At 66.6% G+C, this 193,473-nt stretch carries 171 protein-coding genes, 7 tRNA genes and 1 riboswitch (1 of these 179 cut by a window edge); of the genes, 114 read left to right on the top strand and 64 right to left on the bottom strand.

Annotated features, from left to right (window positions below):
- Window positions 1–678 precede the first annotated feature (678 nt).
- From B5520_RS11635 to xerD, 9 genes are all read left to right on the top strand, one after another.
- Window positions 679–2,607 carry a hypothetical protein gene (locus B5520_RS11635; protein ID WP_079597223.1) on the top strand — a complete coding sequence of 643 codons (1,929 nt, stop codon included), beginning with the start codon at window positions 679–681 and terminating at the stop codon, window positions 2,605–2,607.
- Window positions 2,608–2,613: 6 nt separating this feature from the next.
- On the top strand, window positions 2,614–3,603 hold the full coding sequence (locus B5520_RS11630) for an HAD-IIA family hydrolase (RefSeq protein WP_079597222.1): 990 nt from the start codon (window positions 2,614–2,616) through the stop codon (window positions 3,601–3,603).
- A gap of 9 nt (window positions 3,604–3,612) precedes the next feature.
- Window positions 3,613–3,834 carry a hypothetical protein gene (locus tag B5520_RS11625; protein WP_079597221.1) on the top strand — a complete coding sequence of 74 codons (222 nt, stop codon included), beginning with the start codon at window positions 3,613–3,615 and terminating at the stop codon, window positions 3,832–3,834.
- Window positions 3,834–4,649, top strand: a complete 816-nt coding sequence (locus B5520_RS11620) for a TlyA family RNA methyltransferase (RefSeq protein WP_079597220.1) — start codon at window positions 3,834–3,836, stop codon at window positions 4,647–4,649. The genes B5520_RS11625 and B5520_RS11620 overlap by 1 nt, the downstream gene beginning before the upstream one ends.
- A gap of 13 nt (window positions 4,650–4,662) precedes the next feature.
- Window positions 4,663–5,688, top strand: a complete 1,026-nt coding sequence (locus B5520_RS11615; protein ID WP_079597219.1) for an NAD kinase — start codon at window positions 4,663–4,665, stop codon at window positions 5,686–5,688.
- Window positions 5,689–5,692: 4 nt separating this feature from the next.
- A complete protein-coding gene (recN, locus tag B5520_RS11610; protein ID WP_079597218.1) occupies window positions 5,693–7,432 on the top strand; it encodes a DNA repair protein RecN in 1,740 nt (579 codons plus the stop codon).
- A gap of 135 nt (window positions 7,433–7,567) precedes the next feature.
- Window positions 7,568–9,328: a CTP synthase gene (locus tag B5520_RS11605; RefSeq protein WP_079597217.1), complete on the top strand. Its 1,761-nt coding sequence runs from the start codon at window positions 7,568–7,570 to the stop codon at window positions 9,326–9,328.
- A 27-nt stretch (window positions 9,329–9,355) separates the two neighbouring features.
- Entirely contained in the window at window positions 9,356–10,015 is a 660-nt protein-coding gene (locus B5520_RS11600) for an NUDIX domain-containing protein (RefSeq protein ID WP_079597216.1), read from the top strand.
- Window positions 10,015–11,019 (top strand): site-specific tyrosine recombinase XerD, encoded by a 1,005-nt coding sequence (gene xerD / locus B5520_RS11595; RefSeq protein ID WP_104443635.1) that lies wholly within the window; start codon window positions 10,015–10,017, stop codon window positions 11,017–11,019. The genes B5520_RS11600 and xerD overlap by 1 nt, the downstream gene beginning before the upstream one ends.
- Before the next feature lie 43 nt (window positions 11,020–11,062).
- Here xerD and B5520_RS11590 read toward each other — a convergent pair whose 3' ends face one another.
- Window positions 11,063–11,752 carry a hypothetical protein gene (locus B5520_RS11590; protein WP_079597214.1) on the bottom strand — a complete coding sequence of 230 codons (690 nt, stop codon included), beginning with the start codon at window positions 11,750–11,752 and terminating at the stop codon, window positions 11,063–11,065.
- 74 nt (window positions 11,753–11,826) lie between these two features.
- Between B5520_RS11590 and B5520_RS11585 the strand changes: the two genes are divergently transcribed.
- Window positions 11,827–12,309 carry an 8-oxo-dGTP diphosphatase gene (locus tag B5520_RS11585; protein WP_079597213.1) on the top strand — a complete coding sequence of 161 codons (483 nt, stop codon included), beginning with the start codon at window positions 11,827–11,829 and terminating at the stop codon, window positions 12,307–12,309.
- Between the two features lie 67 nt (window positions 12,310–12,376).
- Here the strand turns inward: B5520_RS11585 and B5520_RS11580 are convergent, their stop codons facing one another.
- The 6 genes from B5520_RS11580 to B5520_RS11555 form a co-directional block, all read right to left on the bottom strand.
- Window positions 12,377–13,516, bottom strand: coding sequence for a bifunctional 2-methylcitrate synthase/citrate synthase (locus tag B5520_RS11580; protein ID WP_079597212.1), 1,140 nt, complete (start codon window positions 13,514–13,516; stop codon window positions 12,377–12,379).
- Between the two features lie 55 nt (window positions 13,517–13,571).
- Complete coding sequence (gene prpB, locus B5520_RS11575) at window positions 13,572–14,477, bottom strand: methylisocitrate lyase (protein ID WP_079597211.1); 906 nt, start codon at window positions 14,475–14,477, stop codon at window positions 13,572–13,574.
- Window positions 14,478–15,998 carry an MmgE/PrpD family protein gene (locus B5520_RS11570; RefSeq protein ID WP_079597210.1) on the bottom strand — a complete coding sequence of 507 codons (1,521 nt, stop codon included), beginning with the start codon at window positions 15,996–15,998 and terminating at the stop codon, window positions 14,478–14,480.
- A 9-nt stretch (window positions 15,999–16,007) separates the two neighbouring features.
- Complete coding sequence (locus tag B5520_RS11565) at window positions 16,008–16,667, bottom strand: GntR family transcriptional regulator (protein WP_079597209.1); 660 nt, start codon at window positions 16,665–16,667, stop codon at window positions 16,008–16,010.
- Window positions 16,668–16,779: 112 nt separating this feature from the next.
- On the bottom strand, window positions 16,780–17,493 hold the full coding sequence (locus B5520_RS11560; RefSeq protein WP_079597208.1) for a response regulator: 714 nt from the start codon (window positions 17,491–17,493) through the stop codon (window positions 16,780–16,782).
- The gene (locus B5520_RS11555) at window positions 17,490–19,142 is read right to left on the bottom strand and encodes a sensor histidine kinase (protein WP_079597207.1); all 1,653 of its coding nucleotides are present in this window, start codon (window positions 19,140–19,142) and stop codon (window positions 17,490–17,492) included. The genes B5520_RS11560 and B5520_RS11555 overlap by 4 nt, the downstream gene beginning before the upstream one ends.
- Before the next feature lie 171 nt (window positions 19,143–19,313).
- On the opposite strand from B5520_RS11555, the gene B5520_RS11550 reads away from it, so the two are divergent.
- The 10 genes from B5520_RS11550 (at window position 19,314) to B5520_RS11505 (ending at window position 28,892) form a co-directional block, all read left to right on the top strand.
- Window positions 19,314–20,663, top strand: coding sequence for a cation:dicarboxylate symporter family transporter (locus tag B5520_RS11550; RefSeq protein WP_079597206.1), 1,350 nt, complete (start codon window positions 19,314–19,316; stop codon window positions 20,661–20,663).
- 230 nt (window positions 20,664–20,893) lie between these two features.
- A complete protein-coding gene (locus B5520_RS11545; protein WP_079597205.1) occupies window positions 20,894–21,793 on the top strand; it encodes a ParA family protein in 900 nt (299 codons plus the stop codon).
- Window positions 21,794–21,800: 7 nt separating this feature from the next.
- Entirely contained in the window at window positions 21,801–22,613 is an 813-nt protein-coding gene (locus tag B5520_RS11540) for a segregation and condensation protein A (protein ID WP_079597204.1), read from the top strand.
- A 23-nt stretch (window positions 22,614–22,636) separates the two neighbouring features.
- Complete coding sequence (locus B5520_RS11535) at window positions 22,637–23,260, top strand: SMC-Scp complex subunit ScpB (RefSeq protein WP_079597236.1); 624 nt, start codon at window positions 22,637–22,639, stop codon at window positions 23,258–23,260.
- Window positions 23,261–23,371: 111 nt separating this feature from the next.
- A complete protein-coding gene (locus tag B5520_RS11530) occupies window positions 23,372–24,568 on the top strand; it encodes a pseudouridine synthase (RefSeq protein WP_079597203.1) in 1,197 nt (398 codons plus the stop codon).
- Between the two features lie 3 nt (window positions 24,569–24,571).
- Window positions 24,572–25,681, top strand: coding sequence for a prephenate dehydrogenase (locus B5520_RS11525; RefSeq protein ID WP_079597202.1), 1,110 nt, complete (start codon window positions 24,572–24,574; stop codon window positions 25,679–25,681).
- Entirely contained in the window at window positions 25,681–26,394 is a 714-nt protein-coding gene (gene cmk, locus B5520_RS11520) for a (d)CMP kinase (RefSeq protein ID WP_079597201.1), read from the top strand. Before B5520_RS11525 ends, cmk begins: the two co-directional genes overlap by 1 nt.
- 31 nt (window positions 26,395–26,425) lie before the next feature.
- Window positions 26,426–27,106, top strand: coding sequence for a lysophospholipid acyltransferase family protein (locus tag B5520_RS11515; RefSeq protein WP_176156846.1), 681 nt, complete (start codon window positions 26,426–26,428; stop codon window positions 27,104–27,106).
- Window positions 27,107–27,116: 10 nt separating this feature from the next.
- Window positions 27,117–28,667: a ribosome biogenesis GTPase Der gene (gene der, locus B5520_RS11510; protein ID WP_079597199.1), complete on the top strand. Its 1,551-nt coding sequence runs from the start codon at window positions 27,117–27,119 to the stop codon at window positions 28,665–28,667.
- A 148-nt stretch (window positions 28,668–28,815) separates the two neighbouring features.
- A tRNA-Pro gene (locus B5520_RS11505) sits at window positions 28,816–28,892 on the top strand.
- 92 nt (window positions 28,893–28,984) lie between these two features.
- Here the strand turns inward: B5520_RS11505 and B5520_RS11500 are convergent.
- Together B5520_RS11500 and B5520_RS11495 are read right to left on the bottom strand one after the other, a co-directional pair.
- Window positions 28,985–29,299, bottom strand: coding sequence for a hypothetical protein (locus tag B5520_RS11500; protein ID WP_079597198.1), 315 nt, complete (start codon window positions 29,297–29,299; stop codon window positions 28,985–28,987).
- Window positions 29,300–29,731: 432 nt separating this feature from the next.
- The gene (locus tag B5520_RS11495) at window positions 29,732–30,601 is read right to left on the bottom strand and encodes an Fpg/Nei family DNA glycosylase (RefSeq protein ID WP_079597197.1); all 870 of its coding nucleotides are present in this window, start codon (window positions 30,599–30,601) and stop codon (window positions 29,732–29,734) included.
- 164 nt (window positions 30,602–30,765) lie between these two features.
- On the opposite strand from B5520_RS11495, the gene gcvH reads away from it, so the two are divergent.
- From gcvH to B5520_RS11470, 5 genes are all read left to right on the top strand, one after another.
- Window positions 30,766–31,152: a glycine cleavage system protein GcvH gene (gene gcvH / locus B5520_RS11490; RefSeq protein WP_079597196.1), complete on the top strand. Its 387-nt coding sequence runs from the start codon at window positions 30,766–30,768 to the stop codon at window positions 31,150–31,152.
- Between the two features lie 155 nt (window positions 31,153–31,307).
- Window positions 31,308–31,784, top strand: coding sequence for an FHA domain-containing protein (locus B5520_RS11485; RefSeq protein WP_079597195.1), 477 nt, complete (start codon window positions 31,308–31,310; stop codon window positions 31,782–31,784).
- Between the two features lie 23 nt (window positions 31,785–31,807).
- Window positions 31,808–32,524 (top strand): transcriptional regulator FtsR, encoded by a 717-nt coding sequence (locus B5520_RS11480; protein WP_079597194.1) that lies wholly within the window; start codon window positions 31,808–31,810, stop codon window positions 32,522–32,524.
- The gene (locus tag B5520_RS11475) at window positions 32,524–33,027 is read left to right on the top strand and encodes a bifunctional nuclease family protein (RefSeq protein ID WP_079597193.1); all 504 of its coding nucleotides are present in this window, start codon (window positions 32,524–32,526) and stop codon (window positions 33,025–33,027) included. The genes B5520_RS11480 and B5520_RS11475 overlap by 1 nt, the downstream gene beginning before the upstream one ends.
- Window positions 33,028–33,259: 232 nt before the next feature.
- Entirely contained in the window at window positions 33,260–33,853 is a 594-nt protein-coding gene (locus tag B5520_RS11470; protein WP_009358601.1) for a MerR family transcriptional regulator, read from the top strand.
- Between the two features lie 64 nt (window positions 33,854–33,917).
- Here B5520_RS11470 and B5520_RS11465 read toward each other — a convergent pair whose 3' ends face one another.
- On the bottom strand, window positions 33,918–34,736 hold the full coding sequence (locus B5520_RS11465) for a ParA family protein (RefSeq protein ID WP_079597192.1): 819 nt from the start codon (window positions 34,734–34,736) through the stop codon (window positions 33,918–33,920).
- A gap of 301 nt (window positions 34,737–35,037) precedes the next feature.
- On the opposite strand from B5520_RS11465, the gene B5520_RS11460 reads away from it, so the two are divergent.
- Window positions 35,038–38,436 (top strand): pyruvate carboxylase, encoded by a 3,399-nt coding sequence (locus tag B5520_RS11460; RefSeq protein WP_079597191.1) that lies wholly within the window; start codon window positions 35,038–35,040, stop codon window positions 38,434–38,436.
- Between the two features lie 80 nt (window positions 38,437–38,516).
- On the opposite strand, the gene B5520_RS11455 is transcribed toward B5520_RS11460, so the two are convergent.
- Entirely contained in the window at window positions 38,517–40,325 is a 1,809-nt protein-coding gene (locus B5520_RS11455; protein ID WP_079597190.1) for an AMP-dependent synthetase/ligase, read from the bottom strand.
- A gap of 297 nt (window positions 40,326–40,622) precedes the next feature.
- Here B5520_RS11455 and B5520_RS11450 point away from each other — a divergent pair, with 297 nt between their 5' ends.
- On the top strand, window positions 40,623–41,597 hold the full coding sequence (locus B5520_RS11450; RefSeq protein ID WP_254865551.1) for an ROK family glucokinase: 975 nt from the start codon (window positions 40,623–40,625) through the stop codon (window positions 41,595–41,597).
- A gap of 61 nt (window positions 41,598–41,658) precedes the next feature.
- Here B5520_RS11450 and B5520_RS11445 read toward each other — a convergent pair whose 3' ends face one another.
- Genes B5520_RS11445 through B5520_RS11435 form a run of 3 tightly spaced genes read right to left on the bottom strand, consistent with a single transcriptional unit; the run spans window position 41,659 to window position 43,851 of the window.
- Window positions 41,659–42,261, bottom strand: coding sequence for a hypothetical protein (locus B5520_RS11445; RefSeq protein WP_079597188.1), 603 nt, complete (start codon window positions 42,259–42,261; stop codon window positions 41,659–41,661).
- Window positions 42,248–43,066: an alpha/beta hydrolase gene (locus B5520_RS11440; RefSeq protein WP_079597187.1), complete on the bottom strand. Its 819-nt coding sequence runs from the start codon at window positions 43,064–43,066 to the stop codon at window positions 42,248–42,250. Before B5520_RS11440 ends, B5520_RS11445 begins: the two co-directional genes overlap by 14 nt.
- The gene (locus B5520_RS11435) at window positions 43,063–43,851 is read right to left on the bottom strand and encodes an alpha/beta hydrolase (RefSeq protein WP_079597186.1); all 789 of its coding nucleotides are present in this window, start codon (window positions 43,849–43,851) and stop codon (window positions 43,063–43,065) included. The genes B5520_RS11440 and B5520_RS11435 overlap by 4 nt, the downstream gene beginning before the upstream one ends.
- A gap of 111 nt (window positions 43,852–43,962) precedes the next feature.
- Here B5520_RS11435 and B5520_RS11430 point away from each other — a divergent pair, with 111 nt between their 5' ends.
- Together B5520_RS11430 and B5520_RS11425 are read left to right on the top strand one after the other, a co-directional pair.
- Window positions 43,963–44,769, top strand: a complete 807-nt coding sequence (locus B5520_RS11430) for a lysophospholipid acyltransferase family protein (protein WP_079597185.1) — start codon at window positions 43,963–43,965, stop codon at window positions 44,767–44,769.
- Between the two features lie 97 nt (window positions 44,770–44,866).
- Window positions 44,867–46,258 carry a class II 3-deoxy-7-phosphoheptulonate synthase gene (locus B5520_RS11425; RefSeq protein WP_079597184.1) on the top strand — a complete coding sequence of 464 codons (1,392 nt, stop codon included), beginning with the start codon at window positions 44,867–44,869 and terminating at the stop codon, window positions 46,256–46,258.
- 30 nt (window positions 46,259–46,288) lie between these two features.
- Here the strand turns inward: B5520_RS11425 and pknB are convergent, their stop codons facing one another.
- Together pknB and B5520_RS11415 are read right to left on the bottom strand one after the other, a co-directional pair.
- Complete coding sequence (pknB, locus tag B5520_RS11420) at window positions 46,289–48,352, bottom strand: Stk1 family PASTA domain-containing Ser/Thr kinase (RefSeq protein WP_303048426.1); 2,064 nt, start codon at window positions 48,350–48,352, stop codon at window positions 46,289–46,291.
- Between the two features lie 112 nt (window positions 48,353–48,464).
- Window positions 48,465–49,835 (bottom strand): lytic transglycosylase domain-containing protein, encoded by a 1,371-nt coding sequence (locus B5520_RS11415; RefSeq protein WP_079597182.1) that lies wholly within the window; start codon window positions 49,833–49,835, stop codon window positions 48,465–48,467.
- Between the two features lie 266 nt (window positions 49,836–50,101).
- Here B5520_RS11415 and B5520_RS11410 point away from each other — a divergent pair, with 266 nt between their 5' ends.
- Complete coding sequence (locus B5520_RS11410; protein ID WP_079597181.1) at window positions 50,102–50,434, top strand: Rv2175c family DNA-binding protein; 333 nt, start codon at window positions 50,102–50,104, stop codon at window positions 50,432–50,434.
- A gap of 6 nt (window positions 50,435–50,440) precedes the next feature.
- Here the strand turns inward: B5520_RS11410 and B5520_RS11405 are convergent, their stop codons facing one another.
- Entirely contained in the window at window positions 50,441–51,535 is a 1,095-nt protein-coding gene (locus tag B5520_RS11405) for a polyprenyl synthetase family protein (protein ID WP_079597180.1), read from the bottom strand.
- Window positions 51,532–52,059 carry a hypothetical protein gene (locus B5520_RS11400; RefSeq protein ID WP_079597179.1) on the bottom strand — a complete coding sequence of 176 codons (528 nt, stop codon included), beginning with the start codon at window positions 52,057–52,059 and terminating at the stop codon, window positions 51,532–51,534. Before B5520_RS11400 ends, B5520_RS11405 begins: the two co-directional genes overlap by 4 nt.
- A gap of 74 nt (window positions 52,060–52,133) precedes the next feature.
- Between B5520_RS11400 and dinB the strand changes: the two genes are divergently transcribed.
- The 23 genes from dinB to dnaE all read left to right on the top strand — a co-directional run bounded on the left by dinB (window position 52,134) and on the right by dnaE (window position 79,124).
- Window positions 52,134–53,360, top strand: a complete 1,227-nt coding sequence (gene dinB / locus B5520_RS11395) for a DNA polymerase IV (protein ID WP_079597178.1) — start codon at window positions 52,134–52,136, stop codon at window positions 53,358–53,360.
- Between the two features lie 273 nt (window positions 53,361–53,633).
- A complete protein-coding gene (locus tag B5520_RS11390; RefSeq protein WP_079597177.1) occupies window positions 53,634–54,008 on the top strand; it encodes a DUF3040 domain-containing protein in 375 nt (124 codons plus the stop codon).
- 379 nt (window positions 54,009–54,387) lie between these two features.
- Window positions 54,388–54,816, top strand: a complete 429-nt coding sequence (mraZ, locus tag B5520_RS11385) for a division/cell wall cluster transcriptional repressor MraZ (RefSeq protein ID WP_079597176.1) — start codon at window positions 54,388–54,390, stop codon at window positions 54,814–54,816.
- A gap of 169 nt (window positions 54,817–54,985) precedes the next feature.
- Entirely contained in the window at window positions 54,986–55,978 is a 993-nt protein-coding gene (gene rsmH, locus B5520_RS11380; RefSeq protein ID WP_079597175.1) for a 16S rRNA (cytosine(1402)-N(4))-methyltransferase RsmH, read from the top strand.
- Window positions 55,975–56,694, top strand: coding sequence for a hypothetical protein (locus B5520_RS11375; RefSeq protein ID WP_079597174.1), 720 nt, complete (start codon window positions 55,975–55,977; stop codon window positions 56,692–56,694). Before rsmH ends, B5520_RS11375 begins: the two co-directional genes overlap by 4 nt.
- 47 nt (window positions 56,695–56,741) lie before the next feature.
- A complete protein-coding gene (locus tag B5520_RS11370; protein ID WP_079597173.1) occupies window positions 56,742–58,535 on the top strand; it encodes a peptidoglycan D,D-transpeptidase FtsI family protein in 1,794 nt (597 codons plus the stop codon).
- Window positions 58,536–58,619: 84 nt separating this feature from the next.
- Window positions 58,620–60,248 carry a UDP-N-acetylmuramoyl-L-alanyl-D-glutamate--2,6-diaminopimelate ligase gene (locus B5520_RS11365; RefSeq protein ID WP_079597172.1) on the top strand — a complete coding sequence of 543 codons (1,629 nt, stop codon included), beginning with the start codon at window positions 58,620–58,622 and terminating at the stop codon, window positions 60,246–60,248.
- Window positions 60,249–60,254: 6 nt separating this feature from the next.
- Window positions 60,255–61,721 carry a UDP-N-acetylmuramoyl-tripeptide--D-alanyl-D-alanine ligase gene (murF, locus tag B5520_RS11360; RefSeq protein ID WP_079597171.1) on the top strand — a complete coding sequence of 489 codons (1,467 nt, stop codon included), beginning with the start codon at window positions 60,255–60,257 and terminating at the stop codon, window positions 61,719–61,721.
- Window positions 61,718–62,827, top strand: a complete 1,110-nt coding sequence (gene mraY, locus B5520_RS11355; protein ID WP_079597170.1) for a phospho-N-acetylmuramoyl-pentapeptide-transferase — start codon at window positions 61,718–61,720, stop codon at window positions 62,825–62,827. Before murF ends, mraY begins: the two co-directional genes overlap by 4 nt.
- Window positions 62,809–64,386, top strand: a complete 1,578-nt coding sequence (murD, locus tag B5520_RS11350; RefSeq protein WP_176156843.1) for a UDP-N-acetylmuramoyl-L-alanine--D-glutamate ligase — start codon at window positions 62,809–62,811, stop codon at window positions 64,384–64,386. The genes mraY and murD overlap by 19 nt, the downstream gene beginning before the upstream one ends.
- Window positions 64,387–64,388: 2 nt before the next feature.
- The gene (gene ftsW / locus B5520_RS11345) at window positions 64,389–65,729 is read left to right on the top strand and encodes a putative lipid II flippase FtsW (RefSeq protein ID WP_079597168.1); all 1,341 of its coding nucleotides are present in this window, start codon (window positions 64,389–64,391) and stop codon (window positions 65,727–65,729) included.
- A gap of 6 nt (window positions 65,730–65,735) precedes the next feature.
- Window positions 65,736–66,836 carry an undecaprenyldiphospho-muramoylpentapeptide beta-N-acetylglucosaminyltransferase gene (gene murG / locus B5520_RS11340; RefSeq protein ID WP_079597167.1) on the top strand — a complete coding sequence of 367 codons (1,101 nt, stop codon included), beginning with the start codon at window positions 65,736–65,738 and terminating at the stop codon, window positions 66,834–66,836.
- Complete coding sequence (gene murC / locus B5520_RS11335) at window positions 66,833–68,209, top strand: UDP-N-acetylmuramate--L-alanine ligase (RefSeq protein WP_079597166.1); 1,377 nt, start codon at window positions 66,833–66,835, stop codon at window positions 68,207–68,209. The genes murG and murC overlap by 4 nt, the downstream gene beginning before the upstream one ends.
- Window positions 68,202–69,197, top strand: a complete 996-nt coding sequence (locus B5520_RS11330) for a cell division protein FtsQ/DivIB (protein ID WP_079597165.1) — start codon at window positions 68,202–68,204, stop codon at window positions 69,195–69,197. Before murC ends, B5520_RS11330 begins: the two co-directional genes overlap by 8 nt.
- Window positions 69,198–69,382: 185 nt before the next feature.
- Window positions 69,383–70,621 (top strand): cell division protein FtsZ, encoded by a 1,239-nt coding sequence (gene ftsZ, locus B5520_RS11325; protein WP_079597164.1) that lies wholly within the window; start codon window positions 69,383–69,385, stop codon window positions 70,619–70,621.
- 8 nt (window positions 70,622–70,629) lie between these two features.
- Entirely contained in the window at window positions 70,630–71,319 is a 690-nt protein-coding gene (locus B5520_RS11320; protein WP_079597163.1) for a polyphenol oxidase family protein, read from the top strand.
- Window positions 71,312–72,052 (top strand): YggS family pyridoxal phosphate-dependent enzyme, encoded by a 741-nt coding sequence (locus tag B5520_RS11315; protein WP_079597162.1) that lies wholly within the window; start codon window positions 71,312–71,314, stop codon window positions 72,050–72,052. Before B5520_RS11320 ends, B5520_RS11315 begins: the two co-directional genes overlap by 8 nt.
- Before the next feature lie 90 nt (window positions 72,053–72,142).
- Window positions 72,143–72,673, top strand: a complete 531-nt coding sequence (locus tag B5520_RS11310; RefSeq protein ID WP_079597161.1) for a cell division protein SepF — start codon at window positions 72,143–72,145, stop codon at window positions 72,671–72,673.
- Window positions 72,674–72,795: 122 nt separating this feature from the next.
- Entirely contained in the window at window positions 72,796–73,083 is a 288-nt protein-coding gene (locus B5520_RS11305; RefSeq protein WP_079597160.1) for a YggT family protein, read from the top strand.
- Between the two features lie 174 nt (window positions 73,084–73,257).
- Window positions 73,258–73,947 carry a DivIVA domain-containing protein gene (locus tag B5520_RS11300; protein ID WP_079597159.1) on the top strand — a complete coding sequence of 230 codons (690 nt, stop codon included), beginning with the start codon at window positions 73,258–73,260 and terminating at the stop codon, window positions 73,945–73,947.
- Between the two features lie 91 nt (window positions 73,948–74,038).
- Complete coding sequence (lspA, locus tag B5520_RS11295; RefSeq protein ID WP_079597158.1) at window positions 74,039–74,611, top strand: signal peptidase II; 573 nt, start codon at window positions 74,039–74,041, stop codon at window positions 74,609–74,611.
- Window positions 74,604–75,530, top strand: a complete 927-nt coding sequence (locus tag B5520_RS11290) for an RluA family pseudouridine synthase (protein WP_079597157.1) — start codon at window positions 74,604–74,606, stop codon at window positions 75,528–75,530. Before lspA ends, B5520_RS11290 begins: the two co-directional genes overlap by 8 nt.
- A gap of 36 nt (window positions 75,531–75,566) precedes the next feature.
- A complete protein-coding gene (dnaE, locus tag B5520_RS11285; protein WP_079597156.1) occupies window positions 75,567–79,124 on the top strand; it encodes a DNA polymerase III subunit alpha in 3,558 nt (1,185 codons plus the stop codon).
- Window positions 79,125–79,201: 77 nt separating this feature from the next.
- Here dnaE and B5520_RS11280 read toward each other — a convergent pair whose 3' ends face one another.
- Window positions 79,202–79,702, bottom strand: coding sequence for a flavin reductase family protein (locus tag B5520_RS11280; protein WP_079597155.1), 501 nt, complete (start codon window positions 79,700–79,702; stop codon window positions 79,202–79,204).
- A gap of 127 nt (window positions 79,703–79,829) precedes the next feature.
- On the opposite strand from B5520_RS11280, the gene B5520_RS11275 reads away from it, so the two are divergent.
- From B5520_RS11275 to nrdR, 3 genes are all read left to right on the top strand, one after another.
- The gene (locus B5520_RS11275; protein WP_079597154.1) at window positions 79,830–80,363 is read left to right on the top strand and encodes a hypothetical protein; all 534 of its coding nucleotides are present in this window, start codon (window positions 79,830–79,832) and stop codon (window positions 80,361–80,363) included.
- Between the two features lie 4 nt (window positions 80,364–80,367).
- Window positions 80,368–81,738, top strand: coding sequence for a histidinol dehydrogenase (gene hisD, locus B5520_RS11270; protein WP_079597153.1), 1,371 nt, complete (start codon window positions 80,368–80,370; stop codon window positions 81,736–81,738).
- 132 nt (window positions 81,739–81,870) lie between these two features.
- Window positions 81,871–82,377: a transcriptional regulator NrdR gene (nrdR, locus tag B5520_RS11265; protein WP_079597152.1), complete on the top strand. Its 507-nt coding sequence runs from the start codon at window positions 81,871–81,873 to the stop codon at window positions 82,375–82,377.
- 112 nt (window positions 82,378–82,489) lie between these two features.
- Here the strand turns inward: nrdR and ppgK are convergent, their stop codons facing one another.
- Window positions 82,490–83,293: a polyphosphate--glucose phosphotransferase gene (ppgK, locus tag B5520_RS11260; protein WP_079597151.1), complete on the bottom strand. Its 804-nt coding sequence runs from the start codon at window positions 83,291–83,293 to the stop codon at window positions 82,490–82,492.
- 100 nt (window positions 83,294–83,393) lie between these two features.
- The gene (map, locus tag B5520_RS11255; protein WP_079597150.1) at window positions 83,394–84,272 is read right to left on the bottom strand and encodes a type I methionyl aminopeptidase; all 879 of its coding nucleotides are present in this window, start codon (window positions 84,270–84,272) and stop codon (window positions 83,394–83,396) included.
- Between the two features lie 121 nt (window positions 84,273–84,393).
- On the opposite strand from map, the gene B5520_RS22410 reads away from it, so the two are divergent.
- Entirely contained in the window at window positions 84,394–84,561 is a 168-nt protein-coding gene (locus B5520_RS22410) for an SPOR domain-containing protein (RefSeq protein WP_115524644.1), read from the top strand.
- A 72-nt stretch (window positions 84,562–84,633) separates the two neighbouring features.
- On the opposite strand, the gene panB is transcribed toward B5520_RS22410, so the two are convergent.
- The gene (gene panB / locus B5520_RS11250; protein WP_079597149.1) at window positions 84,634–85,527 is read right to left on the bottom strand and encodes a 3-methyl-2-oxobutanoate hydroxymethyltransferase; all 894 of its coding nucleotides are present in this window, start codon (window positions 85,525–85,527) and stop codon (window positions 84,634–84,636) included.
- Window positions 85,528–85,805: 278 nt separating this feature from the next.
- Between panB and glnA (B5520_RS11245) the strand changes: the two genes are divergently transcribed.
- The 3 genes from glnA (B5520_RS11245) to B5520_RS11235 are packed head-to-tail and all read left to right on the top strand — an operon-like array spanning window position 85,806 to window position 90,748.
- Window positions 85,806–87,146: a type I glutamate--ammonia ligase gene (glnA, locus tag B5520_RS11245; RefSeq protein WP_079597235.1), complete on the top strand. Its 1,341-nt coding sequence runs from the start codon at window positions 85,806–85,808 to the stop codon at window positions 87,144–87,146.
- A gap of 9 nt (window positions 87,147–87,155) precedes the next feature.
- A complete protein-coding gene (locus B5520_RS11240; protein WP_079597148.1) occupies window positions 87,156–90,167 on the top strand; it encodes a bifunctional [glutamine synthetase] adenylyltransferase/[glutamine synthetase]-adenylyl-L-tyrosine phosphorylase in 3,012 nt (1,003 codons plus the stop codon).
- 50 nt (window positions 90,168–90,217) lie between these two features.
- A complete protein-coding gene (locus tag B5520_RS11235; RefSeq protein WP_176156842.1) occupies window positions 90,218–90,748 on the top strand; it encodes a GNAT family N-acetyltransferase in 531 nt (176 codons plus the stop codon).
- A 792-nt stretch (window positions 90,749–91,540) separates the two neighbouring features.
- Here B5520_RS11235 and glnA (B5520_RS11230) read toward each other — a convergent pair.
- Window positions 91,541–92,965: a type I glutamate--ammonia ligase gene (gene glnA / locus B5520_RS11230; protein WP_079597146.1), complete on the bottom strand. Its 1,425-nt coding sequence runs from the start codon at window positions 92,963–92,965 to the stop codon at window positions 91,541–91,543.
- 273 nt (window positions 92,966–93,238) lie between these two features.
- Here glnA (B5520_RS11230) and B5520_RS11225 point away from each other — a divergent pair, with 273 nt between their 5' ends.
- Complete coding sequence (locus B5520_RS11225; RefSeq protein WP_079597145.1) at window positions 93,239–93,676, top strand: RDD family protein; 438 nt, start codon at window positions 93,239–93,241, stop codon at window positions 93,674–93,676.
- A 29-nt stretch (window positions 93,677–93,705) separates the two neighbouring features.
- Here the strand turns inward: B5520_RS11225 and B5520_RS11220 are convergent, their stop codons facing one another.
- From B5520_RS11220 to lipB, 4 genes are all read right to left on the bottom strand, one after another.
- On the bottom strand, window positions 93,706–94,065 hold the full coding sequence (locus tag B5520_RS11220; RefSeq protein ID WP_079597144.1) for a DUF3817 domain-containing protein: 360 nt from the start codon (window positions 94,063–94,065) through the stop codon (window positions 93,706–93,708).
- Window positions 94,066–94,166: 101 nt separating this feature from the next.
- Window positions 94,167–94,919 (bottom strand): DUF4191 domain-containing protein, encoded by a 753-nt coding sequence (locus B5520_RS11215; protein ID WP_079597143.1) that lies wholly within the window; start codon window positions 94,917–94,919, stop codon window positions 94,167–94,169.
- Window positions 94,920–95,017: 98 nt separating this feature from the next.
- Entirely contained in the window at window positions 95,018–96,037 is a 1,020-nt protein-coding gene (gene lipA, locus B5520_RS11210; protein WP_079597142.1) for a lipoyl synthase, read from the bottom strand.
- Window positions 96,034–96,702, bottom strand: coding sequence for a lipoyl(octanoyl) transferase LipB (gene lipB / locus B5520_RS11205; RefSeq protein WP_079597141.1), 669 nt, complete (start codon window positions 96,700–96,702; stop codon window positions 96,034–96,036). Before lipB ends, lipA begins: the two co-directional genes overlap by 4 nt.
- Before the next feature lie 138 nt (window positions 96,703–96,840).
- On the opposite strand from lipB, the gene B5520_RS11200 reads away from it, so the two are divergent.
- Window positions 96,841–98,481, top strand: a complete 1,641-nt coding sequence (locus B5520_RS11200) for a serine/threonine-protein kinase (RefSeq protein WP_079597140.1) — start codon at window positions 96,841–96,843, stop codon at window positions 98,479–98,481.
- Between the two features lie 26 nt (window positions 98,482–98,507).
- Here the strand turns inward: B5520_RS11200 and B5520_RS11195 are convergent, their stop codons facing one another.
- On the bottom strand, window positions 98,508–99,419 hold the full coding sequence (locus B5520_RS11195) for a TIGR01777 family oxidoreductase (RefSeq protein WP_079597139.1): 912 nt from the start codon (window positions 99,417–99,419) through the stop codon (window positions 98,508–98,510).
- A gap of 72 nt (window positions 99,420–99,491) precedes the next feature.
- Between B5520_RS11195 and B5520_RS11190 the strand changes: the two genes are divergently transcribed.
- Entirely contained in the window at window positions 99,492–103,067 is a 3,576-nt protein-coding gene (locus B5520_RS11190) for a S41 family peptidase (protein WP_079597138.1), read from the top strand.
- Window positions 103,068–103,156: 89 nt separating this feature from the next.
- Here B5520_RS11190 and B5520_RS11185 read toward each other — a convergent pair whose 3' ends face one another.
- From B5520_RS11185 to B5520_RS11165, 5 genes are all read right to left on the bottom strand, one after another.
- Window positions 103,157–103,585 (bottom strand): OsmC family protein, encoded by a 429-nt coding sequence (locus B5520_RS11185; RefSeq protein WP_079597137.1) that lies wholly within the window; start codon window positions 103,583–103,585, stop codon window positions 103,157–103,159.
- Window positions 103,586–103,733: 148 nt separating this feature from the next.
- Window positions 103,734–104,084 (bottom strand): envelope stress response protein PspG, encoded by a 351-nt coding sequence (locus B5520_RS11180; RefSeq protein ID WP_079597136.1) that lies wholly within the window; start codon window positions 104,082–104,084, stop codon window positions 103,734–103,736.
- A 150-nt stretch (window positions 104,085–104,234) separates the two neighbouring features.
- Window positions 104,235–105,989, bottom strand: a complete 1,755-nt coding sequence (sucB, locus tag B5520_RS11175; protein WP_079597135.1) for a 2-oxoglutarate dehydrogenase, E2 component, dihydrolipoamide succinyltransferase — start codon at window positions 105,987–105,989, stop codon at window positions 104,235–104,237.
- Window positions 105,990–106,100: 111 nt separating this feature from the next.
- Window positions 106,101–107,483: a dihydrolipoyl dehydrogenase gene (gene lpdA, locus B5520_RS11170; protein ID WP_079597134.1), complete on the bottom strand. Its 1,383-nt coding sequence runs from the start codon at window positions 107,481–107,483 to the stop codon at window positions 106,101–106,103.
- 254 nt (window positions 107,484–107,737) lie between these two features.
- Window positions 107,738–109,264, bottom strand: coding sequence for a leucyl aminopeptidase (locus tag B5520_RS11165; RefSeq protein ID WP_079597133.1), 1,527 nt, complete (start codon window positions 109,262–109,264; stop codon window positions 107,738–107,740).
- A 259-nt stretch (window positions 109,265–109,523) separates the two neighbouring features.
- Here B5520_RS11165 and B5520_RS11160 point away from each other — a divergent pair, with 259 nt between their 5' ends.
- From B5520_RS11160 to B5520_RS11145, 4 genes are all read left to right on the top strand, one after another.
- Window positions 109,524–110,462, top strand: a complete 939-nt coding sequence (locus tag B5520_RS11160; protein ID WP_079597132.1) for a proteasome assembly chaperone family protein — start codon at window positions 109,524–109,526, stop codon at window positions 110,460–110,462.
- A 65-nt stretch (window positions 110,463–110,527) separates the two neighbouring features.
- Window positions 110,528–111,883: an MFS transporter gene (locus B5520_RS11155; RefSeq protein WP_079597131.1), complete on the top strand. Its 1,356-nt coding sequence runs from the start codon at window positions 110,528–110,530 to the stop codon at window positions 111,881–111,883.
- Window positions 111,884–111,960: 77 nt separating this feature from the next.
- Window positions 111,961–113,223: a DUF4192 domain-containing protein gene (locus tag B5520_RS11150; RefSeq protein ID WP_079597130.1), complete on the top strand. Its 1,263-nt coding sequence runs from the start codon at window positions 111,961–111,963 to the stop codon at window positions 113,221–113,223.
- Window positions 113,224–113,508: 285 nt separating this feature from the next.
- Window positions 113,509–114,822 (top strand): RNA polymerase sigma factor, encoded by a 1,314-nt coding sequence (locus tag B5520_RS11145; protein WP_079597129.1) that lies wholly within the window; start codon window positions 113,509–113,511, stop codon window positions 114,820–114,822.
- 170 nt (window positions 114,823–114,992) lie between these two features.
- On the opposite strand, the gene B5520_RS11140 is transcribed toward B5520_RS11145, so the two are convergent.
- Window positions 114,993–115,214, bottom strand: coding sequence for a DUF7455 domain-containing protein (locus B5520_RS11140; RefSeq protein ID WP_079597128.1), 222 nt, complete (start codon window positions 115,212–115,214; stop codon window positions 114,993–114,995).
- A 257-nt stretch (window positions 115,215–115,471) separates the two neighbouring features.
- On the opposite strand from B5520_RS11140, the gene B5520_RS11135 reads away from it, so the two are divergent.
- The gene (locus B5520_RS11135) at window positions 115,472–117,580 is read left to right on the top strand and encodes a DNA gyrase/topoisomerase IV subunit B (protein ID WP_079597127.1); all 2,109 of its coding nucleotides are present in this window, start codon (window positions 115,472–115,474) and stop codon (window positions 117,578–117,580) included.
- Window positions 117,581–117,606: 26 nt separating this feature from the next.
- On the opposite strand, the gene B5520_RS11130 is transcribed toward B5520_RS11135, so the two are convergent.
- Together B5520_RS11130 and B5520_RS11125 are read right to left on the bottom strand one after the other, a co-directional pair.
- The gene (locus tag B5520_RS11130; protein WP_079597126.1) at window positions 117,607–118,593 is read right to left on the bottom strand and encodes a M56 family metallopeptidase; all 987 of its coding nucleotides are present in this window, start codon (window positions 118,591–118,593) and stop codon (window positions 117,607–117,609) included.
- Window positions 118,594–118,599: 6 nt separating this feature from the next.
- The gene (locus B5520_RS11125; RefSeq protein WP_079597125.1) at window positions 118,600–118,986 is read right to left on the bottom strand and encodes a BlaI/MecI/CopY family transcriptional regulator; all 387 of its coding nucleotides are present in this window, start codon (window positions 118,984–118,986) and stop codon (window positions 118,600–118,602) included.
- A 257-nt stretch (window positions 118,987–119,243) separates the two neighbouring features.
- Here B5520_RS11125 and B5520_RS11120 point away from each other — a divergent pair, with 257 nt between their 5' ends.
- The 3 genes from B5520_RS11120 to cydD are packed head-to-tail and all read left to right on the top strand — an operon-like array spanning window position 119,244 to window position 125,436.
- Window positions 119,244–120,848, top strand: a complete 1,605-nt coding sequence (locus B5520_RS11120; protein ID WP_079597124.1) for a cytochrome ubiquinol oxidase subunit I — start codon at window positions 119,244–119,246, stop codon at window positions 120,846–120,848.
- 33 nt (window positions 120,849–120,881) lie between these two features.
- Window positions 120,882–121,931 (top strand): cytochrome d ubiquinol oxidase subunit II, encoded by a 1,050-nt coding sequence (gene cydB / locus B5520_RS11115; protein ID WP_079597123.1) that lies wholly within the window; start codon window positions 120,882–120,884, stop codon window positions 121,929–121,931.
- Between the two features lies 1 nt (window position 121,932).
- A complete protein-coding gene (cydD, locus tag B5520_RS11110; RefSeq protein WP_079597122.1) occupies window positions 121,933–125,436 on the top strand; it encodes a thiol reductant ABC exporter subunit CydD in 3,504 nt (1,167 codons plus the stop codon).
- Here cydD and B5520_RS11105 read toward each other — a convergent pair.
- Complete coding sequence (locus B5520_RS11105; RefSeq protein ID WP_079597121.1) at window positions 125,433–125,951, bottom strand: DinB family protein; 519 nt, start codon at window positions 125,949–125,951, stop codon at window positions 125,433–125,435. The two genes, cydD and B5520_RS11105, sit on opposite strands and share 4 nt — an antisense overlap.
- A 9-nt stretch (window positions 125,952–125,960) precedes the next feature.
- A complete protein-coding gene (locus tag B5520_RS11100; RefSeq protein WP_079597120.1) occupies window positions 125,961–128,468 on the bottom strand; it encodes a DNA gyrase/topoisomerase IV subunit A in 2,508 nt (835 codons plus the stop codon).
- 76 nt (window positions 128,469–128,544) lie between these two features.
- Between B5520_RS11100 and B5520_RS11095 the strand changes: the two genes are divergently transcribed.
- Genes B5520_RS11095 through B5520_RS11080 form a run of 4 tightly spaced genes read left to right on the top strand, consistent with a single transcriptional unit; the run spans window position 128,545 to window position 133,967 of the window.
- Window positions 128,545–131,229: a bifunctional acetate--CoA ligase family protein/GNAT family N-acetyltransferase gene (locus tag B5520_RS11095; RefSeq protein WP_079597119.1), complete on the top strand. Its 2,685-nt coding sequence runs from the start codon at window positions 128,545–128,547 to the stop codon at window positions 131,227–131,229.
- 42 nt (window positions 131,230–131,271) lie between these two features.
- Window positions 131,272–132,015: a DUF5998 family protein gene (locus B5520_RS11090; RefSeq protein WP_079597118.1), complete on the top strand. Its 744-nt coding sequence runs from the start codon at window positions 131,272–131,274 to the stop codon at window positions 132,013–132,015.
- A 1-nt stretch (window position 132,016) separates the two neighbouring features.
- Window positions 132,017–133,240 (top strand): alkaline phosphatase family protein, encoded by a 1,224-nt coding sequence (locus B5520_RS11085; protein ID WP_079597117.1) that lies wholly within the window; start codon window positions 132,017–132,019, stop codon window positions 133,238–133,240.
- A complete protein-coding gene (locus B5520_RS11080; protein ID WP_079597116.1) occupies window positions 133,233–133,967 on the top strand; it encodes a thymidine kinase in 735 nt (244 codons plus the stop codon). Before B5520_RS11085 ends, B5520_RS11080 begins: the two co-directional genes overlap by 8 nt.
- Window positions 133,968–134,038: 71 nt before the next feature.
- Here the strand turns inward: B5520_RS11080 and sepH are convergent, their stop codons facing one another.
- Both sepH and B5520_RS11070 read right to left on the bottom strand, forming a co-directional pair.
- On the bottom strand, window positions 134,039–135,406 hold the full coding sequence (gene sepH / locus B5520_RS11075) for a septation protein SepH (RefSeq protein ID WP_079597115.1): 1,368 nt from the start codon (window positions 135,404–135,406) through the stop codon (window positions 134,039–134,041).
- A gap of 194 nt (window positions 135,407–135,600) precedes the next feature.
- Window positions 135,601–136,089, bottom strand: a complete 489-nt coding sequence (locus tag B5520_RS11070; protein WP_079597114.1) for a DUF3093 domain-containing protein — start codon at window positions 136,087–136,089, stop codon at window positions 135,601–135,603.
- A 145-nt stretch (window positions 136,090–136,234) separates the two neighbouring features.
- Here B5520_RS11070 and dut point away from each other — a divergent pair, with 145 nt between their 5' ends.
- The 4 genes from dut to B5520_RS11050 all read left to right on the top strand — a co-directional run bounded on the left by dut (window position 136,235) and on the right by B5520_RS11050 (window position 138,692).
- Window positions 136,235–136,759 (top strand): dUTP diphosphatase, encoded by a 525-nt coding sequence (gene dut / locus B5520_RS11065; protein ID WP_079597113.1) that lies wholly within the window; start codon window positions 136,235–136,237, stop codon window positions 136,757–136,759.
- 106 nt (window positions 136,760–136,865) lie between these two features.
- Complete coding sequence (locus tag B5520_RS11060; RefSeq protein WP_079597112.1) at window positions 136,866–137,579, top strand: DUF3710 domain-containing protein; 714 nt, start codon at window positions 136,866–136,868, stop codon at window positions 137,577–137,579.
- A gap of 4 nt (window positions 137,580–137,583) precedes the next feature.
- Window positions 137,584–137,928 (top strand): OB-fold nucleic acid binding domain-containing protein, encoded by a 345-nt coding sequence (locus B5520_RS11055; protein WP_104443514.1) that lies wholly within the window; start codon window positions 137,584–137,586, stop codon window positions 137,926–137,928.
- Window positions 137,925–138,692, top strand: a complete 768-nt coding sequence (locus B5520_RS11050) for a DUF3159 domain-containing protein (protein ID WP_079597110.1) — start codon at window positions 137,925–137,927, stop codon at window positions 138,690–138,692. The genes B5520_RS11055 and B5520_RS11050 overlap by 4 nt, the downstream gene beginning before the upstream one ends.
- A gap of 6 nt (window positions 138,693–138,698) precedes the next feature.
- Here B5520_RS11050 and B5520_RS11045 read toward each other — a convergent pair whose 3' ends face one another.
- Complete coding sequence (locus tag B5520_RS11045; protein ID WP_079597109.1) at window positions 138,699–139,457, bottom strand: potassium channel family protein; 759 nt, start codon at window positions 139,455–139,457, stop codon at window positions 138,699–138,701.
- On the bottom strand, window positions 139,454–140,128 hold the full coding sequence (locus B5520_RS11040) for a potassium channel family protein (RefSeq protein ID WP_079597108.1): 675 nt from the start codon (window positions 140,126–140,128) through the stop codon (window positions 139,454–139,456). Before B5520_RS11040 ends, B5520_RS11045 begins: the two co-directional genes overlap by 4 nt.
- A 119-nt stretch (window positions 140,129–140,247) precedes the next feature.
- On the opposite strand from B5520_RS11040, the gene B5520_RS11035 reads away from it, so the two are divergent.
- From B5520_RS11035 to B5520_RS11000, 8 genes are all read left to right on the top strand, one after another.
- Window positions 140,248–142,224 carry an APC family permease gene (locus B5520_RS11035; RefSeq protein WP_079597107.1) on the top strand — a complete coding sequence of 659 codons (1,977 nt, stop codon included), beginning with the start codon at window positions 140,248–140,250 and terminating at the stop codon, window positions 142,222–142,224.
- Window positions 142,221–143,612 (top strand): class I SAM-dependent RNA methyltransferase, encoded by a 1,392-nt coding sequence (locus B5520_RS11030; RefSeq protein WP_079597106.1) that lies wholly within the window; start codon window positions 142,221–142,223, stop codon window positions 143,610–143,612. The genes B5520_RS11035 and B5520_RS11030 overlap by 4 nt, the downstream gene beginning before the upstream one ends.
- 153 nt (window positions 143,613–143,765) lie before the next feature.
- Entirely contained in the window at window positions 143,766–146,591 is a 2,826-nt protein-coding gene (locus B5520_RS11025) for an aconitate hydratase (protein ID WP_079597105.1), read from the top strand.
- A gap of 129 nt (window positions 146,592–146,720) precedes the next feature.
- Window positions 146,721–148,694: a 1-deoxy-D-xylulose-5-phosphate synthase gene (gene dxs, locus B5520_RS11020; RefSeq protein ID WP_079597104.1), complete on the top strand. Its 1,974-nt coding sequence runs from the start codon at window positions 146,721–146,723 to the stop codon at window positions 148,692–148,694.
- A 32-nt stretch (window positions 148,695–148,726) separates the two neighbouring features.
- Complete coding sequence (locus tag B5520_RS11015; RefSeq protein ID WP_104443513.1) at window positions 148,727–149,308, top strand: DUF402 domain-containing protein; 582 nt, start codon at window positions 148,727–148,729, stop codon at window positions 149,306–149,308.
- Window positions 149,305–149,865, top strand: a complete 561-nt coding sequence (locus B5520_RS11010; protein ID WP_079597102.1) for a hypothetical protein — start codon at window positions 149,305–149,307, stop codon at window positions 149,863–149,865. The genes B5520_RS11015 and B5520_RS11010 overlap by 4 nt, the downstream gene beginning before the upstream one ends.
- A 9-nt stretch (window positions 149,866–149,874) precedes the next feature.
- Window positions 149,875–150,852, top strand: a complete 978-nt coding sequence (locus tag B5520_RS11005; protein ID WP_079597101.1) for an aldo/keto reductase — start codon at window positions 149,875–149,877, stop codon at window positions 150,850–150,852.
- A gap of 6 nt (window positions 150,853–150,858) precedes the next feature.
- Window positions 150,859–151,884, top strand: coding sequence for a nucleoside hydrolase (locus B5520_RS11000; protein WP_079597100.1), 1,026 nt, complete (start codon window positions 150,859–150,861; stop codon window positions 151,882–151,884).
- Between the two features lie 5 nt (window positions 151,885–151,889).
- Here B5520_RS11000 and B5520_RS10995 read toward each other — a convergent pair whose 3' ends face one another.
- Window positions 151,890–153,314: a mycothione reductase gene (locus B5520_RS10995; RefSeq protein ID WP_079597099.1), complete on the bottom strand. Its 1,425-nt coding sequence runs from the start codon at window positions 153,312–153,314 to the stop codon at window positions 151,890–151,892.
- 189 nt (window positions 153,315–153,503) lie between these two features.
- Here B5520_RS10995 and B5520_RS10990 point away from each other — a divergent pair, with 189 nt between their 5' ends.
- The 3 genes from B5520_RS10990 to B5520_RS10980 are packed head-to-tail and all read left to right on the top strand — an operon-like array spanning window position 153,504 to window position 156,676.
- Entirely contained in the window at window positions 153,504–154,346 is an 843-nt protein-coding gene (locus B5520_RS10990) for a glycosyl transferase family 9 (protein ID WP_079597098.1), read from the top strand.
- A 30-nt stretch (window positions 154,347–154,376) separates the two neighbouring features.
- Entirely contained in the window at window positions 154,377–155,120 is a 744-nt protein-coding gene (locus tag B5520_RS10985) for an energy-coupling factor transporter transmembrane component T (protein ID WP_079597097.1), read from the top strand.
- Window positions 155,121–155,122: 2 nt separating this feature from the next.
- The gene (locus B5520_RS10980; RefSeq protein ID WP_368483722.1) at window positions 155,123–156,676 is read left to right on the top strand and encodes an ABC transporter ATP-binding protein; all 1,554 of its coding nucleotides are present in this window, start codon (window positions 155,123–155,125) and stop codon (window positions 156,674–156,676) included.
- Window positions 156,677–156,686: 10 nt separating this feature from the next.
- Here the strand turns inward: B5520_RS10980 and B5520_RS10975 are convergent, their stop codons facing one another.
- The 9 genes from B5520_RS10975 to B5520_RS10935 form a co-directional block, all read right to left on the bottom strand.
- Window positions 156,687–158,852: a 3-hydroxyacyl-CoA dehydrogenase NAD-binding domain-containing protein gene (locus B5520_RS10975; protein ID WP_079597095.1), complete on the bottom strand. Its 2,166-nt coding sequence runs from the start codon at window positions 158,850–158,852 to the stop codon at window positions 156,687–156,689.
- Window positions 158,849–160,117, bottom strand: coding sequence for a thiolase family protein (locus B5520_RS10970; protein ID WP_079597094.1), 1,269 nt, complete (start codon window positions 160,115–160,117; stop codon window positions 158,849–158,851). Before B5520_RS10970 ends, B5520_RS10975 begins: the two co-directional genes overlap by 4 nt.
- A gap of 164 nt (window positions 160,118–160,281) precedes the next feature.
- Window positions 160,282–161,619, bottom strand: a complete 1,338-nt coding sequence (locus B5520_RS10965) for an HRDC domain-containing protein (protein ID WP_079597093.1) — start codon at window positions 161,617–161,619, stop codon at window positions 160,282–160,284.
- Window positions 161,620–161,674: 55 nt separating this feature from the next.
- Window positions 161,675–162,322: a DUF3000 domain-containing protein gene (locus B5520_RS10960; protein ID WP_079597092.1), complete on the bottom strand. Its 648-nt coding sequence runs from the start codon at window positions 162,320–162,322 to the stop codon at window positions 161,675–161,677.
- 55 nt (window positions 162,323–162,377) lie between these two features.
- Window positions 162,378–163,475 (bottom strand): threonine aldolase family protein, encoded by a 1,098-nt coding sequence (locus B5520_RS10955; RefSeq protein ID WP_079597091.1) that lies wholly within the window; start codon window positions 163,473–163,475, stop codon window positions 162,378–162,380.
- An 88-nt stretch (window positions 163,476–163,563) separates the two neighbouring features.
- A complete protein-coding gene (locus B5520_RS10950) occupies window positions 163,564–164,301 on the bottom strand; it encodes an SDR family oxidoreductase (RefSeq protein ID WP_254865548.1) in 738 nt (245 codons plus the stop codon).
- A complete protein-coding gene (locus B5520_RS10945; protein WP_079597090.1) occupies window positions 164,298–165,665 on the bottom strand; it encodes a DUF6421 family protein in 1,368 nt (455 codons plus the stop codon). Before B5520_RS10945 ends, B5520_RS10950 begins: the two co-directional genes overlap by 4 nt.
- A gap of 145 nt (window positions 165,666–165,810) precedes the next feature.
- Window positions 165,811–166,335: a peptide-methionine (R)-S-oxide reductase MsrB gene (msrB, locus tag B5520_RS10940; RefSeq protein ID WP_176156841.1), complete on the bottom strand. Its 525-nt coding sequence runs from the start codon at window positions 166,333–166,335 to the stop codon at window positions 165,811–165,813.
- Window positions 166,336–166,349: 14 nt separating this feature from the next.
- A complete protein-coding gene (locus B5520_RS10935) occupies window positions 166,350–166,841 on the bottom strand; it encodes a hypothetical protein (RefSeq protein ID WP_079597089.1) in 492 nt (163 codons plus the stop codon).
- A gap of 113 nt (window positions 166,842–166,954) precedes the next feature.
- Here B5520_RS10935 and B5520_RS10930 point away from each other — a divergent pair, with 113 nt between their 5' ends.
- On the top strand, window positions 166,955–168,244 hold the full coding sequence (locus B5520_RS10930; RefSeq protein WP_079597088.1) for an alpha/beta hydrolase family protein: 1,290 nt from the start codon (window positions 166,955–166,957) through the stop codon (window positions 168,242–168,244).
- A gap of 9 nt (window positions 168,245–168,253) precedes the next feature.
- Here the strand turns inward: B5520_RS10930 and B5520_RS10925 are convergent, their stop codons facing one another.
- From B5520_RS10925 to B5520_RS10910, 4 genes are read right to left on the bottom strand one after another with little or no spacing between them, the layout of a single operon-like run.
- Window positions 168,254–169,003 (bottom strand): phosphotransferase, encoded by a 750-nt coding sequence (locus tag B5520_RS10925; RefSeq protein WP_079597087.1) that lies wholly within the window; start codon window positions 169,001–169,003, stop codon window positions 168,254–168,256.
- The gene (ybaK, locus tag B5520_RS10920; RefSeq protein WP_079597086.1) at window positions 169,000–169,512 is read right to left on the bottom strand and encodes a Cys-tRNA(Pro) deacylase; all 513 of its coding nucleotides are present in this window, start codon (window positions 169,510–169,512) and stop codon (window positions 169,000–169,002) included. The genes B5520_RS10925 and ybaK overlap by 4 nt, the downstream gene beginning before the upstream one ends.
- Before the next feature lie 5 nt (window positions 169,513–169,517).
- The gene (locus B5520_RS10915; RefSeq protein WP_079597085.1) at window positions 169,518–169,982 is read right to left on the bottom strand and encodes a SufE family protein; all 465 of its coding nucleotides are present in this window, start codon (window positions 169,980–169,982) and stop codon (window positions 169,518–169,520) included.
- Between the two features lie 30 nt (window positions 169,983–170,012).
- The gene (locus tag B5520_RS10910; RefSeq protein WP_079597084.1) at window positions 170,013–170,936 is read right to left on the bottom strand and encodes a sulfurtransferase; all 924 of its coding nucleotides are present in this window, start codon (window positions 170,934–170,936) and stop codon (window positions 170,013–170,015) included.
- Between the two features lie 228 nt (window positions 170,937–171,164).
- Here B5520_RS10910 and zapE point away from each other — a divergent pair, with 228 nt between their 5' ends.
- Window positions 171,165–172,202 carry a cell division protein ZapE gene (zapE, locus tag B5520_RS10905; RefSeq protein ID WP_079597083.1) on the top strand — a complete coding sequence of 346 codons (1,038 nt, stop codon included), beginning with the start codon at window positions 171,165–171,167 and terminating at the stop codon, window positions 172,200–172,202.
- On the opposite strand, the gene B5520_RS10900 is transcribed toward zapE, so the two are convergent.
- The 7 genes from B5520_RS10900 to B5520_RS10870 all read right to left on the bottom strand — a co-directional run bounded on the left by B5520_RS10900 (window position 172,159) and on the right by B5520_RS10870 (window position 174,608).
- The gene (locus tag B5520_RS10900) at window positions 172,159–173,433 is read right to left on the bottom strand and encodes a benzoate/H(+) symporter BenE family transporter (RefSeq protein ID WP_079597082.1); all 1,275 of its coding nucleotides are present in this window, start codon (window positions 173,431–173,433) and stop codon (window positions 172,159–172,161) included. The genes zapE and B5520_RS10900 overlap by 44 nt on opposite strands.
- Before the next feature lie 141 nt (window positions 173,434–173,574).
- A complete protein-coding gene (locus B5520_RS10895) occupies window positions 173,575–173,838 on the bottom strand; it encodes an antitoxin (protein WP_079597232.1) in 264 nt (87 codons plus the stop codon).
- A gap of 225 nt (window positions 173,839–174,063) precedes the next feature.
- A tRNA-Val gene (locus tag B5520_RS10890) sits at window positions 174,064–174,135 on the bottom strand.
- A gap of 43 nt (window positions 174,136–174,178) precedes the next feature.
- A tRNA-Gly gene (locus tag B5520_RS10885) sits at window positions 174,179–174,251 on the bottom strand.
- Between the two features lie 56 nt (window positions 174,252–174,307).
- Window positions 174,308–174,379 (bottom strand) — tRNA-Val (locus tag B5520_RS10880).
- Between the two features lie 40 nt (window positions 174,380–174,419).
- Window positions 174,420–174,490, bottom strand: a tRNA-Cys gene (locus tag B5520_RS10875).
- 45 nt (window positions 174,491–174,535) lie between these two features.
- Window positions 174,536–174,608: transfer RNA gene (locus tag B5520_RS10870), tRNA-Gly, on the bottom strand.
- A 307-nt stretch (window positions 174,609–174,915) separates the two neighbouring features.
- Here B5520_RS10870 and B5520_RS10865 point away from each other — a divergent pair.
- The 14 genes from B5520_RS10865 to hisF all read left to right on the top strand — a co-directional run bounded on the left by B5520_RS10865 (window position 174,916) and on the right by hisF (window position 186,172).
- Window positions 174,916–174,990 (top strand) — tRNA-Val (locus B5520_RS10865).
- Window positions 174,991–175,092: 102 nt separating this feature from the next.
- Complete coding sequence (locus B5520_RS10860; protein ID WP_079597081.1) at window positions 175,093–175,953, top strand: cytochrome; 861 nt, start codon at window positions 175,093–175,095, stop codon at window positions 175,951–175,953.
- Window positions 175,954–176,016: 63 nt separating this feature from the next.
- Complete coding sequence (gene def, locus B5520_RS10855; protein WP_079597080.1) at window positions 176,017–176,619, top strand: peptide deformylase; 603 nt, start codon at window positions 176,017–176,019, stop codon at window positions 176,617–176,619.
- Window positions 176,616–177,536, top strand: a complete 921-nt coding sequence (fmt, locus tag B5520_RS10850; RefSeq protein ID WP_079597079.1) for a methionyl-tRNA formyltransferase — start codon at window positions 176,616–176,618, stop codon at window positions 177,534–177,536. Before def ends, fmt begins: the two co-directional genes overlap by 4 nt.
- On the top strand, window positions 177,533–179,110 hold the full coding sequence (locus B5520_RS10845; protein WP_079597078.1) for an RsmB/NOP family class I SAM-dependent RNA methyltransferase: 1,578 nt from the start codon (window positions 177,533–177,535) through the stop codon (window positions 179,108–179,110). Before fmt ends, B5520_RS10845 begins: the two co-directional genes overlap by 4 nt.
- A gap of 11 nt (window positions 179,111–179,121) precedes the next feature.
- A complete protein-coding gene (gene rpe / locus B5520_RS10840; RefSeq protein WP_079597231.1) occupies window positions 179,122–179,799 on the top strand; it encodes a ribulose-phosphate 3-epimerase in 678 nt (225 codons plus the stop codon).
- A gap of 39 nt (window positions 179,800–179,838) precedes the next feature.
- A riboswitch (FMN riboswitch) is annotated at window positions 179,839–179,988 on the top strand.
- 314 nt (window positions 179,989–180,302) lie between these two features.
- Complete coding sequence (gene ribD / locus B5520_RS10835; RefSeq protein ID WP_254865549.1) at window positions 180,303–181,388, top strand: bifunctional diaminohydroxyphosphoribosylaminopyrimidine deaminase/5-amino-6-(5-phosphoribosylamino)uracil reductase RibD; 1,086 nt, start codon at window positions 180,303–180,305, stop codon at window positions 181,386–181,388.
- On the top strand, window positions 181,388–182,032 hold the full coding sequence (locus tag B5520_RS10830) for a riboflavin synthase (RefSeq protein WP_079597076.1): 645 nt from the start codon (window positions 181,388–181,390) through the stop codon (window positions 182,030–182,032). The genes ribD and B5520_RS10830 overlap by 1 nt, the downstream gene beginning before the upstream one ends.
- On the top strand, window positions 182,029–182,796 hold the full coding sequence (gene ribB, locus B5520_RS10825; RefSeq protein ID WP_079597075.1) for a 3,4-dihydroxy-2-butanone-4-phosphate synthase: 768 nt from the start codon (window positions 182,029–182,031) through the stop codon (window positions 182,794–182,796). Before B5520_RS10830 ends, ribB begins: the two co-directional genes overlap by 4 nt.
- A complete protein-coding gene (gene ribA / locus B5520_RS10820) occupies window positions 182,793–183,524 on the top strand; it encodes a GTP cyclohydrolase II (RefSeq protein WP_079597074.1) in 732 nt (243 codons plus the stop codon). The genes ribB and ribA overlap by 4 nt, the downstream gene beginning before the upstream one ends.
- A 17-nt stretch (window positions 183,525–183,541) precedes the next feature.
- A complete protein-coding gene (gene ribH / locus B5520_RS10815) occupies window positions 183,542–184,027 on the top strand; it encodes a 6,7-dimethyl-8-ribityllumazine synthase (RefSeq protein WP_079597073.1) in 486 nt (161 codons plus the stop codon).
- Window positions 184,028–184,122: 95 nt separating this feature from the next.
- Window positions 184,123–184,386: a phosphoribosyl-ATP diphosphatase gene (locus B5520_RS10810; RefSeq protein ID WP_009358176.1), complete on the top strand. Its 264-nt coding sequence runs from the start codon at window positions 184,123–184,125 to the stop codon at window positions 184,384–184,386.
- An 88-nt stretch (window positions 184,387–184,474) separates the two neighbouring features.
- On the top strand, window positions 184,475–185,335 hold the full coding sequence (hisG, locus tag B5520_RS10805) for an ATP phosphoribosyltransferase (protein ID WP_079597072.1): 861 nt from the start codon (window positions 184,475–184,477) through the stop codon (window positions 185,333–185,335).
- A gap of 60 nt (window positions 185,336–185,395) precedes the next feature.
- On the top strand, window positions 185,396–186,172 hold the full coding sequence (gene hisF / locus B5520_RS10800; protein WP_079597071.1) for an imidazole glycerol phosphate synthase subunit HisF: 777 nt from the start codon (window positions 185,396–185,398) through the stop codon (window positions 186,170–186,172).
- A 78-nt stretch (window positions 186,173–186,250) separates the two neighbouring features.
- On the opposite strand, the gene B5520_RS10795 is transcribed toward hisF, so the two are convergent.
- Window positions 186,251–186,895 carry a TIGR03085 family metal-binding protein gene (locus tag B5520_RS10795; protein ID WP_079597230.1) on the bottom strand — a complete coding sequence of 215 codons (645 nt, stop codon included), beginning with the start codon at window positions 186,893–186,895 and terminating at the stop codon, window positions 186,251–186,253.
- A gap of 111 nt (window positions 186,896–187,006) precedes the next feature.
- Between B5520_RS10795 and hisI the strand changes: the two genes are divergently transcribed.
- From hisI to lgt, 8 genes are all read left to right on the top strand, one after another.
- Entirely contained in the window at window positions 187,007–187,450 is a 444-nt protein-coding gene (gene hisI, locus B5520_RS10790; RefSeq protein ID WP_079597070.1) for a phosphoribosyl-AMP cyclohydrolase, read from the top strand.
- A gap of 120 nt (window positions 187,451–187,570) precedes the next feature.
- Entirely contained in the window at window positions 187,571–189,133 is a 1,563-nt protein-coding gene (locus B5520_RS10785; RefSeq protein ID WP_079597069.1) for an anthranilate synthase component I, read from the top strand.
- Entirely contained in the window at window positions 189,133–189,771 is a 639-nt protein-coding gene (locus B5520_RS10780) for a Trp biosynthesis-associated membrane protein (RefSeq protein ID WP_079597068.1), read from the top strand. Before B5520_RS10785 ends, B5520_RS10780 begins: the two co-directional genes overlap by 1 nt.
- Before the next feature lie 105 nt (window positions 189,772–189,876).
- Entirely contained in the window at window positions 189,877–190,164 is a 288-nt protein-coding gene (locus B5520_RS10775; protein ID WP_079597067.1) for an HGxxPAAW family protein, read from the top strand.
- Complete coding sequence (gene trpC, locus B5520_RS10770; RefSeq protein ID WP_079597066.1) at window positions 190,164–190,985, top strand: indole-3-glycerol phosphate synthase TrpC; 822 nt, start codon at window positions 190,164–190,166, stop codon at window positions 190,983–190,985. Before B5520_RS10775 ends, trpC begins: the two co-directional genes overlap by 1 nt.
- Window positions 190,986–191,104: 119 nt before the next feature.
- Entirely contained in the window at window positions 191,105–192,424 is a 1,320-nt protein-coding gene (gene trpB / locus B5520_RS10765) for a tryptophan synthase subunit beta (protein WP_079597065.1), read from the top strand.
- A gap of 11 nt (window positions 192,425–192,435) precedes the next feature.
- The gene (gene trpA, locus B5520_RS10760) at window positions 192,436–193,248 is read left to right on the top strand and encodes a tryptophan synthase subunit alpha (RefSeq protein WP_079597229.1); all 813 of its coding nucleotides are present in this window, start codon (window positions 192,436–192,438) and stop codon (window positions 193,246–193,248) included.
- A gap of 4 nt (window positions 193,249–193,252) precedes the next feature.
- A protein-coding gene (lgt, locus tag B5520_RS10755; RefSeq protein WP_079597064.1) for a prolipoprotein diacylglyceryl transferase crosses the window boundary here: on the top strand, window positions 193,253–193,473 show its start. The gene runs 946 nt beyond the window's last position; 221 of the gene's 1,167 nt are visible here — the first part of the coding sequence; the start codon lies at window positions 193,253–193,255; its stop codon lies off the right edge, out of view.

Below are 193,473 nucleotides of genomic sequence, written 5' to 3'. Positions count from 1 at the left end.
CGGGAGGGTGTGGGAGAGTAGGTCACCGCCGGACAACCATTAAGGTCGAGGCCCCAACCAGCAATGGTTGGGGCCTCCCGCATTTAAACACCACCCCAACAAAACCGGCACGGCCCAAACCCGGCACGCCCCATCACCTCCTGCACCCAAACCCCCGACGCCCCATCAGATCCTGCACCCAAACCCCCGACGCCCCATCAGATCCTGCACCCAAACCCCCGACGCTCTCTCACGTCCTGCAGCAAAACCCGTGACGCCCTATCAGCTCCTGCAGCAAAACCAGGGATGCTCTATCAGATAACGCACCGAACCGACCCGGATGGCAACCACAACTGATAGAGCAACCACCGCCGGCGCCCCCAAAGGCACGAAAGCCCTCGCCCGCCGTCGAACATGGCTGAGAGAGCGGCGCCGGAAATCCCGCAAGAGGTGATAGGGCGTCGCTCGGGAACCCGCAGCACCTGATGGAGCGTTGAAGGCCGGGGGCGGCTGGTGTGAACATCCCCACGATGTTGCCCCCAGCCCTCGCTCTGTCCCTGCGGATTAGGTGCCTCCTCTAGAATTGATGAAGATGTACGGACTTCGAAGCGCTTGATTTCGGGTTGCGTAGGAAACGAAACACGGATACGAGCGGCTGCAGTTGCGCCAGTGGTCGGCTCACAACAGGAGGAATCCATCATGGCCGAGCACAACGGCGGTAACCGCGGAAACGACCGCGGTTCGTTCCGGGGAAACAACAACTCCGGTGGGGACCCCCGCGGGTTCCGGTCCCGCAGCAACCGCGACAACAACGACTTCCCGAAACGGGCATCCGGCAGCGGGGAGCGGAAGCCCTTCGGTGACCGTGACCGCAAGCCGTTTGGTGACCGTCCCCGCCCTGAGGGTGAAGGCGACCGTCGCGGTTTCGGCAGCGGGGAGCGGAAGCCTTTCGGTGACCGTGACCGCAAGCCTTTTGGTGACCGTCCCCGCCGTGAAGGTGACGGTGAGCGTCGCGGTTTCGGCGGCGGTGGCGGAGAACGCAAGCCTTACGGTGACCGTGACAGCCGTTCCTTTGGTGACCGGCCGCGCCGTGAGGGCGACGGCGACCGCCGTGGTTTCGGCGGCGGCGGCGGTGGAGAACGCAAGCCTTACGGTGACCGGGACAACCGTTCCTTCGGGGACCGGCCGCGCCGTGAAGGTGACCGTGACCGCAAGCCGTTCGGTGATCGTCCCCGCCGCGAGGGCGATGGCGACCGCCGTGGTTTCGGCGGTGGAGAACGCAAGCCCTTCGGCGACCGTGACCGGAAGCCGTACGGCGACCGCGAAAACAAGCCCTATGGAGACCGCCCGCGCCGGGAAGACGGTGAGCGCCGCAGCTTCGGTGACCGTGACAACCGGAAGCCGTTCGGTGACCGGCAGGACCGCGCGCCCCGCAGCTTCGACCGCGGCCCCGGCCGTGGTGATGCGCGCCAGGGCGACTCCGGTCCCCGCAGTTTCGGGCGTGACCGCCAGGAGGACAGGCCGGCACGCGTCCCCAACGCACGTGACCTGCGCAGTGCCAACCGCCCGGACCGGGAACGCTCGCCCGAAATCGATGAGGACGTCACGGGCAAGGAGCTTGACCGCGCCACGCAGCACCAGATCAAGACCCTTGAGCCGAAGAGCGCGGAGTGGGTTGCCCGTCACCTGGTCATGGCCGGCCGCCTCATCGACGACGAACCGGAACTTGCCTTCCAGCACGCACTGGCCGCCAGCCGGCGCGGCGGCAGGCTCGCCGCCGTACGCGAAGCCGTAGGGCTCACCGCGTACGCCGCCGGCCACTATGGCGAGGCGCTGCGCGAATTCCGCACCTACCGCCGGATCAGCGGTTCCAACGTCCACCTGCCGGTGATGGCCGACTGCGAGCGTGGCCTGGGCCGTCCGGACCGCGCACTCGATGTGGCACGGTCTGAGGAAGCACAGGACCTGGACGCCCCCGGCAAGGTGGAGCTGGCCATTGTTGCAGCAGGGGCAAGGACGGACCTCGGGCAGCCGGACGCCGCTGTGGCCGAACTCGAGATACCCCAGCTGGACATCAACCGGGCATTCTCCTACAGCCCCCGCCTTTTCCGGGCCTACGCTGATGCCCTTGCCGCCGTGGGACGGGAAGCCGAAGCCGAGAAGTGGCAGAACCAGGCCGTAGTTGCTGAGAATGCCCTGGGCCAGGGTGTCGACGAAGAGCCTGACATTATCGACCTCGGCTGGGACGAAGAGGAAGAAGCCCGGGAAGAAGCCGAGCGCCGCCGCCTCCTTGACCGCGCTTCCACGGCATCTGACACGGCTAACGCAGCCGCTGGCGCCTCCACGGGAACAACGGCGGCCGCCGGAACGTCCGACGCCGCCACGTCGGCAGCTGCCGACGTCACCACTGAAGCATCCGCCGAAGAGGCGCAGGACCGCAGCATCGACGACCAGGAAGCGGACTACTTCGTCTCCGACGATGCTGAATCGGACGAGGACTCGGTGGAGCACGACGAACTGGATTCCGAGGACACGCAAACTGAGGACATGGAAACTGAAGGCACCGAAACCTGGGGCCAGGAGACCGAAGGGGAAGCCGGCAGCCTCCAGGACCGCCGGGAAGACTAAGAACCAATGACTGAAGTTTCCCTGATCTCCCGTTTCGACGCGCTCCTGGCCGACCTGGACGGGGTGGTGTACGCCGGTCCGCACGCTATTCCCGGAGCGGTTGAGTCCCTGCAGCGACTGTCCGGTCTCGGTGTGGGGTTGGGCTACGTCACCAACAACGCATCCCGCTCCCCGGCACAGGTGGCAGCGCACCTCCGCGAACTTGGGGCGCCTGCTGAGGACGACCAGGTGGTCAGTTCTTCCCAGGCCGCGGCAGAACTGCTGGCTTCGAGGCTCGCGCCGGGGTCCCGCATCCTCGTTACCGGCAGCCCGGCACTGGCCCACGAGATCGAACTCGTGGGCCTCGTGCCGGTCTACAGCCAGGACGAGGAACCGGTGGCTGTGGTCCAGGGCTTCAACCCCGACATCGGCTGGAAGGACCTGGCCGAGGCAGCCTACGTGGTGTCTGCCGGCGCCCTGTGGGTCGCCACCAACACGGATATGTCCATCCCGCAGGCACGGGGGATCGCGCCCGGAAACGGCACCCTCGTGGCTGCCGTGACCGCGGCAACCGGCCAAAAGCCCCTCGTGGCAGGCAAGCCGGAAGCACCGCTCTTCCACTCGGCGGCCAAACGGCTCGGCGCCGAACGCCCCCTGGTGGTTGGTGACCGGCTGGACACGGATATCCTGGGCGGCAACAACGCGGGCTTCGCCACCGTAGCCGTCCTGACCGGCGTCGACACCCGGCAGAGCATCCTGGCCGCCCGCGCCGCGGAGCGTCCGGACTACCTCATCGAAACGCTGCCGGACCTGCACCGGCCCTACCCGGAGGTGACGCACGACGACGGCACCTACTCGTGCGGGAAGGCCTCGGCCCGGGTAGCGAACGGCGCGGTGGGCATCATTGGCAGTCCGGACGACCTGGACGCGTGGCGCGCCGCCTGCGCCGCCTGGTGGGCAGCAACGCCGGACGCCTCCGCACCACAGGCGCCGCAGCTGGCCTGGATGGATCATTAGACTGGACGAATGACTGAGCTGAACCGACCCGACGAAACAGCAGCCCAGCCTTCCCCGGACTGGCCAAGTGCCGCAGATGCCGGAGTCACGGATCCCGTCGTTGCCCAGGCTCTGTCGCGGCTTGATGCCCTGCCGCAAATTCCGGTGGCAGAGCATGAAGCGGCCTACAACGGGCTTCATGACGAGCTCCTCGCCGCCCTGAACGCCGAGCCCGCGGACGGCGGGGCCTGATGCCCGTACGCCTCGACCAGGCCCTCGTTGCCCGCGGCCTGGCCAGGTCGCGCACGCATGCCGCCGCCCTGATCGCCGAGGGCAAAGTGAGCTCCGACGGCAGGATCCTGGAAAAAGCGTCCCTGCAGGTTGACGATGACCGGGACCTCGCCGTCGAACATGACGAGCAGGACACGTACGCCAGCCGCGCCGGCCACAAGCTCGCCGGCGCCCTGGACGCCTTCCCGGACGTCCAGGTGGAAGGAAAACGGTGCCTGGACGCCGGAGCTTCCACCGGCGGCTTCACCGATGTCCTGCTCAGGCGGGGCGCGGCACACGTGGTGGCGGTCGACGTCGGGCACGGCCAGCTGGTGCCCCGGCTCCGCAGCGATCCCCGCGTGGCTGTCCACGAGGGACTCAACGTCCGCTACATGACGCCGGCGGACATCGGCGGCACCGCCGCACTGACCGTGGCCGACCTCTCCTTCATTTCGCTCACCCTGGTGGTCCAGCCGCTGGCGCTGTGCACCGAACCCGGGGGCGACCTGGTGCTGATGGTCAAACCGCAGTTCGAGATCGGCAAGGACCGCCTGGGACGCACCGGAGTGGTGACCTCGGAGCGGGAACGCCGCATGGCGGTGGAAAAAGTGGCCAGGTCAGCGCTAGATGCCGGCCTCGACCTGTGCGGCCTGGCACAAAGCCCGCTCCCGGGTCAGGACGGAAACGTCGAATACTTCCTGTGGATAAAACGCAGGATCAGCCAAGACTTGCCTAAGATCGAAGAGCGAGAGGCAGCTGCCGCTGCCTTGCTCGGACGTATCTGGCCGAACCACTAGAGAGCGGAACCTGATGAGCAGGCGTGTACTGGTCCTCGCCCACACCGGCCGCGAGGAATCACTGAAAGCCGCCTGGGAAGCCTGCGCCCTGCTGCACGCCTCGGGGATCGTCCCGGTGATGCAGGAGTCCGAGCTGGACGATATGGAACGGTTCTTCGGCCACCTGGCCCAGCCCGTGGAAGTGCTCCACGACCACGTCCAGCTCCCGGACGTCGAACTGGTGATGGTCCTCGGCGGTGACGGCACCATCCTGCGTGCCGCCGAACTGGTCCGGGAAGTGGACGTGCCCCTGCTGGGCGTGAACCTGGGCCATGTGGGCTTCCTGGCCGAAAGTGAACGGGCGGACCTGGCCCAGACGGTTGAGTGGATCGCGAGCCGCGACTACACCGTGGAAGAACGGATGACCATCGACGTCCAGGTCTGGATCCGTGGCCAGAAGATCTGGCACACCTGGGCGCTCAACGAGGCTGCGATCGAAAAGGCCAACCGGGAGCGCATGCTCGAGGTGGTCACCGAAGTGGACGAGCGCCCGCTGACATCCTTCGGGTGCGACGGGATCGTGCTGGCCACACCCACAGGTTCCACCGCGTACGCCTTTTCCGCCGGCGGCCCCGTGGTCTGGCCGGAGGTGGAGGCACTGGTCATCGTCCCCATCAGTGCCCACGCGCTCTTTGCCAAGCCCCTGGTGGTGTCGCCGCGCTCACGGCTTGCCGTGGAGGTGCTGAGCCGCACCGACGCGCAGGGCGTCCTGTGGTGTGATGGCCGCCGGTCCGTGGACCTGCCGCCCGGCGCGCGCGTGGAGGTCACGAAGTCCGCCACACCCGTCAGGCTGGCCCGGACGCACCAGACGCCCTTCTCCGCCCGGCTGGTCCGTAAGTTTGAACTGCCCATCCATGGCTGGCGGGGGCCGGTGCCGAAGGCCGAGGCGATCCATACCGGTCCCATCCCCATCGTCAGGACGCCGCGGCCCCAGCCTCCGCTCCAGGTGCCGCAGGCGGGCCAGCCCGAAGCCGATACCGATCCGTCGACTGCAAAGTGAAACCATGCTTGAAGAACTGAGAATCCGCGATCTGGGCGTCATCACCGACGCAACCCTGCCGCTGGGCCCGGGGCTCAGCGTGGTGACCGGTGAGACCGGCGCGGGTAAGACCATGGTGGTTACCGCCGTCGGCCTGCTGCTGGGTGCCCGCTCAGACGCCGGCGCCGTCCGCAGCGGTGCGAAGAGCGCGACGGCGGAGGCGGTCCTTAAGCTCGACGCCGGGCACCCGGCCATTGCGCGTGCGCTGGATGCGGGCGCCGAAGCGGAAGAGTTCGACGGCGGCGCTGAGCTGATCCTGGCACGGCGCCTTGGTTCGGACGGCCGCAGCCGTGCGTTCCTGGGCGGCAGGGCCGCCCCGGTGGGCGTCCTGGCCGAGATCGGCGAAACCCTGGTGGTGGTGCACGGCCAGTCTGACCAGATCCGCCTCAAGGGTGCGGCTGCGCAACGGGGCGCCCTGGACAAGTTCGCCGGCGACTCCCTGGCCGGGCCCCTGGCGGCCTACCAGGACCTGTACAACCACTGGAAAGCCAGCCAGTCCGAGCTGGACACGCTGCGCAGCGCCGCCCGCGACAGGCTGCGCGAAGCCGAATCCCTGCAGACAGCCCTGGCCGAAATTGACGAGGTGGACCCCCAGCCGGGGGAGGACGAGCTGCTGAAGGCCGAGGCCGTCAAGCTGGCCAACGTGGAGGAACTGCGCATCGCCGCCAGCACCGCCCACCAGGCCCTCATCGCCGAGGACTTCGGTGAAGCAGGTGACGCCACCACCCTGGTGGACGCCGCCAAGCGGACCCTGGAACATGTGGCGGAGCACGACGCCGAACTCGGTTCCGCGGCTGCCCGGCTCGCCGAAGTGGGTTTCCTGCTCAATGACATCGCCACGGAGCTCGCCAGCTACCAGGCCGGCCTGGATTCCGAGGGGCCGGAGCGCCTCGCGGAGATCGAGGACCGGCGGGCGGCCCTGGCCAAACTCGTCCGGAAGTACGCCCCCACCATCGACGAAGTCCTGGAATGGGCGGAAAACGCCCGCGTGCGCTACGACGAGCTGCAGGACGATTCCTCCCGGATCGAGGCGCTGGATGCCGAGGTGGTGCGGGCAGAGGCGGACCTGAAGAAGCAGGCAGCATCCATCAGCAAGATCAGGACGAAAGCCGCCAAGGATCTCTCGGCCCGCGTCAGCGCCGAACTGAAGGCCCTGGCCATGGCCGACGCTACCCTGGTGATCACCCTTGAGCCTTCGGGCCAGCTGGGGCCGCACGGTGCGGACGAGATCAATTTCCTGCTGCAGCCGCACTCCGGCGCCCCGGCCCGGCCGCTGGGGAAGGGCGCGTCCGGCGGTGAGCTGTCCCGCGTGATGCTCGCCATCGAGGTGGTGCTGGCGGCGGTGGATCCCGTGCCCACGTTTGTCTTTGACGAAGTGGACGCCGGGGTGGGGGGCCGCGCCGCCGTCGAGATCGGCCGCCGGCTGGCCATGCTGGCCCGCCACGTGCAGGTGTTGGTGGTCACGCACCTGCCCCAGGTTGCGGCGTTCGCGGACCAGCACATCACCGTCACCAAAACATCCGTCAGGGGAGCCGACGGCGGCACCGCCACCGGGTTCACCTCCAGTGATGTGCGACTCCTTGACGGTCCGGAGCGGGTCCGCGAACTGGCCCGCATGCTGGCCGGCCAGGAGGATTCGGAGTCCGCGCAGGCCCACGCCCAGGAGCTGCTGGATGACGCGAAACTGCTGCCGCAGCGGGCCTGACAGCACCGGAACTGGCCCTCAGGCGCAGCCGTAAGTATCCATGGGCAAGCCCCGGACCCTTGATCATCGGGCCTCCGGGCCTGCACACTGGAGCATTTGGGGAAACAGTTTCCAGACCCGTGGAAGGCTCAATTGATGATAGGCTCGAATTCCGTGGTGCAGCGATCAAATTCCCGTGTAAATTCCCGGTTCCCGGGCTCGTCCAAGACGACCAAACACATCTTCGTAACCGGTGGTGTGGCGTCCTCGCTCGGTAAGGGACTGACGGCTTCGAGCCTCGGTCATCTGCTGCGGGCACGCGGCCTGTCTGTAACTATGCAGAAGCTCGATCCCTACCTGAACGTGGATCCGGGCACGATGAACCCCTTCCAGCACGGCGAAGTCTTCGTCACCGACGACGGCGCGGAAACCGACCTGGACATCGGGCACTACGAGCGCTTCCTCGACGAAAACCTCGAGGGTTCGGCGAACGTGACCACCGGCCAGGTCTACTCCACGGTCATCGCCAAGGAACGCCGCGGCGAGTACCTCGGGGACACCGTCCAGGTCATTCCGCACATCACCGATGAAATCAAGCGCCGGATGCGCCTGCCGGCCGAAGGCAAGAACGCCCCGGACGTCATCATCACCGAAATCGGCGGCACCGTTGGTGACATCGAGTCCCAGCCGTTCCTCGAATCCGCCCGCCAGGTACGCCAGGACATCGGCCGGACCAACGTGTTCTTCCTCCACGTGTCGCTGGTCCCGTACATCGGACCGTCCCAGGAGCTGAAGACCAAGCCCACCCAGCATTCCGTTGCTGCACTGCGCTCCATCGGCATCCAGCCCGAGGCCATCGTCATCCGCTCGGACCGCGAAGTGCCGGACGCCATGCGCGAGAAGATCGGCCGCATGTGCGACGTCGACATCGACGCCGTAGTGAACGCAGCCGACGCCCCCAGCATCTACGACATCCCCAAGACCCTGCACAGCCAGGGCCTGGATTCGTACATCGTGCGCGCCCTGGACCTGCCGTTCAAGGACGTGGACTGGACCAGCTGGGACAAGCTGCTCGAAGCCGTCCACAACCCCAAGCACCACGTGGAAATCGCGCTGGTGGGCAAGTACATCGACCTGCCGGACGCCTACCTCTCCGTGACCGAAGCCCTGCGCGCCGGCGGCTTCGCCAACGACACCAAGGTCAAGATCCGCTGGGTCCCGTCCGACGAATGCGAAACGCGTGAGGGTGCCATCAAGGCACTCGAGGGCGTCAACGCCATCTGTGTTCCCGGCGGCTTCGGCATCCGCGGCCTCGAGGGCAAACTGGGTGCGCTGAAGTTCGCCCGCGAAACCAAGCTGCCCGTCCTGGGCCTTTGCCTGGGCCTGCAGTGCATGGTGATCGAGTACGCCCGCAACGTTGTCGGCATGGAAGGCGCCTCCTCCAGCGAATTCGAGCCGGATTCCAAGTACCCCGTGATCGCCACCATGGAAGAGCAGCTGGAATTCGTTGAAGGCCGCGGCGACCTTGGCGGCACCATGCGCCTGGGCCTCTACGAAGCCAAGCTCGACGCAGGCTCCGTGATTGCCGGAACCTACGGCAAGACCACCGTCAGCGAACGCCACCGCCACCGCTACGAGGTCAACAACAAGTACCGTGACCAGATTGCCGCCCAAGGCCTGGTCTTCTCAGGGACCTCCCCGGACGGCAAGCTCGTGGAGTTCGTCGAACTGCCCGCGGATGTCCACCCCTACTATGTGGCCACGCAGGCGCACCCCGAGCTGAGCTCGCGGCCCACCCGCCCGCACCCGCTGTTTGCCGGCCTGGTCAAGGCTGCCCTGGACCACCAGAGCGGTGCCGACACGGTCCCGGCCGCTGCTTCCGAGGCCGCGCAGTCCGGTACGGTAGCCGCTAAGTAGTTCCCACAACAGAAAAAGGACGGCGCGATGCCCGGTACACCTGAAGCCTCCCATGTAGTCAAGGTTTCGGATGCACCGAGCCCGCGCCGTCTTTTGTCTACGGAGAAGGTCTATGAAGGCCGGATCTGGGATGTCGTCAGCGACAGTTTCCAGCTGCAGGAGACGGGCGAGGCCCTGACCCGCGACTACATCGACCACCCCGGTGCCGTGGCTGTCCTGCCCATGAACGGCGACGGCGAGATCCTCCTGCTGAAGCAGTACCGGCACCCGGTGGGCATGGAACTCTGGGAGATCCCGGCCGGCCTGCTGGACATCGAGGGCGAGGATTTTGTGGTCGGTGCGGCCCGGGAACTTGCCGAAGAGGCAGACCTCGCCGCCGGCACCTGGAACGTGCTTGCCGATTTCTTCAACTCGCCCGGGTCCTCCAGTGAAGCGATCAGGATCTACCTGGCCCGCGACCTGACCGAAGTGCCCCATCATGAACGCCACGAGCGGACGGATGAGGAAGCGGAGATCGAGTTCCACTGGATCAGCCTCGATGACGCCGTGGCGTCCGTGCTGGAGGGGCGCCTCCACAACCCGTCCGCCGTCGTCGGAATCCTTGCAGCGGCGGCCGCGCGGGCGGACAACTACACGAACCTCCGTCCTGCCGATGCACCCTGGCCGGCGCATCCCAGCCAGCGCTGATGGTTCCAGCTCCCTCGGCTGAAGCGGTACCCCCGGTTGATGCGGCAGGGGACGTGCCCGCAGCCGCCCCAACCGCCATCGACCGTGGCATCACCGACTACCTGCAGCACATGGGTGTGGAGCGGGGGCTGGCCGCCAACACGCTTGCCGCCTACCGCCGCGACCTTGCCCGGTACTCCCGCTACCTCGATGCTGCGGGATGCCGGCGGCCCGAGGACATCACACGCCACCACGTAACCGGATACGTCCGCGCCCTGTCGGACGGGTCCGACGGTGGCTCCGCCCTCGGCGTCAGGTCCGCGGCGAGGACAGTGGTGGCCGTCCGCGGGCTGCATAAGTTCTGGGCCCTGGAAGGCTTTACGCCCTCGGACCCCGCCAGCGAGGTCCATCCGCCCATGGCCGGCAAGAGGTTGCCCAAAGCCATCACCGTTGACGAGGTAACCAGGATCCTTGAGGCCGCGGGAACGGATACGGCAACCGGGCTGCGGGACCGCGCCCTGCTGGAATTCCTGTACTCCACCGGAGCGCGCATCAGTGAGGCGGTTGGCCTGGACGTTGATGACATTTCTTTGGCCGAACCTGAAGCGGGGCCCGCCATTGTCCGTCTCTTCGGCAAGGGGTCCAAGGAGCGGCTTGTGCCCCTCGGGTCCTATGGTGCCAGGGCCCTGGACGCCTACCTGGTGCGCGGCCGCCCGCTGCTGGCGGCCAAGGGGAAGGGGACACCCGCACTCTTCCTGAACGCCCGCGGCGGCAGGATCAGCCGGCAGAGTGCGTGGACCATCCTGAAGACCGCCGCCGAAAAGGCCAACATCACCAAGGACGTCTCTCCCCACACCCTGCGGCATTCCTTCGCCACGCACCTGCTTGAAGGCGGCGCGGACGTCCGGGTGGTCCAGGAGCTGTTGGGACACGCCTCGGTGACCACCACGCAGGTGTACACCCTGGTCACAGCCGATACGCTGCGCGAGATCTACGCCGCTGCACATCCGCGCGCACTCGGCTGACACGGCCTGGGCCCAGCTGCCCAGATGCAGTGCACCGGGACAGCTAGGGCAGCGCCTCGATGGTCAGTTCCACCGGGCCCAGGAGGAATGCCAGTACCGACGTGCCCATCCCCGCGAGCAGCATCAGTCCCGGATGCGCCAGGCCGATCACCACCCGGTGCAGCCGGGCGCGGCCACGCAGGAATGATTTCGGCACCCGCGAGAACGCAGGGACCTGCCGCCAGCCGCGAAGCCTCCGCAGGAACCAGGCGCACCGGGCAACGAACGCCAGCCACAGGACAGCCACCACAATGGGGAACAGGGCTGCCATCAAGGTGAAACCCAAAGCGGTCACCTCACGCTCTGAATCGCCGGCCAGGGCCTGGATGGTGGTGGAGATGGAGGCGCTCAGCACCACCGATATTGCCCACACAATGAAGGCCGCAACGAGCGCCAGGAAACGGACGAAGAACAGGCCCAAAACCGACTCCCGCGCAGGCCGCACGTGCCGGCGGGGAGTCACGTGCAGGACGGCCAGGGTGCTGAGAAGCGTGGGCAGGGCAGCCGCGGCCACCAGCAGGTACCAGGTCCAGCCTGCCAGGTCCACGAATTCGTCGATGACAATCAGCAGAGTCCAAAAACCGGCCCAGGCCCAGCCCCAGTACAAGGGGTTGCGCACCAGCCACTCCGGCAGGCGGGCATCAAGGGCCGAAATGCGGGCCGGCCGTATCCCGGGTCCGGTTTCAGGAGTCACACGTAGAGCTTGGCATAGTCAGCGCCCCTGCGGCTTCTTCGCAGACAACTCTCCCACCCCATAGGCTTGGGCGCATGACTGCTGCAAGGGTGACTCTCTGTTTCCTGCTCCGCGACGGGGAGTCCGGCCCGGAGGTGCTCCTGGGCCTGAAACGGACAGGCTTCGGCACGGGAAAGATCGTCGGGATCGGCGGGCATGTGGAACCGGGGGAGAGCGACGGCGAAGCGGCCGTCCGTGAAGTCATGGAGGAAACCGGTGTTTCCGTGCGGGTTGAGGACCTCACGGATGCCGGGGCGGTGAACTTTGTCTTCCCCGCGAAGCCGGAATGGAATATGAGCACCAGTCTCTTCACTGCCAGGACGTGGCAGGGTGAACCGGCGGACAGCGACGAAGTCCTGCCGGAGTGGTTCCGGACCGACACCCTGCCCGTTGAACGCATGTGGCAGGACGCCGACCACTGGCTGCCGGTGGTCCTGGAAGGCGGCAAGGTCAACGTGGTGGTCACCCTGAACGACGACAACGAAACGGTCGCTTCCTCGGTGAGCATCCTGCCTTAGGCAGTAAACGCCCGACGGCGGGACGGTCACCTCCGTGGCCGTCCCGCCGTCGTACTCCCGAAAGGCCCTAGGGCAGGTGCCGTTCCTCCGGGCCGACGTATTCGCTCAATGGCCGGATCAGCGAGTTGGAGTCCAGCTGCTCCATGATGTGCGCCGTCCAGCCCGTGATGCGGCTGGCCACGAACAGTGGCGTGAAGGTTGCCGTGTCGAAGCCCATGAGGTGGTAGGTGGGTCCGGCAGGGTAGTCGAGGTTGGGTTTGATGGCTTTGGCCTCGTCCATCGCCTGCTCCAGGCCGTTGTACAGGCCCAGGAGTTCGGGCCGGCCGTAGTGCGCGATCATCTTGTCCAGGGCGGCCTTCATGGTGGGCACGCGGGAGTCGCCGTGCTTGTAGACGCGGTGGCCAAAGCCCATGACCTTCTTCTTCTGCGCCAGTGCATCTTCCATCCACGCCCTGGCGCGGGCGGCTGCCTCCTCCAGCGATTCCTGGGGGCGGATGCCGATTTCGTCGAAGGTGTGCATCACGGCCTCATTGGCTCCGCCGTGCAGGGGGCCTTTCAGGGCGCCGATGGCTGCGGTGACGGCCGAGTGGAGGTCCGAGAGGGTGGAGGTGACAACCCGGGCGGTGAAGGTGGAGGCGTTGAAGGAGTGTTCGGCGTAGAGGATCATCGACACGTTGAAGGCCTCCACAACCTCCGGAACCTGCTCTTCGCCGAAGGCCATCCAGAGGAAGTTGGCGGAGTAGCCCAGGTCGTCGCGTGGTTCGACGGCGTCCTGGCCGTGGCGGCGACGCTGGTCGTAGGAGACGACGGCGGGCATCGCCGAGAAAAGGTCGATCGCCTTGGCCATGTTCGCCTCCCGGGAGGAGTCTTCGGCCAGCGGGTGCCGGGCGCCCAGCACGGACGCCGCGGTCCGGCACACGTCCATGGGGTGGGCGGTGGTGGGAAGCGCGTCGATGACCTGTTTCACCACGGGGTCCAGGGCACGGCACGCGCGTTCCCTGGCCGTGAATTCCGCCAGCTGGTCCGGGGTGGGCAGTTCCCCGTTCCAGAGCAGGTAGGCCACCTCTTCGAAGCTGCAGCGGGCGGCCAGCTCCTGGACCGGGTAGCCGCGGTACAGCAGTGAGTTCGTGTCCGGGTTGACCTTGGAGACGGAGGTGTAGTCCACCACGACGCCGGCGAGACCCTTTTTGATGTCCTGTTCAGCCATGCTGAAACTCCTTTGTTCCTGTCGCCTGTTGAAGCCGGCCGGAGCCGGCGGGTCGTTAGTGCGTTCCGGGGACCTGGAAATTGAAGACCCCTGTGTCGAACCGGTTGTAGCCCTCGTAGTCCACCAGCTCGTACAGCCGTGCACGCGTCAGCATGCTGCCAACCTGTGCTTCCTGCGTTCCCTCTGACCTGATCGAGTCCAGCGTACGCTCGGCGGCGCCCATGGCACTACGGAGGAGGGTGACGGGGTAGATGACCATGTTGACGCCCACGCCCTGGAGCTGCTCTATGGTGAAGAGGTCGCTTTTGCCGAATTCGGTCATGTTGGCCAGGATGGGCACGTCCACGGCGTCGCGGATGGCCTGGAACTCGGTGAGGTCCTTCATGGCTTCGGGAAAGATGGCGTCCGCGCCGGCGTCCACCAGGGCTTTGGCGCGGTCCTGGGCTGCTGCCAGCCCATCCGTGGCGCGGATGTCGGTGCGGGCCATGATGAGGAAGTTCGGGTCGCGGCGGGCGTCGGCGGCGGCGCGGATGCGTTTGGTGGCGGTGTCCAGGTCCACCACGTTTTTGCCGTCGAGGTGGCCGCAGCGTTTGGGGTTGAACTGGTCCTCGATGTGCAGTCCGGCGAGTCCGGCGTTTTCGATTTCCTGGACGGTGCGGGCCACGTTCATGGGTTCGCCGAAGCCGGTGTCGGCGTCGACAATGGCTGGCAGGTCCGTCATCCGGGCAATCTGCCCGGCCCTGGTGGCAACCTCCGTCAGGGTGGTCAGCCCGATGTCCGGCAGGCCGAGGTCGTTAGCCAGGACGGCGCCGGAGATGTAGACCCCCGCGAATCCCTTTTCCTGGATCAGCCTCGCGGAGAGCGGGTTGAACGCCCCTGGAAACTGGGCGATGGTGCCGGAGGCGAGTAGCTCGCGGAACCGGATGCGCTTCTGTTCCGGGGTGGTGGTGGAGTACAGCATCTAGAACAGTCCCTTGGGTGCGGCGTTCAGGTCGATGACGCCGGGGGCTGCGGTGATGTTCAGCTGGTCCAGTTCCCCGGCGGCGAGTTCGGGGAGGCGTTCGACGGCGGCGAGGAACCGATCAATTTCGGCTTCCTCCACGAGCCCTGCGGCGAGGGTGCGGAACTTGGTGATGTACTGCTCCCGGCCGAACGGCCGGGCACCGAGCGGATGGGCGTCAGCCACGGCGATCTCATCAGTGATGATGGTGCCGTCGGTGAGGGTGATTTCCACGGAGCCGCCGAAGGCTTTTTCGTTGATGTCCAGGGAGTGGTAGCGGCGCGTCCATTCCGCATCTTCCTCGGTGGACACCTTTTGCCACAGATCCACCGTGTCCGGGCGCGCGGCGCGTTCAGGGGAATAGGAGTCAACGTGGTGCCAGGCCCCGTCCTGCAGCGCGACAGTGAAGATGTAGGGGATGGAGTGGTCCAGGGTTTCGCGGGATGCTGTGGGCGAGTACTTCTGGGGATCGTTGGCGCCGGAGCCAATGACGTAATGGGTGTGGTGGCTGGTTTTGATCAGCACCGACTTCACGTTGGCCGGGTCCGTGGCTTCGGGGTGCTCTTTGTGGAGTTTCCGGGCGAGGTCGATCCAGGCCTGGGCCTGGTACTCGGCCGAGTGTTCCTTGGTGTAGGTATCCAGGATGGCCCGCTTCGCTTGCCCGGGAGTGGGGAGCGGCACCATGTAGGAGGCGTCGGGCCCATCGAGCAGCCAGGCGATCACACCGTCTTCACCCTCGTAGATCGGCACAGGCGAAGTCTGCCCGCGCATCGCACGGTCCGCGGCTTCGACGGCCATCTTCCCGGCGAAGGCCGGGGCGTGGGCCTTCCAGGTGGATATCTCGCCCTTGCGCGACTGCCGGGTGGCGGTGGTGGTGTGCAGGGCCTGGCCCACGGACTGGAAGATGGTCTCGACGTCGAGGCCCAGCAGTGTGCCGATGCCTGCCGCAGCGGAGGGGCCCAGGTGGGCGACGTGGTCGATCTTGTGCTTGTGCAGGCAGATCGCCTTGACCAGGTTCACCTGGATCTCATACCCGGTGGCGATCCCACGCAGCAGGTCGAGGCCGCTGGAACCCGCGTGCTGCGCGACGGCCAGGATCGGCGGAATGTTGTCGCCCGGGTGCGAGTAGTCGGCGGCGAGGAAGGTGTCGTGGTAGTCCAGTTCCCGAACGGCAACGCCGTTCGCCCACGCGGCCCATTCGGGGGAGACCCGTTCCCCGATGCCAAAGACCTTCGCGCCCTTGCCGCCCGTGCTGGGTGCGTGGGACAGCGCCTGGGCCCGTGCGGCCACGATCGGTGCACGGTTCAGCGATGCGATGGCCACCGAGGCGTTATCGATGATCCGGTTGATCACCATGTCGGTCACCTCGGCGGTGACCTCCACGGGGTCGGCGGCGACCACGGCGATCTTGTGGGCCAGCTGGTCCTCCCGGGGAAGGTTTTCCTCGCTCTTGTACACGCGGACGTGGTGTTCCTGAACCATGGTGCTCCTTTAGGGGGATGTGGACGTGTTGTGCAGGGAAGTGGAGGTGGCTTTGATGTGGGAAAGGCTGCGATGCAGATGCAGTGTGGTGGCGGCCTGCGCGAGCCGGGGGTTGCGGTCGGCGATTGCCTCGGCAATGGCCGCGTGTTCGGCTGCCGCTGCCGTCAGCCGGGCTGCGTTGTCAGCTGCCATCCGTCGAATGCGGACCAGATGCACCCTCAAACTCCGCATTGCCTGCACCAGGTAGGAGTTGGAAATTGCCGAGTCTATGGCCGCATCCAGGTCACTGACCAGGCCGTAGTAGTCCTCGACGGCGGGCGTGTCGCCGGTGACGAGCGCCGGGGCCGCCAGCAGGGCGGCCTGCAGCCGCCGGAATGTTGCAGGTTCGCCGCGCTCTGCGGCAAGCGCCGCCGCCCTCCCTTCCAGTGTCTCCCGGAGTTCGAAGAGTTCATCGATGTCAGCCAGGGAGATGGCGGTGACCATCACGCCGCGCCCGCCCGCCGTCGTCAGGCCTTCTGCCGTGAGGCGGCCCAGCGCTTCCCGGAGCGGCGTGCGTGAAACCCCGAGGCGCCCTGACTGTTCCACTTCGGCCAGCAGCGTGCCGGGCGGAAGCCGCCACTCCACGATGTCGTCGCGCAGTGCCCTGTAGGCGCGTTCGCTTGCCCGCACTGCTGCTCCATTCCTTCGGCTTTCCACCTCAGTGTATACACGCTGTGGAGAAAAGGAAGCCCTGGAAGCGAAAAGGGCACAAGTCCGGCGGTTGGTGTATACAGCTGTTCGGTTACCGCCCGCTCCAGCGGTATTCATTTTCCGGCCTGCCCGGCGTGCCGTACCGCGCAGTCCGCGAGACGGTGCCGGCGTCGGCAAGATACTCAAGGTACCGGCGTGCGGTCACCCGGGACATCCCCAGCGCATCCATCACCTCGGTGGCGGACACGGCGTCGTGCTGCTGCCTCACGAAGTCCTGGACCGAGCCCAGCGTGGAGGCCGAGAGCCCCTTGGGCAGGGGAAGTTCGGAGGGGGCCCGCAGGCTGGCGAACGCCTGGTCCACTTCGCTCTGGGATGTGGCGGACTTGCCCGACGCTGTGCCCGGGCCTGCAAGTTGCTGGCGGAACTGCCGGTAGCTTTCCAGCTTGTCCGCAAAGGTGGCGAACGTGAACGGCTTGATGAGGTACTGCACCACTCCGATAGCCACGGCGCTGCGCACAATGGCCAGCTCCCTGACGGCGGTGATGGCGATGATGTCGGCAAGAATGCCGGCCGAGCGCATCCGCCGGGCAATGTCCAGCCCGTGGAGATCGGGCAGGTTCATGTCCAGCAGGACCAGCTCCACGGGTTTGCCTGCTGCCGAAAACTCGTTGAGCAGCCGAAGCGCGGACTGGCCGTCCGGGGCGGTCCCGGCGAGCTCGAAACCCGGAACACGCCCCACGTAGGCTGCGTGCGCGGCGGACGCGATGGCCTCGTCCTCAACGACGAGGACCCTTATGTCACTCACGCTCCATGCTCCTTCTCTGGGGACAATGGTGCCTCTGGGGGCAATGCTGCGGGCAGGAACACTTCGAACTTGGCGCCGCGCCGTCCGTTGATGGTCAATGTACCTCCCAGCCGCTGTACAGCCTGGCGGACCAGGGCAAGCCCGATGCCCCGCCCGCCCGGCCCGGCGGGCTTTGTACTGTATCCGTGCCGGAGGATGTTCTCCACGGAGCCTGGATCAATCGGTGCGCCGGAGTCGTGGACGGCGATGTCGAGGCCTTCCTCGTCGGATTCCACCGTCAGCTCCACCCGCCGGGGAGGCGTTCCCTCCGCGGCGGCGTCGATGGCGTTGTCCAGCAGGTTTCCGAGGATGGTCACCAGGTCCTGCACGGCGATGCCCTCCACCGTGCCTGATCCCAGGGTGGCGACATCCAGCTGGACTCCCCGCTCATGGGCTTCGGCCACCTTGCCCATGACCAGCGCACCCAATACCGGCTCGTCCACCGAGCTGACCATGTTGTCCGTCAGCTGCTGGCTGAGCTCCAGGTCCTTGGTGGCAAAATCCAGGGCCTCCCGGGTGCGGCCCAACTCCAAAAGCGAAACCATGGTGTGCAGCCGGTTTGCGTGTTCGTGGGTCTGCGCCCGCAGGGCGTCGGAAAGGGTCCGCATCGTTTCCAGCTCGTTGCCCAGGGCCTCGATTTCGGTCCGGTCCCGAAGGGTGGCCACTGTTCCGTACACCGGGGTCCTGCCCCGGCTGCCTGCTGTTTCCGGCCCCTTCGCCGGCCCCTGGTTCACCACCAGGACCCGGGATCCGGAGAGGACAATTTCGTCCTTTGCGCTGCGGCCGGATTCAAACAGGTAGCGGAGCTCCTCGTCGAGGGGCAGTTCTGCGAGCGACGGCGGACGGGTGGGGTCCTTGCTGCCCGTCTCATCCAGGCCCAGCAGCTCGGCGGCCTGGTCGTTGTACATCACCACTTTGCCTTTGGTGTCGATAAGGATCAGCCCTTCGCGGACTGAATGCAGCACGGACTCGTAGTAGGCGAAGAGCTGCGACAGCTGCTCCGGCCCCCAGCCCCGGGTGACCCGGCGAAGGTACCTGCCCAGCAGCCAGGACGCCAGGGACCCGCCCACCAGCAGGGCAAGCCCGATGGCCAGCAGGGCAGGCAGGCGTGCGGCGAAGGCGACGTCCACCGTCCCCACCGTGACGCCCACTGCCACCAGCGCCCTGACTGCACCGCCGGCGTCCTTGACCGGAACGATGGTCCGCACGGACGGGCCGAGGGTGCCCGCGGTGACCTCGGTGAATTCATCGCCGCGCAGTGCGGCGTCAATGGAACCGATATAGGGGCGGCCGAGCTCCTCACTCCGGGGATGGGTCCACCGCGTCCGGTCCGGAGCCATGATGGTGATGAAGTCGACGTCGGCACGTGCCATGACGTCCATGGCATAGGGCTGCAGGAGGGACGAAGGTTCGTCGGAATCCGCCGCCTGCAGCACGAAGGGGCTGGCAGCAATTGCGTCCGCAATTCCTGCCATCCGCAAACCGGCCTCGTCGTAGGTGCGGTCACGGGCGTCGACATAGGTGGCGGATCCGACGATCGCGATAAACACCACCACGATCAGCAGGTTCGCCACGAAGAGCCGTCGGGCGATACTCCAGCGGTGGATCATCTGTACCTTCCCGCGCATCTTCCATGACTGTTATCTGCGCCACGACCAATATGAACGCAACGGTGAGCTGGGTCACGGCGTGCCCAATGATGGTTATCACACCGCAGGACGTGTTGAGCCCAGAGAATGTGCCCGCAGCGTCTACCAGATTATCCATAAGGAGACAACATCATGGCTTCTCAACGAGGAGAGTCGCTCGACACCGTGAAGACGCGGCGCAAGGGCATCGACAAATCGCATTACCTGTACATCGCCGTCATCGCCGCCGTCATCCTGGGCGCCCTGGTGGGGCTGATGTTCCCTGAGGTTGGCAAGTCCCTCAAGCCGCTCGGCGACGGGTTCATCAAGCTCATCAAGATGATGATCGCCCCGGTCATTTTCTGCACCATCGTCCTGGGCATCGGCTCCATCGCCAAGGCGGCAACCGTGGGAAAGGTGGGGGGCCTGGCCCTGGGTTACTTCGTCCTCATGTCCACGTTCGCGCTTGGCATTGGCCTGGTTGTCGGCAACCTGATCCACCCCGGTGAAGGCCTGAAGCTTGCCCCTTACGATCCCAACAAGAAGGCGGAAGTAGACAGCACCGTCGCCTTCCTGCTCGGAATCATCCCGGGCGACATTCCGGTCCTCCCCACGTTGTTTGCTGCCATCCTCGTAGGGTTTGCCCTCCAGAAGATGGGCCCGCAGGGCGCCCCCATCCTCAAGGCCATCGGCCATGGCCAGGTCCTCGTCTTCCGCATCCTGATCATGATCATGTGGCTTGCCCCGGTGGGTGCCTTCGGTGCCATCGCCGCCGTCGTGGGAGCTACCGGCTTCCAGGCCATCGTCAGCATGTTCACGCTGATGGCCGCCTTCTACATCACCTGCGCACTGTTCATCGTGATCATCCTCGGCGGCCTGCTCAAGGTGGTCACCGGCGTCAACATCTTCAAGCTCATGAAGTACCTGGGCCGGGAATACCTCCTCATTTTCTCCACCTCATCCTCCGAAGCCGCCCTGCCCCGCCTGATCGCCAAGATGGAACACCTCGGCGTCTCCAAGCCCGTCGTCGGCGTGACCGTACCCACCGGCTACTCCTTCAACCTTGACGGCACCGCCATCTACCTGACCATGGCGTCCCTCTTCGTGGCCAACGCCATGGGCACACCGCTGGACCTCGGCGCACAGATCTCCCTGCTGATCTTCATGATCATCGCTTCCAAGGGCGCTGCAGGCGTCACCGGCGCCGGCCTGGCCACCCTTGCGGCAGGCCTGCAGGCCCACAAGCCCGAACTGCTGGGCGGCGTGGGCATGATTGTCGGCATCGACCGGTTCATGTCCGAGGCCCGCGCTCTGACCAACTTCACCGGCAACGCAGTGGCCACCATCCTGATCGGCACCTGGGTCAAGGAGATCGACGGCGACCAGGTCAATAGCGTCCTCTCCGGCCAGGAGCCCTTCGACGAAGCAACCATGCTGGCCCACCACCACGGTGAAGCCGCTCCCGAGCAAGCGGAAGCCCGCACCGTTCCGGTCAACGCCTGACCTCTTGGCCCGCCTTCTGGAAACCGCCCCCGCAGCCAACGCTGCGGGGGCGGTTTTCTGTACCCGGACAGGAAACCTTCGACCTCAACTAGAAGGTCAAGGCTCAACATCCGCGAAAAGTCAAGTTCCGTTGAATACCGTGTCGGTCGCTGTAACCTTGGGATCAAGAACGAACGGCGCTGGCCATCCAGCGGCAGGAAATCACCGTCATCGAAAGTGTGGATAGATACGTGAGCAGCGAACAGGGTTCAGCAACTCTGGAGGGCACGGAATTCGACCTGGAAAACGCGGTGATGGGTCCCACGGGGCGCCCATACCGCGAGTTCCCGGAACCCGCGCCGCTGTCCTCCCACGGTCCGGCCCGCGTCATCGCGATGGTGAACCAAAAGGGCGGCGTCGGAAAAACCACCTCCACCATCAACCTTGCCGCGGCGCTGGCCGAATACGGCCGCCGCGTGCTGCTGGTGGACTTCGATCCGCAGGGTGCCCTCTCGGCCGGCCTGGGCGTCAATCCCCACGAGCTCGACCTCACGGTCTACAACGTGCTGATGGACCGCAAGGTGGACATCCGCGATGCCATCCACCAGACCGGCGTGGAGAACGTGGACCTCCTGCCGGCCAACATCGACCTCTCCGCCGCGGAAGTGCAGCTGGTCAATGAAGTAGCCCGCGAACAGGTGCTGGACCGGGCGCTGAAGAAGGTCGAAGACGACTACGACGTTGTCCTCATCGACTGCCAGCCGTCCCTGGGCCTCCTGACCGTCAACGCCCTCACCGCGGCGCACGGCGTGATCATTCCGCTGATTTGCGAATTCTTCGCCCTGCGCGCGGTGGCGTTGCTCGTGGAAACCATCGACAAGGTGCAGGACCGGCTCAACCCGCGGCTGCAGGTGGACGGTGTCCTCGCCACCATGTATGACGCGCGGACGCTCCACAGCCGCGAAGTCATCACCCGCCTGGTGGAGGCTTTCGGGGACAAGGTCTTCGAAACCGTCATCAAACGGTCCATCAAGTTTGCCGACGCCACCGTGGCTGCTGAGCCCATCACCAGCTACGCCGGAAACCACGTGGGCGCCGACGCATACCGCCGGCTGGCCAAAGAGCTGATCTCGCGCGGCGGCGCACCCTAGCCACGCCGTGGCCGAATCCAAGCCCGGCTTCGAGGTGCGGCTGGCCAACTTCACCGGTCCGTTCGACCTCCTGCTAGGGCTGATCGCGAAGCACCAGCTGGACATCACTGAGGTGGCGATCGCCACCGTCACGGACGAATTCATCAAGTACATCCGCAAGCTGCAGAAGCTCGGTGAGGAATGGGCGCTGGACGAGGCCAGCGAGTTCCTGGTCATCGCCGCGACGCTGTTGGACCTCAAGGCCGCCCGCCTGCTTCCGGCCGGCGAAGTGGAGGACGACGAGGATATTGCACTGCTCGAGGCCCGCGACCTCCTGTTCGCGCGGCTTCTCCAGTACAAAGCCTTCAAGCACGTGGCCGGCCTCCTGGGCGAAACCCTCCACCAGGAAGGCCGCCGCTTTCCCCGCCAGGTGGCGCTGGAGGAACACTTCGCCGCGATGCTGCCCGAACTCGTCTGGAAGCACACCCCGAAACAGTTCGCCGCCTTGGCAGAGGCGGCGCTGAGGCCGAAGGCTCCGCAGCCCACCGCGGTGGGGCTGGCCCACCTGCACGGCAGCAACGTGAGCGTCAAGGAACAGGCGGAAATTATGGGACTGCGCCTGCAGCAGGAATCCCCGCTGACTTTCCGGGCGCTGATTTCCGACGCCGATTCCACCCTGGTGGTGGTGGCCCGGTTCCTGGCGCTCCTGGAACTGTTCCGGGACAAGGCGGTCTCCTTCGACCAGCTTTCGCCGCTGGCGGACCTGGCCGTGCATTGGACTGCGGGAACCGGGGACTGGTCGGCGGACAACCTGAGTGAGGAATACGAGGAGCACCTGTGAACGGGCAATTGCCGGACGGCGCAATGGATGTCCACAGCCTGCCGGGCGGGGCGAAGGCTGCCCTTGAGGCGGTGCTGATGGTCCTGGACCAGCCGGCCACGGAGGAGGAGCTGGCTGCGGGGCTTGACCTGACCGTTGATGCGGTCAGGGCACTGCTCGCAGAACTGGAGCGCGAGTATAGCGGCTATACTGTTAAAGCCCCGGATGTGGAAACGGCCAGCGTTGCTGGTTTCGGCTCCACCCCCCGGGGTTTTGAATTGCGGAACATCGCCGGTGGCTGGCGCATCTACTCCCGTGCAGACTTTGCCGACATTGTGGGCAAGTATGTGCTCGAGGGGCAGACGGCCAGGCTCACCCAGGCAGCATTGGAAACGCTCGCGGTCATTGCGTACCGGCAGCCGGTTTCCCGGGCACGGGTGTCTGCGATTCGCGGGGTCAACGTTGACTCTGTCGTACGGACACTTGCCCAACGCGGGCTGATTGAGGACGCGGGAACCGATCCCGAGTCAGGCGCCATCCTTTACCGGACCACGTCATACTTCCTGGAACGGATGGGAATCAGCTCAGTGGCGGACTTGCCGCACCTGTCCCCGCATCTGCCGGGGCTGGAAGGCATCGCAGAGTTCTACGACGCCGACAGAATGTAGGCCGGAACTTCCGGCGTGCACACAAATATTTATCAGGGCAGAGTAATTCTGCACGGCTGGCTAGGGTTGTCTGTGACAACCTTTGACAGCCAAAACATTGAAGGACGGGTCATGACACAGGCGGGACGCCAGGGTTCACCACGTAACAGTTCGGGACGCAACAATTCCCAACGCAACACCTCCCAGGGTGGCAATTCAGCGGGCGGGTTCCGCAGCGGTGCCCCCAAGCGGGCCGGTGGGTTCGGGAGCGGCGGGCCGCAACGCGCACCCAAGCCGCGCGAGGAGCGCTTTATCGATCCGGATTTGGCTTCGGATGGGCCCCAGCAGGGCCGCGGTGCGGATGCCAGGGCGGCCAAGCCCTCATCCCGGAAGCCGGCAGCCCGAAAGCCGGGAGCCAAGAAAGCCCCGGGTACTCCGGGCGCCCTCAAGCCGAAGCCCCGCACCGGCGCTCCCGGAGCGGCCGCTTCCCGTGCCTTCGGCAGCGAACGCTTCGGCCAGAACCTTGGCCCCGTCCGCAGGCCGTCCCGGAAGAAGGGACCCCGTGGCGACGTGCCCCAGTCGGAACTCCATGACGCCGACGGCGTGCGCCTGCAAAAGGTGATGGCCTCGGCCGGAGTTGCGTCCCGCCGCGTCTGCGAAGAGATGATTGCCGAAGGCCGCGTGGAAGTGGACGGACAGGTTGTCACTGAGCTCGGTGTCCGCGTGGACCCCAAGACGGCTGTCATCCACGTTGACGGGCTGCGGATCCAGCTGGACGAGAACCTCGTCTACATGGTGTTCAACAAGCCGAAGGGCGTTGTTTCCACCATGGAGGATCCCGAGGGGCGTCCCTGCATCAGCGACTTCCTGAAGAACAACAAGAACAAGGGCGAACGGCTCTTCCACGTGGGCCGCCTGGACGTCGCCACCGAAGGGCTTTTGCTGCTGACGAACGACGGCGAACTGGCCAACCGCCTGACGCACCCTTCCTACGAAGTCCCCAAGACCTACCTGGTCCAGGTCCGTGGGCCGTTCCCGCAGGGAATCGGGGCGCAGCTCAAGGAGGGTGTGGAGCTGGAGGACGGTTTTGCGTCCGTTGACTCCTTCCGGCTTGTCGACTCCACTCCGGGCCACGTCCTGATCGAGGTAGTGCTGCACTCCGGCAAGAACCGCATCGTCCGCCGCCTGTTCGACGCCGTCGGCTTCCCGGTCCTGCGCCTGGTCCGCGTCAAGGTGGGGCCGATTGGCCTGGGTGACCAGCGCCAGGGCAGCATCCGCAACCTCGGCAAGCAGGAAGTCGGCCACCTGCTGGCATCCGTAGGGCTCTAAGGCATGTCCGCCTTCAAAAGCCAGGGCCGCGGCCACCTGGATGGTCCGGTGGTGGTCATCGGTACCGGGCTCCTCGGGACCAGCATCGGGCTGGGCCTGCGGGGGCGCGGTGTGCCGGTGTTCCTCTCCGACCCTTCGCCCACAAACCAGGCGGTAGCTGTTGACATCGGCGCAGGACGGCCGCTGCCGGAACTGGGCAGCAGCCGGCCGCAGCTGGTGGTCGTCGCCGCGCCGCCGGACGTCACAGCCGACGTCGTCCGGGAGGCACTGGCTGACTATCCGGACTCGGTGGTGGTGGATATTGCCAGCGTCAAGGCAGATATCCTGGCCCGGCTCCGCGGCAGTGGCGTGGACCTCTCGCGCTACGTTGGAACGCATCCGATGGCAGGGCGGGAAAAGTCCGGCCCGGTTGCCGCCCGCGGTGAGCTGTTCACCTCCATGCCATGGGTGGTCTGCCCGTCTGAGGAAACCTCGGCTGCCGCCCTTCAGACGGCCCGGTCGCTGGGCAACGACCTGGGCGCAGTGGTGTCCCAGTTCACGGCCGACGAACACGACGAAGCCGTCGCGCTTGTCTCCCACCTGCCCCAGGTGATGTCCTCGCTGCTGGCCAGCAGGCTGCAGGGAACACCCTTGCATGCGTTGTCCCTCGCGGGCAACGGGCTGCGGGATGTCACACGGATCGCGGCCAGCGACCCCACCTTATGGGTGCAGATCCTCGGCGGGAACGCCTCCAAGGTGGTGGAGATCCTCTACGGCGTGCGCGAGGACCTGAACCGCCTCATCGGAACACTGGAACAGCCCACCGCTCCGGGCGCCAGGCTGGACCTTGCCCAGCTCATCAGCGAGGGCAACGCGGGCCAGGCCCGTATTCCGGGCAAGCACGGCGGTCCGCCGCAGGCGTATTCCTGGCTCACCGTGCTGGTGGACGACAGGCCCGGCCAGATTGCACGGCTGCTGACCGAAATTGGTGAAGTCGGGGTGAACGTTGAAGACCTGCGGCTCGACCATTCATCCGGACAGAACGTGGGCATGGTGGAATTGTCAGTGTTGCCGAACAAGCACGACCACCTGATCGAAGCATTAAACGACCGCGGATGGCGGGTACTTCAGTAATGACACAAGAACTCCTCGACACCATGCCCGCCCTGCGCGTCGGCAGGCCGCTGGTTGTTGCCATCGACGGACCTTCGGGTTCCGGCAAATCCAGCGTCAGCAAGGAAGTGGCCCGGCGGCTCCGGATCGCCTACCTGGACACCGGGGCAATGTACCGGGCCCTTACCTGGTATTGCGTCACCAATGGCATCGACCTGGACGACGCCGCCGCCGTTGAGCAGGCTTCCCGGGACCTGGTGCTGGACCTCAGCACCAGCCCGCGGGAGGAATTTGTCCGCGTGGACGGTGTTGACGTCACCGATGCCATCCGCGAGCCTGCCATCTCCTCGGCGGTCAGCGCCGTCGCCACCACCCTGGGCGCACGGACTGAGCTCATCCGCCGGCAACGGGCGCTGATCGAAAAGCGCCACCGCCGCATGGTGGTGGAAGGCAGGGACATTACCACGGTCGTCGCGCCCGGAGCCGAAGTGCGGATGCTGCTGACCGCCAGTGAAGAAGCCCGGCTGCGCCGGCGCGGCATCCAGCTTGGCGGCACGCAGAATGCGGAGCAGCTGGCTGCCCAGGTGACGCACCGCGACGCCAAGGACTCGACGGTGGTGAACTTCACGCAGGCTGCCGACGGTGTCGTAACGCTGGACTCCTCGGACCTTGACTTCGAGCAGACGGTGGACGCTGCCCTCGTCATTGTCACCAAGGTCCTCAACCGTGACTGACGGCAGGCCCGGCGTGCCCTCCGGCTGGACCATGGCCTGGAGCCGGCCTGTGGGCTGGGCCCTGGACCATCTCGTCTACCGGACATCGGTGACCGGCAAGGCCAACGTCCCCACCGGGGGACCGGTGATCTTCGCCGGCAACCACATCAGCTTCCTGGACGGGCCCGTAATGTTCGGCGCCTCGCCGCGGCCCATGCACATCCTGGTCAAGCAGGAGATGTTCAAGGGATTCCTGGGCAGGGTGCTGACCGCTTCCGGGCAGCTGCCCGTGGACCGGCAGGGTGACCGGGCTGCGCTGCAGCGCAGCAAGGACCTCCTCGCCGCCGGCCGTTGCGTCGGAATCCTCCCTGAAGGAACCCGGGGGAGCGGTGAAGCCTCCGATATCAACGGCGGGGTAGCCTGGCTCGCCCTGAATTCCGGAGCGCCGGTAGTACCCGTGGCCATCCTGGGGACCCGGGCCGGGGACGAGCACCTTGACTTTGTGCCGCGGCCCGGCAGGCGGTTCCATGTCAGCTTCGGAAACGCCCTTACTTTAGGCCGCCGGGCCGGGGAAAGCGGCCGTGCTTCAATGGACAGGGCGGCGCAGGAGATCCGCGCAGCACTGGCCGGGCACGTCCGGGATGCCATCCAACTCAGCGGGCAGCCCCTGCCCTTCGCTGAAACCTCCAAAGACTTAACAGCAGTAGCCGGGACGCCGGCAGATGACCACTAAGGACAGTGCAATGAGCGACACGACTCAAACCCCCGGCCATTCCGGCGCCGGTGAAGACGAATACACGCCCACGGGCACCGACCAGGTTGCCGAACGGCTGGCGGCCATTGACGACGACGAGGCTGAGCTCCGCGCGGCCTCCCTCCGGGCAGGCCTGGAGGACTACGACCTCGACGAGGACGACGCCGCGCTGCTCAGCGGGGAATACGGCGACGAGGACTTCGACGGCCCCGTCAAGCTCGATCCTGTGCTGGCCATCATCGGGCGCCCCAACGTGGGCAAGTCCACCCTGGTCAACCGCATCCTGGGCCGCCGCGAAGCCGTGGTGGAGGACACTCCCGGCGTGACCCGCGACCGCGTCATGTACTCGGCGAGCTGGAACGGCCGCAACTTCACCCTGGTGGATACCGGCGGCTGGGAGCACGATGCCCGCGGTATCCACGCCCGGGTCGCCGAGCAGGCCGAGATGGCCGTTGAACTCGCTGACGCCGTCCTCTTCGTCGTCGACTCGGCCGTCGGTGCCACGGCTACCGATGAAGGCGTGATGAAGATGCTGCGCCGCAGCAAGAAGCCGGTCATCATGGTGGCCAACAAGGTGGACGACTTCGCGCAGGAGGCGGACTCCGCGGCTCTGTGGGGCCTGGGCTTCGGCGAGCCGTACCCGGTCTCGGCGCTCCATGGCCGCGGGGTGGCGGACCTGCTGGACCACGTCATGGACGTGCTGCCCGAATTCTCGACCATTGAGGGGCTGGAACGCTCCGGCGGTCCGCGCCGCATCGCACTCATCGGCCGCCCGAACGTGGGCAAGTCCTCGCTGCTGAACAAGCTGGCCGGGACCGAGCGCGTGGTGGTGGACAACACTGCCGGAACCACCCGCGACCCTGTGGACGAATTCATCGAACTGGGCGGCCGCACCTGGCGCTTCGTGGACACCGCCGGCATCCGCCGGCGCCAGCATATGGCGCAGGGCGCTGACTACTACGCCTCGCTGCGGACGCAGGCCGCGCTCGAAAAGGCGGAGGTCGCCGTCGTCCTTCTCGCCGTTGATGAGGTCCTCAGCGAGCAGGACGTCCGGATCCTCCAGCTGGCCATCGAGTCCGGCCGGGCCATGGTCCTGGCGTTCAACAAGTGGGACCTGCTCGACGACGAACGCCGCCGCTACCTCGAGCGCGAAATTGAGCAGGACCTGGCGCACGTGGAGTGGGCGCCGCGCGTCAACATCTCGGCAAAGACCGGCTGGCACAAGGACCGCCTGGTGCCGGCGCTGGACCTGGCCCTGGAGAACTGGGACAAGCGCATCGCCACCGGCCGCCTCAACGCCTTCCTGGGCGAATTGGTGGCCGCGCACCCGCACCCGGTCCGCGGCGGAAAGCAGCCCCGCATCCTCTTCGGCACGCAGGCCTCGAGCCGTCCGCCCAAGTTCGTGCTGTTCACCACCGGTTTCCTGGACCCCGGCTACCGCCGGTTCATCACCCGCCGGCTCCGGGAAACCTTCGGCTTCGAGGGCACGCCCATCGAAGTCAGCATGCGTGTGCGGGAAAAGCGCGGCAAGAAGCGTTAATTGCGACACACATGGGCCCCGAATCCCGGAAAGTGTCACAGGCACCCTCTTGGATCGTGTAAGCTCTTCTAGGTGGTTCGGCCGGACTGCTGGTGGAAATCCTCGGAGGAATCCTTGGATGAAGCACAGCGGAGAACGGCGGAACTAACGGGCTGTAGCGCAGCTTGGTAGCGCACTTGACTGGGGGTCAAGGGGTCGCAGGTTCAAATCCTGTCAGCCCGACCAAAAAAGCCGCTTTCCGGGAATACCGGAAAGCGGCTTTTGGCATTTCAGCCGTCTTTGAGGGAGTCGCGCGATACACCCCCAACAAGCGGCGATCAGCGGAAGAATACTACGATCACAACGGACTTCCAGTTTCCGTTGTAATCCTTGTAGTACACACGCTCATGCCGGTGGTTGCAGTTGTTGTCGGAGCGTCCATCACGGTGATGCGAGTAATGGTTGTGATGGCGGCCATCGTGCTGGTGACACTTCCGGTCACGGTCGCGGTCGCGGTCGTTGTGGTCCCTGCTGTGAGACGACCCGTGGCGGTCTCCGTTATTGTCGCCGGCATAAGCGACACCGGCTGATCCTCCGAAAATCAGGCCTGTGGCCAGGGTGGCGGAGCCGAGAAGGCGGGATACTTTGTTCATTGCACTTTCCTACTGTGATCGAATGATCGATGACCCGCAGGAACAGGAGGGCATGCAGGGGAAACGTCCGTCTTGGGACGTTGTCCGTTACAGTGGTGACCCGCCTGTCTGCGGCTGAGGCTCAAGCCCATGACGTGCCAATGAAGCACCGTGCTTGAGGATGCCAGCGCAGTCAGGACGTAAACCTAGAAATTCCCCCGGCTTACATCCAGAGGTGCGCTGTGGTGATGACTGAACACATGGAAAAGGCCCAGATAGGCACTCTGTGTGAGGAATGAGCGCCGGTTTCTGGACCCTCACGTAATCAGTTCCGTCCGCCCGTTTGATGTGCTGGGGCGTCGTGTTTTCCACGATAGTGAGGCGTACCCCGGGTGTGAAGACCTGTGACTGTAATAGGGGAGGCTCCGGCAAAAAAGGGGGGGTGCGCTGTTTCTATTTCAGGAACTTCGAGGTCCGCCGGTCCGCGAGGATCTTGCCCTTGGTCTGGCACGTGGGGCAGTACTGCAGCGCCGTGTCGGCAAAGGAGACCTCCCGGACCGTGTCCCCGCATACCGGGCAGGGCTGGCCGGTCCTGGCATGGACGCGCATGTGGCTTCGCTTCACGTCCTTGAGGTCCTTGGGCGGCTTGCCGCTGGCTTCGGCCAGCGCAGTGCCGAGGATGTCATGGATGGCGTCGTACAGGACCTGCACCGTCTCCCGGTCCAGGGACTTGGCCGGGGCGAAGGGCGAAATCCGGGCCGCATGCAGGATCTCGTCGCTGTAGGCGTTGCCGATTCCGGCGATCACGCTCTGGCTCCGCAGGAGCCCCTTGATCTGCTGCGAACTGCCGCCGAGGATCTCCGCCAGCATGCCGACGTCGAACGCTTCAGCGAAGGGGTCCGGCCCCAGCGTGGCGATGCCCGGAACTTCCTGCGGGTCCCGCACCACATAAATGGCCAGGCTCTTTTTTGTCCCGGCTTCCGTAAGGTCAAAACCCCGGTCACCTTCCGCCCCCGCGAAAACGAGCCGGGCCGCGATGTGGCCGCTGCCCATCTTCAAGGGTCCGGCGGTGGGGGAGTCCGTGAAGCGGATCCACCCTGCCTTGGCCAGATGGAACACAAACGAGATGCCACCGGTGTCAATGCTGATGAACTTTCCGAACCGCTGCACGCCGGTCACCGTGCGGCCTTCCAGCGCCGTGAAGGGCGGATCAGCGGTCTTGAGCACGGCGAAGGATGCAATCTGCAGTTTGGCAAGGACAGAGCCCTGCAGCTGTTCGTTCAAAAACCCGGCCAGACCGGCCACTTCGGGAAGTTCCGGCATGGCTTACCTGCCTGGCCCCGGGCATCCGGCATCAACGCGCGCGCTCATGCGACCCATCTTGTCAGAATCCCCGCTGAACGCCCCGGCAGATGTGCCTATACTTTCAGCGGCGGCCTGTTCCGGGCCCCAGTGACCCAGGTGTTTGACCCGATGAAAGGCCCCCGATGAGCAACATTCCCGAAGACCTGTCCTACACTGCCGAACATGAGTGGGTAACTGCCCCCAATGCCGACGGCGTGGTCCGCGTGGGCATTACCGACTTCGCCCAGGACGCGCTTGGAGATGTTGTTTACGCCCAGATGCCGGAAATCGGCACCAAGATTACGGCAAACGAAGTGGTGGGTGAAGTCGAGTCCACCAAGAGCGTCAGCGATATCTACGCCCCGGTTTCCGGCGAAGTAGTGGCCCGCAACGAGTCCCTGGACACTGATTCGGCCCTGATCAACACTGATCCGTACGGCGACGGCTGGTTGATTGAGGTCAAACTCGCCGAAGCAGACGCCGTTGACTCGTTGCTCAGTGCATCCGAGTACGAACAACAGGTAGGCTAAAGCTAACCGGTACATCCGGTCCGGCCCCGCGTCGCAGGCAGGACGTCTTCGCACGTCAGCGGCCGGATGGGGAGCCGGCGCCGGACCTGCTGAGCGGGCCGGAGGGTAAACGTTGGCTGCAGGCCCAGGGGCTGCAGCGGGAAGAGGAGGAATCCATGGCTGGCCACAGACAGAACCCTGCCGATGGGGAATACGGCTCGGGTGCGGCTAAGGCGTCGGAGACCACCTCCATCCATCTCACTCCGGTCACCGATGAACCCACCATCGCCCCCAAGCTTTCCTCCGATGAGCGCAGCTCCGTTGAGGCACTGCCGGCCGGATCTGCCCTTCTCGTTGCGCACAGCGGGCCGAACGCCGGCGCCCGCTTCCTGCTCGACTCCGACGTCACCACGGCCGGCCGCCACCCGGACGCCGATATCTTCCTCGATGACGTCACGGTATCCCGCCGGCATGTGGAGTTCCGCCGGACTGCCCGGAGCTTTGAAGTGGTGGACAAGAACAGCCTGAACGGCACCTACGTCAACCATGATCGCGTTGACAGCGTTGAGCTCAAGAACGGCAGCGAAGTCCAGATCGGCAAGTTCCGCCTCACCTTCTACCTGAGCCCTGCCAGTGCTGCAGGCCGCGGCTGAACCGGGGACCGCTGCCTGTGGCAATGGCACAACCGGAACGCCGGGGACCGCAGGTCCTCAACATCGGCGAAGTCCTCGCGCAGCTCAGCGGCGACTTCCCGGGCATGACTGCGTCCAAGATCCGCTTCCTCGAGGAAAAGGGGCTGATTAACCCGCGGCGTACGCCTGCGGGTTACCGGCAGTATTCCGACGGCGACGTGGAACGGCTGCGTTTCGTGCTGGCCCTGCAGCGGGACCAGTACCTCCCCCTGAAAGTCATCAAGGACTACCTTGACGCCATCGACAGGGGAGAGCGGCCGGAGAACCTTCCGCCCGGCGTCGTGGTGTCCCCGCGCATCGTCTCCGACGAACTGGCGGCCGAGCTGCAGAACCGCGGGCGCAGGCTCACGGAGGAGCAGCTGCGCACGGAGTCCGGCGCCAGTGTGCCCCTGCTGCAGGCGCTCCTGGACTTCGGACTGATCAGCCACAGCAACGGCCAGTTCGACGAACATGCCCTCCAGGTGGCGCGCGCCTGTGTACAGCTTGAGGGCCATGGGCTGGAACCCCGCCACTTGCGCCCCTTCCAGGCCGCGGCGGAACGGGAATTCGGCCTGGTGGAACGCGCGGTGGCTCCGCTTGCTTCCCGCAAGGACTCTGCCTCCCAGGCACGGGCCGCCGAGGCCGCCCGTGAAATCAGCGACCTCTGCCTCACCCTGCACCGGGCTCTGGTGCAGGACCACATCTCACGCATGGACATCTGATGATTGAAGTCGAGATTGTAGGCGTTCGGATCGAACTGCCTTCCAACCAGCCGCTGGTCCTGCTGCGGGAGATGCACGGGGAACGCCATGTCCCCATTTGGATCGGCACTCCGGAAGCCAGCGCCATTGCGCTGGCGCAGCAGGGCGTTGTCCCGCCCCGCCCCATGACCCATGACCTCCTGGTGGATGTGGTGGAATCCTTGGGCCACTCCGTGGTCAGCGTCAACATCGTGGCTGTCGAAGACAACATCTTTTATGGGCAGCTGCAGTTTGAAAACGGCACCACCGTGAGCTCCAGGGCTTCCGATGCGCTGGCGATAGCCCTCCGCGCGAAGTGCCGGATCTGGTGCGCCGATTCAGTGATGGAAGAGGCCGGGGTGCGGATCACCGAGCACGACGAGGGTGAGGACACCGAGCCGGGCCCCACGGTGGACGAAGAGCGCGAGCTGCGCCGCTTCCGCGAGTTCCTGGACGACGTGGAGCCCGAGGACTTCGACGGCTGAGGTCACGTTAAGGTTAAAGTTGAGGATGAAAGTTTCGACACGCCCTGCCAAAGGCCCCGGGGTCTTTGACCTTGGGACCTGCCGGGCCTAACGTCGAAGTATCAAGTTCCCATTGCTTACGGCAGCCGCGCAAGTCACACTGGAAAGTGCGCCCCGCGAAAATTACATGCATGGTCTTCATGCCAAGGCTGCTGCAGGTGTTCCCCGGGAGCGTACGACAAGGAGGATCCAGGTGAGTCCCAAAGGCGAAGCAGGCGGGCTTAAACAGCCCACGGCTGGTGTTGCTGTGCCCGCGAGTGGTGCCCAGGGCCTCCTGTTTACCGAGGACCTCCCGGTACTGGATGAGGACGCCGGCTACCGCGGACCCACTGCCTGCAAGGCGGCAGGCATCACCTACCGGCAGCTGGACTACTGGGCACGTACCGGACTCGTGGAACCCGCTGTGCGCGGCGCCGCCGGTTCCGGATCGCAGCGGCTGTACGGCTTCCGCGACATCCTTGTCCTCAAGGTGGTCAAGCGCCTCCTGGACACCGGCGTTTCCCTTCAGCAGATCCGCACGGCCGTTGAGCACCTGCGCGAACGCGGTGTGGAGGACCTCGCGCAGATCACCCTGATGAGCGACGGCGCAAGTGTCTACGAGTGCACCTCGGCCGATGAGGTCATCGACCTCGTCCAGGGCGGACAAGGAGTCTTCGGCATCGCCGTGGGCCGGGTGTGGCGCGAAGTTGAAGGCAGCCTCGCCTCACTGCCCAGCGAACACGCCGCGGAGCAGTCCTTTCCGGACGACGAATTGAGCAAGCGGCGGGCAGCACGCAAGATCAGCTGACCGTATATATGGCAGAAGCCGCTCTCCCTCCGGAGGGCGGCTTCTGCCGTTAAGTCTGGAATTCCTACCGCGTGCGGCTGCGCAGCCCGCTGCCCACGGACATCATGTTCGCCAGCAGCTCGTCAAAGAGTGCCGCCGCAGACTTGGCGGAGTCGCCCGGCCAATGGTGCACCGGATGGGCAGCGCCCTGGATCTGCTGCCAGTTCGCCTGCTCCGGGATGCGGGGGCTCAGGAGGAGTTCGCCAAACATGGACTCCATCTCGGCGAGCCGGTACGTGTGCTCGGAGGAACCCGTCCGGACCCGGTTGGCCACGATGCCGGCAGGGGAGAGGTTGGGGGCGAACTCCTGGCGGAACAGCTGTATGGCGCGCATGGTGCGTTCCGTTCCGGCCACGGAGAAGAGCCCCGGCTCGGCCACGAGCGCCACTTTGTCGCTGGCGGACCACGCCATCCGGGTCAGCCCGTTGAGCGACGGCGGGCAGTCGATCAGGACAAGGTCGTAATTGTCGGCACCCGCCAGGACGGTGGAGAGGCGCCGCAGGTCACGGCGGCCGAGGTCGGGGCGGTCGTAGATTCCCGTGTAGGCGGAGCCGACGGCGACGTCCAGGACGGCGGGTCCGGAACCGTTGGTGTGGGCCCGCGCTGTCCAGCTGCTGCCTACCACGTTGTCGGCCAGCTTGGCGCGGCGGGGGCTTTTCAGCATCCTGCCGATGTCCAGCTGGTCGCCCGGCTGGACGCCGAGGGCGGTGGTTGCGTCCGCATGGGGGTCGAGGTCCACCACCAGTGTGCGGACGCCCGCGGCCAGCGCCGCAGACGCCAATCCTGTGGTGACGGAAGTCTTGCCGACTCCACCCTTAAGGCTGCTGATGCTGACTACTTGCACTTGAGAGACCAAAACCTAACGCCGGATGCCGTGTTGGGAGTAATGTTTGCTCCGGCAGAGCCGAAGCCGGACGGTCCTGCCGCCCTACTCATCATATGTGGATGCGTCGGCGAATCCTGCTTTACGGGGAGTCGGCATGGCATCGGCTGTGCTGCCGGGGCGCTTTCCGCCGGGCCTGGGGAAAGCGATCGGGACATGACGGGGAAATCTGTGATGGTGGCCACAAAGATTTGTGTTTGTCCTTGGAGGTCCTAGACACTGTGACCACTCACCGATCCACCCGCAATGATGCAGGAGAAGTATGTTTTCCAAAGTTCTGGTGGCCAACCGCGGCGAAATCGCGATCAGGGCCTTCCGCGCCGGCTACGAGCTGGGCGCCAAGACCGTTGCCGTTTTTCCAAATGAGGACAGGAACTCGATCCACCGCCAGAAGGCGGACGAGGCCTACCTGATTGGCGAGGAAGGGCATCCCGTCCGGGCATACCTGGACGTTGCCGAGGTGATCCGCGTGGCCAAGGAGTCCGGCGCGGACGCCATCTACCCCGGCTACGGTTTCCTTTCGGAAAACCCCGATCTGGCACGTGCGGCCAAGGAAGCCGGCATCACCTTCGTCGGCCCGCCTGCTGAGGTGCTGGAGCTTGCCGGCAACAAGGTGGCGGCCCTTAAGGCTGCCCGTGACGCGGGTGTTCCCGTCCTGAAGTCCAGTGCGCCGTCGAAGGACCTCGACGAGCTGCTGGCAGCGGCGGACGAGATCGGTTTCCCCATTTTCGCCAAGGCAGTGGCTGGCGGCGGCGGCCGCGGCATGCGCCGGGTTGATACCCGCGAAGCGCTCCCCGAGGCACTGAAGTCCGCCATGCGTGAAGCGGATGCTGCGTTTGGCGATCCCACCATGTTCCTGGAGCAGGCTGTCCTGCGCCCCCGCCACATCGAGGTGCAGATCCTGGCCGACGCCGAGGGCAACGTCATGCACCTGTTCGAGCGGGACTGCTCCATCCAGCGGCGGCACCAGAAGGTCATCGAGATCGCCCCCGCCCCTAACCTGGACGAGAACATCCGGCAGGCCCTCTACCGGGACGCCGTTAAGTTTGCCCAGGCGCTGAACTACGTTAACGCGGGCACCGTCGAGTTCCTCGTTGATACCGTGGGCGAGCGGGCAGGCCAGCACGTGTTCATCGAAATGAACCCGCGCATCCAGGTGGAGCACACCGTCACCGAAGAAGTTACGGACGTTGACCTGGTGCAGGCACAGATGAGGATCGCCGCCGGTGAAACGCTGGCGGACCTTGGCCTCTCCCAGGACACGGTCAAGCTGCGCGGCGCCGCGCTGCAGAGCCGCATCACCACCGAGGACCCCGCGAACGGCTTCCGCCCCGACGTTGGAAAGATCACCGGGTACCGGTCCGCCGGCGGTGCGGGCGTAAGGCTCGACGGCGGCACGGTTTACTCGGGTGCCGAGATCAGCCCCCACTTCGACTCCATGCTGGTCAAGCTGACCTGCCGCGGCCGGGACTACCCGGCAGCCGTGGCACGGGCACGCCGCGCCCTTGCAGAGTTCCGTATCCGCGGTGTCTCCACCAACATCTCCTTCCTGCAGGCGGTGCTTGACGATGCCGATTTCATCGCAGGCGACGTCGCCACCAACTTCATCGACGAACGCCCGCAGCTGCTGAAGGCGAGGGTTTCCGCGGACCGCGGTACCAAGCTCCTCACCTGGCTGGCCGAGGTCACCGTCAACAAACCCAACGGGGAACTGACGGTCCACTCCAACCCCGCAGACAAGCTTCCGTCCGTCAAGGGCAAGCAGGCCGCCCCCGGCTCCCGGCAGCGGCTCCTGGAGCTGGGGCCCGAAGGCTTCGCCAGGGCTCTTCGTGAGCAGAACGCCGTCGCGGTAACCGACACCACTTTCCGGGACGCGCACCAGTCGCTCCTGGCCACCCGTGTCCGTACCCGCGACCTTGTGGCCGCGGGCCCTGCCGTCACCGCGCTCCTGCCGGAACTCTTGTCCGTCGAGGCATGGGGCGGCGCCACCTACGACGTCGCGCTGCGCTTCCTGGGCGAAGACCCGTGGGACCGCTTGGCGGCGCTGCGCACCGCACTTCCGAACGTGTGCCTGCAAATGCTGCTCCGCGGCCGCAACACCGTGGGCTACACGCCGTACCCGGAAGAGGTCACCGAGGCCTTCGTCAATGAGGCCGCCGCGACCGGCATCGATATCTTCCGCATTTTCGACGCGCTCAACGATGTCAGCCAGATGGCGCCGGCCATCCGCGCCGTCCGGGCAACGGGCACCGCCGTCGCCGAAGTGGCGCTCTGCTACACAGGCGACATGCTGGACCCCAACGAGACGCTCTACACGCTGGACTACTACCTCGAGCTCGCGCAGAAGATCGTCGACGCCGGCGCGCACATCCTTGCCATCAAGGACATGGCAGGCCTGCTGCGGCCCGCTGCCGCAGCCAAGCTCGTTGCCGCCCTTCGGGACCGCTTCGACCTGCCGGTCCACCTGCACACCCACGACACCGCGGGCGGCCAGCTGGCCACCTTGCTGGCTGCCGTGGACGCCGGTGTGGACGCCGTGGATGTTGCCTCCGCTTCCCTGGCCGGAACCACCAGCCAGGTCTCGGCGTCGGCGTTGGTCGCAGCGCTGGAACACACGCCACGGGACACCGGCCTCAGCCTGGCTGCGGTCAGTTCGCTGGAACCGTACTGGGAGGCTGTCCGCCGCGTCTACGCGCCGTTCGAGTCGGGCCTTCCGGGCCCCACCGGCCGGGTCTACCAGCACGAGATCCCGGGCGGCCAGCTGTCCAACCTGCGCCAGCAGGCCATGGCGCTGGGGCTGGGGGAGCGCTTCGAGGCCATCGAGGACATGTACACGGCCGCTGACCGGATCCTTGGGCGCCTGGTGAAGGTGACACCGTCCTCCAAGGTGGTGGGCGACCTTGCCCTGCACCTGGTGGGCCTGAATGCGGACCCGGCGGACTTCAACGAGAACCCGCAGAACTACGACATCCCCGATTCCGTGATCGGGTTCCTGTCCGGCGAGCTGGGCGACCCTCCCGGAGGCTGGCCGGAACCCTTCCGCACCAAGGCCCTGCAGGGCAGGAGCGTGAAGGTCCGCGACGTCGAGCTCAGCGCCGAAGACAGCGCTGCGCTGAAGTCCGACTCCAAGACCCGCCAGCACACGCTGAACCGTCTGCTGTTCGAGGGCCCCACCAAGGACTACCTCAAGAGTGTCGAAACCTACGGCAACATCTCGGTTCTGGATACCCGTGACTACCTGTACGGGCTCCAGCGGGGCCAGGAGCACGAGATCACGCTGGAGCGCGGCGTGCGGCTGATCGCTTCCCTGGAGGCGGTCTCCGAGCCGGACGAAAAGGGCATGCGGACCGTGATGTGTACGCTCAACGGCCAGTCCCGGCCCGTGGTGGTGCGCGACCGTTCCGTCGTGAGCAACGTCAAGGCCGCAGAGAAGGCAGATCCGGCGCAGCCGGGCCACGTGGCTGCACCGTTCGCCGGCGCCGTCACCGTCACCGTCAAGACCGGTGACACCGTCAACGCCGGCGACACGGTGGCCACCATCGAGGCCATGAAGATGGAGGCGTCCATCACGACGCCGGTGGGCGGCAAGGTTTCCCGCCTCGCCATCTCCGCGGTGGAGCAGGTGCAGGGCGGAGACCTGCTGCTGGTCGTGGAGCAATAGCCAAAAGCCAGTCAAAACAATGAACCAGTCAAGACGATGAAAGGGTCCTCCGCCAGGAGGACCCTTTCATTGTTTGGGGATCAGGAGCGGGGTGCCCCGTACATCTCCTCGATGACGGTCTCGAAGTCCTTCATCACCTGGGCGCGCTTCACCTTCATGGAGGGGGTCAGGTGCCCGGATGCTTCGGTGAAGTCGGCCGCCACGATCCGGAACGACTTGATGGCCTCGGCCTGGGAGACGGAGTTGTTGGCGGCAGTGATCAGGTCCTGCACTGCTGCCTTGACCACCGGGTTTGCTGCAGCGTCGGCCAGGGAGGTGTCGGCCGGCAGGTTGTGCCGCTGGAGCCAGCCCGGCAGGGCCTCCTGGTCCAGCGTGACCAGTGCGCCGATGAACGGCCGGTTGTCGCCAACCACCAGGACCTGCGATACGAGCGCATCGGCACGGATCTGGTCCTCCAGCAGCGCCGGGATCACGTTCTTGCCGCCGGCGGTGACGATGATCTCCTTCTTGCGGCCGGTGATCCACAGGAAGCCGTCGTCATCCAGCCGGCCAATATCCCCGGTGCGGAACCAGCCGTCGGAGAATGTCTCCGCCGTCAGGTCCTCACGCTTGTAGTAGCCGCGCATGACGCACGCGCCCTTGGCCAGGATCTCGCCGTCCTCGGCAATCCTGACGGCATTGCCGGGCAGGGGCTTGCCAACCGAACCAATCTTGATCCGGGACGGGGTGTTGACCGAGATGGGAGCGGTGGTTTCGGTCAGGCCGTAGCCTTCCAGCACCTGGAGCCCGATGCCCTGGAAAAAGTGGCCCAGCCGTTCACCAAGGGGACCGCCGCCGGAGACCGCATGGGCAACGTGGCCGCCCATCGCGGCCCGCAGCTTGCCGTAGACCAGCTTGTCGAACAGGGCATGGCGCAGCTTCAGTCCCAGCCCCACGTGGCCGGCCTGCCGCGCCTTGGAGAAGGCGATGGCGGTATCGGCCGCCTTGTGGAAGATGGCGCCCTTGCCGCCGTCCTCGGCTTTGGTCAGGGCCGAGTTGTACACCTTCTCGAACACCCGCGGCACGGCAAGGATGAAGGTGGGCTCGTAGCTCTGCAGGTCGGAGAGCAGGTTCTTGATATCAGGCGTGTGCGCCACGGTGGTTCCGGCTGCCATGGCCAGGACGGAGATGAACCGGGCGAAGACATGTGCCAGGGGCAGGAACATGATGGTCTTGGCGTTCTCATGGACGATTTCGCCGATGATCGCGAGTGCATTGTCCGAAAGCTCCACGAAGTTGCCGTGGGTCAGTTCGCAGCCCTTGGGCCGGCCCGTGGTTCCGGAGGTGTAGATGATGGTGGCGATATCTGCCAGCTTCGCCGAGGTGCGGCGGGTTTCCAGATCGTCATCACTGACGCCGCTCCCGGCTTCCCGGAGGGCGTCAAGTCCGCCGCCCTCCAACTGCCAGACATGCTGGAGTGCCGTGAGTCCTTCGGCCGTCACGGCCTGCCGGATGACATTTTCGTGGTGGGCTGCCTCGCCGAAGGCGGCAACGGCGCCTGAATCGCCAAGATTCCAGGCCACCTGCGAGGGCGAAGAGGTTTCGTAGATGGGAACCGAGACGCCGCCGGCGAACCAGATGGCGAAGTCCACCAACGCCCATTCGTAGCGCGTACGGGACATGATGCCCACGCGGTCGCCGGCACCGACGCCGCTGGCGATGAGGCCTTTTGCCAGGGCTTTGACATCAGCAAGGAATTCGGTGGCAGAAACGTCCTGCCAGGCGCCGTTTGCGTCCAGCCGCGAGAACAGAGCCGGGTTGCTGGCCTTGTCCGCCTGCCGCAGCACCAGGTCGGTGATATTGGTTTCCGGTGGAACGACAACAAGAGGCGGAACACTGAATTCGCGCACTATAGCTCCTTTGATATCCGAAGTCCCGCTCAGGGGGTATGCCTAAAGACTAGTACGCCGCCGCGGGACCGTGCAGTATCTAAAGTTACTGGCGGGTAACTTTGCCGTCAATCGCTCTCCGGCCGCAACCGCCACGGGGGTCCGGGCGCCGGGGCGGCGGAAAACCTAGAATTGGGAACTATGTACGCACAATCCTCCGGCGAGCAGGCCGGCCCCCTCAGCAGGCCCGCAGCGTGGAGGCGGCGGTCTGCCTCCTACCGGGCCGGAAGGAGGCAGGGTGACGGCTTTCGTGAACAGATGCGCCTTGGCCGGAAGGGCCTTGCGATCGGAATCGATATCGGCGGCACCAAAGTGGCGGCCGGAGTGGTGGACGCCGACGGCACGATCCTGAGCGAGGCACGCCGCTCCACGCCGGGCACCGACCCGCGGGCAGTGGAGCGGGTCATCGTGGACCTGGTTGAGGAGCTGGGCAGCGGGCACCGGATCCGCTCGGTGGGCATTGGCGCCGCCGGCTGGATGGACCTCGACGGCGGCACGGTGCTTTTCAGCCCGCACCTGGCCTGGCGCAATGAGCCCCTGAGGGCAAACCTGCAACACCTCCTGCGGCGCCCCGTGCTGCTGGCCAACGACGCCGACGCAGCCGCCTGGGCCGAATGGCGTTTCGGGGCAGGGCAGGGCGAAGACCGGCTGGTCTGCATCACGCTGGGAACGGGAATCGGCGGCGCGATGGTCATGGACGGCAGGGTGGAGCGCGGGCGGTTTGGGGTAGCCGGCGAGTTCGGACACCAGGTCATCATGCCCGGCGGGCACCGCTGCGAGTGCGGCAACCGCGGGTGCTGGGAGCAGTACGCATCGGGCAACGCACTGGGCCGCGAAGCGAGGATCCTGGCCCGCAGCAACTCCCCAATGGCCCAGGACCTGCTGGGAGCAGTGGGCGGGCGCGCCGAGACCATCACCGGTGCCATCGTGACCGAACTGGCGTTGGCTGGTGACGCCGCCTCGCGGGAGCTTATTGAGGAAGTGGGGGAATGGCTTGGCCTCGGACTCGCCAACCTGGCCGCAGCGCTCGACCCGGGGCTGTTCGTCATCGGCGGCGGATTGTGTTCGGCCGGAGACCTGCTGGTGGAACCGGCGCAAAAGGCGTTCGCCCGGAACCTGACCGGACGCGGCTTCCGCCCGGCCGCGGGAATCCAGCTTGCCGCCCTCGGACCGAACGCCGGACTGATTGGTGCCGCCGACCTGTCACGGGTCAGCAGCAGGGTCCGCAGCTGACGCAACGGTCCGCTTGCCGGCGGCGCCGGGCAGAGGAGCATGCCCGGCCCGTTTGGCGACGCTAAACCCTGGCGCCGTCGTCGTCCTCGTCTTTTTCCTGGGGAAGCTTCATGATCAGGTACACCGTTCCCAGCACAAACGCAGCCACGATTCCCACGACGGCCAGCAGCGGCGCGGAACGCCAAAACATAGCCGAGAGCAGCAGTGCCACCGGCCCGCCCACGGCAGCCAGCCAGGCGAGCATGGTCAGCGGATCCGTGCCTGACAGGCTGGGAGGTTCCTCGGGGACGAAGGCGCCCTCGTCGTCGTCCACTCCATAATCCCGCGGACCCGCCGGAGCTTCGGGTGCATCGGCGCCGTCCTCGCCTGTCCCGGCGCGGGACGCCTCACGTTCCGCTGCGGACAGTTCGGCCGGCGCTGCCCCGGCCAGGCCCAGGGGATCGAAGTCCCGGAACGACGCCCTTCCCGGATGGTCGGCGGGGCTGCCCGCTCCGGCCGGCGCGCCGGCGTCCGTTGTTCCGGGGCGGGAATCCGGTGCTGCATGGCGCGGGCCAGGGGGCGGGGAGTCTGCTTCCAGCCGCGCCACCAGGTCCAGCCAGACGGCATCGTCCTGGTTCGCGCCCTGGTCCTGGGAATCGGGGGATCCGGAGTCATGCCTGGTCATGCCGGGCCTCCTGGCCTGCCGCTGCCGGCGTTGTTGTCCCGGAGGGTTCGGCGGCAGGAAGCACACGGCGGATGAAGTCCACCGAGCCCTGGAAAATCTGCTCGGCGTCGTTGTCCATCGTGGCCACGTGGTAGCTGTTGTTGAGCCTCACCAGTTCCAGGGGCGCATGCGTCAACCCGCGCCGCAGCGCGGCGATGCTCGTATCGGAGACAACGTGGTCCACAGCGGACCGGTACACCTGGACGGGAGCGGTAACCCGGGGGAGAAGCCGCACAGTGTCCTTGAACATTTTATTCAGCTCGTGGGCGGCGGCCACCGGCGTGCGCAGGTACGCGCCTTCGTCCATTCCCGCTTTGAGGATGTCGTTTGCGATGGCAGGGGTGGTCTTCATGACCAGCTTCAGGATCCCGGCCAGCGGGGCGCGGGGATCGTCGATGACCAGCCCGGGGTTTACCAGCACCACGCCGCTGACCGGCCTGGTGGCCGCAATCCGCAACGCCAGCGCACCGCCCATGCTCAACCCGGCGGCGAAGACGTGGTCGCATTCAGCCTCGAGTTCGAGGTAGGCGTCGTCCAGGGCGCCGTGCCACTGCTGCCACCGTGTCCGGGAGAGGTCCTGCCAGCTGGTCCCGTGGCCGGGCAGCAGCGGCATCCGGACCGCGAAACCGGCCGCGGCAAAGGCATGGGCCCATGCACGGAGTCCATGCGGGCTTCCGGTGAAACCGTGCGAAAGGACCACGCCCGTCCGCGGCCCTTCACCGCTGGACATGCTGCTGAAGGGACTGTGGTCCGGGCTGGAGGTCATGGCGTCTCCGAAGTGCTGGTCTGGCGGGAATGGGCGCGGATGAATGCGCTGGACCTGGCAAAGATCTCCGGCGCGTCAACGTCCAGCGTAGCCACATGGCCGCTGCTATCAAGGCCAACCACTTCTTCAAGCCCCGCAGGAAGCCGTTGTCGAAGCATCTCAAGGGAGGTTGGCGGAACCACGGCGTCAGTCAGCGATTTGAACACCTGCACCGGTGCCGTGACGCCCGGCAGGCCACGGATGGCCGCCCCGAAGAGCTTCTTGAGCTCATGCACTGCCGAGAGCGGAGTGCGGGTGTAGTCACCATCCTCGGTGGCCGGCGCCGTCGTCTGTTCTTCCTGGAGGGGGATGGTGGTCCGTTGAAAGTATTTGAGGACCCCGATGACCCGGACCCGGCGGTCATAGAAACTCAGGCCGGGGTTGACCACTGAGACCCCTGCCACGCTGTGCCGGGACGCGGTCAACAGGGCCACCGCCCCGCCCATGGACAGCCCCGCCACGAAACACGTGTCGGTCTGCGACTGGAGTTCCAGGAAAGCTGTTTCGTAGCTGCGGTACCACTCGGTCCAGCGCGTGCGGGCGAGCTGGCGCCAGTCGGTTCCGTGCCCGGGCAACAGCGGGACGGTCACGGCGTAACCCTGCCCCGCAAGGTGCTCCGCCCAGGGCATCACGCTGAGTGGACTGCCCGTGAAGCCGTGGCAGATGGCGACGCCAATACGTGCGTTCGCCCCATGGCCCGGATAGCTGAAAGCGGCAGGACGGGGCGGGATGCTGCTTTCAGTCATGACTCCATCGTGTCACTGTTCCGGACAAATCTCACTAGAGTAGGGTTGCATTGGACTGCTGACCAGGCCCGGCGCGGAGCCTGAGGGCCGCCTTCCGGAGAGGTTCACCACGTGTTCTATTGGGTCATGAAAAGGATCTTCCTGGGGCCGGTTCTGAAGCTTCTTTTCCGTCCCTGGGTCAAGGGGCTGGACAACATCCCGGCGCAGGGGGCAGCGATCATCGCTTCCAACCACCTGTCGTTTTCCGACTCGATCTTTATGCCGCTGATGGTCCGCCGTCCCGTGGTCTTCCTGGCCAAGTCCGAGTACTTCACGGGCACCGGGATCAAGGGCAGGCTGACGGCCATGTTCTTCCGCCTGACCAACCAGCTGCCCATGGACCGCTCCGGTGGTGCAGCGTCCGCCGCCTCCCTCAGCGCCGGAATGGACGTCCTGAACCACGGCGGGCTGCTGGGCATCTATCCCGAAGGCACGCGCAGCCCCGATTCCAGGCTGTACCGGGGCAAGGTGGGCGTGGCCCGGCTGGCGCTGCAGGCCGGAGTCCCGGTCATCCCGGTCGCCATGATCGGCACCGACAAGGTCCAGCCCATCGGGAAACGGCTGCCCAACATCCGCCGGATCGGCATGATCTTTGGTGAACCGCTGGACTTCAGCACCTACCGGGACCAGGCCGAGGACCGTGACGTCCAACGGAAAGTCACGGACCAGATCATGTTCGAACTCATGCGGCTCTCCGGGCAGGAATACGTGGACGAGTACGCGGCCGTCGTGAAGCTTCGGTTGGCCGGCAAACCGGTGGAACCGGCGGCAGCCGCCGAACCCCTGGCTTCGCCGGAGCCAGCGGAAGGGGCCGCGGATTCCGGCGCCACCGGTGAACGCGCCAGGAAGGACGACGGCGGCGCTGCCGCTGCCGGATAACCGGAGCAGCCTTCGCCGCGCGGCTGTTGTGACGCCCGCTTCAGTCACCGTGACGGTGTGGTGTCCAGCAAACCTGCGCTGCCGTTAGTCTTAGAGGGTGACTGAGCTATCTGCAAAACCCGCCTTTTCGCTGTCCAGCACCGCCCAGAGCGGCGCGGCCAACTATCCAGGACTTGACGACTGGCGGGACCTTCCCATCTCCCAGCAGCCCAGCTGGCAGGACAGGGAAGTCTTCGACGCCTCGGTGAAGGAACTTTCCGCGCTTCCCCCGCTGGTGTTCGCCGGCGAGGTGGACGTGCTGCGTGAGCGGCTCGCGGCAGCAGCCCAGGGCAAGGCATTCCTCCTGCAGGGCGGCGACTGCGCCGAAACCTTCGAGGCCGCCACGGCGGACAAGATCAGCGCCCGGGTGAAGACCATCCTCCAGATGGCGGTGGTGCTCACGTACGGTGCCGCCATGCCCGTCATCAAGATGGGCCGGATGGCCGGGCAGTTCGCCAAGCCGCGGTCGTCCAATGACGAAACCCGGGACGGCGTCACCCTTCCCGCCTACCGCGGCGACATCGTCAACGGGTACGACTTCACGCCGGAGTCCCGCGGCCACGACGCCGCGCGCATGCTCCGCGCGTACCACACCTCCGCTTCCACCCTGAACCTGATCCGGGCCTTTACCCAGGGCGGGTTCGCCGACCTGCGCTCTGTGCACCAGTGGAACAAGGGCTTCACCGAGAACCCCGCCCACGCCCGCTACGAGTCGCTGGCCCGGGACATCGACCGCGCCATCAAGTTCATGGCTTCCTGTGGCGCAGACTTCGAGGCCCTCAAGCGCGTTGAATTCTTCGCCAGCCATGAAGCCCTGCTGCTGGATTACGAGCGGGCGCTGACGCGGATCGACTCCCGCACCGGCTTCCCGTACGACACCTCCGCCCACTTCCTGTGGATCGGGGAGCGGACCAGGGAACTTGACCACGCCCACGTGGACTTCCTGTCCCGCGTCAGGAACCCCATCGGGGTCAAGCTGGGCCCGTCCACCACCGGTGATGATGCCCTGCGCCTGATCGACCGGCTGGACCCGGAGCGCGAACCCGGCCGCCTGACCTTCATCACCCGCATGGGTGCCGGCAACATTCGCGAGAAGCTGCCCGCCGTCGTCCAGAAAGTCACCGCTTCCGGCGCCCAGGTGCTCTGGGTTACAGACCCCATGCACGGCAACACCGTCACGTCCCCCAACGGCTACAAGACACGGAACTTCGACGACGTCATCGACGAGGTGCGCGGCTTCTTCGAGGTGCACCACGCCCTGGGAACGGTCCCCGGCGGCCTGCACGTCGAAATGACCGGTGACGACGTCGCCGAATGCCTTGGAGGCGCCGATCCAATCGACCAGGACGCCTTCCTTGACCGCTACGAATCAGTCTGCGATCCGAGGCTGAACCACATGCAGTCCCTGGAAATGGCCTTCCTGGTGGCCGGCGCCCTCGCCAAGCACTGATCCTGCTCGGTGGTGTAGGCGGGTTTCCGCCTACACCACCGTCAGGGTGATCACGGAACCTTCGGGAACCTCGGTATCCACCGGATCCTGGTCGCGGACGGTTCCAAAGAACCCGCCCAGCACATCGTTGACCCGCACCTGGAAGCCCAGGGCCTCCAGTGCCCGACGGGCCTCGGTGGCCTGCCGGCCGATGTAGCTGGGCACTTCCACCATCCTCGGGCCCTTCGAGATGGTCAGGGTGACCGTGCCGCCACGGGTCAGCGTGCCGCTGGCCGGTGACTGGCTGACAACCGCGCCCTCGGGAATGTTCCTGTCGAACACCTCTTCGCGTGCCACCTCGGCGCGCAGGCCGGCCGCCTCGATGGCGTCTTCGGCATCCTTCTCGTCCTGGCCCACCACCGAGGGGACGGGAATGGGCTCAGGTCCCTTGGAGACGGCCATGCCCACCGGAGTCCCGCGCCGGGCGGGCGTGCCGGACGCCGGGTCCTGGGAGAGGACGACGCCGGCCGGCGCCTCCTCGTTGAACTCTTCCGTGACCGTGCCCAGTGCCATCCCGGCAGCATTAAGTGCGTTCTTGGCTTCGTCCAGCGTCCCGCCGGTCAGTTGCGGCAGGGGGAACAGCTGGGGTCCCTTCGAGACGAACAGGGATACCGGCTGGAATCTACGGATTTCCGTCCCCGCCCCGGGCTCGCTGCCCACCACCAGGCCGGTGGGGACGTTCTCGTCGAAAACGTCGCTGGTGGTGGACCTGAAGCCGGCATCGCTGAGCACCTGCTGGGCCTGGGCGACGGTCTTGTTTGCCACCTCGGGAATCGTGGCAGCGGCCCCCGGTCCCATGCCAAAGAACCATCCTGCTCCCGTGGCCAGCAAGGCGGCCAGGACCAGGACAACCACCCAGAGCACCCCACGCCGGCGGGGATTGCCTTCGCGCAGCGTCCTGGCCGGGGTGGCCGCAGCGCGGGCGCGGGCCTTCTCCTCTTCCTTCTCCGATTTACGCTGTGCCCGCTTGCTGGGCAACGGCGTCGGGGGAGCCCAGGCCTCTTCGGCATCTTCGCCGGGTGGCGTAAGGATGTGGCTCCCATGGGCTGCATGGCCGGTGTTTCGGTCCGATGATTCCTGCCCCTGCAGCGGAACGTAGGGCGGCGGGGCTGGCCGGCCCGAGGGCAGGATGCTTGTTGGATTGCTGGTCCGCGCGATGAACTCGGTCCGGTGAGGGGAGCCGGCAGGGTCCGGGGCCGCCGGCGGCTGCAGATCCAGCTCGGCGTCTGTCAGGTGGGTCCGGATGTGGCGCAGCTCGTGCAGCAGTGCATTTCCGTCCACCGGCCGGTTCTCCGGATCGTTGGCAGTGCACCATTGCACCAGCTCGTCCACTTCGCCTGCCAAACCCGGCACCAGGGCCGAGGGCGGGCCCACTGTTCCGTTCACATGCTGGTAGGCGACCTGGATGGGGACCTCACCGTCGAACGGCTGTTGTCCGGTGAGCATCTCGAACAGCATGATGCCCACGGAGTAGACGTCGCTCCGGGCGTCCGCCGGTTTTCCCAGGACCAGCTCAGGAGAGACGTAGGCGACCGTTCCCATGAGGGTTCCGGAGCTCGTGGACGTCGTGACCGCCCTCGCCAGTCCAAAGTCGCCGATCTTGATCCTGCCGTCATCCGAAATCAGGACATTTTCGGGCTTGACGTCCCGGTGGATGAAGCCGGCGGCGTGGGCCGCGGCTAGGCCCTCGACAACGGGGTCAATGAGGGCAAGTGCCAGACGCGGCGGCAGGGCACCTTTGCTGTTGATGACGTCACGGAGGGTGTGGCCCTTGATGTATTCCATGACCAGGTAAGCCGTGGTGCCGTCGTTGCCCTGGTCCAGGACGCCCACGACGTGCGGATGGGACAGCCGTGCAGCGGCTTTCGCTTCGCGCCCCAGCCTGGCGATAAAACTTTCATCGGCGGAGAGGTGCGGGTGAAGCACTTTCAGCGCGACGTCCCGTTCCAGCCGCTGGTCCACCGCCAGGTAGACAGTGGACATGCCACCGCGTGCCAGTCGGGAGCGGACGGCGTACCGGTTGTCCACCAGCGTTCCTACAAAAGGGTCAGACACGTGTTCCTGCACCCTTCGATCCTAGTCCCGCAACGAAACGGGTCCGAACCTGTAGCCGGTTCGGACCCGTTCTGACCTGTTACCACAGCCCCGGTCAGCCAGGGCGCAGGGACTAGCCGAAGTTCTTCTGGTGTGCCTTGATGGCCGCAACGTAGGCCTTGGTGTCGTCGTACATGCCGTACTTGCTCACCGAGTATTGGCCCTGGTAGTAGCCGGCGATCGCAGTTTCCTCGTCCTTGCTGGTGGCCAGGAGCTGGCGGATGATAGCGACGCCCGCGGTTGCGTTGTCGTACGGATCCAGCAGGTTCAGCTTGCGGCCCACAAGATCCGAGGCCCACTGTCCCGAGCTCGGGATGACCTGCATGGTGCCGATGGCGTTCGCCGGCGAGACCGCGCGCTGGTCGAAACCGGACTCCTGGTGGGCAAAGGCGAGGGCAAGCGAGGGATCCACTCCCATCCGGCGTGCCGTGTCCGCCACGATATTCCGCATTTCAGCACGGGAGGGAACCGGCGCAGCGTTCAGGAGGGCCTTGTTCTCGTTCGCGGAACTGACTACGGCCGCGGGGTAGCTGAACCCGAGGAATGAACTCGGCACAAGCGGAGTGACGGACGCGGCCGGCTGCGGGGCTGCCGGCTGGCCCGAGCCACCGGGAATAACCAGCTTGTTGCCCGGGAAGATGACCGTGGTCATGCTCATCCGGTTGGCGGAGAGCAGCTCGGAGAGCTTGACCCCGTGGCGCGAGGCAATGCCGGAGAGTGTGTCGCCGGCTTTGACAGTGTAGGAACCGGTAGCCGGTGCGGGGGTGGCAGAGGTGTTGGCCAGTGCAGGGGCTGGTGCGGGGGCCGGTGCCGCAGCCGGTGCGGCCTGTCCTCCGCCCACCTTGATCTTCTGCCCGGGATAAATGATGGAGCGCATGGAGAGGTTGTTCCAGCTGAACACATCGGCAAGGCTCACGTTGTGCCGCGCCGCGATGGCTCCCAGGGTGTCGCCGGCCTTCACGGTGTAGGTTGCACCCTCGGCAGGCGCAGGTGTTGCCGCCGGTGCTGGTGCGGCGGCGGGTGCCGCGGCAGGGGCACCGGAAAGTTTGATCTTCTGCCCGGGATAAATGAGCGTATTTGGCTGGAGGTTGTTCAGCTTGAGGACTTCGGAGGTTTTCAGGCCAAACTTCCCGGCAATGCCGCTGATGGTGTCGCCGCGGGCGATGGTGTACTCCGCGGGAGCAGAAGGCTGGGCAGGCTTGAAGGCAGCAGGAATGGTGGTGGATACCGACGATGCAGGGATGACAGCCGGAGCCGCTTGTGCAGCCTGTGCCTTCATGGCCGCAGCCAGGGTTGCAGGAATGGACCGGGCCGGCTGTTCTGCGGCAGCAGGCTGGGCGAGGGCCAAGGATGACAACACGACCGCCGGCAGCGCGGCGGTTGTGGCGGCAAGCACCGGCAGACTCGGCCTGGGGGGCTGCTTGGGCGAGCGGGACATCGTCATGGAAAGAATCCTCTTCTCAACTGCGGGCGCGGACGGGGATGCCGCTGACATTCCTGATACTACTGTTACTCAAGTTATTATTGTTACGAGCGTGAACAATGTGAATCTCTCACGAATTCGGGATTAGCACAAGAATCCCGGGATTCCCGGCAAAGAAAGATTTACGGAGTGTTTGCAGGTCAACTGCGCACAGTGATTGCATCGACTAGGCGGCGGGGCGCACCCCATGGCAACCTTGATCCGTGAGTAATAACGTAGAAAACCTCGTGGGCGAGTGGTTGCCCCTGCCCGACGTCGCCCGCCTCCTGGATGTTTCCATCACCAAGGTTCATAGCCTTTTGGATGAACGGGCCCTGGCGGCATTGCGGGTAGGGGAGCGGAACATCAGGTCCGTTCCCGCGGAATTCATTCAGGATGGCCAGGTAGTGGACAGCCTTAAGGGCACCATTGTGGTGCTGTCGGACGCAGGGTATTCGGATGAGGACCTTATCGTCTGGCTGTTTACGGCAGACGAATCCTTGCGCGGCCGCCCCATCGACGCGCTGCGCGAGGGCCGCAAAACCGAGATCCGGCGCCGGGCGCAGACCCTGGCCTGGTAGCCGCTTCTAGGAGGCTCGGCTGACGGTGGCTTCAGCCAGCCTCCGCAGGGCGGTTTTTGGCAATTCATCGAGCGGAAGGGCCTCCAGGGCTTCATATGCCGCAGAACCAAATTCGTTAATAAGGACCTCCGTGGCCTGCAGGGCGCCGGACTCCTCAATGATCCGCCGGATCTCAAGGATGTCTTCGTCCGAAAGGTCCGGGCTTCCCAGCCGGGAATCAATAAATGCGGATTCAGGGGCTGAGGCCTGGTCCAGTGCAAGGGCGACCAATACCGTCCTCTTGCCTTCGCGCAAATCGTCCCCTGCAGGCTTGCCCGTGGTGAGCGGGTCGCCGAAAACGCCCAGCACGTCGTCGCGAAGCTGGAAAGCCTCGCCCAACGGGAGCGCGAACGCTGAGTAGCCGCGCAGGAGCTCGTTCGAAGCGCCCGCCAGTGCTCCGCCCAAGGCCAGCGGGTGCTCGGTGGAGTACTTCGCGCTTTTGAACCGGATGATCGACTGGGCGCGGCTGACGGCGCCCGCCCGGTCACGGACCGGGCCCGCGACTTCCTCAAGGATGTCCAGGTATTGACCGGCCATGACCTCGGCCCGCATGAGGTTGAAGATCAGCCGCGCCCTGCTGCCGGATGCTGCACGTTCCCCAATGTCCGTGAACGCCTCCTCGCTGAAGGACAGGCAGAGGTCACCGGCGAGGATTGCTGCCGCCTGGCCGAACCGCTCGCTGTCCAGCGCCCAGCCCTGTGCACCGTGCAGCTGGCTGAAACGGCGATGGACGCTCGGTCCTCCCCGCCTGGTGTCGGAGCGGTCAATGATGTCGTCATGGATCAGGGCTGCCGCCTGGAACAGCTCGAGGGCGGCACCGGCAGTCACCACCTCGGTGGCCGTGGGCTCGCCGCCGGCGCCCCGCCAGCCCCAGTAGCACATGAGTGCCCGGAGGCGCTTGCCTCCGGTCACGAGGTTTGAGATGGAGCCCATGATGGGGTCGATGTCGGGGGAGATGGCAGACATCACGGACTGCCGCGAGGTCAGGAAGCCGGTCAGTTCGCCGGCCACTGCCGCCACAAAGTCTGCCTGTTCGTGCCTCAGTTGCTCGGCGGCGGTCACTTGGCAGACTCAGCTGCCACGTTGGCTCCGATGGTGAACGTGGCCACGCCCGCGGCTTCCACAACGGAGAGGTTGACTGTCTCGTTGTCGCCCCGCACGAAGTCCTTCGACGCCACCGCTCCCACCGCCTCACCGGGAACCGCCTTGAACCCCTGGGCTTCAAGCGAGGTGGTGTAGAAGTCCACAACGGCAGCAGTGGGCGCCGTCACGGTGGCCACCAGGGCGGCCGTTGCCGGTGCCGATGCTTTGTCGAAGCTGCTCGAAACTACGGTGGCTCCGGGCATGAGGGGCAGCAGCTGCTGGGGGAAGCCTTCCACCACGGCACCGACAGTGGCGGACGTATTGGGTGAGGCGGAGGGGCTGGCCGACGCGGTTATAGTGGCCTGCGACGTTGCCGGGGTGGAAGCCGAAGAGCTGGATTGGGGCGCCTGTGACGGGGTGGGGCTGCAGGCAGCCAGGGCCAGGGCTGCACCGGCAGCGAGAGTGGCCAAGCCTGCAGGCTTAAGGTTTCCAAAGACCGTCACAGGGACTTTCCTCCTGGTGTTGATGCCGGATTCAGCCTCCAGTTTAGTCAGTACCAACGGATAGGATTGCAGCCGTGGGGCCCGACGGTACGAACCAGCCAGCCGCAGCGCGCCTTCCGGGCCGCCGGCGCAAGTGCATCATGCATGTGGACATGGATGCCTTTTTCGTTTCAGTGGAGCTGCGGACGCGTCCTGAACTCCACGGCAAACCGGTGATTGTCGGGTTCCCGGCAGAGCGTTCCGTAGTGTTGTCCGCGTCCTACGAAGCCAGGGCTTTTGGAGTCAAATCCGCCATGCCCATGGCGGTTGCCACCCGGATGTGCCCCCAGGCCGTCATTATCGAACCGCGCCATTCACTGTATTACGAGGTGTCCGGCCAGCTGATGGCCATTTTCGAATCGATCACCGAACTCGTCGAACCGCTGAGCGTGGACGAAGCGTTCCTGGACGTCAGCGGCGCCATCCGGAGGCTGGGTCCTCCCAGGGGAATCGGTGAACTGATCCGCCGGCGGGTTGCTTCGGAACTGGGCATCACGGCATCTGTGGGCATCGCTGAGACGAAGTTCGTGGCGAAGATCGCGTCCACCCGCTGCAAGCCCGACGGCCTGCTCATGATCGGGCCCGACCAGACCGTGCCTTACCTTCACAGCCTGCCGGTGGGGGCGCTCTGGGGCGTCGGCGCGAAAACGGCAGAGGCCCTGGCGAAGATGGGCATCAGGACGGTGGCGGACGTAGCGGCAACACCGGTCTCAGCCCTCCGCAAAATGCTTGGCGCTACCGGAGAGCACGTTCACCAGCTCTCCTGGGGCATTGACCCGCGTCCGGTGACCCCCGTGCGGCTGGAGAAGAGCATCGGGGCTGAAGAGACCTTCGCCGTGGATACGGCGGACGACGCCCTGTTGCACCGGGAATTGCTTCGTCTCTCGCACCGGACGGCCACACGGCTGCGCAGTTCGGGAATGGTGGCGCGGACCATTGCCCTGAAGCTGCGCTTTGCCGATTTTTCCACCATCACGCGAAGCCGGACTGTCCAGACTCCGGTGGACAGCGCCCAGCTCATCTATGCGGTGGTCCTCCAGTTGCTGGATTCGGTGGGCGCCCGTGCCATGCCGGTGCGCCTGGTAGGGGTCAGGGCAGAGCAACTCGAGGACGCTGCCCGGACCTCACTCCAATTAAGCATCGACAGGCGCGACGACAACTGGCGTGCGGCAGAGCAGGCGCTTGATGAAGTCACGCGCAAATTCGGTAATAAGTCCGTCCTGCCGGCACGGCTCATGGAACCCGGAAGCGGCGCCGGGTAAGCCCTAAAACATAAGGCCTGGAGGCTTCTTCGAACGTGATTGCCGTCTTTCAGAACGGCCCTGAACAAACTATCCTTAGAGATACATAGTTTCGAGTGACTGGACTTACTGCCGGACCCTCTTGGACATGCTCCCGCTCCGGCGACTGCATGCCAGGTTTCAGCTTTTGCCAATGCTGGCGAAGCGGGAACCTCTTAGGCATAACGGTCGTTAACGGTGCAGAAGTTGTGGCTGGGAATCAGCCCGGACGTTGGCCTACAAAAGGAGGTCGTGATGCCGCTGTCGGAGCACGAACAGAAGCTGCTTGAGCAGCTGGAGAAGCAGCTTCACGAGGACGACCCGAAGTTCGCGAATTCCATGGGGTCCGATCCCGGACGTTCATGGTCCACGCGGCATGTGGTGATCGGTGTCCTCTGCGCCTTGGCGGGTGTCTTCCTGTTATTGGTTGGTGTGACGCTGCAAAACATCTTCGTTGGGGTACTCGGGTTCATCGTGATGGGTGGCGGAGTCTACTTTGCAACGATGCGCAGTTCGGCGGCGTCAAAACCTGGCGCCAAGGGCGGCAACGGCAAGCCCGGCAAGCAGCGAAGCTCATTCATGAGCAGCCTGGAGGAGCGCTGGGACGAGAGGCGTCGGGGCGAGCCGTAACGGCCCGGCGGCATTACCGCCCCTCCACTTTGCACCCCCTGTTGGGGGAGCGCGACGAAAAGACCCGCTTCGGCGGGTCTTTTCGCATTTAATCTCCACTTTCCTCCCCGTCCTGCCGCAATACCCCTTCCGGGAACATGCCGCATTTCGGTTGCGTAGCGATATTCGGATTTCGGGGAGTCCAATCATGGCAAACTCCTCCACTTCCCACCACAAGCGCAATTCCGCGGCTTTTCGGGCATTTCCACCCACAGTCATCCGCTGGAAAGGAGCCTTTTGCGTTGACTGTGGGGGAAAGTGGAGTAATGTGGAGGACATAAGAGGGTGGTTGCAACATTAGGGGATGTGCAGTTCCTGACGGCGGACAGGCGGTGGACCAGTGTTCCTGGGCACTCACTCGCCACGTCTGGATGAAAAGGGACGGATCATTCTCCCCGCGAAGTTCCGTGAGGAGCTTGCCAGCGGGCTGGTACTCACGAGGGGCCAGGAACGTTGCATCTACGTCTTCAGCGAGAAGGAATTTGCACGGGTCCATGAGCAAATGCGGGAGGCACCAATATCCTCCAAGCAGGCACGTGACTACATCCGCGTATTTCTCTCTGGAGCCTCTGATGAGGTACCTGACAAGCAGGGGCGCGTGACCATTCCACCGGCGCTCCGGGAGTACGCAGGCCTCGGCAGGGAGCTGGCCGTGATCGGTGCAGGATCCCGGGCCGAGATCTGGGACTCCCAGGCTTGGACGGAATACCTTGCTGAGAAGGAAACAGCCTTCTCGGAAACTGATGACCCCATTCCGGGCATTCTCTGAATGCCGGAACGGCCAACAGGAAGCTTCTTGGACGAGATCTCCAGCCGGCCCATCGGCTGGCCAACCTGGCTCACTTCCCCGGAGCCAGGCGGGCGGGACGATAGGCGCGGATGGGGATCTGGTCCCAGAAGCATGCACGGTACACCACGACGGCGAGAAAGGACGAGGCGTGAACGAACAACCAAAGCCCACGTCCGAACGCCATGTGCCGGTTCTTAGGGACCGGTGCATTAATTTGTTGGCCCCAGGATTCGAGGCGGCAAGGCTCCGTGGCGAAACTCCGGTGGCAATCGATGCAACCCTGGGAATGGGCGGACATTCTGAAGCGATGCTCCAGCGGTTCCCCGACCTCCATCTCATCGGCATCGACCGGGATGAGGAAGCCCTGGCGCTGGCCGGAGAACGTCTGGCGCCCTTTCATGCCCGCACGGACCTGGTCCACGCCGTCTACGACGAAATCGAGGATGTCCTCGCCGATCTCGGCGTGCCGGAGGTCCACGGAATCCTGATGGACCTTGGTGTCTCCTCGCTCCAGCTGGATGAACGCGGACGCGGCTTCGCCTACTCCTTCGATGCGCCCCTTGACATGCGCATGGACACCAGCCGCGGCCAGACCGCCGCTGACGTGGTGAACAACTACAGCGAAGAGGAACTGGTCAGGATCATCCGCAAGTGGGGCGAGGAAAAGTTCGCCGGACGCATCGCGAACAGGATCGTCGCCACCAGGGCCGTCAAGCCCTTCACCACCACCGGCGAGCTGGTGGAACAGATCCGATCCGTGGTACCGGCCGGAGCAGCCAAGTCCGGCGGGCATCCGGCCAAGAGGACCTTCCAGGCGTTGCGGATCGAGGTCAACGAAGAACTCGACGTGCTGGAACGGGCAGTACCTGCAGCCGTGGACTTCATGGCACTCGGCGGCCGCATCGTGGTGATGTCCTACCACTCGCTGGAGGACAAAATCGTCAAGAGCGTTCTGCAGGCCCGTTCGAAGTCCTCAGCCCCGCTCGGCTTCCCGGTGGAGCTGGAGGAACATAAGGCGGAACTCAAAACGCTGACCAAAGGCACCGAGGTGCCCACCGCCGTCGAAATCGCCGAAAACCCGCGCGCAGCGTCAGCCAGGCTGCGTGCGGCAGAACGAATCAGAGCCAGGAGAGCTGCATGAGCACCGCTGCCGTCAAGACCTTTCCCGTCGCTGCAGGCAGTTCGGCGGCCAGCAGGACTCTCCCTGCCGGTGCACCAGGTGAAGGCCGGAAAAGCCGCACACCGCTCTCGGTGGTACGCAGCGTTCCGCAGAAGCGGCGCGCGCCCTTCGTTGTCCTCTGCTTCGCCATGCTGGCGCTGGCCCTGATCGCTGTGCTCGTCTTGAACATCTCGGTCTCCACCGCGCAGTACCAGCTGGTGGAACTGCGCGCCCGGCAGAGCACCTTGACCAAGCAGAACCAGGACCTTACCCAGCAGGTCCAGAACTTCGAGGCGCCGCAGAACCTGGCCGCGAAGGCCAAGGACCTGGGAATGGTGGCATCGACGGTTAAAGGCCAGATCGACCTGTCCACCCTTTCCGTCACTGGCAAGGCGACGCCGGCGGTTAAGGGCGGCTCCGAGGGCGCGGTCATCCCTGCCCCGGCGGTGGCCGGGCAGCTGATCGTGGTCCCGCCTGCAAGTAAGGGCGAACCGCTCGAAAACCGCAAGCCTGCGCAGGACGCAGCCGCCGCAGCCCCTGCTGCTGGAGCGCCGGCGGCTGGAGCTCCCGCCGCTGACACTCCTGCCGGCGGTACCCCGGCAGCCGCAGCACCCGCCGCTCCTCCAGCAGACGTGCCGGCGGCTGAACTTCACGGCGGCACCGTTCCCGTGCCCCAGCAGAAGGTGCCGGGGCAGTAAGAGGCAGGTCTGGCAGGCAACAGGGTCGAACAGCAAGGAATTCCACGGTGGCGCAAAGGACCGGCAAGGCAGTAAACAGCAGGGTACCCAACGCCACGAAGCGGTTGCGCCTGGGGCTGGGCATTATGCTCACGCTCCTGCTGGTGGTGGGCGGCAAACTGTTCCTTGTCCAGGGCCTGGACGTCGGAGGAATGGCGGCAGCTGCGCTGGACAAGCGTATGACCCAGACAGTCCTGCCGGCCGAACGCGGCAGCATCCTGGACTCCAGCGGCACAGTCCTGGCCAACAGTGTGATCCGCTACAACGTGGTGGTGGACCAGAGGCTCAACACCAAGACGGAAACGTTCAAGCGCCTGGACGAGGCCAAAGAGAAACTGGTGGACGTTTCCCGCGACCAGGGGCTCACGGAGCTGGCAGCGGTTCTGGGCATGGAGAAGGACGCCATCGTTGACGCCGTTACGGGTGACTCGCGCTATTACATCGTGGCCAAGGATGTAAAGCCCGATGTTGAGGACAGGATTTCGAAGCTTCAGATTCCCGGCATCGTCACGGAGGGCGTCAGCAAACGTGTCTACCCGAACGGGTCCGTAGCCGGGGGCATCATCGGCTTCCTGAAGGACGGCACCACCGGCCAGGCAGGCATCGAACAAACACAGGACGAACTCCTGAAGGGCAAGGACGGCGAACGGCTGTTCGAGATCGGCGCCGACGGCCTGAGGATTCCCGTGGGTGTGGACGAGCTGACCCCGCCGGAAGACGGCAAGGACGTCAAACTCACCATCAACTCCGACCTTCAATACTTTGCGCAGCAGGCCATCCAAAGCCAGTCGGACAAGCTGGGTGCCGAGTGGGGCGTGATCATTGTCATGGATGCCAAGACCGGCGACCTCGTGGCCATGGCAGACACCAACTCACCGGACCCCAACGACCCCGGCCGGGTGGCAGCCAAGGACCGCGGCGTCCGTGCCGTTACCGCCGCCTACGAGCCCGGCTCCGTTCAGAAGATGATGACAGTGGCCGCCCTGATCGAAGAGGGCAAAGCAGGTCCCCTCGATACCTTCACGCTCGGGCCTTCCTACACGGTGGACGGCCAGACCTTCAGCGACTCGTTCGCCCACGGGACGGAGGAGCGGACCCTCGCAGGCATCCTGGGATATTCGATGAACACGGGCACGGTGATGGCCGGGCAGCGGCTGAGCAAGGAACAGCGCTACGACTGGCTGAAGAAATTCGGCATCGGCGAGGCCCCTGACATCGGATTGCCGGCCACCGCGTCCGGCATCCTGACGCCCTGGGAGCAGTGGGACGGGCGGCAGGAATACACGGTCCTGTTCGGCCAGGGCGTCTCACAGTCCACCCTCCAGACCGTGCGGGCGTTCCAGTCCATCGCCAACAACGGCGTGATGCTCCAGCCGCGCCTGATCGATTCCTATATTTCCGCTGACGGGACCGAGGAGAAGGTTCCGGCCGCACCATCCCGGCAGGTTGTTTCGGACAGCACAGCCCAACAGGTCCAGGACGTCCTGGAAAGCGCCGTCACCGAAGGCCAGATCAAGGACGCGGCCATTGACGGGTACCGGGTGGGCGCCAAGACGGGCACCTCGGAGTCACCGTGCGACGACGGCGCAGGCTTCTGCGGGTACACCGCCTCCATCGTGGGCATGGCACCGATGGATGATCCGCGGTTTATTGTGGAGGTGGTACTCCAGCGGCCCAAGGGCAGCATCTACGGGATTACCCAGGGGCCGGTCTTCCGGTCGGTCATGAGCCAGGCACTGCGGACCTACAACGTCCAGCCGTCCACCGGCGAACCGGCCAGGCTGCCCCAGTTCGCCAAGTAACACCCCGGCACCAACGGCGTAACAGCTTCTGCTGTTACCGCTTATCCATGCCGGGCACGATTCACTAGCACCATCGGAGATCCCTTGTCAGAATTCAACGCGTCCGAGAGCAGTACCGCGCCCGCGGCTCCTGCCAGCAAGGTCCGGTTCAGGCCCTCTGCCGTAAAGGCGGTCCGCCTGGACAGCATTGGCGACGCAATCGGCGTCGCTGTTCCCGGGGCTGCTGCGGACGCGTTGGTCACCGGGGTGTCCTTGAATTCCCGCACGGTGGAGCCCGGGGATCTGTATGTCGCCCTTCCCGGCGCCGTCCGGCACGGCGCCGATTTTGCTGCGCAGGCGATCGGGGCCGGGGCAGTTGCGGTTTTGACGGACGATGCCGGCGCCCGCCTGCTGGCATTGTCGGCCGACACCTCCGTGCCGGTGCTCGTTGTGGAATCTCCGCGGAACGTGGTGGGTCCGCTGTCAGCCATGGTCTACGGCAGCGGTGCCGGTGCACTGCAAATGTTTGGGGTCACCGGCACCAACGGTAAAACCACCACCACCTACTTCATCAACTCCCTGCTGAGGGCCTTGGGCAAGCCGGCCGGACTGATTGGCACGATAGAAATCCTCGCCGGCGGCGAGCCCATTCCGAGCGTGCTCACCACCCCGGAGTCTCCTGACGTCCACGGACTGCTCGCGCTGATGAAGGAGAGGGGACTGGCTGCGGCGGCCATGGAGGTGTCCTCCCACGCCATCTCGTTCCAGCGCGTGGACGGGGTGATGTTCGACGTCGCCGGCTTCACCAACCTCACCCAGGACCACCTTGACCTGCACCACACCATGGACGAATACTTCGCCACGAAGGCCGAGCTTTTCACGCCAGGCCGCGCGCGCAAGGCAGTGGTAACGGTCGACGACGAGTGGGGCCGCAAGCTTGCCGGCAGCGGCAGCGTGCCGGTCACCACCCTCGGCACGGCTCCGGGAACGTCCGCTGACTGGACAGTGACGGCAACGGCGCCGCGCGGGCTGGGTACGGAGTTTACGCTCACGGGACCGGGCGGCACTGTACTCAACGTCCATACCGGCCTCCCCGGCAGCTTCAACGTGGCCAATGCTGCCCTGGCAGTCATCATGGTGCTCGTTTCCGGCGTGGATGCTGCAACCCTGCAGGAGGCACTCGACGCGGCGGACCCCTTCACGGTTGCCGTGCCGGGACGCATGCAACTGGTATCAGAGCAGCCCGCGGCGGTGGTGGACTTCGCCCACAACACCGACGCCCTCGCCCGGGCGCTGGAGGCTGTCCGTTCCCCCGAGGCCGGCTCCCGGCTGATCGTGGTTTTTGGTGCCACGGGCCAGCGCGACCAGGGCAAACGGCCGGCCATGGGTGCCATCGCAGCCCGCCTTGCCGACACCGTCATCATCACCGACGACGATCCCCACGATGAGGATGCGGCCGCCATCCGTGCCGACGTCCTGGCCGGTGCGCAGGAAGCCCGGGACAAGGATGCCCTTCCCTGCGAGGTGCTGGAGGTGTTCCCCCGGGATGAAGCGATCCGCTGCGCCGTGGAACTGGCGCAGCCCAAGGACACCATCCTCGTGGCAGGCCGGGGGCACGAGGTCTGGCAGGAAGTGAAGGGGGTCAACCTTGCCCTCGATGACAGGGTGGAACTGCGCAGCGCCTTGACAGCCAGGGGATTCAACGTTCTCCAAGCCGACCGGATAGAGTCCTAGACCGAGATGATTGCACTTACTGCGGCGGAAATCGCCGAAATCACCAGCGGGCGCCTGGACGCCGATCCCGGAATCACGCCCCTTTCGGTGGTAACGGATTCACGCGAAGCCACACCGGGCTCGCTCTACGTCGCAAAACCGGGCGAGCACGCGGACGGCCACGACTTCATTGCTGCTGCCTTCGCGGCCGGGGCTGTCCTGGCCCTGGTGGAGCGGCCGGTGGCAGCACCTGACGGAACGCCGTACCCGTCCGTCCTGGTACCTGATGCCGTCCTGGCCATGGGTGCGCTGGCTGCCGAGGCAGTGCGCCGGATCCGTGACGCCCGGGCAGAAGCCGGCGGGGAACTCACCGTGGTAGGCATCACCGGTTCAGCCGGCAAGACCACCACCAAGGACCTGCTGGCAGGAATATTTTCCACCCAGGGCAAGACCGTGGCCCCGCAGGGTTCGTACAACGGCGAAGTCGGGGTGCCCCTCACGGTCTTCCTGGCGGACGCGGAGACGCGTTACCTGGTGATCGAGATGGGTGCCACCGGTGTGGGACACATCAAGTACCTGGCCGACATGGTCAAACCGGACATTGGGGTGGTCCTCGCCGTCGGCACAGCCCATGCAGGCGAATTCGGGGGAGTGGAAAACATCGCCCGGGCCAAGGGTGAACTTGTGGAAGGCCTGGCCGCCACAGGAACAGCCATCATTAACCTCGACGACGACAGGGTGGCTGCCATGCGCGGCCGCACCACAGCAGCGGTCCTCGGATTCTCTGCGGAGGGACGCGGCGACGCGGCGGTGCAGGCGCTCAACGCCGACACCAACGGCGAAGGAAACCCTGAATTCGACCTCCTGCTGCCTGGCGGGGATGGGCCCCACCACGTCCGCAGCCGCCTCATAGGCGCCCACCACACCGGCAACCTGCTCGCGGCGGCAGCAGCCGCCTTCGCTGCCGGGGTTCCCGGCGCCGACATCGCCGCCGCCCTGGGCCGCCAGGCAGCTGCCAGCCGCTGGCGGATGGAGCGGACCGAGCGCGCCGACGGCGTCACCATCATCAACGACGCGTACAACGCCAACCCGGAATCCATGAGGGCCGCACTTCGGACCCTGGCGGACCTGGGCCGCGGCCGGCGCACCTGGGCTGTCCTGGGCGCCATGCTGGAACTCGGCGAAGATTCCATCCGCGAACACACGGTGGTGGGCACGCAGGTGGTCCGCCTCAACATTTCCCGGCTGGTGGTGGTAGGCCGGCAGGCCCGAGCCCTCTACGTCTCGGCCGTCCAGGAAGGGTCCTGGGGAGACGAATGCATCTTCACGGAAACCGCCGATGAGGCTTACGAACTTCTCAATGCCGAACTCCAGCCCGGAGACCTGGTGCTGTTCAAGTCCTCCAACAGCGTGGGACTTCGGCATTTGGGTGATCGGATAGCATTACCCCCACAAACCCCGCAACCCGCCGATGAAAGGAGCACTCTGCTGTGATTGCACTTTTGATCGGCGCCGGGCTGGCACTCCTGTGCGCCCTGGTGGGCACCCCGCTTTTCATCCGGCTCCTGGTCCGCCGCGGCTACGGCCAGTTCATCCGGGACGATGGTCCCACCTCCCACCACACCAAACGCGGCACGCCCACCATGGGCGGGACCGTGGTGGTGGGGGCCGTGCTCCTGAGCTACGGCCTGACGCACCTCATCATGCTGATGATGAACCCGGATTCGCCCGGGCCTTCCGCATCCGCGCTCATCCTGCTGTTCCTGATGGTGGGCATGGGGCTTGTTGGCTTCCTGGACGACTTCATCAAGATTTCACGGCAGCGCAGCCTGGGGCTCGACGCCAAGGCGAAGCTCATCCTGCAGGCGGCCGTGGGCATCATCTTTGCCGTGCTGGCCCTGAACTTCCCCAACGAGGACGGCGTCACGCCTGCCTCCTACAAAATATCCCTGGTCCGCGACCTGCCGTGGCTGGACCTGGCCTTCGGCGGAACCGTCCTTGGCGCCATCCTGTTCGTCATCTGGTCCAACCTCATCGTGACTGCAGCCACCAACGGCGTGAACCTGACGGACGGCCTTGACGGCCTCGCCGCCGGCGCCTCGGTGATGGTTTTCGGCGCATATACCCTCATGGGAATCTGGCAGAGCAACCAAGCCTGCGGGTCACCACGGGAAGCCGGCAGCGGCTGCTATTCCGTCCGGGACCCCCTGGACCTTGCCCTGCTGGCCGCCATCATGAGCGCCGCACTGGTGGGTTTCCTCTGGTGGAACACTTCACCGGCCAAGATCTTCATGGGAGACACCGGATCCCTCGCCATCGGCGGTGCCATCGCCGGTTTCGCCATCCTGTCCAGGACCGAACTGCTGCTTGGAATCATCGGCGGCCTCTTTGTCCTGATCACCCTGTCCGTCATCATCCAGGTGGGCTACTTCAAGGTCACCGGCGGCAAACGCGTCTTCAAGATGGCGCCGCTGCAGCACCACTTTGAACTGAAGGGCTGGGCTGAAGTCACCGTGGTGGTCCGGTTCTGGATCCTGGGCGGACTTTTCGTGGCCGTGGGCCTGGGCATTTTCTACGCTGAATGGGTTGTGCTGCTGTGACCGTTTCCCCCCGCCTCAAGAACCTTGTCTCCTGGGACTCCGACTGGGCAGGGCTGCGTGTGGCAGTCACCGGCATCGGCGTGTCCGGCTTCGCCGCGGCAGACACTCTGATCGAACTGGGTGCGCGCGTGGTGGTCGTCGACGCCGCCACCAGCGACACCGCGAGGGCGCACGCGGACACGCTGAAGATCGTGGGCGCCGCAGACGTCCTGCTGGGGGAGGACGCCGTGGCCCGGATACCCCGGATCGACGGCGAACTGCCGGAATTGATCGTCACGTCCCCCGGCTGGCGCCCCGACCAGGCACTCCTCGCCGCCGCCGCCCGTGCCCACATCCCGGTGTGGGGCGATGTTGAACTGGCGTGGCGGGTGCGCACCAGGGAAGGCCGGAAAACCGCCGATTGGCTGGCCATCACCGGCACTAACGGAAAAACCACTACCGTGGGCCTCACCGAATCCATGCTCCGCGCCGCCGGCCTGAAAGCCATCGCGGTTGGAAACGTGGGCACTCCGATTCTGGATGCGATCCGGGATCCCGTGGAGTACGACGTCTTCGCGGTGGAGCTCTCCAGCTTCCAGCTGCACTGGGCGGAATCCCTGTCACCGGTGGCGAGTGTCTGCCTGAACGTCGCGGAGGACCACGTTGACTGGCACGGCTCCTATGAGTCGTACCTCGCGGACAAGGCCAAGGTCTACGAACGCACCCAAAAGGCCTGCATCTACAATGCGGAGCAGTTTGAAACCGAGCGTATGGTGGAAAACGCCGACGTCGTGGAAGGATGCCGTGCGGTCGGGTTCACCACGGTGACTCCCGCCATCAGCATGCTCGGTGTGGTGGAGGGGCTCCTCGTTGACCGCGCGTTCATCGAAGAGCGCAGGGACAGCGCGGCCGAACTCGCCGCCATGAACGACCTCGGCGCCTTTGCTCCACGCCATATGGTGGCGAACGCCCTCGCTGCTGCCGGACTGGTCCGGGCCTACGGCGTGGAGGCCTCCGCGGTCCGGCAGGGCATCCGGGACTACATTCCCGGCGACCACCGCATCCAGCCCGTGGCGCGCCACAACAGCGTGCTCTGGGTCAACGACTCAAAGGCAACCAACCCGCATGCAGCGGCCGCCTCCCTGGCCGCCTTCACCAATGTGGTCTGGATTGCCGGGGGCCTGTCCAAGGGCGTCACCTACGACGACCTGGTGCGGGAGCATGCCCACCGGCTCAAGGCCGTCGTGCTGATCGGCATTGACCCGGGGGTGCTGGCCGGTGCCCTCCAGCGACACGCGCCGGATGTCCCGGTCATCACGGCGCTGCCGGGTGACACTGAAGGGGTGCAGACTGCTGCAGGTCCTGGCGCCGTCGATGCCGGTTCTTCCATATCCGGAGAACGGGTGATGTCCCTGGCCGTAGCGTCAGCAGCCCAGGTGGCCGAACCCGGCGACACTGTGCTGATGGCTCCGGCAGCTGCGTCCATGGATCAGTTCTCTTCCTATGCTCACCGTGGCGACACTTTCATCGAAGCTGTCCGCGAGCTGGTGGAAGGGCAGGCCCAGACCGGCGAGGAGTAACAATGGTCAGTACGCCCACCCGGCCCCAGCCAGAAAAACAGCAGGCCCGCAAACAAGGCCCCGGGTCCACGGCCACGTCCGTCCGGCCGCCGGCGACGCTTCCCGCAAGGCTGCGGACCATGTACCGCCGGTTCTGGTCCGCCCTCGAGGGCAACGGAACCTCCAGGAACGGCTCCACGTACTACCTGATCCTCGGATCCACCCTTGCCCTGACAGCCATTGGCATCATGATGGTGCTCTCCGCATCCAGCGTGGAATCCATCGCGGCCGGCAAATCGCCTTACGGGGACGCACTGAAGCAGGGGATGTTTGCCGGCATCGGCATCTTCACCATGTTCGCGCTGTCGCGCATCAACGTGGTGTGGCTGAAGCGGCTCGCGTGGCTCGCCATCATTGCCGCCGTGGTCCTCCTGGGCCTGGTGCAGCTTGTGGGCGCGGAGGTCAACGGCAACAAGAACTGGATCGACATCGGCGGCATCACCTTCCAGCCGTCGGAGGCGTCAAAGCTGGCCCTCGCGCTCTGGATGGCCACGGTGCTGGCCAGGAAGGGCAGGCTGCTCAGCCGCTGGCAGCACGTGGCGGTCCCTGCCGTGCCCATGGCGATCATCATCGTTGTGCTGGTCCTGGTCGGAAATGACCTGGGAACGGCCATGATCATCATGATGATTACCGCTGCCGCGCTCTTCTTTGCCGGGGCGCCCCTCTACCTTTTCGGCATTGCCGGCCTCGTGGCAGTGGCCGGGACAGCCGTCATGGCGGTCACCAGTTCCAACCGGATGTGCCGCATCACCTCATGGTGGACCGGGGAATCCTGCGCCGACGGCATCGACGCCAACTACCAGGCAACCAACGGCCTCTATGGGCTGGCATCGGGCGGCTGGTTTGGTGTCGGGCTGGGCCAGAGCCGGCAGAAGTACAGCTGGATCCCGGAAGCGCACAACGACTTCATCTTCGCCATCATCGGCGAGGAGCTCGGCCTGGTGGGGACCGTCGTCGTCCTCATCCTCTTTGCCATTCTCGGCGCTGCGATCTACCGCGTGGTGGTGGCGCAGGAGGACATGTTCCACCGGGTCCTGGCCGGAACCATCATGGTGTGGCTGCTCGGCCAGGCCACGGTCAACATGTCCGTGGTGACGGGCCTGATGCCCGTCATCGGCGTGCCGCTGCCCTTCATTTCCTACGGCGGCTCCGCGCTGCTGATGTCGCTCTGCGCCATCGGCGTTGTGCTGTCGCTCGCCCGGGAACAGATGGCCCCGGCCATCCGGCCGAAGAAGATGCTGAAGTTCAAGGCCAAGGGCCGCGGAACGGCCCCGAAGAAAAAGACTGCAAGAAAGCGTGCCTGACCCGACATGACCCCGAACAACCCCTCCATCGTCCTGGCGGGTGGCGGAACAGCCGGCCACATCAGCCCGCTCCTCGCCATCGCCGCAGCCCTGCGCACAGCATCCCCGGACGCGGCGCTCCTCGCCGTCGGAACACCCAACGGAATGGAAACCCGGCTGGTCCCGGCTGCCGGTGTTGAACTGGCCACGATCGACCGCGTGCCGTTCCCCCGGAAGCCATCCGCTGACCTGGTCCGGCTGCCCGCACGGCTGGCGGGAGCCATCCGGCAGGCCGGCGCCATCCTGGATGAGGCAGGAGCTGACGTGCTGGTAGGCGTTGGCGGCTATGTCTGTACGCCGATGTACCTGGCCGCCCGCAAACGGCGCATCCCCATCGTGATCCACGAGGCCAACGCCCGGCCCGGATTGGCGAACAGGGTGGGGGCCGGGCTGACCAAGCGCGTGGCAGTTGCCTTCGAAGGCACCCCGCTCCGGAATGCGGTGCACGTGGGCATGCCCATGCGTACCGCAATTTCCGGACTTGACCGGGCAGCAGCCCGGACTTCCGCCCGCCAGGCGCTGGGACTGGACCCCGGAAAGCCCACACTGATCGTCACGGGTGGCTCCCTGGGCGCGCAGAGCATTAACCGGGCGGTGGCCGCTGCCGTGGGGCAACTGGCCGCCGCCGGTATCCAGACGCTGCACATCACCGGGCGCGGCAAAACCGTTCTGGACGACGCCGGCCAGCCCCTCGCTGCCGAAGGTTACCGGCAGGTTGAATTCGTCGACGGCATGGAGCTGGCCTACGCGGCGGCGGATGTGCTGCTGGCCCGTGCCGGTGCCGCGACGGTCTGTGAGGTTGCCGCCGTCGGAGTCCCCGCCGTCCTGGTGCCGCTGCCCATCGGCAACGGGGAACAGGCCCTGAACGCTGCCGGACTCGTGGCAGGAGGCGGCGCACTGCTCGTAGCCGACAGGGATTTCACCCCGGGATGGGTGGCAGCGGAACTCATTCCGCTGGTCACCGACAAAGCCCGGCTGGCCACCATGGAAGCCAATTCCTACCGGCTTGGCATTCGAAACGCTGACCAGCGCATGGCTGGTCTTGTCCTGGAAGCGGTATCCGCATGACCCCCCGTAACCCCACCGCCCTGGAATCCCTGGGCAAGGTCCACTTCATCGGCGTCGGGGGTGTCGGGATGTCCGCCGTGGCAAGGATCATGGTGGCCCGGGGGGTCCCTGTGAGCGGTTCCGACGCCAAGGACCTGCCGGTGATGGCGGACCTGGCGGCGGCCGGCGCCCGCATCGCCGTCGGCTACGACGCCGCCAACCTGGGTGATGCCCGGACAGTGGTGGCCGGCTCGGCCATCCGGTCGGACAACCCGGAGCTGGCCGCCGCGAAGCAGGCAGGGCTGCCGGTCCTGCACCGGTCCGAGGCGCTGGCAGCCACCATGGGGGAGGACCTGGTGGTGACCGTGGCGGGAACCCATGGAAAATCCACCACCACCTCGATGGTGACCGTCCTGCTGCAGGGGGCGGGCCTGGACCCCTCATTTGCCATTGGAGCCAACGTTCCATCACTTGGCGTCAATGCCGCGCACGGGAGTTCCGGCGTCTTTGTGGCAGAAGCGGATGAATCGGACGGATCATTCCTCAACTACCGGCCGCAGATAGCCGTGGTCACCAATGTGGAGCCGGACCACCTGGACCACTACGGCACGGCCGAGGCGGTGTATGAGTCCTTCGACCGGTTCACGGCGCTGCTTCCCGCTGACGGGGTGCTGATTGTCTGCGCTGACGACGCCGGGGCCCTGGCACTGGCGGAGCGGACGCGGGCGCGCGGCAACACCCGCGTGGTCCTCTACGGAACCAGTGAGGAGGCAGAGCTGGTTTTGCACGACGACGGCCCGGGCCAGGTGGCGGTGTCCGGACCGGCCGGCCGCTTTGGGCTTTCCCTGCAGGTCCCGGGCCGGCACAACGCCCTGAACGCCGCAGCCGCATTTGCGGTGGCCCTTGAACTGGGCGTCGAACCGGCGGAGGCCGCCGCTGCCCTGGCCCATTTTTCGGGCGCTTCCCGGCGCTTCGAACTGAAGGGCCAGGCCAGGGGAGTGCGGGTTTTCGACGACTATGCCCACCACCCCACCGAAGTGCGGGCAGCCCTTACTGCCGCCCGCTCGGTGGCAGGAGGCCACAAGGTGCACGTGCTCTTCCAGCCACACCTGTTTTCCCGGACACGCGAATTCGCCCAGGATTTCGCGGAGGCGCTGAACCTCGCTGATACGGCCCTGGTGCTGGACATCTATCCGGCCCGTGAGGACCCGATTCCGGGGGTTACCAGCCAGCTCATTGCCGACTACCTGGGTGAAGGCGGACGGTTGATACCGGCGGCCGAGGCCGTGGCAGCCCTGGCGGCTGCCGCGTCCGACGGCGACATCGTGCTGACCGCCGGTGCGGGGGATGTCACGGCCTACGGGCCGCTGATCGTTGAGGCCCTGCATGGCTAGCACCCGCCGTCCCACCTACCGGCCGGCCGGCCGCAGCGGGAGTTCGGCAACCGGTGCGGGCAACGGAACGGCGCCGCCGTCCGGCCGCACCTCCACGGGCAGCGACGACGTTATTTCCGCTTCACGCAGCGTTCCCGATGCAGCACAGGCACAACAGGCCAGGCCGCCGAAGACTGCAAGGTCCACAAAGACTGCAGCCCCGCGGAAACCCCGGTTCGCCGGGCGCAGCAAGGACAAACAGGCGGAGCCGTCAGCCGAGTCCGCCGCGAACGTTCTGACCTTCCCGGAGCCCAAGGGCAAGCGCCGCAAGAGGAACCTGCTGATGGTTCTCGCCGCCGTGGCCGCCGTCGTGGCAGGCCTGTTGACCGGGGCGGTCTATTCACCCGTGCTCGCCGTGGACACCATTTCCGTTTCCGGTACGCGGCTCCTGACTCCTGCCCAGGTGCAGGCCGCGCTGGAACCCCTGCGCGGCAAGCCGCTGCCCCAAATCACGGACGAGGAAGTAGGCCGGCTTCTCCAGCCGCTGGTCCAGGTCAAGGCGGTCTCCGCTGAAGCCCGGCCGCCGTCGGGCCTCGCTGTTGCCGTGCGGGAGCGCGTCCCGGTGGCACTGGTCAAGCAGGGGGAGCAGTACCAGCTGGTGGATGTGGACGGGGTGCAGCTGGCCGCTACGGACGATCCGGCGTCAGTGTCGCTGCCCGTGATCGACGGCGGTGCCGGAGCCATCGGCCAGGACCTGTTCCGCGCCACGGCCGCGGTCCTGGGCGCCCTGCCCGCCGACGTGCTGGCCAAGCTGTCCAACGCGTCCGCGCAGTCCGTGGATGCCGTGGAGCTGAAGCTCGTGGACGGCCAGACCATCATTTGGGGCAATGCCTCGGAGAGGGAACTTAAGGCTAAAGTTCTGGAGGCACTCCTGAAGGTTCCGGCCGATCCGAAGAATCCCGTCAGGGTGTACGACGTGAGCGTGCCCCGGCATCCTGTGACGCGCTGAACCCCAATCTTTACCGGTATTAATCCGACACGCGGACCCGGTTATTGAATGTGGGAAGCAGAGGAAATACCGTCACAGACAAGAGTTACTTGACATAACTATAACCTTCAACCCGAAGGTTAACGTTGCAGGCTTCAAGCTCACCATCAGTTTTCGCAATAAGACACGAACAAGGGACACGTAACGTGGCAGCTCCGCAGAATTACTTGGCCGTCATCAAAGTCGTCGGCATCGGCGGCGGTGGCGTGAACGCAGTCAACCGCATGATCGAGGTCGGCCTCCGGGGCGTTGAATTCATCGCCATCAACACGGATGCCCAGGCGCTTCTGATGAGCGATGCCGACGTCAAGCTCGATGTCGGGCGCGAGCTGACCCGCGGCCTGGGAGCCGGTGCCAACCCCGAGGTGGGCAAGCAGGCGGCCGAAGACCACGCGGACGAGATCGAAGAAGTGCTTCGCGGCGCTGACATGGTGTTCGTGACCGCCGGCGAAGGCGGCGGCACCGGGACCGGCGGCGCCCCCGTCGTCGCCCGTATTGCACGCTCCCTCGGTGCCCTCACCATCGGTGTGGTGACCCGCCCGTTCACCTTCGAAGGCCGCCGCCGCGCCGGCTCCGCAGAGGCCGGCATCGACGCCCTCCGTGACGAAGTCGATACCCTGATCGTGATCCCCAACGACCGCCTGCTGTCCATCAGCGACCGCAACGTCTCGGTCCTGGACGCCTTCCGCTCCGCCGACCAGGTGCTGCTCTCCGGTGTCCAGGGCATCACGGACCTCATCACCACGCCCGGCCTCATTAACCTCGACTTCGCCGACGTGAAGTCGGTCATGCAGGGCGCAGGCTCCGCCCTCATGGGCATCGGCTCCGCCCGTGGCGAGGACCGTGCCGTCAAGGCCGCCGAGCTGGCCATCGCATCCCCTCTGCTGGAGGCCTCCATTGACGGCGCGCACGGCGTGCTGCTGTCCATCCAGGGCGGGTCCGACCTCGGCCTCTTCGAGATCAATGAGGCAGCCCGGCTCGTGCAGGAAGTGGCCCACCCCGAGGCGAACATCATCTTCGGCGCCGTCATCGACGACGCACTCGGCGACGAAGCCCGCGTCACCGTCATCGCCGCCGGGTTCGACGACGTCAAGGCCACTTCGCCCTCCATGGACCAGTCCCAGCCGCAGTCGGCCCCGCAGCGGCCCGCCGCTCCTACGGCCGCCCCCGCTCCGGCGCAGGCGCCTTCTGCAGGGAACCACCAGTCGAACGTCCAGCCGGTCCACGCCGGCGTGGGCGCGGCAGGGCTCAGCAACTGGGGCCAGCAGCGCCCCTCCGCCATTCCCGCTGACTCCGGATTCGACGTGGACCTGCCGTCCGTCGTCGAGCCGGACCTGACCGGCAACCACTCGGATGACCTGGATGTCCCCGACTTCCTGAAGTAGGCACCGGCTTGTTCCACTGGCGCGCCGACATCCTTCCCGGGGTGTCGGCCGCATTCACTGACACCGGCGCCGGAAACCTGGCCCTTCACGTGGGGGACGATCCCGGCCAGGTGAAGCGCCGCCGCGAGGAGCTGGAGCAGCGCCTGGGCATGGCGCCTCACGGCCTGCGCTTCATGAACCAGGTCCACGGCGTCACAGTGGCGGTCATTGACCAGGACAGCGGGGCCCCTGAAGCGGACGCCATGGTGTCCCGCCGGATTCCGCTGGCCGTCATGGTGGCAGACTGCATTCCCGTGCTGCTCGCCGGCGAGTCTGCGGACGGTCCCGTCCTTGCTGCAGTGCATGCAGGACGCCCCGGCATCGCCAACGGCGTGATTCCTGCAGCCGTGGACAGGATGACGTCCCTCGGCGCCTCCGGCATCAAGGCCGTCATGGGACCCTCCATCTGCGGAAACTGCTACGAGGTGCCGGCCGACCTGCAGGACGAGGTGGCACTGCGGGTGCCCGCCACCCGGAGCACCACCTCGTGGGGCACGCCCGGTCTCGATCTCCCCGCCGGTGCGCGGAGCCAGTTGGAGGACGCCGGTGTGGAGGTGGCGTACACCGGGGTCTGCACCCTGGAGACGGAATCCCTCTACTCCTACCGGCGTAACCGGGACACCGGGCGCTTTGCCGGGCTGGTGTGGTGCCATGACTGACGACCGATCAGCCGGGGGAGACCCGCGGGCCGCGGAACTCGCGGCCAGGCTCGCCGCCGTCCACCGGCGGATAGCTTCCGCAGCAGAATCAGCCGGCCGCGCCGACCGGCTGCCCACGCTGATCGTGGTCACCAAGTTCCATCCTGCCGCAGACATACGGCGGCTTGCGGCACTCGGAGTGACGGACGTCGGCGAGAACAGGGACCAGGAAGCTGCCCATAAGGCTGCCGAACTGGCTGACTGCGGGTTGACCTGGCATTTCGTGGGCCAGCTGCAGACCAAGAAGGCCAAGTCGGTGGCCCGCTATGCCGCAGCCGTCCATTCCGTGGACCGGCCGCAGCTGGTGGACGCATTGGCAAAGGCCGCGGCCGCTGAGCGGAAGGACGCGGGGCTGGCGCCCCTGGACTGCTTCATCCAGGTCAGCCTGGAGGACGACGCCGGCACGCACCGCGGCGGGGCCGGTCCCGCCGACGTGCCGCTGCTGGCGGACCGGATAGCATCCGCCGAGGGCCTCCGGCTGGCGGGCGTGATGGCAGTTGCCCCTTTGGGTGCACCGCCGGAGACGGCCTTCGAAAAGCTCGCCGGAGTATCCGCACGCCTGGTTGCCGCCCACCCGGCCGCCACCGCCATTTCCGCGGGCATGAGCCAGGACCTCGAAGCAGCCATCATGTTCGGGGCGACACACCTGCGAATCGGTTCCGATATTCTCGGAACACGTCCCGCCGTGGGGTAGCGTCGGTCCTGTTGGAAGTGATGGGCGGGGGACTCCAGTGCTGTCAAGTCATTGGGCGGCCCGCTTACGGGACACGATTAGGAGTCGACCATGGCCGGCGCTCTGCGCAAGACAATGATCTATCTTGGGCTCGCCGACGGCGATGAGCATTACGAGTCCGAGCAACAGACCACACCCAAGGATGAGGACGAAACGATGGAAGCTGACCGCGAGGAGCGCCGTGCACCTGCACCCGTCCGCGAGGTCAGCCGCGAAGCGTCCTACACCCCCGAAGAGGAATACCGCGCCCCAGTGACCCCCATCAAGCGTGCGGCCTCAAGCCGCGAAGAGACCACCGGACTCCGCCAGATCACCACAATCCATCCGCGGTCCTACAATGATGCCAAGCTTATCGGCGAGAGCTTCCGGGACGGCATTCCGGTCATCATGAATGTCACGGACATGGGCGAGGCCGACGCTAAACGCCTGGTGGACTTTTCCGCCGGGCTGGTTTTCGGGCTGCGGGGCAGCATTGAGCGGGTGACCAACAAGGTATTCCTGCTGTCGCCGTCGTACGTTGAGGTCATCGGCGATGACAAGAAGGCCAGTGACACCCAGGCCAGCTTCTTCAACCAAAGCTGACCATCAGCCAGGATTTGGATGCCAGGCAGGGACACCTGTCTGGCATCTGTGCTGAAATAGACAAGAAACATCGGCAGGACACCGCGGTATCCACAAATGGACATGGAGATATGAGTTAAGTCATGGGAATTGTTTTCGGACTTGTCTATCTCGCGCTCCTGTTCTTTTTCGTAGCACTCATCATTCGCCTGGTGTTCGACTGGGTCCAGATGTTCGCCAGGGAATGGCGTCCGCGGGGCGCCGCACTGGTGGCAGCGCATGCCGTGTACTCCATCACGGATCCGCCCCTGAAAGTGCTGCGCCGCCTGATTCCGCCGCTTCGGCTGGGCGGCATCTCCCTCGATCTGGGATTCCTGATTCTCTTCATCGCCGTCAGCATCGCGATGGGAATCACCCGGGGACTCGCCTGATTCATCAAATAAGACCTAGCAGCGCAGCCTGGACCTCCGGGAACAGTTACTGTGAAGCGAAGAAACTCGCGTTTGACACCGCAGTGTTGAATTAGAGTAAGCAGACCAAATTTAGGTACCGTAGTTTTGACGGCCGGAAGGCCTACTGACTAACCAGACCAGTGAGGTGACCAGATGGCTTTGACGCCAGAAGACGTTGTCAACAAGCGCTTTCAGCCGACCAAGTTCCGCGAGGGCTACGACCAGGACGAAGTTGATGACTTCCTGGACGAAATCGTCGTTGAACTCCGCCGCCTGAACCAGGAGAACGACGAGCTTCGGAAGAAGCTTGCCGAAGCAGGATCCAGCGTTCCCGCCAGCGCCGCTGCCGCCCCCGTGGTGGAGAAGGTCCCCGCGCCGGTCAAGTCCGACAAGGACGAGGCACGCGAGAAGGCAGAGGCTGAAGCCAAGGCTGCCGAAGCGAAGAAGAAGGACGTCCAGCCGTCCGCTCCGGTTGCCGCAGCCCCCGCTGCTCCCAGCCAGGCCGCCGTCCCCACTGCTTCTGCAGAGTCAGCCGCGGGCCTGCTGGCCATGGCACAGCAGATGCACGACCGCCACGTTGCCGACGGCCAGGCGCAGAAGGACAAGATCATCGCCGAGGCGCAGATCGAAGCCAGCAGCCTGGTCAACGACGCCCAGGAGAAGTCCCGCAAGATCCTCGGTGCACTCGAGCAGCAGCGGTCCGTCCTGGAGCGCAAGGTGGAGCAGCTTCGCGGTTTCGAGCGCGATTACCGCTCACGCCTGAAGGCCTACATCGAGGGCCAGCTGCGCGACCTCGATGCCCGCGGTTCGGTTGCTACGCCTGAAGTGAGCGAAGCCAACTAGTCCGTCAAGCACGTATTCTGAAAGCCGGTGGCTGAGGATTCCTCGGCCACCGGCTTTTGGCATTGACACCGGTATAACGAATGAAAGCACCATGACTGACGAATTTGCCGCAGGGGCTGCACGCCCTGTCCCGCCTTCACCGCGCCCCCGCAGGGCCGTGCTGCTGTCCCTTTTTGCCGGTTTTGCGGTTTTTGCCTACGGGCTGGACCAGCTGACCAAATTCTGGGTCACGTCCACCATGGTGGAAGGCGAACGGATCCCGGTATTTCCGCCTTTGCTGCACTGGTACTTCATCCGTAACTCGGGTGCGGCGTTCTCCATCGGCGAGAATGTCACCTGGGTGTTCTCCATCATCATGGCAGCGGTGGCCGTGGCCATCCTCTTCCAGGTCCGCAAGCTGGGCTCCATGTGGTGGTCCCTGTCGCTGGGCCTGCTGCTTGGCGGAGCGCTGGGCAACCTCACCGACAGGCTGTTCCGTCAGCCGTCGTTCGGAATGGGCCACGTTGTGGACTTCATCCAGCTCCCCAACTTTGCCATTTTCAACATCGCCGATTCAGCCGTCGTATCCGCTGTGGCCATCATCTGCATCCTCACGCTGCGCGGCATCGCCCTGGATGGCACCAGGCAGACAGCAGAAGCCAGGGAAAAGTCCGGCGATGCCTGAAAAGTATGTCGTCGCCGACGAGTACGCCGGCGCCCGCGCAGATGCCGGGCTGGCCGGCATACTGGGAATTTCGCGTTCCCTTGCGGCCACCCTGATAGCCGAGGGCAACGTCGTGAGCAGGGGCAAAGCCCTGGGCAAATCAGCCAAACTGGTGGCCGGTGACGTCCTGCAGGTCAGCATGCCGGAGCGGCGGGACCCGCTGGAAGTCGTGGAGGAAGTTGTGGAAGGCCTGAAGATCCTGCTGGACGACGATGATTTCGTCGTCGTCGACAAACCCGTGGGCGTTGCCGCGCACCCCTCCCCGGGCTGGGTGGGACCCACGGTGGTGGGCGGCCTGGCCGGCGCCGGGTACCGCATCTCCACGTCCGGCTCGCCCGAGCGGGCGGGGATCGTCCACCGGCTCGACGTCGGCACGTCGGGTGTGATGGTGGTGGCGAAATCCGAGCGGGCCTACACCGCCCTGAAGCGGGCGTTCAAGGAACGGACCGTGGACAAGGTCTACCATGCAGTGGTCCAGGGGCTGCCCGATCCGCTGACCGGAACCATCGACGCACCCATCGGCCGCCACCCCGGCCACGACTGGCGCTTCGCCGTCATCGAGGACGGCCGGCCTTCGGTCACCCATTACGAAGTCCTCGAGGCATTCGGCAAGGCCAGCCTGGTGGAAGTGCACCTCGAAACCGGGCGGACCCACCAGATCAGGGTCCATTTCTCCGCCCTCCGCCACCCCTGCGCCGGCGACCTGACCTACGGCGCGGATCCCCGCCTGGCCGCCACCCTGGGACTGACCCGGCAGTGGCTGCACGCTCGCGAACTCGGGTTCGACCACCCGGTCACGGGGGAGCGCGTCCGGGTCACCAGCCACTACCCGCAGGACCTGGCGTTCGCGCTGGAAGTGCTGGGATCGGGCCGGGCCTGACGCAGTCCGCCCGTGGCCAGCGCATAGAATAGTGCGGTGACTTCCAGCAATGATTCGTTTGTCCACCTGCACACCCACACCGAATACTCCATGCTGGATGGAGCAGCCCGCCTGGGGGAGCTGTTCGATGAGACCGAGCGCCTGGGCATGCCCGCCCTCGCCACCACCGACCATGGCTACCTGTTCGGCGCCTTCGACTTCTGGCGCAAGGCCACGGACAAGGGCATCAAGCCGATCATCGGCGTCGAAGCCTATGTGACACCCGGCACCGCCCGCACGGACAAGGAACGCGTGCGCTGGGGCGATGAATCCCAGCGCAAGGACGACGTCTCCGGCGGTGGCTCATACACCCACATGACGCTCCTGAGCTACAACAACGTGGGCATGCGGAACCTGTTCCGGGCGTCCTCCATCGCGTCCCTGGACTCGGTCTTCGGCAAGTGGCCGCGGCTGGACCGGGAGCTGCTCAACACCTATTCCGAGGGCCTTATCGCCACCACCGGATGCCCGTCCGGGGAGGTCCAGACCCGCCTGCGGCTGGGCCAGTACCGGGAAGCCCTCGAAGCGGCGGCCGAGTTCCGCGACATTTTCGGCGCCGAGAACTACTTCTGTGAACTGATGGACCACGGCCTGGACATCGAGCGCCGGGTCACCGGCGACCTTCTCCGGCTGGCCAAGGACCTGAACCTTCCGTTGGTGGCCACCAACGACCTGCACTACACCCACGAACACGACGCCAAGGCCCATGAGGCCCTTCTGGCCATCCAGTCCGGTTCCACGCTGCTGGAACCCACCTATGACAACGGCGGCTCGCGCTTTGCGTTCTCCGGCAGCGGCTACTACCTGAAGTCCCCGCGGGAAATGCGGGAACTGTTCCGCGACCACCCGGACGCCTGTGACAACACACTGCTTATCGCCGAGCGCTGCGAGGTGTCCTTCAACACGGACGCCAACTACATGCCGCGCTTCCCCTGCCCGCCGGGTGAGGACGAAACGTCCTGGCTCGTCAAAGAGGTCGACAAGGGGCTCCAGTACCGTTACCCCGCGGGGATCCCGGACGAGGTCCGCAAGCAGGCCGACTATGAGCTGGGCGTCATCACCTCGATGGGTTTCCCGGGCTACTTCCTGGTGGTGGCCGACTTCATCAACTGGGCCAAGAACAACGGCATCCGGGTGGGCCCCGGCCGTGGTTCCGGTGCAGGTTCCATGGTGGCGTACGCGATGCGCATCACCGACCTTGATCCGCTGCGGCACGGCCTGATCTTTGAACGCTTCCTCAACCCTGACCGCGTCTCCATGCCCGACTTCGACGTCGACTTCGATGACCGTCGCCGCTCCGAGGTCATCGACTACGTCACCAAAAAGTACGGTGACGAGCGCGTGGCGATGATCGTCACCTACGGCACCATCAAGACGAAGCAGGCGCTCAAGGACTCCTCCCGCGTGCTCGGGTACCCCTTCAGCATGGGGGAGCAGCTCACCAAGGCGTTGCCCCCCGCGGTCATGGCCAAGGACATTCCGCTGGCGGACATCCAGAACCCGGACGCCAAGCGCTACAGCGAGGCCGGCGACTTCCGGCAGCTGATCAGCACGGATCCGGAAGCTGCCAAGGTATTCGAGACCGCCCTCGGCATCGAGGGGCTGAAGCGCCAGTGGGGCGTGCACGCCGCCGGCGTGATCATGTCCTCGGACCCCATCATCGACGTCATTCCCATCATGCGCCGTTTCCAGGACGGCCAGGTCATTACCCAGTTCGATTACCCGACGTCCGAGGGCCTTGGCCTGATCAAGATGGACTTCCTGGGCCTCCGGAACCTGACGATCATTTCGGATGCCCTCGAGAACATCAAGATGAACCGCGGGATCGACCTCGACCTCGAAAACCTTGAGCTCGACGATGCGGCATCCTATGAGCTGCTGGCACGCGGCGACACACTCGGTGTTTTCCAGCTCGACGGCGGCCCCATGCGGTCGCTGCTCAAGCTGATGAAGCCTGACAACTTTGAAGACATCTCCGCCGTCCTGGCGCTGTACCGGCCGGGGCCCATGGGCGCCAACGCCCATACCGACTACGCCCTTCGCAAGAACGGGATCCAGGAAGTCATCCCCATCCACCCGGAGCTGAAGGAACCACTCGCCGAAATCCTCGGCGGAACGTACGGCCTGATCGTGTACCAGGAACAGGTGATGGCCGTGGCCCAGAAGCTGGCCGGCTACTCGCTGGGCCAGGCAGACATCCTCCGCCGGGCCATGGGCAAGAAGAAGAAGTCGGAGCTGGACAAGCAGTTCGCGGGCTTCTCCCAGGGCATGCAGGACAACGGCTACTCGATGGAAGCCGTCAAGACGCTGTGGGACATCCTGCTCCCGTTCTCCGACTACGCCTTCAACAAGGCCCACTCCGCCGCGTACGGCGTCATTTCCTACTGGACTGCCTACCTCAAGGCGCACTACGCGCCGGAGTACATGGCCGCGCTTCTGACGTCGGTGGGCGACGACAAGGACAAGTCGGCCATCTACCTGAACGAATGCCGGCGCATGGGCATCACCGTGCTCCCGCCGGACGTCAATGAGTCAGCGTTGAACTTCACCCCTGTCGGCAACGACATCCGCTTCGGCATGGGAGCCATCCGCAACGTGGGCGTCAACGCTGTTGAAGCGATGGTGGCAGCGCGCGAAAGCGAGGGCGCCTTCACGTCCTTTAAGGACTACCTGATGAAGGTCCCTGCCGTGGTCTGCAACAAACGGACCATCGAATCGCTCATCAAGTCGGGTGCCTTCGACTCGCTGGGTCACCACCGGCGTGCCCTCGCCATGGTCCACGAAGAGGCCATCGACTCCGTCATCACGCTGAAGCGGAATGAGGCGATTGGCCAGTTCGACCTTTTCGCCGGCTTCGAGGAAGCCGAATCCGAATCGTCGCTGAGCATCGAGATCCCCGACCTGCCGGAGTGGGAGAAGAAGGACAAACTCTCCTTCGAACGGGACATGCTCGGCCTGTATGTTTCCGACCACCCGCTGCAGGGCCTCGAAGGGGTGCTGAGCCAGCACGCCGAAATGAGCATCACGTCCGTGCTGGGCGAGGACGGGCCGCAGGACGGCGCCATCATCACCATCGCCGGAATGATCACGTCCCTGAGCCGGCGCATCGCCAAGGCCAGCGGCAACGCCTACGCCCGGGCCGAGGTGGAGGACCTCGGAGCGTCGATGGAAGTCATGTTCTTTGGCCAGGTCTACGGACCCATTGCCTCGGTCCTCGCCGAGGACCTGATTGTGGTGGTCAAGGGGCGCCTGCAGAAGCGCGACGACGGTGCGATCACCCTCAACTGCATGGAACTGTCCGTTCCGGACCTCAGCGAAGGCCTGGGCGGCCCGCTGGTGATCACCATGCCCACCCACAAGGCCACCGAGGCTGTGGTGACCGAACTTGGTGACGTGCTCCGGACCCACCGCGGGAACTCGGAAGTCCGCCTGCACCTGCAGGGTGATACGCGCACGGAGATCATGGGACTGCCGGTCCACCTTCGCGTGAATCCCAGCCCATCCTTGTTCGGCGACCTGAAGGTCCTGCTTGGCCCGGCCTGCCTGGACGCCTGAACGGGCGCAGGGGAGGGGCACTTAACGGCCGACGACGGCGGGAGCCAGTCCCGCCGTCGTCGGCTGTTTGCCGGGGGTCAGATTTCGTAGTCGAGGGGAACAGGCTGGCTGTAGCCACCGCCGTGGTACAGCAGGGGAGAAGCGTCCCCGCCCACCTGCCCGTCAACCACCTGCACCACCACCACGGCGTTGTTCTCAAAGGACAGCCGCATCTGCACCTCGCCGATGAGCCACCCAGCCACATCCTTCAGGACGGGCACGCCGTGCGGGCCCACCTCCCAGTGGTCCCCCTCGAAGCGGTTGCTGGTGCCGGCAAAACGCTCGGCCAGTTCCTGGTTTTCGAGCCCGAGCATGTGGACGCCCAGGTAGGTGGTGTTCGCCACCGCAGGCCAGGACCTGGAGCTGCGGGCCATGTTGAAGGTGAAGCGTGGAGGTTTGGCGGAGAGTGAGGCCACGGAGGTTGCCGTGAACCCAAAGGGCTTGTCCTCATAGTTCACCGTGATGATGGCAACCCCGGCGGCATGCCGGCGGAACATCTCCCTGAACGTCCGCTCGAAGGGCGCGCTATTGTCGGTCACCGGAACTCCTGACAGCTGGATGGCTTGGTACTTCCTTCAAGCGTATGGTCCCCGGGCCGCGCCGGGTAACTCCTGACACACCACGTCACCGGATGGCCGGGCAGGAACATTTGTTAAGGTTTGTTGCATGATGAAACTCTTCCGCCGTACCCCGTCGCGGCTGCCGTGGGCAATGCTGGCGGTTCCGGCGGTGGCAGGGGTGCCTGCGGGTATCCTCTGGTGGCTCCTTGCCCCGGGCGGCCTGAACCTGGTCACCAGGGATCCGGACCTGGGCAGCGGGGGCAACCCCGTAGTCTGGCTGCCGCGTGACCTGACCCTTGCCGGGCTCATGCTCTTCGCCGGCTGCCTGCTGGCGGTGTTCCTCACCGACAAAAAACGCGCGGATCCGCAGGCTGCACTGCTCATGGGCCTCGCCGGCGCGCTGGTGGGCAACCTCCTCGCCTGGCAGGCGGGCATGCTGTCCGCCCGGCTGTGGGGACCGGCGGTGGACGCGACCGCCAACGCCAGCATCGAATTCTCGCTGCGCGCCCTGCCGGTACTGCTGCTGTGGCCGGCTGCCACGGCGGTGGCGGTCTTCGTGCTGGAACTGCTGAACCTGCTGCGGAAGAAGCCGGACGGCGGTGCCGGTTCGGAAGAGGCACGGTTCAGCCACGTAAAATAGTCCGGTGACCATTACTCCGGAGTTTCCTGCCACGCCCGCCACCGCCGTGAACTTTCGCACTGTCGACGTGCGGGGGCAAAGCCTCACGCTCGCGGGCCTGCGTGCCGCCGTGCCGCGGGCACAGGGCCAGACGGTAGCCAACGCCGAAGAAAAGGTCCTCGACATCATCTCGGAGGTCCGCCAGCGGGGCTTTGAGGCCCTCGCCGAACTGGCACTGCGGTTCGACGGCGTCACCCAGGACCACCCGCTCGTTCCACAGGAAGCCCTCGCCGCTGCACTGGACCAGCTGGACCCGGCGGTCCGGCGGGCGCTGGAGGAGTCGATCAGCCGCGCGCGGAAGTTTGCCGACGGGCAGCGCCCCCGGAACCTCGACGTGGAACTTGGCGACGGCGCGGTGGTCAGCCAGAACTGGGTCCCGGTGGCGCGCGTGGGCCTCTACGTGCCGGGCGGCCTGGCTGTGTACCCGTCCTCGGTGATCATGAATGTGGTTCCGGCACTGGCAGCCGGGGTGGAGTCCATCGCCCTGGCATCGCCTCCGCAAAAGGAATTCGGCGGTCTGCCGCACCCCACCATCCTGGCCGCCGCAGCACTCCTGGGAATCACGGAGGTGTACGCGATCGGCGGCGCACAGGCCATCGCCGCCTTTGCCTACGGCGTGGCCGGAACCCAGGCCGGGCCCGCGCTGGAGCCCGTGGACGTCGTCACAGGCCCCGGCAACATCTTCGTGGCCACCGCCAAACGCCTGGTGAAAGGGGTGGTGGGCATCGACTCCGAGGCCGGCACCACCGAAATCGCCATCCTTGCCGATTCCTCCGCCCAGCCTGCGCTGGTGGCGGCGGACCTGATCAGCCAGGCCGAACACGATCCCCAGGCGGCGTCGGTGCTTATCACCGATTCCGAGGACCTTGCAGCCGCTGTCCGCGTGGAGCTGGACCGGCAGGCGGCGTCCACCAAGCACTCCGCCCGGGTCAAGGAAGCACTGTCCGGGCCGCAGTCCGGCGTGGTGCTTGTGGAGGACCTGGACCAGGGCATCGCCGCCTGTGACGCCTACGCGGCGGAACACCTGGAAATCATGACCCGGGACGCTGCTGCCGTCGCGGCGCGGATCCGGAACGCCGGTGCCATCTTCGTCGGGGACTACAGCCCCGTCAGCCTGGGTGACTACTGCGCCGGGTCAAACCACGTGCTCCCCACCAGCGGCACGGCGGCCTTCTCCTCCGGTCTCAACGTCAACACCTTCCTGCGGGCCATCCAGGTGGTCAACTACAGCAGGGCCGCGCTGAAGGAAGTCAGCAGCCACATCGTGAACCTGTCCCGTGCGGAGGATCTGCCCGCGCACGGCGATGCCGTGACCGCCCGTTTCCCCGGCTCCTAAGCACTACATGTAGTAATTACAGGCTTGTTATTACGCTAGATGTGCCCGTAAACTGGAAGACGCTACGGCGCGGCACCACTGCGCCGCCAATTGGGAAGTCCCGGCACCGGGACCGTGCGAGAGAGGGACGCCATGTACTGTCCGTTCTGCCGCAATCCTGATTCACGCGTCGTTGACAGCCGCATGGCGGACGACGGTTCAGCCATCCGCCGGCGCCGGCAGTGCCCCGAGTGCGGCCGCCGGTTCACCACCGTTGAAACCACCAGCCTGTCCGTCATCAAGCGTTCGGGCGTTGGCGAGCCCTTCAGCCGCAGCAAAGTGATCAACGGTGTGCGGAAGGCCTGCCAGGGCCGCCCCGTCAGCGAGGATGACCTTGCGCTGCTGGCGCAGGAAGTCGAAGAGCAGATCCGCGCCTCAGGCGCAGCGGAAATCGACGCCCACGAGGTAGGGCTCGTTATCCTCGGGCCGCTGCAGAAACTGGACAAGGTGGCGTACCTGCGCTTTGCGAGCGTTTACCAGGCCTTTGAATCCCTTGAAGACTTTGAAACGGCCATCTCCCTGTTGCGCCACGAGGCGGAGGAAGACGCCAAGGGGACAGCGGCCAAGAGCGCCAAGGGTTCAGAGAAAAGCCCCCTTTAATCTCCGGTGGCGGCGGTGGAGGGGAAGCCGCAGCCGCCCCCGGCACCAAAAGACAGGACGCCCCCTTCCGGTACCGGAAGGGGGCGTCCTGTCTTAAGTGACGGCTCCTGGATTACTTTGCGAGCTTGTGCTTCAGGGCAATCTCGATGGCGGCGCCCACGATGCCTGCCTCGTTGCGCAGGACGGCCGGCACGATCGGGGTGCGCAGCTTCAGGTTGGGCAGGTATTCGTCGGCCCGCTTGGAGATTCCGCCGCCCACGATGAACAGCTCGGGGGAAAACAGGAACTCCACGTGGGAGAAGTAGCGCTGCAGCAGCACGCTGTATTCGTCCCAGGTCAGGCCGTCGCGCTCACGGGCCACTGCTGAGGCTTTGGTTTCCGCATCGAAGCCGTCAATCTCCAGGTGCCCCAGTTCGGCGTTGGGCACGAGTTTGCCGTCAAAGATAAAGGCAGAGCCGATGCCGGTTCCCAGGGTGATCACCAGGACTGTGCCGGCAACGCCGGCGCCGGCGCCGTAGCGCGCCTCCGCCAGGCCCGCGGCGTCGGCGTCGTTGATGACCTCAACCGGCCGCCCGAGGCGCTCGGTGAGAAGGGCGTCAATGTTGGTGTCCAGCCAGGCCTTGTCCACGTTGGCTGCGGAGTGCACCACGCCGTGCTGGATAATGCCGGGGAAGGTGACGCCCACGGGTGAACCCGCTTCGGGCGCTTCGGGGCGGGCCGAGAGTTCGGCCACCACCAGTGCCACGGCCTCCGCCACGGACTCGGGCGTGGCAGGCTGCGGGGTGGGCACCCGGAAGCGTTCGCCCAGGAGCTTGCCCTTTTTGAGGTCGACGATGCCGCCCTTGATTCCCGTGCCTCCGATGTCGATGCCGATCAGCGGGGCGTTCTTGTGCGACTTCTCGTCCTTCTTGGCCAATTGGTTTCCGTTCGTGGCAGGGGCGGGCAGGGAAGGGCGGCCGGCGGCCGGCCCGGATGGGTGTCCGGTCAGGAACCGGAAAGCTGGTTAGTGCATCAGGCTAGGGCAGGGTGAGGATCTCGGCGCCGGATTCGGTCACGAGCAGCGTGTGCTCGAACTGCGCGGTGCGCCGGCGGTCCTTGGTGACCACGGTCCAGTCGTCCGCCCACATGTCCCACTCCACGGTGCCCAGGGTGAGCATCGGCTCAATGGTGAACACCATGCCCGCCTCGATGACCGTGTTGTAGGCCGGGGCGGCGTCGTAGTGGGGGATGATCAGGCCTGTGTGGAAGGCTTCGCCCACGCCGTGTCCGGTGAAGTCGCGGACCACGCCGTAGCCGAACCGCTTGGCGTAGGACTGGATGGCGCGGCCGATGACGTTGATCTCCCGGCCAGGGGCCACAGCCTTGATGGCGCGGTTCAGCGACTCCTGCGTCCGTTCCACCAGCAGGCGGGATTCCTCGTCCACGTCGCCCACCAGGAAGGTGTAGTTGGTGTCGCCGTGGACGCCGTTGATGAAGGCAGTGATGTCGATGTTGATGATGTCGCCGTCCTGCACCACCGTGCTGTCCGGGATGCCGTGGCAGATGACCTCGTTCAGGGAGGAGCACAGTGATTTCGGGAAGCCCCGGTAGCCGAGGGTGGACGGGTACGCCTTGTGGTCAAGCAGGAATTCGTGGCCCACCTTGTCCAGCTGGTCCGTGGTGACGCCCGGCTGGATGTGCTTGCCCACCTCCACGATGGCCTGGGCCGCGATCTTTCCCGCGATCCTGATCTTCTCGATGGTCTCGGCGGACTTGACCTCGGACCCCGTGAACTTGGCGGGGGCGGGCTTGCCGACGTACTCCGGGCGTGGGATGGAGGCCGGGACGGGACGCTGCGGGCCGATAGTACCGGGGGTGAGGGTGCCGATGGGTGCAGTCGAGGCAAGGGAAGGCATAGATTGATCATATAAGGCACCACAGAACGCCTAACAACCGGAAGCCGCGGAGGACCTGCGTAGGGCTTTAAGTTACGCGCGTCACGCTGCGGCTTCCCTGCCTGCCGGAACGGGAGCAACGATGACTGAGTACTGGTACAACATCAAAACCCATGAGGTGGAAGAGGACCGGCTCTCGGACTGGAGCCAGCTGATCGGCCCCTACAAAACCAGGGAAGAAGCCGAACACGCCCTCGAGAAGGTCCGGGCCCGCAATGAGGCCTGGGAGAAAAACGACGACGACGACTGAGGTACGCGTCCCGCCCCGCCTCGGGTGCGGGCCGGGGAAGCAGTCCGGCCGGTGGCGGGCCGGGCGTGCGGGCTAGAAAGAGTGCTCGGGCCCGGGGAACTGTCCCGACCGGACGTCGTCGCCGTAGGCTGTGGCAGCATCCAGGAGGGTGCTGCGAAGGTCCGCGTACTGTTTGACGAACTTGGCCATCCGCCCGCCGCGGAGGCCGGCCATGTCCTGCCAGACAAGCACCTGGCCGGTGGTTTCCTTGCCGGCGCCGATGCCCACCGTAGGAACGCTGACGGCCGCGTCCACCGCGGCCGCCGTGTCTGCCGGCACCATTTCCATCAGCACACAGAACGCTCCGGCGTCGGCCAGGGCCACGGCGTCGTCAATCAGGCGCTGGGCGTCATCGCCGCGCCCCTGCACCCGATAACCGCCCAGGGCGTGCTCGCTTTGCGGGGTGAAGCCGATGTGGGCCATGACCGGGATACCGGCCTGCACCATGGCGCGGACTGTGGGTGCGTAGTACGCGCCGCCTTCGATCTTGACAGCGTGGGCCAGCCCTTCCTTGAGGAAGCGGACGCCGGCGGAGACGGCCTGCTCCGCGGAGACCTCGTAGCTGCCGAAGGGCAGGTCGGCCACCACCAGGGCGCGTTTGGCGGACCGGGCGACGGCGCGGCACAGGGGGAGCAGTTCGTCCACGGTTACCGGCAGGCTGGTTTCATTGCCGAACACGTTGTTGGAGGCGGAATCTCCCACCAGGAGCACCTCGATGCCGGCGGCGTCGAAAATCTCGGCCGTGTACTGCTCGTAGGCCGTCAGCATCGCGAACTTCGTGCCGTCCTTCTTGGCCTGCTGCAGGTGGTGGATGCGCACCTTGCCCGGCTTCGGTCCTGAAGCGGGTGCGGCCTGCCCGGGCCCGCTGCCGTAGGGGGCGGGAACGTCGGCGGATACGCTTGAGTCAGAACTGCTGCTTGAGGCCATGGCATGAGCGTAATGCGGTACCCGCCGTCCTAGCTACCGCCGAAAGCCTGACGTGCGGGTGATAAGCGTCATACAGAGGTCTCCGGCGGCCGCTGCGTGAGGCCGGGATCACCGGACGCGCGGCCCTCAAAGCGCGTGTGGGGTGTTAACGCTGTGTTACGCGCGGCCCAGGCTCCAGCATCGGCGTCGAATGCTTAGTACAGTGTTTGTGAACTGCTGCCGGCATCCCCCATCCTGCGGACCCCGGAGCATGCACGTTGACCGGAGAAGAGGCCATCATGGACCGCCAGCAAGAGTTTGTCCTGCGCACAATCGAAGAGCGCGACGTACGTTTCGTGCGCCTGTGGTTCACCGACGTCGTGGGTTCGCTCAAGTCTGTGGCCCTGGCGCCCGCCGAGGTTGAAGGCGCCTTCGAGGAAGGGCTCGGTTTCGACGGATCTGCCATCGAGGGCCTGGCCCGTGTCTTCGAGTCGGACATGCTGGCGCAGCCGGATCCGTCCACTTTCCAGATCCTGCCGTGGCGCGGCGAGACGGAGCAGACGTCGCGCATGTTCTGCGACATCCTGACGCCCGACGGCGAGCCCTCCGCCGCGGACCCGCGGAACGTCCTCAAGCGGACGCTCGCCAAGGCCGCCGACATGGGCTTCACCTGCTACACCCACCCGGAAATCGAGTTCTACCTGCTCAAGTCGCAGGACCTTGGTCCCGATGGCGCACCGGTACCGGTGGACGAGGGCGGCTACTTCGACCACGTCCCGGGCGGCGTTGCCCAGGACTTCCGCCGCACCGCTGTCACCATGCTGGAGTCCGTGGGCATTTCCGTGGAGTTCAGCCACCATGAGGGCGGACCCGGCCAGAACGAGATCGACCTGCGCTACGCCGACGCCCTGCAGACGGCGGACAACATCATGACGTTCCGTACCGTCATCAAGGAAGTGGCGCTGCAGCAGGGCACCTACGCCACCTTTATGCCCAAGCCATTCACCGCGCACCCGGGTTCCGGCATGCACACCCACTTCTCCCTGTTCGAGGGCGACACCAACGCCTTCTACGAGGCCGGCGCAGAGTTCCAGCTGTCCAAGACCGCCCGCCAGTTCATTGCCGGCATCCTCAAGCACGCGCCCGAATTCACGGCCGTCACCAACCAGTTCGTGAACTCCTACAAGCGGCTCTGGGGCGGCGGCGAGGCGCCGAGCTACCTGAGCTGGGGCCACAACAACCGCTCCGCGCTGGTCCGTGTTCCCCTGTACAAGCCGGGGAAGGGCCAGTCCGCCCGGATCGAGTACCGTGGCATCGACTCGGCTGCCAACCCGTACCTCGCCTACGCGGTGCTGCTCGGCGCCGGGCTCAAGGGTATCGAGGAAGGCTACGACCTGCCCGCTGCTGCCGAGGACGACGTCTGGTCGCTGAGCTCGGCTGAGCGCCGCGCCATGGGCCACGACCCGCTTCCGGCCAGCCTGCACGATGCAATCCGTTCCATGGAGGATTCGGAGCTGATGCCGCAGATCCTGGGCGAGCAGGTCTTCGAGCACTTCCTGCGCAACAAGCGCGCAGAGTGGCAGGACTACCGGCTGCAGGTGACGCCCTACGAGCTGCAGCGCAACCTCGGCATTCTCTAGGCGGCGGGCGTGAGCCTGGCACGCCGCCTTATTGCGGCCGGTTTCAGCGACCTGGAGAAGGGCGAGCGGTTCCTCGCTGCCCGGGAACTGGAGGGGCTGGACCAGGACACGCTCTTCACCGGACTGCAGATGGCCGCCAGCCCGGACACCGCCCTGCAGTCCCTGGTCCGGCTGATCGAAAAACATCCGGACCTGCGGACGCTGGCGGCCGCTGACCCGGAAACGAGCGAACCGCTGTACCGGGTGCTGGGTGCGTCCGAAGCGCTGGGCGAGTTCCTCATCCGGCACCCCGAGCACCTTGACGCCTTCAAGGTCCGCGCCAGCCCGGAGCCCCTGCCCGCGGATCCCGCTGGGCTGCGCGCAACCCTTCTGCAGGCAGTAGGGGCCGATCCGCGCGCCGCCCGTCCCGTGGCAGCAGCCACCGGCGCGGAGGCCTACGCCGCGCTGCGCACGGCCTACCGCAGGGGAGTAGTGGACCTCGCGGTCAAAGACCTGTGTGCCGCCGATCCGCTCGACTTCTTGCCCGCGGTGGGCGGGGAACTCGCAGACCTCGCCGGCGCAGCCATCGAGGCCGCCCTCGCGGTCTCGCGGGCCGAAGCGGCGGACCAGTACAGCGCCGCCGAAGTGGCCGACGTCGGGCTGGCCGTCATTGGCATGGGCAAATGCGGGGCGCGCGAGCTGAACTACATTTCCGACGTCGACGTCATCTACGTCGTGGACGGCGGGAGCCTTGACGATGCGCAGGCCAACACCATTGGCACGGCCCTGGCGAGCGGGATTTCCCGCGCCATTTCCTCCGTGGCACGCGAACCCGGCCTGTGGGAGGTGGACGCGAATTTGCGGCCCGAGGGCAAGTCCGGACCCCTGGTGAGGACCCTTGCCTCGCATGAGACGTACTATGCGCGGTGGGCCGAAAGCTGGGAATTCCAGGCCCTGCTCAAAGCCCGCACCATCGCCGGTGACGCTGACCTTGGGCGGCGCTACGAGGATGCCGTGGCGCCGTTGATCTGGAGTTCGGCAAGCCGGGACGGCTTTGTGGAGTCCGTCCAGGCGATGCGGCGCCGGGTGACCGAACACATCCCGCCGGCGGAGGAGCAGCGGCAGATCAAGCTGGGGCGCGGCGGGCTGCGGGATGTTGAGTTCACGGTCCAGCTGCTGCAGCTGGTCCATGGCAGGGCGGATGAGACATTGCGGCGGCGGGACACCACCTCCGCGATCGCTGCCCTGTCCGCGGGCGGCTATATCGGCCGCTCGGACGCCGCCGCATTCGACAACGCCTACCGCTACCTGCGGCTGTTGGAGCACCGGATCCAACTGTTCCAGCTGCGCAGGACGCACCTCATGCCCGTCGCGGAACCCGCACTGCGCTCTTTGGCCAAAGCGGTTTTGGGCCCCTTCTCGAACGAGCGGCCCCACCCTGACGCGCTGATGGCGGCCTGGCAGAAGACCAAGCGGTCCGTCCGCGAACTGCATGAGCGGATCTTCTATCGGCCGCTGCTGAACACGGCCGCCAAGCTCAGCAGCGAGGACGCCAGGCTGTCGCCGGAAGCCGCCCAGGGCCGGCTCGCGGCCCTCGGCTACCGCGACCCCGAGGGCGCCATGCGGCATATCGAAGCACTGACGGCGGGAGTCAGCCGGCGCGCCGCGCTGCAGCGGCAACTGCTGCCCATCCTCCTCGACTGGCTGGCCGAAGGAGTGGACCCGGACGCCGGGCTGCTCGCCTTCCGCCGGGTCAGCGAGGCGCTGGGCACCACCCACTGGTACCTGGGGATGCTCCGGGACTCCAACGCGGCCGCGGAGCGGTTGTGCCACATGCTCTCGAATTCACGGCTCATAGCGGACCTGCTGGAGGTGTCGCCCGAATCGGTAGCCTGGCTGGGCCAGGACAAGGACCTGGTGCCGGTGTCGTTTGAGGCGCAGTGGCAGGAGATCACCTCCAAAATGTCCAGGCACGCCGATCCGGAAAGTGCCATGCGCCTCATCCGGCTGATCCGTCGGCGTGAAACCCTGCGGATTGCGGTCGCGGACTCTGCCGGGCTGCTGGACCAGGACCAGGTGGGTGCCGCCCTTGCCGACACCGACAGGGCAGCAGTCCTGGGTGCCCTCCGGGTGGCGGAAGGCATTGTCTCCGCCAACGGGCCGCTGAAGACCGCTGTTTTGGTGGTAGCGATGGGACGGCAGGGCGGCCGCGAGATCGGCTACGGCTCCGACGCCGATGTGATGTACGTGCACCGGGCGCTGCCCGGCTACTCCGAGGAAGAGGCGCAGGAACAGGCGTCCCGGATTGTCGCCAAGATCTCCAGCCTGCTGACCCAGCCGCTGAAACCGGCCATCATGGCCGAACGGGTCCTGCAAATGGACGCGGACCTGCGCCCGGAGGGAAAGAGCGGGGCCATGGTTCGGTCCCTGGACTCCTTCGCCGAGTACTACCGCCGCTGGTCCCTCATTTGGGAGGCCCAGGCGCTGCTGCGTGCACGCCCCATGGCAGGGGACGACGGACTGGCCCGCGATTTCCTGCAGCTCATCGACCCCATCCGGTACCCGGAATCGGTGTCGGAACAGGACGTCCGCGAAATCCGCAGGATCAAGGCCCGGGTGGAATCCGAACGGCTGCCCCGGGGTGCCGATCCCGCACGGCACCTTAAGCTGGGCCGCGGCGGCCTGAGCGACGTCGAGTGGCTGGTCCAGCTGCTCCAGCTCCAGCACGCCGGCAAACAGCCGGAACTGCGGACCACCTCCACCGTGCCGGCCCTGGAAGCCGCTGCCCGTGCGGGCCTGCTCACGCAGGACGATGCTGACCTCCTGGCCCAGGCATGGCGGCTGGCCAGCAGGATCAGGTCCGCGAACGTCATCTGGAACGGCAAGGCCTCGGACCTCCTGCCGTCCTCCCGCCGCGACCTGGAAGCGGTGGCCAGGTGGTGCGGCTACGAACCAGGCAATGCCGCCGCTCTGGAAGAGGACTACCTGCGTGTCAGTCGGCGCGCCCGTGCGGTCTTCGAACGGGTTTTCTACGGGCAGTGACGGTGCCGGAAGGGCCGGGGCTGTTCCGTGTCGTCGGAGGGGGTGTTACGTTGAGCGGCGTCTGGCTTATTTCGCTGCGGGACCTGGACGCTGACGCCTGTGCCATCCAGCTCGGTGCGGCCGCAAAACTGCAGCTCAGTCAAGGCCAGGAAAGGTTCGTGGGCGACCCCGTGCGTATGGCCCTGGCAGGACTGGCGGAGGATTCGCGGCGGCCCTATGTCATTGAATCCAACGGCCGTGCCGTCGGTGTGCTTACCCTGCAGAGCGGTGCAGCGCGCCTGGCCGGCTGGCCTGACGACCACAGCGCCTGGCTGCTGAGGGGCTTCCTCATCGACCGGCGGCACCAGGGCAGGGGCCTTGGGCAGAAAGCCGCCGCCGCTGCCGTGGCCACTGCCGAAAAGCTGACGGCCCGGCACCAGACCGGGGAAACCGGCGTCGTACTGTCCGTCAACGAAGCGAACCCGGCGGGCCTGGCCGCCTACCGCCGCGCCGGATTCGTGGACCACGGCCAATACAACGGAGGCGCGGCAGGGCCGCAAAGGATCATGTTCCGGGGCTTTGCGGATACCACGATGAGGTAACGGCAGCGGCGCGGCATTGCACTCGGCAGGTGTTTAGTCGAGTATGTGGGTGGCGGTGTTCTTCAACCTTGTTGGGGGGAAGGCTCGAACAGTCTTCGTCTCGGGGGGCATTCGTCAGGAGGTCCGGCTCCCGGTCTCAGCACGTCTGGAGCCGGGCCTCCACCTTCTGTGCACCCGGTGCCGGCGGCGTGTCCGCCCGGGCAGCTTCGTCACTGAACCTTGTCTCCCCGCCGAACTGGTGCCTTGGCTATCCCTGCTGTTGCGCCATTCGGAACGCGGTTGAGCGACTGATGCTGAACAGGTCAGCTACCTCTTGGGTCTTCAGGAACGCTGTGCCCGTAGCCGTGATTGTATAGCTACGGGCACAGCGTCATGCCGTGCGAGCCCCTGTTAAGCAGGGGCGACCTGGGGAACAGTAGGTATGCGAAAGGCCCCGCGGCATTGGGGGTAGCCGCGGAGCCTCTCCTGGCGTCCGCCCAAATGGGGGAAATGGGAAGTCGCCTCGACAAAGCTACTGGCAAGTAGAAGATTCATCAACATGCATTTTCGCAGGGTTGGCCTGCATTCATGCAGATGTGGATGCGTCCGCCGAAGCTACGTTTCGTTATGGCAGTTAGCCGGGTCTCACGTGTGTTGGGGGAGCAGCGTAGGTCGCGGAGTGAGCAGCTGGCCTTGCCATGTCCGGGCAGCAAAAAGGCCGGTCCCAGGGGTTAACCTGGGGGCCGGCCTTTTCTGTCTGCAGATTCTTCCGGACGGTGTGCGGACTATGCCCGCTCAAGCCGCATGATCTGACTAGACGCCGTAGTAGAGCTCGAACTCGTAGGGGTTCGGGCGCAGGGACAGCGGGCGGATCTCGTTCTCGTACTTGTACTCGATCCAGGTGTCGATGAGGTCCTGGGTGAACACGCCACCGGCCTGCAGGAACTCGTTGTCCTCGCGGAGGGCCTCAAGGGCTTCCTCAAGCGTGCCCGGAGCCTTGGGGATGTCCTTGGCTTCCTCGGCGGGGAGCTCGTAGAGGTCCTTGTCGATCGGAGCCGGCGGTTCGATGCGGTTGCGGATGCCGTCGATGCCGGCCATCAGCTGGGCAGCGAATGCCAGGTACGGGTTGGAGGAGGGGTCCGGAGCGCGGAACTCGATGCGCTTGGCCTTCGGGTTGGTACCCGTGATCGGGATACGGATACCGGCGGAGCGGTTGCCCTGCGAGTACACCATGTTGACCGGGGCCTCGAAGCCCTTGACCAGGCGGCGGTAGGAGTTCACAGTGGGGTTCGTGAACGCCAGCACGGCCGAAGCGTGCTTCAGCAGGCCGCCGATGTACCAGCGGGCGGTGTCGGACAGGCCGGCGTAGCCCTTCTCGTCGTAGAACAGCGGCTGGCCGCCGTTCCACAGCGACTGGTGGCAGTGCATGCCCGAGCCGTTGTCACCGAAGACGGGCTTCGGCATGAAGGTTACGGACTTGCCCCAGGCGTCTGCGGTGTTCTTGATGACGTACTTGAACTTCTGCAGGTCATCGGCAGCGTGGGTCAGGGTGGTGAACTTGTAGTTGATCTCAGCCTGGCCGGCGGAGCCGACTTCGTGGTGGCTGCGCTCGACCTCAAGGCCGGCTTCATCCAGCGCCACGCACATGGCGTCGCGCAGGTCAGCCTGCTTGTCCGTGGGGGAGACCGGGAAGTAACCGCCCTTGACGGGGGTCTTGTAGCCGAGGTTTCCACCCTCTTCCTCGCGGCCGGTGTTCCAGTGGGCTTCCTCAGAGTCGATCTTGTAGAAGCTGCCCTGCGGGGAGGACTGGTACTGGACATTGTCGAACACGAAGAACTCGGCCTCGGGAGCGAAGAACGCGGTATCGGCGATGCCGGTGGAGGCCAGGTACGCCTCGGCCTTCTCAGCCACGCCGCGAGGGTCGCGGTGGTACGGGTCACCGGTGCGGGGGTTGACGATGGAGAAGTTCAGCGCGAGGGTCTTCTCCATGCGGAAGGTGTCCAGGAACGCGGTGGTGACGTCCGGGATCAGCTGCATGTCGGATTCGGCGATGCCCTGGAAGCCGCGGATGGAGGAGCCGTCGAAGAGCTGGCCGTTGATGAAGAAGTCGGCGTCAACACTCTTGGCGGGAACGTTAAAGTGCTGCTGGACGCCCGGAAGATCGGTGAAGCGGATATCGACGAATTTAATATCTTCGTCCTTGATGAACTTGAGGACTTCGTCCGCAGTCTTGAACATCTATGCTCCTAACGCATATGTAAATATCTGGCGTGCAAGCCATCTGATCCAGCGCAATCCGAAAGCAGGGAGAACTCAAGGTTTTCCCTGCTTTAGGTATTGCTTGAAACTGCTAACAGCCTATGGACGCGGCATTTCCCGTCCGTGTCCACATTGTTTCGGGCAGGTTACAGAATGCCCTGATAACGCAACGCTATCCGCAGTCCACACTGTGGTCTAACTCCATCCACCATCCGGGCGTGGCGGTGAAGGTGAGGCCGGTAAACTTGGACGGTGGTAGATCGCAAAGACATTGGCTCCTGGCTCAGCGGACCGGATACGTCCGGTATCTCGAAGTATCCCGGTGAGCGGCTGGGCCTGCCGGAATCCGGTCCCGGCTCCATCGCGCGGGCGGGACGGCGGATTGCGGCGATCATGATCGACTGGGGCATCGCGCTGCTGATCAGCAACTTTGCGTTCGGTGGAAATTCCTGGGCAACCCTGGCCGTGTTCGCCGTCGAACAGACCCTCTTGGTGGGGACCCTCGGCTACAGCATCGGCCACCGGGCCATGGGCATTTCGGTGGTTAGGCCAGGCGGCGGGGTTCCCGGGCCGCTGGCTGCGCTGGTGAGGGCGGTGCTGCTCTGCCTCGTGGTCCCCGCCGTGATTTTCGATCCTGACCAGCGCGGACTCCATGACAAGGCGATGAACACGCTGCTCATCCGCCGGTAGCGCGTTCCGCAGCGACGCCGGAAAGCCTGCTAGACGCGGCTCGACTCCCTGGCGGAGACGGCGTCGGTCTCGGAGGCCGGGCCGGGGTTGAGGTGTCCGCGCTTGCCCGCCCAGCGTTCGAACAGGATGGTGGCGAAGGGGAAGACGGCTGATACCCCGGCGAACAGGGCCACCAGGAATGGCCAGCGCTGCAGGCGCCACAGAGCCAGCGCCGCGATGCCGTAGCCCACGAACAGCGCACCGTGGATGGGGCCGGCCACCTGGACACCGATTTCAGTGGTGCCGGCAATCCACTTGAAGTACATGCCGATGAGCAGGGCAGCCCAGCTAAACGCTTCGGCGACCGCGAGGATCCGGAAAGCGCGGATTACTACGTTCTTGAGGGGCATGGGGAAGTCCTGTCCTGGGAGGTGTTAACGTGACGGAGGTCTGGGGGCAAGAAAAACGCCCCGGCGTCCGGCGGGAGGCCGGTACCGGGGCGCTGTCAGGTCTAGCGTCCGCGGTTGGGACGGGCCTTGTAGGGATCGATGCCCTTGGGGATGGGAAGCTTGTTCCCCAGCGATGCGATCCGCTTTGAGACGGCGTTGACCTCAAGCTTGGTCAGTTCCTTCTTCAGCTTGCCCATCTTCTTGGCAACCTGGCTGAGCGGCACCTGGCCTTCACCGCGGCCGCTCTCGATGACGTGGACCGTAACGTTGGGCAGGATCCGGGCGAGGCGCTTGCGCTCCGCATCCAGCAGCGGCTTCACGCGGTGTGTGGGGCCTTCACTGACGAGCACGACGCCGGGACGGCCGATGGCACGGAACACGGCGTCCTGCGTGCGGGGGTTAACGGCTACCGGCTGTTCCTCGGTGATCCAGCCGCGGCGAAGGGTCCCGAGGGCGGCGCCGGAGGCACCCGGCTGGTTTTCGATTTGCGCGAAGGCGGCACGTTCAGCACGCCGCGAGAGGATCAGCGTGGCGCCCAGCAGGCCGAGCGGAATGCCGATGATCAGGCCGGTAATCCAGTTTTCCAGCCAGAAGCCCACCAGGAAGCTCACAGCCACAACGCCAAGGAAGACCAGCAGCATCAGCCACGGCACCATGGGGTCATGCCGGCGGGTCATGTTGAAGACTTCGCCGATCTGCTTGAGCCGACTGGGCTTCTTAACCTTGGCTTCTTTCGGCTTGCGCGAGAAGAGGCCGCGCTTCACCGCGCTGGAGCCCGCCGGAGTGGAGTTGCTGGAGTCAGGGGATTTCGCCATAGTGCCTCAATTCTACGTGACTTAAGCCCAAAGGCCGGACGCCGGAATCTTCCGGTGCCGGCCCTTGGGGACGCTATGTGCAGTGGCGGCAGCCTGGGTCAGGAATGCGCTGCCAGGAGGGTGCTGGCTTCCTGGCGGGTGGTGCCGGAGTCCTGGATGCCGTCGGCGATGTGGGCGAGGGCGGCGGGGATGTCGCGGCCTTTTTTGCGCATTGCGGTGGCCCAGAGCCGGCCGGCGCGGTAGGAGGAGCGGACCAGGGGCCCGGACATGACGCCGAGGAAGCCGATCTCGTCCGCTTCCTGCTGGAGGTCCACGAATTCCTGGGGTTTGACCCAGCGGTCCACGGGCAGGTGGCGTTCGGAGGGGCGCAGGTATTGGGTGATGGTGATCAGGTCGCAGCCGGCGGCGTGCAGGTCGCGGAGGGCTTCGGAGATTTCCTCGCGGGTTTCGCCCATGCCCAGGATCAGGTTGGATTTGGTGACCATGCCCAGGTTCCGGCCCTGGGTGATGACGTCCAGGGACCGGTCGTAGCGGAACGCGGGGCGGATCCGCTTGAAGATCCGGGGCACGGTTTCGACGTTGTGCGCGAACACTTCGGGCTTGGAGTCGCAGATCGCGGCGATGTGCTCGGGTTTGCCGGAGAAGTCCGGGATGAGCAGTTCGACGCCGGTGCCGGGGTTCAGTTCGTGGATTTTGCGGACGGTTTCGGCGTAGAGCCAGACGCCTTCGTCTTCGAGGTCATCGCGGGCCACGCCGGTGACGGTGGCGTAGCGCAGCTGCATGGCCTGGACGGAGCGGGCCACCTTGGTGGGTTCGAACCGGTCCACGGGGGAGGGTTTGCCGGTGTCGATCTGGCAGAAGTCGCAGCGGCGGGTGCATTCGGAGCCGCCGATCAGGAAGGTGGCTTCCTTGTCTTCCCAGCATTCGAAGATGTTGGGGCAGCCGGCTTCTTCACAGACGGTGTGCAGGCCTTCCTTTTTCACCAGGTTCTTCAGCCCGACGAACTCCGGGCCCATCTGGACCTTGGCCTTGATCCAGTCCGGCTTGCGCTCCACCGGGGTGGCCGCATTGCGCTGCTCGATCCGCAGCATCTTCCGGCCTTCAGGTGCCAGTGTCACAGTAAAGCTCCTTCGGGGCTTAAAACGAGTGCTTCTTGGTGCTTGCGGAATTCTTCCACAATGCGGTCAACGATGTGGGCCGGGCGGATGTCCCGCCCGGTCTCTTGCGACATGGTGGTTACACCGGCGTCGGTGATGCCGCAGGCGATGATCTGCGAATACGGTGCGAGGTCATTGCTGCAGTTGATGGCGATGCCATGCATGGTGACCCCGTTGAGGACGCGGATTCCAATGGCGGCGATCTTGCGGTCCGGGCCCTTGGCGTCTGCCTTGACCCACACCCCGGCGCGCCCCTTGATCCGTTCGGCCTTGATGCCGTACTCGTCCATGACGGCGATCATGATGGCTTCCAGCCGCTCCACGTAGTCACGGATTCCGGCGCGGTTCTTCAACTTGAGGATGGGGTAGGCGATCAACTGCCCCGGGCCATGCCAGGTGAGCTTCCCGCCACGGTCCACAGCCACCACGGGCGTTCCGTCGAAGGGCCGCTCGTGGTCTTCGGTGAGCTTGCCTGCCGTATAGACGGCGGCATGTTCCAGCAACAGGACGGTGCTGGGCGTTTCGCCGGCGACAACTTTGTCATGGAGTTCGCGCTGGATGTCCCAGGCTTGCTGGTAATCGACGAAGTCGGGGGCAAGACCCAGCTGTGAAAACTCAAGAGTCATGGCATCCAGCTTAGACCCCGGAACCTGGCGATCCCGGTTTAGTGTCTAACCTCACCATCGCCCCCGGATGTGCCGGGCAAGGGACTGTGCCTGTGGATAACTTCTGCAGGCAACGGCGGATTGGGCTAAACATGGGGGATGGATGATGTGCAGGCTCCAAGTGTTCCTGGCTACGCAGTGGGCCGGCTGCTGGGCCAGGGTGGCAGCGCTTCGGTGTGGTTGGCTACGGAAAAGCTGACGGACCGCGACTATGCCCTGAAGTGCTTCCGCCCGCCTTCGCGCGGGGTGCGGGCCGGGGAAGGCCTGACGGAAGATGCCGTGAAACGCGAAATCCGTATCCTCTCGGTCCTGGATCACCAGCACCTCGTCAAAGCCCACGACGCCGTCCCGGTGGAAGGGGTCCCGGGAGCCGGCACAGCACTGGTGATGGACTATGCCTCCGGCGGTTCGCTTGCCCAATTGGTGGCCAGCCGCGGCAGCCTCAGCGTCGGGGAAACGGTCACGGTGGTGACGCCCATAGCCCAGGCCCTGGGCTACCTGCACGCCAACGGGTTCACGCATTCAGACGTTTCGCCCGGCAACGTGCTGTTCACCGGCCAGGGCAAACCACTGCTGTCTGACGTCGGCATTGCCCGGATGCTTGGTGATCCCGGCCGTGCAGGAAGCCCCGGAACTCCCGGTTTCGTGGACCCCGCGCCCGTCGATGCCGTCCGTGCAGGCCTGCAGCCCGAACGCGACGTCTACTCCGCGGCCGCCCTGGGCTGGTACTGCCTGACCGGGGAGGCACCCGCGCGGACCGCTGACCGTCCGCCGCTGTCCCTCCTCGTCCCGGGAGTGCCCAGGGAACTGGCTGCTGCCCTGGAGTCCGGGCTGAATGAGGACCGCCGGCTTCGCCCCACGGCGTCCGCCCTGGCCACCGCCGTCTACCGCAGTGCCTCACCCCGGCCCCTGGATTTGGCGGCCGCCGTCCATCCCACGGTGATTCCGGAACTGCTGACGCGCAGGCACGTCCCGCCGTCGTCCTCGCCGAACCGGATCAAGGAGCAGTTCGAGGGCGTGCGCCGGCGGGTGGTGACATCTCCATGGACGGGAAAAGGGACAAGGTCCCACAGGCTGCCATTTCCGGATACCCGGCAGCCCGCGGCCGGCAGGGGAAAACACGCCGGCCGCTTGCGTGATGCCCCGCCGATCCGCCGGTGGATGTTGAGGGCAGCCCTGCCTGCCGTCGCCGTCCTGGCCGTCGCGGGCGGTTGGTCGGTGGCTGGTGGCAGTTCCGTCTTTCCACCCGGTGACGCTGCACCCGGAGCCACTGCGGATCCGGGTTCACCCGCGAAGAGCCAACACCTCGGCGACGCCGTCGATCCTGCCGGGGCTGCCAGGCAACAGGCAGCGGCCGCCGACCCCGCGCAGGCCCTGGTTGGCCTGGCGGCGTTGCGGGACCATGCCTTCAGCCGCGGCAACCTGGACCTGTTGGGCGAGGTCAACGCTGACGGTTCCCCCGCGGCGGCGGCAGACAGCCGGACGGCCGGCAGGCTTCGAAGCTCGGGTCTTGTCCTGGCCGGGTTTGCCACTTCGCTGTCCGGTGTGGCCACAGAAAACGGGGCCACGGATGCGCATGCCGTGGTTCGTGCCACGTCCGCTACCTCCGCCTATCAGGAGCAGGATGCCCAAGGCTCGGTCCTTGCAGCAGGCGAAGCCAGCACAGGCGAGCCCCTTCGGCTGGTACTGGTCTCAGTGGACGGCGCATGGCGGATCAGCGAGATCCTGCCGGGATCCTGATGACCTGCTGAGGGAACGGGAGCCGGCTAGCCCCTGGCCCCCGCACCCTCCTTGCCGGCCACCCATTGCGCGGCCTGGGCCAGCGCCGGATGCTGCCACCGGAAGCCGGCGTCCTGCAGGACTGCCGGCTCCATGCGCTGGCTGGACAGCAGCAGCTCTTCCGCGAGGTTGCGCATCACAAGCCGCAGCGCAAAGGAGGGGACCCGCAGCACGGCTGGCCGGTGCAGGGCAGCGGCAAGTGCCGCCACGATGGCGTTGACGTCGGCGTCCTCCGGCGCGCACAGGTTGACAGGCCCGCGGATCTGCGACTCGAGCAGGAAGAGGAAGGCTGCGGACACGTCCGGCAGTGTGACCCACGGCCAGAACTGCCTGCCGTTGCCGAAGGGCCCGCCAATGCCGAGGCGCAGCAATGGAAGCATGCGGCCCAAGGCGCCGCCGGTCCGGCTAAAGACCACGCCGGTCCGTGGAATGACCACGCGGACCCCTGCCGGGGCGGTGGCCGCCGCAGCTTCCCACTCAGCGCAGATCCGTGCCAGGGTGCCCTCTGCAGGCGGCGCGGACTCCCGAAGAACCGTGTTTCCGGCATCGCCGTAGTACCCCGAGCCGGATTGGCTGATGAACGTGGCCGGCGGAACATCCAGTTGGTGCATCGCCTGCGTGAGCGTCCGCGTGGCACCGACCCGGGAACTGAACAGCTCGTCCACGCGCCTGCGGGTCCAGGGCCTGTCCCCGATACCGGCGCCGGAAAGGTTCACCACCGCGTCTGCCCCGGCCAGCGCTGCCGGGTTGAGCTGGCCGGCGGCGGGGTCCCAGCGGATTTCGGACTCTGAGGCGGGTTCCCGCCTGACGAGGGTGATGACGTCATGGCCGGCGTCACGGAAGGTTGCGGACATGGAGGTGCCGAGCAGCCCTGAGGCTCCTGCGATGACGATGCGCATGCTCCATCTCACCACGGCCGCGGGCTTTGGCACGTCCCGCGGGGGCGGCGGAGGGTTGACTATGATCGAACGATGACTTCTTCCAGCTACTTCCGTTTCCCGCATCTCCACGGTGATCTGGTCACTTTCGTGGCCGAGGACGACGTGTGGATCGCGCCCCTGGGCGGTGGGCGTGCCTGGCGTGTCTCCGCGCTTCAGCTGCCCGCCCGCAACCCCCGTTTCACCCCGGATGGGAAGAAGCTGGTGTGGACGGTGGTGCAGGGAACGGCGCCGGAGGTAGTGTCCGCGGACGTCGACGGCGGAGGCTACCGGCAGCTGACCTATTTTGGGCACAGCACCACCAGGGTGAAGGGGTTCACCGCCGGCGGAGCCGTGGTGGTCACCAGTGCTTTCCGCCAGGCCGAAAGCCGGCACACGTACGCCTACAGCCTCCCCCTGGAAGGTGGCTGGGCCGAGGAGCTTCCTTTCGGTCCGGTGGAGTCCGTGGCCTTCGGCCCGGAAGTGGGCGACGAACGTCCAGTGGTGGTGGGCAGCGTACTGTCCCGCGAACCGGCCTGGTGGAAGCGCTACCGGGGCGGCACGGCCGGAAAGCTGTGGATAGACACGGACGGCAACGGCGAGTTTGAGCGGCTTGTGCCGGAACTGAACGGCAACCTCGCCGATCCGATGTGGGTGGGCGGGCGCATCGCGTTCCTGTCCGACCACGAGGGCTACGGCAACCTCTATTCCGTCCTTCCCAGCGGAAAAGACCTGCGCCGGCACACCGACCACGAGGACTTCTACGTCCGGCACGCAGCCACCGACGGACAGCGCGTGATCTTCGAGTCGGCCGGTGAGCTGTGGGTCCTGCCCGATCTTGGCTCGGACGCCGTGCGCCTGGACATCACCCTGGGCTCCGCTTCGCAGTCCAGGCGCCCTGCCCTTCTCAAGACGTCCAAGCACCTGGGCGCCGTGGTGCCGGACACCACCGGCGCGGCAAGCGCCGTGGAGGCCCACGGCACCATCCACTGGCTGCGGCACAAGGATGGCCCGTCACGCATTATCGAAGCCACGCCCGGCGTCCGGGGCCGCCTGCCCAGGCCCCTCGGCGATGGACGGATTGCCTACATCGCTGACCACGACGGCGTGGAGGCACTGCACATCAAGGCAATTGTGGAGGCGGCGCCCCACACTTCCGGGGCCGTACCCCCGCCCGCCCCGGCCGCCGTCGAACCCCAGACCGGCGCCGACGCGGCGGAGGCGGCTCCCGGTGCGGAGGAAGCCACGCCGTTGCCCCGGCCCGTGCCCGCAGCAGGAGCTGCTGTCCTTGCTGAAGGCAGCACCTTCGCCCCTGTCCCCGGCGGCCGGCAGGCCGGCGGCGGGCAGTCCGGCGACAGCCGGCAGGCAGAAGCACTGCAGGCCGACGCGCAGCAGGCAGACGTCGCCCCGGAGGGCGGCGGGACAGGGGCAGAGGCGCAGGCAACGGCCGCCGGTACCGACGCTGCACGTTTCGCGATACCCGTACCGTCCCGCGCCAGTTCGCTGGAGGCCAGCCCCGATGGCCGCTGGATAGCCTTGGGCACCTCCTTTGGCGAGGTGTACGTGGCGGACACCCGGACCGGCGCTATGTCGCTGATGGCCAGCATCGGAGAGGGGACAATAGCGGACCTGGCATGGTCCGCGGACTCGCGGTGGCTGGCCTGGTCAGAGCCCGTCACGTCCTTTGGTGCCCGCAGCCGGCTCCGGCTGGCAGATCCTGAGCATCCCGACGCCGGCCCTGTGGACGTCACTGACGGCCGCTTCGGCGACAAATCGCCCGTCTTCACCCCTGACGGCAAGTACCTTGCGTTCCTGTCCAACCGGAGTTTTGACCCGGTCTACGACGGCCACTCCTTCGACCTGTCATTCCCCAGCCCCATCAAGCCGTACCTGGTGGCACTCGCGGCCGGGACGCCGTCGCCATTCGGGCCGGCCGTCGCCCCGGATGCCGGGACCGTTGTCGAAACGCCAAAGGGAACGTCAGCTGAGCCCTCCGGCGTGCCGGAGGTCCAGGTGGACGCGGAAGGGCTGGCCCACCGGGTAATCGGCGTGCCTGTGCCGCAGGGCAACTACACCTCCCTCGCGGCCACCGACGGCGCGCTGCTGTGGCTGGACTGGGCGCTCTCGGGCGTCACCGGCGACGGCAAAGCCAGCCAGGAAGACAAGGATGCCCGCCCCAGCCTGGTCCGGTTCGACCTGGACCGGAAGAAGCAGTCCACGCTGGTGGAATCGCTGGACAGCTTCCGGATGTCCGGGGACCGGACCAAGGTGGTGCTGGTCTCCGACAAGCAGGTGCAGGTTGTTCCTTCCGATGCCAAGGCCGATGAGGAGTCCGGAAAACTGGTCAAGGTGGACCTCGGCCGGATCCGCGTCATGATGGATCCGCTCAGCGTGTGGGGCCAGGCCTTCGATGAAGCCTGGCGGCTGCAGCGCGACTTCTTCTGGGCGGAAGACATGGCGGGCCAGGACTGGGAAGGCGTCCACCGCCGTTACCGGCCGCTGGTGGACCGGCTGGGCTCGCACGACGACCTGGTGGACCTGCTGTGGGAGCTGCACGGCGAACTGGGTACCTCCCACGCGTACGTCCGGCCGGCCCCGGTCACCGAAAACGGCAGCCAGGGGCAGGGCCGGCTTGGTGCCGACCTCGCGCACACGCCGGCGGGCTGGGAAATCACCCGCATCCTGGCCGGTGAATCCTCCGATCCGCTGGCCACCTCGCCCTTGGCCAGGCCGGGCGTGGACGCAAAGGCCGGCGACATCCTGCTCGCCATCGACGGCGTTCCGCTGACCGCGGCCGTCACGCCTGCCATGCAACTGGTGGGTGCGGCCGGCCGTGCCGTGGAGCTGACCCTCCTCAACGGTGCGGGGCACGGCGGTGCCGCCGGCACCCAGCGGCGCGTCGCCGTCGTTCCCGTCAAGGACGAAGAACGCCTGCGGTACCAGGAATGGGTGGCATCCAACCGCCGGACGGTCCGGGAAGCATCGGACGGCACCTTTGGCTACCTGCACGTTCCCGACATGATGGCCAACGGGTGGGCGCAGCTGCACCGTGACCTGGACACGGAAACCGCGCTGGACGGCCTCATCGTGGACGTCCGGCGGAACCGGGGCGGCCACACGTCCCAGCTCGTAGCTGAACTGATCGGCCGCAAGGTCACCGGCTGGAGCATGCCCCGGGGCGAAAAGCCGCGCACCTACCCACACCACGCACCGCGCGGTCCGGTGATCGTCCTGGCGGATGAATTTGCAGGGTCCGACGGCGACATCATCACCCAGGTGTCCAAGCTGCGGGGAATCGGTCCGGTCATCGGAACCCGCACCTGGGGCGGCGTGGTGGGAATCGACAACAGGTTTGCCCTGGCCGACGGCACGGGTGTCACCCAGCCCCGTTACGCCACCTGGTTCGGCGACGGCGTGGGCTGGAGCGTCGAGAACCATGGAGTGGACCCGGATATTGAGGTGGTCTTCCCGCCGCACGCATATGCGGCCGGCCGCGACCCGCAACTGGAGTACGGCATCGGCGCGCTGAAGGAAATGATCCAGGAACTGCCCACGGATCGGCCGCCGGCACGGGAAGGCTACCGCCGGCTCCGTCCCGCCCCGCTGCCTGCCCGGCGGCAAGGGAGCTAGGAGCCGGGGCTTCAGACACTCAAACGAAAGGCCCTGCCTGCCGGAACATTCCGGACAGGCAGGGCCTTTCTTGTCTGGCCTGCGTCAGATCAGGACTCCAGGGTGGCGTCCAGGGTGATGTCGATGCTGGCAAGGGCACCGGAAACCGGGCAACCCACCTTTGCTTCGGCGGCGATCTTCTGGAATTCATCCTCGGAGATGCCGGGAACCCGCGCTGACATGGTCAGGTGGCTGCCCGTGATGCCCGTGCCGGGAACGAAGGTCACATCCGCCTTCGTGCGGACTTCCTCCGGAGTGTGGCCGGCCTTCGCAAGTTCATTGCTGAAAGCCATGGAGAAGCAGGCGGCGTGGGCCGCCGCGATGAGCTCCTCCGGGCTGGTTTTGCCGTTGGCCGCTTCAGTGCGGGCCTTCCAGGTGACATCGAAGGTGCCAAGGCCTGACGTGGCCAGGCTGGTGGTTCCGGAGCCCTCCGTCAGGTTGCCGTTCCATACTGCGTTTGCTGAACGTGTTGCTGCCATGTTCACTCCTCAAGTTGATTCATACCGGGGCAGGCAGGCGCCTGGACCCCGCCGCTTCCCATCCTAGGGACTTCACCGGGAGGGTGCACCCGGTGTCCGCTGCTGGTGGATTATGACTCCGGGACCAGGAACGGCGCCTGTAAAAGGGTCAGTTCCAGATGGTGGCGATGGCGATGTTGAGCAGCGCGAGTCCACCCACAGCGTGCGCCAGGCCCGGGCTGACCGCTTCGCCCTTCTTGTACTTCCGGCGTCCGATGAAGGCCAGGACACCGACGGCGAGGGCGATAACGAACTTGATGCCCAGCTTGGCGTAGTTCGCGTCCATGTCCAGGGCCGGGATGAGTCCCATCAGGGCGACGCCGGTGAGAAGCTGCAGCATGGCGCCGTCGAACTGGCGGGGGTGGACGGTGGGCTTCTTCATCTGGCCGATCCAGATGCCCACGATCATGGCTGCGCCGACGATATGCAGGAAAACCACAATGTTATAGACGATGTTCATGGGACCAGTGTAACCAGTTGTTCTACAGCCGGTAGTAGGAGCGCCTGCCTCGCGGCGCGGTGGCGCCTGGACGCTTAAACAACGACGGCGGCACGGGCCGTGCGGTGGTTTCCCACCGCTGCCCGCACCGCCGCCGTTCGTCGTTGCTTGTTACAGCCCCAGATCCGCTTCGAAGGCGCCTTTTTCAAGGCGTGCCTTCAGGGTCTGGAGGAAACGGCCTGCGTCCGCGCCGTCCACCAGGCGGTGGTCGTACGTCAGCGAGAGGTACATCATGGAGCGGATGGCGATCGAATCGTCACCGTTTTCGTCCGCAACCACAACGGCGCGCTTGACGATGGCGCCGGTGCCGAGGATGCCCACCTGCGGCTGGTTGATGATCGGGGTGTCGAACAGGGCGCCCACCGAGCCGATGTTGGTGATGCTGAACGTGCCGCCCGACAGCTCGTCCGGACCGATCTTGCCATCGCGGGTACGGGAGGCGACGTCAGCGATCTTGCCGGCCAGGCCGGCGAGGTTCAGGTTGCCGGCGTCGGAGATGACCGGAACCAGCAGGCCCTTGTCAGTGTCGACGGCGATCGCCAGGTGCTCGGCGTTGTGGTACGTGATTTCCTGCTTGTCCTCGTCGTACGCAGCGTTGAGCTTGGGGTGCTGCTTGAGGGCCTCGGCAACCGCCTTGGCGATGAACGGCAGGAAGGTGAGCTTCACGCCGTTCTGGGCCTGGAACGAGTTCTTGGCGCGGGCGCGGAGCTTGGCAACCTTGGTCATGTCCACTTCGTGGACCTGGGTCAGCTGGGTGGAGATCTCCAGCGATTCGCGCATGCGGCGGGCGATGACCTGGCGGATGCGCGGGGCCTTCTGGCTGGTGCCGCGCAGCGAGGAGACAGCGGCGTTGGATGCTGCTGGAGCGGATGCGGCAGGTGCTGCAGCCGGTGCCGCCGCGGGCGCAGCCTTGGCTTCGGCAGCGGCCATGACGTCCTGCTTGCGGATGCGGCCGCCGACGCCGGTGCCGGAGAGGGACGCAATGTCCACGCCGTGCTGGTTGGCCAGCTTGCGGACCAGGGGAGTCACGTAGCCGGACTCGGATCCACCGTTTGCCGGTGCCGCCTCGGCTGCTGCCGGTGCTGCTGCGGGAGCCGGAGCAGGTGCTGCTGCCGGTGCGGGCGCTGCCTGCGGTGCGGCTGCGGGTGCTTCGGCCTTCGGCGCCTCGGCCTTGGGAGCTTCCTGTGCAGGTGCCTCCGGGGCGGGGGCGGCCTTGGGTGCCTCGGCGGGTGCAGCGGCGGCGCCGGATCCGATGACGGCCAGGACGGAGCCAACCTCGGCGGTCTCGTCCTCGCTGACGCGGATTTCCTGGAGCGTACCGGCTACCGGCGACGGGATTTCGGTGTCCACCTTGTCGGTGGAAACTTCCAGCAGGGGCTCGTCAACCTCAACGGTGTCTCCCACGGCCTTGAGCCAACGCGTGACGGTGCCTTCGGTGACGCTCTCACCCAGGGCGGGGAGGGTGACCTCGTGGCCTTCGCCGCCGCCGGCCGCAGGGGCCTCCTGGGCGGGTGCTGCGGGGGCGGGAGCCTCTTCAGCCGGTGCTGCAGGGGCCTCCGGTGCCGCTGCTTCTTCAGCAGGGGCGGCGGCGGGAGCTTCTGCGGCCGGGGCGGCAGAGCCGTTGCCGGACCCGTCGCCGATGCGGACCAGGGGTGCGCCCACCTCGGCCGTCTCGTCTTCAGCGACCAGGATTTCCTCAATCACGCCAGCTACAGGAGAGGGGATTTCAGTGTCTACTTTGTCGGTGGAGACTTCGAGCAGCGGCTCGTCCACCTCTACCCGGTCACCTACCTGCTTGAGCCAGCGGGTGACGGTTCCTTCGGTGACGCTCTCACCGAGGGCGGGCAAGTTAACGGATTCAGACATAACGTCCCCGTTCTCCTTATTGATCTTTAGTGCGATTGAATGCTGCCTGTTGTGAGCCTGTGCACCCGGTTTTTGGTGCCGGGTGCACAGGCTCGATAGTGCTGGGGAAAACTAGCCGTGAAGCGGCTTGCCTGCGAGTGCCAGGTGGGCTTCGCCCAGGGACTCGTTCTGGGTGGGGTGGGCGTGCAGCAGCTGGGCCACATCCTCCGGGTAGGCTTCCCAGTTCACGATCAGCTGGGCTTCGCCCACCTGCTCGCCCATGCGGGCACCGATCATGTGGACGCCCACGACGGGGCCGTCCTTCTGGCGGACCAGCTTCACCAGGCCGGAGGTGCCGAGGATGGAGCTCTTGCCGTTGCCGGCGAGGTTGTATTCCTGGGTCTGCACCTGGTCGTCGCCGAACTTCTCCTTGGCGGCCTTTTCGGTGTAGCCCACGGTGGCGATCTCGGGCTCGGAGTAGGTGACCTTGGGGATGTTGATGTCCTCGACGATCACGGGCTTCAGGCCGGCGATTTCCTCGGCCACGAAGATGCCCTGCTGGTAGCCGCGGTGTGCAAGCTGGACGCCGGGGACGATGTCGCCCACTGCGTAGATGTTGCCAACACCGGTGTGCAGGCGCTCGTTAGTGATGACGAAGCCGCGGTCGATGGTGATGCCGGCTTCCTCGTAGCCCAGGTTGGCGGTGACGGGGCCACGGCCCACGGCGACCAGGAGGAGGTCCGCCTCGAACGTCTTGCCGTCCACCAGGGTGACCTTGACGCCGTCGTTGTTCTGCTCAACGCCCTGGAAGAAGACGCCGGTGGAGAACTTGATGCCGCGCTTCTTGAAGGCGCGCTCGAAGTTCTTGACGATGGTGGTGTCCTCGTTGGGAACCAGTGAGGGCAGGCCCTCCACGATGGTGACGTCCACGCCGAAGGACTTCCAGACCGATGCGAACTCGACGCCGATGACGCCGCCGCCCAGGATGATGGCGCTCTTGGGGATGTAGTCCATGGTCAGGGCCTGGTCAGAGGTGATGACCTTGCCGCCGATTTCCAGGCCCGGAAGGGTGCGGGAGTAGGAACCCGTGGCCAGGATGATGTTCTTGCCCTTGTAGGCGGTGCCGTTTACCACGACGGTGTCGGTGCCCTGGAGCTTGCCTTCACCCTCGATGACGGTGATGCCCTTGGACTTGATGAGTCCCTGCAGGCCCTTGTACTTGCCGGCGATGATGCCGTCCTTGTACGCGTTGACGGCGTTGATGTCGATGCTGTCCAGGGTGACGTTCACGCCGTACTTGGCGGAGTCACGGGCGTGGTCGGCCAGCTCCGCAGAGTGCAGGAGGGCCTTGGTGGGGATGCAGCCGTTGTGGAGGCAGGTGCCGCCCAGCTTTGCCTTCTCCACGAGGCCGACGGTGAGGCCAAGCTGTACGGCCCGCAGCGCGGCGGCGTATCCGCCGCTGCCGCCACCGAGTACCAGGATGTCGAATTCTTGCGCAGTTGCCTGATCGGCCACTTAAACGCTCCCTCGCGTGAACGATGACGCGATCCTGCGCATCATCTGGTCTTGGAACTTGCACTGCCGTGATTATGTCAGCAGGGCAACTCTCTTGCATTTGTGACTACCGTGGTTCACCTTAGCGAACCACTTATCCATGCTCCACCTTGGCACAGTGTTTGTGGAGCGCTTGTGTCGAGTGTCACGCGGCTTTGTGGCGGAGGGATCACCCCCGTGCCACAAAGCCGCGTGGCACGCCGGCCGGGCCCGCGTCAGGCGGCAGCGGCCAGGATGTCCTCCACGTAGGCCACCAGGGTGCGGACGGTGCAGCCGGTTCCCTGCTTGTGCGTGTAGCCGTAGGGGCTTCCGTTGTTAAAGGACGGCCCGGCGATGTCGATGTGCGCCCAGGGGATCTGGCCGCCGTCCTTGTCCTTGCCGACGAACTCCCGGAGGAAGACGGCGGCGGTCATCATGCCGCCGTGGCGTTCGCCGATGTTGGCCAGGTCCGCCACCTGGGAGTCCAGGCTTGGGCGCAGTTCTTCGGGGAGCGGCATCGGCCAGACGAGTTCACCTGCGCGGTCGGCCGCGGCCTTGAGGGCGGCCGTCACGGTGTCGGATCCCATGACGCCTGCGGTCCGGTTGCCGAGGGCGATCAGCTGCGCGCCGGTGAGCGTGGCGACGTCGATGATGGCGTCCGGGTACTCGCGGCTTGCCGCGACGATGCCGTCGGCCATCACCAGGCGGCCTTCGGCGTCTGTGTTCAGGACCTCAACGGTCTTGCCGCCAAACATGGTGAGGACATCGGCGGGCCGCGAGGCGGCGCCCGACGGCATGTTTTCGGCAATGCAGAGCCAGGCGGTCGCCTTGACCGGCAGGCCGAGGCCGGCCAGTGCAAGGACAGTGTTAAGGACGACGGCGGCGCCCGCCATGTCGCTCTTCATGTCGCCCATGCCGAGGGCCGGCTTGATCGAGATTCCGCCGGTATCGAACGTGATTCCCTTGCCGACCAGGGCGATTTTGGACGTCGCCCTGGCGGGGGAGTACTCAACCTTGACCAGGCGGGGCTGCCGGGCGGAGCCCTTGCCCACGCCCATGATGCCGCCGAAGCCCTCCTTTTCCAGCCGCTTCTCGTCCCAGACCGTCACCTTGACGGGCAGGCCCTTCGCCAGTTCCTTCGCCGCCTCGGCAAACGTTTCGGGGTAGAGGTGGCTGGGCGGCTGGTTGACCAGTGTCCGGGTGGCGTTGACGGCCTTGCCAATCAGGCCGGCCCGCTTCAGGGCTGCGGCGAGCTGCTGCTGTTCGGCCACGTCGGTGAAGATCACGGCGTTGCGGACCGGGTCCTTCAGCCCGTCCCTGGACGACCGGAACTCGGTGAACGAATAAGCGCCCAGGGCGGCGCCTTCGGCGACCGCGGCAACATCGGCGACGGACGCCGTCGGGAATGCCAGGGCGACGGTGGGGAGGCCGGCCAGCTGGCGGACGGCGGAACCTGCTGCCCGGCGGAGCGCCTCAGCAGCCAGCGGAGCGCCGGCGGCCACTTTGCCCACGCCGGCAAGGACCAGGATGCCCGCGCCGGTTTCGGGAAGGCCGGGCAGGCGCACCAGCTGGTCTGCTGCGCCGGTCACGCCCAGTGCTTTAAGGGAGTCGGTGAGGGCTTCGGCGGACTTGGCCGTCAGCGGGTTGTCCAGCAGGACCGGCCCGTCGGTTCCCTGCCCTACGCCGATGACCACTGCGTCGCTGGGGCTCTTCTTAAGGTCGCGGGAGAGGGTACTAAGGTTGATTTCAGTATTCTTGACCACAGGGATGAGTCCTCAATTCTCGAAAGATGGTACGGGCAGGGATGCATGTTAGGCGCTCTGCCATTGATGCCCGGATGCAGCCGTTCGGGACGCCATCCGAAGATATGCAGGCCCGTCCGGCAGGCCAGTTCCGATCGTAGTCCTTTGGCGCCCCGGCGGCAGAATCTTCTGAGATGTGCGCCACACCGGACGGCGGAATGCCGGGCTGCCTGCCTGCGTTGTAATTGATGTCCACCCGCACCTATGAAAGGAACATGCCGTGCTTGAACGGATCTCCGGCTCCCTGCTGGACCCTGATGCGCTCTATGCGAGCAACATTGAGCTGTTCCACAGCCCCGATCTCCGCGGGCTGAATCTGGTGATGGGCTTCACCGGATTCGCCGACGCCGGGCAGGTGGTGAAGCAGATCAATGCCGAGCTGCTGGACACTCTCGACGCCCAGCCCGTGGCCGTGTTCGACGCCGACCAGCTGATCGATTACCGGTCACGGCGGCCGCACCTCACCTTTGTCGAGGACCATCTGCAGGATTACCAGGAGCCCCGGCTGGCGCTGTACCGGCTGGTTGACGGCCTGGGCAACCCCTTCCTGCTGCTGGCAGGCTTCGAGCCGGACCTCCAGTGGGAGCGGTTCGCCCGTGCCGTGGTGGGTATCGTGGAGAAACTCGACGTCAACCTGGTCACCTGGATCCATTCCATTCCCATGCCGGTGCCGCACACCCGGCCCGTGGGCGTCACGGTGCACGGCAACAGGCCGGAACTGATCGAAGGAATCTCGGTGTGGAAGCCCACCGTCGAGGTCCCCGCCGCTGTTGGCCACATCCTGGAACTCCGCCTGGTGGAGGCCGGACGGAACGTTGCCGGCTACGTCATCCACGTCCCGCACTACCTTGCGGAAGCGGAATACCCCACTGCCGCCGTTGCCGGCCTGGAGTACCTGGGCGCTGCAACCTCGCTCATGCTGCCCACGGACCGGCTCCGGGAAGCGGGGCGGGAAGTCAGCCGCCAGATCGCCGAGCAGATCGACGCTTCCGAGGATGTCCAGCAGGTGGTGTCCCGGCTGGAGACCCGCTACGACGAAAAGGCCGACGGCATCGTCAGGCGTTCGCTCCTTGCCGACGAGAATGACGAGCTCCCCGACGGCGATGTCCTGGGTGCCGCCGTGGAGGCCTACCTGGCGCGGGAGAACCCCACGCAGTAAGCCTTTGCCGGAGGCGCCGCGCAGCTGCAGGGGCCCCGCGGCAGGCATGCGGGCATAATGAAGACGTGACTGCACCCCGCGCCTGGCTGATCTGGACCATCGGAATCTTCGGGTACCTGGTGGCCGTGTCGCAGCGCACGTCGTTTGGCGTGGTGGGTCTCGAGGCCACGGAGCGGTTCAACGCCAGCGCGTCGGCCATCTCGTTCTTTACGGTCCTGCAGCTCCTGGTCTACGCCGGGCTCCAGATTCCCGTGGGGCTCCTGGTGGACCGGTTCGGCTCACGTGCCATGATCGCCGGCGGCGCCGTCCTGATGGGGCTGGGCCAGCTTCAGCTGGCGTTCGCGGACAGCATTCCCGGCGGCATCCTGGGCCGGGTCCTGGTGGGTGCGGGGGACGCCATGACGTTCATCTCGGTGATCCGCCTGATTCCATTGTGGTTCGCGCCTGCCCGGGTGCCCCTGGTCACCCAGCTGACAGGCATGACCGGCCAGCTGGGCCAACTGGTGAGCGTCATCCCCTTTGCGTTCGTCCTCCATGCCGCCGGCTGGACTCCGGCGTTCCTGATGCTGGCGGGGATGTCGGCAGTGGCCGCCGTGCTGGTGGTGCTCCTCCTGAAGGACGTCCCGCCGGGCACCGAGCGTCCGCAGTCCCACCAGGGACTGAAAGCCACCGGAGTCTCCCTGGCCCGGGCCTGGCGCCAGCCGGGTACGCGGCTGGGCATGTGGAGCCACTTCACCATCCAGTTCAGCGGCACCGTTTTTGCCATGACCTGGGGCTATCCTTTCCTGATCTCCGGCCAGGGCCTGGACGCCGGGACGGTAGCGGCGCTGATGGGGCTGTATGTGGCGGCCGGCATGGCCGTGGGGCCCTTTATCGGGCGCTTTGTCTCGCGGCATCCGCTGCGTCGCTCCACCATGGTGCTGCTGATCGCCGGCGTCACGGCCGCGGCCTGGGCTGCCGTCCTGCTGACTCCCGGGCGGGCACCGCTGTGGCTGCTGGCGGGACTGGTGGTAGCGCTTGCCATCGGCGGGCCGGGTTCCATGATCGGCTTTGATTTCGCCCGGACTTTCAACCCGGCGCACCGCATCGGTACGGCCACCGGCATTGTGAACGTGGGCGGATTCATCGCTGCCCTCATTGCGATCTTCCTCATCGGGCTGGTGCTGGACGTGCTGTACGCCAGCGGATTCTCCAACGGGAACCTCTACGGGCTGGACCCGTTCCGCATCGCCCTGAGCGTCCAGTTCCTGCTGCTCGGTTCCGGTGCCGCAGCCCTGGTGGTGTGCCGGCGTAAGGTACGGCGCCAGATGGCCGCGCAGGGGGTTGTGGTGCCGCCCCTCCGCGCCGCACTTGCCCGGCAGCGCCGCGAAAACCTCGCCCGGCGGCGGCAGACGTCGCCGACGGACCGCGAAAGCGACTAGTCCTCCACCCCGGCCGGATCTTCACATAGCCAAAATTTGTGCGGACCGGTACGGCCGGGAGGGCGAATGCTGGAGCCATGACAGCTCCAGAGCAACTCAAAATTTCACGGCCGGAAGACATCCTCGGGTTCATTCCCCACTCGCTGGGCTACTGGCCGGACGCCAGCCTTGTTGCCATGACTCTGCACGGCAAGAGGCTTGGGGCCACGCTGCGGCTGGACCTGCCGGGTCCGGAGGTCCTGGCCTCACCTGCCAAGTACCTGCGGGCCGTCCGGCGCTACCTTGAGGCGGACAAAGACGCCGACGGTACGTTGCTGGCGGTCTTCACCAGCAACGGCGGTGCGGTGTCACCGTCCCGGTACGACAGTTTGCTCGCTGGCCTGGACTCCGTTCTCGAACGGGCCGGAATGCCCGTCCGGGAAGCGTGGTACGTCGGGAATGACTACTGGCGGGAAGCCTGGTGCATGGATGTTTCGTGCTGCCCGCTGCCGGGCCGGCCGGTGCAGGACATCCGGGACAGCGCGCTGAATGCCGAGATGGTCTACCGGGGCAGCAGCATCGGCCCGGCGCCGGAGCGGCGACCTGCAGCCGTCCGCCCTGTTCCCGGCCTGCACCAGGCCGCCGTCCTGGAGGCGCAGGCAGCATGGGCCCCGGAGCTGGATCTCCGCCGCAGAAGCAGGGCACAGTTCCGTGCCGTCCTTGACGTCTGGGATGCCCTGCTGGCCCGGCGGGATGGGGTGCCGTGGCTCCCCGAGGCGGAGCGCGACGGGTTTTTGCGTGCGTCCCTGATGTTTCCGGCGTGGCGGGACGCCATCCTGGTCATGACCGTTGCGGGGAAAGCTGCTGCCGAGGCCGGTGCAGACCAGTTCGGCATCCTCGATGACGCAGCCCAGCCGGACCCGGTGTCCCCTCCCGTGCAGTGGCCGGACCCGGATCCCGGGTCAACCCGCGGCATTCCGGCGGAGCGGAGTGCCTCCGGCCGCACCAGCGCCGGATATGCCGACGTGCTGATGGGCGTCGTACCCGCGGTGCCGGACTGGGCCCGCCTTGAGGCACTGGACCGGATCCTCGAACAGCTCGTTGTACTGGGCGGGCCGGCGGCGGCGGCGTCACTGACAATCCGCGGCTGGATCGCGTGGTGCCGCGGCCGGGGTTCTTACGCTGCCGCGTACTTGGCGGAGGCGCTGGAAACCGAACCGGGCTACCGGCTCGCCGAACTGCTGCTGGAGTTGGTGGGGCGCGGAGCAATCTGCGGGTGGGCAGCACGGAAGGACGCTGCCTGGCAGAAATTCGGCCCGGATAATGCTTCCGCCGGGACGGACCCCGGCGGTGGGAGGTAGGCCTCTGTTGCACCCGGCTGCGGGCAGGGCGTGTCCTTAACCGTGCCTGAAGGGCGGGAGGTCCGATTCGGCGAAAACATGAGACAATGGATGCCGAGACCCGGTTGGGTCCGTGTATCGAGTGCTTGTGGTTGAGCCCTTCGGGGAACAATACGGCCGCTCCGGCAGTTGTCTTAACAGACTCTGCCGGCCGTGGTGGCGCTTGGTTTCCACCACGGACTTGACAGGGTCATAGTGGTGTTGCCCGTATGGCGATTCCACAGACCACCGCTAGAAAGGTTTTCTGTGACCCCGTCTTCCACGAAGAAGGACCCCGCCGCCCAGGACGACTTGTCCGCAGACGAGAAGCAGGCTGCGACCAACGCCAAGCGGGCAGCTACGCGGGCAGCCAACAAGGCTTCCGCCGGTGACGGTGCGGCTGACGGCAAGCCCGGGCCGAAGAAGCGCGGCCCCAAGCCTGGTGCCAAGGCAGCTGCCGAGGCCGCCAACAAGGCCTCCGGTGACGTTGACGCCGACGAAGCAGACGACGTCGAGGAGGACCTCGACGACATCATCCTCGAAGGACCCGACGTGGTTGACGACGCCGAGGCTGATCCCGCCAAGGCTGTCGCCGGCAGCGGCAAGGGCTTCGTCTACTCCGACGCCGACGACGATGACGCCCCGGTGCAGCAGGTCATGTCCGCCGGCGCCACGGCCGACCCCGTCAAGGACTACCTGAAGCAGATCGGAAAGGTCGCACTGCTCAACGCCGAGCAGGAAGTGGACCTTGCGCTCCGGATCGAAGCCGGCCTGTTTGCCGAAGAGAAGATCGCCGCTGACGACGGCTCCATGGACCCGAAGTACAAGCGCGAGCTTGAATTCATCATCCATGACGGAAAGCGCGCCAAGAACCACCTGCTGGAGGCCAACCTCCGCCTGGTGGTCTCGCTGGCAAAGCGCTACACCGGCCGCGGCATGCTGTTCCTGGACCTCATCCAGGAAGGCAACCTGGGCCTGATCCGCGCTGTGGAGAAGTTCGACTACACCAAGGGCTTCAAGTTCTCCACCTACGCCACCTGGTGGATCCGCCAGGCAATCACCCGTGCCATGGCCGACCAGGCGCGCACCATCCGTATCCCGGTGCACATGGTTGAAGTCATCAACAAGCTGGCCCGTGTCCAGCGCCAGATGCTTCAGGACCTCGGCCGCGAACCCACGCCCGAAGAGCTGGCGCTGGAACTGGACATGACCCCCGAAAAGGTTGTTGAGGTCCAGAAGTACGGCCGCGAACCCATCTCGCTCCACACGCCGCTGGGCGAGGACGGCGACTCCGAGTTCGGCGACCTGATCGAGGACTCCGAGGCCGTGGTTCCGGCAGACGCCGTGAGCTTCACGCTGCTCCAGGAGCAGCTGCACTCGGTCCTGGACACCCTGTCCGAACGTGAGGCCGGCGTCGTGGCCATGCGCTTCGGCCTGACCGATGGCCAGCCGAAGACTTTAGACGAAATCGGCAAGGTCTACGGCGTCACGCGTGAGCGCATCCGCCAGATCGAATCGAAGACCATGTCCAAGCTCCGCCACCCCTCACGGTCGCAGGTGCTGCGGGACTACCTGGACTAAATCGGGTCCAAGCAACGCGGGGTCATTCGCGCCCTGTCATCCACGGATGACGGCGCGAATCACCCCGCGTTGCTGCGTTAAGGGGCCACCGGCTGGACAGGCAGGGGTTAAACGAAGGATGGGATCCCTCCGAGTGGAGGAATCCCATCCTTGTGTTGGTCCTGGTGCACCTAGTCGATTTCGACGGCAGCCTTTTCGTGAAGCTTGCCCGTCTCATCGTGCCAGTCGGAGCTCATCGGCTTGAGCGTCGCCTCGACTGCACGCGCATGGTGGCCGCAGAACAGCAGCTCACCGCCGGAGGACTCGAGTACAACCCGCACATATGCCTGAGCTCCGCAACGATCGCACCGGTCGAGTGCATTGAGTGTGCGGTCTGCCACTGCTGTTGTCATGTCGGCCTCCTTAGTAGATCAGTACATCTATATAACCAGTATTCGTAACAAAACCATCGCAAGGATGGGGCAAGTTCGCTGTGCGCGTATCCGCAAGGTTGGGTCAAGTTTTTCCCGGAGGGCCGCCGGAAAGCACGAGTGGCGGGGTCCACACTGGCCGCCAGGTGTGGCAGGCGGCTGTCCGCGCCGGGGCCGACTACCCTAGAGGGAGCGCTTTCGGCGCCTGTTTCATCCGTCCCTGAAGGAGTTCAACACCAGTGGCACCAAGTTCTGATTACACTGCCCGGCACCTGTCTGTGCTGGAGGGCCTTGAAGCCGTCCGCAAGCGCCCGGGCATGTACATCGGTTCCACCGATTCCCGAGGCCTCATGCACTGCCTCTGGGAAATCATCGACAACTCAGTGGACGAAGCACTGGCCGGGTTCGGCCACGACATCAAGATCATCCTCCACGCGGACAACTCCGTGGAAATCCACGACGACGGCCGCGGCATCCCGATCGACAAGGAACCGAAGACCGGGCTCACCGGCGTTGAGGTGGTCTTCACCAAGCTTCACGCGGGCGGCAAGTTCGGCGGTGGCTCCTATACCGCCTCCGGCGGCCTGCACGGCGTCGGCGCTTCCGTGGTCAACGCCCTGTCCGCCCGCCTTGACGTGGAGGTGGACCGCGGGGGGAAGACCTACAAGATGTCCTTCCGCCGCGGCGAGCCCGGGCGCTTCCAGGACACGGGCTCCCGGACCGATCCTGCTGCACCCTTCACCCCATTCGTGGACGACTCCGTCCTCGACGTCGTGGGAAAGGCCAAGCGCGGCGTCACCGGTACCCGCATCCGCTATTGGGCCGACCGCCAAATCTTCACCCCGGACGCGAAGTTCTCCTATGAAGAACTCGCAGCCCGCGCCCGGCAGACCTCCTTCCTGGTCCCCGGCCTCAAGCTCACCGTCCGGGACGAGCGCAGGATCGCCGGCACGCCCGGCGAGGCCGGCCCGCACGAAGAGGTGTTCCACCACGACGGCGGCATCTCGGAGTTCGTCGACTTCCTGGCCGCCGACCCCGCCGTCACCGACGTGTGGCGGCTGCACGGCTCAGGGAAGTTCAAGGAGACCGTCCCCGTGCTGGACGAGCGCGGCCACAGCCAGCTTGCCGAAGTGGAGCGTGACTGCGAGGTGGACGTGGCACTGCGCTGGGGCATCGGCTATGAGAGCACGGTCCGCAGTTTCGTCAACATCATCTCCACCCCCAAGGGCGGAACCCACCAGTCGGGTTTCGAGCAGGCCCTGGTGAAGACCTTCCGCAAAGCCGTGGAGACCAACGCCCGCAAGCTCAAGGCCGGCAACGACAAAATCGAAAAGGACGACATCTTCGCCGGCCTCACGGCGGTCCTGACCGTCCGCCTCGCGGAGCCCCAGTTCGAGGGCCAGACCAAGGAGATCCTGGGCACCTCCGCTGTGCGGGCCATTGTGGCCAGGGTGGTGGAGCGCGAAATCTCGGCAAAGCTCACCTCCTCCAACAAGAACGACAAGTCACAGTCCGCGCTGCTGCTCGAGAAGATCGTCAACGAGATGAAGTCGCGCATCTCGGCACGCGTGCACAAGGAAACGCAGCGGCGCAAGAACGCGCTGGAAACGTCGTCAATGCCCACCAAGCTGGCTGACTGCCGTACGGACGACGTCGACCGTTCCGAACTCTTCATCGTGGAAGGCGATTCGGCGCTGGGAACCGCCAAACTCGCCAGGTCCTCCGACTTCCAGGCGCTGCTGCCCATCCGCGGCAAGATTCTGAACGTCCAGAAAGCCTCGGTGGGGGACATGCTGTCCAACGCGGAGTGCGCTGCACTCATCCAGGTGGTGGGCGCCGGCTCGGGCCGCAGCTTCGACATCAGCGCCGCCCGCTACGGCAAAGTCATCCTGATGACCGACGCCGACGTGGACGGCGCGCACATCCGTACGCTCCTGCTGACCCTCTTCTTCCGGTACATGCGGCCGATGATCGACGAAGGCCGGGTTTTTGCCGCGGTGCCTCCGCTGCACCGCGTGGAAGTGATCAACGCGGGCCAGAAGGCCAATGAGATGATCTACACCTACTCCGAGGCCGAGCTGCACGTGCTGCTGGCACGGCTGGCCAAGGAGGGCAAGCGGTACAAGGAGCCCATCCAGCGCTATAAGGGGCTGGGGGAGATGGACGCCGAACAGCTGGCCGAGACCACCATGGACCCGCGGCACCGCACGCTCCGCAAGGTGGGCATCGAAAACGCCAAGCAGGCGGAGGAGATTTTCGACCTGCTGATGGGCTCGGACGTGTCGCCGCGCAAAGACTTCATTATCGCCGGCGCCGCCAGCCTCGACCGGGAGCGCATCGACGCCTAAGGGCAGGACGTACGACGGCGGGAGGTTCAGCCCAGCAGGCCGGGAACCACCAGCAGGGCCGTGGGCAGCGCCAGCAGCAGGATGCAGCCGGCCAGGACCAGGTTGCGCACGGCGCCCGGGAGCTGCGGCTGCGGCGACAGCAGGCGGCTGACGCGGGAAGCCGTGGTGCGGGCCGAGTCGGAGCCGCCCATCCCGGCCTCAAGCCCGGACAGGGCGAGGCCGGAGGTGGCCGGTTGGAGCTCGGGGCTGCCGGCGGCCGGGGCGGACCCGCTGGCCACAATGGCGATCGCCTTGATGAGGGTGGCTTTGCTCTCGGTCTTGAGCGCGACGTCGTCCGCCAGCATTTCGATCAGCGAGTTGACGGATTCCTGGGCCAGCCGGGTGGTGGGAAGCCACGGCAGCGCCTGCCGCCACGCCGCGAAGGCCCACAGGAGCAGGTGGTGCCGCTGGCTGAGGTGGGCGTTCTCGTGGATCAGGACGGCGCGCAGTTCCGCCGGTTCAAGGGCCGCCATCAGGCCGTCCGATAAGACCGTCACCGAGCGGGCTCCGCCGGGCAGGCAGTAGGCGACGGGGGAGTCGTGGCTGATCACCAGGGTTGCGGCGTCCTGCCCTGACGGCGATGCCAGCAGGGCCAGCAGCTCGCGGTGGCGCCGCCGCTGGCGTTCAATCTTGTAATAGGTCAGCAGCAGGGTGAAGACAAGGTGCGCGGTGAGCAGCGCTGCTGCAGACAACGCGAAGATATGCCAGAACCCCAGGGCCGTGGTGGGGGCGTTGAACAGCACCATGCCCGCCAGCGCGCGCAGGCCTGCGATCAGGTTGTCCCCGATGGGTTCCAGGCCGTACACCAGCATGGCGCCGATCATGGACAGCCCGCCGGCGAGGGCGATGGCCTGCCACAGGAGCATGGCGGTAAACGGCGAGCGCGCGGGCCACTGGGCGCGCGAGAGGAGGATGGGCACTGGCCACGCCAGTATTATCGCCAGGACCGCCAGCAGGTATGAGGCCCAGAACATGGTTTGCTAGAGGTGGCCAAGCAGTTTGCGCAGCGTTTCGGCTTCACCTTCGGAGACCGATCCAATGAAGCGCGCCAGGACGGCTTCACGGTCCGGTGCTGACCCCAGGACTTCATGCATGAGCTCAGCCGTGTGTTCCTCGCGGCTGGACACGGCCTGGTAGCGGTGCGGCCGCATGCCGCGTTCGCGCTCCACGAGCCCCTTCTTTTCCAGCCGGGACAGCACCGTGAGGACGGTGGTGACGGCGAGTTCCTTGCCTTCGTGGCCGGCTGCTCCGCCCTGTCCTGCTGACGTCTGCGCGAGCCGGTCCCGCAAGGTGTTCGCGGTGGCCGCTTCCTGGCCCGCCCAGAGCAGGTCCATCACTGCCCGTTCCAGTTCACCAAGACTAGCCATTGCACTTTTCCTTTGTTTCCCCGCACCGTGCGCCTGGCGGCGTCGGTGACTTCACGCGAATTCAACTACGGAATCAAATTTACCCCGAATCCGCCGTACTTTCTACGTTGGGTAGAACATGGGGCGCGCCGCACCCCCTGCCGGCCTACTGCAAGGGAAAGGTCGGTTTACACCGTCACGGCAGTTGTTCTACACTTTGTAGAAGTTGAAGTTCTACGAAACGTAGAAAACTGCGTTGGCTAACAGTAGGGAATGCCTTGGACGCCTTGGAAATCGCACGCTGGCAATTCGGTATCACCACCGTCTACCACTTCATGATGGTGCCGCTGACCATAGGCCTTGGCCTGGTGGTGGCCCTCATCCAGACAGCCTGGCACCGCACGGGCAAGCCCGAGTACCTCCGCATGACCAAGTTCTGGGGAAAGCTGTTCCTCATCAACTTCATCATGGGCGTGGCCACCGGCATCGTCCAGGAATTCCAGTTCGGCATGGCCTGGAGCGAATACAGCCGCTTCGTCGGTGATGTCTTCGGCGCTCCGCTGGCCCTTGAAGCCCTCCTGGCGTTCTTCGTGGAGTCCACCTTCCTGGGCCTGTGGATCTTCGGCTGGAAGCAGCTCAAACCCGGCATCCACCTCGCGTGCCTGTGGGTGGCGGTCATCGGCTCGGTCTTCTCTGCCTACTTCATCATCGTGGCCAACAGCTGGATGCAGCACCCCGTGGGCGTCGAAATGGTGGACGGCAGGCCCGTCATGACGGACGCCTGGGCGGTCTTCACGAACAACACCGCGCTGGTTGCCGTGCCGCACACCCTGTTCGGTGCGCTGGCCGTGGCAGGCGGCTTCCTGCTGGGCATCGCCTGGTACCACCTCTGGCGCAGGCGCCGCGACGGCGTGGACACCCTGGGTGCGGACGGCAAGGTGATACCGGGCGAGTCCGCAACCATTCCCGGCCGTGACAAGGCAGACCACACCGTCTGGATCCGGTCCCTGCGGATCGGTGCCGTGGTGGCCATGATCTCCTTCGCCGGCACCGCCCTCACCGGCGACCTCCAGGGCAAGCTGATGTTCGAGCAGCAGCCCATGAAGATGGCAGCGGCGGAAGCAGCCTGCCATGACGGCACCGGCTTCTCCGTCCTCAGCATCGGCAACCTGGGATCGCAGAACTGCGATGACATCGTGGCCCTGATTGAAGTCCCCGGCATCCTCTCCTACCTGGCCAAGGGCGACTTCACCACCGAGGTCAAGGGCGTCAACACCCTGCTGCCCGAGTACCAGGAAAAGTACGGGACCAACCTGCCGGACAACCCCATTTACGGCGAACGCGCCGGCCAGGAAATCGACTACCTGCCCGTCATGGAGGTCACCTACTGGGGCTTCCGCATGATGATCGGTTTCGGCGGGCTCGCCGCCCTTGCCGCCCTCGTGGCGCTGTGGCTTACCCGGAGCGGCACCGTTCCCCGGTCGCCGTGGCTCATGCGCCTGGCCGTCCTGGGCATCATGGCCCCGTTCGGTGCCAACGCCGCCGGCTGGATCTTCACCGAGATGGGCCGCCAGCCGTTCGTGGTGGCACCCAACCCGGACCCCAACGGCATCGACCAGGTGTTCATGTTCACCGCAGCCGCCGTCTCCCCGGGGGTCTCGGCCGGGGAACTGCTGGCATCGCTTATCACCCTGACCGCGGTGTACGCCGTCCTGCTGGTGGTGGAGGTGAAGCTGCTGGTGAAGTACATCCGCGGCGGTGTGGTCTCGGCGATGCCCGAACTCGCCCACGTCCCCGCGGACGAAAACGAGGACGCCACCCCCGGACCGGGAGGACAGGGCGGCGGAAAGCCCGCCGACGACGTCCTCGCCTTCGCCTACTGACCCGCGCACCGGAAGAGCAAGAGGAAACGAAGAATGGAACTGCTGCCAACCATCTGGTTCATCGCCATTGCGGTGCTGTGGACCGGGTACCTCTTCCTTGAGGGCTTCGACCTGGGCGTCGGAATGCTGATGAAGACCTTTGCCCGCAACAACACCGAACGCCGCGTGCTGCTGAACACCATCGGTCCCGTCTGGGACGGCAACGAAGTGTGGCTCCTCACGGCCGGCGGCGCCACGTTCGCTGCCTTCCCGCTTTGGTACGCCTCGTTGTTCTCCGCGCTCTACCTGCCCCTGCTGGTGGTCCTGGTTGCCCTGATCTTCCGTGCCGTGGCCTTCGAGTACCGCGGCAAGGTGGACACAGACCGCTGGCGCGCCCGCTGGGACTGGGCCATCGCCCTGGGATCGTTCTTCGCAGCCTTTGGCATTGGCGCTGCCCTTGCCCTCACCACCACCGGCCTGCCCCTGAATGCCAACGGCGACCGCGAGGGCGGGCCCCTGGCCTGGTTCAGCGGCTACGCAGTGCTGGGTGGGCTCGCCGTCGTGGGCTTCTCGCTGGTCCACGCCCTGGCCTTCCTGGCACTGAAGACCGACGGCGACATCCGGCACCGCGCCCGCCAATGGTTCGTCCGGCTGCTTCCGGTCCTGCTGCTGCCCATCGCCGCCTGGGCGCTCAGCATCCAGTTCATGGAGGGCAAGCCATGGACCTGGGCCGCGGTGGTGCTCGCCGTTGCCGCGGCAGCGGCTGCCTGGGCACAGGCCCGCACCGGCGCCGAAGGCAAAGCGTTCCTGGCGCTGGGCGCCTTCCTGGTGCTCGGCACGGTGTCCATCTTCGGAGCGGTCTACCCCGTGGTGCTGCCGTCCACCCTGGACGGGGCCTTTGACCTCACCATTTCAAACGCTTCCTCCTCGGACTACACTCTGGGCCTTATGAGCATCGTCGCCGCGTTCGGCCTGCCCCTGGTGATCGCCTACCAGGCGTGGACCTACTGGGTGTTCCGCCGTAGGGTGAGCGCCGACTCCATACCGGAAGCCCACAGCTTCCTGCCCGCAGTCGCCGCCAAGGCGTTCACCACAAAGGGCTGACGTGCGGCCAACGTTCCCCTCCGGTCCGGCAACCCGTTCCGCCCTGTACTGGCTCGGCCTGATGGCGGCGCTCAAGGCGCTGTCGCTGGTCCTCATCGGCCAGGCCGTGGCCTCCGTTTTGGCGGGGCTGGCCGGCGGGGAGCCGGACTTGACCGCAGACGTCCTGGCCGGACACATCGTGCCGGGACTGGCCGGCGTCGTCCTCCGGTCGCTCGCCGTCTGGGGGCAGGCCGTCGCCGCCCGCCGGGCTGCCCTGGGCATCAAGGAGGAGCTGCGCTCGGGGCTCCTGGAACGCGCCCTGCGGAACGGCGCCAGGGGAACCGGCCCGGCCGACGGCGGCCTGGCGGTGCTGGCCACCCGGGGCCTGGACGCCCTGGACAGCTACTACACCCAGTTCCTGCCCGCCCTGGTGAACTGCGCCACCATCCCGCTGCTGCTGGGCGCACGGATCCTTTTCGCCGACTGGGTCAGCGCCGTGGTGATCGTCCTGACCGTGCCGCTGGTGCCGCTGTTCATGGTGCTGATCGGCCGGTACACCGAGGACAAGGTGCGCGAGGCACAGGCCTCGCTGGCCCGGCTGTCCGCGCACATGCTGGAACTCGCGAAGGGCCTGCCGGTGCTGGTAGGGCTGGGCCGCGCCACCGCCCAGCGCAAGGCACTGGAAGAGATTTCCGAGGAATACCGCTCCCGCACCATGGGCACCCTCCGCACGGCGTTCATGTCCGCCCTGGCACTGGAACTGATCGCCACCATTTCCGTCGCCGTGGTGGCAGTGTTCATCGGCGTGCGGCTGGTGCACGGCGACATGCCGCTCGAAGCCGGGCTCCTGGCGCTCATCCTCGCCCCGGACTGCTACCTTCCCCTGCGCGAGCTCGGCACCGCCCACCACGCCAGCGACGACGGCCGGGTGGCCCTTGCCGAGGTGACGGCGGTGACCGGCGCGCCCGAACCGCGGCCGCTCGCTGCCGTCCCCGCAGGCCGGCCCGGCGCCCCCATCACTGTCACCGGACTCACGGTCAGCTACAGCGGAAGGTCCCGGGCCGCCGTCGGCCCCCTCAGCTTCGACGCGCCGCAAAGCAGGATCACCGCCCTTGACGGACCCAGCGGAGCGGGAAAGAGCACCGTCCTGGGCGTCCTGGCCGGCACCATCGGGGACGGTGGCGGAACCACCATCACCGGCTCCGTCAAGGGCCTGGACCGCGGCGCCGTTGCGTGGGTGCCGCAGCACCCGGTGATGGTGGCGGAAACGGTCCTCGACGAGGTGGTGCTCTACCTCTCGGCGAATGCCCGCAACTCCCGCGACCGTGCCCGCACGGAGGCCGCTGCCCGGTCCTGCCTTGTGAAGGCCGCTGCCGGGCACCTGGCCGGCAAACACCCGGCCGAGCTGAGCCCCGGCGAGCTGCGCCGGGTGGCCCTCGCCCGGGGGCTCGCCAGGATCGAAGCCGGGGCAAACGTCCTCCTGCTTGATGAGCCCACCGCGCACCTGGACGATGTCTCGGCGATGCTGGTGGAAGACGCCATCCGCAGGCTGCGCGGACAGGTCACGGTGATCCTGGTGGCGCACAGCGAACGCACCCGGAACCTCGCCGACCACCTGGTGCCGGTTTCGCCCGCTGACACGGGCGCCGGCCGCGACCCCGGCACGGACAGGCCTGTGCACGCTGCAGCCCTGCCGGTCCCTGCCGCTCCCGCCCCAGCAGCGCAAGCTGGCGGCGCCGTCCCCGGGACCACCGCTGCTGTTGCAGACGCGGGCGCGGCCGCCGGCGGGGCTTCACAAGCCCGGACTGACCGCCCGGTCCGGCTCCTGGCGGCACTCCTGGCACCCGTGCAGCGCAAGTTCGCCGCAGCGGCCCTCGTGGGCACCCTGGCCGCGGTCTTCGCCGTCGCCCTGTCCGGCCTGTCCGGCTGGCTCATCATCCGTGCCAGCGAACAGCCGCCCATCCTGTACCTGCTGACCGCCATTGTGGGCGTACGCTTCTTTGGCATCGGACGCGCCGTGCTCCGGTATTGGGAACGGCTCCTGCTCCATGACGCCGTCTTCGCCGCCCTTACCCGGCTCCGCGGCCGGCTCTGGGAGTCGCTGAGCCGCCGCGCCCTTGCGCTGCGCCGCCTGCTCCAGGGCGGCAACGTGCTGGGAACGGTGATTGACGACGTCGACACCGTCCGCGACCTCCTGCCCCGCGTGGTCCTGCCGCCCGTCACCGCCGTGGCCGTGTCGGTGCTCGCCGTGGTCACCACGTGGCAGCTGGTGCCGCCTGCGCTGCCCGCCGCCGTTGGCGCCGGCATCGCAAGCCTGGTGCTGGCACCGGCCGCTGCGCTCTGGGGCGACCGGAAATCCGCTACCGCGGAGCAGGTGCTGCGTTCGGGCGTCCTGCGCCAGGTCTCGGCAGCGCTTGACGCGCGCGCCGAACTCCATGCCAACGGTGTGGCGCCCCTGGTCCTTGGCAGGCTGCAGGCCAGGGACCGAAGCGCCACCCGGGCCTCCCAGCGCTCTGCCTGGGCGGACGGGCTGGGCCACGCCATCACCACCGCCTGCTGCGGCGCCGCGGCGCTCGCCGCCGCCTGGCTGGCAGCCCCGGCAGTGCTGGACGGCCGGATTGCCCCGGCCACCGCAGCAGTGGTGGTCCTGCTGCTCCTCGCGCTCGTGGAACCCTACGCAGCCATGACGACGGCGGTGCGCCAGTATCCGGCGCTGCGGACAGTCCTCCGGCGGGTAGGGGGGTCCGGCGCACTGGACGCGGCCGGCACCGCCGGAGACAAGGCCGACGGACTGCAGCCGGTACCCGCGCGCAGCAGCAACCGGCCCGGCGTCGAACTGGAAAGCCTGGCGGCGGCCTGGCCCGGCGGCGCACCCGTGTTCACCGGCCTGGACGCCGTGGCGGAGCCGGGGCGCTGGCTGGCCGTCACGGGGCCGTCCGGTTCCGGCAAATCGACGCTGCTCTCGGTCCTGCTCGGTTTCCTGCCCGCCGCCGCCGGACAGGCGCGGGTCACCGGGCAGGCAGCCTGGTGCCCCCAGGAGGCGCACCTTTTCGACTCGACCATCCGCGGCAACCTTCTGCTGGGCAGCCCCGCCGGAAGCGGCAACGGCCCCAGTGCCGGAACCCGCGGGGACGCGGACATGGAAGCCGTCATCGCTGCCGTGGGGCTCACCGGCCTGATGGAGCGGCTGCCCGACGGCCTGGACACCCGGATCGGCCCCGGCGGAGCCTTCCTCAGCGGTGGGGAGCGCCAGCGCCTGGCCGTCGCCCGCACGCTGATGACGGGGGCGGAGGTCATCCTGCTGGACGAGCCCACAGCGCATCTGGACGCAGAATCAGCCCGGGCCATGCTGGCCGACCTGCGGACCGGGCTGAGCCACCGCACCGTGGTGCTGGTGACGCACAACCCGGCGGACATTGATCCGGAGGATGCCCGGCTGGTCCTGGCCGGTGCGGAACCGAAGGATGAGATGGCCGGGAAAGGCCTGGTGGCCTCCCGGGCGGGGACAACCGTGCGGGACGCTTAGCCGTCCACGTCGTGGAGGTGGTGGACGACGTCGTGCAGGAAGTACTGGGCGAGCGTCAGGACAGTGAACCTGGAGCCGTTGCTGCGCAGCCCCGTGCGTTCCCACTCCGCCTCGCGGACGCCGGCGAAGGACTCCGCCGCCTGCTTCCCCTCAGCCGTGAGCTCGGCGCTGACAACCGCGGGGTCGGCGCTGCCGTAGTCCTTGTCGATGGCCGTCTGGTCCTGGTCCCAGTTCTCGAACCGGGCGTCGTCTGAATCCAGCATCAGGTTGAGCCGCTGGTCGAAGAGGCTGAAGACATCGCGCACATGGCAGGCATACTCCAGCGCTGACCACGTCTGGTCGTCCGGGCGTTCCGCCACATCCGGCCGGCGGAGCACAGCCCGCCACCGGGGAAGCATGTTCTCGATGCTCCCCGGGACGGTGGACGGGGTGACGGTGGAGGCGTCGAACGAGCATTCCGGGCAGGGGCGGGTCAGGACCCAGGTCCAGTCCTTCTCATCAGGAACGATAGGCATGGAAGCAGTCTAAGCGGGATCCGGCCAGGCCATCGCGGGACCCACCGCCTCCACCGGCTGGGACAGCGGGACGCCGGACCCGTCACGCCGGCCGTGCTCCTGCGGCAGGGACCGTGCTACACCGGCGGCCGAGGATGCCTTGGCCGGGCCATGCCCCGCCCAGGCCAGCAGCAGCGTGTCCTCGCCGCGCAGGAACCGGTGCGCCCGGACTCCTGCGGTGGCGCGTCCCTTGGCGGGGTACTCCGAGAAGGCGGTCACTTTTGCCGTACCGGGGGCGGTGCCGGGAAGGGCGCTGGTGGTGCCGGCTATGGTGACCACGACGGCGGCCTCGTCCTTGGGCTGGACGGCACCGAAGAACAGCACGCGGTCGTCTGCGGCGAGTTTGATGCCGGCCATGCCGCCCGCGGTGCGGCCCTGCGGCCGTACGGCGGCCGCCCCGAACTTGAGCAGCTGCGCCTGGCTGGTGAGGAACACCAGCTCCGCGTCATCCGCTCCTGCCGGCGCAACGCCCACGACGTAATCCTTGTCCTTCAGGGCGATGACTTCCCAGTCTTCGCGGTTCAGGGGATAGTCCGGCTGGACGCGCTTCACCACGCCCTGGGCGGTGCCGATGGCCAGCACCTCATCCAGCGGCGCGAACGCCACCAGCGTCTCGCCCTTCAGCAGGGTGATGAATTCCCGGGCCGGGACTCCGCCGGCGAGGTTGGGCAGCCCCGACATCGGCGGGAGGACCGGCATGTCCATGACCTGGAGGCGGAGCATGCGGCCCTGGGAGGTGACCGCGGCGATCTCCCCGCGCGCCGACGTCTTCACCACGGAGGTGAACACGTCGTGCTTGCTGCGGGGGCCGGCCTCGGCCAGCGGCTCCTGGTTGCTGGTGCGGGCCACCTGGCCGGACGCCGTCAGGATCGCCCAGCAGGGGTCATCCGCGATTTCCAGGGCCAGCGGCACGGCTTTGCCCTTCTTGCCCGTCACGGCGGCCATGTCCGCAGCAACGGTGGGGGAGACCGCTTCGGATTCCAGGAGCACTGTCCGGCGCGGGGTGCCGTGCTGCTCCGCGATCTCGCCGAGCTCGTCCGAGACCAGGGTGCGGAGCCGTTCCTCCGAACCCAGGATGGCTTCCAGTTCCGCGATCTCGCGGCGCAGCTCGTCCTGCTCCTTCTCCAGCTCGATGCGGGAGTACTTGGTGAGCTGCCGCAGCCGGAGCTCCAGGATGTAGTTGGCCTGGATCTCCGTGAGGTCGTAGATGGACATCAGGCGGGCACGGGCAGCGGCGGCCTCGTCCGAGGACCGGATGATCTGGATGACCTCGTCGATGTCCACGATGGCAATGAGGAGGCCCTCCACCAGGTGCAGGCGGTCCTTCTTCTTGCCCAGCCGGAAGACGGTGCGGCGGCGCACCACGTCGATCCGGTGGTTGACGTAGACGGTCAGGAGCTGCACCAGGCCCAGCGTCTGGGGCTGGCCGTCCACCAGCGTGACATTGTTGATGCCGAAGGAGTCCTCCATCGGCGAGTAGCGGTACAGCTGCTGGAGCACGGCGTTGGGGTTGAAGCCGTTCTTGAGCTCAATCACCAGGCGCAGGCCGTGCTTGCGGTCCGTCAGGTCAACAATGTCGCTGATGCCGGTCAGTTTCTTGGCGTTGACAGCATCCTTGATCTTTTCGATCACCTTCTCCGGGCCCACCATGTACGGCAGCTCGGTGACCACCAGGCCGGTGCGGCGGGCGGTCAGCTGCTCCACCTCCACCTTGGCCCGGGTCTTGAAGGAGCCCCGGCCGGTGGCATACGCGTCACGGATCCCGTCCAGGCCCACGATCCGCCCCCCGCTGGGCAGGTCCGGGCCCGGCACGAAGCGCATGATGTCATCCAGCGTGGCATCGGGGTTGGCGATCAGGTGCCGGGCGGCCGAGATCACCTCCACCAGGTTGTGCGGGGCCATGTTGGTGGCCATGCCGACGGCGATGCCGGTGGCGCCGTTGACCAGGAGGTTGGGGAACGCGGCGGGCAGGACATCCGGCTGGGTCAGCTGGTTGTCGTAGTTGGGGACGAAGTCCACCACGTCTTCGTCGAGGTGGTCGGTGAGCGTGAGGGCCGCGGCGGCCAGCCTGGCCTCCGTGTACCGCGGAGCCGCGGGGCCGTCGTCGAGCGAGCCGAAGTTGCCGTGGCCGTCGATCAGCGGCAGGCGCAGCGAGAAGTCCTGCGCCATGCGCACCATGGCGTCGTAGATGGCGGTGTCGCCGTGCGGGTGCAGCTTGCCCATGACTTCGCCCACCACGCGCGCGCTTTTGACGTGGCCGCGGTCCGGGCGCAGGCCCATGTCGCTCATCATGTACAGGATGCGGCGCTGCACCGGCTTCAGCCCGTCGCGGGCATCCGGAAGCGCCCGTGAGTAGATCACGGAGTAGGCGTACTCCAGGAATGAGCCCTCCATTTCGGAGGTGACATCGATATCCACGATGTTCTCCGTGTAGGGGGTGTTGTCCACGGGAGGGGCTGAACTTTGGCGGCGGGCCATGGGGCGGGTAAATCCTTCTGGGGGTTACTGTGCAGCGTTCGGGGGTGCTGCGGAAGTTTTTGGCTAGGCTAAGCCTATGGTGGATCAGCCCGGGGACGGCGAATATCCGGAACATTGGGAAGCCGATGTCGTCTTGCGTGACGGCGGGACCGCGCATTTGCGCCCCATCCATCCCTCGGACGCCGATGCGGTCCAGGCCTTCCACATGGGCCAGTCGCAGGATTCAATCTACATGCGGTTCTTCGCCTTCAAGGCCAGGCTGTCCAGCAAGGAGCTCAAGCGCTTCACGGAGGTGGACTACAAGGACCGGGTGGCCTTCGTCATCACCAGCCGGGACGAGATCATCGGGATCGGCCGCTACGACCGGCTGGATGACCCCGCCGAGGCGGAGGTGGCGTTCAACATCGCCGACGCCCACCAGGGGAGGGGACTGGGCTCCATCCTGCTCGAACACCTGGCCGCTGCGGCGCATGAAAACGGGATCCGGCGGTTCAGCGCCGAGGTGCTGCCGGAGAACCGCAAGATGCTGATGGTGTTTTCCGACGCCGGCTATGACGTGAAGCGCCACTTCGACGACGGCGTGGTCAGCCTCGAGTTCAACATCGACCCCACCGAGAAATCCCGGGCTGTAATGGAATCCCGCGAGCACCGTGCGGAGGCGAGGAGTGTCCGCGACCTGCTGACGCCGTCGTCCGTTGCCGTCATCGGGGCCAGCCGCAAGTGGGGGACGGTCGGCTACCAACTCCTCGAACACATCATCGAAGGCGGGTTCCCCGGTCCGGTCTACGCGATCAACCCCGAGGCGCTGGAACTGGCCGGCATGATGTCCTATGGCAGCCTGTCCGAAGTGCCGGACCCGGTGCAGCTGGCCGTGATCGCCGTTCCCTACGAGGAAGTTCCGCGTGTGGTGGCGGAGTGCGCGGCGGCGGGCGTGAAGGGCCTGGTGGTGGCCTCGGCAGGCTTCGCGGACGACGGCGAACGCGGCCTCCTGCGCCAACGGGACCTGGTGCGGCAGGCCAGGGCGAACGGGATGCGCGTCATCGGCCCTGCCTCGCTGGGCATCGTGAACACGCACCCGGACGTCTCGCTCAACGCTTCAATGGCCCCCACCCTGCCCCTGCGCGGAGGCCTGGGCCTGTTCAGCCAGTCCGCAGCGATCGGCGTCTCGCTGTACGCCGCTTCCAGCCGGCGTCGGCTTGGCCTGTCCACGTTCCTCTCGGCGGGAAACAGGGCGGACGTCTCCGGCAACGACATGATGCAGTACTGGGAGGACGACGCCGACACCGCCGCCGTGGGCCTGTACCTGGAGTCGATCGGCAACCCCCGCAAGTTCTCCCGCCTGGCCCGCCGGCTGGCACGCACCAAGCCGGTGATCGTGGCCAAGTCCGACACGATGGGCCTGCGCCTGCCCCCGGGCCATGCAGTCCGCACCACCCAGGCTCCGGCCGGGGCGCTGGACGCCATGCTGCGCCAGTCCGGCGTGATCCGGGTGGAGACCGTTGAGCAGCTGGTGGACGTGGCGCAGGTTGTCTCCGGCCAGCCGCTTCCGGCCGGGCCCGGCCTGGCGATCTTCAGCAACTCCCAGGCGCTGGGCAAGGTGGTGGCTGACAGCGCCGCCGACCACGGGCTCAGTGTCACAGAGCTGGTGACGGGAGTGGACCTCGACGCCGGCCGCTCGATCGCCCTGCCGGCCCTGCGCAGCGCGGTCCTCAAGACCCTGGAATCGGACACCGTGCACGCGGCCGTCGCCGCACTGCTCCCGGCCCGCGGCCTCACCGTGGACAGCATCGCCGAGGTCCTCGCCGAATGCTCCGCGGTGGCCGGAAAGCCGGTGGTGGCGGCGTTCACCGGAATCCTGGACTCCTCGGTCTACGTGGAAGGCATGGTGGGATCCCTGGAACAGACCGTCCCCTGCTTCTCCAACCCCGGCGCCGCAGTGGCAGCACTCGCGGCCGTGGTCAGGTATTCGGAGTGGGCATCCCGCGACCAGGGACATTTCGTGGAGCCCGACGGCTGCGACCCGCGGCGCGCTCAGGCCGAACTTGGGGTCCTGCTCCGGGACGTCAGAGGGGAACAGCTCAAACAGCTTGACCTGGCGGCGGCCGCGTCCCTGCTGGGCCACTACGGCATCACAGTCCTCCCGTCGGTGGGCTTCGACACGCCGGACCAGGCCGTTGAGGCGGCTGAATCCCTAGGTTGGCCGGTGGCGCTGAAGACCACCGATCCCGCCCTCCGGCACCGGCTGGACCTGGGCGGCGTCCGCCTGGATATCCAGGACCCGGAGTCCCTGCGCCAAAACGTCCTGCAGATGCGCCGGGCGCTCGCCGCCTACGGCGACCCGTCCCTGGAAGTACAGTCCATGGCGCCCGTGGGCCAGGCCTGCACCTTCCGGGCCATCGAGGACCCGCTGCTGGGTCCCGTGATTTCGTTCGGGCTGGCCGGGGACGCCACCAGCCTGCTGGATGACTGGTCCCACCGGGTGCCGCCGTTGTCCGCCGCGGACGTGCACGACTTCATCCGCGCGCCGCGGGCTGCCCGGAAACTGTTCGCCTACCAGGGACTGCCGGCCGTTGATGTGCAGGCACTCGAAGACCTTGCCGGCAGGCTCGCCTGGATGAAGGACAACCACCCGGAGATCGCCCTCGTGGAATTCAACCCGGTGCTGTGCGGAACGGCAGGGGCCACCATCCTGGCCGCGGACGTCCGGATCGGTAACGCCGCCCAGCGGACGGACAGCGCCCGGCGGGCCATGCTGGGCTGAGGCGGTTAGCAAAGTGGCGGGGCCATCTGTGAAAATAGGGTAATGAGCTCACAGCCTCCCGCGTCGGCCCCCGAAACGCCCGGCAATGACAACCAGGCCGTCCGCCACCACAGCTCACATAGCCACAGTTCGCAGGGCCAGAGCCTCGATGGCGCCCTGCAGAAGGCAGGTTTCTACCCGCGCCTCGTGGCCGATGTCGTGGACGATGCCCTGGACGGCCGCGACTGCGTTGCCCACCTGGTGCACCTGGAAACGCACTTTGACCGCGCCGAAGTCCGCCGCCACATCACGGTGCTGGTGCTCACCGCGGACATGCTGGTGATCACGCACGTTGACGACCAGCAGCTGGACGAGGCCGGCGAACAGATCGTCGCGCAGATCTCCACCGAATCCGTGCCTGTCTCCCAGATCCGTTCGGTGGTGCTCAGCTACATGTATGCCCAGCCGCAGGACTACAAGCCCTCCGATCCGGTCCGCGAACTGACGCTGTCCATTGCCTGGTCCGGCGGCCAGCGGCTGGATATGGGTCCGGCCAGCTGCGGTGACCCGCAGTGCGAAGCGGACCACGGCTACACGGGCACCATCGCCCAGGAGGACATCGTCCTGCGGATCAGCGCGGAGGCGGACGGCCTGCAGGCGGTCCAGGACGCCAAACTGTTTGCCCGCGCGCTGCGCGCGGTGAACACGGGTTCCAGCAGCCCGGTTCCGCACGTGCAGTCACTGCCGCCAAGGCCCCGCGCCGGTGTCTTCGGTACGCGCCTGAGCCGCGGCCACCAGCAGCGCTGAGATGCCGGAAGAACGCCACTCCGTCCCCAGCGTCCCCTCCGCCCCCGCCGGCCAGGCTTCCGGCCTCCCACCGGCACCGGCCTACGGCCGGCGGTCTGTCGCCGACGTGCTCACCAGCGCGGCGGCAAGCCTCGGCATCGACGGTTTCGCCAACACGCTGGGCCTGCCCGCCGCCTCAAAAGTATGCGTGGTCCTGGCCGATGGCCTTGGCCGGAACCTGCTGAAGCAGAAAACGGCGCACACGCCGTTCCTGCGGTCGGTCATCCAGGGCGGCCAGGGTGACATCCCGGTCTGGCTCGACTCCGCGTTCCCTTCCACCACCGCAGCCGCGCTGGCAAGCTTTGGGACGGGCCTGCCTCCCGGGCAGCACGGCATGGTGGGGTACGACGTACTCGATCCGGAGCAGGACAAGGTGGTCAACCTGCTGGGGAACTGGGATCCGGGTGTGGACCCGGAGCAGTGGCAGCCTTTCCCCACTGTGCTGGAGCGCGCTGCCGGGCAGGTGGACGTCACCACCATCAGCCTGCCCCAGTTCGGCGACTCGCCCATGACCCGGGCCGCCCTCCGCGGCGGCCGGTTCCTGCCGGCCACGACGGCCCACGCCCGGACGGCTGCCGCCGCCGACGCCATGGCCGGTTCCGGCCCGTCGCTGATGTATTTTTACCTGAACGACCTGGACAAGGCCGGACACCGCTACGGCTGCCAGTCGGAGCAATGGGAGCACCAGCTTGAGGAGCTCGATGCCACCATGAAGCGGCTTCACGCCTCGCTTCCGGCCGGCACCAGCATCCTGCTCACTGCCGACCACGGCATGCTGGACGTGCCCGAGCAGCACCGGATTGACTTCTCGGCCGACCCCGCCCTGGTGGACGGCGTCCGGCACACTGCCGGCGAGCCCAGGATGGTGCACCTGTACCTGGAGGAGGGCGGCGACCGGGACCGCCTGCTCGCCGCCTGGCGGGCACGGTTCGGCGGACGGGTCTGGGTTTTCACGCGGGAAGAAGCGCTGGCCGCCGGCCTGTTCGGCGACGTCCGTCCCGCCGTCGAAGGCAGGATCGGTGACATCATGATCGCGGCGCGGGACAGCCTTGCCCTGTACGACACCCGGCGCAGCCGTCCAACCGCCATGGAGGTGGTGGGCCAGCACGGCTCGCTGACGAAAGCCGAGCGGGAGGTTCCGCTGCTGTTTTTCCAGGCCGGCGGCAAGGGCCCACGCCGTGGCTGAACTCGTGTTTTTCTCCGGCACCATGGACTGCGGCAAATCGACGCTGGCACTGCAGATGGACCACAACCACCGCGCGCGGGGACGGAGCGGGGTACGGTTCAGCCGGAACGACCGCGCCGGTGAATCCCGGATCTCCAGCCGGCTTGGCCTGGAAAAGGACGCCGTGGAAGTGGGCGACGGTACTGACTTCTGGGAGGAAGTCATGCGGCGGCGCACCCAGGGACAGCGCGTGGATTACCTCATCTGTGACGAAGCCCAGTTCTACTCGCCCGAGCAGGTGGAACAGCTCGCCAAAGTGGTTGACGAGATTGACGTGGACGTTTTCGCCTTCGGCATCACCGCCGATTTCCGCACCCGGCTGTTTCCGGGATCGCAGCGGCTCATCGAATTGGCGGACCGGGTGCAGGTGCTGCAGGTGGAGGCGCTGTGCTGGTGCGGCCGCCGTGCCACGCACAACGCCAGGACGGTCGACGGCGTGATGGTCACCGAGGGCGCGCAGGTGGTGGTGGGCGACGTGGACATGGCACTGGAAACGACCGCTTCCGCCGGTGCCGGCAGTACTCCGGTAGTGGGCTACGAGACGCTGTGCCGCCGTCACTACATGAGGCGCGTCACGGCGCACGGCGCCAATCTCATGGCTGAGCAGGACCAGTTGCTGCCCTTCGAGGTGGACGCCTGCCTGTGGCGCGGCGCGGGCGGACCCGGCACGGGACAAGGCGCCCCATAGCTCTTAGGGCCTGCCACAGTAACTGACGGGCCGCTGGTGGGCGATGGAACTTCGGTGGCTGGTGGAGCGTGCTAGTCGCCGCGGGTGCCGAAGACGATCTCATCCCAGGACGGCACACTGGAACGCTTGGGCCTGGACGGCTGGCGTTCCGGGGCGTCCGTCTCGGGCAACTGGCCTGTTGCAGGAGAGCCCTCGTCGTGGCGTGATGCCCTGCGCCGGACATTTCCACCCAGCAGTTCGTCGAGTCCGGCACCGGAAGACGGGGATGTGCCCGTTGCTGCGCCAGTACCGAGTGCGGGCCCGCCATCTCCCTCAGCGGATGGCGTGGCCACGGACGGACGCGTGGGGGACGCAACGATGGTGATTTCGCGCGTCTCGGTGCTGACGCCGTCGTGCAGCCGCAAGGCCTCTTCGGTGGGATCATGGTGCGGCGGAATGAGGCTGAGCCTGGACAGCATCGAGGGGCGGGTGTCACGCCGGCGGATGAAGGAATCGCCCTTGGCGGCGGGAGCGTCGTCGTTCTTTTCCTGCGGCTCCGGGTCCTGCTCTTCCGGTTCCGGAATGACTTCCGAGGGCCGCGGATGGGCGGCCGGCACGCCGTGCGTCAGCAGCATTGCGAGGGCGTCGTCGGAATCCTCGTCCACGCCCAGCCGCTGTCCGCGGCGTGACCGGAGCATGTCCAGCAGGCCGTCCGACTCCTTGCCGGGAGACTGGACAGGCGCGGTGTGGCTGGCGGGGCCAGTGCGTGCGGTGTCCGCATCGGTTTCAAAGTCGAAGGGCCGGTCTGACACGGCCGAGAGGCGCCGGGCGGGGACGGGGCCGTCGAGAGGTTCAAGTTCACTGAGCTGCTGCGCCCAGCGGTTGGCATTGTGCAGGGACCTGCGGGCAGGGCTGAAAGTCCAAAGCGCCGGCGGCTCCTCGCCGATGCCCGCCGTGCCGTCGGTTTTCGGCTCAAAACTGGCCGAAACTGTCCAAGTACCGTCCTGCCGGCGCCAGGAATCCCACTCAACTGTTGAGGGGTCGATGCCATGGGCGGACAGCCGATGGGCCACCATCTCGGCGAGGGTTGCCGGGTTGTCACCGAAGGCTGAGCGGTAGGCGTCGTGGCCGGGGGAGGGCGTGGCAACCTCCACCTTGCGTGCCTGCTGCGCCACGTACTCCCGTTCCGCCAGGACCGGGCCCTCATAGCGTTCAACCTTAGCGAGCGGCAGGCCGGACAGTTCAGCAACATCGGCTGCCGTGGCACCGGCACGGATCCGTGCCTGGATATCCCGAGGGGACATGGGAATGGCAGGCCGCTCGGCCGACCGCTTTCCGGTTGTCCGGCTCGCCGTCCTCAGTGCTTCGTCGATCGGCAGCTGGAACATCTCGCCGCCGGCACTGCTCAACAGGAGGTGCGTCCCGTCGTCGTGCACGCCTACAAGCCGTAGATCCTGCATACAAATCCTCCACCCTGGCATTACTATCAACCGAAACTCTGCCACCCGCTGCACCTGTTTTGGCTCAAGGGGCAGGGCGCGCCGCGATTTTCCGCAGGATCCGGGTACGTCCGGGGGAGGTAGGGGCAGGTAACAGGGCGGCAGGTCCCGCTGCAATGGTTGCGAAGGGCCAGGCCCGAAGCCGGGGACGGGCGCTACCTGCGGGTCAGGGCTGCCGTGAGTTGGTCAGGATTCCTGGTGGAGGCCAGCCAGTACGGTGTCCGGTCCGCCGGGTCGGTGATGTCCACCTTCACGACCGGATCGATCCAGCCCCGGATGCAGAGGTATGCCAGACCGTTGAGCCGCGTCCCGCGTTCCGCCGTTGCTTCCTCGCCGCGGAACTGCTGGACCGCTCCCACGAACCTGCGCTCGATGGTTGCCCGCCCCACGGTCAGGGCGTCATCGGTCACCACGATGCTGGGGGTGGACAGAATCAGGAGGACGGCAATGATGGCAAAAAGCACCGCTGCGGCGGTGTAGCCTGCGGCCGCACTGATGGGGGCGAACACCAGGATCCCGGCCCCGGAGACGCCGGCCGCGATGATCCACATCCAGGCATTGGGCCAGAGCTTCTCTTTGTAGATCACCGGCGCTCCCGTGGACGGCTGGTGGGGAACGGGCGCAGGGGAGCTTGATTCGGGCATGCGCCAAGCTTTCCACCTTTGCCTGGCTATTTCATCTTGGCGCCCGGCCGCACAGGACGTGCCGGCAGCGTCCGCAGGAGCGCGTCCTGGAGATGGAGGGCCCGCCCTAGGACGGATACGGGCGCGCGGGTTAGAGTGAGTGACTGTGACTGACCAACCCGCCACACTTGACACTGTTTCCGGCGACGCGCCCGCAGGCCTGGCCGCCGGCGCTCCGGCTCCCACCCTCGAAGTCCAGCTGAAGATGCTGGACCCCGGCCTCGAAGCGCCCTCCTACGCGCATCCGGGCGACGCCGGCGCCGACCTCCGTGCCAGGGAAGACGTTGTCCTGCAGCCGGGGGAGCGCAGGCTTGTCCCTACCGGGGTGGCCATTGCGCTTCCACACGGCTTCGTGGCCCTGATCCACCCCCGGTCCGGCCTGGCCACCAAGCATGGCCTCACCATCGTGAACGCCCCCGGAACAGTGGATGCAGGCTACCGCGGTGAAATTTCCGTCACGCTGTTGAACACCGATGCCAGCCAGGCCATAGAACTCCGGCGCGGCGATAGAATTGCGCAGATGGTCATCCAGCGCGTCGAGCATGCGCAGTTCATCCCCGTCAACGAATTGAGCGATTCCGTGCGCGGCACGGGAGGCTTCGGGTCAACCGGCGGCTTCAACCTGCCCTGAGCCTGATTCATTGCGCCGGCAGCTGGCCGGCCGGGGACAGCACAGAACGACGGCGGGGCCGCCTTGGGCCGGACCGGAACTTTCATAATTAAAGGAGACACCCCTCATGGTCTTTGGGCTCGGCAGGAAAGCCAAGAAGGAACAGGCAGCCGAACCGGACGAGCCGCTGACGGCCGCGGACGCCGCAGAGGCCGTTGCGGACGGCATCGGACGCCGCACCAGCGGGCCGTTCGACGAATCCGAGATCAGCAGCCGCGACGGCTACGTTGACCTTGGCGCGCTCCTGATCACCCCCAGCGAGGGCCTCCAGCTGCGCCTTGAGGTGGAGGAAGCCACCCAGCGCGTTGTCGCGGTCACCCTGGACCTCAACGGGTCCAGCCTCCAGCTGCAGGCGTTCGCCGCCCCGAAGACGGAGGAGCTGTGGGACGAGATCCGCGGCCAGATCGGGCAATCCGTGGGCGCCCAAGGCGGCCAGGTCGAGGAAATCGAAGGCACGTTCGGAACCGAACTCGTGGCCAAGCTTCCCGCAGGCCTCCCCGACGGCAGCCAGGGCTACCGTGTGGCCCGCTTCATCGGCGTCGACGGTCCCCGCTGGTTCCTCCGCGGTGTCCTCGGCGGTGCAGCGGCCCTGGAACGCGAGGCAGCAGAACCGCTCGAAGCCCTGTTCCGGCAGGTGGTGGTGATCCGTGGCGACAGCCCCATGCCGCCCCGTGACCTGCTCCAGCTGCGGCTGCCCAAGGACGCAACCACCACGCCGCCGCCGGCTGCCCCCAACCTGCAGGAACCAGAGCGTGGGCCCGAAACCACAGCAATTGGCTGATCCCGTGCCAGGGGGAACATCACGCGGCGACGCCGGGATCACCCCCCTCAGCCAGCTGCCGCCCAAGGGCCGCGTGCTCTGCCAGGGACGCATCGAATCCATCACCTACGTCCCGGCCGACCGGACGGCCGCCTTCAGCGCCATCGTTTCCGACGCCGAACCCGAACGGGCGGGAGTTGCGCAGGGCCGGCGTGCCAGGCTCCGCGTGGTGTGGCTCGGACGCAGGCGCGTGCCGGGCATTGAAGCGGGAACCGAACTCCGGCTTGAAGGCATGCTGTCCCGCAGTGAGGGCATGCCCACCATGTTCAACCCCCGCTACGAAATACTGTCCCACCAGGAGAACGAATGACCTCGCCCCAGCCCGACCCGTCCCAGTCCGAGGGCAGCGGCCAGGAAAGGGATCCGCGGACGCCCCAGGAGCCCTCGCCCGTTGCCGGCCTCGCCGCCGACTACGCTGCCAAGGCCGGCCTGCACCGTACCCACGACGGCCGGGTCGATGTCCTGCGCAGCGCCGGTGGAGTCCAGGGCATCGCCGAAAGCATCATGCCGGGCCTGGTCTTCCTGGTGACCTTCACCATCACCCAGGAACTTACGCTGTCCCTCATTGCCGCGCTGGCCGCGGCAGCGGTGTTCACAGTGGTCCGGCTCGTCCAGCGGCGGCCCCTCACACAGGCACTTGCCGGTGTTGTCGGCGTCGGAATTTCCGCCTGGCTGGCCAACACCACCGGGAAGGCCGAGGACTTCTACCTCCTCGGCTTCTTCACCAACGCGGGCTACATCCTGGCGATGGCGGTCTCGGTCTTCATCAAGTGGCCCGTGGCCGGCCTGCTCTTTGGCTTCATCCGCAACGAAGGCCTTGACTGGCGCAAGGAACCGGACCGGCTCAGGGCCTATCAGCTGGGGACGTGGATTATCGTGGCTGTCCTGGCACTGCGGCTCATCGTCCAGGTTCCGCTGTACCTGATGGGCCAGGACGGCCTTGCCGCACTCGCCACCACCCGGCTCCTGATGGGCGCGCCGCTGTACATCCTGGGCGTCTGGATCGCCTGGCTGGTCACCCGGCCGGCGCCGGCCGACGACCTTGCAGGCGAGGGGCCGGCCGCGAAGGCCTGACGCCCCTTAGCCGTCGAAGCCGTCGTCCTCGGGCGCCTGCTGCTCGGCGGGCGCGGCAACTGCCGGCTTTTCGGCACCTGGACGCGCCACACCGGCCGTTTCCGCGGCATCGGCGGAAAGCAGGGCGCGCAGATCGTCCTCCGCCGCGATGGTGGTGACGAAAAACAGCTCGTCGCCCCCGTCGATGACGTCATCACGGCTGGGAGTGATGGGGGCGTGGTCCCGCAGGATCGCCACCAGGGTGGAATCCTCCGGCCAGCGGATCTCTCCCACGGTCTGGCCAATCACGTGCGAATCATGGGGGACGGTAAATTCGACCAGCGCGGAAACGCCGGTCTGGAGGGTCAGGAGCCGGACCAGGTCGCCGATTTCCACGGCTTCCTCCACCAGCGCGGTCATCAGCTGCGGGGTGTTCACGGCGACGTCTACGCCCCAGGAATCGTTGAACATCCAGTCGTTCTTGGGGTTGTTCACGCGGCCCACCGTGCGGCCGACGCCAAACTCGGTCTTCGCCAGCAAGGACACCACCAGGTTGACCTTGTCGTCGCCGGTGGCGGACACCACCACATCCGCTTCCTCCACCTTCGCGCCCTGGAGCGTACTCAACTCGCAGGCATCGCCCACCAGCCAGTGCGCGCCCCGAAGCCCGCTGCGCCCGATTACTTCCGGCTTGAGGTCGATCAGCAGGATCTCATGCTTGTGCGCCAGCAGTTCCCTGGCGATGGACGATCCGACGCTGCCTGCGCCGACGATAACGACTTTCACTGCATCTCCTTGGCGGGGGCTTTGGCCAGGATCTGGGCGACCTGCGAGCTGCGGTCAACCTGCAGCATGGCGTGCACGGTATCGCCGTCCTGGTAGGCGGTTCCGGCGTCAGGCAGCAGTCCTTCACCGAAGCGGGTGAGGTAGGCCACGCGGACATCGGCCGCCTTCTCGATGCTGGTGATCCGGTGGCCGATCCAGCCGGCGTCGAGGTCAAGTTCGGCCAGGACCAGGCGTCCCGATGGTTCACGGAAGTCACCTGCGAGGTGCTGCTCGGGAAGGATGCGGCGCAGTACCTGGTCTGCGCTCCAGCGCACCGCCGCGACGGTGGGAATGCCAAGGCGCTGGTAGATTTCGGCGCGGCCGGGATCGTAGATCCGGGCGACGACGTGGGGGACGTGGAAGGTTTCGCGGGCCACCCGGGTGGCCAGGATGTTGGAGTTGTCACCGCTGGACACCGCGGCGAAGGCATAGGCCTCATCCACGCCTGCCTGCTTGAGGGTGTCGCGGTCAAAGCCGACGCCGGTGACCTTGCGGCCGGTGAAACCCTGGCGGAGCCGGCGGAAGGCGCGGTCGTCCTGGTCGATGATGGCTACGGAATGCCCGGCATCCTCCAGCGTGTGCGCCAGCGTCGCCCCCACCCGGCCACATCCCATGATCACGAAATGCGCCACCGTATCTCCTCTGTAATTCCGTCCAGGTTGTGCAGCTAGAACTCTACCGGCAGCCCGGCAGGTTCCTGCCGCCCCGATGCCGTCATGACATCACCCGGGAATCCGACTAGCTTTGTGGAGTGCTGACAATATTGAACGCCGTCAAACGCGTGCTGGTGGGCAGGCCATTCCGGAACGACCGCCTCGCCCATACGCTGCTTCCCAAAAAGATCGCACTGCCGGTTTTCGCGTCCGACGCCCTCTCATCCGTAGCCTACGCGCCGGATGAAATCCTCCTCACCCTGGCCCTTGCCGGTGTCAGCGCGGTGGCGTTCTCGCCCTGGGTGGGGCTGGCCGTGATGGTGGTGCTCCTGACGGTGGTGGCCTCCTATCGGCAGAATGTCCACGCCTACCCGTCCGGCGGCGGCGACTACGAAATCGCCGGCGAGAACCTGGGAAGGTACGCTGGCCTCACCGTGGCGTCGGCGCTGCTCGTGGACTACGTCCTCACCGTGGCCGTGTCCATGTCCTCAGCCGCCGCCTACGTCACCACTGCCATCCCGTCGCTGCACGGGCAGCAGGCAGTCATCGCGACCATCGGCGTCGTCGTCCTTGCCCTCGTGAACCTGCGCGGCGTCAAGGAAGCCGGGAGCGTCTTCGCCGTCCCGACGTACATCTTTATGGCCTCGATCCTCGGCATGACGGCGGTGGGAATCTTCCAGGCGGCCACCGGCCAACTGGGGGAGGCCCCGTCAGCCGCGTTCACCATCGTGCCAGCCCCCGGCTTTGACGAGGGGCTGGTGGGACTGGCCGGCGCCTTCCTCCTGCTGCGCGCCTTCTCCTCGGGTGCCGCCGCACTCACCGGCGTCGAAGCGATCAGCAACGGCGTGCCCAACTTCCGCCCGCCCAAGAGCAAAAACGCCGCCACCACCCTGCTGCTCCTGGGCGTGATCGGCGCCGCGATGCTGGCCGGCATCATCTACCTGGCCAACGCCACCAAGGTCCACATCGTCCTGGACCCCGCCACCGAGTTCCTGCTGAACGGCAGTCCGCTGCCCGAGGGCTACATCCAGAACCCCGCCATCAGCCAGATCGCGCAGACCATTTTCGGGTCCGGGTCCATTCCGTTCTACATCGTGGTGGCGGCCACGGGCGTCATCCTCGTGTTTGCGGCCAACACCGCCTTCAACGGCTTCCCGGTTCTGGGTTCCATCCTGGCCCAGGACGGCTACCTTCCCCGGCAGCTGCGGACCCGCGGCGACCGGCTGGCCTTCAGCAACGGCGTCCTGGCCCTCGCAGCCGGTGCGCTGGTGCTGATCATCGCGTTCAACGCGGACGTGACCAAGCTCATCCAGCTCTACATCGTGGGCGTCTTCATCTCCTTCACCGCCAGCCAGCTGGGCATGATCCGGCACTGGGGGCGGGAGCTGAAACTGGCCAAGGACAAGGCGGTGCGGCGCCGCATGCTCAAGTCCCGCACCATCAACAGCATCGGCTTCGGCATGACGGCGCTGGTCCTGGTGATCGTCCTAATCACCAAATTCGAGCAGGGCGCGTGGATCGCGTTGCTCGCCATGTTCGTGCTTTTCCTGATCATGTGGAGCATCCGGGCGCACTATGACAACGTAGCCAAGGAGCTGGCAGTGGATGAGGACTCATCGCCGCGCGCTTTGCCCACCAGGGTCCATGCGGTCCTGCTGGTATCCCACGTCCGCAAGCCCGTGCTGCGGGCCCTGGCCTACGCCCGCGCGTCCCGGCCGTCGCGGCTGGACGCCATCACCGTGGACATCGACGCGGAGGAGACAGCCCAGACGGTAGCCGACTGGGACAAGCTCGAAATCCCCGTCCCGCTGACAGTGCTGGCAAGCCCCTACCGGGAAACGGTCAACCCCATCATGGAGTACATCAAGCAGATGCGGCTTGATTCACCGCGCGACCTCATCGTGGTGTACATCCCCGAGTATGTCGTGGGCAAGTGGTGGGAGCAGCTGGTGCACAACCAGACCGCGCTCCGCATCAAGACACGGCTGCATTTCGAACCCGGGGTCATGGTGGCCAGTGTCCCGTGGCAGCTCAAATCATCCGAAGAAGCAAAGAACCTCCAGGACGTCCAATGATTGCCAGAACATCCACCACAGCAGCCCTGACGCCGGATGCCGGCGGGCACGCCGGCGAAGAAGCGGTTCTCGACCTTGGGCCGATTGCCCACGGCGGCCACACCGTTGCCCGGCACGAGGGACGCGTCATCTTTGTCCGGCACGGCATCCCCGGCGAAAAGGTCCGGGTGCGGCTGACGGACGCGGAGGACAAAGCCAAGTTCTGGCGCGCCGACGTCGTCGAAGTGCTGGACGCCTCACCGGACCGCGTGGAGCACTTCTGGCGCCCGGCCGATGCCCGCCGCGCGTGGGGGCACGGCCATCCGCCCGTGGGCGGTGCGGAATTCGGGCACATTGCCCTGGCGCGGCAGCGGAGCCTGAAGGCCGAGGTGCTGGCCGAGCAGCTCAGCCGGCTGGCCGGCGTCGAGCACCTGCCGCCGGGGCTGGATGCCAACGCGGTGGAGGCCGTGGGTGAAGCGTCCGACGGCGGCAGCGGGCTGGGGTGGCGGACGCGCGCCAGCTTTTCGGTCACCCCCGGCGGCAAACTTGGCATGCACGCCCACCGGTCCGGGCACATTGTTCCCGTGCGGGAGATGCCGCTGGCCACCGATGCGATCAACAACCTGCGCCTATGGGACATCGACCTGCAGGGCATCGAACGGGTGGAGGTAGCGGCCCCGGGCAACGGTTCCCGGCCGCTGGTGCTGCTCGCTCCGGCCCCCGGGACAAAAGCCAAGCGGCTCAACGCCATCGCGGCCGCTCTGCCGGAGGACGTCTCGGTTGCCTCCTTCGACCCGGCCACGGAAGACGTGCGGCAGGTCCGGGGCCGCATGTGGGTGCAGGAATCGGCGGCGGAGCACGACTACCGGGTCACCGGTGCCGGGTTCTGGCAGATCCACCGCGACGCGCCCGGGGCACTTGTGGGGGCTGTCACAGAATTCCTGCACAGCGGCGGATTCCTGCATGCCGGCGCCGTGGTGGCAGACCTCTATGCCGGTGCCGGCCTTTTCACGGCCGTGCTGGCCGACGCAGTGGGGGAGACGGGCTCCGTGCTGTCGGTGGAAGGTGCTCCCGGAACCAGCCGGGACGCGCGCAAGAACCTGCACGCAGCGCCGCAGGTGGAGATCGTCCAGGGCCGCGTGGAGCGGATCCTCCGCCAAAAACCGCGGAATTTCGACGCCCTGATCCTGGACCCGCCCAGGGCCGGCGCCGGCAAGGCGGTGGTGGGCCAGCTCGTGGCGTCGCAGCCGCGCGCCATTGCCTACGTGTCCTGCGATCCGGCATCGTTCGCCCGTGATGTAGGTTACTTCCGGCAGTCCGGCTGGGACCTGGCGGGGCTCAGGGCCTTCGATCTCTACCCCCATACCCATCACATGGAGACCGTTGCCCTACTGACTCCCGGCGGATGATGCCACTACTATGGGGCGTAGTAGTCCCACGTCGCGCTCCGTAATCACGGCCGGCCGTGTGCAATTTTCGGGCCCGGAACTAATTAGGGCGTCCTAACTAGCAGGCGGTCAACCGCGCGACAAAGATGAAACTGTTGCGAGAGGAGTCCTGCGATGAGCACTGTGGACAGCTTCGGTTCAAAAGGCAAACTTAATGTAGCCGGAACCGAATACGAAATTTTCCGGTTGAACTCCGTTGAAGGTGCAGAAAACCTTCCGTTCAGCCTCAAGGTATTGCTTGAAAACCTGTTGAGGACCGAGGACGGCGCGAACATCACTGCCGATCACGTTCGCGCCTTGGCCGGCTGGGATCCCAACGCCCAGCCCGATACAGAAATCCAGTTCACGCCGGCACGCGTGATCATGCAGGACTTCACCGGCGTCCCCTGCGTGGTGGACCTGGCGACGATGCGTGAAGCCGTCAAGGAACTGGGTGGCGACCCCAAGCGGGTCAACCCGCTGGCACCTGCCGAGATGGTCATTGACCACTCGGTCCAGATCGATGCATTCGGCAACTCCGGCGCGCTGGAGCGCAACATGGAGATCGAATACCAGCGCAATGGCGAGCGTTACCAGTTCCTGCGCTGGGGCCAGACCGCATTCGATGACTTCAAGGTGGTTCCCCCGGGAACCGGCATCGTGCACCAGGTCAACATCGAATACCTGGCACGCACCGTCATGACCCGCGAAGTTGACGGCGCCCTCCGCGCCTACCCGGACACCTGCGTCGGCACCGATTCGCACACCACCATGGTCAACGGCCTGGGCGTGCTCGGCTGGGGCGTCGGCGGCATTGAAGCCGAGGCAGCCATGCTCGGCCAGCCCGTCTCCATGCTCATCCCGCGCGTGGTCGGCTTCAAGCTGAGCGGCAGCATCCCCGCAGGCGCCACCGCCACCGACGTTGTGCTGACCATCACCGAGATGCTCCGCAAGCACGGTGTAGTGGGCAAGTTCGTCGAGTTCTACGGCGAAGGCGTGGCCGCAGTGCCGCTCGCCAACCGCGCCACCATCGGCAACATGAGCCCGGAATTCGGTTCCACCGCCGCCATGTTCCCCATCGACGACGTCACGCTGGACTACCTGCGCCTCACCGGCCGCTCGGACCAGAACGTGGCACTCGTGGAGTCCTATGCCAAGGAACAGGGCCTCTGGCACGATCCGTCCCGCGACATCAAGTTCTCGGAGTACCTGGAACTGGACCTGTCCACGGTTGTGCCGTCCATCGCAGGCCCCAAGCGCCCGCAGGACCGCATCGAGCTGACCGAGGCCAAGGACGAGTTCCGCCACGACCTCAAGAACTACGTCTCCCACGACGCGAACGCCGGCACGCTGGACGAATCGCTCGAAGAGACGTTCCCCGCCTCGGACGCCCCGTCCTTCACCGGGGGCTCCACCCACATCTCCGACACCGACCGCGAACCGCCGAAGTACTCGGCAGCGCACGGCGGCGCCGGACGCATCTCCAGCCCGGTTCCGGTCAAGATGGCCGACGGACGCGAGTTTGAGCTGGACCACGGAGCGGTGACCATCGCCTCCATCACGTCCTGCACCAACACGTCCAACCCGTCGGTCATGCTCGCCGCCGCCGTGCTGGCCCGCAACGCCGTCGAAAAGGGCCTCACCGCCAAGCCGTGGGTCAAGACCTCTGTCGCCCCCGGCTCGAAGGTCGTCACGGACTACTACGAAAAGTCCGGCCTGACCCCCTACCTGGAGAAGCTGGGCTTCTACATCGTGGGCTACGGCTGCGCCACCTGCATCGGCAACTCCGGCCCGCTGGAAGCCGAAGTCTCCGAGGCAATCCAGGCCAACGACCTCGCCGTCGCTGCTGTCCTCTCGGGCAACCGCAACTTCGAAGGCCGCATCAACCCGGACGTCAAGATGAACTACCTGGCCTCCCCGCCGCTGGTCATCGCGTACGCCCTGGCCGGTTCCATGGACTTTGACTTCGAAACCGATGCCCTCGGCAAGGACGAGGCCGGCAACGACGTCTTCCTGAAGGACATCTGGCCCAACCCGGTTGAGGTCCAGCAGGTCATCGACTCCTCGATCGACAAAGAGATGTTCGCCAAGGGCTACGAAGGCGTCTTCGACGGCGACGCGCGCTGGAAGGCGCTCGACACCCCCGCCGGCGACACCTTCGCCTGGGACCCGAACTCCACCTACGTCCGGAAGCCCCCGTACTTCGAGGGCATGAAGGCGCAGCCGGAGCCGGTCAAGGACATCACCGGTGCCCGCGTGCTCCTCAAGCTGGGCGATTCGGTCACCACCGACCACATCTCCCCGGCCGGTTCGTTCAAGTCCGACACCCCTGCCGGCCAGTACCTGCTGGCCAACGGCGTGGAGCGCAAGGACTTCAACTCCTACGGCTCCCGCCGTGGCAACCACGAGGTCATGATCCGCGGAACGTTCGCAAACATCCGCATCAAGAACCAGATCCTGGACGGCGTCGAAGGTGGCTTTACCCGCGACTTCACCCAGGAAGGCGGCCCGCAGGCGTACGTGTACGACGCCGCGCAGAACTACCAGGCAGCCGGCACCCCGCTGGTGGTCCTGGCAGGCAAGGAATATGGTTCCGGCTCGTCCCGTGACTGGGCCGCGAAGGGCACGGCCCTGCTGGGCGTCAAGGCCGTCATCGCCGAGAGCTACGAGCGTATCCACCGCTCCAACCTCATCGGCATGGGCGTCCTGCCGCTGCAGTTCCCGGCCGGCGAGTCCGCCGCGACGCTCGGCCTGGCAGGCACGGAGACGTTCTCCGTTGAGGGCGTCACCGCCCTGAACGAGGGCACCACGCCCAAGACCCTCAAGGTCACCGCAACCGCCGAAGACGGATCCACAAAGTCCTTCGACGCGGTCCTGCGCATCGATACCCCGGGTGAAGCGGATTATTACCGCAACGGCGGCATCCTGCAGTACGTGCTGCGCCAGATCTCCGCGAACTAGCGGTAACTGCCCAGCAGGCACCACCATCCCGAAGCCCCGGCCGGTCACCGACCAGCCGGGGCTTCGGCTTTGCATTTGTACCAAGGCGTTAGAGTTAAACGGCACGTCTACCACCCGAAGGAGGGGTCATTGGGAATCTTGGACACCATCCGGAATCCGCAGGACCTGAACGAGTTAACCGAAGAACAGCTCAAGCAGCTGGCTTCGGAGATCAGGGATTTCCTGATCACGAACGTCTCCCAGACGGGCGGACACCTCGGCCCTAACCTTGGCGTGGTGGAACTGACGCTCGCCGTGCACCGCATCTTCGAATCGCCGCGTGACAGCATCGTCTTCGACACGGGCCACCAGTCGTACGTCCACAAGCTGCTGACCGGCCGCCAGGATTTCAGCACCCTCCGCCAGGAAGGCGGCCTCTCGGGTTACCCGTCCCGCGCGGAGTCAGAGCACGACATCGTGGAAAGCTCGCACGCTTCCTCCTCGCTGTCCTGGGCCGACGGCATCTCGCGTGCCCGGCAGCTGACCGGCGAGGGCGACCGGCACGTCGTCGCCGTCGTCGGTGATGGCGCCCTGACCGGCGGCATGGCCTGGGAAGCCATCAACAACATTGCGGCCGACAGGCGGCGCCGCGTTGTCATCGTAGTCAACGACAACGGCAGGTCCTACGCGCCCACCGTTGGCGGTTTCGCGGACTACCTCGCCTCGCTGCGCCCCACCATCGACTCGTTCCGCGCAGCCCCGGCATACGAGGTTGCCCTGGACTGGTGGAAGAAGAAGCTCCAGAACGGCGGCCCGGCGGGCCAGTTCACCTACAAGAGCCTGCATGCCATGAAGAAGGGCATTAAGGACTGGTGGGCTCCTCAGGGCATGTTCGAGGACCTGGGCATGAAGTACATCGGACCGGTTGACGGGCACAACCTCCAGGCCATGGAGCATGCCCTCGCCACGGCCAAGCACTACAACGGGCCCGTCATTGTGCACGCCATGACCGAGAAAGGTCACGGCTACGCCCCCGCCCGTGCCCACGAGGCCGACCAGTTCCACGCCGTTGGCATCATCGATCCGGAAACGGGCGAACCCACCGGTACCGCGGGTGCGCAGTCCTGGACCTCCGTGTTCGCCAACGAAATCGCGGCCATCGCGGACGAGCGTGACGACGTCGTAGGCATCACCGGCGCCATGCTGATTCCCGTGGGGCTGCACAAGTTCGCTGCCAGGCACCCGGAGCGGGTCATCGACGTCGGCATCGCCGAACAGCATGCCCTCACCGCTGCTGCGGGAATGGCCTTCGGGGGCCTGCACCCGGTGGTGGCGGTCTACGCCACCTTCCTCAACCGCGCCTTCGACCAGCTGCTCATGGACGTCGCCCTGCACAAGGCAGGCGTCACCATCGTCCTGGACCGTGCCGGCGTCACCGGACCCGACGGCGCCAGCCACCACGGCATGTGGGACATGTCCATGGTCCAAATCGTTCCGGGGCTCCACCTTGCCGCGCCCCGCGACGCCACCCGACTCCGCGAGGAACTTCGGGAGGCCGTTGCCATCAGCGACGCGCCCAGCGTGGTCCGCTTCTCCAAGGGGTCCGTCGGCGCCGAAATTGAAGCGCTGGAACGCCTCAGCGACGGCGTGGACGTCCTGGCCCGCCGTCCTTCCGGGTCCACCGAAAACGATGTCCTGATCATCAGCGTCGGTGCCATGTCAGAGCTTGCCCTGGACGTTGCCAACCGGCTGGGCGCGCAGGGCATCAGCACCACCGTCGTGGACCCGCGCTGGGTGCTTCCGGTCCGCCGTTCCATCATTGCGCTGGCTTCGCACCACCGGCTGGTGATCTGCATTGAGGACGGCGTCCGGGCCGGCGGCGTGGGCTCGCGGATCCGGCAGGAAATGCGCGCGGCAGGCGTGGATACCGCCCTGAACGAGGTGGGCCTGCCCGTTGAGTTCCTGGACCACGGCACCCGCAAGCAGGTCCTGGAACGCGTCGGGCTGACCGCCCAGCAGATAGCGCACGACGTCGTCGCGCAGGTTCTGGGAACAAAGGTTCCGTTCGCGCGTCCCCTGCCTGGGCAGCAGCACCCCACCACCGGCAGCCTTCCCATCCTGTGAGGGGGGAAGTCGAGCTGAAGTATCCGGGGGTCCTGCGGGAGCCGGCCGCGGAGGACCACCCCGCGGGGACCCGTGTTCCGGAAGGCCTGGAGCCCGGACAACTGGTGGTGGCGCGCAACCGCAAGTGGAACGGCAAAGCCCACTGGGTGGTGCCGGGCCGCTACCTGGGCGAGGACCGGCACGGCTGGTGGATTTTCCAGGGCACCAACGAATTCTGTTCCCGGCCCGGTGCCGCCTTTTACACCAAGTCCGACGCCGTGCTCCTGGTACCCCGCGACGGCGACTGGGTTGCCACCTTCTACGATGACGCCCACCCCGGCGGGGTGCGGATCTACATCGACCTGGCCGTCGCGCACGAGTGGAACACCATCCGCCCGAAAGTCACAGAGTTCCACGTCATCGACATGGACCTGGACGTGGTCCGGACGGCCACCCGCGGTGTCTTTATTGACGACGAGGACGAATTCGCTGAACACCGGGTGGCGATGGACTACCCCACAGCGCTGGCAGAGTCCCTCCAGGCCTCCGCAGAAAAGCTTTACCAGGCCGTCAAGGCACAGCAGGCACCTTTCGACGGTACCGACGTCGAATGGTTCACAAAGGGACGTGGATGAGCGGAATAGTCAGGGTCTACAAGCGCGACGACGAGGGAACCCTCCACTTCAGGGAGGCCTGGTTCGACGAGGACTACGCCCAGTTCGTGATGAACTTCGGCGTCGTGGGACACCAGAGCACAACGGAAGAGACGGACGTCGCCGACCCCGATGCCGCCGAGGGCCTCCTGGACGCCTTCGCCGTGCAGTGCGCCGAGGACGGCTACGCGGAGATCCCGGAGGGGGAACAGTTCTGGGTGGTGGCCCAGTTCGCCCTGAAGACCAGGGAAGGCACCGACCGGGACCGCTACCTGGAGGAAAAGGCGAAGGACGCCCTCATCAGCCACCTCGCATGGCGGGGGCTCGGTACCGTGGAGCGCTCCGAATTCACCGACTACAAGCTGAACATCTTCTGCCTTTGCCCGGACGTGAACAAGGCCGTCAACGCCATCAAGATCTGCGCCCGCGGCGAGGACCTGGACTTCACCAAGCTCAGCATCGGAGCCGCGCCCTTCAATGAGCCGGCCAACTTCAAACTCAAGCACTCCGCCAAGCCCGCCACCGGCTTCAGCCTCTAGGAGCCGTCCGTGACCACGTACCGCCGCGTTGGAAAATCCGGCCTGACCGTCTCCACGGTGGGCCTGGGCTGCAACAACCTTGGCCGCGCCAACACCGCCACCGAATCCCAGGAGGCCACCAACGCCGTGGTCTCCGCGGCCCTCGATGCCGGGATCACCCTGTTCGACGTCGCCGACACGTACGGCCGCGAACCCGGGCTGAGCGAAACCATGCTGGGAAAGGCCCTGGGCAATAGGCGCGCGGACGTGGTCCTGGCGACCAAATTCGGGATGGACATGAAGGGTGCCAGCGGCATCGACTTCGGTGCCCGCGGATCACGGCGCTACATCCTCCAGGCGGTGGAAGCCTCGCTGCGCCGGCTGGGCACGGACTGGATCGACCTGTACCAGTTCCATACGCCGGACCCGCTGACGCCCATCGAGGAGACCCTCGCCGCGCTCGACGCGCTCGTCAGCAGCGGAAAAGTCCGCTACATCGGCCACTCCAACCGGGCCGGGTGGCAGATCGCCCAGGCTGAGTACGTGGCGCGGCAGCTGGGTGGAGCCCGCTTCATCTCCACCCAAAACCATTACAACCTCCTGGACCGGCGCGCGGAACTCGAGGTGACTCCCGCAGCAGAGGAATTCGGGCTGGGGGTCCTGCCGTACTTCCCGCTGGCCAACGGGCTGCTGACGGGCAAGTACGCGCCGGGCCACGCACCGGAGGGGTCCCGGCTCAGCCATACCCGCACGAACATGGTGCACGACGCCGACTGGGAACAGCTGGGCGCGTTCAGCCGGTTCGCCGAGCAGCGCGGCCTGACCGAAATCGAGGTCGCATTTTCCTGGCTGGCGGCCCAAAAGTCCGTGGCCAGCGTTATTGCCGGTGCCACCAGGCCTGAGCAGGTCCGGCAAAACGCCGCAGCGGCAGACTGGGTGCCGTCGGATGCGGACCTCGCCGAGCTGGACAGCATCTTCCCCGCGGCGCCCAAGATCGCGCTCTTCTAGGCCGCCGTGACCGCCTACCTCCTCGACGTCGACACCGGCATCGACGACGCCCTGGCGCTGGCCTACCTCGCCGCACTTCCGGACACGGAGTTCGTGTCGGTCACGGCAACACCGGGAAACGTCGATGCCGACCAGGTGGCCCGCAACACCCTGGCCCTGCTGGAACTGTGCGGCCGGCCCGGCGTGGAGGTGGCCATCGGCGCCCGCCGTCCGCTGTCCATACCGCTGCTGACAACACCTGAAACGCACGGGCCCCAGGGGATAGGCCACGCCGTCCTGCCGGAACCGTCAGGTCAGGTGTCGGAGCGGGACGCGGTGGACCTCTGGATCGAACATGCCCGGTCCCGGCCGGGGGAGCTCACGGCCTTGATCACGGCGCCGCTGACCAACTTCGCCCTGGCACTCCGCAAGGAGCCGGCACTGCCTGACCTGCTGGCCAACGTCGTGATCATGGGCGGCTGCTTCTATTACCAGGGCAACACCACTCCCACCGCGGAATGGAACACCCACGTTGACCCCCATGCGGCCAAGGAGGTGTACGCCGCCTACCGGGGCCGGCCCTTCGACAAGCTGCCCATCGTTTGTTCGCTGGACACGACGGAGCGGATGGAGATGCACCCGGAGCACGTTCGGCAACTGGCGGAAGCGGCGGGGGCCGTGGTCCCCGAGCTCGTGCTCCCGAATCAGCCTGAGGGGCAGCGCAGTACCTCGGACAATGTGCTGGTCAGGCACCTGTCCGATGCCCTGCGCTTCTATTTCGAGTTCCACCGGCTGTACGACCAGGGCTACCTGGCCCACGTCCACGACTTCTTCGCCGCCGGGGTGGCGGCCGGCACCCTGGAATACAGCGCCCGGCCGGCAACGGTGGACGTCGAAACGGCGTCCCCACTGCTGGTGGGAACCACCGTGGCGGATTTCCGCGGGCTGTGGGGCGTCCCGCCCAACGCCAGGGTGGTGTCCGGCAACAACCCGGCGCAGGCCTTCAGCGAACTGGTGTCCGCGGTGGGGGACCTCGCGGCCCGGGTGGGTTGAGGACCCTACAGCGGGGCATCCTCCGGCAGGTCCACATCCAGCGCCAGCAGGGCGTTCTCCACCACTTCCATCAGCGCAGGGTGGATCCAGAAAGGACCACGCGCCAGCTCGTGCACCGGCACTGACGTGGCCATCGCCTGGACCAGCGGCTGGATGAGCATCGACGCTTCGTGGCCCAGGATGTGCGCTCCAAGGAGGCGGCCCGTACCGCGCTCCGCGATGAGCTTGACCACACCTTCCTCATCCTCCATGGCCCAGCCGTACGCCGTGGACCCGTACTCCTGGATTGCAGTGACAATCTCCGTCCCCGGTGCAGCCTGCGCCCGGGCCTCATCCTCTGTCAGGCCGACCGAGGCTACCTGGGGATTGGAGAAAACAGCAGCCGGCACCGCTGTGTAGTCCATGGGCCGGAGCCGGCCCGGGTGCTCCAGGTTGTGGGCCACCACCCGGGCTTCCCGGTTGGCCACATGCTTGAGCTGGTAGGAATTCGCGACGTCGCCCAGCGCGTACACGCCCGCCAGCGGCTGCCCGCCCGAAAGAATCCGGAGGTTTTCATCGACGGCCAGCGTGCCGTCGTCGTCCAGGTCGAAGCCTGCGGCCTCCACGTCCAGCCGGTCTGTGTTGGGCACCCGGCCGGTCGCCATCAGGACAAGGTCCGCCGCCACGCTCAGGCTGCGGCCGGCGTCGTCCAGGAACACTGCGGTGGCCCGGCCGTCGCCGCTGGCCTCCACGGACTGCAGGTGGTAGCCAAGCTCCAGCTTCCAGCGGCTTGCGGCGGCCGCGGCGAAGCGACGCGAAATTTCGGGGTCGTTGCCGCGCAGCAGGCGCCCGGACCGGTTCACCTGGGTGACGTCCAAGCCGAAACCATGGAAAACGGCAGCGAACTCCGCGGCGATGTATCCGCCGCCAACCACCACCACCTTCTCCGGCGCACCCTCGAGCCGCATGACGGTATCCGACGTGTGGACCTGGGGAAGGTTGGCTCCCGGCACGTCCGGGAGGACCGCCCGTGAGCCCGCCGCCACCACTACTTGGTCCGCCGTGATGTCCACACCGGAGGCGGCGCGGAGCGCCCGGGGTCCCGTAAAGCGGGCGTACTCCTCATACAGGTCCACGTGGTCCAGCTCGTCCGCCCGGTACCGGCGGCCGGCTGCGGATATCGGGTCTATCCGGCCAAAAATCCTGTCCCGGATGCCGTTCCAGTGCACCTTGTCCAGGGTCAGGTCAACGCCCAGGCGGCCGGCCTCGGCGGGCACTGCCGCCAGCGCCGACGGGTACACGAACATCTTCGTTGGGATGCAGCCCACGTTCAGGCATGTGCCGCCGAACACCCCGCCGTCGATCAACGCCACGCGCTTGCCGTCCCAGAACGGGGTGATCAGCGAATTGCCGGAGCCGGAGCCGATAATGGCAAGGTCGTAGTGGGGCATAAGGGGGAGTCTAGGGCACCGTCCGCCCGGCAGCAGCCATGCCGCACAACGTCCCGGTAGAATGGTCCGCGGCCCGCCGGTTGCAGTATGTCGTTGCAGAATCCGGCGGCTGCCACCGAGGTGACATAGGTGGCGTTCCGTTCCGCCCGGGATCTCCGGGCTCCCATGCCAGCACCCAGAAGGAACCCCATGTCATCGCCCTCCCTGACGTTGCCGTCCCCGGCGCCCGCTGCTGCCCGCAGGCGCCGGCTGCTGGAAATCCTTGGCGCCCTGGCCATTGCCGGGACCTACATCTACCTGGTCCTGAACCAGCCCGCGGACATCACCGGCGGACCCGGCAGCGCCTCGGCCCTGATCGCCCTTTCAGGTTTCCTGGTGGGGGCCATCCTGCTCATCGTGGCGGTCCTGCCCACGCTTCCTGCCTCCACCCTCGTGCTGATCCCGGTGGCCCTTGTCCTGAACATCGTGCTGGGCCAGTTCGTGGGCAGCACCCTGGTCCCGTTCTACCTTGACGCGATCGGCACGGTGCTGATCGCCGTGCTGGCAGGACCCGCAGCGGGTGCCGCCACGGGAGCCCTCAGCAGCATCGTCTGGTCCTTCTTCAACCCCACCGTGCTGCCGTTCGCCGCCGGCGCCGCACTGATCGGCTGCCTCGCCGGCCTGGCCGCGCGCTACGGCCTGTTCCGCCGTTTCTATCTCGCCCCCGTAGCAGGGTTTGCCACGGGCATCATTGGCGGTGTGGTGTCCGCCCCGGTGGCAGCCTTCGTCTTCGGCGGCACGTCCGGTGTGGCCACCGGTGCGATCGTCAGCGCCTTCCGCTCCATGGGCGACACCCTCCTGGCAGCCATCACCAAGCAGGCGCTCATCTCCGACCCCATGGACAAGGCCATCGTCTTCACCGTGGTGGCCGTCCTGGTCTATGCGCTGCCGCGGCGGACCCGGCTGCAGTTCCCGTTCGTCCGCAGGCACCGTGTCCTTGCCGGAACCACGAACGAACCGGCAGCAGCGCAGGGCTCCACACAGACTTCCTGAACAGACCTCCTGAACAGGAACCACCAGCCTATGCGCCTCCACCCGCTGACTTCCCTGGCCTTTGCCGGCAGCACGGCGGTTATCACGACGGCGGCAGCGAGTTGGCCCGTTTCCCTCGCCGTGGGCGCGGGTGCACTGGGCCTGTCCGCTGCCGGTGGCACCGCCCGGCGGCTGGTGCCTGCGGCCGCGGCCGTGCTGGTGCCGCTGGGCCTGTCCCTGCTGATCGTGCACGGGCTGTCCTTTCCCGAGGGCCGGACGGTCCTGGCCCAGTTCGGCCCGGCCCGGGTAACCGCCGAAGGCCTGGCCTTCGCCGGGGAACGGGCGGCCCAACTGTCAGCCGCCGTCCTGGCCCTGCTGGTGTTTTCCTTCAGCGTCAACGTTCCGGACCTGGTGGCCGCGTTGGCGTCGCGCGGCGTCCACGGCAGGTTCGGCTTTGTGCTGGCTTCCACCCTGACCCTGCTGCCCGCCATTACTGCGCAGGCGGGACGGATCCGGCAGGCCCAGGAGTCCCGTGGGCTGGTCATCCGGCGCGGTCTGCTGCACAAAGTGGCGGCGTTCCGGCTGCAGGCCATCCCGCTGGTCCTCTCCCTGGTGGAGGACGCCGGAACCCGCGCCGCGGCCCTGGAAGCCCGCGGGTTCAGCAGTCCAGGGCCGCGCACCAGCTACCGGGAGGTCCCCGACTCCGCTATCCAGCGCCTCCTGCGCATGCTCTTGCTCGCGGCGGCTGCGGCTGCCGTTGTCTGGCGGTTATGGCTAGCCGGGACCGGAGGCTAGGCGTGCCGTATTCCGCAGAGCCGGTTATGGCGGCCGGCATCCGGGAGTTCACCTTCCACGACGGGGGTGGGCCGGTCCTTCAGGGGCTGGATGTTGCCGTCGCCCCGGGGTCCCTGATGGCCGTCCTGGGTACCTCCGGAAGCGGCAAAACAACCTTGGGAAGGCTCCTTGCCGGTTGGCTGCCCCCGGGACCCGGCGGGAACCTTATCGGGTTCCTGGAGCTCACCGGCACCCGGCTTCAGTTCAACGGCGACGCCGGGGACCCCCGGATTGACCCCGCGCAGTGGGGCCGGCAGGTGGGCTTTGTTCCCCAGGATGCTGGTGCCGTCCTGTCCACGGTCCGGGCCACCGTGGCGGAGGAACTCGCGTTCGGCCTCGAGAACTCCGCCGTGGGCCGTACCGCCATGGTGGCAGCCGTTGAGCAGACGGCGGGCCTGCTGGGACTTCGCAACCTGCTGGGGCGCCATCCGGCCCGGCTCTCGGGCGGCCAGCTTCGACGCCTGGCCATCGGCTGCGCCATCATTACCCGCCCGCCGGTGCTCATCATGGATGAGCCCTTCGCCTCCCTTGACGCTGCGGGCGCCCGCGAACTGGGTGACCTGGTGCGGGGCCTCGTGAAGGCCGGCACCGCCGTCGTCATCCTTAGCCAGATGGTGGACGGGGTGCTCCGGGAAGCCGACAACTGGATCGTCCTGGCGGACGGCACGGTCAAGGCAAGCGGAACGCCCGCCGCGCTGGAGGCAGGGTCACCGGCGGTGTTGGCGGGTATCCGGCGCATCAAGGACGGGCCCTCGCCGGGCGGCGTCGCGCCGGTTCCCCGCTCTGCCGGACATTCCGCCCCGGCCCTGGAGCTCCGCGGGGTTTCCTTCGGGTACCGGAAGGACGGCCGTCCCGCCAGGCAGGGCTTCACGTGGCAACGCCGTCAGGGCTCCCGTACCACTGACAACCAATCGACGGTGCTGCAGGGAATCGACCTTGCGGTCCATCCCGGCGAGATCGTGGCCGTCACCGGGCCCAATGGGGCGGGAAAATCAACGCTTCTGAGGCACTTCAACGGCCTGCTGAGGCCCACCACCGGAACCGTCCTGGTGCAGGGGGAGGACATTTCCGGAAAACCGGTCGGTTCCACGGCAGCCGCGGTGGGCCTGCTGTTCCAGCACCCGCGCGAGCAGCTGTTCGAACGCACCGCCCTGCGGGAGGTCCGGTTCGGTCTGGACCGGTTGTTTGGGCAGGATGAGGCAGGGGAAAGGGCCTCGGCGGCACTGGCGGCCGTCGGTCTCTCAGCGGCAGCCCACGAACAGCCCGCGGAGCTGCCCGCGTCGCGTCAGCGGCTGCTGGCCCTGGCGACAGTTCTGGCCCGCAAACCCGCCGTCCTCGCGCTGGATGAGCCGACCGTCGCCCTCGACGGCGATGGGCTTGCCGTCCTGGACGCGGCGGTCCGGTCCGCGGCGGCGGAGGGCGCCGCCGTCGTGCTGGTCACCCATGACCTGGGTTACGCACGATCGGCGGCGCACCGCACCATTGCGCTCGACGCCGGCCGGCTAGCGGAAGCCTAAACCGGTCCGGTTATCCCGCGGCCGGGCGGGACGCCCTGCCCGGCGGCAGGAAGGGCTTGCCGTTGACGCGTTCCGAGGCCCCCACCCGGTCCAGGTACGGGGTGATGCCGCCGAGGAACATGGGCCAGCCCGCGCCGAGGATCATGCAGAGGTCGATGTCTTCGGGGCCTGCCACCACGCCTTCGTCCAGCATCAGTCCGATCTCCTGGGCCAGGGCGTCCTGGGTACGGCGCAGGACGTCTTCGCCGGTGGAGGGGCTGGTGCCGAAGGACATCAGCGACAGCGTGGACTGCGGGATTTCCTGCGTGCCGTCCGGGGCGGTTTCCCAGAGGGCCTTCACTCCGTTGTCGATGAGTTTCTGCAGGTTGGCGGACACCGGGAACCGGTCGCCGAACGCGGCGTTGAGTGATTCCTGGACGTGCTGGGCCACCGGCAGCCCCACCATGGCCAGCAGCGTGAAGGGGGTCATCGGCAGGCCCATGGGCCGCAGGGCATTGTCCGCCACGTCTGCCGGAGTGCCTTCGTCGAAGGCGGCGGTGACTTCGCCCATCAGGCGCAGCAGGATGCGGTTGACCACGAACGCGGGGGCGTCCTTGACCAGTACCCCGGTCTTCTTGAGCGCCTTGGCCAGTTCAAAGGCGGTGGCGAGGACGGCGTCATCGGTCCGCGGGGCCCTGACGATTTCCAGCAGCGGCATCACGGCCACGGGGTTGAAGAAGTGGAACCCCACCAGCCGTTCCGGGTGCTGCAGGTCCTCGGCCATGGCGGTCACGGACAGCGAGGAGGTGTTGGTGGCCAGGATGCAGTCAGGGGTGACGATGGCTTCCAGCTCGGCGAACACCTGCTTCTTGACGTTCAGTTCTTCGAAGACGGCTTCGATGACGAAGTCGGCGTCGGTGAACACGTCCTTGGACACGGATCCCGTCACCAGCGCTTTGGTGCGGTTGGCGGCGTCCTGGCTGATCCGCTGTTTGCCCAGGAGCTTGTCCACTTCGGCGTGGACGTAGCCCACTCCCTTGTCCACGCGGCCCTGGTCGATGTCCGTCATCACCACGGGGACCTTGAGCTGGCGGGCGAAGAGCAGCGCCAGCTGGCTTGCCATCAGGCCGGCGCCTACCACGCCTACCTTGGTGACCGGACGGGCCAGGTTGCGGTCGGGGGCGCCGGCGGGGCGCTTGGAGCGTTTCTGGACGAGGTCAAGGAAGGCGTACACGGTGGCGCGGAACTCGTCGGTCTGCATGAGTTCTGCAAGGGTTTCGCATTCCAGCTCTGCAGACTCCGCCTGGGTGATGGTGCGGTTGGCTTCCAGGAGGTCAAGGACCTTTCCCGGGGCGTGTGCGGCGTGTGATGTCTTTGCCTCCACGAACCGGCGTCCTGCTGCCACTGCGGCAGCCCACCTGGCTGCGGTATCGGGCGCGGCGGGGTCGACGGCGTTGCCACGTTCCGGAACAACGTGGCCGGAGATGACTTCCGCGGCCCATGCCAGGGACTGCTCAAGGAAGTCCGCCGGCTCAAAGAGGGCATCGGCGATGCCGAGTTCGAAGGCCTGGGGTCCGGTCAGTGTCCGGTTGTTGCTGAGCGGGTTTTCGATCATCACCTTCACGGCGTTTTCCGGGCCGATCAGGCGCGGCAGGATGTAGACCCCGCCCCAGCCGGGCACCAGGCCAAGGAAGGCTTCCGGCAGTGCCAGGGCGCCCGCGCCGGTGGACATGGTGCGGTAGGTGGACTGCAGGGCGATTTCCAGCCCGCCGCCCAGGGCTGCACCGTTGATGAACGCGAAGCTGGGAACCCCCAGGTTGGCGAGCGTGCGGTAGACGTCGTGCCCCAGCTGCGCCATCCACAGCCCGTGTTCCCGCTTCTCAAGTGCCTTCACCGCTGAAAGGTCTGCGCCCGCCACCAGGTAGTAGGGCTTGCCCGTCACGCCGACGCCGGCGATCTCGCCGCGGGCGGCCCGCTCCCGGAGGCCTTCGAGTACTTTGCCGAGTTCCACGAGGGTCCTGGGTCCCAGCGTGGTGGGCTTGGAGTGGTCCAGGCCGTTGTCGAGGGTGATGAGGGCGAAGGTTCCCGGGCTTGGCTTGCCGGCGGCGGCCGGCAGTTCGATGTCCCGGACGAGCGCGTGGGTGACGGTTTCGTCGGGGAACAGGGCGGCGAACTCGATGAAATCTGCGGCGCTCATGCCGTGGCTCCTTCAGTTGCCGACGCTGCGGATGTGGTTCCGCTGTAGTCGGGATGGTGGGGGTTTTCCCAGATTACGGTGCCGCCCATGCCCAGGCCCACACACATTGCCGTGATGCCGAAGCGGACGGAGGGATCCTCCTCGAACTGGCGGGCGAGCTGGGTCATCAACCGGACGCCTGAGGAAGCAAGGGGATGCCCGACGGCGATCGCGCCGCCGTAGCGGTTGACGCGGGGGTCGTCGTCGGGAATCCCGAAATGGTCCAGGAAGCTGAGGACCTGCACGGCGAAGGCTTCGTTGATTTCGAACAGGCCGATGTCCCCGATGGTGAGCCCGGCATTGTCCAGTGCCTTCTCGGTGGCCGGAACGGGGCCGATGCCCATTACCTCGGGCTCCACCCCGGCGTAGGCATAGCTGACCAGGCGCATCTTCACCGGCAGGCCGAGCTCCGCGGCGGCCTCTGCGGAGGCCAACACCGCAGCGGTGGCGCCGTCATTCAGGCCGGCGGAGTTTCCGGCGGTGACCCGGCCGTGCGGCCGGAAAGGTGTCCGCAGGGCGTCCAGGTCCGCCATGGTGGTGCCGGGCCGCGGCGGTTCGTCAACGCTGTGGACAGTCCACCCCTCACCCGGCTTCCGGGCAGCCACCGGAACCAGGTCCGGCTGGATCAGGCCCTTTCCGTAGGCGGCGGCAAGTTTGGCCTGGGACGCGACGGCGTAGGTATCGGCGCGTTGCTTGGTGATGGCCGGGAAGCGGTCGTGCAGGTTTTCGGCGGTGTTGCCCATGTTCAGTGCCGCCGGGTCCACCAGCCGCTCCGACATGAAACGGGGGTTGGGATCGGCGCCGGAGCCCATCGGGTGGTTGCCCATGTGCTCCACCCCGCCGGCAATGACAACGTCGTAGGCGCCGAAGCCGATGCCTCCGGCAGTCGATGTCACGGCGGTCATGGCGCCCGCGCACATCCGGTCAATGGCGAACCCGGGGACGGTCCGCGGCAGGCCGGCCAGCAGGGCTGCAGTCCTGCCAAGGGTGAGGCCCTGGTCACCGGTCTGGGTGGTGGCTGCGATGGCCACTTCATCCACGCGCTCCGGCGGCAGGGACGGGTTCCGGCGAAGCAGTTCGCGGATGCATTTCACGATCAGGTCGTCGGCGCGCGTTCCGGCGTAGATGCCTTTCTCGCCGGCCCGGCCGAATGGTGTGCGGACGCCGTCAACAAAGACGATGTCGCGGACAGTGCGCTGGGATGCGCCGCTTCCGTGGTGGCTCACGTTTAACTCCTCATCGAGACGTAGGCGCCTGAATGCATGCCGGACTACGGCAGCATCATGACGGCAGTGAACCCGATGTTACTCGCCAGTAACTTAGCCTGCAAGAGGAGAGCCCGTGCCTTCCGGCGGGGGCGGCCGGCGCGGAGCCGAACTACCGGGAGGGGCTACTGTTCCGCCGGTACGGCGGCAGCCGGCTTGGGCTCCTTGGGCGGCAGGGGCTGTGGATTGAGGAAAGCGTGGGTGATCAGGGGTGCCGCCAGTCCGACCTGCCACTCGCGTGCCCCCAGGGTGCGCAGTTCAGCGGCCACCGATGCTTCGCTGATTTCCGCTGGAGGACGCCATGCCACGCGCCGCAGGTAATCCGGAGTCAGCAGGTTTTCCAGCGGCAGGTTCAGCTGGTCGGCTTTCTCCTGCAGCAGGGGCCGGGCAGTGGCCAGCCGTGCGGCCGCTTCGGGGTCGCGGTCTGCCCAGACGCGCGGCGGCGGCGGGGCGTTGGTGGCCAGGTGCAGCGGCGGAAGTTCTTCCAGGTCGCGCGCGGTGGCGATGCAGCGCAGCCAGCGCGGGGCTTCCCGCTGCGCCGCCCGGCCATGGAAGCCCTTGGTGCCCAGCAGTTGCGGCACCGTGGCGGGCATGGCCTTGGCCGCTGCCACCAGGGCGGAATCCGGGATCAGCCGGCCCGGTGCCACATCCCTTTTCTGCGCCAGCGAATCGCGCTCCAGCCACAGTTCCCGGACGGCGGCAAGCTGCCGGCGGTCCCTGATCTGGTGCAGGCCGGAGGTCTTCCGCCAGGGGTCGACCCGGGGCGGGGCCACGCCCGCTGCGAGGATGGCAGCAAATTCCTGCTCGGCGTAGTCGAGTTTTCCGTCCGCCTCGAGAAGTTCCACGAGTTCTTCGCGCAGCTCGGTAAGGACCTCGACGTCGAGGGCCGCGTAGCGCAGCCACGGCTCGGGCAGGGGCCGGGTGGACCAGTCGGCGGCCGAGTGCTCCTTGGCGAGGCCGAACCCCAGCAGCTGTTCGATCACCGCGGCCAGGCCCACCCGGGGCAGTCCGGCCAGGCGGGCGGCCAGTTCGGTGTCGAAGAGTTTGTCCGGCCACATGCCGAGTTCTGAGAGGCAGGGCAGGTCCTGGCTGGCGGCGTGCAGGATCCATTCGACGCCGCGGAGGGCATCGTTGATGATGTCCAGGTTCTCGAAGGGTTCGGGGTCGATGAGCCAGGTCCCGGCCCCTTCGCGGCGGATCTGGACCAGGAAAGCCCGCTGCCCGTACCGGAATCCGGAAGCGCGTTCGGCGTCGACTCCTGCCGGGCCTGTTCCGGCGGCGATGGCGGCGGCGCAGCGCTCCAGGCCGGCCTGCGTTTCGATGACCAGCGGTACGCCGTCCCGGGGCGCGGCAAGTTCGATGATTTCGGGGATTGGGCTGTCGAAGCCTTCCACCGTGATGTGGGGTGCGGTATCAGCAGCCGGAACGCCGGCCGTGGTGTTTTCCGGAATATTAGGGGTCATGATGCCCCCAGTTTACCGGCCGGCAGGCCGCGGACGGGTGGCGGCAGGGCCATGCCTAGTTCCGCCGCCGGTGCGGCAGGGGCGTCACGCCGTCCGGAAGCGGCGGCAGGCCGGCGAAAGTGCAGACCATGTCGGACCAGGCCTCGAGGTGTGCCGTGACGTCCGGGGATGCCGGGGTCCACGAGGCGCGGAGCTCGATGTCGATGGAGCCCGGCCGTTCCGCAAGGGTGCCGAAGCTCTCGGAAAGGACCCGGGTGGCAGTTCCGCCGGCTGCCCGGTACTGCGCCTTGTGGTTCTCCAGCGCCTCCACCAGCCAGGTCCAGGCGACTGTTCCGAGCATCTCGTCATTGCCCATGTCCGGCTCCAGTTCGGCCCGGATGTACGTGACAATCCGGAACTCGCCGTCCCAGACTGCCGAGCCGTCGGGGTCATGGAGCAGGATGAAACGGCCGGTAGCCAGCTCCGTTTCGTCGTCGTCCACTGTCCCCGCCGCGGAGGCGAGGGCCATGGCGGCGGGGCCGTGCAGGGGAGTGGCGGTTCCGGTGCCCGGTGCCATGACTTCCGCACCCAGCGCGACGGCGAAAGGTGCCAGGCGTGCCGGCGCGGGGATCTCCGCGAGGCGGAGTTCCTTGCGGCACTGGGCTTTCCTGAGGGTTCCCAACGCGTGGAGAAAGTCCGGGGGAACCTGGTCAAGTGCGTTCACCTTCGCAGGTTACGCAACGGGAAGGGGCAGGGCGGGAAGGCTCGCCGCCGGCGGCTTAGCCGGACTGCCCGTTCCGGTGATCGCGGAGTTCATGGCGGATCGCTGCGGCGAAGGCATCGATATCCTCCTCGGTGGTGTCGAAGGAACACATCCAGCGCACTTCGCCGGCTGCCTCATTCCAGTCGTAGAAGCGGAAGGAGGTGCGCAGCTTGTCTGCCACGCCCGGGGGCAGGATGGCGAAGACGCCGTTGGATTCGGTTTTCTGCGTTGGCTGGACGCCGTCGATGGTGTCGACGGCGGCGCGGAGCCGGGCCGCCATGGCGTTGGCATGCGACGCGGACCGCAGCCAGAGGTCGCCCTCGAGCAGGGCAATGAACTGGGCCGACATGAACCGCATCTTCGAGGCCAGCTGCATGTTCATTTTCCGCAGGTAGACCAGGCCGTGCGCGGCCTCCGGGTTCAGTGCCACCACCACTTCACCGAACAGCAGGCCGTTCTTGGTGCCGCCGAAGGAAAGGATGTCCACGCCGGCGTCCCGCGTGAAGGCACGCAGCGGTACCTGGAGGTGGGCTGCGGCGTTGGCCAGCCGTGCGCCGTCCATGTGCAGCTTCATGCCCCTGGCGTGGGCGTGGTCGGCGATGGCCCGCACTTCCTCCGGCGTATAGCAGGTGCCAAGCTCGGTGGTCTGCGTAATGGACACGGCCAGCGGCTGGGCGCGGTGCTCGTCGCCCCAGCCCCAGGCCTCCCGGTCGATCAGCTCGGGCGTGAGCTTGCCGTCCGGCGTGGGGACGTGCAGCAGCTTGATGCCGCCGATGCGTTCCGGGGCGCCGTTCTCATCCATGTTGATGTGGGCGGTGGAGGCGCACACCACGGCACCCCAGCGGGGGAGCAGCGACTGAAGGGACAGCACGTTGGCGCCGGTCCCGTTGAATACGGGGAAGCACTCGATGCCCGGCCCGAAATGCTCCACCATCAGCTCGTGCAGCCGCGCGGTGTAGTCGTCCTCCCCGTAGGAGACCTGGTGGCCGTCGTTGGCTGCCGCCAGTGCGGCCAGGACTTCGGGGTGGACGCCGGAGTAGTTGTCCGACGCGAAGCCCCGCACGGTGGGGTCGTGCAGCCGCATGGCCGCGCCTGTTTCTGCTGTTGTTGTCATGCCTTTGCTCACGCTTTCAGTCTATGTATCTTCACTGCACCGTACAGTCAGGCACCGTGACGTCAGGGGCCGTACGGTGCTGGTCCGCCTACGGCGCCAGCCGGAGGCGGGTGCCGTTTACGTCGTCTGCCGGGGAACTGAAGAGTCCCACGACGGCGGTGGCCAGGTCCTTGACGTCCGTCGCGCCGGGGAAGGACCTTTCGGGATGGCTGCGGCGCAGTCCATCGTCCACCAGGGCCTTCACCACCAGCACGACGGCGGCAGCCTGCCCGCCGCCGTCGGCCGCTGCTGCCTTGCGGAAGCCGTCCGCCATGGCCATGGTCCACGCTTCGGCGGCCGCCTTGGCGGCGACGTAGCTGGCCACTGCCGCCCCTGGCTTGTCGAGGGCGGTGGAAGACACCATGGCGAACCTGCCTGCCCGGGACGCGGCGATGTCGTCGAAGAAGACCCGGGAGACGTTGCGCAGCGTGGTGATGGCGGCCTGGTGTAGGAAGTCCCAGTCCTCGTCTGACTGGTCCCGGATGCCCTTCGCTCCCCGCCAGCCGCCCACCAGGTGGATGACGCCGTCCACGGGCCCGGCAACGGCGGAGGCTTCGTTGCGCAGCTGCCGGACGTCGTCGAGCCTGGTGAGGTCGCATACGAGGGGTGTGACGCCGTCGCCCGCCTGGCGTGCAGCAGCCTCAATCCGCGCCTGGTCGGACCCCGCGGTGACCACCCGGTGCCCGGCGTCCCGCAGCGCGCGGGCTACTGCCACCCCGGAGGCTCCGCTGCCGCCCGTGACCAGGACGGTGAGTTTCAGCGGTTCCGCGCCCTGGGGCCCGCTCAAAGGGCGGAACTGCCGGTGATTCCGGCAGTGGATTCGATGACCGGGCGCATTTTCTTCTCCAATGCCTCGTAGAACATGGACAGCGGGAATTCATCATCCAGCACCTGGTCCGTCAGGCCGCGCGGGGCACCGGACAGGGGAAGGGCAGCCGGACCCTTCGCCCAGACGGACGCCGGGTGGGGAGTGACGGTTGCCGAGACCAGTTCGTACGCGGCGAGCCAGTGCGCGGTCTTGGGCCGGTCGATGGAACGCCAGTACAGGTCGTCGATCCTTGCCCCGAGTGCAATGACGGCGTCGGCCACTTCGTCCCAGTCGATGGTGAGCCGGGTGTCGGTCCAGTGCAGGACGTGCTGCTGGTGGAGCCAGGCAAAGAGGAGCTGTCCGCCTAGGCCGTCGTAGTTCCGGACGCGGCTTCCGGTGATGGCGAAGCGGAAGATCCGGTCGAAGATGATGGCGTACTGCACCAGCTTGGCGTGCCGGCGTGCCTCCGGGTCGGCGTCGTCGTCCTTCTCGATGCGGACGGACTCGCGGAAGGCGGTGAGATCGCAGCGCAGTTCCTCCAGGGAGTACAGGAAGAACGGCATGCGCTGCTTGATCATAAAGGGATCAAACGGCAGGTCGCCGCGCATGTGCGTCCGGTCGTGGATGAGGTCCCACATCACGAAGGTGGCTTCCGTGAGGTCCTGGTCGGCCAGCATTTCGGCAGCGCCCTCCGGCAGTTCCAGGCACGTGGTTTCGGCGGCGGCCTTGAGCACGCGGCGGAAGCGGGCCGCCTCGCGGTCGGCGAAGATGGCACCCCACGTGAACGTGGGGGTTTCGCGCACGGCGACGGTCTCGGGGAAGAGCACCGCCGAGTTGGTGTCATAACCGGCAGTGAAGTCCAGGAAGCGGATGGGGACGAACAGCTTGTTCGAGTAGTCGCCGCCTTCCAGGCCGGCAATGAACTCGGGCCAGATCACCTCGATCAGGACAGCCTCCACCAGGCGGCTGCTGCTGCCGTTCTGGGTGTACATGGGAAAAACCACCAGGTGCTGCAGTCCGTCCCGGCGCTGCTCCTGCGGCTGGAAAGCGAGCAGCGAGGAGAGGAAGTCGGGAACACCGAACCCACCGGCCGCCCAGGCGGAAAAGTCTGCGCAGACGGCCTCCAGGTACGCAGAGTCGTGCGGGAAGGCAGGGGAGAGTGCACTGACGGCGTCAATGATCACCTTGGTCTGGGCGGAGGCTTCACTGTGGGCGGCAGTGTCCGGGATGGACCCGTCCTGGACCTGGAGGGCCTGGAGGGCGGTGGCTGCTGCCTTAAGCCGGAGCCAGTCCTGGTTGTTTGCGGAAATCCCGGTGACGGCGGCGGTCAGGGTTTCAGTCATCGTCGGCTGCCTTTCTGGTTGCTTGCTAACTATTGCCGAGCGTAGCAAGCAACCAGCAGAACTAATCTGAAAAGCACCGTAGCCTAAGGAATGCTGTGGCTAGAGGACGGAATCAACTGGGTGAGACATGACCGCCGCTGGGGAATCAGTTTCCCGGGTTACCGTCGCTGACCTGCGGCTTTTCGTTCGAAACCAATTTCAGGGACACGGAGTTGATGCAGTAGCGCTGGTCGGTGGGGGTGCCGTAGCCCTCGCCTTCAAAGACATGGCCCAGGTGGGAATCACAGGTGGCGCAGCGGACCTCCACGCGCTCCATGCCCAGGGTGCGGTCATGGATGTACCGGACGGTGCCTTCAGCCAGGGGAGCCCAGAACGACGGCCAGCCGCAATGCGAATCGAATTTCTCGTTGCTGGTGAACAGTTCCGCCCCGCACGCCCGGCACTGGTAGACCCCCGCGGTGTGGGTATCCCAGTACTCTCCCGTGTAGGGGCGCTCGGTACCGGCCTGGCGCAGGACGTGGTACTCCTCGGGCGTGAGTTCTTTCCGCCACTCGGCGTCGCTTTTCTGGACCGTGGCGTTCCCTGCGGCGGGCTCACCCGGTCCTGCCGTTGGATCTGCCACCGCGTCGGTGGCCTTGTTACCGAAAATGCTGTTTCCGAAGATGCTCATAGGAATGTCAACGCTCAGGAGTCGCCGATAAATCCCGAGCCCGCGTACAGGTGCAGTACGGGAAGGCCCAGCTGGTCCTGGGCCTTGTTGGCCCAGTCGGTATGGAAGGTATCGGCCACAGCGTGCGGCCGGGTAATCACCACTGCCTGTGAGGCACCCGTTTCGCGGACCCTGGATACCAGCCCGTTGACCGCGCCGCCGTCCACAACTTCACCGGTGACGCCGCTGCCCAGTCCTTCCAGCGCAGCCAGCGACACGGCAAGGGTTTCCGATGCCTGCGCCCGCTCGGTGGTGGGGTCCGGGGTGTGGGACGTGAGCTCGCGGAAGGCTTTGGCGATGTCCAGCATGGACAGGTTCTCCAGGAAGTCCACCAGCAGGTGCCGCTCGGTGTTTGCCGGCACCAGCACCAGCAGGCTGGAATCCGATCCGTCCACGAGCCGTTCTATGTTCAGGCGGTCGTCCGCCCCCAGGGGTTCTTCTGTCAGGATGACGATGGGATCACTCATGGCCTTAGCCTAGCCCTGTGCATGGGGCGCCGCACTCAATCTTCGGCTCCGCCCGCGGCCGCCACCGCGGTGCGGAATGTGGGCTTCCGTTTCGAGGCGGTAAGAATAGTGCCATGGCTCTTTTCCAGCGCACCAGCCCTGCCCCTGTTGTCCGCACCCCCGAGGACGGCGGAATGTCCCTGGGGACCAAGTGGGCCATCGGCGGGGCCATCGGTGGGGTTTCCCTGGCCGGGCTCCTCGCCACGGGTTCGTCTGCGCTCGCCGTCTACTTTGCGCGCCGGGTCATCACGCCGTCCCGGCAGAGGACGGCCGACCAGGAAGTGCTGGCCGTCATTCGGGACGGCCGGCAGCAGCAGGTGATCCTGGCAGCCACTGACGACACCACGATGGAGGGGGTGTACGGATTCTTTTTCGACGGCGGCAAGGGGCACGCGCGGATCGGCCGCATCGTCTCCTATTCGCCGGCTGAAAGGACGGTCCTGCGCGAGGTGGAGGCCGTGTATTCCGGTGACCTCTCCACGGCGCGGTGGGGCTGGTGGAGCGGTGCCACCTACCCGGACCCGGCCGCCGTCGGAATTCCTGCGGAGGACGTGATGATCCCGGTGGACCGCGGCGAAGCGCCGGCCTGGCTGGTACGCGCCGGAGGTACCGCCCGGACCTGGGCGGTGATGGTGCACGGGCGCGGCGCCACCCGGCAGGAGGCGCTGCGCGCGGTGGGGCCGGCCCTGGAGCTTGGACTCACCAGCCTGGTGGTGTCCTACCGGAACGACGGGCTGGCGCCGTCGGCGGACGACGGTCGGTATGGCCTGGGTTCCACCGAGTGGCGGGATGTCGAGGCTGCCATCGAGTATGCGCTGGGCAAGGGAGCCGAGGAGATCGTGCTGTTCGGCTGGTCGATGGGCGGCGCCATCTGTCTGCAGGCCGCCGATCTGTCCCGCTACCGCCACCTGATCCGCGCCATGGTGCTCGATGCGCCGGTGATCGACTGGGTGAACGTCCTGGCCCACCACGCACAGCTGAACCGCATCCCGTCGCTGGTGGGCCGCTACGGGCAGCTGATGCTAGGGCACCCGCTCGGCCGCCGGCTCACCGGCCTCGCCGCCCCGGTTGACCTCAAAGCGATGGACTGGGTGTCGCGCGCCGTGGAGCTGCGGACTCCCACGCTGATCCTGCACAGCGTGGACGACGAGTACGTGCCGTACAAACCGTCAGCCCTGCTGGCCGAACGTAACCCGGAGATGGTCACGTTTGAGACCTTCAGCCGTGCACGGCACACGAAAGAGTGGAACGTTGATCCGGAGCGCTGGGAGAGGCTGGTGAAGGCGTGGCTGCGGCAACAGCTGGCCCCGCGGCTGAACCCCGGTGCTGCGACTGCGGCCGGATCCCCCCGTCCTGGCCAGTAGGGGCCACCGTCAGCTGAGGAGCGCGCTCCGCCAAACGTCAATGTGCCGTGCGACGTACTCCGCCGAGGCTTTCCAGTGTTCCCCGTGGCCGTCGTCGTACATGCGCGCCCATGGCTGGCGCCCCGATTCCTTCGCTTCCTGCAAGAGGCCGTACATTGCCTGTACGCGGAGGACGAGCGTCTGCGGAAGCGCACGCCGCTGCCCTTCATCCGCGCGGTAGCCGTCCGTGAATGCGCGAAGGCGGACGCCTGCCTCATGGGGGTCCGCACCTTCCCACAATCCGGCGAAGGACTGTGCAGCGTAGGCAAGATCCCAGAGCCGTGAACTGGGGCCGGCGCCATCCCAGTCAATGAACACCCAGCGGTCACCCGTCACGAGGTTCCACGGGGCGAGGTCGTTGTGGCAGATCAGCTCGGCTTCCGGTGCGGGGATGAGCACCTTCCAGCGGCTGACATCCTCCGGGGTGCACAACGGGCTGTTGTCGTGGATGGCCCGGATCATGCCGCCCACCTTGTGGAGATCGGCCGTTTCCAGCTGCCCCCGGTCGATGGCCAGGGTTCCTTCGACGTACTCGATTACCTGGCGGCCCTCGTTGTCCTGTCCGGCGGCCCGCGGAACGTCCAGCCCCGCAGCGGCCAGGACGGAAAGAAAGTGATGCACATCCGGGGTGGAGGTTTCCCAGGGCTTCCGCACGGTATTGCCGACCAGCACAACAAAATCCGAAGCGTTGCCGCCGGACAGGGCCTGCTCTTCGCTCACTCGTGCCCGTGGCCCTGTGCCAGCGAGCTGATGGGCGCTGTCACGGCGTCGGTCAGCCGTACCAGGTCGGCGGGCGCGAGCTCGATGTCCAGGCCGCGTCTGCCTCCCGAAACCAGTAGGGTATCCAGCGCCAGCGCACTCGAGTCCAGCACGGTAGGGGAGGGGAGCCGCTGGCCCAACGGAGAGATGCCGCCGAGGACATAGCCGGTGCGCCGCTGGGCAGCTGCGGGATCCGCCATGGCAGCCTTCTTGGAACCCAGCGCGGCGGCGAAGGCCTTGAGGTCAAGCGTTCCGCTGACGGGCACGATGCCGACCGCCAGCTTGCCCTCGACCTCCACCATCAGGGTCTTGAAGACCCGGGCCGGGTCGATGCCGAGGACTTCCGCAGCCTCCGCGCCGTAACTGGCAGCGGAAGGATCATGGGTATAGGGGTGCAGCACAAAGGGAACCCCGGCTGCGGTCAATGCCGCTGTGGCCGGAGTTCCCTGTGCGGTGCTTTTGCGTGCCATACGCTCTAGGCGCGGACGCCGGACGTGGCGGCCACCTTGCGTTTGATCCGCCCGAGCATTGCCGTCATGCCCCGCATCCGGAGCGGCGTGATGGCCCGGGTGAGGCCGAGCAGTTCGGGCATGTCGTCCGGCACTGACAGGATCTCACCGGCGGTCAGCCCGTCCAGGCCCTCATGCAGCACGCCGGCGAAACCGCGCGTGGTGGGAGCCTCGGCCGGGGCCTTGAAGAACAGCCGCACGGCGGCAGCTGCCGGGCCGTCGTCGTTCTTCTCCGTCTCGATGGTGAGGAACAGCGGGGACTGGCACTCCACAACCTGCTCCAGCAGCTCAGGGTGGTCCTTGAGCCGGTCCGGAAGCTCGGGCAGTCCCTCCGAGAATTCCAGCAGCAGCTGGAGCCTCTCGGGTTCGGTCAGGGCCTGGAAGTCGTCCACGATCGCCGCCAGGGCGGAAGGCAGGGCTTGAGTAGTCATCAGTCCAATTCTACGCGGGAGGAACTCCCGTCAGACTCCTGCCGGGACGGGAAAGGAACCGCGCTCGGCGCCCTTGACGATGGGGACGCGGACGGCGTTGCCCCACTCGGTCCAGGAACCGTCGTAGTTCCGGACGGACTCGAAGCCCAGGAGGTACTTAAGGGCGAACCAGGTGTGGCTGGAACGCTCGCCGATGCGGCAGTAGGCCACGACGTCGTCACCTTCAGCCAGGCCTGCTTCGCCAAGGTACAGGGCCTCAAGTTCCTCACGGCTGCGGTAGGTGCCGTCAGCGGCGGCGGCGCGTGCCCAGGGGATGGAAGCGGCGGTGGGGATGTGGCCGCCGCGCAGCGCGCCCTCCTCCGGGTAGGCAGGCATGTGGGTGCGCTGGCCGGTGTATTCCTCGGGGGAGCGGACGTCGATGAGGGGCTTGCCCAGGTGCGCCAGGACATCCTCCTTGAACGCGCGGATGGGAGCGTCATTGCGCTCGACCTCCGGGTAGCTGCCGCGTGCGGGGGCCGGCTTCTCCTTGGTCAGCTCACGGCCTTCGGCAATCCACTTGTCGCGGCCGCCGTCCAGCAGGCGGACGTCCTGGTGGCCGAAAAGGGTAAAGACCCACAGGGCGTAGGCGGCCCACCAGTTGGACTTGTCACCGTAGATGACCACGGTGCTGTCGCGGGAGATGCCTTTTGACGCCGCCAGCTCGGCAAAGGCGGCGCCGTCCACGTAGTCCCGGGTCACCTCGTCGTTCAGGTCGGTGTGCCAGTCGATCTTCACGGCACCCGGAATGTGCCCGGTTTCGTAAAGGAGGACGTCCTCATCGGATTCGACGACAACCAGCTCACCGTTGGCTACCGCGCCGCTTTCGATGGCCGCGGCAAGCCATTCGGTGGAGACCAGCCGCTCGGGGTGGGCGTAGGCAGCGAATTTCTCGTTCTGTTCAACGGGGTAGGGCATAGCGTTGGCCTTTCATTGAGAACACGGGAGGACAGCTGAAGATGGAAGGGCGCCGGTGTTGGGACCTGGTCCCACACTAGCCAGCGCCCCACGCGATGTCCGTATTCCGTTAACAGGACGAAATGTTGCCTTCATCACGCATCCGGCTGCCGGGGCCAATGAAGCCCGGGGCTGCAGCCTGTTGCCGGTATCCTTTCTGGGGACCTCCTACCAGCAGAACGGACCACCTTGGTACAGATCGAACAGCTTGCCGCCCGCACTCCGGCAGTTTCGGTGGATGAACTCCTCAAGGGATTCTTTCCATCGCCGCGATTCGGCCAGGTCTCCTTTGCCAGCTACCGTCCGGATCCCAAACAGCCCAGCCAGGCCGCAGCAGTCCGCGCCCTTCAGGGCTTTGCCGAGGGCGTGGGATCGGGTGATGGCGGCGGCCTGTTCAAGAAGCTGTTCGGCAAGAAGGACACCTCCCGTGCCGGAATCTACCTGGATGGCGGCTTCGGCGTGGGCAAGACCCACCTGCTTGCGTCCCTCTGGCATGCGGCGCCGGGGCCGAAGGCTTTCGGCACCTTCGTGGAATACACCAACCTGGTGGGTGCCCTGTCCTTCCGCAAAACCGTGGATGCGTTGAGCAGCTACAAACTTGTCTGCATCGACGAATTTGAACTCGACGATCCGGGCGACACCGTCCTGATGTCGCGGCTCATGCGCGAACTGGCCGACGCCGGCGTCAAGCTTGCCGCCACATCCAACACCCTCCCGGGCTCGCTGGGCGACGGCCGGTTCGCCGCCGTGGACTTCCAGCGCGAAATCCAGGTCCTGGCCGACCAGTTCGACGTGATCCGGATCGACGGCGAGGACTTCCGCCACCGCGGACTGCCCGCCGCCCCGGCACCGCTGAAGAACAGCGAACTCTCGTCCCACATGAAGGCGGAGTTCGACGGCAAGACTGTGGCCCAGGACGAGTTCGCCACGCTGATCCACCACCTCGCGGGCGTGCACCCCAGCCGCTACCGGCAGCTGATCGACGGCATCGACGGAGTGGTGTGGCGCAACGTGGAAACCATCACCGAGCAGGCAGTGGCGCTGCGGTTCGTGGTCCTCGCCGACCGCCTCTATGACAAGGACGTTCCCATCCTTGCCAGCGGCGTCCCGTTCGACAAGCTCTTCACCGAGGAGATGATGACGGGCGGCTACATGAAGAAGTACTTCCGCGCCGTCTCCCGCCTCACCGCACTGGCCCGCGAGGGCCAGAACCACGAACCGTCCTGACGGGCTTCTCGTCCGCCGGGGACCGGTCACCGCGCTGAACGAGCAGTGACCGCACTGCCAGGCCGGCAAGAAGGGCCCAAAAGGCCGAGCCGATCCCCGCGAAGGCGAGCCCGGAAGCCGCCATCAGGAAAGTGACGGACGGGGCGATCCGGTCCTCTGCGTCCGCCAGTGCGGACGAGACGGCCGCGGCCAGGGTTCCCAGCAGCGCCAGTCCCGCCACCGCCTCCAGCATCCCGGCGGGTGCGGCGTTAACCACCGTTACCAGGGCGGCGGAGAAGGCAGCCAGTACCAGGTAGGCAAACCCCGAGGTGAAACCGGCCACCCAGCGCCTGCTCCGGTCGCTGCCGGCCTCTTCGCCGGCGGCAAGGGCCGCGCTGAGGGCAGCAAGATTTATTGCGTGCCCGCCGAACGGTGCACCGAGGACGGTGCCGGCACCCGTCACCAGCATGGAAGGGCGCCAGGGGGTTTCGTATCCGAAGGACCGGAGGACAGCCACGCCGGGGACGTTCTGCGAGGCCATGGTCACCACGAACAGTGGAAGGGCAATTCCCGCCATGGCCTGCAGGCTGAACGTGGGCGTGGTCCAGACGGGAGCCGGCAGGAAGTTTCCGGCGCCCAGCCCGCTCCCACCGGCCGCAATCGATATGCCGATGACGCCAAGTGCCACCAGCAGGGCAGCCGGAACTGCCCAGCGCGGCGCGAATTTCATCATCAGCAGCCAGCAGACGATCACCGGGGCCACAAACAGCGGAACGCTTCCCAGGGCTTTGAACGGGGCCAGGCAGAGCTGCAGGAGGACTCCGGCAAGCATAGCCTGCGCCAGAGTGGTGGGAATCCTGGACATCAGCCGGCCAAGTGAAGGAACCAGGCCCGTCAGGGCTATCAGGATGCCGGTGGCGATGAAGGCCCCGACGGCGGCCGGCCACCCGCCGTCGGCTGTTCCGGATGCGGCAAGGAGCGCTGCGCCGGGCGTGGACCAGGCAAGTGTCACGGGGACTTTGGAGCGCCAGGCCAGCAGGAGCACGCCGACGCCGACAGCCAGGGTCAGGGCCAGCAGGCCGGACGCCGCCTGGGCCGGGTCGGCGCCCACCGCCTTGAGGCCGGCCAGCACCACGGCGAAGGATGAGGTGAAGCCCACCAGGGCGGTGACGATGCCTGCAACAACGGGCCGGGAATCGAATCCGGAGGGCTGGCCGGCCTGGTGGGATCTAAGTGGGGAGGACTTCGCCATACCCGCAGGTTACCGGCGCCCCCGCTCGGACAGGCAATCGGAAGCGGCACCTGCTGTTTTAAACGCCAAAGGCGCGGGTGCCGCCTCCCGGCGGGACCCGCGCCCCCTTGACGTGCTAGGGCAAGGCCCTGGCCAAATCCTTTACGGAGTCCTGTCAGCCGGCGGAACCGGGTTGACGGGAGTGACCGGGGGAACCTGCTCGGCGGCAGGTGCCTGGCCCGGGGTTCCGTTCTTGTCAATGAGCTTGGAAGCGCCATTCTGGATCTTGTCGACGTGGCCGGAGTACTTGCCTCCGGTCTTGGTGTCGACGAAATCGCCAGCCTTGCTGATGCCGTTCTTGATGGCCTGCTCGTTGCCATGGATGAGACCCTGAGCCTTGCCCTTTAGATCGTCAATTAGTCCCACGAGCACCTCCCTTCAATCGCGGAGCCAGGTCGCTCCTCGCGCCTTCGATCCTAGCCCCGCCAGGGAAGGCTGCCAAGGAAATTGAGAGCTTTCGGTGTTCGCCCGGAGCGGATGCCCCACCTTGCCCTATCAGTTGTGGTTCCTATTGCCCGGTTTTGGCATCTGGACCTGATGGGGCATCCGGGGAAACGAAAAAAGCAGCTCCGGAGAGCTGCTTGAAAAGTGTGGGCGATACTGGGATCGAACCAGTGACCTCTTCCGTGTCAGGGAAGCGCGCTACCGCTGCGCCAATCGCCCGGAACCGGAAGCCCGGCCTATGGGTTTGTACAAGAAGTAAGAGAGCGGACGACGAGATTCGAACTCGCGACATCCACCTTGGCAAGGTGGTGCTCTACCAGCTGAGCTACGTCCGCGTGTGCAGTATTTTCCGGCCTGAGCCGGACTGCGTAAGGCAAGTTTCCTTGCCGAGTGGGCGATACTGGGATCGAACCAGTGACCTCTTCCGTGTCAGGGAAGCGCGCTACCGCTGCGCCAATCGCCCATTGCATCCGGATTTTCTCCGGAAACCATGGTTTTCACCGAGGTGGGTACGGGATTCGAACCCGTGTATACGGCTTTGCAGGCCGCTGCCTCGCCTCTCGGCCAACCCACCGTGTAAGCGTGATTCCGGGGAATCCTGCCGTGACAGTGTCCTGCGAGCGGACGACGAGATTCGAACTCGCGACATCCACCTTGGCAAGGTGGTGCTCTACCAGCTGAGCTACGTCCGCATTTTGGAGAGGTGATTCGCTGCCGTTCCCGGCATTTCCTCGCGTTCCAACGAGTAAAAACAATATAGGAGGTTCCGGGATTCTCCAAATCGGGTGCTGCGCCGGGGCCGGCAATGCGCCCGCTTCCCTGTAATGGCGCGGTTCCCGGCAAGTTACAGGCGTGTAATTCCCGACGGCGGGATGTTACGTGGCACTTATAGGGGCAGCTTCGACAGGGCATTCCAGGGATCGTTGACTTGCGGGCGGTTGTCCTCTGGATGCCGATTTTTGAAATGGCCGGATGGTGGGCTAGCATTCAAATGCATCAGGGCGATTGGCGCAGTGGTAGCGCGCTTCGTTCACACCGAAGAGGTCACTGGTTCGAACCCAGTATCGCCCACCAAAGATTGGTCCGTTTCCGCTCATTAGCAGTGGAAACGGACCTTTTTTGTGCCCGGACCTGAGCCCGGAGTTTTTGTCGGCCCCCTGTGAAAGAGTCTTTTGTATGACTGATCCACTTCTCGCCCACGCCACCGAGTACGGCCGGATGTATGCGCGGTCCACATCCGAGCAGTTCTCGGTACCGTCCATCACTACGGTGATCGGCCAGCAGCCGCACGGGCTGGACGGCTGGTTCGGATACATGGGTGCCAGCAGCCTGGCCAAGGATCCCCTGTTGGCAGACTGCCTGGGAAGCCCCGCCAAAATCAAGCAGGCCGTGAACCGTGCCGCCAAGGCTGCCGAGACCTACCGGGACGAGGCAGCCAAAAGGGGGGATCGGGTCCATAACTACTGCGAACAGGTGGCACTCCGCGCGCTCGGCCGGCCGCATGCCATGAAGGAGACCCGGGAGGCCCTGGCGGCCAACGGCGAGGAAGCCTTTGCCGTCCGGTTCGACGAATGGTGGGAGCTGTACCGGGTGGAGCCCATCGCTCCGGAAATTACCGTGTGGAACCACTCTGTCGGCTATGCCGGCACCCTGGACCTGGTGGCGCGCATCAACGGCCGCGTCTGCCTGATCGATTACAAGACCAAGGGCACCACCCGTGACGGCCTGGTCAAGCCGCTGGATGACAAGGTGGTCATGCAGCTGGTGGCCGGAATGAAGGCCGAGGAAAGCCTGGTTGATCCGGTGGCGGGAACCTGGGAACCCTGGAAGTACGGCGAAAACCCCGTGCTGCTGGCGGTCGCCATCGGCGAAACGGAAGTGCGGCCGGTGCGCGCCAACCCTGAGGTCCTGAAGCACCACTGGTGGAAGTTCTGCGCGCTGCGGCGGGTGTGGGAGCTCTCCGCGGACACCATCAGCGCAGGCACTGCGCTGCTGCCCATTGCCCCGCCGCCGCTGGCACAGGTGCGCACCGCATAGGAACGGTCACAGCACCTAAACTGGATTGGTCCCCTTTGCCGCAACCTTAAGGAAAAACAGCGCATGGCTATTCTGAATATCCGCATCATTGGCGATCCTGTGCTGCGCACAGTCGCCGATCCCGTGACGGATTTCGGGCCTGAGCTTGCAAAACTGGTCGCGGACATGACCGAAACCATGGAGGACGTGGAGGGTGCAGGCCTCGCCGCGCCCCAGGTGGGCGTCAGCAAGCGCGTCTTTACCTACCGCATCAACGGCGTCGAGGGACACATCATCAATCCTGTGCTGGACAACAGCGAGGATTACCAGCCCGATGAGGTGGAAGGCTGCCTTTCCATCCCCGGCCTGGGCTTTCCTGTAAAGCGCTTCCGCGCCACCCGCGTCACCGGCGTGGATGTCAACGGGAACCCCGTGTCCGTCGAGGCTGAGGGGATGCTGGCACGCTGCTTCCAGCACGAGAATGACCACCTGGACGGCATCCTCTACACGGACCGCCTGGAAGGGGAGGACCGGAAGGCCGCCCTGCGTTCCATCCGGAACGCCAACTACGAGGCAGTCACGGAACGCACGACGGCGAAACGCGCCAAGACAGTAGGGTCAAGTTTCGGCGGCTCCAGCTTTGGCGGGTCCAGCTTTGGTGCCGGCGCGGCTGGTATCAACGGGTGAGGGTCCTCTTCGCAGGCACGCCAACCGTCGCCGTCCCGTCCCTGAATGCCCTCATCGAGGCAGGCTTTGACGTTGTTGCCGTCCTGACGCGCCCGGACGCCCCCATTGGGCGCAAACGCGTGCTCACGCCGTCGCCCGTTGCCGCCCGTGCCGCCGAACTCGGGATAGAGGTCATCCGTGCAGCCCGCGTTGATGCCGAAGCCACTGCCAGCATCGCAGCGGTCAATCCCGATGTTGCGGCCATCGTGGCTTATGGCGGACTGGTCCCGCCCGCGGCCCTTGCCATACCCCGCCACGGCTGGGTCAACCTGCACTTTTCGCTGCTGCCCGCCTGGCGCGGAGCGGCGCCCGTGCAGCGTTCAGTGATGGCGGGCGACGACGTGACCGGCGCCGTGACGTTCCGGCTGGAGGAAGGCCTGGACACGGGTCCTGTTTATGGCACCCTTACCGAGACGGTGGGTCCGGATGACACCGCCGGTGAGCTGCTCGAACGGCTTTCCCACAGCGGCGCGGTCCTCCTGGCGCAGACGCTCTCGGCAATCGAAGCAGGGAAGGCCTCGCCTCAGCCCCAGTCCGGCGACGTATCACTGGCGCCGAAACTCACGCTTGAGGACGGCCGCCTCAACTGGGGCCATCCCGCCCTGGCCCTGGGACGGCAGGCACGGGGGGTCACTCCTGAGCCGGGTGCCTGGACGATGCTTCACGGGCAACGCGTCAAACTGGAACCACTCCGGCTCCGCCCCGATGTCTCCGGGCTGGCGCCCGGCTCGATGGCAGTAGAAGGCAAAAGCGTCCTGGTGGGCACCGGCTCCCACGCTGTGGAACTGACCCGGATCCAGCCCGCCGGCAAAAAGATGATGTCCGCTGCCGACTGGGCACGCGGTTTAGGTTCACTGGAAAGCGTGGTGTTCGAATGAGCGGGTCCGGCGGCAATTCAGGGGGGCAGGGAAACGCGGGCGGACGTGGCGCCGGTCAAGGCGGCCGCGGCAAGGGCGGCCCGCGGGACGACAGCCGGCGCAACGCCCAGGGCCGCGAACGCAACCGCGGCCCGCAGCGGAACTTCACCGGGAACGCCCCGTCCCAGCGCACCCGTCGGGCGGATCCCGCACGCCTTGTGGCGTTCGAGGTGCTGCGCGCCGTAGCGGCCGAGGACGCTTACGCCAACCTGGTCCTGCCAACCCGGATCCGCCACCACGGACTGGACAAGCGCGATGCCGGCTTCGCCACTGAGCTCAGCTACGGGGCACTCCGTGGCCAGGGCACCTACGACGCCATCCTGGCACGCTGCGTGGACCGGCCGCTGGACCAGCTTGACCCGGCCATCCTGGATGCCCTGCGCATCGGAACCCATCAGCTGCTCGCCATGCGGGTCCCGGCCCATGCTGCCCTGGACCAGACGGTGGGCCTGGCCCGCGCCGTCATTGGTGCGGGGCCGTCAGCGCTGATCAACGCCGTGCTTCGCAAAGTCACAGCCCACAGCCTCGACGAATGGCTCGACCTGCTGGTGGACGGCGAAACCGATGAAACCAGGATCGCTTCCCTCCGCCATGCCCACCCGGAGTGGATTGTCCGCGCCATGCGCCAGTCCCTGGTGGCGCACGGACGTCCGGTGGCGGAGATCAACGAACTCCTGGAAGCAGACAACGCCGCCCCCGTGGTCAACCTGGTGGCCCTCCCGGGGCTGGGGAGCCTGGACGAGGCGCTGGAGAACGGTGCAACCCCGGGGGAACTGGTGGAAGGGTCGGCGCTGTCCAGCGGCGGGGACCTGGGCCGGCTTTCCTCCGTCCGCGAAGGCACCACACGCGTCCAGGATGTCGGTTCACAGCTTGTGGCCCGCGCCATGGCGGCGGTGGACCTCGGCCCTGCCGGCGCCCGTGACGGAAATGCTGAAGCCTGGCTGGACCTGTGCGCCGGCCCCGGCGGGAAGGCGGCGCTGCTCGGCGCCCTTGCCAGGGAACGGGGGGCCACCCTGCTGGCCAATGAACCGGCGCCGCACCGCGCCAAGCTCGTCAGCCAGGCGCTCTCTGCCGTTCCCCGCGACACCTGGCAGGTCCGTACCGGTGACGGCCGCGAGGTCGGCATAGAACAGCCGGAGTCATACCACCGCGTACTGGTAGACGTACCGTGCAGCGGACTGGGAGCCCTCCGCCGCCGTCCGGAGTCCCGCTGGCGCCGTTCGCCAAAGGACCTGACGGACCTTGGTCCCCTGCAGCGGGAGCTCCTTGCTTCGGCGCTGGCCGCCGTCCGACCAGGGGGAGTGGTGGCCTATGTCACCTGCTCGCCGCATCCGGCCGAAACCAAGGCCGTGGTGGCTGATGCCCTCGGCAAGCGCGACGACCTCGAACTCCTCGACGCCGGTGCGGCCCTGGACGCCGTCAGCCTGACGGGGAGCCTGGGTGCCGGGCACGAGTCCACCGCGCAGCTCTGGCCACATGTCCACAGCACCGACGCCATGTTCCTCGCCCTCATCAGGAAGAAGCAGAAACAGTGAAAGGCAACCCCGTGACGCAATGCTGCATCAACCCGAGCATCCTCTCCGCCGACTTCGTCAACCTTGAGGCTGAACTGCAGCGCATCAGCAATGCCGACGCCGTGCACGTGGACGTTATGGACAACCACTTCGTGCCCAACCTGACCATCGGGCTGCCCGTGGTGCAGCGAATCCAGGCCGTCAGCCCCGTCCCGCTTGACGCGCACCTGATGATTTCCGACGCCGACCGCTGGGCACCCGGTTTCGCCGACGCCGGCCTGGCCTCGGTGACGTTCCACGCCGAGGCGTCCATCGCCCCCGTGAAGCTGGCCCGTGAACTGCGGAGCAGGGGCTCCAAGGCCGGGATGGCCCTGCGGCCCGCTACTGCGGTGGAGCCCTACCTGGACATGCTGCAGGAACTGGACATGCTGTTGATCATGACCGTGGAACCGGGCTTCGGCGGCCAGGCTTTCCTGGACGTGACACTGCCCAAGATCCGCCGCGCGAGGGCGGCGATCGACGGCTCGGGAATCGGCGTAGCCATCCAGGTGGACGGCGGAATCACCGAAGAGACAATCACCCGCGCTGCGGAAGCGGGCGCCAACGTCTTTGTCGCCGGCTCTGCTGTCTACGGCGCCGATGATCCTGCCGCTGCAATCGACCGGCTGCGGCAGGAAGGCGCGCGGACGTTACGCGCAGCGTCGGAATAACCGGGAGTAGGTTCTGGTTGTGGCACAATAACAAAACACATACGTGCTCCGGGGTCGGTGTAAGTCCGAACCGGCGGTGACAGTCCGCGACCCGCGAGCCGGTGGTTTTCTTCGGAGAATCCCGGCAGACGGTTGAACCGGTGAAATTCCGGTACCGACAGTTAAAGTCTGGATGAGAGAAGCACGTACAGCTGTATCTGCGGGGCCGTCGGGCTCCGCAGCGTTCTGCTGTCGTATACCCCCGGAGCCATCGCGGTTCGAGAGGGAAGGAACGACACAGGAATGAACCCCAAGCGATGGCTCTTTGATGCCGATAACACCGCTGCTTCGATGGCAGCCACCCCCACTGTGGTGGCAGCCGCATGACGGTCAGCAACCCGCCGGTTACGGCGCAAAGCCAAAACCTCCGTCAGGACGCCACTGGAACCCTGCCATCCGGACACCCGGGACTGAGTTCCGCCGCCGGAATCGTCACAGCCTTCAGCGCCACTGAAACCGCTGCCATGGAGGCTGCCCTCCAAGCAGCCCTGCAGGGGCCGCGCGGAGCGAACCCGCTGGTGGGCGCCGTCGTCGTCGATCCCAAAGGCCGCACCCTCGTCACCGGATTCCACCGCGGCGCGGGAACTGCCCACGCGGAGGCTGACGCGATCGAGCAGGCCAACGCCGCAGGGCTGGACCTGGCCGGATGCACCATGGTGGTGACGCTGGAGCCGTGCAACCACGTGGGCCGTACCGGCCCCTGCGCCGAGGCCATCATCGCCGCCGGTATCACCGACGTGGTGTACGCCGTGGATGATCCCCATGACCCCGCCGCCGGCGGAGCCGCAACGCTCCGTTCCGCGGGGGTCCGGGTCCGCAGCGGACTCGGCGCCGCCGAATCTTTGGACCTGAACCGCCGCTGGTTCGAGGCGGTGGCTGCCCGGCGTCCCTTCGTCACGCTGCATATCGCGCAGACCCTCGACGGCCGCATCGCCGCCGAGGACGGCACCAGCCAGTGGATCTCAAGCCCGGAATCCCTGATCGACAATCACGCCATCCGCACCCGCATCGACGCCATCCTGGTGGGCACGCAGACTGTGCTGGTGGACAATCCGAGGCTGACAGCCCGTGATCCCCAGGGAGCACCCGCTGCAAAGCAGCCGGTGCGTGCCGTCATGGGACTCCGCGATATCCCGGCCGGGGCCGCCATCCGCGGTGACGACGGCCTGGCCGTGCACCTTCCCACCCGGGAACCCCGGGAGGCCCTGTCCACGCTCTACGCATCCGGCGCCCGCCACATCATGGTGGAGGGAGGCTCGCGCATCCTCAGCGCATTCCTCACCGCCGGGCTGGTCGATGAACTCATCGTGTACCTCGCCCCCACCTTGCTGGGGTCCGGAACCCCGGCCCTGAACGGCCTGGGCATCACCAGCCTTCCGGACGCCCAGCAGTGGGAGTGGGACGCGTCCGACGGCGGTGCGGTGCGTACGCTGGGCCGCGACCTGAGACTTCACCTGAGACCGCAACGGACTGTTGCCCTCGATCCACAACCAGCACTCAACCCACAACCGTCCCGCGGCAGCGCGGAGCAAGCCCAGGGAGGCTACTGATGTTTACCGGAATTATTGCCGAACAGGGACACGTCCTGTCCGTGGACCGTGACGGCGACACTAGCGCCACAGTCCGGCTCCAGGCACCAAGCACCACGGAGGGCCTTGCCCTGGGTGGCTCGATCGCAGTCAACGGTGTCTGCCTGACGGCCACGGAAATTGACGGCAAGGAGTTCAGCGTGGACGTCATGGGGGAGACCCTGGTCCGCAGCACCATCGGCGAACTCGCTGCGGGCGACTCCGTGAACCTGGAACGCTGCGTCCCGGCCGGCGGACGGCTGGACGGCCATGTGGTGCAGGGCCATGTGGACGGGGTGGGAGTCCTGCTGGAGCGCGAGCCGCTGGGCAACTGGGAACGGCTCCGCTTCGGTGTGCCCGTCAACCTGGCCCGCTACATCGCCGAAAAAGGGTCCATCGCCATCGACGGCGTATCCCTCACCGTCACGGCCGTCAGTGCCGCCACCGAACCGGAGCCATGGTTCGAAGTGGGTCTGATTCCCACCACCTTGGCGGAGACCGGCCTGGGCGCCAAGCGTACGGGCAGCCGGGTCAACCTCGAGGTGGACGTCCTGGCCAAGTACACCGAACGCCTGCTGGCGTTCAGCACGTCCCGCCCTGCCGCTGCCGAAGGAGGCGCGCGATGAACGCCGCCCTCCGGCTCCAGCCCGAGGTGACCGGCGCCGCCGTCGCCGGTTCCGGGACCGGCAGTGCCCTGGCCGGCAACGCCCAGGCGGAACCTGGCCGCGCACTTGATTCCATCGAGGAAGCAGTACGGGCGATCGCCGCCGGACGGCCCGTGCTGGTGGTGGACAACGAGGACCGGGAAAACGAAGGCGACATCATCTTCGCCGCCCAGCACGCCACCCCGGCGCTGATGGGATGGACCATCCGCTACAGCTCCGGCGTCATCTGCGTCCCGCTCTCCGGCGACCGCGCGGATGCCCTGGCACTGCCGCCCATGGTGGAAGTGAACGAAGATGCCAAGGGAACCGCCTACACTGTCTCCTGCGATGCGGCCGTGGGTGTCAGCACAGGGATCTCGGCCACGGACCGGGCCCTCACGGCCCGGGTGCTGGCGGATCCGCAGTCCGTGCCCGCGTCAGTCACCCGGCCGGGGCATATATTTCCGCTCCGTGCAGTTGACGGAGGTGTGCGGGAACGCCCGGGCCACACCGAGGCCGCGGTGGACCTGTGCCGCCTGGCCGGCCTTGAGCCGGTGGGCGTCATTGCAGAAGTGGTGTACGACGACGGCGAGATGATGCGTTTGGACGGGCTCCGCGCCTTTGCGGCAGAGCATGGCTGCCCCCTGGTCTCCATTGAGGACCTGGCGGCCTACCTCGCAGCAGGGCCGGGGATTCCCCACGACAGCGCCCGGGAGGTTCCGGGCGGGAAGAAGGAGACAAGATGACGGCGTCCGCAGCCAGCGACGGCATGCACCAGGATGGCCACCGGACAGGGCGCACCGGCAGCGGTGTTGTGCCCCATCCGGTCAGCGGCGGCCCCATCGTGCAGCTGCCCACCGCTTTCGGCGATTTCGTGGCGCAGGCATGGACAGACCTTGTGACCGGCGTTGAACACCTGGCCGTGAGTTCCCCCAACCCTCCCCGCGACGGCAAGGCACCCCTGGTCCGCCTGCACTCCGAATGCCTCACGGGTGACGTGTTCGGCTCGTACCGTTGTGACTGCGGCGAGCAGCTGGCCTATGCGCTTGAGGTGATCCACGAGCATGGCGGCACACTGCTGTACCTGCGCGGCCAGGAAGGCCGCGGCATCGGCCTCGCCAACAAGATCAAGGCCTACGCGCTGCAGGAGGCCGGCTTCGACACGGTGGAGGCCAATGAGCAGTTGGGACTCCCGGTGGATGCGCGCTCGTACAACGCCGCAGCCCAGGTGCTTGCCGAGATGGGCCTCCACGAGGTCCGGCTGCTGAGCAACAATCCGGACAAGCAGAACAGGCTGGCACGTGCCGGCGTCAAGGTAGTGGAGATGGTCCCCACCGAAGTACCGTCCCGGGACCAGAACATCCGCTACCTGCAGACCAAGAAGGACCGGATGGAGCACCGCCTGATCCTGGACAACCACGTGGCAGCTGTGCCCGTGACCACCCCCGACACTTTTATCCACGAACAAGACTGAACGGAACAAACGAACTTATGAGCGGACACGGCGCCCCCGACATCGACCTCAGCACCCTCAACCCCGCCGAAACGTCGCAACTGCGGCTGGCGATCGTGGCGGCCAGCTGGCACACCCAGATCATGGACGGACTCCTCGACGGAGCCCTGCGCGCGGCGAAGGATGCCGGCATCGCCGAGCCCACCGTCCTGCGCGTTCCCGGCAGCTTCGAACTGCCGGTCGCTGCCGCGCGGCTGGCACCGCACTTCGACGCCGTCGTGGCCCTCGGCGTCGTCATCCGCGGCGGCACGCCGCACTTCGACTACGTCTGCCAGGCCGCGACGTCGGGACTCACCGACGTCAGCGTGGCCACCGGCGTACCCGTGGGCTTCGGCGTCCTCACCTGCGACACCGAACAGCAGGGCCTGGACCGCGCCGGCCTCCCCGGGTCCAAGGAAGACAAGGGACACGAGGCCGTCACGGCGGCGCTGGCCACCGCCGTCGTCCTCAAGCAGTACTCCTAGCATGCGAGGGGCGCGGTGTGTATTCGCTCACATCGCGCCCGTCATGCAACGGCCCGGGAAGCGCCCTTCGGGCCGCAGCAAGTAGGCTGGAGGGCGTGAAGAATTTCGAGACGCTGTTCGCTGAGCTCAGCGAGAAGGCAGCCACCCGCCCGGAAGGCTCCCGCACCGTCGCTGAATTGGAGTCCGGTGTTCACGGCATCGGCAAAAAAGTCGTTGAGGAAGCAGCCGAGGTTTGGATGGCTGCCGAATATGAATCCGATGAAGCCGCGGCAGAGGAAATCTCCCAGCTGCTGTACCACCTGCAGGTTCTGATGCTCGCCAAAGGCCTGACCCTGGAAGACGTCTACAAGCATCTGTAGCCACCGGTCCGGCGCGCCTCGAGCCGCCGTGCCCGCTGTGGCCTGCACTGCCTGAACACCTAGACCTCCCAATCCAGAAAGATTTCCCATGCTGCGAGTAGCCGTCCCCAACAAGGGATCCCTGTCCGAAGCCGCCTCCGCCATGCTGTCCGAAGCCGGATACCGCCAGCGCCGCGACACCCGCGAACTGGTCATGGTGGACCCGGACAATGACATCGAGTTCTTCTTCCTGCGCCCGCGCGACATCGCCGTGTACGTCGGCCAGGGAACGCTCGACGTCGGCATCACCGGACGCGACCTGCTGCTGGACGCAGAGGTAGAGGCAGAGGAGCTGCTTCCGCTGGGATTCGCCGCCTCCACGTTCCGCTTCGCCGGCCCGGTCGGGGATTTCGGGAAGGTTGAGGAGCTTGAGGGCAAGCGCCTGGCCACCAGCTACGACGGACTCCTCCGCACCTACCTGGCTGAACGCGGCATCAACGCCAAGGTGGTCCGCCTGGACGGCGCCGTGGAATCCTCGGTCCGGCTGGGCGTGGCCGACGCCATCGCCGACGTCGTGGAGACCGGCAACACGCTCAAGGCCGCCGGCATGGAAATCTTCGGCGATCCGATCCTCAAGTCCGAGGCAGTCCTGATCCGCCGTACCGGCGCAGGCGGCGCCGCCAACGGCACCGCCAGGGAAATCGACGTCCTCATCCGGCGCCTGCAGGGCGTCCTGGTGGCGCGGCAGTACGTCCTGATGGACTACGACATCCGCAAGGAACTCGTGGAGAAGGCAGCCGCCCTGACCCCCGGCCTGGAATCGCCCACCGTCTCCCCGCTGCGGGACTCCGACTGGGTTGCCGTCCGGTCAATGGTGCCCAAGAAGGAAACCAACCGGATCATGGACGAGCTCTACGACCTCGGCGCCCGCGCCATCCTGGTCAGCAGCATCCACGCCTGCCGCATCTGAGCCGGCCCGCGCAGCAGCACAACGCGCAGCAGTACCAACCGCAACATTCCAGGAGTTCCCATGGCAGTAGCAGTACGCGTCATTCCCTGCCTTGACGTGGACGCCGGACGCGTCGTCAAGGGCGTTAACTTCGAAGGCCTCCGCGACGCGGGGGATCCCGTTGAGCTGGCGCACCGCTACGACAATGCCGGGGCCGACGAACTGACGTTCCTTGACGTGACGGCGTCATCCGGCAACCGCGAGACCACCTTCGACGTGGTCCGCCGCACCGCAGAGGAAGTGTTCATTCCGCTGTGCGTGGGCGGCGGCGTCCGCGGCGTCGCCGAGGTGGACAAGCTGCTGCGCTTCGGTGCGGACAAGGCGGCCATCAACACTGCCGCCGTCGCCCGCCCGGACGTCATCGACGAAATCACCCGGCACTTCGGTTCCCAGGTCCTCGTCCTGTCCGTCGATGCCCGCCGCACCCGCCCCGGATCCAAGCCCACGCCGTCGGGCTTCGAGGTGACCACCCACGGCGGGCGCACCGGCACCGGAATCGACGCCATCGAATGGGCCAAGGAAGCCGCCGACCGTGGCGTGGGGGAGATCCTGCTCAACTCCATCGACGCCGACGGCACCAAGGACGGCTTCGACCTGGAAATGATCCGCATGGTCCGGGCTGCTGTCAAGGTTCCGCTCATCGCCTCGGGCGGCGCCGGGGAACCGGCCCACTTCCCGCCCGCGGTGGCGGCAGGTGCGGACGCCGTGCTGGCCGCATCGATTTTCCACTGGGGTCCGAACGACATGATGCACCAGGTCAAGGACGCCATCAGGGCAGCAGGCTTCGAAGTCCGCTGACGATTCGGTGGTTGAGCCGTGGGCCCACGCCCGCAGGGTTCCCTGGCCGAGCTTGGGAGGTTAGGGTGCGGGTGGGGACTAGAGCCCTACTTCGGCTGACTGGAGGAGTGCGACGGCGTCCGGCTGGCCTTCGAACGTGACGAGGGCGTGGCGGGTGCGGCCGTGGGCGTGCATCAGCAGTTCACCCGGCTCGCCGACAATGGCCACCGAGACCGGTGCGCGCTTGGCGACGTGGCGGGGACCCGACGGGCGCACGAGCACGATGCCAAGGTCGACGCCGCGGTACAAAATGGCGGCGCGCTTCACGAGTTCGTCCCACAGGGCGTCGGAGTAGGCCTCGTCCAGGGCCCGTGGCGCCCAGCGGTCCACGGCACGGCGGACGTCCTCGGTGTGCACAAAGTACTCAATGAGGTTGGAGCTTTCGTCCAGCGCCTTGATGTTCATTGGGGAAAGGGCCGGCGGCCCGGCGCGGAAGGTGTTCACCAGCCCGGCATAGTCCTCCGCTGTGGTCAGCTTCGCGGCCAGCCTGGCGGTCGCCTGGTCCGATGCTTTGGCCAGGCGTTTGATGATCAGGCCCAGTCCCACGGCAGCCTTGCGCTCACGCAGGTACAGGTGCGCGGCAAGATCCCTGGTACGCCAGCCCTTGCACAGCGTGGGCGCATCGGGACCGGCCGCAAGCAGGGTCTCGGCCAGGACTTCTCGGGACGGTTCGACGTAATGCATCACTTGTGAAACTAGCACGAGAGGCCGGAAGTTGGGCAGCGTACCTGCGGCTGCTGGCGTGCCTTTGTTCACATCCGATCCGGGTCCGCCGAAGGCACTAGACTTGACCTGATGTCTGAGCAGCCCGCCCCCGTCCAAACCCCCGGTTCCGCCGCGCCCGGAGCCCCCTCCGGCGCCCCTGCAGCGGCCCTCACGGAAAGCCCGTTGCCTTCCGCGCTGGCCGCCGCCCTGAAGCGCGACAGCGCAGGCCTGGTGGCCGCCGTCGTGCAGCAGTTCGACACCAACGAGGTCCTCATGCTCGGCTGGATGGACGACGAAGCCCTCCACCGGACCATGACCACCGGCCGCGTGACGTTCTACTCACGCTCCCGGCAGGAGTACTGGCGCAAGGGGGACACCTCCGGCCACGTCCAGTGGGTAAAGTCCGTTGCCATGGACTGCGACGGCGATGCCCTGCTGGTGCGCGTCGACCAGGTCGGTGCCGCCTGCCACACCGGCACCCGGACCTGCTTCGACGGCCGGGAGCTGAACGTCACCACGGCCCAGGCGGGCTGAAACCGGAGCAGTAGCCGCGGGGGCATCCGCTGCCGTCGCAGCAGCAGCCCGGCCTTCTGCAAGAACATTCAAGGCGTCCGGCCAGGCCGGCCCTCACAAGAACAGGCGGAAAGCATAGCCATGCAGGACCTTGGAATCATCAGCCCGAGCCTGGAGGAATTCCGGGAACTGGCCGGCCACAGCCGTGTCATTCCCGTCAGGCTCAAGGTGCTCGCGGACGCCGAAACTCCCATCGGCCTGTACCGGAAGCTGGCGCAGGGCCAGCCCGGGACATTCCTGATGGAGTCTGCAGCAGTGGGCGGTGCCTGGTCCCGTTACTCGTTTATCGGTGCAAAGTCACGGGCTACCTTGACCACCAAGGACGGAAACGCACACTGGCTGGGGGAGCCGCCGGTGGGAGTGCCGCTGGACGGCAGCCCGGTGGACGCCATCCGCGACACCATCGACGCCCTGCGCACCGACCGGTTCGACGGCCTGCCGCCCTTCACCTCCGGCCTGGTGGGTTTCCTTGGCTGGGAAACGGTCCGGCACTGGGAGCGGCTGGTGAGCCCGCCCGAGGACGACCTGCAGCTGCCGGAAATGGCGCTGAACCTGGTGACTGACATGGCGGTCCACGACAATGTGGACGGCACCGTGCTGCTCATCGCCAACGCCATCAACTTCGACAACAGCTCCGAGCGCGTGGACGAGGCCTGGCACGACGCCGTGGCCCGGGTCAAGGCACTCCTGGCCCAGGTCAGCACCCCGGTGGCGCAGCCTGTCTCGGTCCTGGCACCCGCTGCCCTGGACTTCGCCTCCAGTGTCCAGGAACGCTGGGACGAAGCCGAGTACCTTGCCGCCCTGGACCGCGGCAAGGAAGCCATCGTGGACGGCGAAGTGTTCCAGGTGGTCATCTCGCGCCGCTTCGAAATGGAGTGCAGCGCTTCGGCACTGGACGTCTACCGGGTTTTGCGGAACACCAATCCCAGTCCGTACATGTACATCTTCAGCCTCGAGGACGCCGACGGCCGGGAATACTCCATCGTGGGGTCCTCACCCGAGGCACTGGTCACCGTCACCGGTGAAGAGGTCATCACGCACCCCATCGCCGGCTCCCGGCCGCGCGGCAAAACCGTCGAGGCGGACAAAGCCCTCGCCGAGGAGCTCCTGGCCGACCAGAAGGAACGTGCCGAGCACCTCATGCTCGTGGACCTGTCACGCAACGATCTGTCCAAGGTCTGCGTCGCGGGAACCGTGGACGTCACCCAGTTCATGGAAGTGGAGCGCTTCAGCCACATCATGCACCTGGTGTCCACCGTGGTGGGCGAGCTCGCGCCGCACGCGAAGGCATATGACGTCCTGAAAGCCACGTTCCCGGCGGGCACCCTCTCCGGCGCACCCAAGCCGCGGGCGCTGCGGCTGCTGGACGAGCTGGAACCGCACCGCCGCGGCATCTACGGCGGCGTGGTGGGCTACCTCGATTTCGCCGGCGACATGGACATGGCCATTGCCATCCGCTCTGCCCTGATCAGGGACGGACGCGCGTACGTCCAGGCCGGCGGCGGCATCGTGGCAGACTCCGTCAACCCCACCGAAGCACTCGAAACCGTGAACAAGGCCGCCGCGCCGCTGCGGGCTGTCCACACTGCCGGCTCCCTGCAGAACATCTCGGCGGACTCCCTCCCCGGCGGGACGGACGCCTGATGCCCAACGCGGGACAGGCAGCAGGGCAGGCGGCTGCCGCGGCAAAGGCGGCACCCGCCTGGGCCCGCAAGTCGTCACTGGTGCTGCTGATCGCTGTGCTGGCACTGGCCGTCTTCGGGGCCACCACGCAAACCTGGATGTCCGTCACCGTGAACCCCGACCAGGTGGGCCAGGCCGGGGCTGCACAGGAGGCGCTCGAGGTTCAGGGCAGCAAGGCTGCCACCGCCGTGACCGCCCTTGCCCTGGTGGCCCTCGCGGGCGGGCTCGCGGCCGCCATCGCCGGCAGGATCGCGCGCTGGATCATCACCGCCATCATCGTCCTTGCCTCGGCCGGCATCGTCGCCGCGGCGGCCACCGTCCTGGCCGACCCGCTCGCCGCGGCACAGGGACCCATCGCCGCCGCCACCGGCGTCACCGGCGCCCAGGCGCAGGTGGCGGTGACCGCGTTCCCCACGCTGGCCGTCGTCGCCGGCTGCCTGCTCGCCCTTGCCGCCCTGCTCATCATCCCGGCCGGCCGGTACTGGAAAACCAGGACCAAATATGACGCGCCCACAGCGGCGGGCAGCACAGCAACAGCAGGTCCCGTTGACGAAATCGACAGCTGGGACCGGCTGTCACGCGGTGACGATCCCACCTGACCCCCGCACTGGCCTTCACCGGGCAGCGGACGCGGCCGGCCGATGACCGGTCGCGGGCCAAAAAATGGCAGAATGTAAGCAGTATTCATCCTGAGGAGATTTTCCATGAGCAAAGCACCTGCGTCCGTTTCCAAGTCCGGCACCCGCACGGTAGCCCCCGGCGCCATCGACCACAGCCAGGAACTGGGCCACGGCAACAGCCCGGCAGCCTGGACCTGCGTCATTGTCATGCTGGTCGGCGCGCTGATCATGTCGATCGCCTTCGTCATCGCCAACACCCCCATCTTCATCGCCGGCGGCGGCGTGATGGTGGTCGGCCTGATCCTCGGCTACATCATGCGCAAGGCAGGCTACGGCGTCGAAGGCAGCAAGCTGAAGAACTCCGGCCACTGATGGCAACTGTTCTCGACGACATCAATGCCGGTGTCCGGGAGGATATGGAGGCCAGGAAACGGCTCGTTTCCCTGGCTGAACTGAAAGACCTGGCGCAGGGCGCTGCACCTGCCCGCGACGCCTGGGCAGCCCTCGGCGGCCCCTCGGCGTCCCGCGACCAGCTCAAGGTCATCGCGGAAATCAAGCGGCGCAGTCCCTCCAAAGGCGACCTCGCCAGCATCGGCGATCCCGCCTCGCTGGCCAGGCAGTACGCCGACGGCGGGGCTTCCGTCATCAGCGTCCTCACCGAGCAGCGCCGCTTCAACGGGTCCCTGGCGGACCTCGACGCGGTACGCGCCGCCGTCGACGTCCCCCTGCTGCGCAAGGACTTCACGCTTGACGAATACCAGATCTGGGAAGCCCGCGCCCACGGCGCGGACCTGATCCTCCTGATCGTCGCCGCCCTTTCCGACGCGCAGCTTGCCGAATTCAGTGCCCTCAGCGCCGAACTTGGCATGAGCGTCCTGGTGGAGACGCACACCGAAGAGGAAATTGAACGGGCGGCCGCGGCGGAGGCGCGCATCATCGGCGTCAACGTGCGGAACCTGAAGACGCTCGACGTCGACCGTTCCGTGTTCGCGGCACTGGCGGGGCAGATCCCGGCCGGGGCCCTCGTGGTTGCCGAATCGGGCGTACGGGACGTCGACGACGTCACGCACTACGCCGCAAGCGGCGCCAACGCCGTGCTGGTGGGCGAGGCGCTGGTGAGTCACTCCACCCCCCGGGAGCGGATCGCGGAGTTCACTGCCGCCGGCGCCGCCGCCATCGCCGCACGCGGCTGACCGGCCGCCCTGTACGACGCGCGGCAGGGGTGCCGCGCGAAGAGCAATGGTGCCCGGCATAACTCCCGGCTTCGGCCGGGCCATACTTTTGACCGATCAACTTGAACAGGACGGGACTGATGGCCGACGCACCTTCAGGCAACGCTGACCACAACGCCGCGGAAGCATTCCTGCAGGGCGGCTCGCTCCGGCACGCCCCGGGGCCGTACTTCGGAAACTACGGCGGACGCTGGATGCCCGAATCCCTCATCGCCGCCCTGGACGAACTCGAGGAAACGTTCGACAAGGCCAAGGACGATCCCGAGTTCCGGGCCCAGATCGCGGACCTGAACAAGAACTACTCCGGCCGTCCCTCGCTGCTGACCGAAGCCAAGCGGTTTTCCCAGCATGCCGGGGGAGTCCGGGTATTCCTCAAGCGCGAGGACCTTAACCACACCGGCTCGCACAAGATCAACAACGTGCTGGGCCAGGCGCTGCTCGCCAAGCGCATGGGCAAAACCCGGGTCATCGCCGAGACCGGCGCCGGCCAGCACGGCGTTGCCAGTGCCACCGCCGCGGCCCTCATGGGCCTCGAATGCGTGGTCTATATGGGTGCCGAGGACTGCCGCCGCCAGGCGCTGAACGTCGCCCGCATGGAGCTTCTGGGCGCCACCGTCATTCCCGTCACGAGCGGCTCGCAGACCCTCAAGGACGCCATTAATGACGCCCTCCGGGACTGGGTGGCCAACGTGGACAACACCCACTACCTGCTGGGTACGGCCGCCGGCGCTCACCCGTTCCCCGCGATGGTCCGCTACTTCCATGAGGTCATCGGCGAGGAAGCCCGCGCCCAGATCCTGGACCAGGAAGGACGCCTGCCGGACGCCGTCTGTGCCTGCATCGGCGGCGGGTCCAACGCCATCGGCATCTTCCACGGCTTCCTTGATGATCCGTCGGTCAAGATCTACGGCTTCGAAGCCGGCGGCGACGGCGTGGACACCGGACGCCACGCCGCCACCATCACGCTGGGCAAGCCGGGCGTCCTGCACGGCGCCCGTTCCTACCTCATGCAGGACGATGACGGCCAGACCATCGAGTCCCACTCCATCTCGGCAGGGCTCGACTACCCCGGCGTGGGACCGGAACACTCCTACCTCGCGGACATCGGCCGGGTCAGCTACGAACCCATCACGGACAGCGAAGCCATGGATGCCTTCCGGCTCCTGTGCCGCACCGAGGGCATCATCCCCGCCATCGAGTCCTCGCACGCCCTGGCCGGTGCCATCAAGGTGGGCCAGCGGCTTGCCGCCGAAGACGCAGCTGCCGCAGCGGACAAGATCGTGATCGTGAACCTTTCGGGACGCGGCGACAAGGACGTGGCCACGGCGGCCGAATGGTTTGACCTGCTGGACAAGGAATCCGCGGAATCGGAAATCGGCAAAGAGGGGGAGCAGCTGTGAGCAGCGCACAGATGGCCGGCAAGGCACAGATGACCAGCAAATCGGCGGCAGCCATCGACAAGGCACGCGCCGAAGGCCGTGCCGCCCTCATCGGTTACCTGCCCGCGGGCTACCCCAGCGTGGAAGCGACCATCGCCGCCGGCATCGCACTGGCCGAAAACGGTGCCGACCTGATCGAGATCGGCATTCCCTACTCTGACCCCGTCATGGACGGCCAGGTCATCCAGGCAGCCACCACCGAGGCGCTGGCCAACGGCTTCCGCGTCAGCCAGGTGTTCGACGTGGTGGCCGGCATCACCAGCAAGACCGACGCCGCCGTCCTGGTCATGACCTACTGGAACCCCGTGGTCCGGATGGGCGTGGACGAGTTCTCCCGCCGCCTCTCCGAAGCCGGGGGAGCAGGCCTGATCACCCCCGACCTCATCCCCGACGAGGCCGCAGAATGGATGGCAGCCTCCGACAAGTACGGCCTTGACCGGGTGTTCCTGGTGGCGCCGTCGTCCACCGCCGAGCGCATGCAGCGCACCGTGGATGCGACCCGCGGCTTCGTGTATGCCGTGTCCATCATGGGCGTCACCGGAGCCCGTTCCTCCGTCAGCACCGCCGCGAAGGACGTTGTGGCTGCGGCACATGCCGCCGGTGCTGAGCGTGTGTGCGTGGGACTGGGCGTTTCCACCGCAGACCAGGTGCGCGAGATCGCCGCCTATGCGGAAGGTGTCATCGTGGGCACGGCCCTGGTGGCAGCAGTCCGTGACGGCGGCGTTGACGCCGTCGCTGCCCTCACCAAGGACCTGAGCTCCGGCCTGACACGGGAAGAAGCCTAACCCCATGCAGACCATCCTTCAGGCGGCCGCCCTGGTCCCTGCCCTGGTGCCCGCCAGCATTCCGAGCCCGGACTGGTCCGGGTTCGACATTCCCCTGCCGTGGGGAACGCTGCGCATCCACGCCTACGCCCTGTGCATCCTGGCCGGCATCGTGGTGGGCCTCTGGCTGACCTCCGCCCGCTGGGCAAAGCGCGGCGCGCCTGAAGGAAGCGTCTGGGACATCGT

This window comes from Arthrobacter sp. P2b, assembly GCF_900168295.1.
GTDB lineage: Bacteria > Actinomycetota > Actinomycetes > Actinomycetales > Micrococcaceae > Arthrobacter.
This window is presented reverse-complemented; position numbering and strand designations above follow the sequence as displayed.

What these genes read in the sequence shown, in the direction of transcription:
- B5520_RS11635 (WP_079597223.1), top strand. Translation starts at nt 679, where the DNA reads ATGGCCGAGCACAACGGCGGTAACCGCGGAAACGACCGCGGTTCGTTC.
- B5520_RS11630 (WP_079597222.1), top strand. Translation starts at nt 2,614, where the DNA reads ATGACTGAAGTTTCCCTGATCTCCCGTTTCGACGCGCTCCTGGCCGAC.
- B5520_RS11625 (WP_079597221.1), top strand. Translation starts at nt 3,613, where the DNA reads ATGACTGAGCTGAACCGACCCGACGAAACAGCAGCCCAGCCTTCCCCG.
- B5520_RS11620 (WP_079597220.1), top strand. Translation starts at nt 3,834, where the DNA reads ATGCCCGTACGCCTCGACCAGGCCCTCGTTGCCCGCGGCCTGGCCAGG.
- B5520_RS11615 (WP_079597219.1), top strand. Translation starts at nt 4,663, where the DNA reads ATGAGCAGGCGTGTACTGGTCCTCGCCCACACCGGCCGCGAGGAATCA.
- recN (WP_079597218.1), top strand. Translation starts at nt 5,693, where the DNA reads ATGCTTGAAGAACTGAGAATCCGCGATCTGGGCGTCATCACCGACGCA.
- B5520_RS11605 (WP_079597217.1), top strand. Translation starts at nt 7,568, where the DNA reads ATGATAGGCTCGAATTCCGTGGTGCAGCGATCAAATTCCCGTGTAAAT.
- B5520_RS11600 (WP_079597216.1), top strand. Translation starts at nt 9,356, where the DNA reads ATGCCCGGTACACCTGAAGCCTCCCATGTAGTCAAGGTTTCGGATGCA.
- xerD (WP_104443635.1), top strand. Translation starts at nt 10,015, where the DNA reads ATGGTTCCAGCTCCCTCGGCTGAAGCGGTACCCCCGGTTGATGCGGCA.
- B5520_RS11585 (WP_079597213.1), top strand. Translation starts at nt 11,827, where the DNA reads ATGACTGCTGCAAGGGTGACTCTCTGTTTCCTGCTCCGCGACGGGGAG.
- B5520_RS11580 (WP_079597212.1), bottom strand. Translation starts at nt 13,516, where the DNA reads ATGGCTGAACAGGACATCAAAAAGGGTCTCGCCGGCGTCGTGGTGGAC.
- prpB (WP_079597211.1), bottom strand. Translation starts at nt 14,477, where the DNA reads ATGCTGTACTCCACCACCACCCCGGAACAGAAGCGCATCCGGTTCCGC.
- B5520_RS11570 (WP_079597210.1), bottom strand. Translation starts at nt 15,998, where the DNA reads ATGGTTCAGGAACACCACGTCCGCGTGTACAAGAGCGAGGAAAACCTT.
- B5520_RS11555 (WP_079597207.1), bottom strand. Translation starts at nt 19,142, where the DNA reads ATGATCCACCGCTGGAGTATCGCCCGACGGCTCTTCGTGGCGAACCTG.
- B5520_RS11550 (WP_079597206.1), top strand. Translation starts at nt 19,314, where the DNA reads ATGGCTTCTCAACGAGGAGAGTCGCTCGACACCGTGAAGACGCGGCGC.
- B5520_RS11535 (WP_079597236.1), top strand. Translation starts at nt 22,637, where the DNA reads ATGGATGTCCACAGCCTGCCGGGCGGGGCGAAGGCTGCCCTTGAGGCG.
- B5520_RS11530 (WP_079597203.1), top strand. Translation starts at nt 23,372, where the DNA reads ATGACACAGGCGGGACGCCAGGGTTCACCACGTAACAGTTCGGGACGC.
- B5520_RS11525 (WP_079597202.1), top strand. Translation starts at nt 24,572, where the DNA reads ATGTCCGCCTTCAAAAGCCAGGGCCGCGGCCACCTGGATGGTCCGGTG.
- cmk (WP_079597201.1), top strand. Translation starts at nt 25,681, where the DNA reads ATGACACAAGAACTCCTCGACACCATGCCCGCCCTGCGCGTCGGCAGG.
- B5520_RS11515 (WP_176156846.1), top strand. Translation starts at nt 26,426, where the DNA reads ATGGCCTGGAGCCGGCCTGTGGGCTGGGCCCTGGACCATCTCGTCTAC.
- der (WP_079597199.1), top strand. Translation starts at nt 27,117, where the DNA reads ATGAGCGACACGACTCAAACCCCCGGCCATTCCGGCGCCGGTGAAGAC.
- B5520_RS11500 (WP_079597198.1), bottom strand. Translation starts at nt 29,299, where the DNA reads ATGAACAAAGTATCCCGCCTTCTCGGCTCCGCCACCCTGGCCACAGGC.
- B5520_RS11495 (WP_079597197.1), bottom strand. Translation starts at nt 30,601, where the DNA reads ATGCCGGAACTTCCCGAAGTGGCCGGTCTGGCCGGGTTTTTGAACGAA.
- gcvH (WP_079597196.1), top strand. Translation starts at nt 30,766, where the DNA reads ATGAGCAACATTCCCGAAGACCTGTCCTACACTGCCGAACATGAGTGG.
- B5520_RS11485 (WP_079597195.1), top strand. Translation starts at nt 31,308, where the DNA reads ATGGCTGGCCACAGACAGAACCCTGCCGATGGGGAATACGGCTCGGGT.
- B5520_RS11480 (WP_079597194.1), top strand. Translation starts at nt 31,808, where the DNA reads ATGGCACAACCGGAACGCCGGGGACCGCAGGTCCTCAACATCGGCGAA.
- B5520_RS11475 (WP_079597193.1), top strand. Translation starts at nt 32,524, where the DNA reads ATGATTGAAGTCGAGATTGTAGGCGTTCGGATCGAACTGCCTTCCAAC.
- B5520_RS11460 (WP_079597191.1), top strand. Translation starts at nt 35,038, where the DNA reads ATGTTTTCCAAAGTTCTGGTGGCCAACCGCGGCGAAATCGCGATCAGG.
- B5520_RS11450 (WP_254865551.1), top strand. Translation starts at nt 40,623, where the DNA reads ATGCGCCTTGGCCGGAAGGGCCTTGCGATCGGAATCGATATCGGCGGC.
- B5520_RS11445 (WP_079597188.1), bottom strand. Translation starts at nt 42,261, where the DNA reads ATGACCAGGCATGACTCCGGATCCCCCGATTCCCAGGACCAGGGCGCG.
- B5520_RS11440 (WP_079597187.1), bottom strand. Translation starts at nt 43,066, where the DNA reads ATGACCTCCAGCCCGGACCACAGTCCCTTCAGCAGCATGTCCAGCGGT.
- B5520_RS11435 (WP_079597186.1), bottom strand. Translation starts at nt 43,851, where the DNA reads ATGACTGAAAGCAGCATCCCGCCCCGTCCTGCCGCTTTCAGCTATCCG.
- B5520_RS11415 (WP_079597182.1), bottom strand. Translation starts at nt 49,835, where the DNA reads ATGACGATGTCCCGCTCGCCCAAGCAGCCCCCCAGGCCGAGTCTGCCG.
- B5520_RS11390 (WP_079597177.1), top strand. Translation starts at nt 53,634, where the DNA reads ATGCCGCTGTCGGAGCACGAACAGAAGCTGCTTGAGCAGCTGGAGAAG.
- B5520_RS11375 (WP_079597174.1), top strand. Translation starts at nt 55,975, where the DNA reads ATGAGCACCGCTGCCGTCAAGACCTTTCCCGTCGCTGCAGGCAGTTCG.
- murF (WP_079597171.1), top strand. Translation starts at nt 60,255, where the DNA reads ATGATTGCACTTACTGCGGCGGAAATCGCCGAAATCACCAGCGGGCGC.
- murD (WP_176156843.1), top strand. Translation starts at nt 62,809, where the DNA reads ATGGGTTGTGCTGCTGTGACCGTTTCCCCCCGCCTCAAGAACCTTGTC.
- ftsW (WP_079597168.1), top strand. Translation starts at nt 64,389, where the DNA reads ATGGTCAGTACGCCCACCCGGCCCCAGCCAGAAAAACAGCAGGCCCGC.
- murG (WP_079597167.1), top strand. Translation starts at nt 65,736, where the DNA reads ATGACCCCGAACAACCCCTCCATCGTCCTGGCGGGTGGCGGAACAGCC.
- murC (WP_079597166.1), top strand. Translation starts at nt 66,833, where the DNA reads ATGACCCCCCGTAACCCCACCGCCCTGGAATCCCTGGGCAAGGTCCAC.
- B5520_RS11330 (WP_079597165.1), top strand. Translation starts at nt 68,202, where the DNA reads ATGGCTAGCACCCGCCGTCCCACCTACCGGCCGGCCGGCCGCAGCGGG.
- B5520_RS11315 (WP_079597162.1), top strand. Translation starts at nt 71,312, where the DNA reads ATGACTGACGACCGATCAGCCGGGGGAGACCCGCGGGCCGCGGAACTC.
- B5520_RS11310 (WP_079597161.1), top strand. Translation starts at nt 72,143, where the DNA reads ATGGCCGGCGCTCTGCGCAAGACAATGATCTATCTTGGGCTCGCCGAC.
- B5520_RS11305 (WP_079597160.1), top strand. Translation starts at nt 72,796, where the DNA reads ATGGGAATTGTTTTCGGACTTGTCTATCTCGCGCTCCTGTTCTTTTTC.
- B5520_RS11300 (WP_079597159.1), top strand. Translation starts at nt 73,258, where the DNA reads ATGGCTTTGACGCCAGAAGACGTTGTCAACAAGCGCTTTCAGCCGACC.
- lspA (WP_079597158.1), top strand. Translation starts at nt 74,039, where the DNA reads ATGACTGACGAATTTGCCGCAGGGGCTGCACGCCCTGTCCCGCCTTCA.
- B5520_RS11290 (WP_079597157.1), top strand. Translation starts at nt 74,604, where the DNA reads ATGCCTGAAAAGTATGTCGTCGCCGACGAGTACGCCGGCGCCCGCGCA.
- B5520_RS11275 (WP_079597154.1), top strand. Translation starts at nt 79,830, where the DNA reads ATGATGAAACTCTTCCGCCGTACCCCGTCGCGGCTGCCGTGGGCAATG.
- nrdR (WP_079597152.1), top strand. Translation starts at nt 81,871, where the DNA reads ATGTACTGTCCGTTCTGCCGCAATCCTGATTCACGCGTCGTTGACAGC.
- map (WP_079597150.1), bottom strand. Translation starts at nt 84,272, where the DNA reads ATGCCTTCCCTTGCCTCGACTGCACCCATCGGCACCCTCACCCCCGGT.
- B5520_RS22410 (WP_115524644.1), top strand. Translation starts at nt 84,394, where the DNA reads ATGACTGAGTACTGGTACAACATCAAAACCCATGAGGTGGAAGAGGAC.
- panB (WP_079597149.1), bottom strand. Translation starts at nt 85,527, where the DNA reads ATGGCCTCAAGCAGCAGTTCTGACTCAAGCGTATCCGCCGACGTTCCC.
- glnA (WP_079597235.1), top strand. Translation starts at nt 85,806, where the DNA reads ATGGACCGCCAGCAAGAGTTTGTCCTGCGCACAATCGAAGAGCGCGAC.
- glnA (WP_079597146.1), bottom strand. Translation starts at nt 92,965, where the DNA reads ATGTTCAAGACTGCGGACGAAGTCCTCAAGTTCATCAAGGACGAAGAT.
- B5520_RS11220 (WP_079597144.1), bottom strand. Translation starts at nt 94,065, where the DNA reads ATGCCCCTCAAGAACGTAGTAATCCGCGCTTTCCGGATCCTCGCGGTC.
- B5520_RS11215 (WP_079597143.1), bottom strand. Translation starts at nt 94,919, where the DNA reads ATGGCGAAATCCCCTGACTCCAGCAACTCCACTCCGGCGGGCTCCAGC.
- lipB (WP_079597141.1), bottom strand. Translation starts at nt 96,702, where the DNA reads ATGACTCTTGAGTTTTCACAGCTGGGTCTTGCCCCCGACTTCGTCGAT.
- B5520_RS11200 (WP_079597140.1), top strand. Translation starts at nt 96,841, where the DNA reads ATGGATGATGTGCAGGCTCCAAGTGTTCCTGGCTACGCAGTGGGCCGG.
- B5520_RS11195 (WP_079597139.1), bottom strand. Translation starts at nt 99,419, where the DNA reads ATGCGCATCGTCATCGCAGGAGCCTCAGGGCTGCTCGGCACCTCCATG.
- B5520_RS11190 (WP_079597138.1), top strand. Translation starts at nt 99,492, where the DNA reads ATGACTTCTTCCAGCTACTTCCGTTTCCCGCATCTCCACGGTGATCTG.
- B5520_RS11185 (WP_079597137.1), bottom strand. Translation starts at nt 103,585, where the DNA reads ATGGCAGCAACACGTTCAGCAAACGCAGTATGGAACGGCAACCTGACG.
- B5520_RS11180 (WP_079597136.1), bottom strand. Translation starts at nt 104,084, where the DNA reads ATGAACATCGTCTATAACATTGTGGTTTTCCTGCATATCGTCGGCGCA.
- sucB (WP_079597135.1), bottom strand. Translation starts at nt 105,989, where the DNA reads ATGTCTGAATCCGTTAACTTGCCCGCCCTCGGTGAGAGCGTCACCGAA.
- B5520_RS11150 (WP_079597130.1), top strand. Translation starts at nt 111,961, where the DNA reads ATGACAGCTCCAGAGCAACTCAAAATTTCACGGCCGGAAGACATCCTC.
- B5520_RS11140 (WP_079597128.1), bottom strand. Translation starts at nt 115,214, where the DNA reads ATGACAACAGCAGTGGCAGACCGCACACTCAATGCACTCGACCGGTGC.
- B5520_RS11130 (WP_079597126.1), bottom strand. Translation starts at nt 118,593, where the DNA reads ATGTTCTGGGCCTCATACCTGCTGGCGGTCCTGGCGATAATACTGGCG.
- B5520_RS11125 (WP_079597125.1), bottom strand. Translation starts at nt 118,986, where the DNA reads ATGGCTAGTCTTGGTGAACTGGAACGGGCAGTGATGGACCTGCTCTGG.
- cydB (WP_079597123.1), top strand. Translation starts at nt 120,882, where the DNA reads ATGGAACTGCTGCCAACCATCTGGTTCATCGCCATTGCGGTGCTGTGG.
- B5520_RS11105 (WP_079597121.1), bottom strand. Translation starts at nt 125,951, where the DNA reads ATGCCTATCGTTCCTGATGAGAAGGACTGGACCTGGGTCCTGACCCGC.
- B5520_RS11100 (WP_079597120.1), bottom strand. Translation starts at nt 128,468, where the DNA reads ATGGCCCGCCGCCAAAGTTCAGCCCCTCCCGTGGACAACACCCCCTAC.
- B5520_RS11095 (WP_079597119.1), top strand. Translation starts at nt 128,545, where the DNA reads ATGGTGGATCAGCCCGGGGACGGCGAATATCCGGAACATTGGGAAGCC.
- B5520_RS11090 (WP_079597118.1), top strand. Translation starts at nt 131,272, where the DNA reads ATGAGCTCACAGCCTCCCGCGTCGGCCCCCGAAACGCCCGGCAATGAC.
- B5520_RS11085 (WP_079597117.1), top strand. Translation starts at nt 132,017, where the DNA reads ATGCCGGAAGAACGCCACTCCGTCCCCAGCGTCCCCTCCGCCCCCGCC.
- sepH (WP_079597115.1), bottom strand. Translation starts at nt 135,406, where the DNA reads ATGCAGGATCTACGGCTTGTAGGCGTGCACGACGACGGGACGCACCTC.
- B5520_RS11070 (WP_079597114.1), bottom strand. Translation starts at nt 136,089, where the DNA reads ATGCCCGAATCAAGCTCCCCTGCGCCCGTTCCCCACCAGCCGTCCACG.
- B5520_RS11060 (WP_079597112.1), top strand. Translation starts at nt 136,866, where the DNA reads ATGGTCTTTGGGCTCGGCAGGAAAGCCAAGAAGGAACAGGCAGCCGAA.
- B5520_RS11050 (WP_079597110.1), top strand. Translation starts at nt 137,925, where the DNA reads ATGACCTCGCCCCAGCCCGACCCGTCCCAGTCCGAGGGCAGCGGCCAG.
- B5520_RS11030 (WP_079597106.1), top strand. Translation starts at nt 142,221, where the DNA reads ATGATTGCCAGAACATCCACCACAGCAGCCCTGACGCCGGATGCCGGC.
- B5520_RS11025 (WP_079597105.1), top strand. Translation starts at nt 143,766, where the DNA reads ATGAGCACTGTGGACAGCTTCGGTTCAAAAGGCAAACTTAATGTAGCC.
- B5520_RS11010 (WP_079597102.1), top strand. Translation starts at nt 149,305, where the DNA reads ATGAGCGGAATAGTCAGGGTCTACAAGCGCGACGACGAGGGAACCCTC.
- B5520_RS10995 (WP_079597099.1), bottom strand. Translation starts at nt 153,314, where the DNA reads ATGCCCCACTACGACCTTGCCATTATCGGCTCCGGCTCCGGCAATTCG.
- B5520_RS10990 (WP_079597098.1), top strand. Translation starts at nt 153,504, where the DNA reads ATGTCATCGCCCTCCCTGACGTTGCCGTCCCCGGCGCCCGCTGCTGCC.
- B5520_RS10985 (WP_079597097.1), top strand. Translation starts at nt 154,377, where the DNA reads ATGCGCCTCCACCCGCTGACTTCCCTGGCCTTTGCCGGCAGCACGGCG.
- B5520_RS10975 (WP_079597095.1), bottom strand. Translation starts at nt 158,852, where the DNA reads ATGAGCGCCGCAGATTTCATCGAGTTCGCCGCCCTGTTCCCCGACGAA.
- B5520_RS10965 (WP_079597093.1), bottom strand. Translation starts at nt 161,619, where the DNA reads ATGACCCCTAATATTCCGGAAAACACCACGGCCGGCGTTCCGGCTGCT.
- B5520_RS10955 (WP_079597091.1), bottom strand. Translation starts at nt 163,475, where the DNA reads ATGACAACAACAGCAGAAACAGGCGCGGCCATGCGGCTGCACGACCCC.
- B5520_RS10945 (WP_079597090.1), bottom strand. Translation starts at nt 165,665, where the DNA reads ATGACTGAAACCCTGACCGCCGCCGTCACCGGGATTTCCGCAAACAAC.
- msrB (WP_176156841.1), bottom strand. Translation starts at nt 166,335, where the DNA reads ATGAGCATCTTCGGAAACAGCATTTTCGGTAACAAGGCCACCGACGCG.
- B5520_RS10935 (WP_079597089.1), bottom strand. Translation starts at nt 166,841, where the DNA reads ATGAGTGATCCCATCGTCATCCTGACAGAAGAACCCCTGGGGGCGGAC.
- B5520_RS10930 (WP_079597088.1), top strand. Translation starts at nt 166,955, where the DNA reads ATGGCTCTTTTCCAGCGCACCAGCCCTGCCCCTGTTGTCCGCACCCCC.
- ybaK (WP_079597086.1), bottom strand. Translation starts at nt 169,512, where the DNA reads ATGGCACGCAAAAGCACCGCACAGGGAACTCCGGCCACAGCGGCATTG.
- B5520_RS10915 (WP_079597085.1), bottom strand. Translation starts at nt 169,982, where the DNA reads ATGACTACTCAAGCCCTGCCTTCCGCCCTGGCGGCGATCGTGGACGAC.
- B5520_RS10910 (WP_079597084.1), bottom strand. Translation starts at nt 170,936, where the DNA reads ATGCCCTACCCCGTTGAACAGAACGAGAAATTCGCTGCCTACGCCCAC.
- B5520_RS10900 (WP_079597082.1), bottom strand. Translation starts at nt 173,433, where the DNA reads ATGGCGAAGTCCTCCCCACTTAGATCCCACCAGGCCGGCCAGCCCTCC.
- B5520_RS10860 (WP_079597081.1), top strand. Translation starts at nt 175,093, where the DNA reads ATGACTGATCCACTTCTCGCCCACGCCACCGAGTACGGCCGGATGTAT.
- def (WP_079597080.1), top strand. Translation starts at nt 176,017, where the DNA reads ATGGCTATTCTGAATATCCGCATCATTGGCGATCCTGTGCTGCGCACA.
- B5520_RS10845 (WP_079597078.1), top strand. Translation starts at nt 177,533, where the DNA reads ATGAGCGGGTCCGGCGGCAATTCAGGGGGGCAGGGAAACGCGGGCGGA.
- ribD (WP_254865549.1), top strand. Translation starts at nt 180,303, where the DNA reads ATGGAGGCTGCCCTCCAAGCAGCCCTGCAGGGGCCGCGCGGAGCGAAC.
- B5520_RS10830 (WP_079597076.1), top strand. Translation starts at nt 181,388, where the DNA reads ATGTTTACCGGAATTATTGCCGAACAGGGACACGTCCTGTCCGTGGAC.
- ribB (WP_079597075.1), top strand. Translation starts at nt 182,029, where the DNA reads ATGAACGCCGCCCTCCGGCTCCAGCCCGAGGTGACCGGCGCCGCCGTC.
- ribA (WP_079597074.1), top strand. Translation starts at nt 182,793, where the DNA reads ATGACGGCGTCCGCAGCCAGCGACGGCATGCACCAGGATGGCCACCGG.
- ribH (WP_079597073.1), top strand. Translation starts at nt 183,542, where the DNA reads ATGAGCGGACACGGCGCCCCCGACATCGACCTCAGCACCCTCAACCCC.
- hisG (WP_079597072.1), top strand. Translation starts at nt 184,475, where the DNA reads ATGCTGCGAGTAGCCGTCCCCAACAAGGGATCCCTGTCCGAAGCCGCC.
- hisF (WP_079597071.1), top strand. Translation starts at nt 185,396, where the DNA reads ATGGCAGTAGCAGTACGCGTCATTCCCTGCCTTGACGTGGACGCCGGA.
- B5520_RS10795 (WP_079597230.1), bottom strand. Translation starts at nt 186,895, where the DNA reads ATGCATTACGTCGAACCGTCCCGAGAAGTCCTGGCCGAGACCCTGCTT.
- hisI (WP_079597070.1), top strand. Translation starts at nt 187,007, where the DNA reads ATGTCTGAGCAGCCCGCCCCCGTCCAAACCCCCGGTTCCGCCGCGCCC.
- B5520_RS10785 (WP_079597069.1), top strand. Translation starts at nt 187,571, where the DNA reads ATGCAGGACCTTGGAATCATCAGCCCGAGCCTGGAGGAATTCCGGGAA.
- B5520_RS10780 (WP_079597068.1), top strand. Translation starts at nt 189,133, where the DNA reads ATGCCCAACGCGGGACAGGCAGCAGGGCAGGCGGCTGCCGCGGCAAAG.
- B5520_RS10775 (WP_079597067.1), top strand. Translation starts at nt 189,877, where the DNA reads ATGAGCAAAGCACCTGCGTCCGTTTCCAAGTCCGGCACCCGCACGGTA.
- trpC (WP_079597066.1), top strand. Translation starts at nt 190,164, where the DNA reads ATGGCAACTGTTCTCGACGACATCAATGCCGGTGTCCGGGAGGATATG.
- trpB (WP_079597065.1), top strand. Translation starts at nt 191,105, where the DNA reads ATGGCCGACGCACCTTCAGGCAACGCTGACCACAACGCCGCGGAAGCA.
- trpA (WP_079597229.1), top strand. Translation starts at nt 192,436, where the DNA reads ATGGCCGGCAAGGCACAGATGACCAGCAAATCGGCGGCAGCCATCGAC.